This window comes from Dehalogenimonas alkenigignens (assembly GCF_001466665.1).
Lineage (GTDB): Bacteria > Chloroflexota > Dehalococcoidia > Dehalococcoidales > Dehalococcoidaceae > Dehalogenimonas > Dehalogenimonas alkenigignens.
Window position 1 is genome coordinate 1,663,229 of the sequence record NZ_KQ758903.1, and the last position, 188,348, is coordinate 1,851,576.

General features: G+C 56.7%; 182 protein-coding genes, 3 tRNA genes, 1 other RNA gene, 3 pseudogenes and 1 riboswitch. Of the genes and pseudogenes, 94 read left to right on the plus strand and 95 right to left on the minus strand.

Translation table 11 applies throughout. From position 1 onward, the window contains the following. Window positions 1-61: 61 nt before the first annotated feature. The gene (locus tag DEALK_RS08650; protein WP_058439825.1) at window positions 62-1,648 is read right to left on the minus strand and encodes an MFS transporter; all 1,587 of its coding nucleotides are present in this window, start codon (window positions 1,646-1,648) and stop codon (window positions 62-64) included. Between the two features lie 154 nt (window positions 1,649-1,802). Between DEALK_RS08650 and DEALK_RS08655 the strand changes: the two genes are divergently transcribed. From DEALK_RS08655 to DEALK_RS08670, 4 genes are all read left to right on the plus strand, one after another. Continuing rightward, on the plus strand, window positions 1,803-2,552 hold the full coding sequence (locus tag DEALK_RS08655) for a YebC/PmpR family DNA-binding transcriptional regulator (RefSeq protein WP_058439826.1): 750 nt from the start codon (window positions 1,803-1,805) through the stop codon (window positions 2,550-2,552). A 55-nt stretch (window positions 2,553-2,607) separates the two neighbouring features. Continuing rightward, window positions 2,608-3,108 (plus strand): crossover junction endodeoxyribonuclease RuvC, encoded by a 501-nt coding sequence (gene ruvC / locus DEALK_RS08660; protein ID WP_058439827.1) that lies wholly within the window; start codon window positions 2,608-2,610, stop codon window positions 3,106-3,108. 123 nt (window positions 3,109-3,231) lie between these two features. Next, window positions 3,232-3,489 carry a glutaredoxin domain-containing protein gene (locus DEALK_RS08665; RefSeq protein WP_058439828.1) on the plus strand — a complete coding sequence of 86 codons (258 nt, stop codon included), beginning with the start codon at window positions 3,232-3,234 and terminating at the stop codon, window positions 3,487-3,489. 62 nt (window positions 3,490-3,551) lie between these two features. Then, entirely contained in the window at window positions 3,552-4,391 is an 840-nt protein-coding gene (locus DEALK_RS08670) for a trypsin-like serine protease (protein ID WP_058439829.1), read from the plus strand. A gap of 38 nt (window positions 4,392-4,429) precedes the next feature. Here DEALK_RS08670 and DEALK_RS08675 read toward each other — a convergent pair whose 3' ends face one another. From DEALK_RS08675 to mscL, 3 genes are all read right to left on the minus strand, one after another. Next, complete coding sequence (locus DEALK_RS08675) at window positions 4,430-4,891, minus strand: hypothetical protein (protein WP_058439830.1); 462 nt, start codon at window positions 4,889-4,891, stop codon at window positions 4,430-4,432. Window positions 4,892-4,974: 83 nt separating this feature from the next. Beyond that, the gene (locus tag DEALK_RS08680) at window positions 4,975-5,379 is read right to left on the minus strand and encodes a DUF4332 domain-containing protein (RefSeq protein WP_058439831.1); all 405 of its coding nucleotides are present in this window, start codon (window positions 5,377-5,379) and stop codon (window positions 4,975-4,977) included. Between the two features lie 29 nt (window positions 5,380-5,408). Further along, complete coding sequence (mscL, locus tag DEALK_RS08685; protein ID WP_058439832.1) at window positions 5,409-5,873, minus strand: large conductance mechanosensitive channel protein MscL; 465 nt, start codon at window positions 5,871-5,873, stop codon at window positions 5,409-5,411. Between the two features lie 178 nt (window positions 5,874-6,051). On the opposite strand from mscL, the gene DEALK_RS08690 reads away from it, so the two are divergent. From DEALK_RS08690 to DEALK_RS08705, 4 genes are all read left to right on the plus strand, one after another. Beyond that, complete coding sequence (locus DEALK_RS08690; protein WP_240608346.1) at window positions 6,052-6,378, plus strand: iron chaperone; 327 nt, start codon at window positions 6,052-6,054, stop codon at window positions 6,376-6,378. A 20-nt stretch (window positions 6,379-6,398) separates the two neighbouring features. Next, on the plus strand, window positions 6,399-6,611 hold the full coding sequence (locus DEALK_RS08695) for a DUF2769 domain-containing protein (protein ID WP_058439833.1): 213 nt from the start codon (window positions 6,399-6,401) through the stop codon (window positions 6,609-6,611). A 48-nt stretch (window positions 6,612-6,659) separates the two neighbouring features. Continuing rightward, window positions 6,660-8,147 carry an amidophosphoribosyltransferase gene (purF, locus tag DEALK_RS08700; protein WP_083496430.1) on the plus strand — a complete coding sequence of 496 codons (1,488 nt, stop codon included), beginning with the start codon at window positions 6,660-6,662 and terminating at the stop codon, window positions 8,145-8,147. A gap of 195 nt (window positions 8,148-8,342) precedes the next feature. Further along, window positions 8,343-8,657 carry an antibiotic biosynthesis monooxygenase family protein gene (locus DEALK_RS08705; protein ID WP_058439834.1) on the plus strand — a complete coding sequence of 105 codons (315 nt, stop codon included), beginning with the start codon at window positions 8,343-8,345 and terminating at the stop codon, window positions 8,655-8,657. A gap of 131 nt (window positions 8,658-8,788) precedes the next feature. Here DEALK_RS08705 and DEALK_RS08710 read toward each other — a convergent pair whose 3' ends face one another. The 3 genes from DEALK_RS08710 to DEALK_RS09860 are packed head-to-tail and all read right to left on the minus strand — an operon-like array spanning window position 8,789 to window position 13,116. Continuing rightward, on the minus strand, window positions 8,789-10,060 hold the full coding sequence (locus tag DEALK_RS08710; protein WP_058439835.1) for a Ni/Fe hydrogenase subunit alpha: 1,272 nt from the start codon (window positions 10,058-10,060) through the stop codon (window positions 8,789-8,791). Next, window positions 10,048-10,797, minus strand: coding sequence for an NADH-quinone oxidoreductase subunit B family protein (locus DEALK_RS08715; protein WP_058439836.1), 750 nt, complete (start codon window positions 10,795-10,797; stop codon window positions 10,048-10,050). Before DEALK_RS08715 ends, DEALK_RS08710 begins: the two co-directional genes overlap by 13 nt. Further along, window positions 10,798-13,116 (minus strand): 4Fe-4S dicluster domain-containing protein, encoded by a 2,319-nt coding sequence (locus DEALK_RS09860; RefSeq protein WP_083496431.1) that lies wholly within the window; start codon window positions 13,114-13,116, stop codon window positions 10,798-10,800. A gap of 223 nt (window positions 13,117-13,339) precedes the next feature. Here DEALK_RS09860 and argJ point away from each other — a divergent pair, with 223 nt between their 5' ends. The 6 genes from argJ (at window position 13,340) to argH (ending at window position 20,192) form a co-directional block, all read left to right on the plus strand. Then, window positions 13,340-14,545 carry a bifunctional glutamate N-acetyltransferase/amino-acid acetyltransferase ArgJ gene (gene argJ, locus DEALK_RS08725; RefSeq protein WP_058439837.1) on the plus strand — a complete coding sequence of 402 codons (1,206 nt, stop codon included), beginning with the start codon at window positions 13,340-13,342 and terminating at the stop codon, window positions 14,543-14,545. Then, complete coding sequence (gene argB, locus DEALK_RS08730; RefSeq protein WP_065128751.1) at window positions 14,514-15,350, plus strand: acetylglutamate kinase; 837 nt, start codon at window positions 14,514-14,516, stop codon at window positions 15,348-15,350. Before argJ ends, argB begins: the two co-directional genes overlap by 32 nt. After that, window positions 15,343-16,542 (plus strand): aspartate aminotransferase family protein, encoded by a 1,200-nt coding sequence (locus DEALK_RS08735; protein ID WP_058439839.1) that lies wholly within the window; start codon window positions 15,343-15,345, stop codon window positions 16,540-16,542. Before argB ends, DEALK_RS08735 begins: the two co-directional genes overlap by 8 nt. Before the next feature lie 7 nt (window positions 16,543-16,549). Then, complete coding sequence (locus DEALK_RS08740) at window positions 16,550-17,425, plus strand: hypothetical protein (protein ID WP_058439840.1); 876 nt, start codon at window positions 16,550-16,552, stop codon at window positions 17,423-17,425. A gap of 95 nt (window positions 17,426-17,520) precedes the next feature. Then, window positions 17,521-18,723, plus strand: coding sequence for an argininosuccinate synthase (locus DEALK_RS08745; protein ID WP_058439841.1), 1,203 nt, complete (start codon window positions 17,521-17,523; stop codon window positions 18,721-18,723). Between the two features lie 95 nt (window positions 18,724-18,818). Further along, window positions 18,819-20,192, plus strand: coding sequence for an argininosuccinate lyase (gene argH, locus DEALK_RS08750; protein ID WP_058439842.1), 1,374 nt, complete (start codon window positions 18,819-18,821; stop codon window positions 20,190-20,192). Window positions 20,193-20,275: 83 nt separating this feature from the next. On the opposite strand, the gene rpmB is transcribed toward argH, so the two are convergent. Further along, window positions 20,276-20,461 carry a 50S ribosomal protein L28 gene (gene rpmB, locus DEALK_RS08755; protein ID WP_058439843.1) on the minus strand — a complete coding sequence of 62 codons (186 nt, stop codon included), beginning with the start codon at window positions 20,459-20,461 and terminating at the stop codon, window positions 20,276-20,278. A gap of 139 nt (window positions 20,462-20,600) precedes the next feature. Between rpmB and DEALK_RS08760 the strand changes: the two genes are divergently transcribed. The 6 genes from DEALK_RS08760 to argS all read left to right on the plus strand — a co-directional run bounded on the left by DEALK_RS08760 (window position 20,601) and on the right by argS (window position 29,549). Beyond that, entirely contained in the window at window positions 20,601-22,232 is a 1,632-nt protein-coding gene (locus DEALK_RS08760; RefSeq protein WP_058439844.1) for a DAK2 domain-containing protein, read from the plus strand. A 35-nt stretch (window positions 22,233-22,267) separates the two neighbouring features. Next, window positions 22,268-23,110, plus strand: coding sequence for a DegV family protein (locus DEALK_RS08765; RefSeq protein ID WP_058439845.1), 843 nt, complete (start codon window positions 22,268-22,270; stop codon window positions 23,108-23,110). 31 nt (window positions 23,111-23,141) lie between these two features. After that, entirely contained in the window at window positions 23,142-23,999 is an 858-nt protein-coding gene (locus DEALK_RS08770; protein ID WP_058439846.1) for a DegV family protein, read from the plus strand. A gap of 62 nt (window positions 24,000-24,061) precedes the next feature. Beyond that, a complete protein-coding gene (gene recG, locus DEALK_RS08775) occupies window positions 24,062-26,557 on the plus strand; it encodes an ATP-dependent DNA helicase RecG (RefSeq protein ID WP_058439847.1) in 2,496 nt (831 codons plus the stop codon). Between the two features lie 128 nt (window positions 26,558-26,685). Beyond that, window positions 26,686-27,792, plus strand: a complete 1,107-nt coding sequence (locus DEALK_RS08780; protein ID WP_058439848.1) for a PQQ-dependent sugar dehydrogenase — start codon at window positions 26,686-26,688, stop codon at window positions 27,790-27,792. A gap of 83 nt (window positions 27,793-27,875) precedes the next feature. Then, complete coding sequence (argS, locus tag DEALK_RS08785; protein ID WP_058439849.1) at window positions 27,876-29,549, plus strand: arginine--tRNA ligase; 1,674 nt, start codon at window positions 27,876-27,878, stop codon at window positions 29,547-29,549. A 70-nt stretch (window positions 29,550-29,619) separates the two neighbouring features. On the opposite strand, the gene DEALK_RS08790 is transcribed toward argS, so the two are convergent. Next, complete coding sequence (locus DEALK_RS08790; protein ID WP_058439850.1) at window positions 29,620-31,911, minus strand: efflux RND transporter permease subunit; 2,292 nt, start codon at window positions 31,909-31,911, stop codon at window positions 29,620-29,622. 32 nt (window positions 31,912-31,943) lie between these two features. Beyond that, complete coding sequence (locus DEALK_RS08795) at window positions 31,944-32,198, minus strand: AbrB/MazE/SpoVT family DNA-binding domain-containing protein (RefSeq protein WP_058439851.1); 255 nt, start codon at window positions 32,196-32,198, stop codon at window positions 31,944-31,946. A 155-nt stretch (window positions 32,199-32,353) separates the two neighbouring features. Between DEALK_RS08795 and DEALK_RS08800 the strand changes: the two genes are divergently transcribed. Then, window positions 32,354-33,502: an acyl-CoA dehydrogenase family protein gene (locus DEALK_RS08800; RefSeq protein WP_058439852.1), complete on the plus strand. Its 1,149-nt coding sequence runs from the start codon at window positions 32,354-32,356 to the stop codon at window positions 33,500-33,502. A gap of 53 nt (window positions 33,503-33,555) precedes the next feature. Here the strand turns inward: DEALK_RS08800 and DEALK_RS08805 are convergent, their stop codons facing one another. After that, complete coding sequence (locus tag DEALK_RS08805) at window positions 33,556-33,753, minus strand: HVO_2922 family protein (RefSeq protein ID WP_058439853.1); 198 nt, start codon at window positions 33,751-33,753, stop codon at window positions 33,556-33,558. Between the two features lie 43 nt (window positions 33,754-33,796). Continuing rightward, window positions 33,797-34,186, minus strand: coding sequence for an HVO_2922 family protein (locus tag DEALK_RS08810; RefSeq protein ID WP_058439854.1), 390 nt, complete (start codon window positions 34,184-34,186; stop codon window positions 33,797-33,799). 322 nt (window positions 34,187-34,508) lie between these two features. Here DEALK_RS08810 and DEALK_RS08815 point away from each other — a divergent pair, with 322 nt between their 5' ends. Together DEALK_RS08815 and DEALK_RS08820 are read left to right on the plus strand one after the other, a co-directional pair. Next, entirely contained in the window at window positions 34,509-35,768 is a 1,260-nt protein-coding gene (locus DEALK_RS08815; RefSeq protein ID WP_058439855.1) for an MDR family MFS transporter, read from the plus strand. Between the two features lie 59 nt (window positions 35,769-35,827). Then, window positions 35,828-36,316 (plus strand): CvpA family protein, encoded by a 489-nt coding sequence (locus DEALK_RS08820; protein WP_058439856.1) that lies wholly within the window; start codon window positions 35,828-35,830, stop codon window positions 36,314-36,316. Between the two features lie 74 nt (window positions 36,317-36,390). Here the strand turns inward: DEALK_RS08820 and DEALK_RS08825 are convergent, their stop codons facing one another. Beyond that, window positions 36,391-38,028 (minus strand): reductive dehalogenase, encoded by a 1,638-nt coding sequence (locus tag DEALK_RS08825; RefSeq protein WP_058439857.1) that lies wholly within the window; start codon window positions 38,026-38,028, stop codon window positions 36,391-36,393. A 341-nt stretch (window positions 38,029-38,369) separates the two neighbouring features. On the opposite strand from DEALK_RS08825, the gene DEALK_RS08830 reads away from it, so the two are divergent. From DEALK_RS08830 to DEALK_RS08865, 8 genes are all read left to right on the plus strand, one after another. After that, the gene (locus tag DEALK_RS08830) at window positions 38,370-38,789 is read left to right on the plus strand and encodes a zf-TFIIB domain-containing protein (RefSeq protein ID WP_065128753.1); all 420 of its coding nucleotides are present in this window, start codon (window positions 38,370-38,372) and stop codon (window positions 38,787-38,789) included. Window positions 38,790-38,798: 9 nt separating this feature from the next. Then, window positions 38,799-39,362 carry a LemA family protein gene (locus DEALK_RS08835; RefSeq protein WP_058439859.1) on the plus strand — a complete coding sequence of 188 codons (564 nt, stop codon included), beginning with the start codon at window positions 38,799-38,801 and terminating at the stop codon, window positions 39,360-39,362. 66 nt (window positions 39,363-39,428) lie between these two features. Then, window positions 39,429-40,631: a M48 family metalloprotease gene (locus DEALK_RS08840; RefSeq protein WP_058439860.1), complete on the plus strand. Its 1,203-nt coding sequence runs from the start codon at window positions 39,429-39,431 to the stop codon at window positions 40,629-40,631. Window positions 40,632-40,853: 222 nt separating this feature from the next. Continuing rightward, on the plus strand, window positions 40,854-42,095 hold the full coding sequence (locus tag DEALK_RS08845) for a DEAD/DEAH box helicase (RefSeq protein ID WP_083496432.1): 1,242 nt from the start codon (window positions 40,854-40,856) through the stop codon (window positions 42,093-42,095). 169 nt (window positions 42,096-42,264) lie between these two features. Further along, window positions 42,265-43,107: a DegV family protein gene (locus DEALK_RS08850; RefSeq protein ID WP_058439861.1), complete on the plus strand. Its 843-nt coding sequence runs from the start codon at window positions 42,265-42,267 to the stop codon at window positions 43,105-43,107. A 74-nt stretch (window positions 43,108-43,181) separates the two neighbouring features. Next, entirely contained in the window at window positions 43,182-43,622 is a 441-nt protein-coding gene (locus tag DEALK_RS08855) for a MarR family winged helix-turn-helix transcriptional regulator (RefSeq protein ID WP_058439862.1), read from the plus strand. 1 nt (window position 43,623) lies between these two features. Beyond that, window positions 43,624-45,306: an MDR family MFS transporter gene (locus tag DEALK_RS08860; RefSeq protein WP_058439863.1), complete on the plus strand. Its 1,683-nt coding sequence runs from the start codon at window positions 43,624-43,626 to the stop codon at window positions 45,304-45,306. Between the two features lie 81 nt (window positions 45,307-45,387). Next, entirely contained in the window at window positions 45,388-45,780 is a 393-nt protein-coding gene (locus DEALK_RS08865; RefSeq protein WP_058439864.1) for a hypothetical protein, read from the plus strand. A 54-nt stretch (window positions 45,781-45,834) separates the two neighbouring features. Here the strand turns inward: DEALK_RS08865 and DEALK_RS08870 are convergent, their stop codons facing one another. From DEALK_RS08870 to DEALK_RS08880, 3 genes are read right to left on the minus strand one after another with little or no spacing between them, the layout of a single operon-like run. Next, on the minus strand, window positions 45,835-46,206 hold the full coding sequence (locus DEALK_RS08870; protein ID WP_058439865.1) for a YbaN family protein: 372 nt from the start codon (window positions 46,204-46,206) through the stop codon (window positions 45,835-45,837). A 34-nt stretch (window positions 46,207-46,240) separates the two neighbouring features. After that, window positions 46,241-47,656, minus strand: a complete 1,416-nt coding sequence (locus DEALK_RS08875; RefSeq protein ID WP_058439866.1) for a sensor histidine kinase — start codon at window positions 47,654-47,656, stop codon at window positions 46,241-46,243. Beyond that, window positions 47,653-48,324, minus strand: a complete 672-nt coding sequence (locus DEALK_RS08880) for a response regulator transcription factor (protein WP_058439867.1) — start codon at window positions 48,322-48,324, stop codon at window positions 47,653-47,655. Before DEALK_RS08880 ends, DEALK_RS08875 begins: the two co-directional genes overlap by 4 nt. Before the next feature lie 112 nt (window positions 48,325-48,436). On the opposite strand from DEALK_RS08880, the gene DEALK_RS08885 reads away from it, so the two are divergent. The 11 genes from DEALK_RS08885 (at window position 48,437) to DEALK_RS08935 (ending at window position 57,675) form a co-directional block, all read left to right on the plus strand. Then, window positions 48,437-48,513: transfer RNA gene (locus tag DEALK_RS08885), tRNA-Arg, on the plus strand. 8 nt (window positions 48,514-48,521) lie between these two features. Next, complete coding sequence (locus DEALK_RS08890; protein WP_058439868.1) at window positions 48,522-49,007, plus strand: hypothetical protein; 486 nt, start codon at window positions 48,522-48,524, stop codon at window positions 49,005-49,007. Window positions 49,008-49,164: 157 nt separating this feature from the next. Beyond that, on the plus strand, window positions 49,165-50,430 hold the full coding sequence (locus DEALK_RS08895; RefSeq protein WP_058439869.1) for a serpin family protein: 1,266 nt from the start codon (window positions 49,165-49,167) through the stop codon (window positions 50,428-50,430). A gap of 102 nt (window positions 50,431-50,532) precedes the next feature. Then, entirely contained in the window at window positions 50,533-51,897 is a 1,365-nt protein-coding gene (locus DEALK_RS08900; protein ID WP_058439870.1) for a hypothetical protein, read from the plus strand. A 34-nt stretch (window positions 51,898-51,931) separates the two neighbouring features. Continuing rightward, on the plus strand, window positions 51,932-52,627 hold the full coding sequence (locus DEALK_RS08905; protein WP_058439871.1) for a DUF1538 domain-containing protein: 696 nt from the start codon (window positions 51,932-51,934) through the stop codon (window positions 52,625-52,627). After that, entirely contained in the window at window positions 52,624-53,358 is a 735-nt protein-coding gene (locus tag DEALK_RS08910; RefSeq protein ID WP_244881600.1) for a DUF1538 domain-containing protein, read from the plus strand. The genes DEALK_RS08905 and DEALK_RS08910 overlap by 4 nt, the downstream gene beginning before the upstream one ends. A gap of 1 nt (window position 53,359) precedes the next feature. Then, window positions 53,360-53,716 (plus strand): P-II family nitrogen regulator, encoded by a 357-nt coding sequence (locus DEALK_RS08915; protein ID WP_058439872.1) that lies wholly within the window; start codon window positions 53,360-53,362, stop codon window positions 53,714-53,716. Window positions 53,717-53,910: 194 nt separating this feature from the next. Continuing rightward, window positions 53,911-54,531 (plus strand): c-type cytochrome, encoded by a 621-nt coding sequence (locus tag DEALK_RS08920; RefSeq protein ID WP_058439873.1) that lies wholly within the window; start codon window positions 53,911-53,913, stop codon window positions 54,529-54,531. Window positions 54,532-54,577: 46 nt separating this feature from the next. Beyond that, window positions 54,578-55,543 (plus strand): hydrogenase small subunit, encoded by a 966-nt coding sequence (locus tag DEALK_RS08925; RefSeq protein WP_058439874.1) that lies wholly within the window; start codon window positions 54,578-54,580, stop codon window positions 55,541-55,543. A 49-nt stretch (window positions 55,544-55,592) separates the two neighbouring features. After that, on the plus strand, window positions 55,593-57,203 hold the full coding sequence (locus tag DEALK_RS08930; protein WP_058439875.1) for a nickel-dependent hydrogenase large subunit: 1,611 nt from the start codon (window positions 55,593-55,595) through the stop codon (window positions 57,201-57,203). A gap of 1 nt (window position 57,204) precedes the next feature. Next, window positions 57,205-57,675, plus strand: coding sequence for a hydrogenase maturation protease (locus DEALK_RS08935; RefSeq protein WP_058439876.1), 471 nt, complete (start codon window positions 57,205-57,207; stop codon window positions 57,673-57,675). Window positions 57,676-58,006: 331 nt separating this feature from the next. Here the strand turns inward: DEALK_RS08935 and DEALK_RS08940 are convergent, their stop codons facing one another. The 37 genes from DEALK_RS08940 to DEALK_RS09110 all read right to left on the minus strand — a co-directional run bounded on the left by DEALK_RS08940 (window position 58,007) and on the right by DEALK_RS09110 (window position 93,626). Beyond that, window positions 58,007-61,528 carry a hypothetical protein gene (locus tag DEALK_RS08940; protein ID WP_058439877.1) on the minus strand — a complete coding sequence of 1,174 codons (3,522 nt, stop codon included), beginning with the start codon at window positions 61,526-61,528 and terminating at the stop codon, window positions 58,007-58,009. A gap of 357 nt (window positions 61,529-61,885) precedes the next feature. Further along, a riboswitch (cyclic di-GMP riboswitch) is annotated at window positions 61,886-61,971 on the minus strand. Window positions 61,972-62,341: 370 nt separating this feature from the next. Beyond that, window positions 62,342-63,172: a three-Cys-motif partner protein TcmP gene (gene tcmP, locus DEALK_RS08945; RefSeq protein WP_186007597.1), complete on the minus strand. Its 831-nt coding sequence runs from the start codon at window positions 63,170-63,172 to the stop codon at window positions 62,342-62,344. Window positions 63,173-63,202: 30 nt separating this feature from the next. Then, window positions 63,203-63,958 (minus strand): DUF5131 family protein, encoded by a 756-nt coding sequence (locus DEALK_RS08950; RefSeq protein WP_338032942.1) that lies wholly within the window; start codon window positions 63,956-63,958, stop codon window positions 63,203-63,205. Window positions 63,959-64,263: 305 nt separating this feature from the next. Beyond that, window positions 64,264-64,719 carry a hypothetical protein gene (locus DEALK_RS10010; protein WP_144437101.1) on the minus strand — a complete coding sequence of 152 codons (456 nt, stop codon included), beginning with the start codon at window positions 64,717-64,719 and terminating at the stop codon, window positions 64,264-64,266. Between the two features lie 67 nt (window positions 64,720-64,786). After that, window positions 64,787-67,756 (minus strand): type III restriction-modification system endonuclease, encoded by a 2,970-nt coding sequence (locus DEALK_RS08955; protein WP_058440116.1) that lies wholly within the window; start codon window positions 67,754-67,756, stop codon window positions 64,787-64,789. 10 nt (window positions 67,757-67,766) lie between these two features. Beyond that, window positions 67,767-69,695, minus strand: a complete 1,929-nt coding sequence (locus tag DEALK_RS08960; RefSeq protein ID WP_058439880.1) for a site-specific DNA-methyltransferase — start codon at window positions 69,693-69,695, stop codon at window positions 67,767-67,769. Next, complete coding sequence (locus tag DEALK_RS08965; RefSeq protein WP_058439881.1) at window positions 69,696-70,463, minus strand: DUF4391 domain-containing protein; 768 nt, start codon at window positions 70,461-70,463, stop codon at window positions 69,696-69,698. It lies immediately after the preceding gene. After that, window positions 70,460-73,666 (minus strand): helicase-related protein, encoded by a 3,207-nt coding sequence (locus tag DEALK_RS08970; protein WP_058439882.1) that lies wholly within the window; start codon window positions 73,664-73,666, stop codon window positions 70,460-70,462. The genes DEALK_RS08965 and DEALK_RS08970 overlap by 4 nt, the downstream gene beginning before the upstream one ends. A gap of 48 nt (window positions 73,667-73,714) precedes the next feature. Then, window positions 73,715-73,915 (minus strand): helix-turn-helix domain-containing protein, encoded by a 201-nt coding sequence (locus DEALK_RS08975; protein WP_058439883.1) that lies wholly within the window; start codon window positions 73,913-73,915, stop codon window positions 73,715-73,717. Window positions 73,916-74,161: 246 nt separating this feature from the next. After that, window positions 74,162-74,461, minus strand: a complete 300-nt coding sequence (locus DEALK_RS08980) for a hypothetical protein (protein WP_058439884.1) — start codon at window positions 74,459-74,461, stop codon at window positions 74,162-74,164. A gap of 87 nt (window positions 74,462-74,548) precedes the next feature. After that, window positions 74,549-74,851, minus strand: a complete 303-nt coding sequence (locus tag DEALK_RS08985; RefSeq protein WP_058439885.1) for a hypothetical protein — start codon at window positions 74,849-74,851, stop codon at window positions 74,549-74,551. A 189-nt stretch (window positions 74,852-75,040) separates the two neighbouring features. Beyond that, window positions 75,041-76,237: a hypothetical protein gene (locus DEALK_RS08990; protein ID WP_244881602.1), complete on the minus strand. Its 1,197-nt coding sequence runs from the start codon at window positions 76,235-76,237 to the stop codon at window positions 75,041-75,043. A gap of 171 nt (window positions 76,238-76,408) precedes the next feature. Beyond that, window positions 76,409-77,098, minus strand: coding sequence for a hypothetical protein (locus tag DEALK_RS08995; protein ID WP_065128755.1), 690 nt, complete (start codon window positions 77,096-77,098; stop codon window positions 76,409-76,411). 388 nt (window positions 77,099-77,486) lie between these two features. Next, complete coding sequence (locus tag DEALK_RS09000; RefSeq protein ID WP_144437103.1) at window positions 77,487-78,185, minus strand: hypothetical protein; 699 nt, start codon at window positions 78,183-78,185, stop codon at window positions 77,487-77,489. A gap of 14 nt (window positions 78,186-78,199) precedes the next feature. Then, a complete protein-coding gene (locus DEALK_RS09005) occupies window positions 78,200-80,344 on the minus strand; it encodes an MBL fold metallo-hydrolase (RefSeq protein WP_186007598.1) in 2,145 nt (714 codons plus the stop codon). Window positions 80,345-81,051: 707 nt separating this feature from the next. Continuing rightward, on the minus strand, window positions 81,052-81,816 hold the full coding sequence (locus tag DEALK_RS09010; RefSeq protein ID WP_244881603.1) for a DUF429 domain-containing protein: 765 nt from the start codon (window positions 81,814-81,816) through the stop codon (window positions 81,052-81,054). 20 nt (window positions 81,817-81,836) lie between these two features. After that, window positions 81,837-82,718, minus strand: coding sequence for a hypothetical protein (locus DEALK_RS09015; protein ID WP_058439889.1), 882 nt, complete (start codon window positions 82,716-82,718; stop codon window positions 81,837-81,839). Between the two features lie 258 nt (window positions 82,719-82,976). After that, entirely contained in the window at window positions 82,977-83,507 is a 531-nt protein-coding gene (locus tag DEALK_RS09020) for a hypothetical protein (protein WP_058439890.1), read from the minus strand. A gap of 9 nt (window positions 83,508-83,516) precedes the next feature. Further along, a complete protein-coding gene (locus tag DEALK_RS09025) occupies window positions 83,517-84,992 on the minus strand; it encodes an ArdC-like ssDNA-binding domain-containing protein (RefSeq protein WP_058439891.1) in 1,476 nt (491 codons plus the stop codon). Next, window positions 84,989-85,297 carry a hypothetical protein gene (locus DEALK_RS09030; RefSeq protein ID WP_058439892.1) on the minus strand — a complete coding sequence of 103 codons (309 nt, stop codon included), beginning with the start codon at window positions 85,295-85,297 and terminating at the stop codon, window positions 84,989-84,991. Before DEALK_RS09030 ends, DEALK_RS09025 begins: the two co-directional genes overlap by 4 nt. Beyond that, window positions 85,275-85,988, minus strand: coding sequence for a tyrosine-type recombinase/integrase (locus tag DEALK_RS09035; protein WP_058439893.1), 714 nt, complete (start codon window positions 85,986-85,988; stop codon window positions 85,275-85,277). The genes DEALK_RS09030 and DEALK_RS09035 overlap by 23 nt, the downstream gene beginning before the upstream one ends. After that, the gene (locus DEALK_RS09040) at window positions 85,988-86,458 is read right to left on the minus strand and encodes a hypothetical protein (RefSeq protein WP_058439894.1); all 471 of its coding nucleotides are present in this window, start codon (window positions 86,456-86,458) and stop codon (window positions 85,988-85,990) included. Before DEALK_RS09040 ends, DEALK_RS09035 begins: the two co-directional genes overlap by 1 nt. 9 nt (window positions 86,459-86,467) lie before the next feature. Beyond that, window positions 86,468-87,070, minus strand: a complete 603-nt coding sequence (locus DEALK_RS09045) for a hypothetical protein (RefSeq protein ID WP_058439895.1) — start codon at window positions 87,068-87,070, stop codon at window positions 86,468-86,470. Between the two features lie 9 nt (window positions 87,071-87,079). Continuing rightward, entirely contained in the window at window positions 87,080-87,466 is a 387-nt protein-coding gene (locus DEALK_RS09050; protein ID WP_058439896.1) for a hypothetical protein, read from the minus strand. After that, window positions 87,467-87,775: a hypothetical protein gene (locus DEALK_RS09055; protein WP_058439897.1), complete on the minus strand. Its 309-nt coding sequence runs from the start codon at window positions 87,773-87,775 to the stop codon at window positions 87,467-87,469. Between the two features lie 5 nt (window positions 87,776-87,780). Next, the gene (locus DEALK_RS09060) at window positions 87,781-87,972 is read right to left on the minus strand and encodes a hypothetical protein (RefSeq protein ID WP_058439898.1); all 192 of its coding nucleotides are present in this window, start codon (window positions 87,970-87,972) and stop codon (window positions 87,781-87,783) included. Next, window positions 87,973-89,229 carry a S8 family serine peptidase gene (locus tag DEALK_RS09065; RefSeq protein WP_058439899.1) on the minus strand — a complete coding sequence of 419 codons (1,257 nt, stop codon included), beginning with the start codon at window positions 89,227-89,229 and terminating at the stop codon, window positions 87,973-87,975. A 9-nt stretch (window positions 89,230-89,238) separates the two neighbouring features. Beyond that, window positions 89,239-89,994: a hypothetical protein gene (locus DEALK_RS09070; protein WP_058439900.1), complete on the minus strand. Its 756-nt coding sequence runs from the start codon at window positions 89,992-89,994 to the stop codon at window positions 89,239-89,241. A 13-nt stretch (window positions 89,995-90,007) separates the two neighbouring features. Next, on the minus strand, window positions 90,008-90,511 hold the full coding sequence (locus tag DEALK_RS09075; protein ID WP_058439901.1) for a hypothetical protein: 504 nt from the start codon (window positions 90,509-90,511) through the stop codon (window positions 90,008-90,010). Then, on the minus strand, window positions 90,512-90,979 hold the full coding sequence (locus tag DEALK_RS09080; protein ID WP_058439902.1) for a Rossmann-fold NAD(P)-binding domain-containing protein: 468 nt from the start codon (window positions 90,977-90,979) through the stop codon (window positions 90,512-90,514). It lies immediately after the preceding gene. Then, window positions 90,979-91,545, minus strand: a complete 567-nt coding sequence (locus tag DEALK_RS09085) for a hypothetical protein (protein ID WP_058439903.1) — start codon at window positions 91,543-91,545, stop codon at window positions 90,979-90,981. Before DEALK_RS09085 ends, DEALK_RS09080 begins: the two co-directional genes overlap by 1 nt. Beyond that, entirely contained in the window at window positions 91,542-91,703 is a 162-nt protein-coding gene (locus DEALK_RS10015) for a cytosine permease (RefSeq protein WP_144437104.1), read from the minus strand. Before DEALK_RS10015 ends, DEALK_RS09085 begins: the two co-directional genes overlap by 4 nt. Beyond that, window positions 91,700-92,200, minus strand: a complete 501-nt coding sequence (locus tag DEALK_RS09090) for a hypothetical protein (protein ID WP_058439904.1) — start codon at window positions 92,198-92,200, stop codon at window positions 91,700-91,702. The genes DEALK_RS10015 and DEALK_RS09090 overlap by 4 nt, the downstream gene beginning before the upstream one ends. A 17-nt stretch (window positions 92,201-92,217) precedes the next feature. Beyond that, window positions 92,218-92,805, minus strand: coding sequence for a hypothetical protein (locus DEALK_RS09095; protein ID WP_058440118.1), 588 nt, complete (start codon window positions 92,803-92,805; stop codon window positions 92,218-92,220). Window positions 92,806-92,836: 31 nt separating this feature from the next. After that, window positions 92,837-93,031: a hypothetical protein gene (locus DEALK_RS09100; RefSeq protein WP_058439905.1), complete on the minus strand. Its 195-nt coding sequence runs from the start codon at window positions 93,029-93,031 to the stop codon at window positions 92,837-92,839. 36 nt (window positions 93,032-93,067) lie between these two features. Further along, the gene (locus DEALK_RS09105) at window positions 93,068-93,271 is read right to left on the minus strand and encodes a hypothetical protein (RefSeq protein ID WP_058438706.1); all 204 of its coding nucleotides are present in this window, start codon (window positions 93,269-93,271) and stop codon (window positions 93,068-93,070) included. Between the two features lie 142 nt (window positions 93,272-93,413). Beyond that, on the minus strand, window positions 93,414-93,626 hold the full coding sequence (locus DEALK_RS09110) for a hypothetical protein (protein WP_058438714.1): 213 nt from the start codon (window positions 93,624-93,626) through the stop codon (window positions 93,414-93,416). A gap of 353 nt (window positions 93,627-93,979) precedes the next feature. On the opposite strand from DEALK_RS09110, the gene DEALK_RS10020 reads away from it, so the two are divergent. Both DEALK_RS10020 and DEALK_RS09115 read left to right on the plus strand, forming a co-directional pair. Then, window positions 93,980-94,618, plus strand: coding sequence for a hypothetical protein (locus tag DEALK_RS10020; RefSeq protein ID WP_144437105.1), 639 nt, complete (start codon window positions 93,980-93,982; stop codon window positions 94,616-94,618). Beyond that, window positions 94,611-95,732 carry a helix-turn-helix domain-containing protein gene (locus DEALK_RS09115; protein ID WP_058439906.1) on the plus strand — a complete coding sequence of 374 codons (1,122 nt, stop codon included), beginning with the start codon at window positions 94,611-94,613 and terminating at the stop codon, window positions 95,730-95,732. Before DEALK_RS10020 ends, DEALK_RS09115 begins: the two co-directional genes overlap by 8 nt. Before the next feature lie 27 nt (window positions 95,733-95,759). On the opposite strand, the gene DEALK_RS09120 is transcribed toward DEALK_RS09115, so the two are convergent. The 10 genes from DEALK_RS09120 to DEALK_RS09165 all read right to left on the minus strand — a co-directional run bounded on the left by DEALK_RS09120 (window position 95,760) and on the right by DEALK_RS09165 (window position 102,576). Beyond that, the gene (locus DEALK_RS09120; protein ID WP_058439907.1) at window positions 95,760-95,984 is read right to left on the minus strand and encodes a hypothetical protein; all 225 of its coding nucleotides are present in this window, start codon (window positions 95,982-95,984) and stop codon (window positions 95,760-95,762) included. Then, on the minus strand, window positions 95,974-96,219 hold the full coding sequence (locus tag DEALK_RS09125) for a hypothetical protein (protein WP_058439908.1): 246 nt from the start codon (window positions 96,217-96,219) through the stop codon (window positions 95,974-95,976). Before DEALK_RS09125 ends, DEALK_RS09120 begins: the two co-directional genes overlap by 11 nt. Further along, on the minus strand, window positions 96,219-97,004 hold the full coding sequence (locus DEALK_RS09130) for a C2H2-type zinc finger protein (RefSeq protein WP_058439909.1): 786 nt from the start codon (window positions 97,002-97,004) through the stop codon (window positions 96,219-96,221). The genes DEALK_RS09125 and DEALK_RS09130 overlap by 1 nt, the downstream gene beginning before the upstream one ends. 195 nt (window positions 97,005-97,199) lie before the next feature. Next, complete coding sequence (locus tag DEALK_RS09135) at window positions 97,200-98,114, minus strand: ATP-binding protein (protein WP_058439910.1); 915 nt, start codon at window positions 98,112-98,114, stop codon at window positions 97,200-97,202. Window positions 98,115-98,116: 2 nt separating this feature from the next. Beyond that, entirely contained in the window at window positions 98,117-98,500 is a 384-nt protein-coding gene (locus DEALK_RS09140) for a J domain-containing protein (RefSeq protein ID WP_144437106.1), read from the minus strand. Then, the gene (locus DEALK_RS09145; protein WP_058439912.1) at window positions 98,479-98,700 is read right to left on the minus strand and encodes a hypothetical protein; all 222 of its coding nucleotides are present in this window, start codon (window positions 98,698-98,700) and stop codon (window positions 98,479-98,481) included. Before DEALK_RS09145 ends, DEALK_RS09140 begins: the two co-directional genes overlap by 22 nt. Next, the gene (locus tag DEALK_RS09150) at window positions 98,697-98,942 is read right to left on the minus strand and encodes a hypothetical protein (RefSeq protein WP_058439913.1); all 246 of its coding nucleotides are present in this window, start codon (window positions 98,940-98,942) and stop codon (window positions 98,697-98,699) included. The genes DEALK_RS09145 and DEALK_RS09150 overlap by 4 nt, the downstream gene beginning before the upstream one ends. Next, on the minus strand, window positions 98,939-101,227 hold the full coding sequence (locus DEALK_RS09155; RefSeq protein WP_058440119.1) for a DUF3854 domain-containing protein: 2,289 nt from the start codon (window positions 101,225-101,227) through the stop codon (window positions 98,939-98,941). Before DEALK_RS09155 ends, DEALK_RS09150 begins: the two co-directional genes overlap by 4 nt. Before the next feature lie 21 nt (window positions 101,228-101,248). Next, window positions 101,249-102,232, minus strand: coding sequence for a recombination directionality factor (locus DEALK_RS09160; RefSeq protein WP_058439914.1), 984 nt, complete (start codon window positions 102,230-102,232; stop codon window positions 101,249-101,251). A gap of 116 nt (window positions 102,233-102,348) precedes the next feature. Further along, the gene (locus tag DEALK_RS09165) at window positions 102,349-102,576 is read right to left on the minus strand and encodes a helix-turn-helix transcriptional regulator (protein WP_058439915.1); all 228 of its coding nucleotides are present in this window, start codon (window positions 102,574-102,576) and stop codon (window positions 102,349-102,351) included. Between the two features lie 160 nt (window positions 102,577-102,736). Here DEALK_RS09165 and DEALK_RS09170 point away from each other — a divergent pair, with 160 nt between their 5' ends. From DEALK_RS09170 to DEALK_RS10295, 3 genes and pseudogenes are all read left to right on the plus strand, one after another. After that, the gene (locus tag DEALK_RS09170) at window positions 102,737-103,138 is read left to right on the plus strand and encodes a helix-turn-helix domain-containing protein (RefSeq protein WP_083496434.1); all 402 of its coding nucleotides are present in this window, start codon (window positions 102,737-102,739) and stop codon (window positions 103,136-103,138) included. 305 nt (window positions 103,139-103,443) lie between these two features. Continuing rightward, entirely contained in the window at window positions 103,444-104,067 is a 624-nt protein-coding gene (locus DEALK_RS09175) for a hypothetical protein (RefSeq protein ID WP_244881604.1), read from the plus strand. Between the two features lie 12 nt (window positions 104,068-104,079). Further along, a pseudogene (locus tag DEALK_RS10295) lies at window positions 104,080-105,078 on the plus strand (recombinase family protein); the annotation flags it as partial. Here the strand turns inward: DEALK_RS10295 and DEALK_RS10300 are convergent. Further along, on the minus strand, window positions 104,962-105,213 hold the full coding sequence (locus DEALK_RS10300) for a hypothetical protein (protein ID WP_058439918.1): 252 nt from the start codon (window positions 105,211-105,213) through the stop codon (window positions 104,962-104,964). The pseudogene DEALK_RS10295 and the gene DEALK_RS10300 sit on opposite strands and share 117 nt — an antisense overlap. Window positions 105,214-105,626: 413 nt before the next feature. Next, window positions 105,627-105,702 (minus strand) — tRNA-Val (locus DEALK_RS09185). A gap of 173 nt (window positions 105,703-105,875) precedes the next feature. Between DEALK_RS09185 and DEALK_RS09190 the strand changes: the two genes are divergently transcribed. Continuing rightward, window positions 105,876-106,553 carry a DUF998 domain-containing protein gene (locus tag DEALK_RS09190; protein WP_186007599.1) on the plus strand — a complete coding sequence of 226 codons (678 nt, stop codon included), beginning with the start codon at window positions 105,876-105,878 and terminating at the stop codon, window positions 106,551-106,553. A 7-nt stretch (window positions 106,554-106,560) separates the two neighbouring features. Here the strand turns inward: DEALK_RS09190 and DEALK_RS09195 are convergent, their stop codons facing one another. Together DEALK_RS09195 and argC are read right to left on the minus strand one after the other, a co-directional pair. Beyond that, the gene (locus DEALK_RS09195) at window positions 106,561-110,721 is read right to left on the minus strand and encodes an acyl-CoA dehydratase activase (protein WP_058439920.1); all 4,161 of its coding nucleotides are present in this window, start codon (window positions 110,719-110,721) and stop codon (window positions 106,561-106,563) included. A gap of 141 nt (window positions 110,722-110,862) precedes the next feature. Then, entirely contained in the window at window positions 110,863-111,882 is a 1,020-nt protein-coding gene (gene argC / locus DEALK_RS09200) for an N-acetyl-gamma-glutamyl-phosphate reductase (protein WP_058439921.1), read from the minus strand. Between the two features lie 180 nt (window positions 111,883-112,062). Here argC and DEALK_RS09205 point away from each other — a divergent pair, with 180 nt between their 5' ends. The 4 genes from DEALK_RS09205 to DEALK_RS09220 all read left to right on the plus strand — a co-directional run bounded on the left by DEALK_RS09205 (window position 112,063) and on the right by DEALK_RS09220 (window position 116,118). Then, window positions 112,063-113,757 carry a cation:proton antiporter gene (locus DEALK_RS09205; protein WP_058439922.1) on the plus strand — a complete coding sequence of 565 codons (1,695 nt, stop codon included), beginning with the start codon at window positions 112,063-112,065 and terminating at the stop codon, window positions 113,755-113,757. A gap of 44 nt (window positions 113,758-113,801) precedes the next feature. Beyond that, complete coding sequence (thyX, locus tag DEALK_RS09210; protein ID WP_058439923.1) at window positions 113,802-114,386, plus strand: FAD-dependent thymidylate synthase; 585 nt, start codon at window positions 113,802-113,804, stop codon at window positions 114,384-114,386. Window positions 114,387-114,433: 47 nt separating this feature from the next. Continuing rightward, complete coding sequence (locus DEALK_RS09215) at window positions 114,434-114,895, plus strand: GNAT family N-acetyltransferase (RefSeq protein WP_058439924.1); 462 nt, start codon at window positions 114,434-114,436, stop codon at window positions 114,893-114,895. A 92-nt stretch (window positions 114,896-114,987) separates the two neighbouring features. Further along, window positions 114,988-116,118 carry a S41 family peptidase gene (locus tag DEALK_RS09220; RefSeq protein WP_058439925.1) on the plus strand — a complete coding sequence of 377 codons (1,131 nt, stop codon included), beginning with the start codon at window positions 114,988-114,990 and terminating at the stop codon, window positions 116,116-116,118. A 71-nt stretch (window positions 116,119-116,189) separates the two neighbouring features. Here the strand turns inward: DEALK_RS09220 and DEALK_RS09225 are convergent, their stop codons facing one another. The 9 genes from DEALK_RS09225 to DEALK_RS09260 all read right to left on the minus strand — a co-directional run bounded on the left by DEALK_RS09225 (window position 116,190) and on the right by DEALK_RS09260 (window position 125,197). Then, complete coding sequence (locus DEALK_RS09225; RefSeq protein WP_058439926.1) at window positions 116,190-116,414, minus strand: hypothetical protein; 225 nt, start codon at window positions 116,412-116,414, stop codon at window positions 116,190-116,192. Between the two features lie 233 nt (window positions 116,415-116,647). After that, window positions 116,648-117,009, minus strand: an RNA gene (gene rnpB, locus DEALK_RS09585) — RNase P RNA component class A. A 39-nt stretch (window positions 117,010-117,048) separates the two neighbouring features. Continuing rightward, on the minus strand, window positions 117,049-118,443 hold the full coding sequence (locus tag DEALK_RS09230) for an MBL fold metallo-hydrolase RNA specificity domain-containing protein (RefSeq protein ID WP_058439927.1): 1,395 nt from the start codon (window positions 118,441-118,443) through the stop codon (window positions 117,049-117,051). A 73-nt stretch (window positions 118,444-118,516) separates the two neighbouring features. Then, window positions 118,517-120,871 (minus strand): DNA translocase FtsK, encoded by a 2,355-nt coding sequence (locus DEALK_RS09235; protein ID WP_083496435.1) that lies wholly within the window; start codon window positions 120,869-120,871, stop codon window positions 118,517-118,519. 79 nt (window positions 120,872-120,950) lie between these two features. After that, window positions 120,951-121,151 carry a hypothetical protein gene (locus tag DEALK_RS09240; RefSeq protein WP_058439928.1) on the minus strand — a complete coding sequence of 67 codons (201 nt, stop codon included), beginning with the start codon at window positions 121,149-121,151 and terminating at the stop codon, window positions 120,951-120,953. Between the two features lie 10 nt (window positions 121,152-121,161). After that, window positions 121,162-122,802, minus strand: coding sequence for a ribonuclease J (locus tag DEALK_RS09245; protein ID WP_186007606.1), 1,641 nt, complete (start codon window positions 122,800-122,802; stop codon window positions 121,162-121,164). Window positions 122,803-122,860: 58 nt separating this feature from the next. Next, window positions 122,861-123,505 carry a uracil-DNA glycosylase gene (locus tag DEALK_RS09250; RefSeq protein ID WP_058439929.1) on the minus strand — a complete coding sequence of 215 codons (645 nt, stop codon included), beginning with the start codon at window positions 123,503-123,505 and terminating at the stop codon, window positions 122,861-122,863. Between the two features lie 130 nt (window positions 123,506-123,635). Beyond that, entirely contained in the window at window positions 123,636-124,553 is a 918-nt protein-coding gene (locus DEALK_RS09255; RefSeq protein WP_058439930.1) for a hypothetical protein, read from the minus strand. Between the two features lie 68 nt (window positions 124,554-124,621). Continuing rightward, window positions 124,622-125,197, minus strand: coding sequence for a pentapeptide repeat-containing protein (locus tag DEALK_RS09260; RefSeq protein ID WP_058439931.1), 576 nt, complete (start codon window positions 125,195-125,197; stop codon window positions 124,622-124,624). A 117-nt stretch (window positions 125,198-125,314) separates the two neighbouring features. Here DEALK_RS09260 and DEALK_RS09265 point away from each other — a divergent pair, with 117 nt between their 5' ends. After that, window positions 125,315-126,601: a B12-binding domain-containing radical SAM protein gene (locus tag DEALK_RS09265; RefSeq protein WP_058439932.1), complete on the plus strand. Its 1,287-nt coding sequence runs from the start codon at window positions 125,315-125,317 to the stop codon at window positions 126,599-126,601. On the opposite strand, the gene DEALK_RS09270 is transcribed toward DEALK_RS09265, so the two are convergent. The 3 genes from DEALK_RS09270 to DEALK_RS09280 are packed head-to-tail and all read right to left on the minus strand — an operon-like array spanning window position 126,598 to window position 129,046. Further along, window positions 126,598-127,488 carry a methyltransferase domain-containing protein gene (locus tag DEALK_RS09270; RefSeq protein ID WP_058439933.1) on the minus strand — a complete coding sequence of 297 codons (891 nt, stop codon included), beginning with the start codon at window positions 127,486-127,488 and terminating at the stop codon, window positions 126,598-126,600. The genes DEALK_RS09265 and DEALK_RS09270 overlap by 4 nt on opposite strands. Window positions 127,489-127,528: 40 nt before the next feature. Next, window positions 127,529-128,272 carry a PAAR domain-containing protein gene (locus DEALK_RS10305; protein ID WP_244881605.1) on the minus strand — a complete coding sequence of 248 codons (744 nt, stop codon included), beginning with the start codon at window positions 128,270-128,272 and terminating at the stop codon, window positions 127,529-127,531. Window positions 128,273-128,311: 39 nt separating this feature from the next. Continuing rightward, the gene (locus DEALK_RS09280; protein ID WP_058439934.1) at window positions 128,312-129,046 is read right to left on the minus strand and encodes a hypothetical protein; all 735 of its coding nucleotides are present in this window, start codon (window positions 129,044-129,046) and stop codon (window positions 128,312-128,314) included. Between the two features lie 227 nt (window positions 129,047-129,273). Between DEALK_RS09280 and DEALK_RS09285 the strand changes: the two genes are divergently transcribed. Genes DEALK_RS09285 through DEALK_RS09300 form a run of 4 tightly spaced genes read left to right on the plus strand, consistent with a single transcriptional unit; the run spans window position 129,274 to window position 132,060 of the window. After that, entirely contained in the window at window positions 129,274-129,549 is a 276-nt protein-coding gene (locus tag DEALK_RS09285; protein ID WP_058439935.1) for a hypothetical protein, read from the plus strand. After that, window positions 129,546-130,793: a serine hydroxymethyltransferase gene (locus DEALK_RS09290; RefSeq protein ID WP_058439936.1), complete on the plus strand. Its 1,248-nt coding sequence runs from the start codon at window positions 129,546-129,548 to the stop codon at window positions 130,791-130,793. The genes DEALK_RS09285 and DEALK_RS09290 overlap by 4 nt, the downstream gene beginning before the upstream one ends. An 18-nt stretch (window positions 130,794-130,811) precedes the next feature. Further along, complete coding sequence (locus DEALK_RS09295; protein WP_083496437.1) at window positions 130,812-131,756, plus strand: ribose-phosphate diphosphokinase; 945 nt, start codon at window positions 130,812-130,814, stop codon at window positions 131,754-131,756. 13 nt (window positions 131,757-131,769) lie between these two features. Then, a complete protein-coding gene (locus DEALK_RS09300; RefSeq protein WP_058439938.1) occupies window positions 131,770-132,060 on the plus strand; it encodes a J domain-containing protein in 291 nt (96 codons plus the stop codon). A gap of 6 nt (window positions 132,061-132,066) precedes the next feature. Here DEALK_RS09300 and mutL read toward each other — a convergent pair whose 3' ends face one another. Both mutL and DEALK_RS09310 read right to left on the minus strand, forming a co-directional pair. Beyond that, entirely contained in the window at window positions 132,067-133,767 is a 1,701-nt protein-coding gene (mutL, locus tag DEALK_RS09305) for a DNA mismatch repair endonuclease MutL (protein WP_058439939.1), read from the minus strand. Next, entirely contained in the window at window positions 133,768-135,999 is a 2,232-nt protein-coding gene (locus tag DEALK_RS09310; RefSeq protein ID WP_058440122.1) for an ATP-dependent helicase, read from the minus strand. Window positions 136,000-136,134: 135 nt separating this feature from the next. On the opposite strand from DEALK_RS09310, the gene DEALK_RS09315 reads away from it, so the two are divergent. The 14 genes from DEALK_RS09315 (at window position 136,135) to glgA (ending at window position 155,351) form a co-directional block, all read left to right on the plus strand. Beyond that, window positions 136,135-136,830, plus strand: a complete 696-nt coding sequence (locus DEALK_RS09315; RefSeq protein WP_186007600.1) for a zinc ribbon domain-containing protein — start codon at window positions 136,135-136,137, stop codon at window positions 136,828-136,830. A 195-nt stretch (window positions 136,831-137,025) separates the two neighbouring features. Beyond that, window positions 137,026-137,553 (plus strand): bifunctional pyr operon transcriptional regulator/uracil phosphoribosyltransferase PyrR, encoded by a 528-nt coding sequence (gene pyrR, locus DEALK_RS09320; RefSeq protein ID WP_058439941.1) that lies wholly within the window; start codon window positions 137,026-137,028, stop codon window positions 137,551-137,553. Window positions 137,554-137,563: 10 nt separating this feature from the next. Next, the gene (locus tag DEALK_RS09325; RefSeq protein WP_058440123.1) at window positions 137,564-138,535 is read left to right on the plus strand and encodes an aspartate carbamoyltransferase catalytic subunit; all 972 of its coding nucleotides are present in this window, start codon (window positions 137,564-137,566) and stop codon (window positions 138,533-138,535) included. Then, window positions 138,532-139,824, plus strand: a complete 1,293-nt coding sequence (locus DEALK_RS09330; RefSeq protein WP_058439942.1) for a dihydroorotase — start codon at window positions 138,532-138,534, stop codon at window positions 139,822-139,824. Before DEALK_RS09325 ends, DEALK_RS09330 begins: the two co-directional genes overlap by 4 nt. Further along, window positions 139,825-140,928: a glutamine-hydrolyzing carbamoyl-phosphate synthase small subunit gene (gene carA / locus DEALK_RS09335; RefSeq protein WP_058439943.1), complete on the plus strand. Its 1,104-nt coding sequence runs from the start codon at window positions 139,825-139,827 to the stop codon at window positions 140,926-140,928. Next, complete coding sequence (gene carB, locus DEALK_RS09340; RefSeq protein WP_058439944.1) at window positions 140,918-144,142, plus strand: carbamoyl-phosphate synthase large subunit; 3,225 nt, start codon at window positions 140,918-140,920, stop codon at window positions 144,140-144,142. The genes carA and carB overlap by 11 nt, the downstream gene beginning before the upstream one ends. Window positions 144,143-144,192: 50 nt before the next feature. Beyond that, window positions 144,193-144,924, plus strand: coding sequence for a dihydroorotate dehydrogenase electron transfer subunit (locus DEALK_RS09345; RefSeq protein ID WP_244881606.1), 732 nt, complete (start codon window positions 144,193-144,195; stop codon window positions 144,922-144,924). Window positions 144,925-144,960: 36 nt separating this feature from the next. Then, on the plus strand, window positions 144,961-146,316 hold the full coding sequence (locus tag DEALK_RS09350; RefSeq protein ID WP_058439946.1) for a BaiN/RdsA family NAD(P)/FAD-dependent oxidoreductase: 1,356 nt from the start codon (window positions 144,961-144,963) through the stop codon (window positions 146,314-146,316). 57 nt (window positions 146,317-146,373) lie between these two features. Beyond that, a complete protein-coding gene (locus tag DEALK_RS09355; protein ID WP_058439947.1) occupies window positions 146,374-147,342 on the plus strand; it encodes an ATP-dependent 6-phosphofructokinase in 969 nt (322 codons plus the stop codon). Window positions 147,343-147,413: 71 nt separating this feature from the next. Next, complete coding sequence (locus DEALK_RS09360) at window positions 147,414-148,421, plus strand: ornithine cyclodeaminase family protein (RefSeq protein WP_058439948.1); 1,008 nt, start codon at window positions 147,414-147,416, stop codon at window positions 148,419-148,421. After that, window positions 148,418-151,213 (plus strand): MASE3 domain-containing protein, encoded by a 2,796-nt coding sequence (locus DEALK_RS09365; protein WP_058439949.1) that lies wholly within the window; start codon window positions 148,418-148,420, stop codon window positions 151,211-151,213. The genes DEALK_RS09360 and DEALK_RS09365 overlap by 4 nt, the downstream gene beginning before the upstream one ends. Further along, entirely contained in the window at window positions 151,200-152,435 is a 1,236-nt protein-coding gene (locus DEALK_RS09370; RefSeq protein ID WP_058439950.1) for a PAS domain-containing sensor histidine kinase, read from the plus strand. The genes DEALK_RS09365 and DEALK_RS09370 overlap by 14 nt, the downstream gene beginning before the upstream one ends. Before the next feature lie 131 nt (window positions 152,436-152,566). Beyond that, window positions 152,567-153,841, plus strand: coding sequence for a glucose-1-phosphate adenylyltransferase (locus DEALK_RS09375; RefSeq protein ID WP_058439951.1), 1,275 nt, complete (start codon window positions 152,567-152,569; stop codon window positions 153,839-153,841). Between the two features lie 52 nt (window positions 153,842-153,893). Continuing rightward, window positions 153,894-155,351, plus strand: a complete 1,458-nt coding sequence (gene glgA, locus DEALK_RS09380; RefSeq protein WP_058439952.1) for a glycogen synthase GlgA — start codon at window positions 153,894-153,896, stop codon at window positions 155,349-155,351. Here the strand turns inward: glgA and DEALK_RS09385 are convergent. The 11 genes from DEALK_RS09385 to DEALK_RS09445 all read right to left on the minus strand — a co-directional run bounded on the left by DEALK_RS09385 (window position 155,330) and on the right by DEALK_RS09445 (window position 171,313). Further along, window positions 155,330-156,214: a PIG-L family deacetylase gene (locus tag DEALK_RS09385; RefSeq protein ID WP_058439953.1), complete on the minus strand. Its 885-nt coding sequence runs from the start codon at window positions 156,212-156,214 to the stop codon at window positions 155,330-155,332. The genes glgA and DEALK_RS09385 overlap by 22 nt on opposite strands. Before the next feature lie 73 nt (window positions 156,215-156,287). Continuing rightward, window positions 156,288-157,706: an acetyl-CoA carboxylase biotin carboxylase subunit gene (locus DEALK_RS09390; protein ID WP_058439954.1), complete on the minus strand. Its 1,419-nt coding sequence runs from the start codon at window positions 157,704-157,706 to the stop codon at window positions 156,288-156,290. 563 nt (window positions 157,707-158,269) lie between these two features. Then, window positions 158,270-158,710, minus strand: a complete 441-nt coding sequence (locus tag DEALK_RS10025; protein WP_144437107.1) for a hypothetical protein — start codon at window positions 158,708-158,710, stop codon at window positions 158,270-158,272. A 369-nt stretch (window positions 158,711-159,079) separates the two neighbouring features. Continuing rightward, entirely contained in the window at window positions 159,080-160,585 is a 1,506-nt protein-coding gene (locus DEALK_RS09405; RefSeq protein ID WP_058439957.1) for a reductive dehalogenase, read from the minus strand. 326 nt (window positions 160,586-160,911) lie between these two features. After that, window positions 160,912-161,910 carry a DUF4870 domain-containing protein gene (locus DEALK_RS10170; RefSeq protein ID WP_065128759.1) on the minus strand — a complete coding sequence of 333 codons (999 nt, stop codon included), beginning with the start codon at window positions 161,908-161,910 and terminating at the stop codon, window positions 160,912-160,914. A gap of 172 nt (window positions 161,911-162,082) precedes the next feature. Continuing rightward, a complete protein-coding gene (locus DEALK_RS09415) occupies window positions 162,083-164,209 on the minus strand; it encodes a sodium-translocating pyrophosphatase (RefSeq protein WP_058439958.1) in 2,127 nt (708 codons plus the stop codon). A 132-nt stretch (window positions 164,210-164,341) separates the two neighbouring features. Next, window positions 164,342-165,193 carry a formate dehydrogenase accessory protein FdhE gene (locus DEALK_RS09420; protein WP_058439959.1) on the minus strand — a complete coding sequence of 284 codons (852 nt, stop codon included), beginning with the start codon at window positions 165,191-165,193 and terminating at the stop codon, window positions 164,342-164,344. Next, complete coding sequence (gene nrfD, locus DEALK_RS09425; RefSeq protein ID WP_058439960.1) at window positions 165,193-166,356, minus strand: NrfD/PsrC family molybdoenzyme membrane anchor subunit; 1,164 nt, start codon at window positions 166,354-166,356, stop codon at window positions 165,193-165,195. Before nrfD ends, DEALK_RS09420 begins: the two co-directional genes overlap by 1 nt. After that, window positions 166,356-167,174, minus strand: a complete 819-nt coding sequence (locus DEALK_RS09430; protein WP_058439961.1) for a 4Fe-4S dicluster domain-containing protein — start codon at window positions 167,172-167,174, stop codon at window positions 166,356-166,358. The genes nrfD and DEALK_RS09430 overlap by 1 nt, the downstream gene beginning before the upstream one ends. Window positions 167,175-167,176: 2 nt before the next feature. Further along, the gene (fdnG, locus tag DEALK_RS09435) at window positions 167,177-170,266 is read right to left on the minus strand and encodes a formate dehydrogenase-N subunit alpha (RefSeq protein ID WP_083496438.1); all 3,090 of its coding nucleotides are present in this window, start codon (window positions 170,264-170,266) and stop codon (window positions 167,177-167,179) included. A gap of 354 nt (window positions 170,267-170,620) precedes the next feature. Next, window positions 170,621-171,313 carry a hypothetical protein gene (locus DEALK_RS09445; RefSeq protein ID WP_144437108.1) on the minus strand — a complete coding sequence of 231 codons (693 nt, stop codon included), beginning with the start codon at window positions 171,311-171,313 and terminating at the stop codon, window positions 170,621-170,623. A 100-nt stretch (window positions 171,314-171,413) separates the two neighbouring features. Between DEALK_RS09445 and rsmD the strand changes: the two genes are divergently transcribed. From rsmD to DEALK_RS09465, 4 genes are all read left to right on the plus strand, one after another. Further along, entirely contained in the window at window positions 171,414-171,992 is a 579-nt protein-coding gene (gene rsmD, locus DEALK_RS09450; protein ID WP_240608276.1) for a 16S rRNA (guanine(966)-N(2))-methyltransferase RsmD, read from the plus strand. Next, a complete protein-coding gene (coaD, locus tag DEALK_RS09455; RefSeq protein ID WP_058439964.1) occupies window positions 171,989-172,465 on the plus strand; it encodes a pantetheine-phosphate adenylyltransferase in 477 nt (158 codons plus the stop codon). The genes rsmD and coaD overlap by 4 nt, the downstream gene beginning before the upstream one ends. Before the next feature lie 73 nt (window positions 172,466-172,538). Beyond that, entirely contained in the window at window positions 172,539-172,805 is a 267-nt protein-coding gene (locus tag DEALK_RS09460) for a YfhL family 4Fe-4S dicluster ferredoxin (RefSeq protein ID WP_058439965.1), read from the plus strand. A gap of 99 nt (window positions 172,806-172,904) precedes the next feature. Beyond that, window positions 172,905-172,980 (plus strand) — tRNA-Ala (locus tag DEALK_RS09465). 500 nt (window positions 172,981-173,480) lie between these two features. Here the strand turns inward: DEALK_RS09465 and DEALK_RS10460 are convergent. The 3 genes and pseudogenes from DEALK_RS10460 to DEALK_RS09480 all read right to left on the minus strand — a co-directional run. Continuing rightward, window positions 173,481-174,548, minus strand: a pseudogene (locus DEALK_RS10460) (recombinase family protein); the annotation flags it as partial. Continuing rightward, window positions 174,538-175,488: an ImmA/IrrE family metallo-endopeptidase gene (locus tag DEALK_RS09475; RefSeq protein ID WP_058439967.1), complete on the minus strand. Its 951-nt coding sequence runs from the start codon at window positions 175,486-175,488 to the stop codon at window positions 174,538-174,540. The pseudogene DEALK_RS10460 and the gene DEALK_RS09475, both read right to left, overlap by 11 nt. Continuing rightward, window positions 175,485-175,883, minus strand: coding sequence for a helix-turn-helix domain-containing protein (locus DEALK_RS09480; protein ID WP_058439968.1), 399 nt, complete (start codon window positions 175,881-175,883; stop codon window positions 175,485-175,487). The genes DEALK_RS09475 and DEALK_RS09480 overlap by 4 nt, the downstream gene beginning before the upstream one ends. Before the next feature lie 161 nt (window positions 175,884-176,044). On the opposite strand from DEALK_RS09480, the gene DEALK_RS09485 reads away from it, so the two are divergent. The 19 genes and pseudogenes from DEALK_RS09485 to DEALK_RS09580 form a co-directional block, all read left to right on the plus strand. Next, window positions 176,045-176,281 carry a helix-turn-helix domain-containing protein gene (locus tag DEALK_RS09485; protein WP_058439969.1) on the plus strand — a complete coding sequence of 79 codons (237 nt, stop codon included), beginning with the start codon at window positions 176,045-176,047 and terminating at the stop codon, window positions 176,279-176,281. Window positions 176,282-176,394: 113 nt separating this feature from the next. Then, window positions 176,395-177,378, plus strand: a complete 984-nt coding sequence (locus DEALK_RS09490) for a recombination directionality factor (RefSeq protein WP_058439970.1) — start codon at window positions 176,395-176,397, stop codon at window positions 177,376-177,378. Between the two features lie 7 nt (window positions 177,379-177,385). Beyond that, complete coding sequence (locus DEALK_RS09495) at window positions 177,386-179,680, plus strand: DUF3854 domain-containing protein (protein ID WP_065128761.1); 2,295 nt, start codon at window positions 177,386-177,388, stop codon at window positions 179,678-179,680. Continuing rightward, window positions 179,677-179,925 (plus strand): hypothetical protein, encoded by a 249-nt coding sequence (locus tag DEALK_RS09500; protein WP_058439971.1) that lies wholly within the window; start codon window positions 179,677-179,679, stop codon window positions 179,923-179,925. Before DEALK_RS09495 ends, DEALK_RS09500 begins: the two co-directional genes overlap by 4 nt. Next, complete coding sequence (locus DEALK_RS09505) at window positions 179,922-180,143, plus strand: hypothetical protein (protein WP_058439972.1); 222 nt, start codon at window positions 179,922-179,924, stop codon at window positions 180,141-180,143. The genes DEALK_RS09500 and DEALK_RS09505 overlap by 4 nt, the downstream gene beginning before the upstream one ends. A gap of 4 nt (window positions 180,144-180,147) precedes the next feature. Further along, window positions 180,148-180,504, plus strand: coding sequence for a J domain-containing protein (locus DEALK_RS09510; RefSeq protein WP_058439973.1), 357 nt, complete (start codon window positions 180,148-180,150; stop codon window positions 180,502-180,504). Window positions 180,505-180,569: 65 nt separating this feature from the next. Further along, window positions 180,570-181,427 (plus strand): ATP-binding protein, encoded by an 858-nt coding sequence (locus DEALK_RS09515; RefSeq protein WP_083496471.1) that lies wholly within the window; start codon window positions 180,570-180,572, stop codon window positions 181,425-181,427. After that, a complete protein-coding gene (locus DEALK_RS09520) occupies window positions 181,417-181,749 on the plus strand; it encodes a hypothetical protein (RefSeq protein WP_058439975.1) in 333 nt (110 codons plus the stop codon). The genes DEALK_RS09515 and DEALK_RS09520 overlap by 11 nt, the downstream gene beginning before the upstream one ends. A gap of 139 nt (window positions 181,750-181,888) precedes the next feature. Then, complete coding sequence (locus DEALK_RS09525) at window positions 181,889-182,713, plus strand: type I phosphoribosyltransferase (RefSeq protein WP_058439976.1); 825 nt, start codon at window positions 181,889-181,891, stop codon at window positions 182,711-182,713. Continuing rightward, a complete protein-coding gene (locus tag DEALK_RS09530; RefSeq protein ID WP_058439977.1) occupies window positions 182,706-182,984 on the plus strand; it encodes a hypothetical protein in 279 nt (92 codons plus the stop codon). Before DEALK_RS09525 ends, DEALK_RS09530 begins: the two co-directional genes overlap by 8 nt. A 740-nt stretch (window positions 182,985-183,724) precedes the next feature. Next, window positions 183,725-185,149, plus strand: coding sequence for a hypothetical protein (locus tag DEALK_RS09540; protein WP_144437109.1), 1,425 nt, complete (start codon window positions 183,725-183,727; stop codon window positions 185,147-185,149). A 315-nt stretch (window positions 185,150-185,464) separates the two neighbouring features. After that, window positions 185,465-185,677, plus strand: coding sequence for a hypothetical protein (locus DEALK_RS09545; protein ID WP_058439980.1), 213 nt, complete (start codon window positions 185,465-185,467; stop codon window positions 185,675-185,677). Between the two features lie 142 nt (window positions 185,678-185,819). Further along, window positions 185,820-186,023 carry a hypothetical protein gene (locus DEALK_RS09550; RefSeq protein WP_058439981.1) on the plus strand — a complete coding sequence of 68 codons (204 nt, stop codon included), beginning with the start codon at window positions 185,820-185,822 and terminating at the stop codon, window positions 186,021-186,023. Between the two features lie 36 nt (window positions 186,024-186,059). Beyond that, window positions 186,060-186,254 (plus strand): hypothetical protein, encoded by a 195-nt coding sequence (locus DEALK_RS09555; RefSeq protein ID WP_058439982.1) that lies wholly within the window; start codon window positions 186,060-186,062, stop codon window positions 186,252-186,254. 31 nt (window positions 186,255-186,285) lie between these two features. Then, entirely contained in the window at window positions 186,286-186,873 is a 588-nt protein-coding gene (locus DEALK_RS09560; protein ID WP_058440126.1) for a hypothetical protein, read from the plus strand. Between the two features lie 17 nt (window positions 186,874-186,890). Further along, window positions 186,891-187,391, plus strand: a complete 501-nt coding sequence (locus DEALK_RS09565) for a hypothetical protein (RefSeq protein ID WP_058439983.1) — start codon at window positions 186,891-186,893, stop codon at window positions 187,389-187,391. After that, window positions 187,388-187,549, plus strand: a complete 162-nt coding sequence (locus tag DEALK_RS09570; protein ID WP_058439984.1) for a hypothetical protein — start codon at window positions 187,388-187,390, stop codon at window positions 187,547-187,549. Before DEALK_RS09565 ends, DEALK_RS09570 begins: the two co-directional genes overlap by 4 nt. Continuing rightward, the gene (locus tag DEALK_RS09575) at window positions 187,546-188,112 is read left to right on the plus strand and encodes a hypothetical protein (RefSeq protein ID WP_058439985.1); all 567 of its coding nucleotides are present in this window, start codon (window positions 187,546-187,548) and stop codon (window positions 188,110-188,112) included. The genes DEALK_RS09570 and DEALK_RS09575 overlap by 4 nt, the downstream gene beginning before the upstream one ends. Then, window positions 188,112-188,348: pseudogene (locus DEALK_RS09580) on the plus strand (hypothetical protein); the annotation flags it as partial. The gene DEALK_RS09575 and the pseudogene DEALK_RS09580, both read left to right, overlap by 1 nt.

Genomic DNA, 188,348 nt, shown 5'->3' on the forward strand with positions numbered 1-188,348 from the left:
TAATATAATGACGACCATATTAGGCCTAATATGTCTCACTGTCAAGACATTCAATGAACTGTCATTCAACACGTTCGATGAATCGGACGGCGGTCGGTTTGAAACCGGACGCCCGCGGATGGTATTCAATGAACAAAGCTGTCAATGCGCCCAGCGCTGCCGCGACGGCAGCCCCTTGCAACGCGGTGCTTAAGGCGCCGACGAACTGTTCGCGCATTACCTGGGCAATCATGTCCTGGACGAATGAAGGAGCGTTGCCGCTAAAGGCACCGTTCATTCCCCCGCGGCTGACGCCTTCTAAAATCGATTCTTTGGCCGCCTGAGGCATAAACGGGATGAGTTCAAAAAATGCCCGCAGGTTAGCCACCAGCTTGAACTGCATGATGGCCCCCAAAACCGAAACACCGAGCACCGCCCCGGTCTGCCGGAGCGACGTCAGAACGCCGGAAGCCGAACCGGATTTTTCAACCGGCGCCGACGCCATGACTACTGCCCCCAGGGGCGCCATGACCATTCCCAAGCCCAAACCGGCCGCCGCCAGCGGCAACGCCACCAGCGGCCACGCCGTGTCCAGGGTAATCTTGCTGAGTATTAAAAAAGAGCCGCTGACGAGAGCCAGAGCACCGGCCATGATCCACCGCATAGGGACGCGATCTGCCAGCCTCCCGGCGAAAGCCGATACTGCGGCAAGCGCCAGAGGCAACGGCAGTATCATCAACCCGGTGACCAATGGCGTAAACTGCCGCACCACCTGGAGATACATGACTATCAGAAAAACGACCCCGACCAGGCAGAACATCACCAGCAGCCCTAACGCATTGCCGGCGCTGAAGGAACGGCTGCGGAAGAGTGAAAGATTCACCAGCGGCGCAGGACTCCGGGACTCGGTGTGAATAAAAATGACGAAGGCTACCGCGCTGGCGCAAAATAAACCGACAATTATCGGCGACGTCCAACCCAGACCCTGCCCTTCCACCAGGGCAAAGGTGAGCGTTCCCAGCGCCGCTGATATAGCTAAAATGCCTCTAAGGTCGAGCTTCCGGCTGGCATTCGGTTCTTGAGATTCAGGAACCACCTTCAGTCCGGCATAAACCGCCGCCGCGCCTACCGGCAGATTCACCAAAAATATCGACGGCCAGCCGAAGGCGCCGACCAGCAGGCCGCCTAGAATCGGCCCGATGGCCGCGGCAGTCCCGGCCGCCGCGCCCCAGATGCCCATCGCCAGGCCTCGCTGGTTTTCCTGGAAGGTAACGTTGAGGATCGAAAGAGTCGCCGGCATCATCGCGGCGCCGCCGGCGGCCTGCAGCGCCCGGGCGCCTATCAGCCAGCCGACATCCGGCGCCAGACCGCACAGCGCCGATGCCACGGTGAACACGGAAATACCGCTGATAAACAATTTTTTCCGGCCTATAACATCTCCCAGCCTCCCCATTGGTATCAGCAGGACGGCGAATACAAGAATATAGGCGTTCAGCACCCATTCGCCCGCGGCAAAAGAGGTGTAGAAATCATCGATGATATTCGGCAGGGCGATATTGACGATGGTGACATCGAGATTGACGATGAAAACCGCCGAAGCGACAACCGCGAGTATCTTCCATCTTTGGTCGGGCTTCCGAACGGGACTGCCTGATATGTGGTGTTGCATGAACCGCCATTCTATCGACGAGGCTGGTATTATGTCAAGAATACGAACAGAAATTAACCGTTAATACAGTCGAAAACACGGGTAAAAAGCGTTTAATTCACCCGCCCGACATGTTAGAATAGCGTCATCGTTGAATTGAAGTACCAGGAGATATATGTCCGGACATTCAAAATGGGCTACCATAAAACACCAGAAGGGCGCTGCCGACGCCAAGCGGGGCCAGCTCTTTACCAAGCTGTCCCGCGAAATTATTTTCGCCGCCAAAGAAGGCGGGCCCGACCCGGACATGAATGCCCGGTTACGCCTGGCGGTGCAGAAAGCCAAAGACGCGCGCATGCCCTCGGACAATATCGAGCGGGCCATCAAAAAAGGCTCAGGTCAGCTTGAGGGGGAGATCCTAACCGAACTCAATCTGGAAGGCTACGGGCCGGGTGGTGTGGCGGTACTGGTGCAGGGAGTATCCGACAACCGCAACCGCACTATCGCCGATGTCCGCCACATTTTCACCAAAGCCGGAGGCGCCCTGGGCGAAGCCGGCTGCGTGTCGTGGATTTTTGAAACCAAGGGCAGCATCGTCGTCAAAGGCGGCGGCCGCGATCCGGATGAACTGACGCTCGAAGCCATCGACGCCGGAGCCGACGACGTCAAAATCGACGAAGACGTACTGGAAATTCTCACTACTCCCGATCAGTTGGAAAAAGTAAGGAAAGCGCTCGAAGCCAAGAAGATCCCGGTCGAGAGCGCCGGCATTGAAAAGCATCCCAAAACCCTGGTTGAGCTTGATGAAGAGACGGCGTTACAGGTTCTCAAGCTGCTGTCCAACCTTGAAGATCTGGATGACGTCCAAAACGTTTATTCTAACGCTGACTTTGATCCCGGCGTAATTGATAAATTCCAGGCTTGACCCTGATACCTTCAAAAAATAAGACGAGGAGCGACGCCGGCTCGCGTCATGACTGATGAGAATTCTGGGTATTGACCCCGGCACCAGGCACCTCGGGTATGGCATTATTGATTCCAGCGGACCGGAAACCACGTTTGTTTCATGCGGCGTGATTAACTGCCGTGAAGCTTTGGCCATGACCGACCGGCTGGTCCGCCTTTACGAGGAGCTGGGTAAAGTCATCAGGGAATTCAGGCCGGACTGCGCCGCCGTTGAGAGCCCGTTTTTTTCGGAAAACGCCCGCTCGGCGATGGCCATCGGCAAAGCCCAGGCTGTTGCCATTCTGGCCGCAGCCAATGCCGGTCTTTCGGTTTTCGAGTACCCTCCGGCAAAAATCAAAGCCCGCATCTCGGGATTCGGTGCTTCTGCCAAGGATCAGGTCGCCCGTATGGTCGCTTTGCAATTGGGCATGACGGAAGCTCCTGCCTCCGCTGATGCCGCAGATGCCCTGGCTTGCGCGCTGTGCCACATACAAGAAGTACAAACCGCGGCCGTGTTTGAGCGTCGTTCTGACTGAGCCCGCCGCCGGATCTTGAACCACTTCGAAGGCCGGATTAAAAATTAGTCCTGAATTAACTCCTGGATGCGGCGATTATCAAGTTAGCCCAGAAACAGGCTACAATCTATTCAAGGTACAGTGATGACGCAGCCGACCAGGCTCTATGGCACTTCATGGTGCCCCCATACCCGCCGGTCGCGAGGCATTCTCGATCGGAATCGGATCGACTATTCCTGGCTGGATATTGAATCGGACCGGGAGGCTTGCGCTTTCGTCGAAAGAGTCAACCGCGGCAATCGCAGCGTGCCCACCATCGTTTTCCCCGACGGTTCGATAATGGTCGAACCGGACGATGACGAACTGGTTGCCAAGTGCCGAACTTTTACCAAATTTGATTAACCTCTGTGGAGACGGAGGACCAGCCACATAGCGCGAGACCAATAAACAGGGGGAATGACCCGATGAATAAAATTGCAGCCAGATTCGCTTCGGTGATAATCGGTGTTTTTCTGTTCATGTCATCTGCGATTCCCGCCGGGGCGATACAGAACGGCGAGTTTGATTTCAATGAGCACCCGTATGTTTGCCTGGTGGTCTTTTATGATCAGGCCGGCCGGCCGCTGTGGCGTACCACGGGATCACTGCTGTCCCCCACGGTGGTATTAACCGCCGGTCACGGCACTTCTGGTACCTCAACCGCTAGAGTTTGGTTCCTGAACCGGATCACCGCTGGTTCAGGATACCCTAACGGAGGAGGTATCAACGCTTACGCGGGCGTACCCAGGACGATCGAAGGCTACTCCAGCCAGAATTCGGGAGGACTGCCGCGATTTGACTATCACGATGTCGGATTGGTGATTCTAAACTCACCGGTGCCGGCACGTGTCGTTTCCCAATACGCGGCGCTGCCGGCTGAGGGTTTGATTGACACCCTGCCGATGATGTCAGCGGTGGATCTAGTGGGATACGGGGTCACTTCTCAAGAGAAAGGAAAAGGCATCGCTCCGGCTGATTCATGGCTTTGGGACCGGCAGAGGAACAGCGCTCCGGCCAGCCTCGTCACATCAAACGGCGTTCTGAATTCCGAATTCCTGAAAATAACAGCTAACCCGGCGAAAAACCGCGGCGGGGCGACTTTCGGCGATTCCGGCGGCCCGGTGCTCTTTGCCGGAACGAACGTCATTCTGGGCATCAATTCGTTTGTCACCAACCCTAACTGCGACGGGGTCACTTATGCGCAGCGGTTGGATCTGCCGGACATTCTCGACTGGATCCATGAGTTTCTGGACCCATCCGGATAACCGTTCGGCATGGAGGCATAGCCCGGCCTTTGCCCCGGCTAGACTCCCAGGAACACGACGGGAATAGCCACGGCCAGCACGCCTAAAATCAGAACGATATTCTTATACAGTGCGTATCGGGACTGGTAACCCTTGACAATTTCAGGATCGTAGTATTTATCCAGCCCTTCCTCCTGGTACATTTTTACCAGGCCTTCAGTCAGTTTCACCCGCCGTTCCGCTCCTTTTGACAATGCCCGAACGACCATCACATCGAAGACTATCGTCACGCCGAGGAGTATCAAAAACGCCGCCAACAGGCTGAAGTTCATCTCGGTGGAGGTAGTATAAGACCCGTCCGGGCGGTAATCATATCTCGTTGACCAGGCGCCCGCCGCAAACGCCATGTTTGCCAGCATGAAGACCACGTTCAGTAAAATGGCTACTACCACTGTTGTTTTATCTGTTTTGGTCGTCTGCTCCAATTCGGCTGATATTTCGCCATGCAGTCGGTCTTTCATTTCCGCTCCTGATTCAATCGGTTCAATAAACGATTGAGAGGGTAAACCCTCTCAATCGCAGGCTAACGCGTCCTAGACGAACCTTAGTATTCAACAACCCGGGGCAGTTCTTTGGCCTGTTTAACCCAGTCCGCAACCGCCGCGGGATACGGCATCCGGCGGACCAGTTTCTTCTGCTCATTGACTTCAACCAGCTTCAGCATCAGGTTGTCCGGCTTGCGCTGGGCCAATTCCTTGACGGTATCAACGCCCGCGGCTTCCAGCAGGTCGCTGAACTCTTCACCAATGCCTTTAACTCGGAATAAGTCAGCCCGGTTGACCCATTCAAGGATTGAGGCTTCACTGATGCCGGTCCTTTCAGCCAGGTCCTTGCGTCCCTTCCGGCTGGCGCCTTTCTCAAGCAGGACCTCTACAGTTTTTACCCCGGCCATATTCAGTTTTTCGGTATATTTGGCTCCGATGCCTTCAATCTTTGCTATGTTCGCCATAATTCCTCCTAACCTTTTGTACGCAATTGCTAAAGTCCAGAGGTACAATTAGGACATTTTTTAGCTTTAACCGGAATAGAAGTCGCGCAGTACGGGCAGTCTTTAGTTGTCGGTGCGGCTGAAACCGCAGCGGCTTCCTTGGCCTTTTGTTTGGCAGCCATCTGATTCAAAGGCCGAACGATAAAGAAGAAAATGGCCGCGGCGACAATGAGAAATGAAATCAGGGCATTGATAAAGACACCATAATTGATAGTCACCGCACCCGCGGCTTTGGCAGCGGCTAATGAATCGTATGGAGCTGAGGTCGCCCCTTCTTTCAACACCACGAACAGGTTGCCGAAATCAACATTGCCAAGAAGTAAACCGATCGGAGGCATCAAAACATCTGAAACAAACGAGTTAACGATTGCCCCAAAGGCCGCGCCTATTACTATGCCTACCGCCAGATCGACAACGTTGCCACGCATGATGAAGGTCTTGAATTCTTTGAGCATACCCCTCCTTTCAAACCAAGAGTTAGTTCAATACTACTCTCAAACTTATAGTAAAACAAGATATACTATCCTAACTTAAACTCACTAGACCCCGCATTTTCTCTAATACGTCAAACGAAGAAAATGGGAGTATAATTTTGGAGTGATAGAAAGATCACCAGCGACAATTGATGAATTTGTGAGAGGATTTCCTGCTGCCACGCAGGAAATCCTCAAGAAGTTGAGGCGGCTCATCGGCAAACTTGCCCCGGAAGCCACCGAGGCGATTGTCTACGGCATACCTACATTCCGGCTAAACGGCAACCTGGTCCATTTTTCCGCCTTGAAAAATCATATCGGGTTTTATCCGACACCTTCAGCCATTGAAGCTTTCAAGGAAGAACTTAAGGCCTACGCCACCTCAAAAGGCGCCGTTCAGTTCCCTCTCGATCAACCCATTCCCTATGACCTTATCGAGCGGATGGTGCAATTCAGAGTCAGCGAACAGCGCAAGAAGGCTGTTTAGCATTCAGTCAGAGCGATTTGATGGAACCTTCCGACGCCGAGAATATCTGCCTGTGCCGGATATGCCCGTCTTACGTCGAGTGCGGTGAACCGACCGCTTTTTGCCTCGGCACCAACCCCAGTAAATGCATCAATGCTGAAGCCGGCTGCCTGTGTCTCGGCTGCCCGCTTTGGGTTAAAAAGGCTTTCCGGCACGTTTACTTCTGTACTCGAGGGGCGGAAATTGCTCAATGAAAGCCCCGGCGATTGACCGACGGCGTCTTCTAACGTATAATTGTTTAAGTGACAGGGCTGTTCAACCGGCTGACTGACACGCCGCGCGAGGAATGCGGCGTCTTTGGTATATACGCCCCTGCCGAAGAAGTTTCCCGCATCTCATTCTTTGCTCTCTTTGCCCTTCAACACCGCGGCCAGGAATCCGCCGGAATAGCTACCGCCGACGGCTACACCATACGCTCCTATTCCAGAATGGGACTGGTATCCCAGGTCTTCTCGGAATCAGCCTTATCACAGCTGACCGGTCACATGGCGATCGGCCACAATCGCTACTCCACTTCGGGTTCCAGCATCTCCTGCAACGCCCAGCCGGTAGTTGTCGGTGAAGGCGAGAGGCAGATTGCGCTGGCTCACAACGGCAATATCACCAACGCGCTCGCTCTGCGCCGGGAACTTGATGATCTTGGCTACACCTTCAAAGGCAGCACCGATTCCGAGGTCATAGCCAATCTTATATCATCGGCTCCGTTTTACGACATGGAAGAGCGGATTCGTTACGCCATGGGCCGGCTGCAAGGCGCTTACTCTATAACGATGCTGACCAGGGAAACCCTGTACGCTTTCCGGGACCCACTGGGTGTCCGGCCGCTGTGCCTGGGTAAACTCGGCGACTCCGGCTGGGTAGTCGCCTCAGAGACATGCGCCCTGGGGCATATCGGCGCTGATTTTATCCGAGAGATAGAACCGGGAGAGATCGTCCGCATCGATCCCAACGGTGTTGAAAGTTTCAAAGAAGATTCCGGCCGCCGGGCACTCTGTATTTTTGAATACATCTATTTTGCCCGGCCGGACAGCATCATGAATAACCGGCTGCTCTACACCGCCCGCCAGGCAATGGGCGCGGAGCTCGCCAAAGAACACCCGGTGGAAGCTGACCTGGTGGTAGGCGTGCCGGACTCCGCCACTGCCGCCGGCGCCGGCTATGCCCTGGCAAGCGGCATCCCGCCGGCTGAAGGTCTCATCAAGAACCGCTATATGGGCCGGACATTCATCGAACCAACCCAGCGTATCCGCGACCTTGGGGTCAAACTCAAATTCAATCCTCTCCAGTCGGTGCTGGAAGGCAAGCGGGTGGTACTGGTGGACGATTCGATCGTCCGGGGTACCACAACCCCGCAGGTCATTAAACTGCTGCGCAAGGCTGGAGCCAAAGAAGTCCATATGCGCGTTTGCGCCCCGCCCATCCGCCACCCCTGTTTCTTCGGCGTGGATATGGCCACCCGGCGTGAACTCATCGCCGCCCGGATGACCGTTCCGGATATCAAGAATTATATCGGTGCGGACTCGCTGGGTTACCTGTCGGTGGAGGGATTAATCCGCGCCGTGGGCGCCCCCAAGGAAAACTTCTGCCTTGCTTGCTTCACCGGTGATTATCCGGTGCCGGTGCAGCTGGAACTGGACAAGCTAGCCCTGGAGGACAGCACGCAAATACGGCTGCCGGAGAGCTTTTCCCGCTCGATGGATGCCGAGGAAATTCCGGCCGTCAGTCTTTAACGCTCGTTGAGCTGATCTCCGCTCCAGGCGGTTTCCTCTTCTTCCATGCATCCTTCACAGTACTATCTTTACAACAGCGCCCAGACGCCTTTGACATTTGCCCATTTTTCCACCGGTATATTGACGTAAGGGGTATAATCTCATCAGGTATTTGGATGGTTCTGACCTTTCTTTCCGGTAGCTTCCGGAGGCAGTATGATCAAAGTGATGATAGGGTTTCACAAAAAGCCGGACAGCGATATTCAACCTGTACTGCAAAAACTCCGTTCTTTCGCCATGACTTTTCAAGGTTTTAAAGGTATGGAGAGTCTCGAAAGCGACGAAGGAGGCTCGATCATCGTCATGGAGTTCAACTGGGAAAGCCTGGACCATTGGAAAGCCTGGAAAGCTTCACAGGTACAGAAACAAATCCTGGAAGATGCCGCCGGTTTACTGCTGGACCGCCCTAAGATGAGCGTTTATAAAGTGGTGCCTCTGAGCGGCTGGCCGACGGGAGGTTCGTTGCCTTGATCTCCACCGAGTACGCGCCGCGGTCGGCAAACCGGATTTAGCCTGGCCGCACATGGGTTGCATTTTGTTTGAAAACCAAACAGGCGCCTCTTAAAGAGGCGCCTGTTTTTGTTCCATAAGGCAGCGCTGCTTTAGTGCACCGAACAGGAGATACAGGGGTCGTATGCACGCACCAGCATTTCCAGGGTGTGCCTGATTTCATCCACCGGCTTGTCCAGGATGGCCGGGGCTAAAGCGTCGAAATCATGCTGGATAGAGGCGTGGTTCTGGCCGGTAGGGATGATGCAGTTAGCCGAGACAATCTCACCGGCATCGTTATAAGTGTAGTCATGGATGAGCATGCCGCGCGGCGCTTCGACGATACCCACGCCGCGGCCGGCGCGAGGCTTTACCTTGACCTCTTCATCATGCAGACCCCGTGCCAGCAGCCTGTCGATGATGTTGATGGCATCTTCAACGCAGTGAACCGTTTCCACCGCCTGGGCAACAGAGATGAAGAAGGGATTGTGGATGGGGGCTTTCATGCCCAGGGAAGCAGCCGCTTTTTTGGCGCGAGGCAGCAGTTGTTCCGAACTCAGGTTGAAGCGAGCCAGCGCGCCGACCTGATATGACGCCCGCGCATGCCTGGTATATTTAGCCGAGGACTGAGGCACGCAGAACTCGTTGGTGATCTTCTGGTAGTCCTCCAGCGGAAAGGTGCCGCCGTCGGAGGAGGCGATCTTGCCGGTGATAAAAGCGTACTCCTTGGAATCCTTGAGCGCTACGTATTCGGTGGGACGGTTGAAGTTGGGGATCATCGGGGCGAGCGATTTAACGACGGCCACCATGGTTTCGGCGTCGTCCAGGCACTTGACCAGTCTCTCGCGGACATCACGCAGGGCGTCGGCGTCGGGAAGCTTGCTCCAGCCGCCGACAATGGGAGTGATGGGGTGGGTCTTCCGGCCGGCCAGTATCTCGGCCAGGTTATAGGCCAGCTTTTTCATCCTGACGGCCATGACGATAACATCACCGTGGGTCGCGACAAGCGGGATGACCGAGTCTGCGCCAAGGAAATCCGGGGCGATAAGGAAAAGCACGTGCAGAACATGACTCTCGAGCAGTTCGGCATCGTAAAGCAGCTTCCTGAGGAGCCAGGCTTGCTCCGTCAGTTTGATACCAAAGGCGGCTTCGGTAGCCTGGAGCGACGCGGTAGTATGGGCGATTGAGCAGATGCCGCAAATACGCGATGAGATGGTGGAGACGTCGTCATAGTTGCGGCCCTTAAGCATCCATTCAAAGAAGCGGGGGGATTCGGTAACTTCCCAGAGGACCTTTTCAAGCTTGCCGTCTGAAGCCTCCAGGTGGATGTTGCCGTGTCCCTCGACGCGAGTAAGCTGGTTGACCTTGATCTTTATTTCTGGCACTGCGATACCTCCGAATAGGAGTTGTAGATTTTAAAGCGCTCGAGAATCTGGTCAAGCGTCAGACCGTAGCGGGCAAGGACGTCCTTGGCCGAGTTAGTGTTGGGGTCATCTACCAGACCGCGACAGCCCCAGCAGAAGCGTCCGGATGATACGCACAGGGCGTCACAGCCGGCGCGGGTTACCGGGCCGATGCAGGTGCCCCCCCGCTGAAAGACGCAGACGTTACCGGCGATGCGGCACTCGGTGCAGACGGGGTAATTGGGAATATCCGGCCGTTTGCCTAAAAGGGCTGCTTTGACCACTTTGAGAAATTCTGAAGTCGTCGGGGGGCAGCCGCGAATATAGGCGTCCACCGGTACGACGGCGCTGACCGGCCGGGCTGGAATGGTGTTGTAATATGAAGCACATTCACCGTAAACGCCCTTTAACAATTCGTCAGCAGTATAGGCGTTCTTCAAGCAGTTGACGCCGCCGGTACAGGCGCAGGCGCCCAGGGCGACGAGAACCTTGGCCTGCTTGCGGATGGCCTCGATCCGGGGTATTTCCGACTCCTTGGTGATGGAACCCTCGATAAAGGCGATGTCGTAGTCATCCGACCGGTCAGTCTTGACCTCGCGGAAGTTGACGATGTCCACCGCGCCGAGGAGCCCCAGCACCTCGCCGACATCCAAGTTTAAAGCGTCAAGCTGGCAGCCTTCGCAGGAGGTGAAGTCAAAAAAGGCGACTTTAGGTTTCATTTAGATAGCCTCCCTTAGAGTCCGCAGCCGGGTCAGGTTGAATACCGGACCCTCCTGGCAGACGTATACACCATTGATCTGGCAATTGCCGCACTTGCCGACGCCGCACTTCATCTTGCGCTCCAGGGAAACGATGATGTTGTCGTCGGCCAGGTCGCGTTTTTTAAGCTCGTTGATGACAAAGCGGTACATGATCGGCGGGCCGACCACCACAGTGACCGTTTTCTTCGGGTCGAACTGAACCTTGGGGATTAGGGTGGTGATGACGCCGACATTGCCTGTCCAGCTTTCATCGCCTTTGTCAACAGTCTCCATAAAGGTCACATCCGGCGCTTTCGACCATTCCGCCATCTCGCCGGCAAAGACGCGCTCCGCCGGCGACCGGGCGCCGAAAAGGAGATTGATCTTGCCGTAGTTCTCACGTTTGTCCAGGACATATTGAATGAGCGATCGCAGCGGGAAGATGCCGATGCCCCCAGCGATGAAGAGCAGGTCTTTTCCTTCCATCTGCTCCAGGGGGAAGCCGTTGCCGAATGGCCCCCGGATGCCGACGGGGGCGCCGGCTTCCATGCGGTGCAGAGCACCGGTAACGTTGCCGACGTTGCGCACAGCGACTTCGAAGGTGTGGTCCCGGGTAGGGGATGAGGTCAGCGAGATGGGCGACTCGCCGATGCCAAAGACGTACACTTCAACGAACTGCCCGGGCCGGTGGCCCAGCTTGTGACCGTCTTTTAGCCTGAATTCAAATAAAGTTTCGCGACTGGAAAGAGGAGTTGTCTTTACGATACTGGCCAGGTGCGGAAGATAAAGTTCCGGCTGCGGCCGGGTATTGGTGATGGTGCGCCGGGCTTTTTCCCGTGCCGTTTCCGAGGCGGCAATGGCATTGTAGGCCTCCAGGGGCGAGGCGATCTCAGCCAGGCAGGTGACAGAACAGCGGCCGCAGCCGACACAGCCGAATTTCCCGTAGCGGTCCAGGATATATTTACCTTTATGGTACATCCGGTGGCGGAACCGGGAAACTTTATCGCCGCGGAAGTTGGCGCCGGCGGCCACCCGGGAAAAATCCACCAGCATGCAGCCGTCCGGCTTTCTGATCCTTTCGCCGTCTGTCAAATTGAGGGAGACATCGTCCTGGACATCAAAACAAAAGCAGGTTGGGCAGACCATAATGCAGGAACCGCAGTTGAGGCAGGTCTCCGACCGCATCTTCCAGTAAGGATTGTCGTAATTGTTTTCCAGGAGGTTGGGTATCTTGTCCCGGGACATATCTAAAAAGAGGCGGTATTTAGACAGCGCCTCATCTCTGACCTGTTTCTGACGGGCGGTCTCGGCGACGGTCGGTTCGCGTACTTGAGCATATTTAGCCAGCACCTGAGCGCCGGCCTCTGATCCCACGGTCACCATATACGAAGAGTTGCCGATATCAGTCAGCAGCAGGTCGTAGCCGCTTTCCGCGGTATAAGAACCCATGCTGGGGGCGAACGAAGACGGCAGGGGAGTCAGCACATCCACACCGATAATCAGCGTGTTCTGGCGGCGCGCCGCATAATTGGGATCAGGATTGCCGGTCATGAAAACTTCATCGAGGAGGTTGATAGCGTTGATATCATCCGGGTGGACGCCGATAAGGACGCGGGGTGTGGTGTCTGTCACCGGGGTGATTTCCGGAGTGGGACCAAGCTTGTAGCGCAGGATTGTCTCGCAGGCGGGGATGAAGAAAGCGGTGGGCGGGTTGACGGTGACGTCGTAATCCAGCGCCAGGTCATCGAAATTCTTGACCTTATCGTAAACAAATTTACCCTGCCTGGCCCTGACACCGATGGCTTCTCTCTCTTTAATAAGGCTATTGACTAAATTCTTGAGACTGTCGCGGGAAATGACGAAAGTGGCCTGGTAGGAAATCCTGGCAGGAGTCTGTTTGGCTTTAATTTGGACGTGAACCGTTTTCTGCTTGCTGGCTGACTTGATGGTGTCTTTTACCAGTTTTTCCAGGTCCTGGGGCGAAAAAGGCTTCACCAGGTAGTCCACCGCGCCCTGCTTCAGCGCTTCAGTGGCTGATTCGACAGACGGGTGGTCGGTGGTAACTATCGCCTGGAGCCAGGGACGCTTCACCTTGACTTCCCGCAGCACGCCCAGTCCGTGTTTACCGGGCAGTCGCATATCCAGCAGCATGACGCTGAAGTCCTGGTTGTCAATCAGCGACAGCGCTTCCTCGCCGGTGGCGGCGGTGGCAACCTTGAAACCCGCGCCCTTGAGCCAGGCGGCGGTTTCGCGGGACGCGGGATCGGAGTCAACGATGAGTACTGAGTTTTCCGGCATGAACTCCCCCCTTTATGGCGGATTATCCGGCGAGGCCGCCGGTACTATTTTGAGACTAACAATAAAAAGGCGAGATGAGTATATCATAAGTATTAGTACTTGACTAGCATAACAGGCCGCGAAATCATTCGTATATCTGAAATTCTTTGAGACAATGAATATATATTTCTAATGAAGAGCTTTGCCCCCTTCCTGAGGCTATGTTATATTCTATCATCGTATTATGGACACCAGACTCAAGGTCATCCCCGATGGGTCGATCAGCTCGACGCCGGGCTTCCGCGCCGGGGCCGTCGCCGCCGGCATTAAAAAAGTTGCCGGCGCCCTTGACCTGGGTGTGGTAACGGCTGACAGACCTTGTACCGCGGCAGCCGTCTTCACCAGCAACCGTTTCAAAGCGGCGCCGGTAGTGCTGTCTCAAAGGCATCTTGCGTCAGGTAATGTCCGGGCAATCATTGTCAATGCCGGCTGCGCCAACGCAGGCACCGGGAAAATCGGCTACAACAACGCCTCGGCCATGACCGAGACGGCAGCCCATAAACTGGGCATTGACCAGAAAAGCGTCCTGGCGGCTTCCACCGGCGTCATTGGGGTTCAGCTGCCGATCGAAAAAATTCGCGCCGGGATTGACCGGTTAGAGCTTTCGACCGGCGGGGGTCATGATTTCGCCCGAGCCATCATGACTACAGATACGATTCCCAAGGAATCAGCCGTCACCTCGCCCGAATATGGCTTCACCGTCGCCGGCTGCGCTAAGGGTTCCGGCATGATCCACCCGGACATGGCCACGATGTTGGGCTTTATTACCACCGATGCCGCCATAGGCGCCGCTAACCTCCAGCGGCTGCTCAAACGGGCGGTCGATAAGTCTTTCAACGTCATCTCCGTCGACGGCGACACGTCCACCAATGACTGCGTCTTCCTGCTGTCCAGCGGCGCCGCCGGCATCGAACTAAAGCCCGGCGCCGCCGCCTACCGGGCCTTCAGAGAAGCCCTGGACTACGTCTGCGTCCATCTTGCCAGGGGTATCGCCCGCGACGGCGAGGGCGCCACCAAGCTTATCGAAATGACAGTAACCGGCGCTGCTTCGGCCGCCGACGCCCGCAAGGTAACTCGCACAGTGCTGTCTTCGCCGCTGGTCAAAACAGCGGTCCACGGAGCCGACCCAAACTGGGGCAGAATCGTCGCCGCCGCCGGCCGCAGCGGGGCAAAATTCGACTTCGACCGGGCAAACCTGAAGATCGGCGAAGTGGAAGTATTGAAAAACGGCGCCCCGCTGCCGTTCGACAAGAAACTTGCCTCAGCCCAGTTCGCCGGAAAGGACGTCCACATCCGGCTCGACCTCGGGCTGGGCGGGGCCTCGGTCACCGGCTGGGGCTGCGATATGAGTACCGAATATGTCCGCATCAATGCCGACTACACAACGTAGAGAAAACGCCGACAATATCGTCGTCGTCAAACTCGGCGGCTCCGTTCTGGGCAGCCGCGACACCTCTCTGGAAGATGTCGCCCGTCTCAAAAAAGAGGGTTATCTCCCGGTGGTCGTCCATGGCGGCGCGGCTGCTGTCAACAACTGGCTGAAACGCCTCAACATCACTCCAAAAATCGTCCAGGGCGAGCGCGTCACCGATAAGGACACTCTGGATGTAGTAGCGGCCGTCTTAGCCGGACTGGTCAATAAGGAAACGGTAGCCATGCTCCTCGACCTCGGGATCAAGGCGGTTGGCCTGTCCGGTGTTGACGCAGGAATGATCCGCGGTCGAACCCGCGGCGCCGATTGGGGCTATATGGGCGACGCCACGGGAGTCGATCCCTCCGTCATCGCCACTTTGCTGGAGGATGGCTTCGTACCGGTGGTGTCTCCGGTTTCGCTGAACAAGGCCGACAACCCGGTGCGCCTTCTTAACATCAATGGCGACCCGGTCGCCGGCGAACTGGCGGCAGCTCTCCAGGCGGAGCGATTGGTTTTTCTCACCGACGTTCCGGGCATCAGGGACAGCGGCGGCGAAGTCATCAATACGTTATCCGCGGCCGAAGCGGAATACCTGGTTAATACCGGCGTAGCCACCGGCGGCATGGTGCCCAAGATACGTGCGGCGGTCCGTGCTTCGGCGGCGGGCACGGTCACCAGCATCGTCGACGGCAGGCAGCCCCATATTCTGTATAATGAGATCACCCGCGGCGGGTCCGGGACATCAATTTCCGCTTTGGGTCAAAGGGCAACATATGACTAACTGGAAGGAACTGGAAAAAAAGTATTTCATGCGCACGCTGGTGCGGGCGCCGCTGACCATCGTCAAGGGTCAGGGCAGCTATGTCTGGGACGAGTCCGGCCGCAAATACCTGGACTTCGTCGCCGGCTGGGCGGTTAATTCGCTCGGTCACTGCCACCCGGCTGTGGTCGAAGCCGTCAAGCGCCAGGTCGGTGAGCTAATCCAGACATCGAACCATTATTACACCCTCCCGCAGCTGCAGTTGGCTCAGCTGCTGGTTGAAAACAGCTCCCTGAACAAAGTCTTCCTGTGCAACTCGGGCGCCGAAGCCGCCGAGGGAGCCGTCAAGCTGGCGCGCCGCTACGGCAAGTTGCATCTAAACGGCGCCTACGAGGTCATCACCGCCACCGGCTCGTTCCACGGCCGGACGCTGGCAATGGTCTCCGCTTCCGGGCAGCTCAAACACCAGCAGCCCTACACCCCATTGCCCGCCGGCTTTATCAATGTGGCATACAACAGCATCGGAGCCATCATGGAGGCGACAACCAGCACCGTCTGCGCCGTGATGCTGGAACCGGTCCAGGGCGAAGGCGGCGTCAACGTTCCGTCGCCCAATTACCTTAAAGAAGTCCGCCGCTGGTGCGACGAAAAAGGCATCGTCCTGATTCTGGACGAAATCCAAACCGGCATCGGCCGAACCGGTTCACTTTTTGCACACCAGATTTACGGGATTGAACCTGACGTGATGACGCTGGCCAAGGGGCTCGGCGGCGGTTTGCCGATCGGCGCCATCATGGCCAAAGACAAGTTTTCGGTCTTTACCGCCGGTGAGCATGGCTCAACTTTCGGCGGCAACCCGGTGACCTGCGCCGCAGCCTACGCCGCGCTGGCATTTATAATTGAAAACGATATTCCCCGCAACGCTTACGACATGGGAAACCGCCTTACCGATGGACTCAAACGCATCAAAGAGCGCTGGCCGGCACTGATCACCGAAATCCGCGGCAAAGGTTTGCTCCTGGCGGTTGAGTTCTCCGACGTTATCGCCAAGGAACTGACGCAGAAATGTCTTGAGAACGGTCTTCTGGTAAACGATGTCAAGCCAAACGCCCTCAGGCTGATGCCGGCGCTCAACATCACCGGGGACGAAGTAGAAGAAGCGCTAAGCCTCCTTGAGATGGCTTTGTGCCGGCTGCGCTCTTGCCAGGGATAACGGGCTCATGCTGATCTTCCTCCTGATCGCCGGGATCCTTTCAGTCCTGGTGTTTTTGAGCTGGCAGGTGCCGGAACCAGGTCTGATGCGGCGGGCTTACAACGCCGCGCCTCTGACGGAAGCCGATTTAGAATCCGTCCCTCGAGATGTTCGAGAAGATGCCGAAACCACCGCCGGGCAGCTCCACCGGCGCAACCGGGCAAAAAAAAACCGGCTGTTGCGCGATATGCTGGCAACATATCAGGCGCTGCGCCACTCAGACATCCTGATACTCTTTAACTCCGGGGGCTATGGTTGGACGGCGCTCGATAAAGCCTCCGGATACGCCACCATCGTTAGCGCCATCGAAGATGAACTGGTAGCCCGCCGCTGCCGGGTGATGGTGTTGAATTACCAGCGGGCTTACCGTTCTTTGCGCGGTTATGTCAGCGAGATATTAAATGCCGGAGCCAAGTCCATCGCCAAGCCGGCTGAGTTAGCGACGCGTTTGCGTTTCCTGTGGCGCCACTTGCCGGGCCTGCGCGTCCTGATGGCAGCCGAAAGCAACGGCACGGTGATGTCCAACCAGGTGATGCGCCTGCTGCCCGATGAGGCTCGGCTGTTTTCAATCGAGCTTGGGCCGCCTTTCTGGTATCAGAGTTTCCAGAACGAACGCGTTATCAACCTGCGTTCGAATGGAACCACGCCTGATGCCTTCAGCTATGGGCAATGGCGGCGGGCTTTCAAAGCCAACTGGGATGCCTTACGCGGCCGCCATCCCGCGGCGCCAGGTAATGTCCTGCTCTACATCGGCGCGCCGGGTCACGATTATAATTGGGATAGCTACCCGTTAATCCGGGATACTATCCGTGATTTTATAAAAAAACATTTCAGCCGCTGTTAGTTCCGGCCCCGGTTGCCTTCCGCGACCGGCATTGGCGGCGCCAGCCCTGTTTGTAGCATAATATGTCCTATCCGCGATTAAGAGAAAGGTCTTCTATGGCTGAAAAAGTAGTCCTGGCATATTCCGGCGGCATTGACACCTCGGCGGCCATCCCGTGGCTCAAAGAGAATTACGGCATGGATGTCATCACCCTGACTATTGACGTCGGCAACGAGCGTGATTTCACCGTCATCCGCGATAAGGCGCTCAAAGTCGGCGCCGTAAAGGCACTGGTTGTGGACGCAAGGAAAGAATTCGTCGAGGATTATATCTGGAAGGCGCTGGCAGCCGGCGCCCTGTATGAGAGTGAGTACCCTCTGGCCACCGCCCTGGGCCGGCCACTCATCGCCAAGCTGCTGGTAGACGTCGCCCTGGCGGAAGGCGCCTCCGCCATCGCCCACGGCTGCACTGGCAAAGGCAACGACCAGGTACGCTTCGACGTGGCTACCGCCGCCCTGGCGCCTCAATTGAAAGTCATCGCCCCTGCCCGGGAATGGGGCATGACCCGCCAGCAGACCATCGAGTACTGCAAGAAATACCGCATTCCCCTGCCCGTAACAGCCCGCAGCCCTTACTCCATTGACGAAAATCTCTGGGGCCGGTCATGCGAGTGCGGCGTGCTGGAAGACCCCTGGACGGAGCCCCCGGCTGATGTCTTTGCCTGGACGCGGGAGGTCAAGGACACGCCGGAGAAACCGGCTTACGTCACTATTGGATTCCGCCGCGGTGTGCCGGTGACGCTGAATAATCGCCGCCTGGACGGCGTCGCCATGGTATCGGCGCTTAATGAAATCGCCGGCGCCCACGGCATCGGGCGCATCGACCACGTCGAGAACCGACTCGTCGGCATCAAATCGAGAGAGATCTACGAGGCTCCGGCGGCTGTCATCCTGCTCAAAGCGCACGCCGCGCTGGAAGCGATGACCCTAGCTAAGGACCAGGCGCGCTTCAAGGCCAGGGTGGCCCAGGAGTACGCCGATCTCATCTACAACGGCCTATGGTTCTCCGCCCACAAGACTGACCTCGATGCTTATCTCAAGAACAGCCAAAAATACGTTACCGGCACGGTGCGCCTCAAGCTGGAGCGCGGCGCGTTCCGCGTCGTCGGCCGCAAGTCGCCCTATTCCCTTTACAGTCACGGCCTGGCCACTTACGAGACAGGCGATAAATTCGACGCCTCAGCCGCCGTCGGCTTTATCAAACTCTGGGGTCTGCCGGTCAGGACGCAGGCGCGGGCGCAAACACTTAAAACCGAATAGCCAGTTCACAATAACCAAGCATTTGAACTTTATTGTTCAGGGAAGGTTCGAGATTTAGTGTTCGGCTCCCGGCTGTCGGTTAAGAGGGGGAAATCATGAGTCACGTTCGAAGCCGTTTCGACAAACCCGCTGACGAACTGGTCATCAAATATACTACTTCTTTGCCGTTTGACTGGCGGCTATATCGCGAAGATATCCGCGGTTCTATTGCCCATGCCAGGATGCTGGCCAAGCAGGGGATTATCGACCCGGAAGACGCTCTGGCAATCATCAAGGGTCTTGTCGAGATCGAACTCGAAATCACCGACGGCAAGTTCGAGTTCAAGCCGGAGATGGAAGACATACATATGGCCGTCGAAGCGCGCCTCAAAGCGAAAATCGGCGAAGCCGCCGGGCGCCTGCATACCGCCAGATCCCGCAACGACCAGGTTGCCACCGACCTGCGGCTCTATTTGAAAGACGTGCTGACCTGGACGATCGAGTCAGCTAAATCGCTCCAGGAGGCTTTTGTAGGCCTGGCCGAAAAACATATCGGCGTTGCCCTGCCCGGCTACACCCATCTCCAACCCGCCCAGCCGATACTGCTGGCCCACCACTACCTGGCCTACTTCGAAATGTTCCAGCGCGACCGGGAGCGTTTCACCGACTGCCTGGAGCGTACCGATGTCCTGCCGCTGGGGTCCGGCGCTCTTGCCGGTGTAGCTTACGACATCGACCGCGGGTTTGTCGCCAGGGAACTTGGATTTAGATCCATCAGCCGGAACAGCCTTGATGCCGTGTCCGATCGGGATTTTGTGGTTGAGTTTATGGCGGCGGCTTCGCTGGCGATGATGCACCTTTCCAGGCTATCCGAAGAACTGGTCATCTGGAGCGGCGCGGAGTTCGGCTTTATCGAGATAGATGACGCCTATGCCACCGGTTCTTCCATTATGCCACAGAAGAAGAATCCTGACGTAGCTGAGCTCTGCCGCGGCAAGACCGGCCGGGTCTACGGCCACCTCATGGCTCTGCTGACAATGCTCAAAGGCTTGCCCCTGGCCTACAACCGCGACCTCCAGGAAGACAAGGAGGCAGTTTTCGACACTGCCGATACGCTCCTTCTGTCACTCAAGGTCGTGACCGGCATGATGCAGACCATCAAGGTAAAACCGGATAGAATGCTGAAATCGGTTGACCGCAGTTTTCTGTTAGCCACCGACCTGGCGGACTACCTGGTGAAGAGAGGCGAGGTCTTCCGAAACGCGCACGGAATCGTTGGCCGGCTGGTGAGCTACTGCGTAAAAGAAGGCAAGACCTTCCCAGAGCTTACCCTCGACGAATACCGCCTGTTTTCGCCGCTCTTTTGCGAGGACGTCTTCGAGCTTACCGCGGGTACCTCGATTGACTCTAAAGACAACCCCGGCGGCACGGCACGGCGGCGGGTCGAGGAGGCGATTGCGGCGGCAAGAACGCTGCTGGAGGAATCCTAAACATCACAGTGCAAAAAGGATACCTTATAAATAAAAACTGCCGCTGAGATCAGCGGCAGTTTGCTTCTCGACTGGCTGGTGTCTTACGCCACAGCCATTTTGGACAAAGTACGCAGGCAGCGGGTGCACAGCGACAGCCGGGTGGACTTGCCGTCCAGGAGAACCCGCGCCGGATGGCAGTTGGGCTCAGAGCGGCGGTTGGTGCGCCGTTTTGAATGGGACACGTTATGACCGTATTGAGGGGTTTTTCCGCAATAATCGCATTTCATGGGCTGGATGTGGACTCCTTTGACTATTCATTTGACGATAATATACAATGCCGTTCGGTAAATATAACATATCCCTACTCAGAGTTACAAATTAACAAACGACGGCGCCTCTCTCAGGCGCCTCCAGAGGTGTAAGATTATGTCAGCCCACGCGACCATGTCCGGACAGGAAATGCGCGATATGCTGGCCGCCGCCGCCGCTTGGCTGGAAAAAAGCGCTTCCGATATCGATGCTCTGAACGTTTTCCCGGTGCCCGACGGAGACTGCGGCACCAATATGCTCCTCACCCTCCGCTCCGCAGTAGAAGAAGCCGGCAAGGTCACGGCCAGCGATATCGGAGCAATATCCAGCGCTGTTGCCAAGGGAGCTCTCATGGGCGCGCGCGGCAACTCCGGCGTCATTTCCTCACAGATATGGCGCGGCGTAGCCATTGTCTTCAAAGACAAAGAGGCTGCCACCGCCAGTGATTGGGCTGCGGCCTGGGAGCAGGCTGTCGAGACTGCTTACAAGGGTCTGTCCAATCCCGTTGAAGGTACCATACTCACGGTTCTGAAAGATGTCGCCGCCGCCGCCCGGATTTCAGCCGAGCAAGATAATTCGATCGTTCGCCTGGTTGAAAACTCAATGAACGCCGCCTGCGAATCGGTTGCCCGGACGCCGAGCCTGCTGCCGGCGCTGCGGGATGCCGGAGTCGTTGACGCCGGCGGACAAGGCCTGTATACGGTACTGGAAGGCATGCTCCATTTCCTCCGGGGCGAGACCGAGCAGATGCAGTTCAAGAAATCACACGTTATCGCTTCATCAGTACCGGTGTCGGCCAAAGCGGTGCGTTTATCTCCAACCGATGAAGAGCCTTTCGGCTACTGCACGGAGTTCCTCCTGAAAGGAGAGAACCTGGAACTGGAAAAGATCCGCGCCAGGCTCAAGCGCAAAGGTCAATCGCTCATCGTCGTCGGCGACGCCTCGACTATCCGGGTCCACATCCATGCCATTGCGCCGGGCAGGGTCCTGAATTACGCGACCAAGCTGGGCACAGTCCACAAGGTATCGATCCGGAATATGGACGAACAGCACGAGGATTTCCTGGCGCTGCAGAAAGACCGGCAGCCGATGATTGACATCGCCATTGTGGCGATCGTAGCCGGCGATGGTTTCGCCGATGTCTTTGCCTCACTCGGCGCCGCGGGAATCGTCCCCGGGGGCCAGACGATGAATCCATCCACCAAGGAGATCTATCAGGCGGTTGAAGCGGCCGCATCTGATAAAGTCATCATTTTGCCCAATAATAAAAACATCATACCTGCTGCCGAACAGGTCAAGCATCTTTCAGGGAAGACTCTGGCGATCATTCCCACCGAGACGCTGCCCCAGGGCGTGGCGGCGCTGCTGGCGTTCGATTATGAAGCTGATTTTGATACCAACGTCAGCCGCATGAACGACGCCAAGTCTCACGTCCGGACGGTGGAGATCACCCATGCCGTCCGTGACACCAAGATCAACGGTTTCGTGATAAAAAAACACCAGGCTATCGGCCTTCTGGACGGCCATCTGGCCGCGGTGGACGAAGTGTCCGAAAAAGTTCTGGCCGACCTGCTGGCCAAATCAGATCTTTCCAGGGTGGAAGTCATGACCCTGTATTACGGCGCCAGCACCACCGAGGCGGCGGCGCGCGCCATGGCTGACAACCTCGCTGCAAAATATCCCGGGCGTCAAGTTGAAGTCGTTTCCGGCGGCCAGCCGCATTACGATTACATTGTATCTCTGGAGTAACCGGACCGATCCGGAATATCCTTGAAGGTGAGCCCATGAGCGTCAAGATCGTAACCGACTCAACTTCCGACCTCACCCCGGCGCTGGCGAAGGAGTTCGATATCAGCGTCGTGCCGCTGACGGTCTCTTTCGGCCGAGAGTCGTTCCTTGACCGGGTCGAGATTTCCACTGACGAATTTTACCGCCGGTTATCTACTGAAGAGACCTTTCCCCATACCACCCAGCCCTCACCTAACGCTTTCTTAAATGTCTATAAAAAGCTCTGCGCCGACGGCGAGGGCGTTTTGGTCATCACCATCTCCAAAAAACTGTCGGGAACATTTGATTCCGCCTTGTCCGCCGCCCAACTACTGGAAAAACCGAAATGCCGCGTTGAGGTGATCAACTCTGAAGTGACCGCTGCTGCTTTAGGGTTGCTGGCTATCTGGGCGGCCAAAAAGGCTGCCGCTGGTCTGAGTCTGGACGAACTAAAAAAAGCCGTGACCGAACAGGCTGTCTGCACCAAGCCGGTGATGGCATTCGATACTCTGAAATATCTGGCACGGGGCGGCCGTATCGGCAAGGCTCAGGGACTGCTGGGTTCCTTGCTCTCGGTTAAGCCGGTTCTGACGATGAGCGACGGTCAGGTGGCGCCGCTAACGCGGGTACGCTCAATGAACGCCGCCATCGATGTGCTGTACAACTTTGCCGCCGGCCACCGGCAGATTGACGAAATGGCCGTGGAATACGCCACCACGCCGGAGATGGCTGACGCCCTGATAGACCGCCTGTCAGACCTTCACCCCAGGGAAAGGATTTACCGGACAACCGTCAGTCCGGTCTTAGGCGCCTACATGGGCCCCAGCGTGCTCTCGGTCTCTGTGATGGGCAAGACTTAGGGGCCCGGGAAACACCCCCTAGGCGACTCGGATGCGCATCAAGATCATCACCGATTCCACCGCCGATCTGCCGATAAACCTCGTAGGCGACCTGGGTATCACCGTGGTACCGGTCTATGTCCGTTTCGGTAATGAAGTTTTCCGCGACGGCGTGGACATCACCCAGGAGGAGGTGTACCGCCGCCTGCTGGCGGGTGAAGTGCCGCCGGCCACTTCTCAGCCGCCGCCCGCCGACTTTGCTGCATATTACCGGGAGGCGCTCAAAAACTACGATGAAGTCATCTCCATCCACCTTTCCAGCAAGCTCTCCGGCACCTTTAATTCAGCTTTATCCGGGCGTGATCTGCTGCCGGAAAAAGCCCGTATCACCGTGCTTGATTCTCTGTCGCTTTCTATGGGTTTAGGACTGGCCGCGGTCACCGCGGCGCGCCTCTGCCTGGCAGGCGCCAGTAAGGAAGCTATTGTGGAATCAGTCAAACAGACAGCGCCGCTGACCCGCATCATTGCGATGTTCGACACCTTGAAATACGCTTTCCGCAGCGGCCGCCTGGGCGCCGCCAAGTCGCTCATCGGCGGCATCCTGAACGTTAAACCGCTGCTGACATTAAGAGATGGCTCCTTCTGGCCGGTCGGCATTGCCCGGACCCGAGTCCGGGCTTTCGACACTATGGTCGACCTGGTCAGAAAGACCCCTGATATCGCCGATGTCGCCGTCGTCTACGCCACCACTCCGGACGAGGCCGAAACACTCAAAGAACGTCTTTCGGCATTCGTTGAAAAGACACGAATCCACATCTCCCGGTTGGGACCGGCGCTGGGCGCCCACGGCGGACCGGGCATCATGGCCGTATTTATCAGGCAACAGCCGGCAGCCCTACCCTTGGCGTAAACAGCATTACTGTCACCTGGTTCCCGTGCCGCATCCAGTGTTTTCCGGTATAATCAGGTCAAATGTCCCAATCTCTGGAAAAACTGAAAGCCGTTATCAGCCTTGAAAAGAAGAAAGGCTGCCTGGATACGGCCGTGATCGGGGGGCTGGATAAGTTCCTGGCTAACTGGGCTCCGGAGGCTTCGGCCGGCATCGCCAACCGGACTCAATTGTCCCGGTTCAATCAATTTATCGGCGCTTTTAACTACGCCGGTTCGCCAGCCGCGGCGCGGCCCGCTGCCCTCGACCGGTTGATCGAATTCGCCGAGGAGCTAGAGGCAGCGGCAAAGGTTACCGTCGCCAGCAAGTTATCGCCGGAATCAGGTGAGCCGGATTTTACCGTAGCTGAATCCGCTCCGAAATACAGGCGCAAACCGGTCTCTGCAAAAAAAGCGGCAACTCCCCCGGTATCGTCCCTGGAATTGCCGGTTACCGCTTTCAAAGGCGTTTCTGACGCCACCGCCGCCAAGTTGAAAAAACTTGGTATCGAGAATGTCCGCGACCTGCTGTACCATTTCCCGGCCCGTCACGTTGATTACTCTCATACCGCCAGGATTTCGTCTTTGTCACCCGGCCCGGATCAGACCATTGTCGCCAATGTCTGGGAGGTGCGGCCGACCACTCCAGGCGGCCGCAGGTCCACCGAGGCGATCCTGGGCGACGAGACCGGTAATATCCGTGCCCTGTGGTTCAACAATCCTTACCTAGCCCGGCAGATCAAGAACGGCGATCGTCTGGTGATTTCCGGCCGGGTGAGCGCCTGGAAGGGTATGCTGGTCTTCGAATCGCCGGAATGGGAAAAACTGGAGGAAAAAGAACTCGTCCACACAGGGCGGTTGGTGCCGGTATATCCCTTGACCGCCGGCCTTTACCCCCGCGCCCTGCGAAAATTGATGAAGGAGGTGGTCGACGGCTTCGCCCCGGCGCTGGAGGACTACCTACCCGCCGACATTAAAGAGCGAAGGCGATTGGCCGATCTGCCGCAATCCGTAGCCCAGGCCCATTTTCCGGCCCACGAACCGTCTTACAATGCGGCCAGGATGCGTCTTGCCTTCGATGAATTGTTCTTCCTCCAGCTCGGAGTGTTAGCGCGCAAACGCGCCTGGCAGCATTCACAACCAGCGGCGAGCATCACCGCCGACCAGGCACTGCTCACCCGATTCGTTGATTCATTGCCGTTCAAACTCACCGGAGCCCAGCGGCGGTCACTCGACGAGATACTGGCCGATCTCAAACGCACCGAAGCCATGAGCCGCCTACTTCAGGGTGAGGTCGGCTCGGGCAAAACGGTAGTAGCCACTGCTGCGATTCTGATGGCTGTCAACGCCGGTTTCCAGGCGGCTTTCATGGCCCCGACGGAGATTTTGGCCGAGCAACACTTCTGCTCGGTGACCGCCATGCTCGATCGCCTGGCGGTGCAGAAGCAGCAAGGTGAGCATTCGGTCAGCTATTTTGGCATCGTGTCGGACCGGCCGCTCACCGTGGCTTTACTCATCGGTGACGCCAAGGAGTCAGGCAAGTCAGCCGTCCGCGACCTGGTGAGAAACGGTGGGATCGATCTGATCATCGGCACCCACGCTTTGATTCAGAAATCAATGAAGTTCAAAAGACTTGGCATGGCTGTTATTGATGAGCAGCACCGCTTCGGCGTGGAGCAGCGGCAAAGTCTGCGGCAGAAAGGCAGCAATCCGCACATCCTGGTGATGACGGCTACGCCAATACCCCGAACGCTGGCGCTCACCCTATACGGCGATCTCGATCTTTCTGTCATTGACGAGCTGCCGCCGGGACGCCAAATCATCAAGACGCGGTGGCTCAAGCCGGAGCAGCGGGGCAGCGCCTACGCCTTCATCAAGAAACAGCTCGCCATGAAACAGCAAGCCTTCATCGTCTGCCCGCTGGTGGAAGAGTCAGAGGCTGTGCAAGCACGGGCGGCTACCGCCCAATACGAGAACCTTAAAATGGAGGTCTTTCCAGAGTACCGGCTCGGCCTGTTGCATGGCCGTTTGACCGCCGCGGAGAAAGACTCGGTCATGGGCGCCTTCAAGGACGGCAAACTGGATATTCTCGTTTCGACACCGGTTATCGAGGTCGGCATTGACGTGCCCAACGCCACGGTGATGCTCATTGAGTCCGCCGACCGCTTCGGCCTGTCTCAGCTCCATCAGTTCCGGGGCAGGGTGGGGCGCGGCTCTGAACAGAGCTACTGCATGCTGCTGGCTGAAAACCCTTCTGAAATCGCCAACGCCCGCCTTGGGGTCATCGAGAAAACCCAGGACGGATTTATCCTGGCGGAGGAAGACCTGAAGCTCCGCGGCCCCGGCGAGTTTTTCGGCACCCGCCAGTCCGGGCTGCCGGACCTTAAGATGGCCAAGCTCTCTGACGTTCCCATCCTCGAAATGGCCCGCGAGGAAGCCACACGCCTGTTCGCAGAAGATCCCAAGCTTCAGAAACCGGAGCACCGCGCCCTCTATAAGGAACTAATCCGTATCTGGCCACAGACGGGAGAATGGAGCTAGCGACAATCCAGTCACTTGTAGCCTTTCTCATTGAATTGACGAATCAGGATCAGCGGACGGCTGCTTTGACGTCTTCTACCCAATTGCGCCATTACAACTTATAATTTACCCAAGGAGCGCCACTTAAATTGTCCAGATCGCGTTTCATCGCCACCATTATCATCGTCACCGCGCTCATCGGCGGCGGGCTGCTGTGGTGGAACTTCCTAGCCCGACGCTCCATCCCGCCGCCTCCCGACGGCAATTCGCAGATTGCTTCAGCCGTCGTCGAGGGTCTGGAGATTCCCTGGGAATTTGCCTTTTTACCAGACGGCGCCATCCTGCTTACCGAACGCCCGGGCCGAGTCCGCTATATCGACTCGTCGGGCGCCCTTCGGGCTGATCCGCTGCCGGGCGTTGAGGGCGTGGCCGCCGTCGGCGAGGGCGGCCTGCTGGGATTAGCCCTCCATCCTGGTTTCGATTACAACCGCTGGATTTATCTTTACCATACTTACCGCGTTGGCGGCGGGCTGGCCAACCGGGTCGTCCGCTATACTTTAGGGAATAACCTGACGCTGTCCGGATATACCGTCATAATCGACGGCATACCGGGCGGCAATGTTCATAACGGCGGTCGAATTAAGTTTTGCCCGGACGGGCTGCTGTATATCGGTACCGGCGACTCAGGTATTGATACCCTGGCGCAGGACCTGAACTCGCTGGCCGGCAAGATACTCCGGCTAAACGATGACGGCTCGATCCCTTCAGGCAACCCCTTCCCTAACTCGGCGGTCTATTCCTACGGCCACCGCAACGTTCAAGGTTTAGCCTGGGACAGCTTCGGCCAGCTGTGGGCGACAGAGCACGGCTCCAATAATTTCGACGAGTTGAATCTCATTGAAGCCGCCAACAATTACGGCTGGCCAGTCGTCCGCGGCGAAACCACGGCTCCCGGCATGACCGGCCCCAAACTGCATAGCGGCAACGACACCTGGGCGCCTTCAGGCCTGACTTTTTTTCAGGGTTCGCTTTATTTTACCGGTCTTCGGGGTCAAAGCATTTTTGAGTACAACCTTCAAACCGGGGGGTTGACGCGTTATTTGAACGGCATTTTCGGCAGGCTCAGGGACATTGTCAACGGCCCTGACGGCTACCTGTATGTCATTACCAACAATCTTGACGGCCGCGGCATTCCGCTGGCTGGCGACGACCATCTGATCCGGATCAATCCGGCCAGGCTGGCGGAAACCGCCTGAACACCCATAACACCGCGTAAACGCCGCCGCAGCCGGGTGTGTTATAATCTAACCCATTCTAAAAACAGGCTGGAGATACATAGTTGAACGGAATCCTCGGAATAAAAGGGTTGATTACCGACCTGCTGGCTCGCTCAATTGCCGGGGCGCAAGCCGGCGGCAGACTTCCGGCGGTAGCGATGCCTCAGATTATCCTTGAGCACCCTCAGAATCCCTCGCACGGCGATTATGCCACCAGCCTGCCGCTGAAGATGTCACGTTCCACCGGCATGAAACCGATGGAAATTGCCTCGGTTTTGACCGAATATATCCCCGCCGTCGCAGAAATCAAGAGTGTCGCTGTGGCCCATCCGGGTTTCCTGAACTTCACCATCTCGGACGACTGGATTACCGAGCAGGTCGAGGAGATCATTCGCTCCGGCGAGTGCTACGGCAATATCGATACCGGCTGCGGCCGGAAGATCCAGATAGAATATGTCTCGGCCAATCCTACCGGCCCCATCCATGTCGGTCACGGCCGGGGCGCCGTGCTTGGCAGTTCGCTTGCCCTTGCCCTCAAAGCTGCCGGATTTGAGGTACAGCAGGAATATTATGTCAACGACGCCGGCAACCAGGTGCTGTCATTCAAGCGGTCGCTCCTGGCCCGCTACCTCCAGCAGCTCGGTATCGATGCCGAAATGCCGGCGGAAGGTTATTTCGGCAGTTATATGACAGATCTGGCGCGCGATATCCTCCAGGAAGAAGGCGACCGCTTCCGTGATCTCCCGCCGACCGAAGCGCTGGAACAGCTCGGTACCATCGGGCTGAGAAAAATGCTGGGTCTTGTTCGGGAAGACCTGGCCGCCCTGGGAGTGAGCTTCGACCGCTGGTTTTCCGAGCAGAGCCTTTACGACAGCGGCGAGTTCGCCCGAGTCATCGAATTGCTGCAAAAAGCCGGCTACGTCGTGGATAAGGAAGGCGCCACCTGGTTCGCATCCACAGCGCTGGGCGAGAGCAAGGACAACGTCATCATCAGGAGCGACGGCACGCCGACTTATTTCGCCTCAGACATCGCCTACCATTATGACAAGTTCATCCGCCGCGGTTTCGATTTAGGCATAAACATCTGGGGCGCCGACCACCAGGGCCACGTCTCCCGGATGAAGGCAGTGCTGCAAGCCCTGGGCATCGACCCGGCGCGTCTGCACGTCATCATCTCCCAATTGGTAACCCTGCGCCGCGGCGAGGAGCTGGTCAGGCTTTCCAAACGTACCGGCGAGATCATTACCCTCCGGGAAGTTCTGGACGAGGTCGGCGCCGATGCCTGTCGTTTCAACTTCCTGTCCAGAAGCGCTGATTCCCAGATGGACTTCGACCTGGAGCTGGCGAAGAAGCAGTCTGCCGAGAATCCGGTTTACTACGTTCAATACGCCCATGCCCGCATCTGCTCTATTATAAGTTTGGCCAGAGATAAACAGATTGAATACGCCGCGGGCGACGTTACTAAACTCGTCGAACCGGCGGAACTCGAACTGCTGCGGAAAATGCTACTCCTGCCGGAGGTTATCTCTCAGGTGGCTGAAAGCTTCGAGCCGCACCATCTGGCCCATTACGCCGGGGTGTTGGCTGCCGCTTTCCACCAATTTTACAAGGACTGCCGTGTCGTATCCGCCGATCTGCCCCTGTCACAGGCACGCCTCAAGCTGTCTATGGCGGCGCGTACGGTGCTAGCCCGCACCCTCCACCTTATGGGCATGTCGGCGCCGGAGTGCATGTAGACTGTCGAATCGCATATGAAACAAAAAGGGCAAACTGGAAGCTTGCCCTTTTTGTTTCTTCCACTGCGGGTTAGCCGGCGGCAGCCTTCGCCAGCTTTCTTTCCTTCCTCAAATCAATGGCCACAATGATCGTCGGCAGTACCACCAGGCTGGAGACCAGGGCGAAGCCGACGTTGATCATCGTTACCGCGCCGAAGTCGGTCAGGATGGGAAAATCGCGGGCAAAAAGCAGCGCGCCGAAACCGCCGACTACGGTTAGGCCTGAGGTGATGACCGCCCGGCCGATTTTAGTCATCGCGGTAGTCATGGCCGCCCCCGGAGCAGCGCCTTTTTGCCGCTCCTCCTGGTAACGCATCATCATCAGAATAGTGAATTCAACGCCGATACCGATGATAAGTGAACCCAAAGTGGCGGTCAAAGCTGTGTATTTGATGCCGCCAAAATACATCACCACGCTCGACCAGCCGATGATCATGGCGATGGGTAAAGTGGCAATTAAAGCCTTCGCCGCGTTGAACCTGAACAGCACAAACAGGCCAAGGAACACCAGTCCGATGCCCAGCAATGTCATCTCCACTCGGCCGGTAGTCAGCGAATCCATAAGTTCGATACCTATCACTCCCTGGCCGGTGACCACTGCGGTAACGCCCGCGGGCGGCGAGCTGAGATAAGTATCCACCGTTTCCCGCAGCCCGCGAAGGTCCTCCGTCGAAAGGCCGGGGGCGGTCATGACGGTGACGTTAGCCAGAGTCTTAGCGCCGGTCAGCAGATTGGCTTTAGCCAGTTCAGGTACAAACTCCAGAATCTGGTTAACCGCTGCCTGAGCCGATGGCAACCCCCCTCCGGCGGCCTGGGCTACCACGCCGGCGATGCTGTCCACACGAAGCACCGGCACCACCGACTGGCTGAGCAGCCGTCCTTCCAGCGTCTGCATCCATTCCAGCACCTCCAACTCGGTAACATCATCAGCCCGGATCATTATATTGAACGCGGTTGAACCGCCGGACAATGCCGCCAGGTCGTTAAAATCCTTCATCAGCGGCAGGTCCTGGGAGATATACTTGTTTTCATCCGTCTCTGTTTCGATACGGCTGTCCAGCCCGATTCCGATGACGGTGAATACCGCGGCGACGGAGATGATGAGTACGGGATTGCGGATTATCCGTGGCGCCAGTTTCGCCAGGGCGCGTTCGACAATCCCAACCTCGCTTCCGTCTTTCGGCGATGCCGTTTTCGATGCCGCTTTCTTACGCCGATCGTGTGAGTATAAGACTGGCAGCAGGATGAACAGCGAGACTAAATAACAGGCGATAACGCCGATAATCAGGATCATGCCGAATTGACGAATCATGGGCACGGGAGATAGGAACAGAGCGGCAAATCCCAGGCAAGCGGCGATGATGGCGATGAGGATAGCCGGGCCGATGTGGGTTACCGAATCGATGATCGCCTCAGCTACCGTTTCACCGCGGCGGGCTTCCTCGTCATAACGGTTATGAAACTGGACGGCATAATCCACCCCCAGTCCGATCAGGATTGGCAGGATGGCCATCGTGACCATAGTGATCGGTACAGACAGCCAGCCCATCATGCCGAAAGCGTAAATGCTGCCGATGATCACCGCCCCCAGCGGCAGCCAGCGCCAGGCGAAAAAGCCGCGGACAGCAAATACTGCAGCCAGGATTATCAGCATCAATAGCATGGAAATGCCTATCATGGTGCTCATGCTCTGGGTCATGAGTTCTTCCATCTTGGCGAAGATAACCGAGGCGCCGGTGACCGAGGCTTCAATGCCGTTGAATGATACCCTCCCGATAGCCGCCCTGGCGGCGTCGACCACCGCGCTGACTTGATCCAGGCTCGTTCCGCCCTCCATGGTGATGATGACGATGCCGAAATTGTCGGTGGGAAAGAAATGCTTCATTTCCGACCGAAGTGCCCTGCTGTCGAGCATTATCACTTCGAGCGTTGCCTGGTCGGGCGGCAATACCGGCGCGCCGGCAATCTGTGCCATCGCCTGCCGCAAAGCGAATCCGGGACCGACGACCGACAACACGCCGGCTTCTTTGCTCAACTGCTGCTCGATCGAATCAACAGCGGTGAGATTATCAAGGTCAACCAGGTTTGCCAGCCCTTCTGCCCGGGCGAGAATGATGACGGTCTCAGCGCCGAAGTTTTTGTTGAACTCCTGGTAGTCTCGATAAACTTGGGAATCTGTCGAGATCATGGTTTCGATACCAGTGGCGAAGCTTAATCGCGAGGCGCCTACCAACGCCGCTAAAAGCAGCAGAACACTGGCGGCGATAACCAGGCCGCGCTTGACTTCGATGAACAATCCTAATTTCCTGAAAAAACCGTTCATTTATACTGATTCTCCGTTATACCTCGTACCACCTATTGAAGCGGCTCTTCCGCCGCCAGCTCAAGAGCCCGAAGCATCTCCGAAGCCCGTGCCAGAAACCCGGTGATATGCTCCGCTTTGACAACCATCAGTCCGCCCGGGCTGCCGAACACCAGCAGCTTGGCTGATGGGGTTAACTGGAAATCTTTACGCGCCTCTACCGGTATGACCATCTGGCCGCGTTCGCCGATCGTGGTCGCGCCATAGAACTTGGGAACCCAGACTTCGTCGAACTTTTTGTCAGTCATCAGAGTCTACCTCATATAAGTATGATATATATGATATATTTCATCCTGAGTTTTGTCTACCGGTTTGTTAGACTTGAACAACCCTTCAACGAAGCCTATAATACCGCCAGCTTGATTGAACAATTGCTCAAATAGCCCTGAACGAGGAGTTAAACGTGGAGTACTTCCTGAATGAGCTTCAAACAACGGTCCGCGATCTTGCCCGCGGCATTGCCGAAGAGAAGGTTCTGCCAGTACGTGCCGAACTCGATGAAAAAGAGGAGTTCCCCTGGGCTATCGTCAGGGAGATCGCCGCCTCCGGCCTGTACGGAATCGCCATCCCGGAGGAATACGGCGGCATCGGCGGCGGCTCCTTCGAGCTGGTGCTGGCCGCCGAACAGCTTGCCCGTGTCTGCGGCGGCGTTGCGGTAACTTACGCCGCCAATTTCCTGGGTTCGGATATTCTGATTGACAACGGCTCGCCGGAGCAGAAAGCCCGCTTTCTGCCGGACATCGCCAGCGGCGAGAAGCTGTGTGCCTTCGCCATCACCGAGGAGACCGCCGGTTCGGACGCCGGTGCGGTGAAGACGACAGCGACAAAAACCGTCGACGGCTATGTCATTAACGGCAGCAAGCGTTTCATCACCAACGGCGGCGACGCCGCCATCTATACCATCATCGCCCGCACCGAACCGGGCAAGAGCGCCCGCGGTCTGTCAGCCTTCATCGTGGAAAAAGGTACGCCCGGCTTTTCCTTCGGCCGCAAGGAGAAAAAGATGGGCATACGCACATCTTCGACCCGGGAACTCCTATTCGACGACTGCCTCATTCCCCGGGAGAATCTCATCGGCAAAGAAGGCATGGGCTTTTTCTATGCCATGAAGTTGTTCGAAAAATCCCGCCCTGGCATCGGCGCCCAGGCGCTCGGCATTGCCCAGGGAGCCTTTGAAGCGGCTTACGCCCATGCCAAGGAGCGCGTTCAATTCGGGGAGGCGGTCCTGTCCTTCCAGGCCATTCAGCACATGCTGGCCAATATGGCCATGGACATCGAGGCAGCTAGGGCGCTCATCTACGCCTCCGCCCGCACCATTGACTCCGGTCTGCAGAAAAGCGGCAACATGGAGTCCTCGATGAGCAAGGTTTTCGCCTCGGATATGGCGATGCGCGTCACCACCGACGCGGTGCAGATTATGGGCGGCGTCGGCTACATGCGGGATTATCCGGCTGAAAAATTCATGCGCGATGCCAAAATCACCCAGATGTACGAAGGCACCAACCAGATCCTGCGCAACATCATTGCGAACGAATTGAAGAAACGGTATTAATGAGTCGCCGCTCTTTCCACCCGGCGTGATCTAACGGGCAACGGAACTAAAGGTCAGGTTTTGGTTTCTGCTGTTTGATCAACGACTGGCGCCGAAGGCGCATTGCTGATAACAGAATTGATACCGTTGACCGCGCTGTCTCTGGACTGATATCCTTCCGCAGAATCGGCGATTATATTACCGTTCTGGTGGCGCAGCCGCCAGCGGTATTCCCCGCCTTTATCTTTAAAAAGTTCGAATGTCGCCGCCATATCTTTACCTCTCTCATTTCTAATTCAGGAAACGGTTACAGAACTACGCTGCCAGCAGGATTACACCGATCCCAAGCACAAACCAGGCTACCGCGATCAATGCTGCGATGGCAGCGCCGCTCATGCCGTCACCGGATGAAACAGCGTTATTCGCTTTCCAGGCGGGAGCAGAACTTGCAGTTGCCGCAGGCGCCGACTGGGATACTGCCGCTGAAGCCGGTGGGGAGGCCTGGCGGGAGATAACCTGTCCGGTTTCGCTGTCCTTTGTTGAAGCCATGCCGACGTTATTCTTAACGGACTCGATGCCGTTTATCGCGCTGGATTTGGAAGTATAACCTTCAGCCGAATCGGCGATGATATTCCCGTTCTGGTGACGGAGCCGCCAGCGGTACTCGCCGGCTTTATCCTGGAATAATTCGAATTTTGCCGCCATACTGCGCTCCTTTATGTTTTTAAATCCGGTTTGTTACTGCGTTCTCCAATTATAGGTGCAACAGGCGTTTATGGGATTGCTAATATCGTCCCTCCTTCCGTTCATTTATTCCATAGTACGATTTAAGACAGGCAAGCGCAATATGTTTTTCAACCCGGAGAAAAATAAAGTCCGATCTGTAAACCAAGGTAGAACAGGCCTACGTCTTAAGTCATATCATTCCTAGCCTCAAGGCTATTGTAAAAAAGATCGCCTGGGGGTACACTGGTTAGCATTTTTCTAATATATATTTGGTAATAATCAATTGCCGGATTCGAATCTAATGCTCAACAGCCCGCAAAAGGGGTTATTCAGCCACCCTATTTTCCGGCGTTTCCCGCCGGGTGTCTGGATGGTCACTTTTATCGGACTCCTCAATTCGGCGGGTTTTTCGGTGTCGCTGCCGTTCTTGTCGCTTTATCTCTACCAGCAGCGGGATGTGTCGATGACCATGGTCGGGCTGATCATTCTGGGCAGCGGATTGATCGCCGCGGCCGCCCAGATGCTTTCCGGGATGCTGTCCGACAGGATCGGCCGGCGGCCGGTAATCCTGGGCAGCACGGCGCTGGCGGCGGTTCTGTTCATCGTCATGGCACTGTTGATAAGCTCGACCGCCCCGGTATGGGCAATCGTCAGCGCCTACGTCCTGGTACGCTGCGGTTTGATGTCCGCCCGCCCGGCGACTTCGGCGCTGATCGTTGACCTGATGCCTAAAGCCAGATTGGCCGAAGGCTACGGCATCCTCAGGATGGGGCAAAACCTGGGGTTCGGCTTCGGACCGGCTATCGGAGGTTACTTCTGGGCGGTCACCTCCTACGGCTGGCTTTTCGCCGCGGCGGCGGTCATCAGCCTGCTCTGCCTGTTTTTGGTCTACCGTTTCCTTAAGGAGAGTTTCGGCGGCTCCAACGGCGAGAAGGTCAACCTCCAGGCTGTCCTGGCCACCGCCCGCGACCAGACCTTCCTGGGATTCACCGTTATCTCCGTCATCGCCTTCATGGGCCTCGGGCAGTTCATCAGCACCCTGTCGGTTTACACCGTTGACCGGGTGGGTTTTTCCACGGTGCAATACGGGTCGCTGCTCACCCTGAACGCGGTGACGGTGGTATTGCTGCAGTATCCGGCGGCGCGCTGGATCGGCCGGTTCAAACGGGCCGAAGCACTGTTCCTCGGCATGGCGGTTTACTCGGTCGGCTACCTGTCGATGGGCTTCGTCGGTCCCTACGGGCTGGCGCTGGGGGCGATGGGTGTCATCACCATCGGTGAGATCTTATTTTCGCCCGTCTCAATGACCGTCGTCGGCGAATTGTCCCCCAAAAACCAGCGCGGCCGCTACCAGGGTTTTTACGGCCTGGCGGAGACCCTGGGCATTTCCCTCGGACCGACCCTGGGCGGGGCGCTCCTGGACGCTTCGGCGCCGGACGGGCGCCTCGCCGTCTGGCTGCCGATAGCCTCGGTAATCCTGGCGGCGGGACTGGCCTTCTACGTCTGGGGGAAACGGCGCTACCGGCCGTTGCCGGAAGCCAGCGCCATCGAAGCGGCTTAAATCGTGCGCCAGTATAAACAGCCATTGAATCATGCCATGATTGCGCCTATAATGGCGCCATGAACTGGCTTGATATCGCTCTCTTGGTCTTCTTTGCTTTCCAGGTTTTTTCGGGTCTTTCCCAGGGTCTGATCAAGACGCTCGGCGGTTTACTCGGGCTTATTGTCGGGATTTTCCTGGCCGGCCGCTTCTATGAGAGTCTGGGCGGCAGCGTCTTCAGCTTTATCAGCAACGAGGATATCGCCAACGCCGCCGCCTTCGCAGCGGTGTTGATCGTTACCTGGATTGTCTTCAGCATCGTCGCCGGCCTGCTGACCAAGCTGGTGTCGGTAGTGCTGCTGGGTTGGGTCAACCGGCTGGCCGGGGCGATCTTCGGACTGTTCATGGGCACGCTTATCGCCGGAGCGGCGCTGGCCGTCTGGGCTCAGTTCTTCGGCGGCGAGTCGCTGGCGGACTCAACCATCGCGACTTTCCTGCTGGACAAATTCCCGCTGGTGCTGTCGCTGCTGCCATCGCAGTTCGATTCCATCAAAGAATTCTTCCAGTAGCCAATAGGCTTCAATAAAGAAGGAAGCCGGGGGAATTCCCCCGGCTTCCTTCTTTTCGATGTTGCTAGTATTGCCTAGTATCCCATGTGGCGGGCCATCATGGTTGAAGAGAAGCCGTTTGACGGCAGGGACATGTTCCACCACTCTTCAACATCCTCGCCGTGCTTCATGCCGTAACCCATCGGTTCATGCATGGCGGCAAAGAAAGCGTTGAACAGCGGCGTGATGGAAGCCGTACCTTTGACCACCTGGTGAATCATGGCGCCGTTGGCGCCGTTGAAAACGCAGTTGCCCCAGCAGACGTTGCAGGTATCAACCGATCTTTGATAGATCTGGCTGCCTGGCATGTCGGTCCAATAGGTCTTGCGGCCGAGTTTGTGCCACTCGCCCGATTCGCGCATGCCGGGTAGCGGCGGGTCTTTGGGAGTGATATGGCTCGGCCGGACTTCATAGGAGGGTTCAGCCTCGCCCTTCTTGGTGATCGAGCCGGAGGGGCAAAGGTCGGCGCACAGGCCGCAGCTGTGGCAGAAACGCCACATGCCGGCGTCGATGGGTTTGGTCGGCGCGAGTTCCAGGTCGGTCAGCATATCAAAGTAGCCGCCGAAAGCGCCGACTTCCGGGCTGAGGGTCATGATGGAATGGCGGGCGTTCTCGCCCAAGCCGCCCAGCACGATACCGGGGCCGGAAGGCAGGACGCGGTAAGGCACATCGGCCATGCTCTGGTAGCCGATGCCGGTGATGAAGTCCTGGGTGCAGGTGGTGGTCTCGCGGCGCAAGCGATAGCGCGTTTGAGTCGTCCTGCCAAGCACCGTCGGCCGCCGCAGGTTAAGTTCCTGGTGCTGAGGAATCAGGTAAGTGACGGCCCAGAGGGGAATATTCGGAACGTAAGTGATGTTTTTCGCCTGATCCCAGGTGAAGGTCGGCTGGTCAGCGAAGACCACCGGCTTGGTGACAGTTGTCGGCGCCTTGTCGATATTGGGGTAGTATTGAGTGCCGATGTTGTCGCCGGTCAAACCGACAAAGTTCTTGTGATGGTCATCGAGTTCACCGACGCCGAGGTTGGCAGCGCCGAAGAAGACCATGACGGCGCGCAGCATTTTGGTGGCTTCCTCAGGGGTACCGGTCCACTTGGGAACGCCGCGCTGTTCGGGGGTCTGGACCTTCTTGCGGCCGAATTTATCGGCTTCGCAGGTCGGGATGACGCCGCCGACGGCGCCGGGGCTGCCGGCCAGGGAGATCCCGGAAAAGACGCCGCCGTTGGCCGCGCCGAGCGCCGCGTCGCGCAGTCTGTAGCCCGGTTCGTTGTCCTTCATGCGGTCAGCGTCGGATTTTCCTGATTTGGTCATGGCATTGTACGCCTCGAGGCCGGGGTAGCGGGCTACGACCGCGGCTGATTGCGTGCTGTGTCCGCCGTGATGGCGTTTGACCAGCGCCCAGTCAATTTCTACGGTTGGTTCGTCGACTTCCTTGACGAACCAGGCACGCTTGCGGGTGGATTCGGCGGCGGAGATAACCTCATCCAGGTCATGGAACGCCGGCGTGACGGCGGCTGCGCCGCCGATGCCGCCGACCAGACCCAAGCCCTTCATGAAATCGCGGCGGGAGACAGTGCTGTGAAATAATGACATACTTACTCTCTTTCTTATCTGCTGGTTATAATTCTGGACGCTGGTGGTCTGTTCCCCCGCCAACCGGTCTCTCCCGATTGTCATCACCCCGGCTTCACCTCCTGTGCTCGCGAAACATACGAAAAAGCAGGATGGACCTGACACTGCTCACTGAGTTTCCAAAGACCTTACAAATTGGCGTCGGCGTAAGAATAACAGGCTCTAAATATATTTAATATTTTTATGTGCATATAATATTGCCTAATTGGCCAAAAGGCATCGTCCTTTAGTACTAGTACCATGCTGATTTATATTCGTTAATGCGGTATTTATTCGAGATGCATTAACAACTCTTAATCTATATTTTGTATATTTCCCCGGGTAATGGCGCCTCCGCCCCGACTATTGACACGGGCATTTCCTGCGCCTAAACTGGGGACTGGAATATGAATTGCCCCAAGGACCACAGCCCGATGATCGTGGTTGAGCACGACCGGATAGCGCTGGACTATTGCCCGGAATGTCGCGGCGTGTGGTTTGACCGGGGTGAACTCGAGCTGCTGATGGAGCTGGCTTGCGGCGGTGAAGCGGATGCCTGTACTGCCGATCTTTTAACCCGACCGGAAGCGACAACCGCCGAAGCCCGGCGCCGCTGCCCCATCTGCAACCACAATATGCGTAAAGAACACATCGGACAGCAGCCGGCGGTGTTGATAGACTCCTGCGGCCGGGGCGACGGTCTTTGGTTCGACGGCGGGGAACTGCACCAGGTGCTGTCGCAGTTCCAGGCCGGCGTCGAAGGCAATCAGGACGCCAGGTTACTGGATTTTCTCAAAGAGACTCTCAAGGCTGATATCAACGAATAAGGAGGAAATATGGTAGGACTGCTCATCGCCTTAGGTATCATCGTCGTCCTGTTTCTTATTTTTATCGGCATCTACAATGCCCTGGTGGGTCTCCGCAACCAGGTTAAAAACGCCTGGGCGCAGATTGACGTACAACTCAAACGGCGGTATGACCTCATCCCCAACCTGGTTGAGACGGTCAAGGGGTACGCCAAACACGAACGCGAGGTTTTTGAGAACGTCACCAAAGCCCGCAACCTGGCCCAGCAAGTATCGTCGTCAGCGCCCCACATCCGGGCTCAGGCGGAGGGTGAGTTGTCCGCTGTCCTGGGGCGCCTGCTGGCGGTGGCTGAAGCTTATCCTGACCTTAAGGCCAATCAGAATTTCCTGGCCTTGCAGGAAGAACTGGCTTCAACCGAAAACAAGATCTCGTTCTCCCGCCAGTTTTACAATGATTCGGTTTTAACCTACAACAACAAGATCCAGATGTTCCCTTCCAACATCATCGCCGGCATGTTCGGCTTCACCATGAGTGAATTCTTCGAACTGAAAGTAGAAGCCGAGCGCGTCGCCCCCAAGGTCAGCTTCAGCTAAATCCAAATGTCGTTCAGGCAGGGGCGCGGCGCCGCGCCCCTGCATTCGTGTACCAGAGATAGAGTTATGTGGGAACAGATCAGCGCCAACCGCACCCGTTCGGCCGTCCTGGTCATCATGATGGGCGCCGTGCTCATCATACTGGGCTACGCTGTCGGCATTTACTTTCTGGATGAGCCCTGGGGCGGCGTTGCCGTGGCCGCCGCGGTTTGGATCATCATGACCCTGGTGGCTTATTTTCAGGGCGACAGCATCCTCCTGGCGACCGCCGGGGCCAAGAAGATCGAGAAGAAGGATCACCCTCGCCTGTTCAACATCGTCGAGGAGATGACCATCGCCTGCGGCCTGCCCCGGATGCCGGATGTCTATATCATTGACGATCCGGCGCTCAATGCCTTCGCCGTCGGCCGCGACCCCAGCAAGTCAGCGGTTGCCATCACCTCAGGCCTGCTGCAGAAGTTGAACCGCGACGAACTTCAAGGGGTCATGGCTCACGAGATGGCGCACGTCAAGAACCGCGACGTGCTGCTCATGTCAATGGCCGCCGTTCTGCTTGGCACTATCGTCATTATTTCCTATTACGCCTCGCGAATGCTCTTCTACTCCGGCGGCCGCGGCTCGCGGCGCTCTTCGGATTCAGGAGGCGGCGGCGCTATTATCGCATTGATCGGACTGGTTTTCATGATCCTGGCGCCGATCTTTGCCCAGCTCATCTATTTCGCCATCTCCCGGCGGCGGGAATATCTGGCCGATGCCTCGGCCGCCCTGTTCACCCGGTATCCGGAGGGTCTGGCTTCGGCGCTGGAGAAGCTGGGCGCTTCCACCAATCAGATCAGGGGCGCCAATCAGGCCACAGCGCCGATGTACACCGTCAATCCATTCCGAGAAGAAGGAAGAAAGGCCGCCGACCTTACCAGCACCCACCCGCCGATCTCGGAACGAGTGAAAATCCTGAGGCGGATGGGCCACTCCGCCTCATACCAGGCTTACGAACGAGCCGCCGAAGAGACCTCTAAAAAACATGTCATTCCTGCCTCGGCGCTCACCGGAGCCGATTCGGTTCCAGTTCGGGCGCCTTCCGCGGAAGGCGCCGTCGGCGAACCGGACAAGTTCGCCCGGACGCGCGAGACGCAGAATATGCTCTTCGGCATGGCCAATTACCGCCAGCTGAACTGCGCCAACTGCGGTACCACGCTCCGGCTGCCGCCCAACTTCACCGCCCCGGCGGTCCGCTGCCCGCATTGCGGGACGGTGAACAAAACCGCCTGACATTAGGGACAGCTACCGATTAAGCGTCAGATTTTCCCTTCTTGTTCCCAAGGGATTTGTATTGATACCCACTGTCACTGTATAATTTATGTAAAACAAGTGGATTTATCCTTATTTTGATTGCGCCGTTCCTCCCTTCCAGTTTAGCCTGTTCTCACAACGTTCATAGTCGCGCCGACCGTGTCTTTTCCAGCCAAACCAAAAATATACTATAGGAAAACAATGACTTTCGATTCTTTTAATCTTCACCCTGCCGTCATGAGCGGCGTCAAAGCCGTCGGTTATACCGAACCCACCCCCATCCAGGCCCAGGCCATCCCGCCGGCGCTTGAAGGTAAAGACATCATCGGCCTGGCCCAGACCGGGACCGGCAAGACCGCCGCCTTCGTCATCCCCATACTGCAGCGACTGCTAAAGGGCCCGGCCGGGAAGCTGAGGGCACTTATAATTTCTCCGACGCGGGAGCTGGCCGAGCAGATCTACGACACCATCAAGGGGCTTTCTTACTACACCAACCTGCGCGCCATGGCTATCTACGGCGGCGTCGGCATGGAACCGCAAAAATCCAAGATACGCACCGGCGTGGACATCGTTGTCGCCTGTCCCGGCCGACTTTTAGATCACGTCTGGCAGGGCACTATCGACTTCACTGACGTGGAACTGCTGGTTATCGACGAGGCGGACAGGATGTTCGACATGGGTTTCCTGCCCGACGTGAGAAAAATATTAAAATGCCTGATGCACCAGCGTCAGACACTGCTCTTCTCCGCCACAATGCCGGATGATGTCCGCAAGCTGGTGCGCGAGATCCTCAAGGACCCGGTGACAGTGCAGATAGGCACGGTAGCGCCAGCCAACACGGTGGCTCATGCCCTTTACCCGGTGCGCCAGGACCTGAAGACACCGCTGCTGAAAGCGGTGCTGAAACAGATCGACACCGGTTCCGTCCTGGTCTTCACCCGCACCAAACACCGCACCGAACGGGTAGCCCTGGCGCTGGCCCAGGCCGGCCACTCGGTCGCCTCCATCCAGGGTAATCTGTCCCAGTACCGCCGTCAGGAAGCTCTTGACGGCTTTAAGGACGGCAAATACAAGGTGCTCGTAGCCACCGATATCGCTTCCCGCGGCATCGACGTTTCCGACGTTTCCCACGTAATTAATTACGATATGCCGGACACCGCTGACGCCTACATCCACCGCATCGGCCGCACCGGCCGCATCGGCAAGACCGGAGACGCCTTCACCTTCGTCACCGCCGAAGATGAGCTAATGGTTAAATCACTCGAAAAATTACTTAAGGCTCCCATTGAACGGCGAATTGTTGATGGTTTCAAGTACGACGCCCCCGAACCCGTTAAGACTGAATTCGCCCGTCCGCCACGGCGTCACACCCGGCCGCAGACGGCAGCGCCGAATGTCGACCGAAGCCGCCGGAGGCGTCCAGCGCCGGGTCAAGCGGCTTAGCTTAAATTACTATTCCCCTCAGCAAGATATTTCCACCACGGAACTTTTGATCTACGCTTATTGAAGTTAACCCCCTGGCCGGCAATCCGGGTTCGAGAACCATAGCTAAAAAGCTTTGGATGGGGTATACTTGGCGCTGAACGGGGAACAAAATCAAAGGAGCGCCAAGATGGTCATTAAAGTAGTCACCGATTCTACTTCCGACATTCCGGCGCCGCTGGCGTCAGAGCTCGGCATCACCTCGGTTCCCCTTTATGTTCAGTTCGGCAGCGAATCTTTCCGTGACCGGGCAGACATCACCGAAAACGAGTTTTACACCCGGCTGGTGACCGATCCGGTGCACCCTACCACCGCCCAACCCTCGCCCCAGGATTTCGCCGCCGCCTATGACAGCATCGCAGGCGGCGCAGACGGCATACTGTCAATTCATATCTCGGAAAAAATGAGCGGCACCATCAATTCGGCACAACAAGGCGCCAAACTGATGAAACATTTCGTACCGGTGGAAGTCGTTGACTCCAAGTTCACCTCAATGGCCCAGGGCCTGGTTGTCCTCGCCGCGGCGCGGCTGGCCAGAACGGCGAAGGACTTGAAATCGGCCGCCGCTGCGGCCCGCGGTTTCGTCGATGACATTCATCTGCTGGTCCTTTTCGACACCCTCAAATATATCGCCCGCGGCGGTCGCATCGGCAGAGCCAAAGCGCTGTTGGGTTCCATCCTGAACGTCAAACCGCTGCTGTCCATCAAGGACGGCGAGTTCGTACCGGTCGGCCAGGTCAGAAGCCGGGTCAAGGGCATTGACCGGCTGTTTGAACTGGCCAGGAATGCCTCAAATAATATCGCGGAACTGGCGGTCATCCATTCCACCACGCCTGACGAAGCCCAGATGCTGGCCAACCGCATCGGAGAATTCCTGCCGGCAGATAAAATCCACATCGCCCGTTTTGGGCCGGTGCTCGGCGTTCACGGCGGGCCTGGAGTAATAGCCGTAGCTTTCAGGCTTAAAGCCTGACCTCAAGAGCCCTTCGGTCGATATTGACGGGTGATTATTAAGGTGCTAAATTATTTAGCACCTTATATTTTTTTATGGAAGACCGCGAAAGACAAATCGAGCAGCTCATGGAAAAGCTGCACTCGTTGAAACGGCTGATGACCCCGGAAAGCCACGGCCCCGGCTGCCATCAGGAGTTAGCCCCGTCCCAATGGCTGGTGCTTCACCTGGTCAGCCACCAGGAAGGCATCGGCATCAAAGACCTAGCCTCGCAGCTCGGTATTACTTCTTCAGCGGCGACTCAAGTCGTCAATGGACTGGTCAACAAGGGTTTCCTGGTCCGCCAAGCCTCGCCGGATGACCGGCGGGCGCTTTGTCTCAGTCTTCCGGAGGAAGGCCGCCGCCGGGTGGAGGCCGCCAAGAAGCAGCGACTGGAACGCATTGCTTCAATTTTCAAAGTTCTGTCAGAAGAAGAACTGCGTACATTCATAGACCTTGCGGACAGGGTCTGCAGCCGCAATCATTTAAAGGAGTAGTATGTCATCCACCCTTAAAACTCCTCTGGTACTGGCCGGCATGATGCTGTCGATGATCCTGGCGTCCCTTGATCAAACCATCGTCGCCACAGCCATGCCCCGCATTGTTCAGGAGTTCCAGGGCCTTTCCCACCTGTCGTGGGTTTTCACCGCCTACATGCTGGCTTCGGCGGTAACTGTGCCGATATACGGCAAGCTGACCGATCTTTTCGGCCGCCGCCGGCTGCTTATTATTGCCGTGCTTATTTTCCTGGGCGGCTCGATGCTTTCCGGCCTGGCCCAGAACATGACGCAGCTGATTTTCTTCCGCGGCATTCAGGGTGTCGGCGCCGGCGCCATCATGGTGAATGCTTTTGCCATCGTCGCCGACTTATTTCCGCCGGCGCAGCGCGGCAAAGTCCAGGGTCTCTTCGGCGCGGTCTTCGGCATCACCTCAGTCGCTGGCCCGCTGCTGGGCGGCTGGCTCACCGACAGTTTTTCCTGGCGCTGGATATTTTATGTTAATGTCCCGATCGGGGTGGTCGCCCTGGCAGTGATCTTCGCCGGCATGCCCAGGCACGCCGCTGCCGCCCACGGCAACGGGGAGAGATCTATTGACTACTTCGGCGCCGTCCTGCTGACCGCTACCCTGGTGCCGCTCCTGCTGGCGCTGGTTTGGGGCGGCAGCCAGTATCCCTGGGGTTCTCCCGAAATCATCACCCTGCTGGCTGTTTCCGCGGTTGCCTTGCTCGGTTTCCTGTGGCGCGAGACCAAAGCCCGGGACCCCATCGTCACCCTGAGCCTGTTTAGAAATCGGGTTTTTACCATATCGGTTATCGCTACTTTTCTTGCTTCACTTGGCATGTTCGGTTCAATTTTGTTCATCCCCGTTTTTGCCCAGGGCGTGGCCGGATTTTCCGCCACCAACTCCGGTTTGATTATGATGCCGATGATGCTGGCCATTGTCGCCGGCTCTATGTTTGCCGGTCAGGTGATGTCGCGCACCGGTAAATACAAAGTCCTGGCCGTCTCCGGCCTGGGTATCGCGACCCTTGGTATGGCGCTGTTTTCTCAGGTAGGCGAATCGACTTCTCAGTTTGATCTCATCATACGGATGGTTGTCATGGGCGTAGGCCTGGGGTTCACCATGCCCATCTTCACCGTGGCGGTACAGAACGCCTTCAGCCACAGCCGCATCGGCGAAGTTACCGCCGGTATCCAGTTGTTCCGGACGGTGGGAGGCACCGTCGGCGGCGCGGTTCTCGGCGGCGTCATGAACGCCCAGCTCGCTTCCAAGCTAATAGGCATCGAAAACCATCCGTTCATTGTCGCGGCCAAACAGGTCAGTCCCGGCACGCCGGTGGTGATCGACGGCAATACCATTCAGACATTTCTGTCCAATGACGGTCAGGCACAGATCCGCGCGCTGATCGCCCAGGCACCGGAGGCTATCCGGGAGCAAATTTCCGCTGCTTTCGACCAGTTTCTCGAGATCCTGAAGACCGCCTTCAGCCAGTCGATCGACTACGTTTTTATCATCGGCGCCGCGCTCATGGTCGTTGCATTCGCGGCGTCGTTTTTCCTGCCGCAGCTTCCTTTGCGAAAGAGCCACCGCCCGGCGGCTGAGGAACTCGGTGTCGAGCTGGATGCGGCCATGGGTCAGTCTGATAAGAGGCACGAGCCGGACATCCTGGGTAAAGTGTAAACCTGGTCTGGGTCTTCCGGCGATGAAGTTCAGCCAAACGGTGCTATAATTTTGGTGAACGAAACCCCCAAGGAGTCCATCATGCCCCTCAGACCAGCCGAAGGCGCCCCGGAAAAATTGATCCCGGTATTCCAGGAGCTTAAAAAACTGCTTGTGCCTTTCGCCGCCGGTCTAAAGGTGACTGACGAACCGCGGCATTACGCCCTGACCGGTCCGTCGACGCCGGCAAGCCGAGGCAAAGAGGTCTGGTTCGGCGGAGCCGTGGTGGCCAAACGATACGTCAGCTTCCACCTGATGCCGGTCTATGCCTTCCCTGATCTGCTGCGGAACGTCTCCCCGGCGCTCAAACAGAGGATGCAGGGCAAGAGCTGCTTCAATTTCACCAGGATCGATCCTGAACTGATATCCGAGCTAAAAAGATTGGTGAAATCAGGCTACGCCCGTTTCAAAAAAGAAGGCCTGATCTCAAGCTAGTCCTTGACAGCCCTTGTGGCGGCAATCTCGTATGTCCGGCTTGAGAGAAGTCGCTCAGTTTTTGATGGTACGCAGGCTGAGCAGGTGGATGGTTACCCCGGCGGCGATAACACCAAGGAGCAGCCGAATCCACACCACATCTACCACCGTGATGCTCAAGCCGATGGCGAGCCAGAGTACCACTATCGCAGAGACCTTAACCTTGAACTTGATAGCCCGGTTCTCCCGGTAATTGCGGATATATTCCCCCAGCCAGTGATGATGTATCAGCCAGTGGTAGAATCGCGGTGATGAGCGGGCGTAGCAGGCGGCAGCCAGCAGCAGGAAAGGCGTCGTCGGCAGCAGCGGCAGGAAAACCCCCAGGACGCCCAGGGCGAGCGCCAGGGTCCCAATGCCAATGAGAATGATTCGACGGCCGTGTTTCATCTAATCAACTGATCAACAAAAGAGCTTGAGTATATCACGGCCGAAGTGGTAATCCCGAATGGTCAGGTTTATCTGATAGCGGAAAGAGCACAGTGAAATTGCTCCCCTGGCCGGGTTCGCTCTTCACCTCGATGCGTCCCCCGTGGGCTTCTGCAATCTGGCGGCAGATGGCAAGACCCAATCCCGAACCCCCTTCAGCCCTCGAACGCGCCTTATCCACCCGGTAAAACCGGTCGAAGATGTGAGCCAGGTTTTCTTTGGGAATCCCTATGCCAGTATCGGTCACAGATACCTCGGCAAAGCCGTCACGTATCGCAGCCGACAGCGTAACGCTGCCTCCCGGCGGGGTATAGCGTATGGCATTATCGTAGAGGTTGATGAACAGCCGCCGCAGTTCCAGCCTGTCGCCAAGGACCTTGACCGGTTCCAATCTGTCGATTCGGCAGGCCAACTGCCTGGATAGGCACAGCGGGTTGAATTCCTCGGCCAGGTCTTTCAGCAGCCTGTCAAGCTCAATTTCCTCAAGTTTTAGAGGCTGGCCGGAATCGCTGCGGGACACCGAAAGCAGCTTGTCGATCAGCCCCGCCATATGCTCGGATTCACGGCTGATTACCTCCAGAGAGGACCGGTATTCCTCGGGATTACGGCTCTTGCTTAAAGCCAGGGTGGATTCTGCCTGAATTATAGCCGCCGGCGTCCGGAGCTCATGTGAAGCGTCGGCGGTGAAGCGGCGCTGCGCCGTGAACGACTGGTCCAGTCGGCCGATCATCTGGTTCAGTGTTTCGGCAAGTTTCCCAAGTTCGTCGTTTGCGCTGACCTCGATCCGCCTTGACAGGTCGGTGCTGCTGATCTCCCGCGCCGTCCTGGTCATTTCATCAACAGGTTTCAACGCCCGGTTAGCCATGAACAGGCCGCCGGCGCCGGCCAACAGCAGTGTGATCAGTCCACCGATTACGTGAACTACGGCAAGCTGGTCCAGCACCTGGGACACTGAGGCGGTTGATCGCCCGATCAAGAGGATACCTGAGTTTGAGTCGCCAGCGGCGGGTGACAGAAAAATTCTTGTCGGCTCCCGCCCGGGCCGGTTCATCGTCGCAAAGACTGCATTTTCCGCGGTGGCATCGGCCAGCAGCCCCTCGAGACCGGGGATAGTAAAGGCATCGCCCATGACCTGCAGCTGGGTTCCCGAGGCATCGAAGAGCATCAGCAGTTCAAGCGACTGTGTCTCAAAAAACACCGTCGGATTCTCCTCCAGTACCGGGCTTCCATTTATGATCGATATATTGACTCTGATGTTATTCGCTGTCGTTTCCAGTGAATCATCAAAACTGGAATTCAGGCTGTTGGATAGATAAACGTACGAGATTGATATAAAAAATAGCAGCAGGGCGCCTAATACGAAAAGGTACCATATCGTCAGCAGGAATTTGACGCTCTTGAAGAGAGTCATTTCCCCTCCATGCGATACCCGGCGCCTCGAATCGTTTTTATCAGGCTGGGTTGACCCGGCTGGTCGATTTTATTCCGCAGCTTCTTGATGTAAACGTCGATCACGTTGGACAAGCGGTCGCTCTGGTAGTCCCAGACCCGCTCTTCCAGCATGGTGCGTGTGATCAGGATACCAGGGTGGCGCATTAAATATTCCAGTATGGCGTACTCCCGGCTGGTCAACTCGATTCTCCGACCGCCCCGAACGGCGGTCCTGGTGGCTGTGTCCAGTTCCAGGTCTGCGACGGCTAACGGCGATGAGTTCAAGGGGGCGCCCCGCCTGAGCAAAGCCCTGACCCTGGCGAGCAGTTCCGAAAAGGCAAAGGGCTTGATCATGTAGTCGTCGGCCCCGGCATCCAGGCCGGCCACCCGGTCTTCGACGGCATCCCGCGCCGTCAGCATCAAAACGGGGGTGCCGATTTTCCGATTCCGCAATTCAAGGCATGTCTTAATACCGTCCTGTTTAGGCAGCATCACGTCCAGAATTATCAGGTCGTAGGACGCGCTTTCAGCCAGTGCCTGCCCTTCCAGGCCGTCAAACGCGCTGTCGACGGCATAGCCCGCTTCTTCCAGGCCGCGCTTGATTATCTGGGCCAGGCGCCTTTCATCTTCAACGACCAGGATTCTCACTGCGGCCTCCAACCCACTATTTTATTATACCCGAACCGAAGAGGAATCCCCGCAAAAAGCGTCAATCTCGTGATTCACTAACTGCGCCCATTATTGCTATAATTCCGGGAGTGCCCCTGTAGCTCAGTAGGATAGAGCAGCGGTTTCCTAAACCGCGTGTCGCGCGTTCGAATCGCGCCAGGGGTACCAGTTCAATAATGGAGGCCCTCCTGAGAATCCCATTCTGGATCCCGCTCGTTCTATTGCTGCTGATTATCAGTCTGGCACTGGGCATTCACTTTGATTTGATACAGTTTGAATCGGTGGTTGGACCTTATCTTCTCACCCACTGGATGGGCTGGATAGGCGTCGGTTTTTTGGCGGTCTCGGTGCCGGCTTACTCGATACTCAAGCGCTTCGTTAAACTGCGTTCAAAAGCCTTGCTGCCGGCCCATATCTTCGGCAATATTCTGGCCTTCGGCTTAATCACAATCCATTTCGCCCAACGTTTGCGGTTCCCTGATTTCGACACCGGCTTCCTGATGTACCTGATGCTGTCCGGTCTCATCCTTACCGGCATGATTAAGAGATTTTGGTATTTACCCCGAATAAACGGCATCCTAAACTATCTCCATCCCGGGCTGGCCCTATCCCTGGCTCTCACCGTGCCGTTCCATATCGCCCGCAACCTGGGCTTGTTGTAAATCCTTCCGATATTTCCCCAGCCAAAGCCAGGCAAATCATCTGCTCAGAAAATTGGGTACCGGCGGCGTCTTTGCATGGCAGGCGGAATAAATGATGCTTACCTTGTGCCTTTCGCGGCGTTATACAATATAGAAATCCGAACCCGAAGAGAAAACAATGAAAAAATTGCTCTTACCCATCGTTTTATCCGCCGCGCTGCTGTTTTCCGGCTGCGCCCGCCCGACCTATGGAGAAGAACTCAAATCGGGCAAGCCGCGGCTTTCCCCCAACGCTCCGGCCGCCGACGTTTCAGAACTCGTTGCCGGCAACAACGAATTCGCCCTGGCTCTCTATCAATTACTGAAGGCGGAGGATGGCAACATCTTCTATTCCCCTTACAGCATCTCGGCGGCGCTAGCCATGACCTACGGCGGCGCCCGCGGCGAGACAGAACGGCAGATGGCTGACACCCTGCGCTTCACCCTGGGGCAGTCCCGCCTCCATGCCGCTTTCAACGCTCTGGATACCGCCCTTAACTCCCGCGGTCAGGGGGCTAAAGGCAAGGACGATGAACCTTTCGTTCTAAAGGTGGTCAACGCTCTCTGGGGCCAGCGGGACTTCAAGTTTGAGACAAGTTACCTCGATCTGCTGGCCGAGAATTACGGCGCCGGACTGCGCCTTGTCGATTTTATCAAGGACACCGAAAACTCCCGCCAGACGATCAACAGCTGGGTGGCTAAAGAGACGGAACAGCGGATTAAGGACCTCCTCCCCCAGGGCTCGGTCAATGATCTAACTCGTTTGGTGCTGACCAATGCCGTCTACTTTAACGGAGGCTGGCTAAACCCCTTTTCCGAAGATGCCACCCGAAGCGGCGCCTTTAATCTGCTGGACGGTCGTAAGGTCATCGTACCGATGATGTTCCAGAGTTCCGGTATGGGCTACGCCGTCGGGGATGGATATCAGGCAGTGGAGTTGAAATACGACGGCGGCGAACTCTCCATGGTCATCATCCTGCCAGCGGAAGGCGCCTTCGGCGCCTTCGAAACCAGCCTCGGCAGCGCTAAACTGGCATCAATCCTGGCAGCCTTGAAGAACAATACCGTCAACCTGACCATGCCCAAATTCGAGTTCGATTCAGAGTTCGGCCTCAAGGAAACTCTGGCAGTCTTGGGCATGCCCGTCGCCTTTTCCGACAGCGCCGATTTTTCCGGCATGACCGGGCGGCGGGATTTGCAGATTCAGGACGTGGTGCATAAAGCCTTTATATCTGTCGATGAAGCCGGCACTGAAGCCGCCGCGGCCACCGGCGTCGTCGTCGGCACAACTTCGGTGCCGCTGGACCCGGCAACCGTCACCCTCGACCGCCCGTTCATTTTCCTCATTCGTGATATCGCCTCCGGGGCCATTATCTTCACCGGTCGTGTCGTGGACCCGTCGTAGCGAAGAGTTTTTAGACTACTCACACCCGTCTCGACACCGCTTGCCCGGCTTAAACCCGAGGCCGTTGATACCTGAAGCCTTTTCTGGGTTATAATCTCACCAATGGTCCGACAACCATCAACGGAACCCCCCGTCCGGCGGCTGCTGGACGCCGCCGGTGTCAAGCTGATGATGCTTGCTTCAGACCGGTGGGCGAAGGCGGCTTTCATTTTGGTTTTTTTTACGGCTGCGGCGGCCAGGATTTTAGCGGCGCCGTTCTCAGCCACCCAGGACACGGCTCAGTTCTGGTCGTTCGCCCAGTTGTTTAAGCAGCACGGTCTTGATTTCTACAGTCATTATGCCGGCACCGACCCTGTCAACCCGTGGCAGGGCTGGGGATTCGTGTATCCTCCTATCTGGCTCCTGATTCTGGGCCTAGCGGCGGTAGCCGCCCCCGGTGCCGCCGCCGGGCAGGATTTCGTGGACACCGCGTGGCGCTTTGCCATGAAAATACCGATCATCACCGCCGACCTGGCGATCGGGATTATCCTGTTTGCTGCCGTACCCGGTTCCGCCTGGAAAAAACTGCTTTTCGCTACACTGTGGCTGCTGAATCCGGCGGTATGGTACCAGTCTGCGGTTTTCGGCCAGTTCGACGCCATTGCCGCCGCTTTTTTGTTGGGCGCTTTGGTTCTTTTTGAAAAACAACATTACCGATGGGCTTTCGCCGCCGCTGCCGCGGCTGTCCTCACCAAGCAACACACTTTGATTCCGGTGGCTTTCATGATCGCGTCCGCCTTCAGAATGATGCCCCGGCGGCAGATTGTTGCCAACTTTGGCGTTTTTACTGGGATTATCGCTGCGGTCTCGCTGCCGTTCATGGTTACCGGGAGCGGCGGAGAATACTTGAAAGCTGTCCTGCTGCCGGGTCAAGCGCCAGCCTATCAGGAGCCGATGGTCTACGCCTTTTCAGGCAGCGGGGCGCTGGTCACTTATCTCCACAACGCCTACGGTTGGGACACGGTGGGGTGGTTGAATATCAACACCCCGGTAATGGTTTTGGGCATCATCGCGGGACTAGCGGCGACTTACTGGCTGAAACTGTCGCCCGCGCGTTCCATGCTGATCGGGATCCTCATATTCATCTCTACCTTTTACCGGATCAACTACCAGTACCTGGTGATTTTCATTCCGCTAGCGATCTATATCGCCGCGAGGTCTTCATATCTAACCGAGCGTTTATGGAGCGTTGCTTTAGCGCTTTTTCCAAGCCTGTGGCTCTGGTTCTTCAACGTTGCCTTCTGGTTCAACTACGTTTCGCCGGTCTATCCCGCCGCTTCGACAGTGCTTTCCCATTTCGGTTGGACCCAGGAAACATCCGGCGATATTGTATATGTTAGAATAGCTTTGGTGATCACCTTCCTCGCTTTTGGCTACTGCCTCCTGGCATTGACCCGGTGGCGAGCACCCCTAAAGAGCGTTGCGTGAGACCAGTTGACGGTTCACGGAAGGACACGAAGACTTGGGCAGCCTTTTTCGCGAAACGCTGATCGGGGTTGTTAAGGCGACCGCGCCGCTGATCGGCATCATCATTCTCTTGCAGGTGGTGTTTGTCCAGGCTTCGGGCGTCCTATTCCTCAAATTCGTTATCGGCACGTTACTGGTTATCGCCGGGATGGTATTGTTCCTCCTCGGCATCGAAATAGGCATCCTGCCAGCCGGCCGTTTGGTCGGTTCCGGCTTGATCCAAAGCCGGTCTATCTGGCTGATCGCCGCGGTGGCTTTTTTAATCGGCTTCAGTACAACCATTGCCGAACCTGATGTGCTGGTGCTTTCGATGCAAGCTGAAGGGATTTCCGGCGGGGAGATAAACGGCAATTCTCTGGTTTATATTATTGGAATCGGGCTGGCGGTGTTTACCGTATTGGCCATGTTGCGCATCCTGGCTGGGATCAAAATGGCTTATTTGCTAGCCGCCAGCTATCTGGTGGTTATCTTACTGGCCGTCCTGACGCCTGCTGACTTCGTTCCGCTGGCCTTCGATTCAGGCAGTGTGACCACCGGAGCGCTGACCGCCCCGATCGTCATATCGCTGGGGATCGGCTTCAGTTCAGTCTTGGCCGGCCGTTCACCGGTCTCAGACGGCTTTGGCTTGATCGGCTTTGCTTCTATCGGCCCTATCATCGCGGTAATGATCATGGGGATAATTGCCGGTTGAATCTGCTGGATCTGTGGCAGACTTTCATCATCACCGCAAGGGGTGTGGCTGAGGCGATCTTGCCTCTGCTTTTTATTTTGTTGGTTTTTCAAACCTTTTTCCTCCGGTTGCCGCCGAGGTATTTATTGAACCTGCTAAAAGGCGCTTTGCTTTCCGCGACGGGACTGCTGCTGTTCCTGCTTGGGGTCCAGGAAGGATTCCTGCCTTTTGGATATGCCATTGGCGAGGCATTTGATACCATGGATCACCGATGGCTGGTTATTCCCCTGGGTTTTATCCTCGGCTTTGTGACAACCAGAAGTGAACCGGCTGTCCGCATCCTGTGCAATCAGGTAGAAAAAACATCAGCCGGTTCGATCCGGGCATCACTGATTCTATTTTCCGCCTGTTTCGGCGTCGGTGTGTTTGTCGCTCTGGGAATGGCAAGGATAATCTACAGCATTCCCATTTTATACATATTGATCCCGGGGTACCTCATAGTTCTCCTGCTTCTCAGATTTACTCAGCCTGCCTTTATTTCGATTGCTTTTGACGCCGGCGGTGTTGCCACCGGTCCCGTTGCCAACACCTTTCTGCTGGGACTCGGGCTCGGTCTGGCATCAGCCGCCGGTTCCGGAGAAGCCGCCGTTTACGGCCTGGGACTGGTAGCTCTGATAGCCCTGGCTCCAATCATTTCAGTAATGGTACTCGGTATTATCATCAGGAATAAAAGCGCCACAGGAGGCAACTAGCATGAGCGACGGATCGTTGATCATCACCATTGTCAACAAAGGATGGGGGGAACAGGCGATGCGTTCCGCGATGAAAGCAGGAGCGGAAGGCGGAACCATAATCATGGGGCGCGGGGTAGGCATTCACGAAGAAAAGCAAAATATCCTGGGTATCCCGATCGAGCCCGAAAAGGAAATAGTCTTGTCTGTTACCTATCCAGACAAGACCCAAGCGATTCTGGACAGCGTTATTAATACTTGCGAGTTGGATGAACCAGGATCAGGCATCGCTTTCGTCGTACCAGTTGAAAAAGTAGTCGGCGTCTGTCACCTGAACTCGCCAAAGCCCACGGGAAACGAGGCGGCTGGTCAGGAGTAATCTTGTTTTCGGTCGCTGGCGATTGCCAGCGACCGCTTTGTTGAGCCGATTTTCCGGGAAGGTTATCAGTTATTAAACAGTAATGTCCAAACTGGGTTATCTACGTTTATGTGGTACTAATACGTTATTATTTTTATCTTGACTAGTTCAAGCCCACGCTCTATCATTCATTTATCTCTTCAAGGAGGCTGGCTTTGCGGAAACACGACTCGAAGGTCAGTATCATTCCCGGAACTATTCTGGCTCTGCTGGTGCTTGTATTGCCGGTACTTGGAATCGGCGGCTGCACCGGGTCGACAACTGAGCCGACCGCAACCACAACTCCCCCGCCAACGACGGCAGACGGAACGCTGTTGCCGACAGTGGCCGGAGTTGACGCAACCCTCTTGTATTCCAGTAAATGCGCATCCTGCCACGGTACCAATCGTCAGGGAGGTGTGGCGCCGGCGCTTACCGACGTGAGTAACTTCAGCACCTCATTCTTAAGTTCCTTTTTCAGCGTCCATTTCACCGGTGTGGGTATGGCCGAACCGCTTCGCAACTCGCTCGCTAACTACCTTAAAACAAACTCTGTCGCCGCTCCGCCGCAAACAGGTCCGATCGACCCGGCGGCGGTCTACGCCGCCAATTGCTCGCTGTGCCACGGCGCTTTCCGCCAGGGCGGGTTGGCCGGACCCAATATCACTCCTAACCAAATCACCAACTTTACCACTGAAGCCAGGCTCAGCACTTTCATCTCCGCTCATCAGTCCGGGCAGAACCTGGACAAGGAACGGCGTGACCTGGTTGCAAAATGGTTAAAGGAAACCCCGTAAGATCCCAGAAAATAACCGCGGGATGCCTCCCGCTACAGGAGATAGAATGGATCTCGCAACTTTAGCCAGGCCTCAATTGAACCGCCGGGATTTTGTTAAGATCGCCAGCTTGACTGTAGCCGCGATGGGACTGAGCCAGGCGCTGAATCCCCGGATTGTCGAGGCATTGGAGCAGGTCGCCCCGGCTAAACCTCCGGTCATCTGGCTCGAAGGCCAGGGCTGCACCGGCTGCACCGAGTCTTTCCTCAATAATCTTGAGCCTTCCGCGGTCTCGATTCTCCTCGACACCATTTCATTGAGATACCATGAGACGGCAATGGCCGCCTCGGGTCACCAGGCAGACAAAGCCCTTACCGACACTATAAAAGCCGGGGGTTACGTTCTGGTGATCGAGGGTGCTATTCCCCTTGCCCAGAACGGCAAATTCTGCACCATCGCCGGGAAAACGTTCGTCGATATTGTGCGTGAATCGGCTAAAAACGCGGCGGTGATCATCAATGTCGGCGCCTGTTCATCTTTTGGCGGCATTCCGCGCTCCGGCCCGACCGACGCTGTGGGTTACCTCTTCCGCGGTAAGGAACTTCATCATGTCTTTGACGATGTCGGCAACAAGCCGGTCATCAACCTGCCGACCTGCCCGGTGCATAATGAGCGTTTGGTAGCCACCATCGTCTACTATCTGACCTTCGGCAAAGCGCCGGAAATGGATAATTACCATCGGCCTTTGGCTTTCTATGGAAAGCTGCAGCACGACAACTGCGCCCGCCGCGGCCAGTTCGAAGCCCGCCGCTTCGTTACCGATTTCAAAGACCCGGCCCAGCAGGGACGGTGCCTAATTCTGAAGGGCTGCAAGGGACCGATCGCCTTCCAGGATTGCTGGGAACGCCAATGGAATCAGCGGTCCAATTACTGCATCCAGGCGGGGGTTCCCTGCGTCGCCTGTTCCCAGCCTGAGTTCTATCAGGAAACCAGCCCTCTCTACGCCCATGACTATGACTTCGGCGTAAAGTAGTGTCCCTGGGAGTGAAGATTCAAAATACGCTTGGAAAGGGAATTCTAGAATGACCCGAGTAGTCGTTGACCCGTTAACCAGAATTGAAGGTCACCTCAGGATAGAAGTCGAAGTCAACAACGGCGTCATTACCGATGCCTGGTCAGCCGGCACCATGGCGCGCGGCATCGAAATCCTGCTCAAGAACCGCGACCCCTGGGACGCCCCGTACGTCACCAGCCGGTTGTGCGGCGTTTGCGAAGGTGTCCACGCCATCGCCTCGGCGCAGGCGCTGGAAGATGCCTTTGATATCGAACTGACCGAAGCCGGCCGGCTGATGCGCAACGTCTTCTGCGCTGGGTACTACGTTCACGACCACTACGTTCATTTCTATGTCTTATCCGCCCTAGACTACCTGGATATCATGGCTATCGCCAACTATAAAGGGAGCGATCCCGGGTTGCTCGGTATCAAGGACAAAATCGTCGGGCTGGTGGTCAAGGGTGATACATCGCCGTTCACCCCCCGCTATGAACCGGACGCCTTCACCGTCAACGATCCGGAAACGGTAACCACCCTGGTCTCTCATTACATCAAAGCCATCGAGATGAAGGCTAAGTCCCAGAAGATGTTGAACTTCATCACCGGCATCCAGCCTCATCCCAACACCGTAATGGTCGGCGGCTGCGTCGCTACCCCGTCCCGGGAACAACTCCTGGCCTTGCGCGACCTGTGGCTGGAACAGAAGGAGTTCGTCGATAACGTTTACCTGCCGGACGTGCTGGCTGTCGGCACCGGCCCGCTTTTCCCGTTAGCCAAGCTGGCTATCGGCGCCACCGACGGCAACTATTTAGCTTACCCCATGCTGCCGCAGGACGGAGCCGCCAAGACGGAAGACATTTCCTTCGGCGGATCAAACCACCTGTTCAAAGGCGGCGTGGTCAACGCTTCCGGCGCCCGCGGCACGCTTTCCGACATCGCCGGGATAAATGTAGCGCCGGTGGATTACTCCAAGATCACCGAGTCCGTTACCAGTTCCTGGTATAACTACCCTCAGGGGAGCACCGCGCTGCATCCTTCGGTGGGCGTGACCGAGTTCAACCTCAATAAAACCGGCGCTTACTCCTACTTCAAATCCCCGAGGTACAGCAGCAAACCGATGGAAGTCGGCCCGCTGGCCCGCGGCCTGGTCAACAAATTCCCGGCGCTGGTGGACTTTTTCAAAGCCGGCGGCCGAGAGGGCGTCGTGGCCAGGCACCTGTGCCGCGCCCTGATCACCAAGTCCATCGTTGACCAGGGGATTGCCTGGATCGACCGGCTGATCGAGCTCAGGACGGCCGGCCCGCTGGTGGGCATGAACGAGAAGGCGGTGCCCCGCAACGCCAAGGGCTTCGGCGTGTGGGACGCTCCCCGCGGCGCTCTGGGCCACTGGGTGGAGATCGAGAATCACCGCATCAAGAACTACCAGATGGTGGTGCCTTCCACCTGGAACGCCGGCCCCCGGGACGAGAACGGCGTCAAAGGCCCGTACGAGCAGTCTCTCATCGGGGCGCCGGTGCCGGACACCGAGAACCCGATCAACGTGGTGCGCATCATCCGGTCGTTCGACCCGTGCATCGCCTGCGGCGTCCACGTCATCGACGGGCGGACCGGCAAGGTCAAGGTCATCAACCTCCAGTAGTATGGAGGAAACCGCCGCGACGCTGATCCTCGGCGTGGGGAACGTGGCGCTGGGCGACGAAGGCTTCGGCATACACGTCGCCAGGCGGATCAAGGAAATCGGGGTTTCGGATAATGTGAAGGTCGAGGCCGGCGGAGTCGCCGGGTTCGACCTTCTTGGTTTACTGCCGGGCGTCGAGCGGCTGGTGATCGTCGATGTGATGGACGCCGACATGCCGCCGGGCGAGATCGGCTGGTTCGAGCTCGATAAAGACTTCAAGTCGTCGGAGGCGTCGAAACTGTCGTTCCACCAGGTCGGGGTCGTCGAGCTGCTGCAGATCGCGGGGGTGATCGGGTTAAAGCCGAAGGTGGAGTTCCTGGTGACCCGCCCGACGCGCATCGAGTGGAGCTTTGAGCTGTCCGCCGACGTCCAGCAGGCGGCTGACAAGGCGGTGCAGCACCTCCAGCGGCTCTTTCCCCGGCGCGCCGCCTGATTTTTCCTCACAGCCTCATCGCAAAAACGAAAGGAACGATTCTCTGCCGCATAACGCCGGGGCGGCACCTGTCCAGCAAATACACGGGTGAAGTTCATAGGCGGGTATTATAGCACAGGTGTTCCCTATGGCCGTCAAGCGAGTTTTGTCGTTTTTGGCGGTCCGGGGAAAATATATTTTGGGACCCCCGGCGCCGGGCGAAGGGCAGCCCTGCCGCGGAGGAGGTGGGACGGATACCAAAGTGGGATGAGCCCACTGTCCCACCGGAGGAAGCGTAAAGAAAGGGGAGGGGCCGAAGCCCCTCCCCTTTTCCATTGTTGAACGGCCGTAGTTAGCTGTTGGTGACAACCAACGTTACGATTACCGAGCAGCCTCCATAGTTCTCACCGTCACCACTGTAGGTGATCTTGATGTACCACGTCCCGGCGGACGTCGGGGTGAATGACACGCCGCCATTGAACGGCATGTCGTTGACTGCCCCGGAGCCGACGGTGATGGTCTTGTTAGCGCCGTTGGGGAACTTGGAGTCCTTGGAGGCGATGACCGTGAAGGTGCCGCCAGCCGCGCCGACATCGTTAACGGTGTTCAGAGTGAAGGTGATGTTAACCGGAGTATTCTTCACTACGGACGCAGGCAGGGCTGCGACGACAAGGCTGGTCTGGATATTGCAGTCGGCGAAGCCGATGTTGGCGAGGGCTTTAGCCTGCTGCGGGTTGGCCTTGCCGGTCGAACCCAGGATGGGATCCAGGGCGACATCGTCACCGTCCTCGTTGTAGGCGCCGAGCACCGAGCCGAGCATCTTGATGGCCGGAATATCGGTACCACCGAGGATAGCAGCGATCTCAGCCGGGCTGTAGCCAGCGGGCAACGGAGCTCCGCCGGGCATGGCAGCGTTCAGCAGGGCAGCGAGAGCCTGGTTAGAAGCGATGATCCTGGCCTGACACAGAGCGCTGCGGTTGGAACCGTCGGAGTTCTTGGCGTTGTTAGCCCAGAATACACCCATCAGGTCGTTAATGTTGGTGATCTGGCGCCAACCGAGATCAATGAAACCAACATTATCGTTATCAACCTCATCACCGGTGTAGTTGTCGAAGATCATCTCGGTGAAGTCAAGGTGGGTTGACCAGAAGCCCTGAGTACGAGTGGCCTCATTGACCTCAACGAAGACCTCGGCGTACTCAGACTGGTACTGCGGGTAGTCAACGGTGTTGCCGAACGGATCCTCGCCGTGGCCCCAGGTGGAGAAGGTGGTGTCCTGGGTGATGGTCACGTAGACGATCCAGGTCCAGGTTTCACCTGGCTCAAAGATGCCGTCGCCGTCATCACCGGAAGTCGGGGTAGAGATCGGCGAGAACGGGTATTCGACATCATTAGCCAGCAGATGAACATGGGCATCGGTCAGGTTGACATCGCCGTCGTTGGTGTCCGAGATAGTCAGGGTGACGTTGCCGTCAGCAGTGGTCTCCCAGACAAAGTCGAACAGGGTCATAGTGGTGTGCGGCCAGTAGTTGCCGAAGTGGTTGTTGTTGTCAATCTGGCTGGAAACCAGGGTGACCGCATGACCGTTCGCGCCCAGCAGTTCAGTGCCGGTATTCAAGCCGCCGGCCAGAACCGGGGTAGCGGGGTAGGACTGGTAGTACGGCGTACCCAGTTTGTCCTGCATGACTTCAACGACGATGTACTTGCCGGGATTGACGGTGAAGGAGTAGGCGCCGTTGACGTCGGTCACATCAGTGAACAACGGGCCAGCGTCATACTCAGCCTGGTCAAGCAAGCCGTTACCGTTGGTGTCTTCGTAGATGCGGATGGTCCAGCCTGAAAGCAGGACTTCATCATCGGCGTTGCCGAGGATGTTATCCACGCCGTCAGCATCACGTACACCATCAGCGTCGTACTTATCGTTGAACTTGTAGCCGGACTTTTCAGCCGTGGTCCAGTTGCCAAAGTCGTTGCCCGTCAGGGCAGCGCCGGAGGTGAAGGTCTCTTCGTGATAGCCGGAGACCGGGTAGGACTGCGTCCAGCCAGCCTGGGCTACTTCCTTGACCTTCCAGGTGCCAGGATTGATGCCGGTGATGGTGTAGGTGCCATCAGCGGCGGTGGTGGCAAAGGGCTCATTAGCGTCCTTGACGCCGTTGTCGTTGTAGTCGACGTAGATCACCCAGCCAGCCAGACCGGTATCTTCGGCGTCCTTGTCACCGTCGGCATTCATGTCTTCAAACTTCATGCCGCTCTTCGAAGCCGTGGTCCAGTTGCCAAAGTCGTTGCCGGAATAAGTTTGACCGCCAACGAAAGTCTCCTCGTGGTAACGGCCAAACGCATCTGATGTAGCCGGATATGAGGCAAACCAGCCAGCCTGGAGTACCTCTCTAACTCTCCAGGTTCCCGGAGCGACGTTGTTGATGGAATAGGTGCCGTCACCCGCGGTTACAGCGGAGGGTTCCGTGGCGGCGTCGAACACGCCGTTGTTGTTGTAGTCAACATAGATGGTCCAACCGCCGAGGCCGGGTTCGCCGTTGTCCCAGACCCCGTTGGCGTTCAGGTCATGGAACTTGGTACCAGTCTTAGTGGCGAAGGACACATTGCCGAAGTTGACGTTGTGCTGCATAGGCGCAGCGTCGGTTAGGGAAACAATCCAGCCCCATTCGGCCAAATGAGCAGGGCCGATAGCGGCCTTAATATTATTCGGGAAATTGTCGATGAGGGAAGAGTTAGCGCCCGGTGGGACGTTTCCAACGTTATAAGGAAACGTCTGTGTCCAACCCGCAAGGGGTGGATCACCAGGACCCACATGCTCGCCAATGTACCATATCCCTTCGGTCAGGTTAGGGAATGAGTAAAAACCATTGGCGTCTGTGGTTTCGTGGACATCAATAACGATTCCACCTTCAAGGACCGAATACATATGAATGTCCCAACCCGGAATAGCGGGTTCACCAGGATCCCAAATATGATCAGCATCCCGGTCCTCGAATTTGTAACCGTCAATCAACCCCACCGGCTTGGGCGGGATGGGGATGGGAACGTCCTGCTGGCCGGTGCCCTCAACTTCCAGGTGCATATGCCCGGACGAGCCCGGTTGATAACCTGAGCCGTTCTGCACGGAAGTGGGCCAGGCGTCGGTGGCATAGAGGTAACCGCCCCACTTTGCCAGGTCAGCATCGGTGGCATAGAAATCTTGCAGAGCGTTAGACCAGACGAAGGTGCGAGACAGGTGCGCCTGGTAGTAGATAACGATAGTGTTGGAATCTACGGTGACACCGCCCTTACCGAGGATGTCACTGGGGTGAATAATGAAAACGTGCTTGTCGGTCCCCGGTGCGACATCAAGATCGCCGAGGGGGACCAGGCTGCGGTTAACCTGTTCATTTGGCAGGTTAAGCAACGCGAAGTTGGTCCACGCCCACTCATCTGGATCATTCTGACCCAGCTGGGCGCCAGCGATATTATTCGCCTGGGGGCCGCCTCCAGAAGTTGGGAACCCCTGAAGGTCAGTCAGGTCGGTGGTGCCAACCTGGATGCCCCTGATGAGATCAACGAACATACCGTTGGCATCGTGGAAGTCAAAGGAAAGCACGATGTCGGGGAAATTGGCCAAACCAGGGTAATTTGTCTGGACGTTAGTAATGACGAGTTTGTAAGGTACCCACTCGCCCTCCGCCCATTGGTTACCAAGGTTGCCGCCGGTCCAGCCGGCACTATAAGCGCCACCGCCACCTACAGTCACGCGGTAACCATTAAGACTGAAGTTGGTGGCCTGTGCGCTTACCGGCACTGCCAGCGCGGGAACGAGTACCGCCGCCACGGCGGCCAGTACCCCCGCAAATACAAGGAATTTCTTAAAGACCCTTTTCATGTTTCAAACCTCCTCCGTTTGCTCGTGTCTCGGGTCAGGGGCTGCCGTTTTGTGCCGTGTACCTCACCTGCTTCCTCTAAGAAAATAGAAAAACCGACCTTTAATCCCAGGCCGGTTTCACTACTGGCTCCCCGTCCTCCAAGTGACCAGTTACGGAGGGGCGGATTATCGCTTCCTGTCAGGCGGATATATGCAGTCAAATCCCTTTGTGCCGGTTCTCCCCCTTATACTTCAGGATTGTAACGGGCGGTAAAGGCTTTGCGGTATCCGTATGTTTACGTAATTTCGCATATGCGGTTACGTAATTTCCATAGATGCCGCGGGCGGCGGTTTGTCCTCCTCCAAAAGAAAAACCGGCCTCTCCCAAGCCGGTTTCACTGTTGGCTCGCCGGGCCCCAAGTGACCAAATTGGGGGGCGCCGGGTCACAGCCTCCTGGATATTCCATACTAAGGCTGCGTATAGGTGAAGTCAAGATGACTAAACCTCACCAATCCTTACTTTTTGAGGGTATTTTCAGAAAGGGGCTGATAATCTGATGGTTTATACCTGGTAGTTATTACAATACGTTATTGTTTATCGGGTTGCGGGGGTATGAAACAAGCATTTGAGGAAGGGGGGAGGGGATGGGTGGTGGGCTACGGTGTACGACAGACAGAACTCCGGTGTTTGAGATAGTGTTCGATGCCCTATAGCAAGCCGGTTCGAGTCATGCTTATGCGGAGCCCGAGGAACAATAGGTAGTCCTGAAAAGAGTATTTGAACACAATTTCTACCTGACGATTTTGGATTTCATGACATGGTCGAGATTGTTTTCAAAATCCGGGCAATGTCCTTGTGCCGGTTGCAGAGTGGTGAATTGCCTTTTGCCAAAAATCTTGCCCCCTAGGGTGTTTTGTCGCAAAAACCATGTAATATAGGGGCACATTTTTGGTGTTGACCACGGAAACTTCAGTCGGATACTGCTGACCAAGATAACCTAAAGACGAGAGTTGATGCCGATAATGATCTAAAAGTGACCTTGTGCGTTGATTAGGCAAAGCGTTAGCTACTAGTTTTCGCCATTTCCCATCGTCCCCAAAAAATTGATCCAATGAGGTCGTGTTCGACTCGATCGCCCGTTTAATCCCTCCGATTTGGAATACGAGGATGATGTCCACACGGCGGGATCCTGTTAGAGCCCGAAGTGTCTTAAAATCTATATCCCACGTGAATGGGTCGATGAAGGCCAGACATAAAGCATTCGGTGGGATGAAATTGACGATCTTGTTTATGATTTCACTATTATTACAATTCCCTGGAAGGATTAGTTTTTCACTGGCTGCGTTAATGGACTGGGATCGGGCGTTCAACGAATTGATATGACTCTCATCTGAATCGACAAAAACATAATGTGTAAAAGGAGGCATTTGGCTCAGAGCAATCATTGGCGATCCTTGAATTGTTTCCCCGGTACCGCGAACAGTACACAATCCGGGTCCGGCAAATAGGTCTAAATAGACCGTCTCAGGCCACCGGCTTTTCATGCCGTTCGTAAACAATGAAGAATAGTACCTTAAGTAGTGGAGTTTATTTTTTGCCCATGGGCCCAATTCTAAGAGGGGGTAGCCGTCTGAATTTGGTTTTGACTTACAGCGATCGCACACGATTCCTCCAGACGTCGTTCTTTTTATTGGCTACGATTTCATCAAGAGAATTTCGGGTAATTCCTTCCACAACTGGCCATCCAATAGTGCAAGTTGTTCACCTCGTTTGTTCCTGGTACCACCAAGCTGTTTAAGAAAAAACGGGAGCTTGACCAGGGAGCATTGATCGCGTATCTCCCTTACCCAGTTCAAATCCATAGTGCGTGCGCCAGGCCCACTCTCCCCTCCTACTATCACCCAATCCAAATCCTCAAGTGGCAAATTCAGTTGACCTAACAATGGCTCACAAGACACAAATTTCACTGCAGCCGGTACTTTTTTCAGCTTCTCAAGGCGCCAAATATAATCCTGATTCTCGACGGTTACGCCCATCAAGAGATTACTTGGCCATGATAAATAGGGTGAGATTTCTAAAAGACGTGACGCCCGTTTCGTAAGTATCTGAAACCTGTGCCAAGAAGCAGTACGGATCGTTGTAAATACAGCTTCGATAAATTCGAGAGGTATTTGCTCGTGGAAAAGGTCAGACATGGAATTGACAAAAATCTGAGTTGGGCGCTTCCAACTCAGGGGGAGGCCAATTAAATCATCATGCAGGGTAACCCGAAAACCATTTGTGTATCTTGGGTTACCCATACATTTTAATCGATTGGCGAACCTTGCGGCATAGCAATGGGCGCAACCGGGTGATATCTCAGAACATCCGGTCACCGGATTCCAAGTCGCCTGTGTCCATTCGATAGATGACTCAAAAGACATTAATACCGCCTTGATCAATCGAGCCATTTTAACACTTAAAGGGACAGCCACGCTAAACCTTGGGGCCGTACCTTCATCGGCAGTGATTGTTAAGTCAATCGCCCCGAATCTTATCGTTCGCTAATCCTCAGGGGGTGTTTTATGTAGACACCTTGGACCGGTTTTTGGATACTTACGCGCGACTTTAACCATTGCCAAATAATAACTACATTGTTGTCTTGCTTGCTTAGTAGCCTCATTTTCCATGCATGTACGACAATTCGGCATGTCAAGACATGTGCAACCTCCGGGGTGATTTTTCCCAGCCATATTTCTCCAAGTCCCAATTACGACTAAGTGCGTCCTCTTCGATTAAGAGTTCTGAACCATGAGGAGAATTCTTGTCTCGTCATCGTAGAATTGATGGTTTGTACAGGAGCAGAGGCCGTTGCGTCTACATTTTGAACTTCCATCAATAGAACTTGATCTTCGCATGAAGTGCCAGCTTTTGAGTAGTTTACAAGAAATAATTTGGCCCCAATGACTTGCGAAAGTTTCCAAAGAGATATAAATTTCATTGAATTTTTCATGAAATACCTGTTAGGATGGCTAGATAAAGGTGTAATCCCTCTTGTTGATTGTTTTTCCTCACAAAGTAGAAATTCCACAATGACATAGCGTTTATTTTCATGATCCCATTGAATTCGATCAAAATTGATTGCGTATGTCGGATCGCCAGCCAACATTTCTTTTACAAATTCAACAGCGCTAGAATCTTCAGATCCTAATGGTTTACTTTCATTTACCATTCTATAATCCCTCATTGAATATCATTTAGGATAATGCGAATATGAGTTGATGTGATTTAGGTTCTTTTCAACCATGTTTCATTAGATCATCGATCGTTCTAGCTACAACGAATCTCGCTGGGTTATCAATAACCGCAATAGAATCAAAATGTACTTTACCACACTCAATCTTGGCGCTTTCTTTGTCGCGTAAGTCCTCTGTAAAAAGGCTGCCCTTGGTTTCGACCACAAAGTAGAGACGTTCGGTGTCATCTTTATCAACTAACACAGCCCAGTCCGGGTTGTAGCTGCCCAAGGGAGTCGGGACTTTGAACCAACCAGGAAGTTTGGCGTAGACTTTCACGGCTTCATTCTTTTCAAGACCTTCGGCGAAAGTGCGTTCGACGCCGGATGAGCTATAAACGACGTGCTCATAAACCGACTTCTCGGAAGCCAACATGTTTTTGAGATACCCGGTCAGTTCTTCTCGTTCAAAGAGCTCCTGAGCGTAATAGTATTCGTTTCCTAGCCGCCGGTATTTTATACCATCCACCAAGGCCAAACGCTTAGTGTGATTGATCGAATCAGTCGCTAGCTCAATGAACTGCTGAGGATTGTGTTTAAAATCATCCAGACGGCCACTGTTGGTCAAGATGCGCACCAGACTTCGGCGAGTTAGCTGCGTCTTGTCCTGAAGGTCCGTCAACAGGTCAGGTAATTCGATATCTCTTTCTTCAATTGTGATCGGTGCCGCGGCAGCCGTTTCCTCCGATAAGACGCCACCTCGACCGATAGCTATGTCGGCCTTACGAATTTGAACTCTCGTCCTAGTAATTGGTGGGCAGTCTGCGAGCGCCCTTGCACATTCCGTCACCAAGTTATTGTTATCAAAATGCACTCGATAGGTGGTCTTGTGCTTAATGCGATCCCAAAGAGCCTGAAACTCTTCGCTATGAAGGACAGCCTGACGCGTCTTCACCTGCATACGTTCGTCCGCATTCTTGATATCCAGTTTGCCTGCCAGTTTCCGCAGGATATCCTTTACTTGTGCGAGATGCGGTTGAAACGGTTCAGGGAGCTCCAGCGTATCCTCTTTTAGCACGATACGCAGGGAGTCCTGAACTTGCCCTTTGGCGTCCACATACCCGGCTTCCTTCAAATGTAACCAGAGGATTTCGGATTGTGCTACACCAAGCGCCGCAGTTCGTCCATCTTTGTCCATAATCGGGAGAGCGGCGAACTGATGCTTCTCCACGGTACCAAAACGGATACCGGTGTCCTGCTCAATTTCCTTTTGGAGATTTTCGGCGAACTGCTCATATCCTTCTGTGGCGATGACGGTAAGTGTGTTGATGTCAAAACCGCGCAGGCGCTCGCCTTGCTGGTTCACGCATAGGCGCAATCCGCGTCCGATTGTCTGGCGACGTTCTCGCTCGGTACCAATATCACGTATGGCGCAAATCTGGAAGACATTCGGGTTATCCCAGCCTTCCCGCAGTGCGGAGTGAGAAAAGATAAATTTCAGCTTCGTGTCAAGACTTAATAGCTTCTCTTTTTCCTTCATAATAAGGTTGTAGGCACGTTCAGCATTTTCACGGTTGCCTTGGTTGTTTTCGGCGGTATCTGTCCATGTTCCCTTCTTATCAATGGAAAAATAACCGTCGTGTACTTCGGTAGCCTCCGATTCTAAATCCACGTCACGAAAAAGTGTGCGGTATTTCGGTTTTGCGACAGCCTTGCGATATTCTTCTTCGAACGTGACGGCATACTTGCCCTTAACCGGTTCGCCATCGTCGTTGTATCTGCGGTAATATTCAACCCTATCGATGAAGAACAAAGTCAGGACTTTGATCCCCTGCGGTCGCAAGCGTAGTTCCTTGTCCAGATGTTCCTCTATAGTACGGCGAATCATGAGCCGTTTGACTTCATCGCTCGCGATATCCCCGATGACTTCGCCAGGGCGCAACGGTTTCTCCAAGTTGCTCAGTTCGAGGTATTCGTCGCCGATTTTGCATCCAATGTTTTGTACCAAACAATCCGCATATACAGCTCGGCCTGCAACCTGCTGAAGATCATCACCCGGCTTGACACTAACTTCTTTCCGACTCACTCCCGTCAGTTCCTGCACGTCAAGTTCGACTCTAGCGGTAAAGAACCCTCGTTTGTTACTCGTGGATATCAATTTTACGTAACCCCGGTTGTGACCGCCTTCAACCTGGAGGGAGGCTACTTCGATTTGCTTGACTAATTTCCGCTCATAAGCGTCGACCGCGTCCAGACGGTACACCATGTGATGCTTATCAACGTGAGTGGCAGAATACCTCAATGTGCTTAGGGGGTTCATGGCTCCCAATGCCTCTTTGCCGCGCCCCTCCAGGCCACCGTCCACGCTTTGAGGCTCATCCACGATTAGGATCGGCCGGGTAGCCTTGATGAGGTCAATAGGCTTCTCTCCGCCAGTCTTCTCGCTGTCCTTGTAGAGATTATTCACATCTTTCTTATTGATTGCGCCTACCGTTACCACCATAATCTGGATATGGGGACTGGTCGCAAAATTCCGCACCTGGCCGAGCTTGCTGGAGTCATAGAGGAAGTATTCAAATGGAGTATTGGCAAAAAGGCTTTGAAAATGCTCTTCAGTTATCTGCAGCGTCTTGTACACACCCTCTTTAATGGCTACAGACGGGACGACGATGACAAATTTAGTGAAACCATACCGCCGATTCAACTCAAAAATCGTGCGTAGGTAGACATATGTTTTTCCGGTGCCAGTCTCCATTTCAACCGTGAAATCGCCAGAGGCCAGAATCGGAGATGGTCTGAGACCATTCCGAAGTTGGATATCTCCCAGATTCCTTAGTATTTCGTCATCCAGGAGTTGGAGACGGTTGCCTATACCTAACTCATTCTCCATTCCTGGCAAGCCCAGTTGATCGGTCGCAATTTCCCGGGTAACGGTAAACTCAGTACGACAGATTTCTTGGCCGCGGAATAAATCGCATACTGCTTCGATAGCATCATGCTGATAGTCTAGGTTTGGCTCGAATTGAAGTTTCATCATCATGGTTTTAGAGACTCCTCACGTTTTCCAGACCATATTGATCGAGAATCGCAGTGAGGTTTGTTTTTGACACGTCGTCAGCGAAGGCACTATCACGGAAAACAATTTGGACTTCGCCCGCCGGCGCTAGTTGCTGGTGCCACTCCACGATACCGAGCGAAAGCGGCTCGACTTCGGCGGATGTGATTTGGGTATCTAGGCAGACAATCAGCGTGCCAGCGCCGATACTATGTACTGTCTTCCCCGCAATGGTTTTATGCTCGATTGGCACAGTTAGGTCAAGCCCGAGCTTTAGCAGCAACTCGAACAGGATATCCTGCTCAGTACGATCGGTTTTGATGTGTTCAGCATGCGCTTCTAAAGTCGCCGCCAGGTTGTCACGGTCCGGTTCCCATGCCCGGATATTGCTTGAATCGAGTTTGAACACGCGGAAGCCTAAGTCACCCATAAAAAGGGGGGCCTCGTCTCGTATTTTTTTCGCGGTTCGACGAAGCCGTTCTTTTGTAAGTTCTGCGATATTGTGTGGCTTCGCAAGCTTGTCACAGAAATTCGCAGCGATTTTTTGGCCATTTTCTTGAGGATTAAGCGCTTCGGGCAGCTGGATAAGAATATATCGACGCATACCATTATCATTTGCGTTCTGAGCCATGACCGCGTGGCCAGTTGTTCCGGAGCCTGCAAAGAAATCAAGGACAACGGCATCTTTATCGGCAAAATCCAATATCCGTTGAACTAAGCGTGTTTGTTTAGGATTGTCGAAAACTTTCTTCTGCTCAAAAAGGGCAAGAACTTCTTTCGAGCTACTTGTCGGTAAGTCAAACCATATATCGTTAAGTAGAACACTATCAGAAGGTGGAACGTAATGCTCTGGATTTCCATTCGATGAAAGCCTGATGAAGTCCAAGTCATCATCAATTCGTTCCATATAGTACGTATCAATTTCTTCTTGTGTTATCGCTTCTTCGGTCTTTCCAATTGTTGATAACATCTCTTGAAAATTACGAACTGCGATTTCACTGCGTGATTGTGACCAACGCCATTGTCCAGTCTCAGGTGTTATCCCGAGAAGTTGGTAGCGCATAGTTGGACGATCAGTTCCTCGCCAGTGATTATTCCAGCTCCCAGAGCGTGTTTCGTCCAATGGTCTGCGCATTTGTGGGAATCGATAGTCTGAACATTTGGAATATATTAAGATAAACTCGTATCCACTACCCAATTTGTCCCAGGTGTTAAACTGGGCTTGAACGGACTTCGCTCCCCTCCGAATAACCACCATATTACGGTAGTTCTCTTCTCCAAAAATGTCATCACACATTTTCCTCAGGTTTGCTATTTCATTATCATCGATGCTAATAAATATCATCCCGTCATCCCTGAGTAAATTCCGAGCCAACCTCAGGCGCGGATACATCATGTTGAGCCAATCGGTATGCCACCGCCCAGATGCTTCGGTGTTGCTTGTGTTCTTCCGGCCGTCCGATTCCATTTGTCCAGTTCGCATGAGATAGTTTTTGATGTTGTCCTGAAAATCATCAGGATAAACAAAGTCGCTACCAGTGTTATAGGGCGGATCAATGTAAATTAGCTTCACTTTCCTGGCATAGCTCTTCTGAAGAAGTTTGAGAACTTCGAGATTGTCGCCTTCTATCATGAGATTTTGTGTAGTTTCCCAGTCAACGCTATCCCCCGGGCACGGACGAAGGGTGCCTGAAGAAGGAGTCAAGGCAATTTGGCGGGACCTGCGCTTGCCAAGCCAGTTGAGACCGTATTTCTCCTCGGTTTCATCGACCTTACCGCCGAGGAGTTGCTTGAGCACGTTGAGATCAACATTGCCCTCTGTGAGGGCTTCAGGGAAAAGGGTTTTTAGCTCGGCGATATTCCATTTGATGATATCAGTCGATTTGGTTTCGGAATCCTGGGTGGTCAGTTTCTTCATCTATTCGTCCTTTAGGCTCGCAACGATGGCGGCCAATTCCGTTTCCATCCGCTGGATTTCAAGATTCAATGTCACGCGGCGGCTAACCTGCTTTTCTTTTTCTGCCTGGGCTCGAAAGAGGCCAATATTATGTTGGATTCGAGTTAATTCATCGAGGCTCTTACGCAGGTTGGCCGCCTTCACACCGAAGATCGGGCGCACGAATTCGCCGGTTTGGCGGGCAGCCTCCATTGCAGAGACACAGTCGAGCCATCCTTGATATAAGGTAAACAGATTGTGACCGGGCAGACTCGACAATGCCAGACTGGCTAAGAACGCGGATTCGTCACCGGTAAGCTCGTCCGGCTTGAAAGGTGCGGTGCGGCGTAAATCTTCGATAACGACTTTGCCTATCTCACCTTGAGACCAGCGCTTATGGGCGAGTGAAAGATCGATAGCCTCGTCCTGTGAAGCGACAAGCACTACTGGATATGGAATGGCCCGATGGATCAACTCGACAAGGCGGGGCGCTTTGGCGGATACGCGGAGTTTAACCGAGAGAATGGCGATTTCAAGATATTCGCGAACATCATCCCGAAATGAAGGAACCCCGATATTAGTTGGCTTTAGGGCCGCAACCCAGAAGAGTTCGTCGATGCCATCTTGAATCAGGCGTTTATCCGCGACAGTTGGGAAATCCTGTTCCAGCAGCAGTTTTTTAGGCACCCGCTGGTCAAGGCGGGCTTCGGATGGTATCGAGAAAGCGTTGATAACCGCGGTCAAGCTCATTTGCTCGGATTCTCCGGAACCACGACAAGGAACGCGATCACCTCGAAATCATTGATGCCCTGGAATTCGCCTTTGATGGCATACGTACCGCCTGGTATGAACAGGCTGGCTAGGGCACGTTCTTCTTTTTTCCCGACAATGGAGGCGATGGCCGCCGACAGCAACCCCTGGGCAACTCTCATGTCAAAGCCGTTTTTGGTTGCCTTTTCATATGCCGAGCAGGAGACGGCATCGGGAAGATCCCGGCCGATACAAAGCCGTTTCAATCGGTCGAGGACCTGGCGGGCTTGCGTGAACGGAAGCAGAACCGCTCCGTCCTCCCCTACATGAACAACATAGTTGGGTGCAAGCGGATAACCGGGCTCGATGGATTTTAATGCGTTATCGCCGACAACTCGCAGACAGAATATGATACCCGGGGGTATAGACGCCTCCCCAACCTCCTGGGAGGTGGTAACCGCCATCGCCCCAAAAGGATAGGTGTCCAGTTTGCCGGGGTGATCTTTCATGAAATCGGCCAGATCGGTGCGAAAATCGTTGAGAGTGAGGTCGGCGATAGAAACGCCGCTACTGAGGTCTTCGAGGTCAATCACCGCGTCTTGTAGCTTGAGGAGCTGCTTGCGGCGGTATTCGAGGTCGTTCATCTGGTTGCCTGACTGATGCTCGATGATGTTCTCTTCTCCGGTAGCTGAAATATCCAGCAGTACCATACGCCCGCTGACGCGCTGTTCGAGGTTGATATATTCCTCCAACTCCATGTTGGGCCAGAAATTGACCAGCTGGATAACCTCGTTTGAAGAGCCGATGCGGTCGATACGGCCGAAGCGTTGGATGATGCGAACGGGATTCCAGTGGATATCGTAATTAACGACGGTATCGCAATCCTGGAGATTCTGACCTTCGCTGATGCAATCGGTCGCTATTAGTAAATCTATATCGCCCTCGCAGGCGAAGTCTACCGGACGTTCCTTGGAGCGCGGTGAAAAGGCGGTGATGATGCTGGTGAAATCCTTGCGGAGCCCTGGGAGAGTGGCCTGATTATGGCCAGCACCTGTGACAAGGGCTGACTGCAGCCCCAATTCCTCTTGGGCCCAACTCGAGAGTTCTTCGTAAAGATAGTGCGCGGTGTCCGCGAAGGCAGTGAACACGATGATCTTCTTATTACCGTGGTTCAGTGGCCGTCTGCATTTATTCTCGATCACTTCCCGAAGCGCCTTAAGCTTGGCGTCGCGCGCGGAATCCACCTGCTTGGCGGCCGAAACGAGTGTGGCCAATCGGTTGCGGTCCTCGATGAGATCCTGTTTCCAGCGGATCAGGTCAACGTCCTGTAGGAGTACTTTTACTTTCCTTCCGACTAGCAAACTCTCGAATGAAGTGTCGTCCATATCCACATCTTCGATATCGATTTCATCGATCGCTCTCTCATGATTGTCAATCTTGGCTAATGTTGCGTTTACGTCTTCGATCTGGCGAGAAACGGTAAGCGCGAACGAAGTTACGGAACTCTCCATACGTTTGAGAACATTAATACGGAGCAAATGCACCAGGCTCTCTTCCCGGTCGACCTGGCGGAAGAAGCTCTCGCCCCCACGTATGCGTGTACTGTACTTGGCGTCATAAGCTGCCTGTTTATGTGGTAGTACGTAGCGCAATGGTGCATAGGCGGCGAGTGTGAGACGCCGAATTTCGTCATTGATCTCTCGGATCGACCTAAATTCACCCGCGCTGTCGACGTCCGGCTTTATGTTGATCGGTTTTAGCCGTTCCGGGAAACGACCGGTCTCGTCAATGCCGTAGTATTTTTGTATATGTTTTCGCGAACGAGCAATCGTGAGTAGGTCAAGGAGCTTAAAATAATCGAAACCGAGCATGTCGATAAGCAGCGAAGGCCTGCGCTTGTTTTCTTCTAGACCCAGCCAACGATTGAATTGGAATTGCGCCTTCCCTACCGTATTCTCGATGCTGGAGATGCCGTGTGTCGATAGCGCCATATCATCTGACTCGGTAATGAAGGCAATCTGGTTTTTCAAATCTGCCAGGCGGTTATTGACCGGAGTGGCGGAAAGCATCAGCACACGGGTTTTGACACCGTTTTTAATAATGCAGCGCATGAGGCGGTCGTAACGCGTCTCGCGGTCGTTATGCGTGGATTTGTTTCTAAAGTTGTGGGATTCGTCGATTACAACCAGGTCATAATTTCCCCAGTTGATGTGTGCTAGATCGATATCGCCGGAAGTCCCATTATCGCGTGAAAGGTCAGTATGATTGAGGACGTCGTAATTAAATCGGTCAGAGGCTAATATGTTGCGGCGATCATTGGCTTTATACAGCGTCCAGTTGTCGCGCAGGCGCTTGGGAACTAGCACTAGCACTCTGTTGTTACGGAGCTCGTAATACTTGATTATGGCGAGTGCTTCAAAGGTTTTACCTAGGCCGACGCTGTCGGCGACGATGCAACCACCCAATCGCTCCAGTTTGTCGATAGCCCCAATAACCCCATCCTTTTGGAACTTGTAAAGTTTCTTCCAGACAACCGTATTGCGAATGCCAGTGGCGGATTTAACAACGCGTTCCTCATCTAGTTGGTCCTCACCATTCTTAAAAAGGTGAAACAGCGTCAGGTAATAGATTAGCGAAGGGGCCTTCAGCTCTGACAGATCTCTCAGGCGAGCCAGAAATGTGTTCTTGAACTCATGCGAGGCTGGTAGCGAATTCCAAAGGTTTGTAAACCAGGAACCGAGTACGGCGGACTCTTCAGGAGCCTCAGAACATTGAATCAGGCTGAATTGATTACCTGGAGTAATCCCCAAACCCTCAGTGGTGAAAGGACAAGCTCCAGTAATTACACTCTGAGCCTTGTTGTCTGGTTTACGTACAATGAGGATCGACTGTGGTGGGGATGTTTTCACTCCGCGCAGGTCGACCTTGTCATTCACCCATTTGGCACACTCGCGTGCTAACCAGCGTTGCTGAAGACGATTTCTAAAAGCACGATCCGAATCCGAACCGGTCAATCCCAGTCCATCGTTAGTATTGGGCAGGACAAACCGACATACATCAAGTTTATCTAACAGGTCGTTCAACTCGGCAAAAGCAAAGAGGGAAAAACCAGAAGAAGAGAAGTCCAATGACGATTCCGGAACGATGGCACGCCGTAATTCATCTACTACACGATCGCTACCGGTGTTTTTAATGAGTTTCATTATTGTAAACTCCAAAGAAGATAGGTTAGAACTCGGTGTGTAACAATCCTATTTCTTCCTCTTACCACGCCTCGGCTCATTGTAGTTCGACGCAAATTTCGCAACTTCATTCTTGTCAATCAGCCACATATTGTGGATCTTTTTGGCTGGAATACGACCCTCACGACACATTCGTTTCACCGTCTCCCAATGAACGCCAAGGACTTCAGCTGCTTCGATTACATTGAAATAGTTATCAAGCACCGGCATAACATTTTCCCCCCTGAAGACCTATCGGTGTCGCAATATTACTATTGCGACACCGATAAATCAAGAGAGGAGCTAGACGAATAAGCCAGTAAGTTGTGAGTCCGATCTGTACAAAAAAAAGAGGTCCTGAAACAATTTCAGGACCTCTTTTTTAGCAATCGCTTTTTTACTCGATTAATCGTCAGATGCGGTAGTGCCGCTTTTTGATGTTAACGTATCAGGATTCTTCAAGAGACACCCTCGTTATTATTGGGGTACCAGGACGAGTTGGTCACCGCTTTCAATTCTTTTTCGCTCTTCAACCACGGCGCCAGTTGGTAAAGACTCCCGAACTGTCTTTATCGCCCCCTTAATATTGTCGATGCGTCCGATGCTGCTGGTTAGATGGGCTAGGCGTTCATCGACGTATTGCGGAATATCAGCGATTCCTCTAGCTGCGATTGCGACAAGCCTAGCCTGTTCCAATGGCTCGGCGGCTTGGTCAATGAATTCTTCGACCATATCCATCGCCTCGCTGACTTTAAGAGCGCTCCATCTGATAGGCAAAGTTACACCTCCATTCGGGCACAGTAGCCCTTCTTATTTGCCGGCATTGACAGATGGCCCTGCGCCGGCGGACAGGGGCTGTCTGGGCTAGTATTCGTCCGGGAACAAGATCGTCGTCGCCGACCGGTCGGCCTCGGTGATGACCCAGATTTTGGGCAATCCCGCGGCCGTGTACGCTGAAAGCAGTCTGAAGCCCTTTTTAAGGCTGAGATCGTTCTCCTGCTTGTCGGCTTCGTCAAGGTCGCCCCAGTCACCTTTAGCATGGCGGTTCAAGGAACGGCGCATGAATTCGGCAAACTCGGGCTTCTCACCGGCCAGGGCGAAGACTCCCCGGGTGGCTACCACCTGGCCTAATGGGACGGTTGGATTGATTACCAATAGTGCGTCCATATTGTCATTCCCTTCGTTACCTATTTTCCGTTTTCGTGATTGGATTGCCCGTTCAGTCAAAACGAAAGGGGATTTTCCCACCGCATGGGGCAGGAATATCCCCTTACAAAAAGAAAGCACAAAAAGAGGCTTTGACACCTCTTTCTGTGCGGCTGTTTTGCGAGTTCAAGCGTTCAAGTATCAGGTATTTCAGGCTACGGCGACTGGTTCTTTGACCTTGCTGTGCTTCTTGGCCTTCGGCTTCTCGGCCTTCGTGATTGCTTCGGCCTCGGCTACGGCTTGGGCGACTTCCTCGGCGGCTACCGGCTCGGGTTGCGGTTCCGGCTTGACCGGCTCGGCTGTCTCGGCCTTCGGCTCGGCGGGTTCGGCGGTTGGTGCTGTCTCGGCCTTCGCGGGTTCGGCGGTCTTGGCCGTGTCCGCCGGCTTCTTGGCTTCCGGCAGGAGCATCGGCATGACCACCAACTCATAGTCCGGCGCGGTGAAAAGCATCGGCGACCTTGCGTCCTTGATCCTTAGCTCGACCATTCCGCCAGAGGCTTTTAGTGCTTCGGCGAGGTATCCGCCGTCAAGCCTTACCTTGATTGGATCGCCGGTGGTGTCGGCGGGTATTTCCGCTGTCCCCTTGTCATCGGTGTTTGAGACGACCAGCTTGCCGTCCCCGATGGCGAGGTCTAAGGCGTAGGCTTTGACGTTGGCGACGACCTTGAGCGAGCTAACCGCTTTCATCGCTTCATTGGTATCGAAGCTGGCGCGGATGTTGGCTTCGGCGGGTATGAGCTTCTCGTAGTCCGGGAAGTTCCCGCCGCATCCCCGCCACGTGTAGCGGATTAGTTCCGTGTCGAGGACTAGGCTCATCGGGTCTTTGTCGCCGTTCTTTTCCAGCGACAGTCTTACCCGTCTAGCCCGACGAAGTGCGCCGGTGACGCCGCTAAGGTCATCGCGGCTAACGAGCACCTGTCCCTCATCCCCATCGAAGGGTAGGCTCAACACGGCGAGTCGGTAGCCGTCGGCGGCTACAAGGGTTAGCTTGCCGTCTTTCACCCGAAAGAGAACGCATTGGAGAATTGGGCGGCTTGTCTCATCTGAGGTGAAGGGCAATACCCTTGAAAGGGCATCCGATAGCTCCGTCGCGCCGAGGTTGGGACTGACCGAGTTTCTGGGGCTTACCCTGATGTCGCACAGGGTAAGGGGTGTCTTTTCGCCGACCCAGGCCATGTTGTCGAGGTAGCTGGTGTTACTTCCGCAGACCACCTTGAGGCATTTTCCGGCGACCCGCGATACGCTGGCGTCGCCGTTAGACGGGACAATTTTGACGATGTTACTCCCGCCTAAAGACTTAAGGTAGGTGAGAAAGCCTTTCCGCCCGATGGTGAGGTCAAGAAGCATCGCCCTTTCGGCGAGTGCCCTTGATAAGGCGTTGACCAGTACCGCCTTGTGCGCTAAAAAGCCCTGACCTGAACGCTTGCCCTCGATATTCAGTTGTTCGATTGTCCGACCCCCTTAATGCTATCCGATGACGGGCAAGTCCATCGGCTTCGCCTAGTAGTAAGCTACCGGCTACCCGCAAACCGCTGGCATAGCCGAAGCTCCCACTGTATTAGTTGCGAAAACGGGCGAAAACCTTTCACCGGAAAACAGGCTTTTTTGTTCCCGTTTCCGAAAACGGCAAAGGTAAATCATTTCGGCATTGTCGAGGGCTAACCCGTCCCGCCGCTTTTCGGCGATGGCGATTAACCTGTCGGGGCATTGGAGAAGGAAGGTATTGGCATCCAGCCAGGCATCGAGGTCCAATGCCCTGTCATCGGCAATCAGATCGCCGAGTTCGGTGGTGTTGCCTTCGTCGTCCGTGACCGGCTTGTTGAGGCTTTCGAGCTTGACCGCTTTGGGGCAGGCCGAAAACAGCCAGTCCTCTTTACATTTCCGCCGTTGTGCCTTGCTACAATCCCCGCAGGTAAGGCCATTGTCCATCCGGTAACGCTTCCGCCAGTAGAGAGCTTGGGCGCGGCTGGCGATACGGTACATGGCCGCTTCGGTGAACGGATGGTGTCCGTTATTCCGTTCCACGTCGGCAAGGGTGAGAATGATGTCATGGAGAAGGTCATCACGCTCGTCCGGCTTGGCCTTGTAGCTGAACTTCGAGGCGATGGTATAGAAGGTAAGCCAGTTGCCGGAAAGATGGTCATAGCCGTTGCCGAGTGGATCGGCTTGCTTTGGTTTTGAGCTTCGATTAGACTTGAAGCCACGCAAGGCGCTTGTCTTAGTGGTTTGACAGGTGGCGACCTTTCCGCACCATCGGCAAACGCCTTGCCTTTCTTTGAGTACCCAAACCTTGTGACACCGGCTACAGAAGCCCCCAGGCCGGTTCTGTTCCCCCAGTGCTGTTACGCTTGAACTCACGCTTTCCCCCTTTCGGGCAAGCGTTCAGGTCAAGGCTTTTCGTGTTCAGTTGTTAAAGTACGTTTGCGTGTTTTTCCAGCTTCATTGTCAAACAAAAAGTCATTTTGAACATCCTGAAGAACTAGCACGTTTATCACCCTCTCCCGGCCTCTTTGAAGGAGAACGAAGAAAAGAAGCCTCCCACTATGGGGAGGCTCTATCTGAGAAGAAGCCTGGGATTTACTTTTAGTCTCGTGTTTTAGTGATGGACTGGCAAGAAAACCTCGATAATTCGATCACTGAGAAAGTGCTTATCAGGTAATCCGAGTTTGGTTTTCATTATACTCAAATGGTCGCGCCACTCGCTGTCGATCAAAGGACCTTTTTGCTCAGAATCGCCGGTAAAATATAGAAATACCATCCAGACAGGAATATTCTGGCTAGTAAGCCAATAAAGATGCGCCAGGCGGTTGGCATATTGATAATATTTGCCCAGCCAGTCTGAATCGTCATTTACACCCAGAGCATCTTTCACAACCTCGATACTTGCCGTAATCAAGCCCAGACTCTTTGGTTTCGCCCCGCAGGCACTTGAAGATGTGCCAACCTCCTTCACATGGCTTTTGGCTTCAACAAGGACGATACCGTGCCTACCTTTTTTCCCGGGTACTATCGCCAAGGCATCCCAGCACGGGCCAAGGCGCGGCCAGAAAGATGAAAGGTTTTCTTTAAGGTGTGATAATCCCACCTGGTTCAAGAACTCTGCGTCTCGATATTCTCGGAAGTTTTGACTCTCAAGCGGTGATTTCCAATCGAACACACCATCCGTAAAATTCTCGAGGGAATGGCTTTGCGCCATCAAATATTGACCGAAATTGATTTGGTATTCCCCATTGATAAGATCCTGGAGGTGTAACCGACTGCCTTTAACAGCTCTTCCAGTATGTTTTCCTGGCATCATCTGGCTCCGAGTTATTTTCCTGATACCCTTCCGGTACCTTCTAAGGGCGTCGAACTCTGCTCCCACATCGCGAGCCCTCCGAGTCTAATTCTGATTTGATCCCGAAAAGGCAATTCCATGGCCTTGGAGATCATTTTATCTTTCCAAATACTATTCGGATTGTAATCGACCAGATAGAGAATCATCTCGACCTTGCTGATATCCCGAGAAAGTTTCATTTTTTTTAACTGAGCCAGTTGCTCCTCTGACCGCTGAACAAGCCCGAGCGCAATTTTCTGTTTAAGAATGAGTTCCATCTCATCGCAGAGTGAATCGAGATTGGTTTTAATGTACTGATAGTACCTCCCCAATTGCTGATCAGCGTCTTGGATGTCATTATTGAGGGCATATTTCACTTCAATCAAAGCCAGTTGCCCAACGGGATTGTTCCCTCCCCGCTTCAAACGTGGCCATTTCAAAGCTAGCAAGTCCCATCTGTCCGAACCGACACCATATTGATTGGCGAGGATAATATATTCCGAGTTGTTGCGCGCCTCGAAATTGTTAGCTCGGATAATCATTTGCTCGTATTCAATTTCCATGCTGTTCTTGCCCCTGCTGGAAACCCGGTACATCAACTCAGGGACAACCGTCAGGTAAGCTTGAACGTCTTCAGGGCTGTTTAGGTATTTGGGAATTGCCAAGCCTTTGGAGAAGGCTTCATGGATTTCCACCTTGTGGTTCGCTCGTAAACAAAGAATGCAGTTGCCCTTGTAATAGATGCCTATCGCTTCATCAGCCGGAGCGACTTCTGGCTTGTGGGGACTATTAAGTTGTCCGCGGAGTTCGAAATGCAGGTCTTTATTGTTCCGCACTAACTCAATTAGCGGCCGGAACAACCCATCTTTCAGACAGAACTTCTCCAGAAATGCCGTCGAGAGAGCCCTGCATCTCGATTCGGTTAACACGTTTACAACACCAACATCCATAATTTCGCCATCCTCCAATTCGGTAACATTTGCGAAAAGTTGGGCGTATTGTTCGGGATGAAACGTATGAACCGGCACAACATGTGCCGGCTTGAGCGCCTCAACCAAACTTTTCAAATGGCGCACGTAGGCATGACCGCTTGTATGCACCTCAATAAGATCGATTTCTTTAGCCGCCAGGAAGTTTCTCAAGTCTGTTTTCTCAAGATACCCATGCCACATGGAGTATAAGGCAATGGCTCTGGTTTGAGCATACAACTTAGCTGCGACGATCCGAAAAATCCGATTGTCTTTTACGAGGACGACTTTATTGTCAGGTTCAGCCTGGATTTCTTCAAACGTAATCCTAGATCGGGAGTATTTTCCGAGGAGCTGTTTATCTTGATCGGCCAACTTCTGGACATGGTAATGGCTGAAGAAGACACGAATCCCATCCCAATTGAACTGAGGGATGTTTGAGGAGATAGCTTGGAGCTTGTCGAGAACGAAGGCTGTGTACAAGTCGATTACCAGAGTTCTTCCAGACCTCCGGGCTGCTCTAAAAAGAGATACTAACCTGTCCAGATTCTGGGAGGAAGTGAAGACATACGCAAGCCCTTGGTGCGTCTTGAACAGATCGGTAAGCGCATTTTCGACGGCGTTCTCGTCAGGAAACAACCCTTCATCGCGCCCTAACATCGACCCTTCCATGATCAGGGCATCGACTTTTTTCGGAGGGCTTTTTAACAACCGGTCGAGCAAGACCATTTTTCGACCGTGACCCCTGAAATCCCCCGTGTAAAAAACGCGCTGATCGTCAGCTTCAATTGAAAAGGCAAACGCGTCAGGTGCGGAATGGTCCATGAGATAAGGCGTGACAGTGAATTCTCCAATAGCAACTGGTTCCCAAGGTTTCATTGATCTGATGTTTTGGGAACTAACGCAAGTGTCGAGGAAGGCGTTGGATACCTCAGCTAAGGCCTGTGTTCCCCGGCTCATAAAAAGTGGTATTCGGGGGTTCACGAGCCGAAGGAATCCGTAATGATCAAGATGGGCATGCGAGATCAGGATGCCATCAGGCACCGGTCCAGTATCGTCATATAAGCCACTCACCGCCGGCAAAACGCGTTTGGAAATGAGGTCGGATAAGGCAGAGTCCCGATAGTTGTCCCATTCGAATGGCGATTGGTCTCTGTTGACCAGAGGCATGCCAACGTCCAGAATGATACGTGTCTTCCCAGAGCTGGAAGTCAATTCGATACATGTCCCGCCGATCTCATGGGTACCTCGATGAATTATTAGTTGCATGTTTGTCGATCACCCTTTATCGTAACGGCGACAAGTCTATTTTGTCCCCCTTGTTGGTCGCTTTGGCATTCTGTGCTTAACATAGAAAGTCTGGAGATCGGGGCAGTCATCATCATCCCGCATCGTTATAAATCCACCAAATCTGATCCGGCGCCAACATTTTTTTCCATCGATGAAAACTGGGTTGTCGCCTTCTTCTGACAAGGAATCAAATTCGGCAGGCATCCCGAGGCCGTTAAGAGCTCGTTGGTCGCACTGGCGGCATACGATTCCAGGGTATTGGCTAGCTAAGCGAGGATTTGGAATTGTCTGCCCGCAAATGCTGCAAGAAGTTTCCATTGTACTCTTCTCTCCCATAATCTCCACCCCTTCAGGGCGGCATAATGATACCCCATCACCTGAAGCCTGACTAGTAGACATCTGGACACTCGTTTCTATCGAGGAAAACGTGGTATTGATCCGTAAAGCTCCTAATGGTCGGATGACTAATCAGATTTGATTTTTGACGGCAAGTTCAGTAATGGGTTACACCACGAGCGAGGGCCGCCGCTTGGATTTCCCGAAACTGATTCCTAGCCACAGAATCGTATGCCTGATAAGAATAAGGATCAAATGATACAGGGTTGTTTGGGAACGTAGATATAACCATTTTCGGTGGAACCGTAACATTGATATGGAACAAGGCGAGAAAACAAAGCTGCGATGTATAAACAAATTATCGAATCTAACACGTCTTCATTTGTTTTTAGTGCCTGTCCGGCAAGTGACCAAATATAATGGTCGTCAAGATACTTTTGATACTCATCGCAAATTGAAAGGGAAACAACATTTGATCGGCCAAGGGCCTTTATATAGTTCGCGAGCATCACTTGCCCGTGTCTCTTAACTTCGACCTGACCTTTTTTGTAGGTCAATCGTTCCGGCAATTTGAAGATCTCGATTATTGCAGGATGAGGGTAACATTCAATTTGAAACCTGAAGTTTCCCGCGTTGCGAAGATGTTTATAGCCTTTGGCTTCCAAGAAAAGTGATAGCTTGACCCCCGCTGGTTCAGGGTAATTTCCCAAATTTGAAGCATGACACGAAGCACCACGTGCTCCATAGTCGACACTTACTAATCTCTCACACTCACGTTGCCCCGAATAGTTGTTTATGACAAGCGGCGCATCTATTGCAACGCCATGGAGTTTGTTCTCGAAGAGAAGCAAGGAACTCAATCGGTCGAATCCTATTACTGCGGGGATTATTTTAGTGACGGTGAGCTGGCTTCCTGATAACTCCCCTAATGAAACCGCCGAAGGATTCTTTTCATTTTTCCATGCAAGGTCGACGCCGGCTAATATCATTTCAACTTTGTCTTTCTCGTTGCCCATATTTTATGTGAATCGCATGCTTAAGTGTCACGCTTGGTTTGGGCGGTAGTCTTTGAGAAATGGCGGTGTAGTAATGCGCCATAGGCAAGAGGACGATTGAGCAACGAGTTTCTATCACGTCTTCGTCCCAGATAAGAAACGATTGCGGCAGGTAGTGAAAGGGAACCAAGTCCACTCGATATTGTGTGATCTCCTTGAAGTACATTCACGAACGAATCGCTCGCGCCGAGAATTGGCAATATATCTAAGAAGACAACCTCGCCCCATGACTCCCGCAGTCGGCTTGAAATATCGTCAATCTCTTCCCTCAATTCTTGTGTTATTGCTTGGCTCCTTTGTTCCCGTAAGTCACTTTCAGCGATAACAGACAGATCAACGCAAAGCCCTTCGATTTTATTCCTGAAGCGGTCAAGTTGAGCACCGTGTTTTTGCTTGAACTTGATGATGCTTGGGATGTCGATATCGCCCATCGGAAAAGGAAATAAATCTTCGAGAATTACCCTTCTATGTGAATCTAGTCGGGCGTACTGTTTATATCCACCGGCGCCAAGTACCTGAAAGCAGGATTCCTCATTTGTGATTGGAACGCTGTTAACTTCAGGTAAACTACCGAGCACACACGCTAGATAAGACATAAAAGCATTAGCTACCCAGGAATCCATCTCATACCATGGGTAGTTGGCCGGAGAAGCAACCCCCAGTTCGACAAGGTTTTGGGCAATATGGCCGAGTTTTTCGACATGAATAGGAGTTCTCACCGGAGAATGATGCCGTTGAGTTTTTCTGGTCCGAATTCGCTTCTCAACAAAACCTAAAAACGGTTGACCGAAATCCTCAATGTCTCCAATTAACTCTGCGGGAATAATTGGATTTATCAATCCCTCTTCAACGAGTTGATACATATGCGGGGGAAGCCGATTTCGGGAATGTAGAGATTCATACGGAGAGATAGAACTCAATTGGTCCCAATAAAGCAACATTAGGTACAACCAACGGCCTTGTGGAGGGCTGATATAGGGAAAATAAAGTGCCTTGGATCTCATTTTGATTCCCCCATTCCCCAGAACCAATTTCGCCGTCATTGTATCATAGCTTTAATCGTTTCAAACGTTCTCAAAGCACAACAAGGTGTTGAGGGTTCAGCGAGCTGATAAAGAAGTTTACTTTTTGATGTGACTCGGCCCGATCTCTGGGTATAAGGTGAACAGCGGGTTTGCCCATGCCTGATCTGAGACAATCCGGCCTTTAGTTGTTAATCGATAGTAAACTCGTCTAGGAGCATCAGAGTAATGTTCTTGAATTGAGGAAGCCTCAGTCCGCTCAGTGGTTTCAACCCACCCCAACCTCTTCAATACCCCGAAGTACATTAGAAAGGAGTGGTAGCGCATGTGGGTGAACTTCCGCGATACCTTCCTCAATTGCTTTTGATAGATCTCCTCGGCGAGTTCCTCGGTGACATCAACGCCGCGAACCACCTGTTTGCTGATGATCCGTTCCGCCCGCTCCCTGGCCGTCGCCCTGGCTAGCGCTTCCTTGTATTCGTAGTTGATATCCGCTTGCGGTGCGCCTTTTTCCGGATCAATCCTTGGCGAACCCTCTGGCCCGTTCCCCAGGAGGTATTCCCGGATAAACCAACCACAGCCGAACGGCCGGAGGAAGCCGCCCCGACTCGGTCTCAGTTCCATTTCCATGGAGATGCTCTAAGCCACCCCTGCCGGCTTTTTGGCCAGGGATTCGAGGCCTTCGATGATTCTGGTAGTCACCTGGCAGATTGAGGCCAGATTTCGCTCAAGGACTTTCCTGTCCTGCGCCCAGAGAGCGACGTAGGGGAAGGATCTGGTCCCGGTATCGAACCCGAAGTGGGCACCGACGGCGAAGGCAACGCTTTCGGCGATGGTTTCGGCATCCCGTCTCGGGATGTGGAACACTCCCTCCGAATAGTAGTGGGCTACCTCGTGGATCAGCGTCTTCAGTTGCTGGGCTCGTGATTCCTCAGGCCTGACCCAGATTTCCTTGCCGGAGAAGAAGCCCTTGATGGCCGGATCCTGGTACGGCTTAGAGTCAAACCCGACATGCACGCCTTCACTGCGGACGAGGTGCGTGATGTCGCCGAAAAGCTCCTCATTGGCTTCGCCGGTGAGCACAGGAACCTCAAATTCGGGCAGCGGCTTGCCCTCGGTCTGACTGAGATCGAAGACGTAGACGACCTTGAAGTAGATCGTCCGCAGAAATTCCTGTTTCTCCTCTTCCTCGTCGTCTTTCTTGCCTTCGTGTTCATCAACCGGTTCGGCTTTCAAAGACGACTTCGGTGGCAGGCACGGCGCGAGGATGGCAATGCCCTTCTCGCCCTTCTTCACCCAGCGGCCGAGGTCCTTCCAAGTGTTGAAGCCGGCCACCCTGGTGGCGCTCGGATTCTGGGAGGCGATGAGAATGAGGTTGCCGATAGAATAGTCGTGGAATTTCGACATGGTGAGCAGGAAGTTCCGGAAATGGCTGCTGGACTGGATGGTATCGACGCCGTCCTTGAGCTTTTTCAAGACCTCATCGATGCAGCGCTCTTTAGCCTCGGGCTCGATGGAAAAGCTGTAATCCGGCACCGGAGCACCGACCCAGCTCATCAGGTCGTAGCTTCGCGGAGTGATGATCTCGCATTTTGTTGATGGCGCCCCGGCTGCCGTCGGCAATTTTGATCCTGAAGAGCCGATGATGGAATCGGAGAAATAGCGGGACAAGCCAATCAAGAATACCCCGGCCGCCAGGGAACCGCCGAGCAATGCAATAGTGCTTGGCCAATCCGGCGCGGCCGGGGGCGATTCCTGAAGCGAAAGCCAGTTCACTGAAGCCTCGTCGCCAACCTCGATTTCCGCCAGCTCGCCGGCATTCAGCTCGATGAAGTAACGAACTCGCGAAGTCGAACTGACCAGGTAGCCAGGCGAGACATCACGATAGATCTCTGTTATGGTGAAGTCCTCGGAGAGAAAGACGATGTCCAGCGGGAACAGCATCGGCACGGTCGTCACTTCAATAGCCCGGGAAGACCCAAGGTCAAAAAACATTCCGGTCCCGGCCGCAAGCCCGGGTAACCCGCCCAGTCCCTGGGTTAGTTCCCAAGGGGTGGCCGCCACGGCGGCGATCCACTCCCTGTCTTTGATGGTTATCTTCACCTGGCCGCTCACCCGCGCCTCCCGGGGATCCGCTTGATACCGTTTCGCTTGCTCTCAAGCACCATCTGTCGGCTTTCGAAGTCTGTATCTCCAATATCCGATCCGCCGAACATGGCCTGGTCGAAGTTACGGTGCCATCTCGCCGAGGCCTTGAAATCGGTCTTCTCCTCGAATTTCTCGCCGCGGCTTTTTCGCGGCCTCATACCGGGCGGCGCGATCGCCGACATGCCTTCGAGATAGATCTCGCTCGTCGTGTCCTCGCGGTAGTTTACGGGAGCGTTCACCCCGAATTCTTCATGATTGGCATATCTGCCCATTAGCTTGTCCTCCTTGCCAGAGTTTCCGGTACCATTCCTTCTGCTCTTCACCCGAGACCTTGCGATACTTCATGGTGGTGACGATGCTCCGGTGGCCAAGATGCTCCTGCAGCAGCCGTAGCCCGTCGCCCGAGTCATCCGCCTTGACCGCATTAACGGCGAAGGCGTCGCGGAGCCGGTGAGGCGAGACGTTGTGGGTCTTGCCGCTCTCGGCGTTCACCAACCGTGGAAGACGGGCGCGCTCGGCGCACTCTTTCACGATCTGCCAGGCGCGGTTGCGCCGGAGATCAAACAGCTGCTTTTCGCCGTTCCTCTCGACGGCGCCGCCGCGGCCGATGTATTCCTTGAGTAAAGACAAGGTCAATTCATCCACCGGGATTGTCCGGTAACGGTGATGCTCTTTCTCCTGGGCGACCGCCTTCTCTACTCCCTGCCCGCACCCCGGGCAAAACCTGTGGCCTTTGCCCAGACGCGCACTGCAGCCCGGGCAGGACAACAGGATTCGAGACTTCAGGTGCTCGATGGTCACCGTGCCGCGTCTGATGTCGATGTCCTTGAGCCGAAGCGCGAGGGCCTCAGACACCCGGCAGCCAAGGTGAAACAAGAGCCGGATCAACAACCGGTCCCGGAGATACTGCGCCGCGTCTTCGAGCTTGGCCACGTCGCCCGGTTCCAGGTAAGCCTTGCCCACTAGCCCGACTCCTCACCCAGATTTTGCGTCATAGGCAAGATCATGCCCATCATGAGAAGCATCATGAGCATAGGCATCATCCCTGAGAGCATGTCGCCGCCCGAAGAGTTGCCGGAGACGATGATAACGGCATCCTGTTCGGCCACGGCGTTCGTGTCTTCGATCCAGACGCGGAGGCCGAAGGTGCCGTCGTCGATGCCACCGCTTGACTTGGGCACAAGCAGGAAATCGACCGTGCCGTTCCCCTCGGCCGGTGTCGAACTGGCCGGAAGGACGAGGTCGGCCAGACCGACACAGACATCCACCATGTGCTTGCCAAAAAGATTTGTCGAATAGGGACCGGCCAGGAGCTTCACCGTTTTGGTCACGCCAACAACGTACTTGAAGGACACCGTCACCCGGACGGTGTCCCCGGCATTGAAGGTAGTTGGTGAAAGCGCCATCGGCGCAAATGCGATATCGAGTACCACGATCCTCTCCTACACCTTGGCGAAGTCCGAGATCTTGAACTCCGAAATCGTCGGCTGGATCCCGGCGACTAAAAGTGCGTTTTCGTAGCCGAAAAGGTAGTTCGTCGTCGCCTGGCCGCCGATGCTGGGACTGCCGCCGAATATCTTCACGTAGATGTCGTCCCAGTTGGTGTCGACGTTAGATGGGATCGTGAACACGTAGGAGTTGGTGACATTGGGATACGACGGCGGAGTCGTCACCTGCGGGATGCTGAATGTCGTTTGCTGCACCAGCTTTTCATCGAAGCCGAACATGCCGTTCGTGCCGATGCAGTAGTATCCGGTGACGCCGCTGACCGCCGGGCCGGTGTACTTGAATGAGATCGAAACCATGAGCCGGTCACCGGGGGCGACGGCCACCTGCTTCGGCGCCGGATTCATGTAACCGAGGGGGATGTAGACGCCGCCCGCGGCGGTGAAGAATTTGCCGGCTACCGGATCGAAAAAGACGCGCTGGCCGGTCGCCGGATCGACATACCAGCCGGGCAATGTTGGGTCTTCAGCGAGGGCAACAGCGCCTTCTCCCTGAGCGGTAAAGGGTCTAAGTTCGAGTTCCAGTTTCTTGAGAACCATGTGTTCCTCCTATGTTTTGGCAAAATCGGCGATGCGAAAGTCCGAGATATTTGGGGATCCGACTGAGGCGAGATTCACCGTCTTTGTCATCTCATCGTCGGCATACCACACTCCGTCGGCGCCGTACCAGAAGCTTTTAACGCGAACGGTTACTTTCTGGCCGGGCATGTAAAAATAGCCGGAAAACGGCCAGGTAACCTGAGCATCGACGTTGGTCCAGTCCACCGGGATAACGGTGCCCGGGTAGGGCGGAGCGCCGTATTCCAGCGTCGCCGCCACTTTGATGGCGATCGGTGCCGAGTAGGTGTTCTTCACCCGAATTGTAATTTCCACCCGGCTGCCGGAGGCGGCTTCGGACGAGGCATCGATGGAGATGATATCGGCGTACTGCGCCATTTAACTCTCCTCAGGATCCTCCGGAGCTTCCCGAGCCAATGGGAAACTGCCGTTGCCGAAGTTTCCGGAGAGCCTGTTGCCGATGACGTCGACGCCGGCGCCGCCCAGGAATGCATAAAAAAGCGCGGCAACGTCGATCGGACCGGCGAGGCTAGAGCCAAGAGCCAACACCACCCCGGCGATCAGTGACCGGACGATAGACCCCCCGAACTTCCGCAGGTCGAAGGCCTCTTTGCTTTCAAGCCAGCCGAGGGCCGCGGCGACAATACCTCCGAAGAGGGCTGCCAATGCGATAAACAGTCTCTCCATGGCCGTCAGTCCTTCTTTCGGTTGATGCAGATGAACTTGCCCCAGATAACGCCGCCCATGGCGATGAGGCAGCTGCCGCTGGTGGTGACCACCAACCCGTAATCGACAGAACTTGCCAGCTCGATGCCGATGCCGACGCCGGTTGCGCCGATGCCCACAAGCTCAATGACGATGGCTGCAATCATTCCTTTGTTCATCTATATCGCTCCCATTACGCCGGCCATCATCATCATGGCGGTCATCATTTGAACCATTTCCGTTGTCTGGTTGTTTGGCGAAGCGCTGCTCATCACCTGGCCGAGCATGGCGCCCATGGCCGGCAGGCCGTAGCCGTAGGCATTGTCCTTGCCAAGAGGCGCGTCCTGCGGCTTGGTCGAAAAACACGGCGCCACTTCCCTGGCCGCCGTCCAGCGGTAGCCCCAACCCTCGCCGTAAGCCCTGCGGCCACTCTCCCAGAGGAGGCCGGTGAGTCCGGCAAGCATCGGCGCGGCAAAGCTTGTTCCCGACTTCACCAGGAAGTCCTCGTCGTTTTTATCGGAGGCCATCTCGAGGTTGGTGCCCCAAATGACGAAATCCGGCTTGGTCTCGCCCTGGACGGTCGGGCCTCGCGAGGATCTCTCCCAGACAAGGAGTTCACCGAATGTCTCTACCGCGCCCACGGCGATGACCTCCGGCTCGCAGGCCGGTAGCATCACCGTCGTCATCTTGGGTCCGGTGTTGCCGGCCGCGGCGATGACATCGAGACCGTATTCAACGCTTGCCATGCGGCAGGCCACGCGGACCGGATTGTCCGGATCGCCGTCATCCTCGCCGCCGAGCGAGAGGTTTATCACATTGGGATAGAGGTCGTCGGTCGGTAAAAGCCCGGAGGTCCTTGCCTGCTCGGCGAGGTCGCACACCCGGTCGATGCCCAGCACAATGGCTTCGTCCGAGGCGATACCCTCGTCGCCGATGACCTTGATGTTCATGATGGAAGCGCCGGGCGAGACACCGGCGTTTTCACCCAGGGCGTGCATTCCACCGGCGATGGTGAAGGCTACCTGAGTGCCGTGTCCGAAGACGTCGGCAGCCGTCGGCGATTCGGTGAAGTTCGCTTCATAGACCACCTTGCCCTGTAGCGACCGGTGGGTCTTACGGACGCCGCTATCTAATACAGCCACAGTCAGGCCGGTACCGGTGATCGCCGGGGTAAAATAGCCCCGGAGAAGATAGAATACGTCCGAGATGCTCTCGGCCGGCGGCGCCTGGGCGGTCATCTGACTGGTGCCGTATTCCTTGAGGAGTTTAAGCACCAGACCCGGGACCGCGGCCAGTTTCTCGGCCTGGGCTTGGTCCAGTTCACAGAAGACCTGGCCGATGACCTCCGCCTTTTTCAGGTTCCGGGCGCCGATCTTTTTTGCTTCGACCTCGATATCGGTCAGGCTTTTACCTTTTGGAATGATGGCGTAGCGCATTTCATCTCCTTATGCTGGATAGGCCAGCTGGATGGTGTAGGTCACTTTGAGCTGACCGGTGTTGGGCACGGTGACGGTTGACGCCAGGAGGTCGCGGGAAAACATGATCGGGCCGGTCCCGGCCGAGTAGAATTTAACTTTGCCGTACAGGGCGACCTCGTTCACTCCGATGTCCGCACCGGAGTTGTTGTTGATATAACGGATTAAAGTGTCGGTGAGGGTTTTGGTGGGAGCGTCATACGTAATCGAATGGAGATCCGACTGGGCATAGTCCATCTGACCGGCTCCTGAGCCGTTGGCGATCGGAGCCCCCAGGACGTATCCGTCGAACGATTCGGGAAAGTTATTGGTGCCGACGATGATACTTTTATCCGTCGTACCGGCGGTAGCTAGCAACCCGGTGTCGGTTGACCGCGTGTTTACATCGACGTTTTCATCCCAGCCGGCGACTCTATTCAAACCCCAACCTGAGCCGTTGGGGTAGATGTTGCCGTTGGTCCACTTCAGGGAGATAGCGCCGGCTTCGAATAAATTGGTACCGGTGAGGCCGTAGGCAGCCATCTGGGAGAACAGGAAGTTATAGGCGTTGCGGTTCCAGGAGTGGCTCCGCTGCTTGTGAGCGTGGATGGTTTTGCCATCACGATCCAAGACCTCCATTTCAAGAAAAGTCTTGAAAACGGGCAGCTTGAGTTCGGTGCCCAGCTTTTCGAAGCGGCGGTACTTGGTTTCCAGCTTCGGGTCTTCAATATAGAATCGTTCGGTCATTTTCGTTTTTCTCCTAAACAAGTTGTGCTGTAACACCGATGCTCGGCGCCTGAACTGCGAGCGTCATGGCTCTGCTTTGAGCCAATTCGACATTGGCTTCACTCGAAACCGCGATGACCGGCGCCGCAACAGAAAGCGCCTTCCCGGCTGTAAAGGCGCCGCCCGAGTGATCTTCGGCGGCCGTAAGGAGCATGGACGGTCTCGGCATGACGAGGAGCGGCGGGTCGGCGACGCGGTTGACCGCGCCGGTCATGTAGGCGATCAGCTCCTGGATGTCCAGCCAACCCGGCCGGCCGCCGCCCTGGTTAAGCGCCTTGAGGACGTTGTAGCCGGTGCCGTACTGGATGGGCAGGCGTTCGAAGACGGCCTGACCCCGGTAGATGATGTCGCCCGGCTGCATCAGAGCGTCGATCCCGCCCAGGTTGCGAATGAGCTTCCCGCCCCAGTCTTTGTCGGTATCGATCTCGATTTCCGACAGCCTGGTTGCTCCCGATTTTGCTCTTACGAAAAGGCTCACCTACATGGCCTCCAGCAGAAAGTCGTAGTCGACCGCCTTGCCGTTGTCGGCCGGGTCGTTGCTCCGGACGGTTATCCTTAGTGTGTCGTGGATCGCCCAACTTCCGTTCACCACCGGGAGGCCCGGCCCGTCGGCGGCGGCATCGAAAGACTGTTCGTAAACTCTTCGCTCCACGCCGTTTATCTTCTTGTACAACCGGACTGTTACCTGGGTTCCGGCCAGGTTCTGGATCCCGAGCGAAAGGTCGTGCAGCTTGTATTTCGCTCCGGGCGCACCCACGACGATCAGGTTGCTTTCAGCGACCTGCCAGTCGGCGACGGCGAAACCAACGTAAGGCACCTCGCCGGCAAGCTTGTCGGTCTGGCTCCTCACCGCCTCAACTCTCCCCTCGAGGCTGGCGATAGCCGCCTCGATAGCCTTCAGAGAGACCTTTGTTTTGCTGTCCTCGACGTAGAACTCGCCAGGCATCAGCTTCCCCTCCCCAGCGGCAACTGTTTCACCGGCTCTTTTCCCGGCTCGAGCCGTTTGGTTTGATCCTTTTTGGGCTGCATCGCCGATGCCACCATGCCCAGCATCAAAACGGGCAATATCATGCCCATCATTTGGCTCAAGTCGAATCCCGAAGAACCGGTGTTCACCGGCGCTCCCGGCCAAGCAGGCGGAAGAACCGAACTGCTAGGCGCTACCAGCATGGTGGCCGCCGAGTCGATGACCTCGCCGGAATCTTTCTCGTATAGAAGCAGCGTAAGAACCGCGTTGGTCTCGGAAAAACGCAGAGCGCCTTTAAGCTTGGCGACATCCCCCGGCTCGACTTTGAACCAGGTGTAACCGAAGACCGGCAGGGCCTCTTCGCTGATCTGGGTCGTGTCCCGCGACAGCCTGGCTAAGAGGGCATACTCTTTGTCGACGTCCGTTGGATTGGCCACATAGACAGAAAGTCCGAGGTCGTAGCCCGGGGTATAGTAGAGCCACGGCGGCAGGTCCCAGAAGACGTCGCCCAGCGTTCCACCCATAACCGATGACGCTTGGCTCATAGCGGGAACTCTACGTCCTCGCCCTTGAGCGCTTTTCTCACGGTGGATAGAGCCCAGGCGCCCAGGGCGACCATCATGGCGACGCCGATTAGAGCCGAAAACGCCGATTGCCAGAACATCGGCTGAAAGGTGTTGTACTCTGCGGGATAGCTGGTCACGATTTTGCCTCGGGTAGTTTCTTGGGTTTTGAAGGTGCCGTGAGCGGCTTCATCACCTGCATCAGGATGAACATGACCAGAAGCATCATGCCTATGTTGATGAGGCTGCTGATGAGATTCTTCACATCCTCCGGGATGAGCCACCAGATGACGGTGCCAACCAGCGGCGGCAGGGCGATGAAGCCGATAATCCCGGCGATGACCGGCAGCCAGGCGAATCCCTTCTGCCAGGCCAGATAGACGGCAGGTTTATCGGGATCGGCATGGACGATAAAGCTGTAGCCGGGCCAGTGCTCGACGCCGGCGTCGTTGAAAGCCTGCTCTATCTGTACCAAAGTCTCGGCCGAGGGGAATGCCTCGAAATCGAGCCGGGCCAAGAAAAGAGCGCCTTCGTCTGAGCTCTCTTCGAGCGGGGCGAAGGCGCCCAGTCCTTCTATGCTGCCGGCAATTCCCAGAGGTATCGCCCGGTAGCCCTGCGGCACCATCGCATAGGGCATGGGAAACCTCCCTACGCTTAGACTAGCCGCCTGGCCTTGCGGCCGTACGGACTGAGGGTCACCTTTCGGGCGGCGGTGGTGCCTCCGGCGGCGGTCACAGTGGCCATCACCGAGAGCTTGTCGCCGCCGATGAGCCGGAGATCGGCGCCGAGCTGCCCAGCCTCGGCCAGATCGTAGCTCTCGTCATTACCTGCCGCCTGGTCGGTGCCCAGGTATTTCTTATCGATGGCGTCCGTCTTCGGGAACTTCGAGACGCGGACGTTGCCGGAGACCTCGGCCTCGGTGATGAGGTTGAGGCGGTTCAGGAACCAGACCTCGCCGGCTGGCACCTCCAGCTCAACGGTCTTGACCGTGTCCTGGGCGGATGCGTCGGGTATCGTCACCTCGACCTTGTCGCGCTCGTCGATCCTATCCTCGGTATGTATGGCCTCGGCGTTAAGCAGGGCTTCCCGGAGGACCTGGAGCGGCAAGCCCATCCAGGCGCCGGACTCGTTGTCGTAGACGCCGATCAGGGCCAGCGACTGCCCGAGCGGAGGCACCCAGCCCTTGGGAGGCCGCGCCCCGGGGTAGCCCGGGTACTGCTGCGGGATATTCTCTTTCGTCATGAATTTCATTCCTCCTGTCTAGCGGGCTCGCCTAAGACTTTGAAGTGATGCCCTTCATCATCGGCATCAGGAGGGCCATCATCATCACCATCATGATCATCGGCATCATGGCCGAGAACATGCTGGTCATGTCGGTGGTCTGAAGGGGATAGTAGCCGCCGACGGTGCCATACTGGTACTGCTGCGGGCGGACCTGCTGGGTATTGAACTGCTGGGCGGGATACATTTTTTAGCTACCTCCTGTAGTCGACTTCGTTTTGGTTCAGTCCTTGGACGTGACGCCCTTCATCATGGGCATGATGATAGCCATCATCATCACCATCATGATCATGGGCATCATGGCGGAAAACATCCCCGAAAAGGGATCGGTGGTCTGGGACGGGTAGTAGGCCGAAGGTCCGGCCACCTGCATCGGACCCGCCTGGCCCGGCGCGAACGGCCCGCTGATTTGCTGTGTCCTGTACATCGCTTTCTCCTTGTTGCTTTCGGTTGATTCTCATGCGCTAGCCTGATGTCGTCTCCCCCGAGCTGTTCCCCTCACCGCCGCCGCGACAGCGGTGAGGGATAGAAAACTAGCCTCCAGGGGAGATCATCAGGCGAAGGTGGCGCTACTCGAACATGGCGCGCTTGTAGCCGCTAACCATGACCGGACCCTTGCCGTCGACGCCGTCGCGATAATGGCTAACCCGGCCTTCCTTGACCTTGAGGCCGGACGGCGCGATGCCGTTCATGCCGGTGCGGAAGGCTTCGGGGGTGGCTTTCTCCTGATAGGCGACGGGGACATTCTTTTCCAGGTCGTTCCAGCTGGCGTACTTACCCATACGGGCACCTCCTATTTAGTCTCGGTCCGTTCGCGGCCGGGACAGTTTTCGGGGTTCACCCTGGTCGGAAAGGCAAAGGGGTCAGCCTGAACCTAGCCGATCCAGAGTGCTGACCCCTTGTTGAAGCCTGTGAGCTGCCACTGAAAGCAAATAGCCTCGTGAGCCAACTTCAGTCGGCAAGCTCACGAGGCTTACGGTTTCAGATTATACAGGCCGTATTTAGCCTGTCAATAGGTTGAGGGTATTTTAGCTTTGATCGATATCAAGGTCACAATTTTGGTCACAATTATATTGCTTCTGGTCAGCATCTATGATAAAATCACTTCCATAGAATCCAAGTCGTGAGGTTTCAAATGTTTATTACTCTGGACGAGGCTACGGAGATTATCACTCCCGAGTTGGCTAGCAATCTTGCCTATTGTGCATCGTCTTCATTCAAGGACTGGTTCACTGAAGTATCAGAAAACGGAAGGGCTACTAGTACGCCTTGCACAAAGGCTAGTTTTATTAACGACAGGATGATCCATTACGCCAAGACACTATTTCCTCCAACACCAGGATCGGCCATCAGGGTAATCAAGATCCATGGGCGATATCAAATTTTGATCGAAAACAAGCTAATCTTTAAAATGAAAAAATTAAACCAAAACCTTCTGACGAGTAACATCCCTACTCGAACAGTGATAAACTTTAACAGGCAACTCTGCCCACCTGAATACGGAACTCAACTTCGTTTTACTAATATGCCAGACGATATCACTCATCTAATTGTAGGATATAGAGAAAACTCACTAAAGACAGGAATTGGTTGTTTCATCACTTGCCCTGATGGAAAACGCAATCGCTGGATCTTTCCAATCGGTTTCGCTCCCTTACCCATTGTGGCTAACAATTATGTTCCGGTTGAGCCAGATTCGCCTCGAGTCCAACCAAAAAAGGTCACACCCAAGATTCAATCAGATCTATTAGGAGTAACCGAAACTCATGACTAATAGTGCGCCCTTTAATCCTGAGATGCTGGCTTTGGCGAGACAATCTCGAGGATACACGCAGACTGAGCTAGCGCAGCTCCTTTCAGTGTCACCAGGATGGTTGTCAAAGATTGAGGCTGGATTAAAAGAAGTCAGCATCGAATTTGCGCAAAGGCTAGCAGAAGTACTTGATTACCCGGTCTTATTTTTTTATAAAAGTGCAAGAATATGCGGGCCGGGTATCAATGAAGTGTTTCATCGGTGCCGTTCGAAAATCCCCGTTAAGGCTAGGGACAAGAATCAGGCTTGGACTGAAATTAATCGCTTGAACCTTGAATCTCTGCTTCGGGGTGTAAATCTCGGTGATATTGAAATACCTCAATATGATATTTATGAATTCGATGGGAATGTACGCGACATCGCTCGATCAGTTAGAGCCAAATGGCAGTTACCACATGGCCCAATCAGAAATGTGATTAAAACAATTGAAGAAGCAAGGGGAATCGTAATTCCAATAAAATTTGAAAGCCGTTTAGTGGATGCCACGAGTCGATGGCCCGCAAATATGCCTCCCCTTTTTTTCATGGGTCTGGATTTTCCGACTGACCGTACTCGCTTTTCTCTGTGCCATGAATTAGGGCATATGGTAATGCATCAAAATGGCCCTAATCCTTATCAGGAAGAACAGGCAAATGAATTCGCAGCTGAGTTTCTAATGCCGGAAGATGAAATTAGGCCATTTCTTATGGACCTAACCCTCCCAAAATTAGCAGCATTGAAGCCCTATTGGAAGGTATCGATGGCAGCCTTGTTAAAGAGAGCCAAAGATATTGAAGCGATTACTGAACGGCACGCCAAGACACTATGGATCGAAATGGGGAAGGCTGGCTATCGAACTAGAGAACCTGTTGAGTTAGACTTACTTAGAGAAGAACCCAAGCTGCTGCAAGAAATCATTGGTGTGTACTGCAACGAAATGGGTTATTCAGTAAAGGAACTGGCATCACTGTTTAAACTAAAAGAACATGAAGTGTGTAGATTATACTTTGGAGCTCCGGATAGCAGTGAAGCAGACGAAGTTAAGGCAGCGATAGAAGAAGCCGAAAGAATTCTCAATGAATATCGTCATAACTGAACCTAAATAATTATTAAGACAACGGCATTAGTCAAACATCGCCTCCTGCCAGTTCCGCCATTTCTTGTCCTGGGCTTCGGCGTAACGCTTCACCGCCTTTGCCGCCCACTCTCTCCGTCTAGCTGCCAGCACGTCTTCACTTAGGGATCGAGAGACCGCCGGAGGAGACGTCTCCTCCGGCGGTCTTCGCATCTCGTAATCGGCCCTCAGGAGCGCGGCGAGAGCGAGTAAGGTGAAGTAGTTATTCCACATTGATGATCTTGCCCTTGATGCCGAACATCGTGGAAAAGCCCCAAGCCAACTGCTCGCACAGCTTGTCCACCGGCTCACCTAGGTCGAGTTTCTCGTTCGGGTCCAGGAGATAGAACCTGACCTCGAGTCGGCCTTCCTTCCGGCGCTTGGTGATCTCCATGCCCATATGGCGCCCGACCTCCTGAGCCTGCTCCATTTGCTGCCGGTTGATGCCAGCCATTCCCGGATTAAACATTACATGCCTCCTTTCTGTTGTTCTGTCTCCCAGCCTTCCGGCACGCCGCCGCCACCCCGGCCTGGAAACATCTGCTGCTCCATGATGCCCCACACCATATCCATCACCTTGTCGATCCTTTTGGTGTAAGCCTCGTCAACCGTCTTCGGCGGCGGTCCCTTGGGTAACTTCTCTTCGATGTAGCCCAAAACACCGCCGACCGCCTCCTGAGCCGCTTCCCTGGCCATTTCCGAACTGGCGCCCCGGGCCCTGGCCGCGGCGGCATCAAGCTCCTCGCGGGAGGCGTTCAGCATCCGAAGAAGCGGCTCGAAGCGTTTGGCCTCGGCTTCGGCCTGGGTCTTCTGGATCTGGGCGAGCTCCATCACAAGAAGCATCGATGACCTGAGCTTCATCATGCCCCGGAGCTCGCACTCCTCTTCGTAGCTGTCGCCCATGTATCGGCGCAGGACCGCCTCCGGGGAAATGACCTCGCTCTGCTTGTACGTCGCCGGCAGGGCGCTTGATTGGGCGTCGGCTGCCGGGATCATCTTGGCCAGCTCCTGGCGGACCGTTCTTTCCTTAAAGTGAAGGTCTTTGGTGAGTTGCTCGAAGCTGTAACCCTGACCCAGGTACTCCCGGATCTCAGCGGCGATGCTTTCTTCATCGACCTTTACTTCCACCTGTTCGGGGGTCTTGCTTTCGCTCATGGGCTGTTCATCCTTATTCACCGGATGGGCGCCCGACGTATGACCGCCGAGGGCCTTAATCGATTTGAACTTCCTGTTGCAGATCTTGCATGTGTACACTTCCTGCCTCCTGTGACCGGCGCCGCACCGGGTAAAAGGTCAATGAACCATCCTGTGGAACGTACAGGCCGTGACTACAGTGTAAATACCCGCTGTAAATACCCGCCTGTAGATACCCGAAATTGACTTAATATTCCGGCCTCCCCTCCCCCGGGGGTCACCCCCTCCCCATCGTCCGGCGAGTCGCCCAGGGGCTCATTTTGTTTCTCCTCCTAAAAGTAATCCGATTGCCTTTTCTACGCCGAGTTGAGGGGCGAGGCGCGCCACCCTGATGGCGTCGCGGACATTCTGGGTGAGGCCGTCCAGGCGGCTGGCAATCTCTCCGGCAAGCTCGGGACTTAAGCCTTCGCATCGCACCAGCACGCCCTGTACCACGGTAAGATATTCCGCCCGGCCGTACGGAAGGAGTTGACGGATGGCGAACCGAGACCTCAGCTCCGGCGACAGTTTTTCGCTTCTGTTGGAGGCGGCGATGACGCGAAGTGGGTTGCTCAGGTTGAGCTCCCGGCCTCTTTTAGCCCGAACGAGCCGCCCGCCTTCCATCATGGTGAGAAGCGCCGCGGTGTCGGCGGCGTTCATCTTGTCGATCTCGTCGATGAGAAGGATTCCCGGCTCCCGCTCGGCCACCAGGTCCCATAGCCCGGCCTTCGATGTCGCCGAACCCACCAGCCAGATGGCTTTCTCGCCCCCGGCCCTTTCGATGTCCCACAGAAAGAGCGTCTTGGCCAGCGCCGGCGGCCCGGTCAGAAGGACGTGCACTGGCTTTTCGGCAAGGAGCGACGCCCTCAGAAGCTCTTTCACGCCGTCATGGCCGATGATGTCCCCGAAAAGAGTGTCAGTCTCGGCTAGGTTTGGTTCCTGGCGCGTCTCGGCGGGTGCGTTTTCGGCTGAAAGAAGGCTTTTGCCCATTTCGCTCAACCGGTAACCGGTGTGGGAGTTGGAGCGAAAGACATTTTCGAGGTAGCCGTCCTTGAAAAGCCGGGAGAGCGTCGCCGGCCAGATGCGGACATGCCGCCAGCCCCAGCCGATGCGGTAGTCCTTGTCCATGTCGACCGAGTCTTCAAACCGTGCGATCTCCGAAAGAAGCTCCAGGGTGTTGTCTTCCTTCATCGTTACCACCCCCTTTCTTTTGAAACTTTCTTGAAAGCCTCGGTGACAAGCTGTGTCAGGTACTCGGTGCCCTTTATGCCGGCGGTGTCGGGATGAACCTTTCTCAGGAGGTCCAAATAACGCCGCCGTACCTGTTCTTGCGGCATGGAGCGGTCGCAGCCGAGAATACGGTAGGGGTCAAAAGCCGGCTGAGGGGACGCCACAACCCTTTCAGTCGCCGAAATGTCCATCCCAAGCCTTTGGGCGAAACCGATGATGACGGCCGGGTCCGCGGCACTGGTAAAGAGGTCAGCCATGAAAGCCTGAAGCTCGTACGCCAGGTTCTGCTGCATCCGTTTGATACGGTTGAAACGCTCTTCCATGTTTACCACCAGAAATGACCGCATAAGATGCCCAGGAAGAAGCCGAAGAGGATCTGCCACCAGTATTTGCCGCCGATCCTGGCAACAAGTAATCCCAGACCGAGGAAGATGAGCATGAAAACGAGCGGCGATTTCTTCTGGTCGTCGCGGATAATCTCAGTCCACGGCCGGCCGCCCACCCGGCGCCACAGGCTTTCATAGAGCCTTCCCAGAAAATCGATCACTTCTTGCCTCCTTTCGGTTTCAGCCAGCCGCGGTCTTCCTGGGGAATGGCCGGGACAAGTTTGTCGCAGTCAGGACAGGCCTGGCAGATGTCGAGCACCAGGGGTTCGCCGCGGGCGAGGCGTTTCAGGTCTAAACTGCCGGTTCCCGCCTTGAAGGACAGGGGGTAGCCTCTGCGGCAATAAATGCGCTGTCCCAGCACCCGGGCATGGTTGCAGTCGTAGAGCGATCGCCTTTTCTTCATTTCACCCTCACCGAAGACTCTTCCTGGCCATAATCAATATCGATGCCCCTTTTATACCCGCCCAAACCGTCCGAACCGTCCGCACTGTCCGCCTCACGATTGGGCTTAGCTTTGGGGCTTGGCGGACGGTTTGTAAGGGGTTCGGCCAAACCGTCCGCCAAATCAGGGGATTTAGCTTCAGCCGGCGGACGGTTTACTAAACCGTCTTCAAAACCGTCCGCCGAATTTGTATCTAAAGCGGACGGTTCGGACGGAGCGGACGGTTTTTCAGGGGATACGGGGATATCCTGTTTCATGCCGTACATCGAGGCGATCCTTTGAGCCCGCTCAGGCTCCCAGCGGATCAGCCTCTGGCGGCCTTTGCCGACCCGGTCCTTGGCAAAGCCGAGTCTCTTGGTCAGATGCCCCACCCGCTCCGCCGTCAGTTCGGACGCCTCTTCATCGAGCCGGTTGGCCCGCGTGGCGATGCTCCTCGATGTTAGCTCGCCGCCCTCTCCAACAAGCTCGATCATGGCGGCAAGCACCCGTCCGGCATCGCTTTCCCGTCGCCTGGCATAAAGGGATTCCTGCAGCCGGTGAACGAAGCTGCCGAGTGCTTCCGCCATGGCGTGGTCGCCGTTAAGCATAGCCTTCATGGGAATGAGTATCTCCTGGAGACGCGGCTGAAGATTCGGTTCGAGCAGTTCGTTGCCGAAGGTCTTGCCCCTGAGGCGGCAAAGATTGTGAAGACGAAATGTCAAAAGCTTTGACCGCAGGGTACCGACCTCTTTGTCGAAAGAAGCCGGCAGCACCCGGGGGATGTCGTCGCGGGTAAGCGGCATCATTTCGGAGGTGAGACAGCGGCTTTCCAGTGCCTCATCGCTGAAAGGAAATCTTGTTGAAAGTAGTTTCGGACCGAACACCTGGTAGCCGCGCGGAAACCATTTGCCGTTTTCCTTGTCGGCCCGTAAGACCGGCATCCCCGGCCGGTAGCCGTTATTCAGAAGTTTGACCATTTCCGCCCAGGCGGTCGAGTCTTTGAAGTCTGCCTCATCCAGGACCAGCGTCCCCCGGAACTGCTCCAGGATGCGGAAGATCGGCGACGGCGTGGTGGCGCCGGAGGCGAACATCGGCCGGAAACAAATACTCCCAACCACCTGCAGAAAGCGCGTCTTGCCGGTGCCCCAGTCGCCGATCACCCGAAGATACGGGATCGAGGGGGCGAACTCGTACACCCAGCTCAAAAGCACATATAAAGCGACAATCTCCTCGAAGTCGGCCGGAAGCTCCAGGTAGTAATGAATGAACCTTTGGATTTCGCTGAAAAGGCGGGCTTGCGAATCGTACGGCGCGGCCGTTGGGGCAAAATGAACCACGTGACCGACCAGCATGTCTTGAGTCGGCAGATAAGTCACCTTCGGCGTCTCATGTTGGTAAGCCTTTCTGACGGCGCCGTTCACTGAAACCATAAAGTATCGCTCATCCTCATCGACCACCATCTCGCCGACCGTTCCGTCGCGGAGGACGAAGCCGGATACATAGCGCTCCTTGTCTTCTTCCTCCAGCTTAAACTCCCCGACGAGCTTTTCGGCATCGGCGAGGGAATGCTTGAGCAGATAATCGTCGATGCCGGTCTTCTGCTGGCCTTCCAGCTGCGGCAACTGGACGATATGAAGGCTGGCATCCTTGCGCCGGAGGTGTTCGGCGATGTGCGAGAGTGCCTTTTTCACCGGCTCCTTTGTCGCGATATCGGAATCGAAGGCGAGATAGACCTGCCGGTCTTTCAGTACGATGTGATCCCAGTCGGCCAGGAGCGTGACGCCGCCGAACTCGTTCTTGCCCTTGAAGCCCCAGACGCCTGTGACGGATATGGCGCAGGCGCCATGGCCGGCCAGGGCATCGGCTTTCTTTGAGCCTTCGGTGATCCAGAGGGGGACCTTGGGGATTCCGAGGGCTTTCTGGCAGCGCGGCGGGCAGTCGAGTCGGTTGCTTGAGCCGGCCGGTAGTTCGTACTTGACCGTTTTGCCTTGGGTGTTGGTGCGAGGATTATCGGACCGGAACTGGTAGCCGGCTGGCTGCCCATCGACGCCCCATAAGGGAATTAAAAGGCCAGGCACGCGCTGCTGAGCCGGTGCAAAGCCGAACCTTCCCAGCTCGGCTTTGCACACGATGCTCCGGTACTTCCGCTCCCGGATGACGTCGAGGTCGAGGCCGGTTTCTTCCAAAAGATGCTTCAGGTGACTTTCCAGAAGCTCCGGCGCGGCCTCGGAAAACACGCCTCCGCTAGCGGCCTTTTCACCGCTCATATCTTTCATGGCTATGGTCGACTAGGAGGCGGCGTCGCGGTCGACGGCTTTTAGGAAGCGGCTGAGGGCCTCGGCAGAAAATTTCGCCGGCGGTAGCGGCCAGTTGAAGTCCCGTATCTCGACGTCGATGTTGCAATGCTTGCTAAACCACTGCCTGAGCTGGTGTTCCCGAATGTCGAGCTGCCACACTTTGCTCTTGGCTTTGTCCCAGAGCCTGATGAGGTCGCGCTCGGTAACGCCGTCTTCGAGCCTGACATTCTCTTTATTGATGTTAATTGCCTCTTCGGGGAAAAGGTCGTCCGGCGCCGCACTGTCGGGCGGCGGCAGGAGCAGCACCTCGCTCGGAGGCAACTGGGCGAGCTTCTGGATCTCGGCCAGAGTAGAATGCGAGGTCAGCAGCAACACCCGAACCGTTTTCTTCCTGCCCTCGACGTCGACCTCTTTCTCGATGAGCCTTAAAGAAAGAGGAATCATCGACAACCGGCCGCAGGCGCTCTTTATGAGGTCAAGACTGTTATTCACGTTAAGGATGGAATGGTACGAGCCGGTGTCGAGCTGGTAGACGCCGATGCCCGGGCAGTCGGGGATGAGGAACTGGAGGTTCATCACCCGCTTGCAGCGACCGGTCTCGTAGTGGTGGCATGACTTCGGGCTGCAGGCTATTTCCCTAAGCTCGGTCTCGGCATCCTCATGGGTGGCGATTTGGCCGGTTTTGATGTTCACCCTGGCCACCGCCGTCTCGCCATCGCCGCGGCAGATGAGGCCGCGGTAGGCCGAATAGCACCTGAGGTACTGGCTCGCCCATTGGTTCGAGTTTTCGGTCGGCAGCATGACCGAAAGCTCGGTCGGACACTGCCCAAAGACCTTCTTCACCTCATCCGGGCAGACGAAGTAATCGGTCGGGACCGGGTACGAGAACCCTTCGCTAGACTCCTTCGTCAGTCCCAGCCTGATTTTGCCCAGCCTCGGCAACCTGATGACTCCGGTGATTCCCTTGATCGGCATTTCCTTCCTCCTCGATCTTACTTTCCCTGGAATTCGCGTTGTCCATCTGATAAAGCCGGGCGATCATGCGAGCCAGAATCCGCAGACCGCTGTCCATCACTTTCTCCTCTGCCTCGCTAACCATCACCGTTTTCCTCGATGGTGAACAAGTCGTCGAATGAATAACTTTTGAAATAGTCGAGGAGTGTCTGACGCACGGCGGCTGTGGGAGCCTGCTTGCCGTTCAGGATGCGGCAGAGGTAACTCGGCGTGATCCCGATCTTCTTGGCCAGGAGCTTGCGCGAAAGGTTGTGTCGGAGCATTGCCTTTTCGAGGTTGTCTCTGTTCAATAACACCTTGAACATGTGCTACTCCTGAAATTAGAAGTGAGCACAATAGTAAAACATATAACTGGTCTGGTCAAGGGCGTTATGTCACAATCATCTCAAATTAGATGCAAATAATTGTCGGAAACATGTTGCAACTGTTACCGGAATGTGCTATGATTGTGAACATGGAGGGCTTATGCCGGATTTCGCCGCGTATATCAGGCAGCTTCGCCAGAAGCAACGTCTGTCCCTAAGAGATGTCGCTCAGAAGACCGGGATCTCGTATTCTTATTTAGCCCAAATCGAGCACGGCCGGAGGAACCCTCCCGGTCCGGATTTCATGAAGCGCCTGGCGCCGGTCTACCAGGTGACGCTCCGGGACCTTCTAAGAGCGGCTGGTTACCTGGAAGAGAGCACGAGCTCGACCCTTAGCGATGAGCAGGAGGTGGAGATGGCCTTCAACTACGTCATGAACGATCCGCGCTACCAGTCCGGCACCCGGATGAGCGGTGAACTGACGACGGACGTGAAACGCTTCATCGTCGAGATGTACGAAAAGGCCACGGGAAAGAAGTTGCTGCCAGAGTCCCATTCGTGAAAATCTCAAACGATCTACGGGGCTTCTGTGAGCACCTGGTGAGAAAGTTCGGTAGCCCTGGAGCTACCTCCGAAGAGCAAAAGGCCGAGGAGTTCAGGAGGGTTTATCTTAGGAACTTGCCTTTGAATCTGAAATCGATCAGGGCGATCGCTTCATGCTGCGGCGCGGAGCTCAGGGGATTAGAAAAAATGCCCCGGAATGTCCGGGGGTATCACGAAATCTGCGATGGGCGACTCAATATTTACTACCGGAAAGATGATACGGTCAGCGGTATCCAGAATACTATCCTTCATGAGTTGAGGGAGATGATGGAAACCCTCTTTTCCACCATTGAACCCGGTTATGAGCCTCTAAGGACTAGCGCCCGCCATCTCGCCGCCAACCGCTTTGCCACCGCGGTTTTACTGCCCGAGGAGAAATTCAAGGCCGATGTTTTCAGTTCCGGATTTGATGTGTACGGTCTTTCTCAGACGTATTCGAAAAGTGCATCTCAGGTACTTCTCCGCATGGGGGAAGTACTTCAAAGCCGCCTTTTCTTCTACGGCGCGTTGTTCGAGCCGGACGACCCCGAAGGCCAGGAATGGGCTGTCACATATTGGACCGGTAGCAGCAACGAGGATGCTGAAGCGAATGTCTTTGGCCTGGACGGTTTGTTTCCCAAGCGAGGCAGGCGGGCTCTTCCGGGTTCGCTCATTGATCTGACAATTAAATCGGGAAAAGCCCACCTAGTGCGCCGGATCACGCTAGGCGGCCCGGAAGATTTCGATGATGGCGAACTTGTGGCGCTTGCTGTTCCCATCGTGGGCGAGGCGACAGGAATTGAAAAGGTAGCGCTGGTGGTGCTTCTGTCCCGTGATGTCCGACTACTTGAGCCCCAAATCGAACGTATCAATCCGGAAATCATCGAGTCTTTCCATAGACATCTTTAGGGGGAAAGGGCAATGGAAACCGACGGAAAAAGAGCCGTAATCTATGCGAGGGTGTCATCAGATAAACAGGATGTCGACCTTTCTATCTCAGCCCAGCTGAGAGCCCTCAAGGAATTCGCGACCAGAAACCGACTTCAGATCGTACAAGAATTCATCGATGAAGCCGAAACAGGCCGGACAACCGCCCGGCCGGCTTTTCGCGAAATGGTGGCTTCGGCTCGCCGGTCGCCGAAGCCGTTTGATGTCATTTTGGTCTGGAAATACTCCCGATTCGCCCGTAGCCGTGAGGACTCGATCGTTTACAAGGCTGTTCTCCGGAAAAACGGAGTCCAGGTGGTTTCAATCAATGAACCCTTCGACGACACGCCCACTGGCCGATTACTTGAAGCCATCATAGAAAGCCTGGATGAGTTTTACTCCGACAATCTCGGTGAAGAAGTGACTCGCGGTTTGAAGGAGAGCGCTTCGCGTGGCTTTTATGTCTCACACAAAGCTCCGTACGGGTACCGCAAGATCAAGGTGAAAGATGGCGCGAAAGAACGCACCAAGCTCGACATAGAACCGGGCGAAGGCAAAACGGTTGCGTCTCTCTTTGACAAGGTGATTCACGGCCAGGGATTAACCGAAATTGCCAAGGAATTGAACTCCAAATCGATCTCTTCGCCTACAGGCAAGACCTGGGGCAAGACGAGCGTCCGGGCTATCCTGGCTAACGAGGTTTATACGGGAATCCTTGTCTGGGGCCGAGACAACAGACGCGGATTCGATCCGATCAGAGTAGAGGGAGCAGTCCCGCCGATCGTTTCGCATGACACTTTTACCAAAGTCCAACACCTGCTGAGAGAAAGAGCACCTGGCCGAACTCATCCGAAACGGGTCATCAGCAAATTCCTGTTAAGCGGCCTGGTCCGGTGCGGCCACTGCGGTAAAGCCCTTGTCGGAGCCGATGCCAAAGGCGGCAAATTCACCTACTACGCTTGCGGGACGATCATCAAGAAAGGCGCGGGCTCCTGCCGCGGCGGCTATCTCAATAGCTCGAAATTTGAAAGCCAGGTCATCCGCAAGATCAAGGAAAACATCCTGACCACCAGCAACCTCTACAAACTGGTCGAGATGGTAAACAATGAGATGGATTCGACATCTCACAACTATCAGGACGACTTTAATGTAGTTTCGGCGGAAATCCTCGACACGAACCGTCGGCTGGAAAATCTCTATGATGCCGTTGAGAGCGGCAAAATCGACTTAAGCGACCTATCGCCAAGAATCCGCGATCTGAGACTTCGACTTGAGAATCTCAAAGACAGGAAATTGCAACTTGAAGGTCTTTTAGCAGAAAGACGCATCGAACTCGCGGACAAGAAGATCATCGATGCCTACGTAAACGACTTACGGCTGGAACTGGATAGCGGCGCTTTAATGGAAAGGAAGGCCTTCATTAAGACGTTTGTGAATGAGATAGAAGTTACCGGCAAAAAGGCTGTTTTAAGATACACCATACCCTTGACGCCGAAGGCCTTGAAAGAGGAGACGATAGGAGTTCTGTCTACCGAACACTATGGTGGGCGGCCGTGGACTCGAACCACGGACTTCCTGCGTGTGAAGCAGGCGTTCTAACCACTGAACTAGCCGCCCAGAGGAAGCTCATTGTAACTCGAACCGCCGCGGGGTTTCAAATGACGCCGGGCGGCAGGCGGCAGGTACAGCTTCAAAACCCGCCTTCCGTCCAGTCCAAATCCGTTCCGGCGGGCGGTTTCAGGCACGGCTCGGCGGGGTAAACTGAAGCCATGAATATAACGGTCAGGCGGATGACTATCCCGAAAGCGGCGGCGAGCCGGGCGGCGGACGCCGCTTGCCTGGTCTTCCCGCTGCTGTTTATGGCCGTCACCACGGCGCTGGAGACGATTCAGCCGGGCTTCGACCGGGTGGCCAATACCATCAGCGAGCTGGTCTGGGGGCCGTTCGGCTGGATCGAGGCGGCGATGTTCGCCTGTTTCGCCGCGGTCATGGCGCTTTCGGCAGCCCGGCTGCGGGAAGCCGCTTTGCCCCTGGGCCTGGCGGCGGCGGGCTTCATGCTGATCGCCGTTTTCCCGACCCAGGCGCCGGGGGGCGGGCAGACGGCGGCATCGCTCATCCATGAACTCTCAGCCCAAACCATCGCCGCGCTGCTGCCGGCGGCCTGCTTCTGCCTGGCTTACCGGCTGCGCAAGGAACCGGCGCAGCGGGCGGCGGTGAGCTTCAGCGTGACGGCCGGCATTATCGGCACCGTCTTCAACGCGGCAGGCTTTGTCGCGGTACACACCGACGCGGCGTGGATCGGCGCTGTCGAAAGGCTGATCATGCTGAACGGGTTGATCTGGCTGGAACTGATGACGCTGCTGCGCTGGGCGGCGGAGCGGCCGGCGGTCTCAATGAAGACGGCTGCGGGCATCGAAAACCGGGCGGCGGTCCGGGTGGACTGCTGCCAGCGGCGGGACCGGCGCTAAGGGCGCGTCACCGCCGGCAGTACCGGATAATCTCGGCGAAGTTGGAGATACGCGTCCGGTTGTTGCTCTCCATGATGCCGTCATAAGTCAAAGTCAGCCACGGCTTGCCGCCGGAGGCCAGTTTTTCGGCCATGGCGGCGACGATGCCGCCGGGCATACAGCCGTGAGGCATGACCGAGATGACGCCGGCGAATTCCTCGCTTTTCAGCCATTCCAGGCCGGAGCCGATGGACATCACCGCTTCGCTGCCGCAGCGGGGCGACAGGTGGCGGCGGGATTCGGCCAGGATGGCTTTCACCGATTCATGCTGCAGGCCGTTGCCGCCCCGGTCGGCGGCGGCGAACAGCCGGTCGGCGTCGGCGCTGATGAAACGGTAGCGGAGGTAACTCTTGGGCAGCTTGCCGAAGCGGCGGAAGCGGAAATGGTCCTCCACCTGGCGGTACAGGATGTATTTGATCCACTCGCCCACCGGGGAGACGGTCACCTCCAGCCCGGCCGCCTCGCAGCTGCGGGCCAGGTCATTATTGGCGAAGCAGTTAGCCCGGAGGTAGATTTCGCCGTTGATGCCCACCAGCGGACGCCGGGGCAGGGATTTGTCCCGGATATGTTCGAAATCAGCCGCCACAGCTTCCAGAACAGGGGCGAGATCCTGGCGGCGGCGGGCGGCGGCCTTGAGGCGGGCCAGGCTTTCATCAAACAGGCGGTCGGCGGCGCCGGGCTGGCTCTCGTAGGGGCGGGTCCGCCACAGCAGCTTTTCCAGGCAGTCGGCGGCGAAGACCGCGCCGGCGGCGCGGCGCGGGAAGTCCGGACCCAGGTTCATATCATGGTAGCCGGCGTTGGAGGTGGTGGAGCGGATGGGGATGTCGAAGCCGGCCTGCCGCAGCTCGACGCCCTGCTCCAGAGCGTATTTACCCAGCCGGCACGGGCCGTAGGCTGAGGCCATGATCAACTCATATTCGTTTTCCCGGCCGGAGCAGTCGTGGCAGAAGCGCAGGAAATCACCCAGGGTCAGGCGGTACGGCAGGCATTCCGTCCCCGCCGTCACTTTGTTCGACAGCTCCAGGCTGCGTTCATCCGAATCCGGCAGCACCAGCACCTTGCCGCCGTCGGCCTCGATGGCGCCGGCGACGAGTTCGATGAACGGACCCATACTGGGGGCGACCAGCGTCCGGGAGGTCCGGTCGATCGGCCGGGTGTGGCGGTAGACGGCGGGCGGCGGCTCCGCCGGCTGGCCGGACTCGCTGTAGCCGGCGATGGTATCGACAAAAGCCTCCAGCCGGGTGACGATGCCGGCCTCGGCGGCGTGCTCGTCAATCTCCAGTTGACCCATGGGCTTGCCGCCCATGATGTCTTCCAGTAGCGGCAGGATGAAAGAGTTGGGGCCGCAGCCGAAGTTGGTCAGGAACAGCCCGTAGAGGTTGGGCGTCCGGGCGATGATGGCCGCGGCGGCGATGAATTTGCTCTCATACGACCAGTACGGCCGGTCGGAATAAGCGCGGATATCCACTGTATCCAGCGGCAGGTAATCCAGCGGGATGGGAACCACGCCCAGTTGAGCTAAAGTCTCGGCGATGCCCAGGTTGGCGCCGGGGTCGCCAGACATGTAAGACCGGGTAATGATTACCACCCCGATCTTGCCGTTCGGTTCGAGCTGTTCGAGACAGGCCCGGCCGCGGGCCGCCCTGGCCTCTTCGAAACGCCGCTGCGCCGCCAAACCCGCCAGGCTGGCTTTCCTGGCCTGATCAGATCTGAAGCCCATCTGCACGCCCGCCCTGGTCAGGTTGGCGATAACTTCATCGGGCCCCAGGCTGAAGTCCAGCACCGGCGTCAGCAGGCGGCTACCCAGGCCCAGAGCTTCCCGGATAACATCGCCTGAAGCCTGAACCAGGGGGCAGGCGTATTTTTGGTCCTCATCGCCCTGCTTGGCGCCCAGGCGGATAGCGGTGGGATAGAGAATGAAATCGGTCTTATCAATGAGCGACGCCGCGTGGCCGTGGAGCAGTTTCATCGGGAAGCAGCTGTCGGTATAAGCCAGTTCCACTGACTGCTCGATGATTTTACCGGTGGTCCGCCCGGAAAGGACCGCCCGGGCGCCGAGCGCCTTCAGAAACCCGGTCAGCAGCGGCGCCAGGTCATGGGTCATGAGCGCCCGGGGAATGCCTACCCGCACCCCGGGGCCTGGCGCCGGCCGGTATTCCGCCAGCAGCAGTTCTTCGCGGTCGTCGAACGGCGTGGTCTGCTTGGCCCGGTCGGTGCGGGCGTCATAGCGGTCGCAGCGGCTGCCGTAGTAGCTCAACCGGCCGCCGGGAAGCTCCATCTGAGTGATGGTGCAGTAGTTGTCGCAGTGGTGACAGGTAAAGGTCTTGAGGTCGCAGCGGCTGTCGGCCACCGTCTTACAACCACGGAAAGCCGATGCTTGGTTGGCCGGGCGCCGGTCGCGCGCCAATAGCGCGGCGCCGATGGCCCCGCTGACCTCCCGGTGCCCGGCTACCTTCAACTCATGATCGGGCAGCTGCTGCCTGAAGGCGGCCACCACCGCTTCGTTGTAAAAGACCGCCCCGGTGAGAATGATCCGGCGTCCCAGCTTCCGGTGCGATACGACTTTTGAAAGGTAATTCTTGGCGATGGCATTGGCCAGCGAGGCGGTGATGACCGGCAGCGCCACCCCTTCCTGCTGGGCGGCCGTCACCGACTGGCTCATGAAAGCGGCGCAGCGGGTGCCGAGATCTATGGTATAGGGCGCGGTGAAAGCCAGGCGGGCAAAATCGCCGTTGGTCACCCTGACCCCCAGCATCTCGGCCAGTTCGTCAATGAAGCTGCCGGTGCCGGCGGCGCAGGCTTTATTCATCTGGTAGTCAATGACCACCCCGCGCCGCTTGAGCACCAGTTTGGAGTCCTGGCCGCCGATTTCGATAATATCGGCATCGGGATCGATTTCCAGGGCCGCCCGGGTCTGGGCGGTGATTTCATTTTTTATCAGGTCGGCCCCGATAAAGCCGCCCACCAGGTAGCGGCCGGAACCGGTGACCCCGGCGCCGAGAATTTCCACCTGGCCGGCGCCCGCTTCCAGCAGGCGTTCCATCACCTGTTTGACCGCGTCGATCGGCCGGCCGGCGGTCATCAGGTAGGTCTTGGCCAGTATGGCGCCGCCGGTTTCATCCAGTATGACCGCCTTGGTGCTGGTGGACCCGATGTCAATACCGAGATAACCCCTTACCGGGGCGGCAACCGGCGGCGGCGCCGCCGGAGGCGGGTCGGCGCCCCGGACCAGCGGTGGTGAATGTAAATAGCGCTCACGTTCCGCCGCCGGAGGGATGCTGCCAATAGTTGAGCGGATACCCCGGGACAGCAGGGCGGCGCCGAAAGCCTCGGTAAACAATCCGTCAGGTGGAACAGTGACCGTCACCGGTTTCCCAGCCCGTCCCGAGAGGATCTCGGTTAACGCCTTTGCCACCGCGCCGTTGGCCGCCACCCCGCCGATGAGATAAATCGGCTCTTCAAAATTTCCCTTTTTGAGGGAAGCGATCATCCTGGCGATGCTTTCGCACAGGGCGTAGAGCATCGCCGGCAGCGACACCCCTTTTTGCTGCAGGTGGATCAGATCGCTCTTGGCGAAAACGCTGCAGCGGGCCGCGATGCGCGGCGCCGGGCCGGTATGTTCCAGCGCCAGCCGGGTGAAATCCTCCATGGACAATCCCAGCCGGTAAGCCTGCTGTTCCAGGAAGCGGCCGGTGCCGGCGGCGCATAACGGATTAGAAACCGCCTGCCAGGGCCGTTTTAACCCGTTTTCAAGCGTGATCACCAGCGATGTCTGGCCGCCGATCTGGACGACGGTCCTGGCCGCCGGGAAGGATTCGAGGACCCCGGCGGCGGCGGCTAGCGAGCTGGAGTAATCCCCCCAGCCCCAATCTGCCGGAATGATGCCCTTGCCTGAACCCGACATTCCGGCTCCCGCCACCCGGCTGCGCTCCGGCAGGCGGTCCAGCAGGCGGTTGACCGCGTCGCGGGCGTCGGAAACTATCCTTTCGGCGTCTGTCCTGACCGCCCGCCCGGCTGAATCCACCAGGCACAACTTAACGTTGACCGAACCGATATCAAGGCCCAGATAATATTCCGGGGCATTAGCCTGTCCGGGTATGTCAGAAGTTCCAGCCGGCGAGTCCTTCATCTGGTATCTATCGTCCTACGATGTTATTTCGTTTCTAAACAGCACCCGCAGGTGTTTTTTGAGCCTTCCTCGCCATCGCGTTAATTTTCCGGCGGCGGTGCGGAAGAAGCCGAGTTGGGCGGCAGCTAACCAGGGGCAAGACTAGGGGAACCGGGCGAGTCTGGGCAGGCCGGTTGTTTCAGGATAGCCCAGCATCAGGTTCATGTTCTGGATCGCCTGACCGGCGGCGCCTTTGACCAGATTGTCGATGGCGGCGGTCACAATGAGCATCCCGGCGCGCCGGTCCACGGCGGCATTTACCAGGCAGGCGTTGCTGCCGGAGGCGTGCTTGGTGTGCGGCGGTTCCGGCACGACCCGGACGAAAGGCTCTCCGGCGTAGAAGCCGGCATACAGCCGGACGGCCTCCTCAGCCGTGAGCTCGCCGTTAAGCCTGGCGTAGCAGGTAGCCAGAATGCCTCGGGTCATGGGGGTAAGGTGAGGCGTAAAGGTCAGCGCCGGCATGGCGCCGTCAATTGCCTTAAGGGCCTGAAATATCTCGGGCTGGTGGCGGTGGGCGGCGATGGCGTAGGCGCAGACATCCTCGTCCGCCTCGCAAAAGTGGCTGGCAAGCTTGAGCGCCCGGCCGGCGCCGGAGATGCCGCTCTTGGCGTCGACGATGATGCCGCCGGTGACAATGCCGGCTTTGAGCGCCGGAGCCAGCGCCAGGATGGAGGCGGTGGGGTAGCAGCCGGGGTTGGCCACCAGCCTGGCCGACTGGATTTCCGCCCGGTTAAGCTCCGGCAGGCCGTATACTGCGTCGGCTAGGAGTTGGGGCGCCGGATGGCGGAAAGCGTACCATTCATCGTACAGGGCGGCGTCCTTGAGCCGGAAATCCGCCGAAAGGTCCACCGCCGGGACGCCCTTTTCAATGAACGGCAGCAGCCTTTCAGCGCTCTCATGGTGCGGCAGGGCCGAGAATATGAAATCGACTTGGCCCAATTCGGCTTCGATGGCAAGGTCAAGCGGCGCCAGATGGGGGAAAACCTGCCCCAGCTTCTGACCGGCGGCGCTGCGGCCGGTGACGGAGACCAGGTCGACCAGCGGATGGTCGGCCAGCAGGCGCGCCAGTTCGGCTCCGGCATAGCCGGTGACGTTCAAAATGCCGACTCGAGTCCTGGACATTGTACACCAGTATACCAGTTGCCCATCTCGTGCGCTAATGGGCCATCTGGTCCTGCGATACGGCTTTTTCCTTCAGGTCGCGGTCCATGACAGGCAAACCCCAAACCCGAGTTCGGCTACTGCTGGCCGAGCGCTTCATGCTAGAATTAGCTACCTCTTTTTACGAAACCGGAGCAGCGCTTGGAAAGCCTCGGCCTGGGATTTGAAATCATCATCGTGCTGGTGGCCGCCGTGGCCGGCGGCGTCCTGGCGCACCGCTTGAGGCTGCCGGTACTGCTGGGTTACCTGCTGGCCGGCATGCTGGTGTCGCCGCACGGCTTGGGGCTGGTTCAGGACACCGCGGCTATCGAGGGGCTGGCCCAAATCGGCGTCGTCCTGCTGTTGTTCACCCTCGGCCTGGAATTTTCACTGGACGAACTGCGCAAGATCGGCGCCGTGGCGGTGCTTGGGGGTATCGCCCAGATACTGCTCACCGCCCTGGCCGGATTCGGGCTGGGCTCCGCCCTGGGCTGGCCGGTGGCCGAATCCATCTTTTTCGGCTTCCTGATCTCCCTGTCTTCAACACTGATCGTCCTGAAGCTCCTCCTCGAACGGGGTGAGTTCGACAGCTGCCACGGGCGCATCATGACCGGCATCCTGCTGGTGCAGGACCTGTCGCTGGTGCCGCTGATGATCATCCTGCCGACGCTGGGAACTACGGGCGCCGATGTCGGGCCGGCGCTGCTCGAAGCCGGGCGCAACGCCCTGGGTTTCATCGTGGTCATGCTCGGCGCCGGTTTGTTCCTGCTGCCCAAGGTCCTCGACCGGGTTGCCCGCGCCCGCTCCAGGGAGCTGTTCTTGATTTCGGTGGTTTCGCTGTCGCTGGCGGCGGCCATCGCCGCCGCCTTCTTCGGGGTTTCGGCGGCCGTCGGCGCCTTCATCGCCGGCCTTCTCATCGGCCGGTCGGTCTTCGCCCGGCAGGCGCTGGCCGACATCGTGCCCTTCCGCGATGCTTTCGGCGCGCTGTTCTTCGTTTCCCTGGGCACCCTGGCCGATTTGTCTTTCATCACCGCCAACCCCGGGCTGATCATCGGCGTGGTCGCTTTCATCATCGCGGTGAAGTTTTTTATCTGCGCCGCCATACCCTGGATTTTCGGCTATAACGCGCGCACCGCCCTGTTTACCGGTTTCGGCCTGACCCAGATCGGGGAATTCAGCTTCGTCCTGGCTGGCGTCGGCGTCGCCGCCGGAATCCTCCGTGAGACCACCTACGCCCTGACGCTGGGCGCCGCCATCACCACCATGGTCTTGACTCCTTTCGTCATGTCGGCGGCCCATTTCGCCTACCGGCAGCTGGAGAAGTTCAGGTTCGGCCAGCGGATGCTGAGCCTGCGGGCTGACGAAAGCAATCACGCGGTCCAACCGCTGTCCGGGCACACCATCATCTGCGGCGGCGGCCGGACCTCGGATACCCTGGTGAAGGTCCTGTCACGGCGCAAACTGGCCTACCTGATCATCGATCTGGACCCGCAGGTGATCAAGCGCCTGCGGCGGGCCAGCGTGCCGTCAATCTACGGCGACGCCTCTAACCCGGAAATCCTGGCCTGCGCCGGCCTGGAAAAGGCTAAACTGCTGGTGTGCACCTTCCCCAGCTTCCTCGACGTCGAGATCACGGTGAAAAACGCCCGGAGCGTCAACCCGCGGATCGACATCGTCGCCCGGGTGGAGCGTGACCGGGACGCCGAGACCCTGCGCAATATCGGCGTCAACGAACTGGTCAAGCCGCAGTTCGAAGCCTCGCTGGAGATCACCCGCCACGCCCTGCACCGCTACGGCGTCAACGCTACCGAGATCCAGTACCTGCTGAACAGCCTGCGCCAGGGCACGATGAGTTGAGGACCGCGGGCGGCAGACATATTCCAATAGAAGAGAGGGCTTAAATGGCATATGAAGTCTCGGTCAGGCTGCTGGCCATCACCCCGGACGCCGAACTGCTGACGGAGCAGGCCGGACGGCTGTGCTACGCCAGCGGCAATAAACTGGGCACCAATGAGAACTGGCTGCAGGCGCGCATCAGGCAGGGGCACGAAAGCCTGATCGAGCACGCCTCGGCCACCTTTTACATCAAGGCTTCCCGGGCGCTGACCCACGAGCTCGTCCGCCACCGCATCGCTTCCTATTCCCAGCGCAGCCAGCGCTACGTGAAGGAAACGGCGGCGGACTACATCACTCCGGCCGAGCTCGGCGAGGCCGATGGCGCCGAAGGCATCTTCAACGAAGCCATGTCCGCCGCCTGGGAGGCTTACCGCAGGCTGCTGGAGGCGGGTATCAAACCTGAGATTGCCCGCTACGTCCTGCCCAACGCCTGCGCCACCGAAATCATCTGCACCTGGAACTTCCGGGAAATCCGGCACCTTATCCGGCTGCGCAGCGGCCCGGCCGCCCTGCCGGAGATGCGCCTGGTGGTGGCCGGCATCAAGTCCATCATGCAGGAACAGGCGCCCAAGATCTTCGGGGATATGTAGCCATTCCGGATGCCCGCCGCTGCCCGGTTACGGTAAAATAGAAAGACATGAATATCGCAGTCAGACAGGCGACGGCCGCCGACGCGCCGGTGATAGTCAATCTCATCGAGGCGCTGGCGGAATATGAGGCGCTCGAACCTCCGACCGATGCCGCCCGAGCCCGCCTGGCGGCGGAGCTGGCCTCGCCCAGGCCCCGTTTCGAAGCCTTCATCGCCGAATGCGGCGGCGAACCGGCCGGTTTCGCTTTAGTATTTGAAACCTACTCCAGCTTCCTGGCGAAGCCGAAATTATATCTGGAAGACATCTTCGTGCTGCCGGCCTTCCGCCGCCACGGAGTTGGCAAAGCCCTTTTTGAACACCTCGCGGCCGCAGCCAGGCGGCGCGGCTGCGCCGTGATGGAGTGGACGGCGCTGGACTGGAATAGCCCCGCTCATAAATTCTACGGCAAAATGGGCGGGCGGCACCTCAAAGCCTGGCAGGTCTTCCGCCTCGATCTCGATGCCCCCTGACCATCGCCGAGGCTCAAACCGGCGGCATCGGGTGCGTTGATGCGGTCTTTGCCTTATCATATTAATATGTACACCCTCATCAGGAGAATGTTATGTCTACCCGCTGGAAAATAGCCCTGGGCAGCGTCCTGGCCGTAGTACTGATAGCTTTTTCCTTCGGCGCGGGGTATTTCACCGCGCTGCTGGCGCCGGCCTCCGGCGATGAACTCGACCGCGTTGTCGATGCCTGGGACACCATCGCCGGCCGCTACGTCGAGCCGGACAAAATCGACCGGAACGCCCTGGCCGAAGCGGCCATCCGGGGTATGATGGACTACCTGAACGACCCCTATTCGGCTTACCTCGACGCCGCGGGCTACGCCGCCATGCAGGACGATTTCGAAGGCACCTACAGCGGCATCGGGGCGGAGATGGGGCTGCGCGACGGCCGGCTGGTGGTTATCGCCGTTTATCCCGGCTCCCCCGCCGCCAGGGCCGGCATGCAGGCCGGCGACCGCATCGCCGCCGTCAACGGCGCCTCCACCGAGGGATTGACCCTGGCTGAATTGGGTCCGCTGGTGCGAGGCGAACTCGGTACCCAGGTCACTATCACCATCGACCGCGGCGGCGCCGCGTTGTCTTTCACCATGACCCGGGAGACGATCACCCCGCCTTCCATCAGGTTCGAGATGCTGGGAACGGTGGCTCATATCGAGATCTTCAGCTTCAATCAGCACGCCGATGAAGATCTGCTGCCGATCATCCAGGGGTTGTCCTCAAACGGCGCCACCTCGATCATCCTGGACCTCCGGGGCAATCCCGGCGGATTGGTGACCACGGTGGTCAACACCGCTTCATATTTCCTTCGCGACAGCGTGGTGCTGACCATCCGGGACAGCGACGGCGCCACAACCACCCACCGGACGGTTACCCAGGGGGCGTTTACCAACCTGCCGATGGTGGTGCTGGTGGACGGCTTTTCCGCCTCCGGTTCAGAAGTGCTGGCCGGGGCTTTGCAGGACCACGGCCGGGCGGTGGTGGCCGGCGCCCAGACTTTCGGCAAAGGCAGCGTCAATCAGTTGTTCCCGCTGCCCGGGGACACCGGCATCTATCTGACTATCGCCCGGTGGCTGACCCCGGACGGCCACCTGATAGAGGGCGTGGGCATCACCCCGGACTATCCGCTGGAGCTGACCGGCGGCGGCCTGCTGGACTGGGCGTTGGATTACCTCGCGGCCGGCTAAAAGGCCCAAAATATAAGAGAAGGGAGCCCTGCGGGGGCTCCCTCTTAATCCAAGCGCCGATCCGGTCCTGATCAGTTCTGGCCGGCGGTCTTCAGCACCGAGTCAACCATGGCCGCGGTGGCGTCGAGGCTGTCCAGATCAAGCGAAAGGCCAAGTTCTCTCAGTTCGGCGTATCCCAGGCCGCGGAATTTCTTCCGGGCGGCCGAGCGGCACATCTCGTCATAAAGATCTATCCACTGGGTTCCGGCGCGGCGGGCGCAGAGGAGGACGAATTCGTGGAGGTGGGGGTGAGTCATAACGACGGCATTATAACCGAAGATATCCGCGGCATATCAAGAACGAATAAATGGAAATAGAGGCATCCAGCGCCTGATGTCATAGCCTTTGTTCAGTATCCAGACCGCCGCTATCTCTATCTTTCGCTATCATCACGCTGTGCTACCCTGGACAAGCCCGCCCGGAAGTGCTGATAATCAAAAGTGTCGAGGCAGTCTGGACGCCTGGCTAAGGGGAAGGATCTTAATATTAAAGGCCAAGCCGAGCTGTAAGCCGAGTTCTGTATCCTTCAAAGAAGGACGGCAGCCATCTATCTAGCCCCGCCGTTACCGGCGGGATCATGCGGCCAACCCGGGGACAGCGCGGACACGCCTTAAGTCCCCCTATTTGGCCTTGCTCCGGGTGGGGTTTTCACGGCCGGACGGTCTCCCGCCCGCCGGTGAGCTCTTAACTCGCCATTTCACCCTTGCCCGCATCCCGAAGGACCGCTGGCGGTATGTTTCTGTGGCACTTTCCGTAGGGTCGCCCCTCCCGGGCGTTACCCGGCACCCTGTCCGTCGGAGCTCGGACTTTCCTCCCGGGCCCGAAGGCCCCGGCGGCTGCCCGCTCGGCTTGGCGGTAATTACTTTAGCTGAATGATATCTTTATGTCAATTTATAGGTCGAAACTCTGGCCATACTCCGGCGCCGTCACCGGCCAGCCGGTGCGCCGCGCCAGTTCCCCGGCAAACTCTTTTTCGATATCTTCCTCGCCGTGGGTCACGAAAACCTGCTTCAGCGGACGCTTGAAAGACGAAGCCCAGTCGAGGAGTTCGCTCCGCCCGGCGTGGGCGGACAGCCCGGGGACCTGTTCGATCCTGGCTTTGACCTCGTATTCCCGGCCGAGAATCCTGACCGGCGTGGTGCCGCTCAGGATCACCCGTCCCAATGTGCCGCGGGCCTGGTAGCCGACGAACAGGATGGTGCTTTCAGCTCTTGAGATGTTATTGATGAGATGATGTTTGATGCGGCCGCCGGTGGCCATGCCCGAACCGGCGATAATGATGGCGGGACTCCTGTCATCGGCGATCGCCCGGGAGGCGGATGCCGAAGCCGTCAGCTTGAGGCCGCCGAACTCAAAAGGGGAACCTTTGCGGTAATTGTCGATCTCTCCGCCCCAGAGTTCCGGGTGCCGGGTGAAGATCTCGGTCAGCTTGATCGCCATCGGGCTGTCGACGTACACCGGCAGCCGCGCCACCCTGCCGGAAGCCAGCAGCCTCTTCAGATAAAACAGCAGTTCCTGAGTCCGCTCCAGCGCGAAGGCCGGGATGATGACGTTGCCGCCGCGGTTCACCGTTTCATTGATGATATCGCCCAGTTTGCCTTCGACTTCCTCAGCCGGAGGGTGTTCGCGGTCGCCGTAGGTGGATTCAATGACCAGATAGTCCAGCGTCGACCGGGGAAGCGAAGGCGCGTCCTGCAGCGGCCTTTCCGGCCGGCCGATATCCCCTGAGAAACAGATGGTGCGCTCCGCCCTGCCCGACTTGAACTCGAGATAAATCATGGCTGATCCCAGGACATGCCCGGCGTCGGCGAAGACGGCTGTTGTTCCATCGAAGGCGACCGGTTTGCCATACTCAATCGGCCGGAACATTGGAACGCAGGCCTGGGCGTCTTCCACAGTATACAGCGGTTCTTCCGGGTACGGGCCGCTGCGTCCCTCGCGGCGGTGGCGCCGCTTTTTGGCGTCGGCGTCTTCTTCCTGGATGCGGGCCGAGTCCAGCAGCATGACCTCGGCCATCTCCAGCGTGGCATCAGTGGCGTAGACCCTGCCTTTGAAGCCGTCGCGCACCAGTTTGGGCAGTAGGCCGATATGATCAAGGTGGGCGTGGGTCAGGAGCACGGCTTCGATCTTGGCCGGTTCCAGCGGCGAGGGGTCCCAGTTGCGCGACAGGAACTCCCGCTCCTGGTACAGCCCGCAGTCTACCAGAAGCTGGGTATGGGTATCCTCGAAAAGATAACGCGAACCGGTGACATTGCCCGCCGCGCCGAGGAAGGTGAGTTTAGGCATGATTATACGATAGCGCAATAGCTACCCGCGGGCAACTTGAGCGCGTTTCAGGAAGCATGGCCATGGCCGACTGTCATCTGCCGGGATATTCCTCGTCCGCCGGCACCTCCGCGCCGCCGTCATCGGTGTCCTCGCCCAGGGCTTCTTTGACCTCATCGGCCAGCCTGGCCGCCCGGGGGTAGCCTATATGGAGCTTGCGCTGTAAGAACGACGCCGAGATGGTCCCCGTCTCCTCCGCCAGCTGCATCGCGGTATCGAACAGGCTGTCGCGCTGTTGCTTGCCGGTGATGCCGGGCATCGGAGCCTGGGCAGCGGAGAGTTCCTCCACCTTGAGCATCGGCGCCTGGGCCTCCGGGTGCTGCCCGTTCCAGAAATAGACCAGCCGCTCCGTCTCCAGGTCGGAGACATAGCAGCCCTGCAGTCTCTTGGGCTTGGCGGCGTCGGTGGGCATATAGAGCATGTCGCCGCGGCCGAGCAGCTTTTCGGCGCCGACGGAATCAAGAATGGTGCGGGAATCCACCTGGGAGGTCACGGCAAAGGAAATGCGGGTGGGGAAGTTGGCTTTTATGAGGCCGGTGATGACGTCCACCGACGGCCGCTGGGTGGCGACGACGAGGTGGATGCCCACGGCGCGGGCCATCTGCGCCAGCCGGCAAAGCAGGTGTTCCACGTCGTCGAAACCGGCCATCATCAGATCCGCCAGTTCGTCGATGACCAGGATGAGATAAGGCATTTTCTCGATGCCCGTTTTCTTGTTGTAGGCATCGATGTTGCGGGCGGTGACCTCGGCCATCCGCTTATAGCGCCGGTCCATTTCGCCGGCCAGCCACTTGAGGGCGCCGATGGCTTTATCGACATCGACGATGACCGGCGCCGCCAGGTGGGGCATCGAGTTATACGGCGTGAGTTCGACCCGCTTGGGATCGATCATGATGAAGCGTACCTCGTTGGGGGTGTTGTTCATCAGGATGCAGCAGATGAGGGCATTGAGGCATACCGTCTTGCCGGAGCCGGTGGCGCCGGCAATGAGCAAGTGCGGCATTTTGGCCAGGTCGCCGACCACCGCTTCGCCGCCGGCCCCCTTGCCCAGAGCCACCGCCAGCGGCGCTTTCGCCTTGAGCTTCTGGAAGGCGGTGGTTTCCATGACGGTGCGCATGCTCACCGAGCCCAGCATGGTGTTGGGGACTTCGATGCCGACCAGCGACTTGCCGGGGATGGGCGCCTCGATGCGGATCGACGGCGCGGCCAGCGCCAGAGCCAGGTCGTTGGCCAGGCTGGAGATGCGGTCAACCTTGACCCGCGTCCGCCCCGTTTCCACCTGCTTGCTGACGACGTTGCCGTCTTTATCTTTTTCCTTGAGTTCCTTGACCCGGCGGTCCCAGCCGGGTTCGACGCCGAACTGGGTGACCGTCGGCCCGGCGTTGATCTGGACCACGCTGCCCTCGACGCCGTAGGACGCCAGGGCATCCTCGATCATCCGGGCCCGCTGCTGGTTGTCGGCCTCGCCGTACTCGATTTCAGGGGTGTAATCCAGAATATCCATCGGCGGCAGCCGCCAGCCGTCCGTCATTAAAAGGGCTGCCGTTTCGCCGTACTTGCGCCAGACATCCTGGGCGACCTGCTTCAGGTCGCGCGGTTCCCCCGCTTTTTCACTCTTGACTTCATCTTTGACCGCGCCGGAAGCCGCGGCTTTGTCCTCGGCGCCGACCAGCGTCGAGGCCGGGATGGCCGTTTCCGCTTTCGCCGGGGCGGGATCGGGGACAGTCCGATCAACTACCGAAGCGGTGCGGAGCGGGCGGCCGCCGGCCGGCGGCGGGTTAAGCTGGAAGCCTTCCGGCATCGGCCGGTCCCTATCAACGCGGAACGGGCGGCTGAGCGCGGCGCCCAGCCGCTTCGCCGCTTTCCAGGCCGGCGCCGGGACAAGTAAAATCAAAGCGAGCAGAAACAGGACCAGCACCCGGAAGACGCCGCGGGCGCCGGTATCGGAGCCGATGATAGACAGCCCGATCGCCCCGCCCGCCCCGGCCAGGCCGAGCAGCCCCCAGACGGCGATGATAAGGACGGCGGCCCCCAGCCAGCGGTACCAGTAAATGAAAGTCGTCTGCTTAGCGAAGGCGATGACGGATTCGCGTTTGAACACCGCCAGAGCCAGGCCGATGCCTAAAAGCACCAGCAGCAGCCCCCAGCCGAAAACCGCCGCCGTGCCGGAGAAGACCTGGTTGATCAGGGTATCGATGCGTTCCCGCTGCCAGATGATCAGCCCTATGACACCGACAACTGCTGCCGCCCTGAGCAACCAGCCCAGGTTCAGCTTTTTCGGCGGGGCTTGCCGGCCGGCGTGCCGTTTGTTGGCCCGCGCCGTTTTAGCGGAGCCGCGTTCCCCGGCCCTCACGGGCTTATTGGACTTGCCATTCCTTGATTTTGACATAAGTGTTCTACAAGACCAGAGTTTATCAGGCGCCGCTGGCGCTGTAAAGAGTACCAAATTCCCCGGCGGCGCGCCCCGGCTACTTCCGGCCGCCGCTCTCCCGGGATGAAGTAACCAGCCGGTAGCCCTGGTGCACCATAAACAGCCCGACCAGCGACAGCCCCATTCTCAGGGCGAAATCGTCGCTGGCGAAAGCCAGGTACTCGGCGTCAATGACGATGCTGGCCAGCAGCACCGCCCCGGCGACGCCGACAACCAGGCCCGCGAGCGTTTTCAACATGCGTCCTCTCCTAAACCGTCACCAGCACCGGCAGCACCATCGGCCGCCGCCGCGTCCGGTCGTAATAGAACTTGGACAGCAGGTCGCGCACCCGGTTGCTGATGACCGTCGAGTCCGAGATCCGCTGTTTTTCTTCCTCGAACAGCCGGGTGACGATGTCCCGGCTCTCTTCCATCAGCGCCCGGCCGGCTTCGGGATCAACGAAGCCGCGTGAGACGATATCCGGCCGCACCGCCAGGTGTCCGGTCGAAGCGTCCAGGGTGACGATGGCCACCACGATGCCGTCCTGGGACAGCATCTTGCGGTTGCGCAGGACGACGCCGTTGATATCGCCCACCGACACGCCGTCGACATAGACGTTGGAGGCCGGGACGTGGCCGGTCACCTTGCCGCCGCCCGGCGCCAGTTCAAGAATATCACCGTCTTCCAGGATGAAAACGTTTTCTTCCGGCACCCCCATATCCCGCGCCAGCTGGGCGTGGAGCTTTAAATGGCGGTACTCGCCGTGGACCGGCACGAAGTATTGCGGCCGGATGAGGCTTTGCAGCAACCGCAGTTCCTCCTGGGAAGCGTGGCCGTGGACATGGACCTTGGCTATCCGGTCATAAAAAACCTGGGCCCCCTGCCGGAACAGGCTGTCGATTGTCTTCGAAACCACCGACTCGTTGCCGGGTATGGGCGAGGCGGAGATGATGACCGTATCGCCCTGCTTGATCTGCACCTCGCGGTGCTCCCGGTTGGCGATGCGGACCAGCGCCGAGGTCGGTTCGCCCTGGGAGCCGGTGGTAATGAGCGCCACCCGGTTGGCCGGGAAGCGGTGCATCTCGGACAGCTCGCCGAGGAGGCCGTCCGCCGCCCTGAGATAACCCATCTTGAGCGCCATTTTGACGATCTCGTTCATGCCGCGGCCGGCGATGAAGACCTTGCGGTTGAACCGGGCGGCGGCGTCCATGACCTGCTGGATGCGCGCCACCAGCGAGGCGAAGGTGGTGACGATCACCCGGCCCGGCGCGGCGGACATGATATTGGAGATGGTCTCGCCGACCACCTTCTCCGACGGGGTGTAGCCGGCCAGTTCAACGTGGGTGGAATCTGCCATCAGGAGCAGCACGCCCTCAGCCCCAACCTGCGCCAGCCGCGACAGGTCAGACGGGCGGCAGTCTACCGGGGTATAGTCCAGCTTGAAATCGCCGGAATGGACGATGGTGCCCACCGGGGTGCGGATGATCAGCCCGGCGGCGTCGGGGATGGAATGGCACATGGCCACGAACTCGATGTTGAACTGCCCCAACTGGAAGCTGCCGCCGGGGCGGACCTCATGAATCCTGGCGTTGTGCACCCTGGATTCTTTGAGTTTGACCGAAATCAGGCCGTGAGGCAGCGGGGCACAGTAAATGGGCACGTCGAGCTGGGGCAGGACATAGGCCAGGGCGCCGATATGGTCTTCATGGCCGTGGGTGATGATGATGCCGCGGACTTTATCCTTGTGCTCCACCAGGTAGGTGACATCCGGGATGACCAGGTCGATGCCCGGCATATCTTCTTCTGGGAACATCAGGCCGCAGTCGATGACGATGATGTCGTCGGCGTATTCGACGACCATCATGTTCTTGCCGATCTCCCCCAGGCCGCCAAGCGGAATGATCCTGATCTTGGAGCCCGGCCCGCGGCGGGGCGGCGGGGCGGCTTGCGGGGCGCGGCACTGGGCGCTAGAAACCGAAGAGTTTGAGCTGGCTGTGGGCTTCCGCCGGCGCCGGCTCGGTCTGGGCGGCTGGGGCTGCTGGTCGTTCACTTTTTCTTATATCCTCGAGTATTTTGGGCAGTTTGAGCATGTCCGCTTCGATGACGGAGCGCAGCGATCCCTGGTGCAGCGCCGCCGCCGGGTGATACATGGCGAAACAGGTGTAAGCGCCACATTTTTCAGCCTGGCCGTGGATCCGGGAGATGGTCGCCCCGGGGAAAAAGCGGGCCATCGAAAATCGGCCGAGGGTGACGATCACTTTAGGCTTGATAATTTCAAGCTGCCGGTCCAGCCATGGCTTGCAGGCCAGAATCTCTTCCGGCAGCGGGTCGCGGTTGCCCGGCGGCCGTGATTTGACGATATTGGTGATGTAAACATCCTGGCGTTTTAAGCCGATGGATTCGATTAGCTGGGTCAGGAACTGGCCCGCCGCGCCGCAGAACGGCCGGCCGGTCTGGTCTTCGTTGAAGCCCGGACCTTCGCCGATGAACATGATCTCGGCGCTCGGGTTGCCCTCGCCGGGTACGGCATAGGTGCGGCCGGCGGCCAGGGCGCAGCGCCGGCAGCCGGCGATTTCGCGGGCCAGGGCCTCCAGGGCAGTGGCATCAGCCATGAGTTAATCGTTGAAGCGTCATTCAAAGGCATATTAACACCGGAGTGGGGCGGAGTCAATCGATACTCGTTCACCATTTCGAAGCGACCTCTAATCTAATGGAACAAGCCGCTACAAGACACAAAAATGATCAATTCTCAGTAACTATCCCGTGAATAAGCAACTTGGCTGGGAGAATATCATCAAGATTCATTACATCTTTTTCAGAAAGCTCAATGAGATTGAGATTATTTTTTGAATAGATGCTTAGTTTTTCTTTTTTACGAGTTTGATATTGAACGTCTTCCAACCCCCAGTACTCCAAATATACTTTTTGGGTCGGGATATAAAAATCGCAATAAATATCTTCCTCGACTGGAAGTTTTCTCTCGTAAGCATGGACTATCTTTGCATCATATAACCAGTTATCAATTATTATCTCAGACTTCGAACGCACCATGTGCCCATCTTTCGCCCGGTGTTCAGCTTTGAATTTTTCCCGAAACCCCACCTGCTGATCGCCCTCTTTGGGCGTTTGCATTAATTGCGGTGAAACGTCACCCTGAGATTCTCTGATACTTGCGTTTATTATTTGGTTGCTAAGGAGGTTCGCAGGCCAACGAACAAAAGAGATGCCTGTATTCGCGTAGCGCTCTTCCACTCCACCCAGTTTCCGCCCCAATTCGGTAACGTGCCAGCCTTTGTTTTGTTCACGCGGGTCTTTTCTAATATATCCAAGTTCGGAGAGTATGGAGTTGATTCTTTCCCCTGACATATTGAAACTTTTTCCAATTGTGCTTGCAGTTATCATCTCCTGCGTCGTTTGTTTTTTCAACCACGTTTGATATTCATCCTTTATGTTGTAAGGCCATGCGATATACCTACCATACTGACTTTCTTTGTAGACACCACCTTTGCTAACGCCTAATTTCGTAAGCTCCCAAGTGTTATTTTCAGTATTCCTGAAGATATATCCCACTTCGGCAAAATCTTGAAAGACACTTTGCGAGTTCACACTCAGTTCTTTGGCTATACCAGAAATTGAAATCTCCTTTAAATGCTCGCCCATCTTGCTACCTTAATCCTCCCTATACTGAGTGTGTTATCGCGTATTGTATCAATCATCAATACTATTGACTAATCAATCACAACCTCCATCCCGTACAACAGGTTCATCGCCTCCGGCAAAGAAAACCTGGCGCCTTTAAGATTGTTGTGATAGGCGCTGATGGCATAGTTTTTGGCACCCCGGAAGTCCGCACCGGCTAGATTGGTCTTGAAAAAACGGCTGTTTTCAAAGTCGGTGCCGGTGAACACGCCGCCGCTTAAGTCCGCTTCGATAAACGCGGCTTCTTTGGCTTCGCACTTCTCTATCCGGATACCGGGAATGGTCAGCAGCTTGAAATTGGAGTAATTGATCTTGCAGCCGCAGAATTCCAGCTCCTCGATGGCTTCGGCCAGCGTCCAGTCCATGCCCACCACCTGGGAATTGATGAACTTGACCCCGGTGAACCGGGAATTCGGCGGTTTGACGGCAATCAACCGGCATTCAATGAAGCGGCAGTCGATGAATTTACAGCCGTCCAGCCTGACCTCGATGAAGCTGCACTTCCGGAATTCGCAGCCTTCGTACTGCCTGCCCTGCAGCGTCTGCTGCGACATGACCAGGCTGTCGAATATTTCGTCGCTGTAAAGAATCTGTGTGTGAGGCACGGGCGCATTATACTCCAGGGAAGCGCCGCTCTCTACGCCAGGTTGATTGAACCGCGGAACGCATCGTCTTATAATCCGCTGGGACGTTTAGCTTGAGGAGTCGCCGGCCGTACCACCATGCGCAAGCTTCTATTGCTGCAGCCGCCGTCCCTGACCAGGGTTCACCGGGGCCTCTATAATCTTGCCGCCCTGGCGACTTATGTCGAGGGTTTCTGCGAAGTCCGCGTCCACGATTCAACGGATGCCGCGCTGGAAACCTGCCTCATTGATTTTCAGCCGCACATTGTTGGCATCACTTCGTATACCGTTACCTACGGCGAAAGCATCGAGCAAATGAGGATTGTGAAAGATGTCCTGCCGCAGGCTATCAGGCTTATCGGCGGTTCCCACATCAGCTGCCTGCCTGAAAGCCTTGACCCGGTATTCGATGCCGGAGTTGTCGGCGACGGGGAAGAAACCCTCAAAGAGATCATCGAGCGGGGAAGCCGGGACACGCTGGGCTCTATCCGCGGCTTGTGCTGCCGAAAAGACGAACGCGTCATTCTAAACCCGAGGCCCCCGGTAGATCCGGGCACGCTGCCTGTTCCCAAGCTTCACGTCTACGCGCCGCATGTCTATCAAAGCGGCTGTGTCGGCTTTATAACTTCCCGCGGCTGCCCGTTTCACTGCGCTTTCTGCTACAACCCGGCAATGCAGAACCGGCTGCGGAACTACCCGGTAGCGTGGGTCGCCGACCAGTTTGAATATGCCATGAAGGTCCTGGGCGCGGGCTACCTGATGATGCTGGATGACACGGTGAGCCTGAGCGCCGAAAGGTTGAGTGCCATCCGCGCCGAATTGGACCGCCGCCGCTTGGGCTCATTCCAGGCGGCGGTCAATATCCGCAGTTCGACCGTAAACGACGGTCTTTGCCAGGCATTGAAGGATCTGAATGTCGTCAGCTGGAACTGCGGGTTCGAATCCGGCTCTGACCGGGTTCTCAAGCGGATCAAAGGCCGCTCCGCGAGCGTCGCAAAGCATTATGAACTGGTATGCCAGGCTGACCGTTACAATGTCGCTTTGAACGGTTCGTTCATGTTCGGCGCCCCCGGCGAGACGGCGTCCGATATGGAGAGTACCCTGTCGTTCATGGAGTACCTGTCGGCGGAAAAAAAGGCCGGGCGTTACCGCGGCGGGTTCTGGTCGTTCTGCGCCACGCCGCTTCCGGGTACGGCATGGTGGCAAACCGCCTTAAGCCACGGCAAGGTCGGCATCCCCATGGACTGGAGCAAGCTGGATATCAAATCTTTCGACCACCATCTGCTGCTCGATGCGTCCGTCTCCGACAAAGCATGGCGGGGAATTGTGGAACGCGCCGCCGCCGTCGCTCGGGAAGCCAACAGCTACGCCTGGTCGCCGGGCTAGATTTTTTCCGCTTCTATAAGGTCGACGGAATATACGTAAGCCATGGTGTCCTGCGCCTGAAGACGCCACTCGATGCCGCTTGTTTCACTCAGAATCCGGTAGCGGAAACCGCACCAGGGCAGTGCGTTGCCGGTCAATAAGTCGAGGACGAAAGCGTGGGGCGCCTGCTCCGGGGTTTCCAGCCATCCTTTGCTGATGCTTTCAGTCCAGGTGTAAGGAGAACTGAGCAGCAGCCGGCCGCCCGGCTTCAGAGCCGCGTCCATTTGGCCTAAAGCCAGAAGCGGCTGCGCCACGGAATCGATGACATTCAGGGCGCTGACCGAATCGAAGGTCTCCATCAGGAACGGCGGATTATGAATATCGGCCAGGACAAAAATTACATTTTCCGGCGGAACAAATTCGGATTCAACCTCTCTGTCGGCCATCGCCCGGTGCTTTTTGCGGAAGTTCGCCCGGCCTTTGCGCTGGATGGCGGCGGCCGCCTCCAGGTAGCTGGAGTTGGCGTCTACTCCGACGGCTAGAGACGCGTGGCGGGCGGATTCGAAGGTATAGCGCCCCACACCGCAGCCGGCGTCGAGGTGCGGCCCGCCGGGGCGCGGCGTGCCGGTGATCTTGTTCCAGTAAACGGCGTTGGTGCTTCCATAGTGGGAATCTAAATACTGGTTGAGTTGAATTTCAGTGGAATTTATGCCTTCGATGAACCGCGGTACGCCGTTCCTGATTGGATAGCGGGCGCCGCAATTGGGACATTCCAGGCTACCGGAGATAATGTGATGCCCTTCAGTTTCGTCGGGCCGGCAGCTGAGACGGTACTGGACTATCCGATCGTCCGTCTGGCGGCATGACGTACAGTAAAGCCCGATCCTCTCCAGCGCCTCCGCCAGCATTCTAACTCTCTGATGCCATGAAATGACCGGCTTCTCTTCTTCACCCGGAACCGGCGGTGATTACTTGCCCTGTCCCGCCGCAGTGCCGGGTCTCAGCCCCGATCCGAACCGCCCGCCGTCCATTGATCGTCACGTTGGAATCGGGACCGGCGCTGGTAATTTCGTATGTGTTGGGCCCGCAGCAGGCGGCGTGGACGCCCCGGTCGCCTACCCGGGCTGCCGGTCGGCCGTTGATCAGGACGTTGGGACTGCCGCTGATGATCGGCCCAATCGTCGGATGAGGGCAGGCGGGGCAGCCATGCGCGTCGTCAGGGCATTGCGCTTTATCTCCTATCGCCGCATATCCTGCGGATGACACGGCGTTGACGTTGATGGATTTCTCGTATTTTTTCCCGCCCACTTCAATAGATACTGTGAGCCGGTTGGAGCCGGCGGAATTGAAAGTCGGGCGGGTGGTGGCACCTATTTCAGGGCTGAAAGACGCGGTGCCGCTCCATCTCACATTATGGGACATATCCGTGCCGTTGACCGAACAGGTGGCGCCGAAACTCCAACCGCTGACGAACACGTTCTCGCTCCGGCCGGCAGGGTATCTTATCGCCAGTTTAACCGGGCCATTGGTGTCCTCATCCCCATCATCGTCACTGCTCAGGGCTTCGCGGATTTTCTCAAGTATCTCATCAAGCGTCATGTCATCGCTGAACCCGGCGCACCCGCTCAAGGTGATACCCAGAGTTGACACCATCGATAAAACCAGAAATCTCCTGCGGTCCATCTCAGTCATAGTGCTTTTCCTTCCCGTTAATCACGCCGATGTTATGAACTATTCCGGGGTCACGAACTTCAGCCACGGGCTGATGCTGGCCAGCGGCCGGTCCATATCGAAATTGACCTTCCCCTGGCTGATGGTCATGCTCCGGATGTTGTAGCCTTCCGAAGTCAGGCTGTTGCCGATGCCGTTAAGTATTGAGTCGGTATTGCTCTCAACCCAGCCGAGCGGGACGCTGATGCGACCGATTTCCAGCTTCTCCAGGTCAGAGGTGACCACGTTGTTGGAAATGCTGAGGGTTCCCGCGGCGTAGACATTCACCCATTTGGCGGTCTTGACGATCCCCATGACCGTGTCAACGATGCCCCCGGACACGCCGTAATCTTCCAGTATCTCCTGCAGCCCGGCGACATCGAGCACCCCGGATACCTCTACCTGTCCGCCCTCGCCGAACTTCACCTGGACAAATTTGACCGGGAAATCCGGGATGTCTCCCAGCGACAGCATTGAGGAAGCCTGCTCGTTGGTCAGGCTGCCGGTAACTCTGGTGTATATCAGAGGGTTCTGAATGATGGCTTGAAGTTCGGAAGTGGTCAGCGGCTTTCGCAACGCCGCCAGGCCGTCCGCGGCGCTCTCGGTACTGATTTCCACCCCCAGGTCTCTTGGGGTGTTAGTCCCGAGCAGCTTCGAGGCGATAGGCACGTTGCCCAGAAAATAACCCGCGGCAAAGAAGACTATCAGGAGAAAAGTCAGTAACACGCCGAGGCGGAACAGCCATTTATTCTTCATTAGCGGCAACCTCTTCTATCGCTGCGGTTTCAGGTGAAATTTACATTTCGACGATGATATATTGACGCCTTCAAGCTGTCAATATACTTTTGATATTAATTTGTAAACGTTATGTTGTCACGTTTTCAATATAAAAACGCTGAAGAATACAAACGTTGATTTTTCAACCCAAAAACGACAAAACTCGCTTGACAATTATAGGAACACTTGTGCTATATTACCGGGCGATGATTACGACCGATATCTTGACATGCTCCGCCGAAGAGACCGGTGCGCCCGCTGCGGGTTTTGTTTACCAACCGGACGACTTTCGTTTCCCGCGTTCAGCCCATCGCGGATTTTCGGCTTCGTTTCCCGAAAACACATCTTTTTCCGCGATGAACAAATACAAATCCACCTTCAGCCGGCACACGGAAAAGTATGACGCCCGCCGCCCGACTTGCTATAATGACCCTTGCTCCACGCCCGCCGAGGGGCAGGGCTTTTTGAAAGGAAAAATGTGACCAGACTGCGTTTTGACGACCCCGATATTTACCACGCCATCGCCGCCGAAGATACCCGCCAGCAGGAAACGATAAACCTCATCGCCTCGGAAAACTATGCTTCCAGGGCTATTCTCCAGGCTCAGGGCTCATCCCTGACCAACAAATACGCCGAAGGCTACCCCGGCCGGCGTTACTACGGCGGCTGCCACAACATGGACACCATCGAGACCATCGCCATCGAACGGGCCAAAGAACTGTTCAAGGCGGAGCATGCCAACGTCCAGCCCCACTCCGGCGCCCAGGCCAACATGGCGGCTTACTTCGCCCTGATCAAGCCCGGCGATACCATCATGGGCATGAGCCTGTCCCACGGAGGCCACCTGACCCACGGCGCCAAGGCCAACTTCACCGGCAAAATGTACAACGTGGTGGCCTACGGCCTGGATCAGGCGACGGAGCGCATAGACTACGCCGGTATGGAGAAACTGGCGGATGAGGCGCAGCCCAAGATCATCATGGCCGGCGCCTCGGCTTATCCCCGGATCATCGACTTCGAGCGCATCAGGCACACCTGCGACCGCGTCGGCGCTAAAATGGTGGTGGACATCGCCCACATCGCCGGCCTGGTAGCGGCCGGCGTCCATCCGTCGCCGGTGCCTTACGCCGACATCGTCACCTCAACGACCCATAAAACCCTCCGCGGCCCGCGCGGCGGATTCATCCTGTGCAAGCAGGAATACGCCCACGCCATTGATTCGGCGGTCTTCCCCGGCGTCCAGGGCGGGCCGCTGATGCACGTCCTGGCCGGCAAGGCCGTCGCCTTCCGCGAAGCCGCGACGCCGGAGTTCGCCCAGTACGCCAGGCAGGTGGTGGTCAACACCGCCGTGCTGGGTCGGGAACTGGAGAAATTCGGCTTCCGGCTGGTATCCGGCGGCACCGACAACCACCTGGTGCTGCTTGACCTCACCGCGGCCGGAGTCAACGGTAAAGACGCCGAAGAGGCGCTGGGTCGCTGCAACATCGTAGTCAACCGCAACACGGTCCCGTTCATCGTCAACCAGAAGGCCACCGCGCCCGCCGGCATGCGGCTGGGGACGGCGGCGGTCACCACTCGCGGCTTCGGCGAGGCGGAAATGGTCAGAATCGCCTCCTGGATCAATGAAGTCATCAGCAAATTCGGCAGCTTAGAAATAGAGGAACGCATCGCCGCCGAAGTAAAAACCCTGACGGCCGGATTCCCGGTTCCCGGTATCACCGATTAGCCAGAAAGAGGAATGCCAATGGATGAATTGAAGGTATTCACCGGCAACGCCCACCCGGCGCTGGCCAAAGCCGTCGTCGAGTACCTGGGCATTCCGCTGGGCGGCAGCCAGGTGTTCCAGTTCTCCAACGAGAATATCTTCGTAAAAATCCTGGACAACGTGCGCAACCGCGATACTTTCATCGTTCAGCCGTTTTCGACTCCAGTTAACCAGAGCATACTGGAACTCCTGATCATGATCGACGCCTTAAAACGGGCCTCGGCCGGCCGGATCACCGCCGTCATCCCTTACTATGCTTACGGCCGCACCGATAAAAAAGATCAGCCCCGCGTGCCAATCACGGCCCGCCTGCTGGCGGACCTGTTGACCGTAGCCGGCGCCAACCGCGTGCTCACCGTGGACCTGCACGCCGCCCAGATACAGGGCTTTTTCAACATCCCGGTCGATGAACTGTCGGCCATCAACCTGCTGACCGGCTACATTAAGAAGAAAGAGTTGGCCAATCTGGTGGTGGTAGCCACCGATATCGGTATTTCCAAACGGGCCCGCGACTTCGCCGCCAAGCTGAACGCGCCGCTGGCCATCATCGAGAAGCGCCGCGTCGGCAACGAGGACAAGACAGAGACGCTGAACATCATCGGTGAAGTCAAAGGCCGGATCGCCCTGACCGTTGACGACGAGATCGACACCGCCGGCTCTCTGGTCAATTCTGTTAAGACCCTGCTCGAGGCCGGCGCCACCGAGGTCTATGCCTGCTGCACCCACCCCATCCTCTCAGGGCCGGCCATCAAGCGGATTGAAGCCTCGGCGGTCAGGGAAGTAATCGTCACCGACACCGTGCCAGTGCCGCCCGAGAAACGAACCGGCAAAATTATCGTTCTTCCCGTTGCGCCCCTGCTGGGAGAAGCCATCCACCGCATTCACACCGGCCTTTCGGTCGGCGCTATGTTCCAGCAGGAATGACAGCGGATCGATCATGAAGCCGACTGCAGCCCCGAGTTTCGAAGAAATAACGAAAGCCCGCCTTCTTCTGAACCTGGGAGAGGCAGCCACCTTAAAGGAAATCAAATCCGCCTACCGGCGCCTGTCGCATCGGCTCCACCCCGATAAACAGGGAGAGGCTCCCGCGATGGCCAGACTAAACAAGGCTTATGAAACCCTGATGAGCTATGTCGAGGATTATGCTTACGGATTCACCGAAGCCGAGTTCTTCCGAAGATACCCCCGGGCCGAGCATCTTGACCGATTTTTCGAGGGCGGCTTTTAGGAACCCTCAAGCGCGCTTGAAATGCCGTTCCAGCGCCGCGGAATCCAGTTTGAGCAGGGTTGGGCGGCCGTGGGGGCAGGTGTTGGGAACTTTAGCCTTCTCCAGATCGAGCAGCAACACCCGGATCTCATCAATGGAGAGTGTCTTGCCCGCCCGCACTGCTGAATGACAGGCGATGAGTTCGGCCAACCGTTCCTCGCCGCGGGAGACGGACTCCGGCGAGTTCAGGAATTCACGCAGGGCTGTTCGCCAGTCGCCTCCGGACAGGGCCTGGGGTATGGCGCGGACGAGGATACTGCGGCCGCCGAATGCCTCGGTCACGAAGCCACATTCGGAAAGCACCGGTGTTAATACCGGATAGCGGCCAGCCTCGGCCGGGGAGAGCTCGACATTCTGCGGCTCCAACAGGGCTTGCGACGACGGCGAGCGGTTTGCCCGTTCCACCAGTACCTTTTCATACATAATTCGCTCGTGGGCGGCGTGCTGGTCAATGATGTACAGCCCGTCCGGGCCTTCGGCCAGGATATAGCAGCCGGCCAACTGTCCCAGCGGGCGCAGCGCCGGCAGAGCCTGTGAAAAGATTGGTCCCGACTCCGATGATAATGCCTTCGCCCGGGTGAAAAAATCATCCGCCGAGGGTGACGGCTTGAAAACTCCCGGCCGGTAGGGCGCTGCGGTTTCACCGGCAGCGGGAGTTTGGGCCTCGATAGCCGGTACAGGAGATCCGCACAGCAGCGCGTCCCGCGCCGCCCGCCGCACGAAGTCGAAGACCTTGCCGTCCTCTCGGAATTTTATCTCGGTCTTGGCGGGATGGATGTTGATATCGATGTCCGACGGCGGCAGCACGAGGTTGACGACCGCCACCGGATAACGACCGACAGTAAGCAAGCCGCGGTAAGCCTCCTCGACCGCCCTGGACAGCATGCTGTTCCTGATCCAGCGTCGGTTGACGAAAAAGTACATCCCGCTGCGATTGGCGCGGGAGGCGTCCGGGGGAGAGACCAGACCGCCGACAGTAAATAATCCCTCGGCGGCGGCGGCTTCAATCATCCGGGCGGCGATGTCGCCGCCGAGGACCTCGGCGGCGACATCGCGCAGCCGGCCGCTGCCCGGCGTAGACAGGATTTCCCGACCGTCGACCGAAAGGCGAAACTTTATGCCGGGGTAAGCCATGGCGTAGTTGGCGACCGTGTTCACGATATGACCGGTCTCGGTAGCATCGGATTTGAGGAATTTGAGACGGGCGGGCACCTCTTTGAACAGATGGGTGACGGAGATGGTGGTGCCGCAAGCCCGGGCGGCAGGTACGATTTTTTCATGATGACCGGCGCCCAATGTCAAACGACTGCCTGCAAACGCCCCGGAGACGGCGCTGGTAACCTCGATGTCAGCGACGGCGGCGATCGAAGCCAGTGCCTCGCCGCGAAACCCCAGGGTCTCAAGCGTCGAGAGATCATCGAAAGATACGATTTTGGATGTGGCGTGGCGAGTGAAAGCCAATGATAGCTCGTCCGACGGGATACCGCAGCCGTCGTCGGCCACCCTGATCAGGGCGGCGCCGCCGCCTTTGATTTCGATATCGATGCGCCGGGCGCCGGCGTCGAGAGAGTTCTCCAGCAGTTCTTTGACCGCCGAAGCCGGCCGCTCAACCACCTCTCCGGCGGCAATCCTGGCCACGGTCCGGGGGTCGAGAACGCGGATGGGCATTCAGGTCTTCTCCAGCTTAGCGAAAGACAGCAGCAGTTTTTTAAGACCCCTGTCTTTGAAAGAAACGACGATCTCATGGTCGTCCTTGACCGGCAGGGTGCTGATGACCACGCCGTCGCCGAAGACCGGGTGGCGCACCTGGTCGCCGGTCTTGTAGGCCGGCGCCGAAGGCCTGACGTGCGTTCGAGACAGCCCCGGGGCCGCAGATTTCGATACCTGAGCCGCCTGGGCCTGCGGCGGCCGCTCGGCATACTGGTAGAGTTTCTTCTGGAGCGGGATGAGCGGCTGCACCGGTTCGTTGGGGGAGACCGCCTCGGTGGTCAAGTTCGATGGAATGGCTTCCAGGAAGCGGGAAGGCTCGTTGACCGTGCTGCCGCCCATCAGGCTGCGGCGGAAAGCGCGCAAGAGGTACAGCCGCCGTTTGGCGCGGGTCACGCCGACATAGCACAACCGCCGCTCCTCCTCCATTTGGGCAGGGTCGTCGAAGGAGCGGAAATGCGGCAGCACTCCCTCCTCCAGACCGACGATAAAAACCACCGGGAACTCCAGCCCCTTGGCCTGGTGCAGGGTGATCAGGGTTACGCCGCCCTCAGTCTCGTCCAGATTGTCGAGGTCGGAAACCAGGCTAACGCTCTCCAGGAAAGGCGACAGCGCCTCACCCGGGGGTAAACCGTTGAATGGTTCGGCTACCGTCCGAAGCTCGGCGATGTTTTCCAGCCGCTCCTCGCCGTCGGGCTGCACCTTCAAGTAAGCCTGGTAGCCGCTGCGTTCCAGCACCCGGTCGAAGAACTCCAGAAAAGGCATCTGGCGGCTGTCTTCGATAAATCCCTGGATCAGCTTATAGAAGATATCGAACGAGGCCAGCGCCCGGGCGGTGAGCGGCGGCTTATCCACGGCGGTCGATGAAGCCTCAAGGGCTTCGAATAGCGACAGCCCCCTCCCGCGGGCCCAGGCCTGCATCTCGACGATGGATTTCTCGCCCAGGCCGCGTGTGGGCACATTGATAATACGCATGAGGGAGACGGAATCGGCCGGGTTGTGGATGAGCCTGAAATAGGCGATTAAATCTTTGACCTCGCGCCGCTCGTAGAAGCGGGTACCGGCCACCAGCTTGTAAGGCACCCCGTAGCGGATGAAAGCCTCTTCCAGGGCGCGGGATTGGGCGTTGGTGCGGTACATCACGGCGATGTCCGAGAGCCGGTATTTTTTCGACCCGGTCAGCCTCTCTGCCTCGCGCACCACCATTTGGGCTTCTTCCTGCTCGTTGTAAGCTTCAAGCAGGCAGACTGGGTCGCCCGGTTCGTTTTCCGTCCACAGTTTGATGTCTTTCCGGGCGCGGTTGTCGGCGATTACGCTGGATGCAACTTGGAGAATCTTTGCGGTCGAACGATAGTTCTGCTCCAGGTAGTAAATCTGGGCGTCCGGAAAGTCCCGCTCGAAATTGAAGACGTTCCGGAGGTCTGCGGCCCGCCACGAGTAGATGGACTGGTCAGGATCGCCGACCACAGCCACGTTGCGGTGGCGGCCGGCCAGAAGTTTGACCAGTTCGTACTGTACCAGATTGGTGTCCTGGAACTCGTCCACCAGCAGGTGGACGTAGCGCTCCTGATAGCGTTTCAGTATCTCCGGGTGGCGTTTGAATAGAAAAACGGTCTTGAGGAGCAGGTCGTCGAAGTCCACCGCATTGTTTTGGCGCAGCATCTTCTCGTACCGCTCATAGACCCGGGCGACTATTTCGTCGAAGTAGTTCCTGGCGTTCTCGCGGAATTTCTCCGGCGTGGTCATCTGGCTCTTGGCGGAGCTGATGGCCGCGGTTATCTTGCCTACCGGATACTGCTTGGGATCGACGTTGGCGTCTGCGGCGGCCTGTTTGAGCAGTTTTTCCTGGTCGTCGGCGTCGAAGATAACGAACTCACGCTGGATGCCGATAGCCTCGCCATCGCGCCGCAGGATGCCGGCACAGATGGCATGGAAAGTGCCCAGGGTCATATCTTTGACCGAACCTGCCAGGAGGCGCTCAAGCCTTTCTCGCATCTCCCGCGCCGCCTTGTTGGTAAAGGTCACCGCCAGGATACGGTGCGGGTTGACGCCGACCGTCCGCACCAGGTAGGCGATGCGGTAGGTAATAACCCGTGTCTTGCCGGAGCCGGGACCTGCCAGGATGAGAATGGGTCCTGAAATAGCTTCGGCGGCTTTGCGCTGAGCGGGGTTGAGATCTTTCAAGAGGTCGATAGTCAAAGCTGTTTATTATAACATTTTCAAGACCAGAAATATTATTCATAACACCCGATTGACACCTGCCAGGCAACGGAGTTTAATGAATCCCAGAATCGTTTGGGGCGGATGACCGCCCCGGAGGAGGGCGGCATGGCATTCTGCACATCCTGCGGTAATACAACCAGCCCCAACGACAAATTCTGCGCCAATTGCGGCCAGCCTACGGCACTTCCACCGGCTCCCGAAGTTCCGGAACTCTCAGCCGCGAATCAAGCCCTTGCGGCTGCCCCCTTGACAGCCGCGCCGCCTAAGCGCGGCGGTTTAGGGACGGCGGGAATCATCCTTTCGATCATCCTGGTATTGGCACTGGGATTCGGCGGCTTTGCCGCCTGGCAGTGGATGGATAACTCCAGCCAGGTTAAAGACCTCACTGCCGCCAATGAAAGCCTGACCTCTGAAAAAGCCGATCTATCGTCCCAGGTAACCAACCTGTCAAGCCAGGTTCAAACGCTAACCAGCGATAAATCGAAGCTGGAAGCAGACAAGGCGGCTTTGACCCAGCAGGTCAACGATTATAAGGCTAAATACCCTCTTAAGAACTTCGCAACCGAGTTTGCTCTGCAAAGCTGGCTGCTCAATGCCATCACCAAACTCAATCCACTCGACGACTACCCGGACCAGTACTATATGCTGCAGCGCCTTGCCGAGACGGACGGGTACTTCCTGTCAGTCGCCATATGGGAAGACGATCAATTCTATTATCCGGAGCTCTACGCCGTGGCAGGTAACGTCGTGTACGTATGTTACGAGGACGGCAGCATATATCCTTCGTTCTACTTGCCTTAGCCGGTGATGTAAAACATATCGGCGGGGAGGGCGTAAATAACTCTTGCTCTCCCCGCTATCCCCTGTTATAATGCCGATAATTGAATATTGCACCCTAACTCCTTTAACAACCGGTCCTGTGAGGCCGGCAAGGGTCAGCGGGTTGAAGCGCGCGTAGACACCTCTTGCCGGCAGATTGTGGCAAGAGGTTTTTTGATGCCAGTAAAAACGGTGATGACGGCCGAGGACATGCGGCGGACGCTGTCCCGCATGGCCCACGAGATCGTCGAGCGCAACAGGGACATAAAGTCGCTCGTTCTGGTTGGGATGCAGACCCGCGGCGTACCGCTGGCCAACCGCCTGGCCGGGCTTATCGCCGACTTTGAAAAAGTCCAGGTACCGGTGGGCGCCCTGGATTTCTCTCTCTACCGCGACGACTTGAACCGCCGCAACTTCCAGCCGCAGGTCAAGTCCACCGATATCCCTGTCGATGTTGAGGGCAAGGTCATCATCCTGGTCGACGACGTTCTCTACACCGGCCGTTCCACCCGCGCCGCAATGGACGCGCTCATCGATTACGGACGGCCGCGGGTTATCCAATTGGCGGTGCTAATCGACCGCGGTCACCGCGAACTGCCGATCCGTGCTGATTACGTCGGTAAAAACATCCCTTCGGCGGCGTCCGAAGATGTCAGAGTAAAACTCGCCGAAACCGACGGCGGCGATGAAGTACTCATCGCCTGAGGTGAACGACATGCTAGATGAAATCGCGGCTAAGCCGAACGCCTGGAACCACCGCCACCTCCTCGATGTCGATGATTTTTCACCGGAAGAATTTCAGCTTGTGTTCGAGACCGCTGATGCGATGAGAGAAATACTTGCCCGGCCGATCAAGAAGGTACCGGCGTTGCGCGGCCAAACGGTGGTCAACCTCTTCTATGAAAACTCCACCCGTACCCGGGCTTCGTTCGAAATCGCCGCCAAGAATCTGTCTGCCGAGGTTTTGAACGTTACCTCCACAGCCTCCTCCATCGCCAAAGGCGAAAGTCTCATCGACACCCTGAAAACGCTGGAAGCACTGGGAGCCAACATCATCGTCATGCGCCACAACCTCTCCGGCGCGCCTCATGTCGCCGCTAAATACAGCAAAGCCAGCATCATCAACGCCGGAGACGGTTGGCATGCTCACCCAACTCAAGCCCTGCTCGACCTTTATACCATCAGAAAACACAAAGGCAATCTCAACGGACTGAAAGCTGCCATTATCGGCGACGTCCGCCACAGCCGGGTAGCCCACTCCAACATCTGGGGCATGACCCGATTGGGCATGAAAGTCACCGTTTGCGGCCCGCCGACCCTCCTACCTTACGGTCTGGACAATCCGGGCGGGCTTTTCCCCGAGGTCCGCGTCGAGACAGATGTCGAAAAAGCCGTCGAGGATGCCGATGTGGTCATGGCTTTAAGGCTGCAACGAGAGCGCCAGCAAAGCGGCCTCCTGCCCTCGGTAGCGGAGTACGTGCGGCGGTTCCAGGTCAGCCAGGAAAGGCTGAAGAGAGCTAAAAGCGAAGTCCTGGTGATGCACCCCGGCCCGGTCAACGAGGACATTGAACTGGCTGCGGAATCAGCCTACGGCGATAAATCGGTCATTAACGAACAGGTGCAGAACGGCGTCGCTGTCCGCATGGCAGTTCTGTATCTTCTGGCCGGGAAGCAAGGCGAGCTATGAAAAACCTTTTAATTCACAACGGCAGGCTCATCGACCCGGCAAGCGGCATCGACGGCCAGTTCGATATTGCCGTCGCCGGCGGCAAAATCGCCTGGATCGGCGATAACCAGCCGCCCGCCGGCGACTACGAGGTCATTGACGCCGCCGGCCAGGTTGTCGCCCCCGGGTTCATCGACCTGCACACCCACCTGCGTCAGCCGGGCTTTGAGAACAAGGAGACCATCGCCACCGGGACCAGGGCGGCGGCCCGCGGCGGCTTCACCACGGTCTGCGCGATGCCCAACACCAGCCCGGCGGTGGACAACCGAACCGTCGTTGATTATGTCAATTGTGTCGCCTTCGGAGAGGCCGCGGTGCGGGTACTGCAAATCGGCTGCGTCAGCAAAGGGCGCAAAGGCGAGAGCCTGGCCGAATTCGGCGAGATGGCCGCGGCCGGGGTCATCGGTTTTTCCGACGACGGATCGAGCGTCCCGACCTCGCGGCTCCTCAAACAAGCCATGGAGTATGCCGCCGGCCTCGGCTTACCCATTATTGAACACTGCGAGGATGCCAGCCTGGCAGACGGCGGGCAGGTCAACGAAGGGATTGTCGCCACTCGCTTAGGGCTGGCCGGCATCCCCAACGCCGCCGAAGACGCCATCGTCGCCCGTGATATCGCCCTGGCTAAACTCACCGGCGCCCGGCTGCACCTGTGCCACATCAGCACCAGGGGCGCCGTCGATCTTATCCGACAGGCCAAATCCGACGGAGTAAAAGTCACCGCCGAGGTCACCCCCCATCACCTCACCCTGACCGAAGAGTTGTGTTTGGGATACGACACCAATGCCAAGGTCAATCCGCCGTTGCGGACGCAGACAGACATAGATGCCCTCATCGAAGGGCTGCTTGACGGCGCCATCGACGCCATCGCCACAGACCACGCGCCGCACACCGCCAACGACAAATGCTGCGAGTTCGCCCTGGCGCCCTTCGGCATCTCCGGGCTGGAGACGGCTTTGGGCAGCCTGCTGAGACTGGTTCATTGCGGCAAACTGCCTCTGCCGCTGATTATCGAAAAACTGACGGCGGCACCGGCACGGATTATCGGTAAAAAACATGGGGTCACCGGTTCACTGGGCGTCGGCGACCCGGCAGATATAGTCATCTTCGACCCGGATGCCGAGTGGACGGTCGATCCAGGCAAATTCGCCTCCAGGGGCAGAAACACACCGCTGGCCGGAGAGAGACTCAAGGGCAAGGTGACGGCAACCATCTGCCGAGGCAACACCGTTTATCGGGAAGGAAACTAAATGACCAAACGCGCCATTCTGGTTCTGGCCGACGGTTCGGTCTTCGAGGGCAATAGCTTCGGGGCGGAGAAAGACGCCTTCGGCGAGGTGGTTTTTGCCACCGCCATGACCGGTTACCAGGAGATGCTGACCGACCCGTCCTTTGCCGGCCAGATACTCATCCCGACTTACCCGCTTATCGGCAACTACGGTGTCAATCCCGCCGACTGGGAATCAGACAGGGTCCAGGTGCGCGGTTTCGTGGTGCGCGAGGAGTGTGCCGATCCGTCCAACTACCAGTGCGAGGCCACCATCGAAGATTACCTGAAGCAGGGCAATACCCCGGGTATCTGGGGCCTGGATACCCGCGCCATCACGCGTAAAATCCGCAGCCGAGGCGCCATGATGGGCATGATTACCACCGACAAAACGCCCGGCCAGGCGCTGGAAATGCTTCTTTCTTTCCCGGACTACGGCTCTACCGATTTCGTGAAGGAAGTATCAGCCAAAGAACCTTATGAATGGGACTCGGCAGACCTGCCGGATGAATCCCCCCGCGTCGCCCTGCTGGACTGCGGCTGCAAATTCAATATCATGCGCATCCTGCGGCGGCACGGCTGCCGGGTAACAGCCTTCCCCTGCACCGCCACAGCTGAAGAAATGCTCTCCATCAATCCGGACGGCATCTTGCTTTCCCCCGGCCCCGGCGACCCGGAACTACTGGATTATGCTACTGCGACGGTCAAGGGACTCATCGACTGCGGCAAGCCGATCATGGGCATCTGCCTGGGGAATCAGCTCGTCGCCCGAGCTTTCGGCGGTCGTAACTTCAAGCTCAAGTTCGGCCACCGCGGCGGCAACCAGCCGGTCAAAGACCTGCTCACCGGGCGCGTCCACATCACCGCCCAGAACCACGGCTACGCCGTCGATCCGGAGTCCATCGAGGGCAGCGGGCTGGAAGTGACCCATATCAATCTGAACGACGGCACGGTCGAAGGCATGCGCCACCGGACACTGCCCATCTTCACCATCCAGTACCACAGCGAGGCGTCCCCCGGGCCGCTGGACAATATGTACCTGTTCGAGGATTTTATGACCTTGATGGGGAGGACTGATGCCCGTTAAACCCTCAAAAGTCCTGATCATCGGCAGCGGGCCGATCGTCATCGGCCAGGCGGCTGAGTTCGACTACGCCGGCACCCAGGCTTGCAAGGCGATGCGCGAGGAAGGCGTAATCTCGGTGCTGGTGAACTCAAACCCGGCTACCATCATGACTGATGAAGAGATCGCCGACATTGTTTACATCGAACCCCTGACCGTGGAATCCGTGGCCCGAATCATTGAGCGTGAGCGCCCCGACGGCCTCCTGCCGACGCTGGGCGGCCAAACCGGCCTCAACCTGGCCGTAGACCTGGCCGAGGCCGGTGTACTTGAAAAATACAACGTCCGTGTCCTGGGCACGCCCATCGACACTATCAAGAAAGCCGAGGACCGTGAGCTTTTCAAACAGTTGCTTTTATCTATCGGCGAGCACGTGCCGCCTTCCGAGACGGTGACCACTCTGGAGGACGCCAGGCGGGTGGCCGGGAAGCTGGGCCTGCCGCTGATCATTCGCCCGGCCTATACCCTGGGCGGCACCGGCGGGGGCATCGCCAGGGATATGGACGAATTCGAGGAGATCGCCGCCGGCGGCATCGCCGCCTCGCCGATCCACCAGATACTGGTGGAAAAATCCATCGCCGGCTGGAAAGAGATCGAGTACGAGGTGATGCGGGACGCGGCCAATAACTGCATCACAGTGTGCAACATGGAGAACTTCGACCCGGTCGGCGTCCACACCGGTGACTCCATCGTCATCGCCCCATCCCAGACACTGACCAACAAGGAATACCAGATGCTGCGCACCGCCAGCATCAAGATCATCCGGGCCTTGGGCATCGAAGGCGGCTGCAACATCCAATACGGGCTGGACCCATACAGCGACACCTATTACGTCATTGAGGTCAACCCCCGGGTTAGCCGAAGCTCCGCCCTGGCTTCCAAGGCGACGGGCTACCCCATCGCCCGGGTGGCGGCCAAGATCGCCGTCGGCAAAACACTCGACGAGATCCCCAACGCCGTCACCGGCAAAACTGCGGCTTCCTTCGAACCGGCGCTGGATTATGTTGTCGTCAAGATTCCGCGCTGGCCGTTCGATAAATTCGCCACCGGCGACCGGGCGATCAATACCCAGATGAAAGCCACCGGCGAGGTCATGGCCATCGACCGCACCTTCGAAGCCGCTTTCCAAAAAGCCATCCGCAGCCTGGAGTTCGGCAAGAAGTCAATTCTCTGGGAAGATCCGTCCTGGGTGCTGGGCGACGACGTCTCCGGCTACCCCTTGAAACCGACCGACCTCAGGCTCTGGGCTATCATGGCGGCGCTGCGGCGGGGGATCACGCCCCAGGCCATTTTCGAGACGACCAGGATTGACCTCTGGTTCCTAAATAAGATGCTGAACATCGTTGCCATGGAAAAAAGGCTCCTGTCTGAGACGCTCTCGCCCGACCTGCTGCGGGAGGCCAAGCGCCTCGGCTTTGGCGATGAGCAGATCGCCACTCTGGGTGACCGGCTGCCGGAGCAGGTACGCGACCTCCGCAAACAGTGGAACATCCTGCCGACCTACAAGATGGTCGACACCTGTGCCGCCGAGTTCGATGCCGAAACACCTTACTTCTACTCCACTTATGAGTCCGAGAACGAGGCCATCGCTGACGCCTGCGATAAAGCGCTGGTTATCGGTTCCGGCCCCATCCGCATCGGCCAGGGCATCGAGTTCGACTACTGCTCGGTGCACGCCGCCATGGCCTTGTCCAAGGCCGGGTACCAGTCAATCATGGCTAACTCCAACCCGGAGACGGTGTCCACCGATTTCGACACCTCAAACCGGCTGTATTTCGAGCCGCTCGACAATGAAAGCGTACGCGATATACTCGACAATGAAAATATCGGCTGCCAGTACACAACGCCGTCCATCTGCCAGTTCGGCGGCCAGACGGCCATCAACCTGGCCGAGCCCCTGACCCGGACCGGAAATCCCATTATCGGCTCATCTTCGGAGACTATCGACCTGGCTGAAGACCGGCGCCGTTTCGAGGCCTTCTTATCCGAACTGGATATTCCGCAGGCACCGGGCGCCGGGATAACGACCCTCGACGAAGGCCTTAACATAGCCAGCCTCATCGGCTATCCGGTGCTGGTACGGCCCAGCTACGTCCTGGGCGGCCGGGCTATGGAGATCGTCTACGACGCTACCGAGCTGGTACGCTTCATGAAGCTGGCGATGGAACTCCAGACCGGGCACCCGGTGCTTATCGACAAATATCTCATGGGCAAGGAGGTGGAGGTCGATGCCATCGCCGACGGCGAGCGGGTGCTCATCCCCGGCATCATGGAGCACATCGAGCGCGCCGGCGTCCACTCCGGGGACTCAATGGCGGCCTACCCTGGCCTGAACCTGTCTCCGGAAGAAACCTCAACCATCGTCGATTACACCACCCGCATAGGACTGGCGATGAATATCCGCGGCCTGATGAACGTCCAGTTTGTCATCACCCGCGACAACGGCCAGAGCAAGGTCTACATCCTGGAGGTCAACCCCCGAGGCTCACGCACCGTGCCCTTCCTGTCCAAAGTCACCGGCGTCCCAATGGTGGACGTGGCGGTCAACGTAATGCTGGGCAGGAGCCTTAAAGCACAGGGCTATGACGGCGGCCTCTGGCCAGCCCAGCCTCTGGTAGCCATCAAAGCGCCGGTTTTCTCCATGGCTAAGCTCATTGGCGTCGACACCTACTTAGGTCCGGAGATGAAATCCACCGGAGAGGTCATGGGCATTGACCATGATTTCAAAGGCGCTCTCATCAAAGCCCTCATGGCCGCCGGGCTGGCATTGCCGCCGGAGGGCGCCATCTTGCTGTCCATCGCCGACCGAGACAAGGCGGAGGCGCTGCCGCTCATCCGGAAGCTCCACGCCATGGGCTATCACCTCTATGCCACCGAAGGCACAGCGGCGATGATCGAAGTCGCTGGCATGCCGGTGAAGAAGATATCGAAGAAGTTGTCCGAGGGACACCCTAATATCGTGGACATGGTACGCCATGGTATGGTCGCCGGAGTGATCAATACTTCAACCGGCGGCCGCGTGCCGCTGCGTGACGGCTTTCACATCAGGCGCGCCGCCGCCGAGAAACGCGTCCCCTGCTTTACCTCTCTGGATACGGCGCGGGTGGCAATCGACGCCCTGGCTGAAAGGGGTTACAATTACAGCATCAAGCCGATGCCGGAATACCGCAAATGCTAAATACTAAACCTTCTCTCGTTTCCGCGACCGTGCTCTCTAACGAGGTTGTGATGCCAGGCGTCTTCAGCCTGCGGCTGTACTGTCCGGAGATCGCCGCCGCGGCCAGGCCGGGACAGTTCGTCATGCTTAAGTGCGGCGAAAGCCTGCTGCTCCGCCGCCCGATAAGCATCTCCGATGCCAATGCCCCATCGGGGCAGATCGGCCTTATGATCGCGCTCATCGGCAAGGGCACCGACTGGTTATCGAGACGGCAGCCCGGCGAGGAACTGGATGTCCTCGGTCCGCTGGGCAACAGTTTCGAAATAGATGATCGCGCCGAAAGGCTGCTGCTGGTCGCCGGCGGCATGGGCATCGCCCCGCTCAACTTCCTGGCTAACAAGGCAGCGGCACTTGGTAAAAATGTGACCCTGATCCTCGGCGCCCGCACCGGTGAACTATTGTGTCCTTCAAGCCATCTGCCCGATGTCAATGAATGCGTCCTGTGCACCGAAGACGCCTCGGTCGGTATAAAAGGCAGGGTCACCGATTGCCCCGACGCTCACGTCGAGATGGTGCAGCAGATCTTCGCCTGCGGCCCGCTGCCCATGTACCGGGCGCTTGCGAAAGACCCCCGTTTCAAAAACAAACCGATGCAGTTGTCATTGGAAGTCCGGATGGCCTGCGGCATCGGGCTGTGCTACGGTTGTACCGTCAATACCAGACAAGGGCTCAAACAGGTATGCCAGGACGGACCGGTGTTTGAGGCGCAGGACATCTTGTGGCAAGAGTTAGCCGACCTGTAAGGTGACTTTCAGCGACTGCCCATTTACAATGGGGCGGTGAATACTCTTCCTAAATTAACTGGAGCAAAAAGAGTTCTCGTTATTGGCGGAGGCGCCGCTGGACTCCTGGCTGCCGGCCGCGCCGCTGAACTCGGCGCCCAGGTCATCCTCCTGGAGCGGATGGAGGCGCCGGGCAAGAAACTGCTCATCACCGGCAAAGGCCGCTGCAATATCACCAACACGGCGCCGCTGAAAGAGTTTTTAGCGGCTTTCGGCCCCAACGGCCGGTTTCTTTACGGCGCTTTCCACCGCTTCTTCCGCGACCAGCTGCTCGATTTCTTCCGCCGCCGCGGTGTAGAAACTGAAAGCGAACGCGGCGGCCGGGTCTTCCCCGTCTCGCACAATGCCGCCGACGTGGTTAACGCCCTGGTCTCCCACGCCCGTGAACACGGCGCCGAAATCAGGCCAAACAGCCGGGTGAGGTCCATCGACCGCGACAGCCGCGGCATCAGGGGCGTGAAGCTGGAGAGCGGCGAGTTCATTCCGGCCGAGGCTGTCATCCTGGCCGCGGGCGGCGCCTCTTACCCGGCCACCGGTTCAGCCGGCGACGGCTTCAGCCTGGCCGAAAAGGCCGGCCACCGGATAAATCCGCTCTACCCGGCACTGGTGCCCCTGGTTATTAAAGAAATCGGCTTCGCCGTCGCTTGCCAGGGCGTCGCTCTTAAAAATATCCGGCTGACCGCGTTTGCCTGTGAGAAGGCTTCAATCCCGGACATTACCATCGAGCACGATTACGGCCGGGGCACCGGCTGGGAGAAGCCGCCGCCGAAAGTGATCGAAAGCCGCTTCGGCGAGATGCTGTTCACCCATTTCGGCATCGGCGGCCCGATCACCCTGCTCATGAGCCAGGCGGTGGCCAGAGCGCTGGATGCCGGCCCGGTCTCGGTGCATATCGATCTCAAACCAGCGCTATCCAAAAAGGAACTCGACGCCCGGCTGCAGCGTGAATTCGCCGCCTACCCAAGGCGGCAGCTGCCGGCCATTCTCCGGGAACTGCTGCCGGAGAAAATGGTGGAGGTCGTGGCGGGTATTTCGGGAATCCCCCTGGGTCGGACGGCGGCTAATTTCACCGCCGGGGATCGCCGCGATCTGGTCAAACTACTCAAAGGCCTGGCTTTTGAGGTGCGGAGCACGCTGCCGCTCGGCGCGGCCATGGTCACCGCCGGAGGCGTCGAACTCGCTGAGATTGACCCCAAAACAATGGCCTCCAAGCTCGTTCCCGGCCTCTACCTGGCTGGAGAAGTGCTGGATTTGGATGCGGACACCGGCGGCTTTAACCTTCAAGCGGCCTTTTCTACCGGTTGGGTAGCGGGTGAGGCCGCGGCTAAAACGGCGAGCGTTGACCATGCCTGAGACCGCTCCTTCAAGTTTACGTTATAATGGCGCCGCCGCTATCTGACGAGGTGGAAGATGAAAAGAATTGCTGTCTTAACCAGCGGGGGCGACGCCCCCGGCATGAACGCGGCTATCCGAGCCGTTGTGCGCTGCGGGATCGCCGCCGGGTTCGAGGTCTACGGCGTTAATCATGGTTATAACGGCCTCATTGCCGGTCTTTTTCGCCAGATGGGACCGCGGGATGTCTCCGGCATTATCCAGGCCGGCGGTACGGTACTGGGATCCAGCCGCTCCGAAGAGTTCGAGACCGAGCCGGGCCGGGAGCGAGCTGTCAAGAACCTGACGGGTCGGAAAATAGACGCACTGGTGGTTATTGGCGGCAACGGTTCGCAGACCGGGGCCTATCTGCTCAACGAGATGGGCTTCCCCACCGTCGGTATCGCTTCGACTATCGACAACGATCTCTACGGCACCGACCAGAGCATCGGAGTGGACACCGCGCTGAACATCGCCCTGGAGGCTATCGACCGGCTGAAGGTCACGGCTTCTTCACACCAGCGGGCTCATATCGTTGAAACAATGGGCAGGGATCACGGGTACCTGGCGCTCATGTCGGGCATCGCCGGAGGGGCGGAACACATCATCATCCCGGAGGTTGAGACGACACCTGACAAAATCGGCGCCGTGATCAAAAAGACCTACGATTCAGGCAAATCTCACTGCCTGATTGTAGCCGCCGAAGGGGCAGATTGGAACGCCGAAAGAATTTTGGCTCACTTCAGGGGAAAGCCGGAACTTGGCTTTTCGCTTCGGGCGACTATCCTCGGCCACGTGCAGCGGGGAGGCGCCCCGACCGCGTTCGATCGGTTGCTGGCGACGCGGCTGGGAATGGCGGCCGTTGATCAGTTGACTGAAGGCAAATCAGGCATCCTCCTCGGGCTGGCCTGCGGCGAGATCAAGACCATTCCGCTTGCCGAGGTGAAAAACCATAAAAAAACACTTGACCTGAAGATCCTGGCCGCGGCGGAAAAGCTTGCCATCTGACCGGCGGCCGCGCCGTGCGGTAACGGAGGCTCTGATTGACAATCTATTTTGATAATCTTACAGTGTGAACGATGTCAACACTTTTGCTGACCCGGGCGGATACCCTGGGATTGATGAGTATGCCAGACGTGCTCAATGCAGTCGAACAAGCTTTCAGCGATTACGCGCGCAACATGGCTTCCATGCCCTCCAAAGCCTATCTCACTCTGCCCGAGGGTGATTTCCGGGCAATGCCGGCCCAGATCCCCGGAGCCGCCGGCTTGAAATGGGTCAACGTCCACCCCGGTAATTACCGGCGGAACCTGCCGACGGTGATGGCGGTTATCATCTACTCAGACCCGGAAACCGGTTATCCCCTGTCGATCATGGATGCCACTGAAATCACCGCCTACCGCACCGGCGCCGCTGCCGCCATCGCCAGCAAATACCTGGCCCGAAAGGATGCCCGGACGCTGGGACTGGTCGGCGCTGGCAAACAGGCTCAAACGCAACTGCTGGCCCATGCCGAGTATTTCCAGTTCGAAGAAATCATGGTCTACGATTCATCCGCCGAAGCCGCGGCGCACTTTAAAGCGCTTTTCCCGGGATTCCCGATTACCGCAGCCAGCCTGGAAAAAACGGCGGGCGCCGACATTGTTTGCACCCTGACCCCGGTACGCTCCCCGATAATTATGCGAGACTGGATAAAACCGGGCGCTCACATCAACGCCGTCGGCGCCGACGCGCCAGGAAAACAGGAACTCGACCCGGCGATACTGGACGAGGCTTGCGTGGTGGTTGACGATATCGAGCAGTCCATCCACGCCGGCGAACTCAATATGCCGGTCAAATCTGGCCTCTTCAACCGTGACCGCATCTATGCCACCCTGGGCGAACTGACCTCCGGGCAAAAATCCGGCCGCTCCAACAACACCGAAATCACGGTATTCGATTCCACCGGACTGGCCGTACAGGACGTGGCGACAGCCAAGATCGTCTTCAATCGGGCTTTGGAACGCGGTATCGGCTTCCGTTTTGATTTCATCGAAAAGATAAGCGAACCGGTGTCGTCTCCGACAAAAGGCCCCCACAGTCAATGAGTACCGTTATTGACAACCGGCAGTCGAGCGGTTTCCCGGCCAGATTAGCTCTGGCCTGGGCGCTGGCATTCTCTAGCCTGTTCCTCCTTTCACGTTCCGACTTTTTGCTCTTTCACAGCATCGTTGAACTAATCGGCGTGGTGGTGGCGTTCAGTATATTCATCATCGCCTGGAACGCCAGGCGGCTCCTGGACAACGGTTTCCTGCTTTTCATCGGCATCGGGTTTCTGTTCGTCGGCGTCCTCGGACTTATGCATACCCTCTCTTACCGCGGGATGGGAGTGTTTGTCGGCTACGAGCCCGTCAATCTGGCGGCGCAATTCTGGATCGCCACAAGGTTCATCCAAGCTATAGTCTTGCTGGCGGCCCCGGCATTCATTCTTCGGCGGCTGAACGCCAACGCTGCATTCCTGGGTTTTGGCGTCCTGACCATCCTGGCAATCACTTCAATCCTGGTCTGGCGCAACTTCCCGCAGATGTTCGACCCGGACGCCGGGTTGACAAACTTCAAAATCGCCGGCGAGTTCTTCATCACTTTTATCCTGCTGCTGGCTATCGCCAACTTGCGCCGGAACCGCGGGGGACTGGACCGGACAGTGTTCGGCTATTTGACCGGGGCGCTTTTGGCTAACATCGCTTCCGAGATGGCATTCACCCTTTATACCGACGCTTACGGCCTCCTGAACACGGCGGGGCATTTACTGCTTATTACATCAATCTATTTTATCTATAAAGCGCTTATCGAGACAGGGTTACGAAAACCGTTCGACTTGTTGTTCCGCCAGTTGCGGAAAAACGAAGAAAAATACCGGCTCTTGTTCAATTCCGGCAGCGACGCCGTCTTTTTCATCGATGAACGCGATAACTTCGTCGAAGTCAACGACCGCGCCTGCGAGGTACTGGGTTATTCCAGGGCTGAACTCCTCACCATGGGTCTCGGCGATATTGACGATCCGGCGGTACCCACCGATAGAGAGGCCGTCATTCAACAGATCAAGGACAAGGGGTTTGCCGTGTTCGAGCGGCTCCATGTCGCTAAAGACGGGCGGCGCATACCTGTGGAACTGAACGCGAGGCAAATCCAGGTTGACGGCAAGTCGATGTTCCTTTCCGTGGCCAGGGATATCTCTGAACGGAAAGTCGCCGAAAAAGCTTTAATGGAGAGCGAAGCCAAATTAAAGCTCAAACTAGACTACATTCTCTCCCCGGAGGTCGAACTCGGCGAAAATGAACTCACCGCCGTCTTTGACTTGCCGCATATCCAGCAAATGATGGACGATCTTTACGCCGTCACCGGAATTGGATTTTCAATCATCGACTTAAAAGGGAAAGTGCTGGTGGGGACCGGCTGGCAGCAGATCTGCACCGACTTTCACCGCCGCAGTCCGCAAGCCTGCGCTAACTGCATCGAAAGCGACCTGGCACTGACCGCCGGGGTCAGTCGGGGTGAATTTAAAACCTACAAATGTAAAAACAATATGTGGGACATCGTCACCCCGCTGTACATCGCCGATCGGCATATCGCCAATGTCTTCACCGGGCAATTCTTTTTCGACGATGAAAAACCTGATGTCGCGCTCTTCTCCCGCCAGGCTGATGAGTTTGGTTTCGATAAAAAGGAATACCTTGCCGCGTTGGCAAAAGCCCCCCGTCACAGCCGCCGCAAAGTCGCCGACCTGATGGACTTCTTCACCAGGTTCGCCAACATGATTTCCGAAATGGGCTACAACAACCTGAAACTGGCCAAGGCGATTGCCGACCAGCAGCAGGCGATCCAAAGGCTGGCGGAAACTAAAACTGACCTTGACAGAGCCCAGGACGTGGCTCACGTGGGGAGCTGGCGAATGGATGTCCGACGCAACATCCTGGAGTGGTCCGGGGAGAACTACCGGATCTTCGGCATTCCGGCCGGCACGCCGCTCACTTACGAGACCTTCCTTTCCACAATACACCCTGAAGACCGGCAGTATGTGGATGCCAAATGGCAGGCTGGTCTGCGCGGCGAGCCGTATGACATTGAACACCGATTGCTTGTCGGCGGCCGTGAAAAATGGGTGCGCGAAAAAGCATATCTTGAATTCGATGCGGATGGTTCGGTGATCGGCGGATTCGGCATCACCCACGACATCACCGACCGAAAAGAACTGGAAGCGAACCTTACCCGCGCCGCCATGGAGTGGCAAGCCACCTTCGATTCGATCACCGATGTCATCATGCTGCTGGACAACCGCCACCGGATCATCAGGACCAACCGCGCCTTTGAAAGCACGTTCCACATCCCGGCAAGGGAGGCCGTCGGCAAACACTGCCATGACGTTGTTCACGGCCTGGGGATGGCTCCCGGCTTCTGCCCGCACTCCCGGACGATGAGCTGCGCCGGTTCTGCCCGAGAAGAGTTCTTTGAACCCAAACTGGGTGTTTATGTCGAAGCCACGACGTTGCCGACTTTTAATTCGGAAGGTGAATGCAGCGGGTCGGTACATATCATTAAAAACATCCACGACCGCAAGACGGTGGAAACAGAGCGGGAAAACCTGCTGCGCCAGGTGGAAAACCAGCGCTTGCTGCTCGAGACCACCCTGGAACAGTTCCCTTCCGGGGTGGTCATCCGAAATACCGCCGGCGAGTTAGTCATGGGCAACGAGGAAGTCCGCCGGATATTCGGGCAATTGCCGCAAAATATCGCTGAATTCGATACCAGCTGCTGCTACCGCAAGGACGGCACTCAGTTCAACGCGACAGATTGGCCGATGAACCGCACAGTAAGCTTCAGAAGAAGTGATTCTCAATGAAGAAGTAGAAATCATCAAGCCTGACGGAGAGCATTTGACGGTTCTGACGTCCACCGGGCCGGTGCGAGATGTGAACGGCAAGACGATAGCTCACGTCGGAGTATTTCGAGACATCACTGAACGAAGGCAGATCGAACGCAGACTGGAAATCCTGTCCCGCTTCCCGGCCGAAAACCCGAACCCCGTCATGAGGATTGATCCGGAAGGTATAATCCTGTATGCCAACCCAGCCAGCCGCTACGTCCTGAACTGCTGGGAAACCGGCGTCCAGCGCCGTTTACCTGAGGATTTATGTACTCCAGTCAGCGAATCTTTGAATTCCGGTTTGGACCAAAACCTTGAGGCTCAATGCGGGGACCGTGTTTTCACCTTTTCAGTGACCCCAGTCGCCGAATACCGATATGTCAATCTTTACGGTCGTGACATTACCGAGCGCAAACAGGCCGAACGAGCCTTGCAGCAGCTAAATGCAGAACTTGAGGACAGGGTGCGGATTCGTACTCAGGAATTAACCGAGGCTCACGCCAAACTCCTCGAACAGCTGAGGATGCGAGCTGAAGCCGAGAACTCCCTGAGGTCGCTATCAGCCAGATTGCTGCGCATCCAGGAAGAGGAAAGACGGGCCATCGCCCGGGAACTCCACGACCAGACCGGTCAAAGCCTGACCGTTCTCAAACTGATGATCGGCAGGGCGGACCGGTTGGCTACCGAAGATTTGAAACCGCTGCTGCGAGACATAGCCACCATGACCGCAGACATCATAAAACAGGTCCGCAGCCTGTCGGTTTCCCTCCGGCCTGGAGTCCTTGACGATCTGGGACTGGTGTCTGCCATGGACTGGCTGTTCAAACAATTGAGCACCCAGGCTGGACTTCATGTCCGGTTTGAACATTCCCCGCTGCCAACGCTTAACTCCGATATCAACACCGCGGTCTACCGCATCACTCAGGAAGCCTTGACCAACGTCATGCGACATTCAGGTGTAACGGAGGCGGCAGTGGTTCTCGGTGTGGACGGCCGAACGCTACATTTAGCTATAAGCGACCGCGGCCGCGGTTTTGATACCGGGGCAATAAAGGCTTCAAGCTCGACAGGCTTGTCTGCGATTCGGGAACGGGCGGCACTGCTGGGCGGCGAAGGCCGAATCGAGTCCTCCCCCGGTAAAGGCACCACCATAATCGTCAGCGTACCCTTGCCTGAAGAACCTGCCCTGCAGAACTAGCCCGCAGATACCTGACGGGACAGTCCGACTGGACAGGAGCGGCTGTATTGTGAATCCATCCTAAAGAATATACAATGATGTCAGCCAGACCTTCCCCGGTTCCGGTATTCACCGCAGTTGAGGGATGAACGATGCCGGCACTCAAAGACCTTGTGGCTATCATCATGGGCGGCGGCCGGGGCACCCGGCTGTACCCGTTAACCGGAGTCCGCGCCAAACCGGCTATCCCAATCGCCGGAAAATACCGGCTGATTGATATCCCGATAAGCAACTGCATCAACTCCGGGATTTTCCGTATCAGCGTCCTCACCCAGTTTAATTCGGCATCGCTCAATCGCCATATCAGCAGGACTTACCGCTTCGATTCGTTCGGCACCGGCTATGTCGAGATTTTGGCCGCGGAGCAGACCGCCCAGAATAATGACTGGTACCAGGGTACGGCTGACGCCCTGCGTAAGCAATTGGTACAAATCCAGTCCGCCTGCCCTTCTGACGTTCTGATATTGGCTGGAGACCACTTGTATCGCATGGATTATTCCAAGATGATCGAGCATCACTGGGCAAAAAACGCCGATATCACCGTCGGCGTCATACCGGTCGGCGGTGAAGAGGTCGACCGTTTCGGGGTGCTCAAGTGCCGCGACGACGGGAAAATTGTGTCCTTCGCCGAAAAGCCAAAAGATGCCGCCTCCCAGGCGGCAATGGTCAGTTACCCGGAACGGGGGTTGTGCTACCTGGGCTCAATGGGTATATATGTGTTTAAAACTGAGACTCTGGTCGACATCCTGACCGGCAAGCCGGACTTTGACGATTTCGGCAAGGACGTCATTCCCTACGCCGTGAATAATTTGCCGGTTTATAGTTACGAGTTTTCCGGCTACTGGCGGGATATCGGTACCATACGTTCCTTTTATGAAACCAATCTTGAGCTGACACATCAAAATGCCCCGTTCAATTTTTATGATCCGGAAGGTCCTATCTACACCCATGCCAGGTTTCTACCCGGTTCCATCGTGGAGGATAGTTCGCTGCAGGATGTTCTCCTGGCGGAAGGCTGCCTCATTAGAAGTTCCAGCATCAGCCATTCGGTCGTCGGGCTTCGTAGCCAGATCCGTCAGGGCAGCATCATCACCGACTCCATTATCATGGGAGCTGATTCATACGACCCGCCCAGCTGCCGCCTGCCTCCGGGAGTCGGCGAAAATTGCTATATCCAGGGCGCCATAGTCGATAAAAATGTATGCATCGGACCGGGCACGATAATCAAACCGTTCCCCCGCCATGAGTCCCAGGACCATGGGAGTTGGGTGGTCCGCGACGGCATCGTCGTTATACCCAAGGGCACGACGCTGCCGCCCGGCACAGTGATTGAGCCCGGGGCTGCGGCTCGCCAGATGTCTTTCTGAAACGCGGCGGCGGCTATTTAGTAGAGTTTCCACTGAACGGCGAGAGTGAACGATGATTGCCGATACAGGCATCAACCAGCCTAAGATCACCATAGCCGCAGCTGAAATCGCGCCGTTTGCTAAAACCGGGGGACTGGCCGACGCTGTCGCTGCCCTGTCGGCATCGCTGGCAGCAAACGGCTGCCGGGTGAACCTGGTGATGCCGGCTTATCGGAGCATTATCAAAACGGCCATAAATGATGCGCAATACGTCGCCGACATCGGATTCAGAACCGCCGGGCAGGCAGTACCTGCCGGTATCTACCGTTATCCGATCGGGCCTTCACAAAATATCTATTTCATCCGCTGCGACGAATTTTTTGACCGCGCCGGACTTTATGGGGAGTCCGGTATCGATTACACGGACAACGACCGGCGTTTTGCGCTTTTCTCCAGGGCTGTGCTGGAAGTTGCCGGATTAACCGGAAGCCGGATTATCCACCTGAATGACTGGCACGCGGCGCCGGCGGCCGCTATCCTGAAACTTCAACCTGAACGCTACCCCGGCCTCAACGCCGCGAGGACTCTGCTAACCATCCATAACCTTGCCTATCAGGGGCATTTCGCCCGCGACCGCTGGCCATCCCTCGGTCTCGATCCGGCCGCCTTTTACCCGGCATTCGAGTTTTACGGCGGGGTAAATTTTTTAAAATCGGGGCTAGTGTGCGCTGACCGCCTGGTAACCGTCAGCCCGACCTACGCCCGGGAGGTGACTTCCGAAGGCTGCGGTTTCGGGCTTGAGGGCGTACTGCGGACGCGCGCCGCCAGCTTCTCAGGCATCGTGAACGGAGTAGATTATAACCTCTGGAACCCGGAAAACGACCTGTATTTAGTCCAACATTATTCCGCGGCCGATCTAAGCGGCAAGGCAGCCTGTAAAAAAGCCATTCAGCAGTTTTACGGCCTCGAAGAAGACCCGGCGGCGCCGGTGGCGGCAGTAGTCTCCCGGTTGGCCGACGGCAAGGGCATGGAACTAATTAGAGAAATACTAAAGAAGCTCATCGGTTCCGGCGCCCAATTCATCCTCCTGGGCAACGGCGTTCGAGACCTGGAGGATTTTTTCCGCGCCCTGCCTTCGGTGTATCCCGGCAAAGCCGGAACGATTATCGGTTTCGATGACGGTCTGGCCCATCGGACGATTGCCGGCGCCGACATGCTGTTGATGCCGTCACAGCGCGAGCCGTGCGGCTTAACGCAGCTGTATGCCCTTAAGTACGGCACCGTTCCGATTGTGCGGCGCACCGGTGGCCTGGCCGACACCGTGAAACCGGCTGAAGGCGACCGGGGCGACGGCTTTTTATTCGACGAATATTCCGGGACCGCCCTTTGGGAAGCGGTCAACCAGGCGCGTACCTGGTTCGAGGAGCGACCGTCCTGGCAATCGCTGATGCGCCGAGGCATGCTTGCCGACCATTCGTGGTCCCGGTCGATGCAGCAATACCTTCAGATTTATCGTGCTTTGCTGTCCTGATCCAGCCCTTCAAACAGATCCCGCTCCACAGTTCCTGTCACCGCCGGCGGGAAAGCGCGGCTGAAAGAATCCCGCCGCCCGATGAGCTTCTCGATCAGACCCAGGAGGCCGGCGCGGGGCGGACCACCGCCGCCGTAGAGCTGGCTGCAGTGACAGGCTGATGCATCTCCGCGAGCCTTCAGTTCTGCCCGGCTCAATTTGACCCTAGCATGTACTGGCAGGCACTCACCGGTGAGTCTGGTCAGGTCGATATCTTTATTCCGGCCGAATTTTTTAGGGTTTTGGCCAAGAAGCGGCAGGAGCCTGACCGCCAGCTTCAACAATCGCCGCGGGAAGACGCTGTAGTAGAGCTTCGACGGTTGAAACGGCGCCCCCGCCTCGGGATAACGGCCGCCGTCACCGGCTGCCCGGAAAGCTTCAACGGCGGCGCGATTCACCGCCACATGGTCCGGATGACCATAGTCGCCGCAGGGATCGTGGGTAAGGATTACCTGGGGTTTAATCTCCCGGATGATTCTGACGATGCGACCGGCAACCTGTTCGACCGGAGCGTTGACCAGCGCCTGCGGGTGCCGGTTGTCGGCGCTGCCCGCCATCCCGGAGTCCCGGTAGCCCAGGTGGAAGATTGCCGAAAGGCCAAGAACCCTACCGGCACATTGAAGCTCCGCCCAGCGTACGTCCCCGGAGTCGGCCAGTCCCGACATGAAGAACTGCGGATCTATAGTGCCGGCCTCGCCTCGAGTTGCGCAGGCGTAATAGACTTTGACGCCCATCAGCGCGTAATGGGCCAGCGTCGCTCCCGGCCCGAAGCTTTCGTCGTCCGGGTGGGCGCCGATAAAGAGCAGAACTCCATCACCAGGCATCGACAGCACCTCTAAACCTATCTTATCCTGATTCAGCCTAAACTTAATCGGCGGGACAGGCACACGCCACAGCCTACTTGGGGCGGACGAAGATCGTCGACAGCCGCTCGGTGATAGCCTTGTCCCGCTCTTTGATGCGCTGCATGTCGGCCAGCAGTCCAACTTCGCGGGTGATGAAATCTGTGTCCAGATCACCGGAGACGAAGCGCGGGTTTTCCATGATGGCTTTGTGGAGCACCAAATTGGTGCTCACGCCCAGGATTACATACTCATAAAGCGCCCGGCGCATGCGCATGATGGCGTCGTTGCGGTCCTTACCCCAGGCTACCAGCTTGGAAATCATCGGGTGGTAGCAGTCCGGAATAGTGTACCCGGTATAAATCCCCGAATCGACCCTGATGCCGATGCCGCCGGGCGAGCGGTAGCCGGTGATGGTACCGGGCGACGGCATAAAGTTGCGGATGGGGTCCTCGGCGTTGATGCGGCACTCGATGGCCCAGCCGCGGGTTTTAACGTCTTCCTGCCTGAGGGAAAGCGACAGGCCGGCGGCAACATTGATCTGCTCCTTGACCAGGTCAACGCCGGTGACCATCTCCGTCACCGGGTGCTCCACCTGGATACGGGCATTTACCTCCAGAAAATAGTAGCGGCCCTCTGAAAAGATGAACTCCACCGTGCCGGCGCCGACATACTTTATGGCCCGGGCAAGGCGCACCGCCGCGCCGCCCATCTCCGCCCTGAGTTCAGGGTTAAGCGCCGGCGAGGGCGATTCCTCGATAACCTTGGAATGGAAACGCTGGATGGAGCACTCCCGCTCGCCGAGGTGAATGACGTTGCCCTGGGAATCGGCCAGGATCTGGAACTCAATATGGCGCGGGTGTTCGATGTATTTTTCGATGTAGACGCTGGCGATGCCGAAACTCTTCTTAGCCATCTGGGGCGAAAGGGTCAGGGCGCGCTGCAAATCGGAGTCTGACCTGGCGATGACCATGCCGATGCCGCCGCCGCCGCCGGCCGGTTTGACGATCATCGGGTAGCCGATCTCACCCAGGTCATCCTGAAGCTGGCAGAAGTCCGCCGGGCATTCGCCGGTGCCGGGCACCACCGGCACCCCGGCTTTGACCGCTTCTTCTCGGGCGGCGATCTTGTTGCCGGTGACTTCCAGCACCCTGGCCGGCGGGCCGATGAAGATTATCTTGGCCTGTTCGCAGGCGCGGGCGAAGGCGGCGTTCTCCGACAGGAAGCCGTAGCCGGGATGGATGGCCTCGGCCTTGCAGGCTTTGGCGATTTCGATGATTTTATCCATGTTGAGATAGGACAGCGTGGCCGGGGCCGGTCCCAGGAGATAGGCTTCGTCAGCGTACCTGGCATGAAAGGCGTCTTTGTCCGCCTCGGAGTAGACGGCTACGGTGTTTATTCCCAATTCGCGGCAGGCGCGCATGACGCGGACGGCAATTTCGCCTCTATTGGCCACGAGGACTTTGCTGATCATGGAAGTCTCCTTGAATGGATGTTCAGCCGATAATATATCATAAAAGGCGCGGATACGTCGTGGGGGCCGAACCTGGGAATGAGCGCCGAGCGGTCTATAACCGATTTGTTTTTGTTTAGGCGCGCAATAGCCAGGTTTTCCGGAAACGAACTGGAAATTCCACGATGGGCGGAACGCGGGAAACGATAGTCGTCGGAATTGGGAACAAAGGCGGTTTTCATCTCGGCGCCAAAGCCGCGCGAAGCCGTGGCCGAAGCAGGCGGGAAAGCATCAGCCTTAATTAAAGATAGAGAAAGGCGGGCGGAAAGGTTGCGCGAGCCGACTCGGCCTGCCAGCGGAGGCCGACGACAAGAGGGGACGGGTAACAGTACATATGTGCTGTTGCAGGTCATGGCGGTATTATAGCACCTGTGTTCTTTATGATGTCAAGCGTCTGGTGTCGTTTTTGGGGTCATCTTAAGAATATATTTACGACAGACGCGGACGCTTGGGGAAGAAAATTAACGGCCATCGAGTGGAGCTATTTGCGTTTATACTGGTAGAGGAATCACCCAACAAGAGGGTCACTCTATGACAGTGAAGGTTGATTCTACGACTCTTCGTAAATCGATGAACAAAACAAGTTCAAATGTGCCAGGGAGCCAGCCATTCGCAGGCATCATAACCACCGTCTGGGGAGTCCGGATGTTGTTGCCATCCTCGACCCAGCGATAGACAGTCGTTCCTTGATTGACACATTCCACCGTTACTTTGGTGCAACACAGATCGCCCGTCAGCCAAAAAGTACAATATATTGGTATTTGACCAGATGGAAAAGCTTGATCGGAGAGCGGAATATGTCCGGTCTCATAGGGAGCTTTGTTGATTACCAGGAGATCGACATCGATACCGGCATCCGGACAGAAAGTTTCATATGGAGGCGGCAACAACTGAGCATCTTCTCCGCAGCCGCCAATCGTCATAGGAAGACTAATACAGATAACCACCATCCATTTTCTTAGCATAGTCGAGACTTAGAGAACAGCAGCGATGTTCAACACATCGCTGCTGTTCGATCCTTTTTTTCGTACCGATTAAGAGGCCGAACTGACTTTCCGGTTCCTCCGCCATACCAGTTGGGCAGTGAAACCAAAAAGGAGCAGCGCTATACCGCCGAAAATATACAAACCATACAAACCTGCGGTCGGTTCGAATTCATGGAGGGAACCGACGTAGTGAGTGATTCCCCCATACAGAGAAAGAAAGGCCAGAGCGGCGAGAACCCACTCAAACCATTTAACAATGATGCCTTTCCTGATAACCCACATAGCGCCAACGCCGAATACTATGCCGAGTAACAATCCAAGCCACATTTTTTCTGTACCTCCAGTTTTTTACCGCATAGTGTCAATGCCGTAGGTGGGCATCTTGCCGAAACGCTCGTCAAAGTAATCCGCTTCGAGCTTATGGCCATATTTGAAGGTTCGATCCATGTCCGCGAAGAATTTGTTGAACACAGTCGTGTTTGCCGCTGTGGCTTTAACCAGGGTATGCAGCCAGGAAGCCTCCGGCATCTCGTTGAACGGGCATGTACCCTGGCACATCGGACAATGCGGGCATTTCCCGATGTCGGTGCGCCAGCCAAGAAATCCTTGCGCCTGATATGGCAGTGGTTCCCCGAAGGTGCCGTTATCGTTGCCATCCTCCGGGTTGCGCCCAGTAGTCCAGGTTGGATCATTGCGCTGAATAACCTGCCCCGGGCAGGCCTCGGCGCAAATTTCACAAGTCTTGCAGAATTCATAGATACCGGCATCAATAGGCCGCGTGGGCACAAGTGGCATGTTTGTCCACATTTTGTAGGTACTTCGTACTGTAGCCCCATACTTCGGATGAAGGGCGACCTGGCCCATGCGGGCATGTTCCAAGAGACCATTTACAGTAGCCAAAGCCGTTCCGGATGTAATGGCGCTCATACCCCCTGCAACGCAATCATACCCCAGGGCCCTGATGAATTGCATGAGTCGGATCTCGATGATGCTCATCCGGGAGTAACAATACCAAACAGCAGCATTCTCACCAGCACCAAGTGGATTATAATCCGGCCAGGCTTTCATAATGCCGCCCTGTTGAACCCGGGTCATATCGATGTTTTGTCTGAAGGTCCAGACGAACGACCATTTGAAACTCGTGGGGATTACCTTACGAGTGACTGTGCCTTTGGTGTTCGTTTCGACGTAAGGTGCCTCTACGTTTTCCCGATCAATCTTGGCGCTTTCCATATCGTATGTCGTGGTCAAACGTTCCAATTGAGGACCGTCTTCGATCACGCCGATGTCATCACACCCAAAGAATCTCGCGATGCCTCGCAACAGATTCATATTCTCTTTAGGAGTCCCTGTCCATTTAGGGTACCCTGTTTTTTCAGGCGTTTTTGTAGGAGTCTGCCCTAGAAAAGTCAGTTTTGGTACGAAAGAGTTTATTGCCTGTGAAGCCGAATCAAGCGCTTGGCGCCGGGGGTCTTTCCAGTTGTACTTGGGGTCGTAGCCTTGCTGCCATTCGACATATTTCTTGGCTTGCTCAAGACTATAAGCATCGAAAAACCATTTACTCTCTTTAACGTTATAATCCCTGGCGTGCCGACCGTCGACTCGCCATTTATGATCCCAATCTATTGGTACAGTGGGCTCATAATATTCTTTATGCTTCACGTACCATGGTAGATTAGGAATATAGCCATCACCCACCTCATACCCGTAATAGTTGCCATTGGACGACATGAGTTCGTCAAGATCATGAAATGCTGGAGAGGTTAGGGCAGCAACGCCTCCCAAGCCGGCACCGGTGAATCCCAGAGCCTTCATGAAATCACGCCGTGAAATTGGAGAATGGAACCTGGACATTTCAACCTCCTTTAAAAGAACTGCGGTTAGTCCTGAAACACTTAGGGCATCAAGTCTGGTTTCGGCTTGATGCCCTAAACACATTGCCCATTACTACTCCTTCCGTCGGAGGTGGCAGGCCTTCAACGATTAACCTAAGTTAAATACATCTTACTCCGATATAACAAATTGTCATCGTACTTAAGAACTAGTCACCATTGGACTTTATGCGTATTTTTTAGTCATATGGTCGCACTATGCCTGAAACGCGGGGGTCGTGGAACTATTCAACACTCTGATCTGTCGGCAGCTCTTAAGTATAAATAACCACAACGACTCAAATAATCCTATCGGTAGCTGGTGATTCCTCTGGCGATGTTTGCGATTAACCTAATGAACCTGACCAGAATTCCCACTCCAATGCCGACTGCCACCAGGATCAAAAATACCTTTACTGCGATTTCCGTCGCCTCGAGGGCAACGGTATCGGAGAAGGCACTGAAATCAAACGGGAATATATTGATCAAGCTGACAATAGCAACGAGGGCGAAAACATCTATGAGAATCTTGATCGGCTCCCGGAGCAGGTATTTATCCCATACGATGGTGATGATATTTCCGAGTATGGCGGCGAACAACGCGGTATTGAGTACGGGCAGCCACAGGTGAAGATCCTGGCTTAAAATGGGATCCCTGACCCAGTTGGTAACCCCATCTGCAGTTTGACCCTGGTAGGTTGCGATGTATTCGCTGTAGTAATTAAAAAGCACCAGAAGCACGGCGCTCCAACCGATAGACAAGCTTGAGCCTACCAGGCGGCCGGTCCTGCTGCCAGGAACATACCTCCTGGCGGGAACCTCACCCGACGGGGCGCTGATGTTGTCCGCCGCTTGAGTCTTATCCGCTGAAGGGTAGGCAACCGGCGCTTTGATAAGTTGCCTTGACAGGCTGCTTACGAAGGGAACCTCGAATTCTTCATCTCTGTATGCTTTGACCATGAGCGTTATCCACAGCACCAAAGCCACGATAGAAACCGCGGCGGATAAAACTCCCCCCGAATTCGGGATCCAACCTAAGATCCACCCCATTATGGCAAGCGGGGCAAAGATCAGAATTGACTGGGTGGCGTGGAACCGGACCTTAACACTTTTTTGTTCAAGGATAAGGAAGATTATACCGGTCACCCACACGCCAAGGTAGCACAGGAGAGCCGCGACATTTGGGGCAAGCCCGGTGCTGGTATTTTGGGAGGAACTCGCCTGGCCGCCGTTCGACCCGGCCTCCTGTTCGATTCTAGATTTTTCTGCTTCGTAGATTGCTTTCCGTTGTTCCGGCGTAATGTCCATCAGAGCGCGCTCCTCTTAACCGCATTTATCATGGCACGAGTCTTGGCGATGAATATCAGGATACAATACAGGTTATGCGCCTTCAATAGTAAGGGGCGGTCAGTAATGAGGGATCATGAAAAAGGGAGCGGCTCTTCCGAGCCGCTCCCTACTAATAATCACGACGATGGAACTAGATGAACAGGGGCACCAGCACCAGGGTGATGGTCGACAGCAGTTTGATCAGGACGTGCAGCGACGGGCCGGCGGTGTCCTTCAGAGGATCGCCGACGGTGTCGCCGACGACAGCCGCGGCGTGGGCGAAGGTGCGCTTGCCCTGGACGACACCCTTGTCGTCTTTGAGCTGACCATCTTCAATGTACTTTTTGGCATTGTCCCAGGCGCCGCCGGAGTTGTTCATGAAGGCGGCTAGCATAATGCCGCCGATAGTGCCGACCATCAGCATAGCGCCGACAGCCATGGCGGCGTCATAACCCTCGATGAGGTTGAAGCCGACGCCCAGCACCAGGGGAGCCAGCACCGGCAGCAGGCCGGGTTTGATCATTTCGCGCAGGCCGGCCCGGGCGGTGATGTCCACGGCGCGGGCGTAATCCGGCTTGGCTTCCCAGGTCATGATCTTGGGATTCTCGCGGAATTGGCGGCGGACTTCCTCGATGATCAACTGGGCGGTATTGCCGACGGCCTTGATGGCCCAGGAACTGAAGAGGAAGACAAGCATGACGGCGAAGAGACCGCCGACGAAGACCTCGGGCTTGGCCAGGTCGATGACATCGAACGGAGTGCCGCGCAGGAATTCGACCTGGTCCATGTAAGCCTGGAACAGCAGGAAGGCGGCCAGGCCGGCGGACACCAGGGCGTAGCCCTTGGTGAGAGCTTTGGTGGTGTTGCCGACGGCGTCGAGGCGGTCGGTGATCTTGCGGACCTGGGGCCCGGCGCCAGCCATCTCGTTGATGCCGTTGGCGTTATCGGTGATGGGACCGAAGGTATCCATGGCCAGGACGTAGGGGCAGGTCATCAGCATGCCCATGGTAGCCACAGCGGTGCCGAAGGCGCCGGCGCCTTCAACGCCGGACTGCTGGCCGAAGAAGTAGGCGACGAGCAGTGAGATGCCGATGACCAGGGCGGTAGGCAGGGCGGTCTCGAAGCCGATAGCGATGCCGCCGACGATGTTGGTAGCGGAACCGGTGCGGGAGGCCTGGGCCAAGTCCTTGACCGGTTTATACTTGGTGTCGGTGTAGTACTGGGTGATATAGAGAATGGCAACCGAGGCGAGGATGCCGACGAGGCCGGCGGCGGCCAGCCAGAAGTTGTCCAGCATGATAGTCACGGTGATAACCATGCCGATAGCGGACAGGACGATGGACATCCAGTAGCCGCGGTTGAGGGCGGCCATGGGATCTTCTTCTTCTTTAGCCTTGACGATGAGCAGACCGATCATGGAGGCCACCAGGCCGAAGGCGCGGACGACCAGCGGGAAGATGATCCAGGCGACATCGCCGGTGATGGCGTATACGGAAGCGCCCAGGATCATGGCGCCGATGTTTTCGGCGGCGGTGGACTCGAAAAGGTCAGCGCCGCGGCCGGCGCAGTCGCCGACGTTGTCGCCGACGAGGTCGGCGATGACCGCGGCGTTTCGGGAGTCGTCTTCAGGAATGCCGGCTTCAACCTTGCCGACGAGGTCGGCGCCCATGTCAGCGGCTTTGGTGTAGATACCGCCGCCGAGCTGGGCGAACAGGGCGACAAAGCTGGCGCCGAAGCCGAAGCCGACGATCAAATGGGGCGCGATTTCAGGCTCAGAGTTGCCGCCGAAGGCAAAGAAGATGGCGGTTACGCCGATTAAAGACAGGGTGGTGATTAGAAAGCCGGAGACGGCGCCGCCGCGCATGGCGACGTCGATGGCCTCGCGCCAGGACCGCTGGGCGGCCGCGGCGCAGCGGACGTTGGATTTGACGGCGATGTACATGCCGGCGAAACCGGAGATGCCGGAGCAAATGGCGCCGACCAGGAAGGCGACGCCGGTGCGCCACATGATGCCGGCCTGGCCGACATCACCCGGGGTGTTTTCCCCGGACAGCAGGCCGACGATAGCGCCGACAGCCACAGCTACAAATATGGAGAGAATACCGATGGTGCGGTACTGGCGGTTCAAGAACGCCCAGGCGCCTTCGAAAATCATGTCCCCCACTTCTCTCATCTTGGGGGTTCCGGTGTCCTTGGCCAGGACGAAGCGGGCCAGGTAGACGATAAACAGGACTGTCACCAGCGAGATGACGGGCACAAGCCAGAAAATACCAGGCATAGTCCTCCTACTTCCCTCCTATTTTTTTACAACTCGGGTACTCTATCATTTTAAGCGCTGATGATGCAAATCGGATTGAACTATCGTTCAATCCGATTTATCAAGGCAGCTGATTCCTTATTAATAGGTTGTTTATGCCGGCCGGGACAAGCCCTGACCCGCGGCCGTGAGGTCTATGCCGGGGGTGGCCAGATCCTCCACCGCCGCGATGCATTCGCGGCGCAACTGGCGTTCGTCGGTGGCTTTGAGATAGCTCTGGCAGTGGTCGCAGACCTCGGCCGCATGAGCCTGATCGCCGCCGATGGTGAACGACCGGATGGAAGCCATCTCGGGATTTTCGCAGTGGGGGCACATGTGCCGGGGAAAGGGCCATTCGGTGCGGCAGAGGCCGCAGTACAGCTTGCGGAAGCCTTTTTCCCCGTAATAAACCCCGTATCTGGCCGGCGAGCCGCAGACCGGGCAGAAGCCGCGGTTCCAGGCGATCTCCTTATCCATCAGCATCTGCCGGTAGGGTTCCGACTGGTGTTCGTAGAAGGGCACCAAAAGGCTGTGCAGGAAATAGGCGATGGTTTCGGCATTGTAGCCGCTGCCTTCCGCCAGTTCGGCAAGGTCCAGCCGTCCCGCCAGCAGGTCTTCGGCAAGGGTATGCCAGTCATCGCTCGAAGAGCCGGGCAGGGCAAAAATCTTCTCGACCGGAAAGGGCTGACCGGCGACGCGGCTGAAAGCGGCCGCCAGTTTTAGAGCCGCCGGGCGAAACACGGAGACCGGGATCGGCACGCTCTGACCGGTCAAGGCAATCTGGCCTTCTTTGAGATTGTTCAAAGCGGCTTCGGAAAGCCGCAGAGTCGGCCCGAGTTGTTCTCGGGCCGACTCCTGGATTTCCATTATTTCTTTGTTGAGGCCGGTGTACCCTTCCGGGAAGGCTTTTTCGGCCTCGTAGCGCTGCAGCTCTGCGCGGCAGCGCTGGTAAAACGACGCACTCACTAAGCAGTCACCACTTCAGGGTTGGCGCGGGCGACCGATTCAGGCAGCCCGGCCTTCTGCTCGGAGAACAGCGGCAGGTAGCGCGCCGCCAGGCGGAAGGCGAACATGGCGCCGAAGATGAGCCCCAGGGTGAAGATGAACTCCCACACCGTCGGGAAGTAGCTGCCGAAGCGCGCCGGCGCATGGGAGATGACCAGGGTGTTCACCCGGTTCAGCACCAGGCCCATGATGATGAGCGATGACGCCCACAACAGGCCGCTCCGGGACTCCCGCACCTTCTTCATGGCGATCAGGATGATCGGCAGCACCATGCCCAGGCCGACCTCCACCAGGAACAGCGCTCCGAACTCGTCGAAGGCGAACTCCGAGAAGCCGCCGGATGCCGCCGTGTCGTAGAAGCGCAGGCCCAGGTAGAAGACCAGGATCCAGGCGGCGATGGCCATGACCTTGGGCAGGAGGTCCATCCGCAGCGTCAGCTTCCAGCTCTTGGCCATGATGACCGAGAAGAAGGTCAGCACCGACAACCCCAGCGACATGGCCGAGATGACGAAGAGATAGCCCATCAGCGGCAGGTGCCACAGCCCGTGCTGGTCAGGCGTGATCAGGAACAGGGCGCCCAGGCTCGACTGGTGCAGGAAGGACAGAAGGATGCCGAAGATGACCAGGGGAACGACCAGCGCGTGCTGCACCGCCGCGGCCTTCACCCAGCCGAAGCGGGCGAAAAGGTTGGGCGAGAACTCCAGGTAAAGCACCGTCAGGTACATCATGACGCACCAGGCCACTTCGAACATGATCGAGCCGGGCTGCCACATCCACAGCGGGTGGATGATCAAGGGGCTGCGGCCCAGGTCGATGGCGATGCCTAAAGCGCCGATAGTGTAGCCCAGGGTGGCGATCAGGATGGCCGGCTTGACCAGCGGCCGGAAGGCTTCCACCTTGAAGATGTAGACGATGGCCGCCAGGACGAAGCCGCCGGCCGCCGAGGCGATGTAAACGCCGACGTCGAAGGCGACCCACAGGCCCCACGGCCAGTTGTCCGACAGATTGGTGACCGCCCCCAGGCCCCAGATCAGCTTGGCGACGGCCACGCCGATGGCGCCCAGCAGGAACAGGAACTGGACGACGCCCCAGAAGCTAAAGAGGGGTACGTTTCGGTTGGTCATTAGTGTGATCCTCCTTTAGCTGCGGTTTCGCCCTTGCCCTTCATCCTCATGGTGCGGAAGGCGTAGGTGCCGACCAGGAAGGCGCCCAGCGCGGCGATCTCATACGGGATCTTGGACAGGAACTCCCAGGTGTACTCGGGGTAAGACTCGGTCTCGACCTCGGGGAAGCCCAGTTCCTGAGGGCTGACAGCGCCCAGGAACAGCACCTGAGTGCCGCCGGCCTCATTTTCGCCGTAGATGTGGTTGAAGTATTTGTCGGGGGAGCGGGCGATGCGGCCTTTGGCGATTTCCAGCAGCGCGTCCCGCTCGCCGAACATGATGGCGCTCGGCGGGCAGGTGGTGGAGCAGGCCGGCTCTTCGGTCGGCTGCTTGGAGGTCTGCCGGTCCCAGCACATGGTGCACTTGGCGATTTTGGGCCAGGGATCGGTTTTGCCTTCATCGGTAAACCAGGTGTATTTGGGGATGTCGAAGGGGCAGGCGTTCTGGCAATAGCGGCAGCCGATGCACTTCCCTTCCTCCCAGACGACCGGACCGAAATCCAGCTTCTGGAGGGCGCCGACCGGGCAGACCGAGGCGCAGGCGGGGTGTTCGCAGTGCATGCACCGCTTGGAAACGAAGTTCCAGGTCAGGTTGCCGTTCTTCATCACCTCGAAGAACTCGACGTGAACGAAGTTGTAGGCGTTGGTTTCAATGGGATTGGTCATGGTGGGGCTGAACTCGGTTTTGACCGCCGGGTTCAGGTTCCACTGCTTGCAGGCGCTCTGGCAGCCGCGGCAGCCGGTGCACCGAACGGTATCAATGAGCAGTCCTTTAGCCATCGTTACATCCCCCTCTTCAACGGCAGAGGTTCAATCGGCACGGAGCGGTGCCCCAGTTTCAACATCTCTGCGGTCTTGTCGGTCTTTTCGATCTTCACCAGGAAGGCCTTGGATTCAGGGATGGTGGTGTTGGCGTCTCCGGCGTTAGGCGACAGCACGTTGGCGCTGGCGCCTGTGCCCAGCCCGGCCCAGCCCCAGTGCCACGGGATGGCGACCTGATGAATGGTCTTGCCGCCGAGGTTGAAGGCCTGGACACGCTTGGTCACCATTGCCGGCAATTCGACGCTGCCGCGGGCCGAGCTTACCTTGATGATATCGCCGGCGGCGATGCCTTTTTCAGCCGCCAGGGTTTCACTGATCTCGACGTACGGCGACGGGACCATTTCCACCAGCCAGGGCAGGTTGCGCGACATGGCGCCGGCCTGCCAGTGCTCGACGACGCGGAAGGTGGTGCAGGCGATGGGGAATTCCGCGGCTGAACCCTTGACATCCAGGCCGCCCTCCCAGATCTTGAACACGGGGTTGTCCTGCTGTTTGGAGAGCACGTTCGACACCGGGCTTTCCCAGGGCTCGTAGTGCTCCGGGAACGGGCCGTCGGTCAAACCAGGACCGAAAAGACTGCCGACACCCTCGGCCTGCATGATGAACGGCAGCCAGCCGCCCTGATTCAACGGGCCGGAGCCGCCGTCGATGATATCGCCTTCCCAGGCTTTGGTGGTGTCGTTCCATTTGACGACCGGCTTGTCCGGGTTGAAAGGCTTGCCGTCCAGGTCAACCGAGGCGCGGTTGTAGATGATGCGCCGGTTGAGCGGCCAGGACCAGGCGTATTTGGCATTCAGGCCGATATTGAACGGCCCGTCGTCGAGATCGCGGCGGGCGGACAGGTTGCCGGTTTCGTTGTAGGAGCCGGAATAGATCCAGTTGCCGCAGGAGGTGGTTCCATCGGTGAGAAGCAGGGTGAAGTTGCCGATAAGCTTGCCGGTCTTCAGGTCATAGCCGTTGTCTTCTTTGGCGACCTGATGCGGGTCAACATGGGTGCCGTAATTCCAGGCCAGCTTGGTGATGGCATCGGCGTTGGGGCCGCCCTCAGCGTTGTAGAGTTCCCGCAGCTTAAGCATGAGCTTGTTGATGATGTCCAGGTCAGGCATGGCCTCACCCGGGGGTTCGACGGCCTTATAGCGCCATTGCATCCAGCGGCTGGAATTGGCAACCGAACCCTCTTTCTCGAAGGAAGCGGCAGCCGGCAGCAGGAAGACCTCAGTCTTGATGTTGGCCGGATTGGCGCCGGGCCTCTTCCAGAAGTTGGCGCTCTCATTTTCCCAGAGATCGGCGGCGATGACCCAGTCCAGCTTTTCCATACCGCCGACGATTTGCTGCTGGTTGGGGCCGCTGACGACGGGATTTTGACCCCAGATCATCAAACCCTTGATCTTGCCTTCATACATGTTTTTGAAAAGGGGAATGAAGGAATGGTTGGCGCCGGTATCCATCTTGGGCAGCCAGTTGAAACCGAAGTCGTTGGCAACGGTGCCGTTGTCGCCGTACCAGGTCTTCAGCAGGCTGGCGATGTACTTGGGGCGGTTACTCCACCAGTTGAGGCTGCGGGGTTCGCGTTTGACGACTGCCGTCCGCGTGTTGTAGGCAGCCAGGGTGGTGTCAGCTTCAGTCGGCGCCGGAAGGTATCCCGGCAGCAGGTGGAATAGAATGCCCCAGTCAGTAGCGCCCTGGACGTTCGATTCGCCGCGGAGGGCGTTGATGCCGCCGCCGGCCAGGCCGACGTTGCCCAGGAGCAGCTGCAGGATGCAGTAGGTGCGGATGAGCTGGGTACCGTAGGTATGCTGGGTGGCGCCCATAGCGTACATGATGGTCATGGCTTTATTGGGGGCGCCGGTTGCAGCCACCAGTTTGGCAATCTCCTGGAGCTTGTCCACCGGAATCCCGGACACTTCATTCGCCTTGGCGAAAGTGTAGCGCGAGTAGTGTTTTTTGAGCAGCTGGAAGACGCCGTTCGGGTTCTTGAGGGTTTTGTCTTTGATGGGAACGCCCGCGCTGTCGAGCTGATAGCTCCAGGTGGTCTTGGTGTAGCTGCGGGTTTCGGCGTTGTAGCCGCTGAAGAGGCCGTCCAGGTCAGCCGGCCCCTTGAAATCCGGGTTGATCAGCGTCGGGGCGTTGGTGTATTCGGTAAGGTACGTCATGTTGTATTTGGCCGGGTTGGCTTCAATATCGTTGACGACGTAGTTGATAATAGCGCCCACGACGGCGATATCAGTTCCGGAACGGATGGGGGCGTACATATCAGCCTTGGCCGCTGACCTTGTGAAGCGGGGGTCCAAGACCACGATTTTGCCCCCGTTGCTCTGAGCCCTGAGGATATGGGTGTAGGAAGCGGGGTGATTCTCGGCGGGATTGGCGCCGATAATGAGGACCAGGTTCGCGTTAGCCACATCGGTCCAGTGGTTGGTCATGGCACCGCGTCCGAACGATTCCGCCAAACTGGCGACAGTGGAGGAATGTCAGAGGCGCGCCTGTGTCTCCAGATACACCATGCCGAAGCTGCGCAGCATCTTCACCAGAAGCTGGCACTCTTCATTGTCCAGGCAGGAGCCGCCGACCATGGCCATGGCTTCGACGCGGCGGACGGTGTTGCCCTTGGCGTTCTTTTCTATCCAGTTGGCATCGCGGGTGGCCTTGATGCGCTTGGCCATCTCGGTGATAGCCCAGTCCCAGTCTTTCTCTTCCCAGTCGGAAGCGCCGGGCGCCCGGTATCTCACTTTCTGAAGGCGGCGGGTGTTGTTGTGAATCTGGGCAATGGCCGCACCCTTGCTGCAGGCGCCGCCCTGGTTCACCGGGTGATTGGGGTCGCCCTCGACGTTGACGAGCCTGCCCTGAGCGTCGGTGCGGCAGATAAAACCGCAGCCCGAAGCGTCGTAGGGACAGATGGTGTAGGTTTCCTTAGTCCAGCGGGGGCGGTCATCCACCGGCAGCGCTGAGTCGGCACCCAGCGGCCCCCGGAAGAGCCCGGCTGTGGCGAAGAGTCCGGCGACTCCGCCGCTGGCCTTAAGGAAGTCCCTCCTACTGACTTGAGACTTCATGCTCCCTCCTTTATTTTGTTCGCCTTTGAGACCTTTGTAATTCAGGCTGCAGTCAGGAATCGGCTTCCGGAATGCAACTTATTGGACATGGTGAGACAGTATATCAGAAGTACTAGTCCCACCGTTCGAATATCATAGCACCAAGGCGATACTTGTGTAAACTGGCCCGTGAACAGCCAAACAGGCAATAATACGTTAGGACAAACCGGTAAATAATGATAGTTTGACAACTTTGGACATTGTTATTTGTTACTCAGTCCGAAACGCCGACAAATTCTGCCGGAATCCAATGACTTTCGGAAACGCATGCCGACCAAAGTATTAGTACCTGTTGCGCGGAGCGGGCCGGCGGCACTAAACTCCCGCCGACCTGGGCGGCCGCCGCCCGCGCTTGAACAGCTTGAGTAAATCCCGGAACCACAACGGAGGCGGCTTGACCGCGGAACGCCCCAGCATGGCTTTTTCAGCGCCATCCGGTCTATAGCCCGTCCCCTGGGCGACCGCCGGCAGCCCGTAACCTTTGAGACCCCAGAGTACCTGAACGCCCAGTTTTTCCGGCGGGATTTCGTTTTCTTCAATCAAATAATACAGTTCAACCCGTTTTTTGTCCGGCATCAGGGTAAAGAACTCGCCCCGGTCCGGCCGCGAACCGAAACGCCGCAAAACCGCCAGCGGCGGCATTTCGGCGATCCCGACGCTGTTCGTCAGTTTGCCGGCATCCATCTTGAGCTGCTGCGGCGACTGACGCATCCGGTAAACGGCGTTTTTAAGGTAGCAAAAATCATACAGGGAATCAGCGTTCAGGGTTACCAGCCGCAGTTCCGGCCGCTCTTCGGCGATTCCGGTAACGGCCACGGCTAAATAAGGAGCTCCCAGTTCCGACGGCGACTCGAGAACGCTGACCACCCTCCGCCATACCGCCGCCGGCAGGATCACGCCGCAAATTTCACCCTGGCAGTTAACCGCCCAGTACATCACCCTGTTCAGGGAGTCCGGGGACAGCGCGCCCCCCCACAAAAGGAGAAAAGTGGTCGCTTCGTTCTTCACCTTCATATTCTAGAGGCAGCGTCCAGCCAGCGTCAAAAGAGCGGTTAAAACCGACGGCAGCGGTCCGATCCCGAGGCTGCCGATTGACGGCGCCGGCCGCTTGCTTCAGAATGACGCCGTGGGATATCTCAGGGTCATCGCCGGGGAGTGCAAAGGCCGGCCGCTCAAGGTGCCGGAGCGGCGGGCGACCCGCCCGGCTACCGAGCTGGTCAGGGGCGCCATTTTTTCAATGCTGGCCAACCTCACCGAAAACTGGGACGAGGTGCTGGACCTGTTTTCCGGCTCAGGGTCGCTGGGCATCGAGGCGCTGTCCCGGGGCGCCGGGCACGCCGACTTCGTGGAACAGGAAAGGGTTTGCTGCGATATTCTGCTGAACAACCTGGAGCAATGCGGCCTGGCAGACCGCGCCAGAGTCCACTGCCTGCCGGTGGAGCGGGCGATCAGTTTCCTGGACAAGACTTACGACATTATTTTGATGGACCCGCCCTACCGCCGGGAAGATATCGGCCTTTTCCTGGGCAGGCTGGCCGGGACCAGTCTCATCGGCGACTCCACCTGGCTGGTCATCACCCATTCGCCGCGGGTGACCCTCGACGAACGTTACGGCCAACTCGTATTATATAAAGAAAGACGCCACGGCGACAGCGTCATCGCCATATACCGCAAGGAGGCAGCATGAAAACGGCTCTTTATCCCGGTTCGTTCGATCCGTTCACCTGGGGTCATATCGATATTATCAGGCGATCGGCGCGGCTGTTCGACCGGGTCATTGTCGGCGTTTACGATACGCCGGACAAGAAACTCATGTTCACCACCGAGGAGCGGGTGGCGATGGGGCGGCAGGCGGTGCGGGATCTTGACAACGTTACGGTGAAGCCTTTCTCCGGGCTGATGGTGGAGTTCGCCCGCCGCGAGAAGGTGAATACAGTGGTGCGTGGCCTCAGGGTCAACAACGACTTCGAGCTTGAGTTCGATATGGCGATGATCAACCGTAAACTGGCGCCGGAGATAGAGCTGGTGTGCCTGCTGGCCTCCCCGGAATTCCAATTCCTTTCTTCCAGCATCATGAAAGAGGTGGCCCGGCTGGGCGGGGACTTCGGCGATCTGGTGCCGCCGTTCGTGGCCGAGGCGGTGCGCGCCAAGGTCAGGTAAAAGGCCGTTTTACCGGATAATCCGTTTTGGGTATAATAGTGGTTATTCAACCCGGGGAGGACAAAACAGAAACATGGCTTTCAAGATTACCGATGAGTGCATCAGCTGCGGAGCCTGTGAACCGGAGTGCCCTAATTCAGCCATCACTGAGGGGGAGACGATCTACATCATCGATCCCGCCAAGTGCACCGAATGCGTCGGCTCATTTTCGACCAAGCAGTGCGCCGAGATCTGCCCTGTCGACTGCTGCGTTCCGGACGAAGCCAACGCGGAAAACCATGACGAACTGCTGGCCAAGTGGCGCCGGCTCCATCCCGGCGAAGAACCCAAGGTCAAATAGAGCCTGCTTTTAAGCCGTAAAAGGGCGACCCGCTGGCGGGTCGCCCTTTTATTGGGTTTATCCCGACGCCAGCCAGTATGTTATAATACTCGCCTGCATGGGGCTGTAGCTCAGCTGGGAGAGCATTGCGTTCGCATCGCAAGGGTCAGGGGTTCGAATCCCCTCAGCTCCACCATGATTATCAATAGGTAGAACCGCATCATAACCGCTCCCATCGGGGCCAACCACGATGGGGAGCTTATATCTCACCCTCACGGATTTTCCATCGGTATTTATCTCCCGGACAAACGACCTGAGGAAAGACTTTCTTTCGGTCAGGCTCGAATCGACCAGTAGTTGGCGAAGGTCTCGGGCACGCGTCTTCACCGAGTCGATGTCAATCAGCTCAACCCCTTCTTTATCGATTTCCTTTTCGACCTTGAGTCGGCTGTTCTCAAGTTCCGCCAGCCGGCTTCTTAACTCACCGATCCGCGGCGCAAGGTCATCGATTCCAATTCTTCCAGTTTCAAGCGCATCGTACAGCCTTGACAGCCTGGCCCTGGTATCAGCGAGTTCGGCGTCAATAACATCCAGTTGTTCTTTAAGTGCGCCTGAAGTTGACCGAAGCTCCTCATTAGTAAGAAGTGCCATTTTCTCCATGTTCTCATCGGTCAGCACCCGTGTCCGCAGTTCATGAACGATCTGTCTTTCCAATTTTTCCTTGGGCAGCATCCGCATATCACAGGCAGCCTTGCCCTGCTTGGCGCCTTTAGAGCATAGATAATAAAAGTGCTTTCCCGATTTGGCGCTGTGGCCCATCATCGCCCCGCCGCAGCGGCAATGAAACAATCCACTCAGTAGATAGAAGCTCGGGACAGTCCTGGGATGGGTAATCTCTGGCTTTTTCATGGACATTTTATGTCGGACAGATTTAAATATTTTATGGTCGATCAAACCCGGCCAGGCGTTTTCGACTCTTACCGGTTTCTCGCCGCAACGACGGACTGCACAGCCCGGGCGGTCTCCCCAGACCAGCGTTCCGGTATAAGCCTCGTTTGATAGTATCTTATAAATAGTAGTCCGGCCCCAGCGCTGGCCGCGTTCTGTTCGAAGTCCTTCACTGTTCAGGGTCTTGGCTATCTCTTTACATCCCATATCTTTCATGGCCATATCAAAGATACGAAGGACCGTCTGGGCACTTGATGAGCCTTCAGAATCGGGCTCAAGCTTGTTCCTGGTCCTGTCGCCATCTTTGACATGGACGACGTGAAAGCCGTAAGCAGGCTTGCTGCCATTGAAAAAGCCTCGGGAGGCATTTTCACGCATACCACGCCGGATATCCTGGCCCAGGTTGGCGCTGTAGAACTCATCGATGGATTCGATGACGCCTTCCAGAAGCCGCCCGGTCGGGCTGTCGTCAACCGGCTCATTGATCGAAATTACCTCGATGCCTTTATTACGAAGCAGTGTCTTGTAAGTAATCGAGTCGGCGCGGCTCCGGGCGAAACGGTTAAGCTTCCAAACAAGGATGGCCGAGAAAGGCGGATTCTTGGCCCGGGCCAAGGCGACCATTTCCTTAAACGCCGGTCGCGAAGCAGTACGCCCGCTTTCCGCTTCGTCGATGAATTCGCGTACTATCCGACAATTGGTTTTGGCAGCGTACTCACTAATCGAACGAATCTGGGCTGAAATCGAGAGGTCGGTGTCCTGTTTGTCTGACGAAACCCGGGCATAAAGGGCGACTGCTTTAGATTCAATGTCCATCTTTTCCTCCTACAGATGCCGGAATGCCCTCCAGCGAGATTGGTTTAATTGCGTCTATTTGAGGTTGGAGAAGGTGGCTATCACAGGTGTTCATTATAATGAGAGCCACCTTTTCGACCTCGGCGGCGGTATTGACCATGGGTTGAGCCAGGGCAATGAGTCTTTCGTCACTGAAACTCCAGGCGTGATTCAGGGTGATTTTGCTAGATAGATGAGGCATTTTGGTTTTCACGGCCTTGTCAACGAGAGAACCGGGCAACGCTCGCCTGCCCTTTTTGGGGAAAGGCCCGTCGATACCGAAGATGCTTGGTTTCGTTTCTCCGTTCCGGGAGCCCGACCAGTACGTGACTGCCCATTCTTTGCCTTCGGCGTCGTCCGGTTCATACAGCGCGCCGTAGAAAAATAGCCGGTCCTGGATCACTTCACCTATACGCAGCAGGATTTGGGAACAGCTCTTGGAGTAAATCCCGGAGAGGCCGATGACATCGAATCCAGCCCGGTAGGCTCTTTCACGAAATTCGTCCTCAGGCAGCAAGACCGCCGATGCAAACCGGTTGGCGGCGATGTGGCGGGCGCTCGTCCTCAGCGGCTCGTATCCCGGCTCAGTCTGCACAAACACAGTCTCCATCATCTCTCTCAGCTCATGAAGGATGGTGTTCTCGATGCCGCTGGCCGTATCGTTCCGGCGATAATAGATGTATTTCCGGCCGCCGCACATTTCGTGATAGCCCCTCACATTTCGCGGCATTTTCTCCGACTCTTTCAGGTGGACACCGAAACATGAAGCAACCGCTCTTAGCGCCCTCACGTTCGCCGGTAAATCCCTCAAATAGATCTGCCTGAACTCCTCTGCCTTTTGATCCTCGGTCGAAGCCCTGGGATTGCCATACTTCCCAACCAGGTAGTCGCAGAAACCCTCGAGGTCATTGAGGCTCTTCACTCGCTGCGCCCCGGCAGCAGCTTTTTCCCGGTGGCCTTCTCGTACATCTCAACTATAAACCGCTTCACGTCCGTCGTCAGTTCACCCGTCATGCGGGTACCGGAATGGTAGCGGGGGTCGTTCATGACGTAATTGAAAGCCATCTCCACTTCCTGTTCGTCGCTAAGACTAGGTTCATTCTCTTCGAGATAACCGGCCGCCCTGAGGAGGTCTTTGAGCGTCACCTGGTAGACGGGCGCCAGGCGCTTCATGAAGTCAGGTCCGGGCGGATTTCTCCGGCCCTGCTCGATCTGGGCCAAGTACGAATAAGAGATGCCGGTCTTCTGCGCGACGTCCCTCAAGGAAAGCCGCTGCTTCTGGCGCAGTTGTCTTATATATCCCGCGAAATCTGGCATAGGTCCTCCATGTTCACAATGTTAGCACATTCTGGTAACAGATGCAACATGTTTCCGACAATTATTTTACGTTTGTTTTGAGATGAAAGTGACATTCCGGCCTTGACCTGACCCGTCTGATGTTTTACTATTGTGCTCACTAATTCTTTCAGGAGTGGCACATGTTCAAGGTGGTTTTGAACAGGGATAACCTTGAAAAAGCAATGCTTCGCCACAACCTCTCGCGCAAGCTCCTTGCCAAGAAGATCGGTCTGTCGCCGAGTTACCTCTGCCGCATCCTCGCCGGCAAGCAAGCCCCGACTGCCGCAGTACGCCAGCAACTTCTCGACTACTTCAAAGGCAGTTCGTTCGACGACCTGTTCACCATCCAGGAAAACGGGGCTGGTAATGACGATTGAAGCCGATCGGGAAGACTTTGAGAACGGTCTGCGTATCTGGGCCCGCATGATCGCTAGGGCTCACCTGAAGAATTTGGCCAGAACGAAAGAAATCAACACGGAGGGAGAAGGAAATGCCGATCAAGGGAATTACCGGGGTCATCAGGTTGCCGAGGCTGGGGAAAATCAGGCTGGGGCTGCAAAGGGAGTCTAGCGAAGGGTTCTCCTATCCAGTCCCGACCGACTACTTCGTCTGCCCGGATGAGGTGAAGAAGGTCTTTGGGCAGTGTCCGACCGAGCTTTCGGTCATGCTGCCGACCGAAAACCCGAACCAGTGGGCCAGCCAGTACCTACGATGCTACTCGGCCTACCGCGGCCTCATCTGCCGCGGCGACGGCGAGACGGCAGTGGCCAGGGTGAACACGAAAACCGGCCAGGTCGCCACCCACGAGGATGCTGAGACCGAACTAAGGGAAATCGCCTGCAGCCCAAAGTCGTGCCACCACTACGAAACCGGCCGCTGCAAGCGGGTGATGAACCTCCAGTTCCTCATCCCCGACTGCCCGGGCATAGGCGTCTACCAGCTCGACACCGGCTCGTATCATTCCATCCTCAACGTCAACAACAGCCTTGACCTGATCAAGAGTGCCTGCGGCCGGCTGTCGATGATTCCGCTTTCTTTAAGGCTTATCGAGAAGGAGGTCGACATCGAGGGCAGGAAGAAAACGGTCCGGGTGCTGCTACTGACCTCCCATTCTACCTTGGCCGAGATCCAGAAGCTCGCACAGATGCCGCCGAGCGAAGTGCTGCTCCTGCCGCCGCCCGACAGCGCGGTGCCGGACGACCTTTTCCCCGAAGAGGCAATCAATATCAATAAGGAGAATATCAGGCTCGAAGACGGTGCCACCGAGCGCGACCTCATCAGACTCTGGGACAAGGCCAAGAGCAAGGTGTGGCAACTCGATATTAGGGAACACCAGCTCAGGCAGTGGTTTAGCAAGCACTGCAACATCGATGTCGAGATACGAGATTTCAACTGGCCGCTACCGCCGGCGAAATTCACCGCCGAGGGGCTTAACCGGTTCCTTAAAGCAGTAGACCGCGACACCGCATGTTAGTCAGAACATGACCACCAAAGACTCACGCGGCGAAAAGACCGCTACTGCCGACGCGTTCAGCGAGGCCGTGCCGGAACTCCTGGAGAGTCACTTAAGGCATCTCCTGGATGACACCGGCCTCGACCTCGACATCATCCGGGAGCGGAAGTACCGGAGCATCGTGTGCAAGGCTGAGCTATCAAGGCTCGGCTTTGCACAGTCGCAACAGCATGTGCCCGGCCTCCTAATCCCTTTGTGGGGCGTCGACGGGCAGGCGGCCGGGTACCAACTCCGGCCCGATAACCCCCGCACCAACAACCAGGGCAAGATGGTGAAATACGAGCTGCCGGCAGGGTCGGCAAACCGGCTCGACTGCCCGCCCCGCTGCCAGAAAGCTCTCGGCAACCCCAAGGTGCCGCTCTGGATCACCGAGGGCTCCAAGAAAGCCGATGCCCTGGCCGGCCGCGGTGCTTGCGCCATATCCGTCACCGGTGTCTGGGGATTCAAAGGCAAGAACGAGTTCGGCGGCGTGACCTTCCTCGCCGATTGGGACTACATCGCCCTTAAAGAACGCACCGTTTACCTCGCCTTCGACTCCGACATCATGACCAAGGAGCCGGTGAGGAAAGCACTGTCTCATGTCGCCGAGCACATCCGGCGTAAAGGGGCGAAAGTGCAAATCGTCCAACTGCCCCAGTTGGAAGGCCAGGGCAAAACGGGCATCGACGACTACCTGCTCAAGTATTCCCTCGCCGATGCCGAAAAGCTGGTCGGTGAGTTCAAGCTGGAAGAAGAAGACCGGGAGCGGTATGTCTCCGGTTTCATCCTCCGCGACGGCACGGTGGGCGAGATGGTGGTCGATGAAGATGACCGGTATTTCATGGTTTCAGACGGTGGGGCAATCAAGAAAGTCTGGCAATACGACACCTCGAAGGTGACCTACCTGCCGACCACCGATTCGCTGGTCGGCCATGTGGTGCACTTCGCCCCCGGCGCCGCGCCTTATGACTCTCAGGCAAAACTCTTCGGAGAGATAAAGGGCTTTATCCACCGCTATATGGAGCTGCCGTCTGATTTCGAGGAGATCGCTTCGCTCTACGTCCTCTTAAGCTGGGTTTACGAGTTCGCCCCTTCGATTCCATATCTCCGGGTGATCGGCGACTGGGGCACCGGCAAGACACGTTTTTTGCAGGTTGTCGGCAGCGTGTGCTTCCGCCCGATGTTTGCCTCGGGCGCTACCACGCCGTCGCCGATCTTTCGCATTCTGGAGCAATTCCGGGGAACGTTGGTGCTTGATGAAGCCGACTTCAAGGATTCCTCAGCCTGGACGGAGATGGTGAAGCTTCTCAATAACGGCTACCGGCCAGGGATGCCGGTCCTTAGAGCCGACAAGGAAAACGGGAAATGGTTTCCCCGCGGCTACCAGGTGTTCGGGCCGAAACTACTGTCGACCAGGTTCCCATTCAGCGACGAAGCCCTCGAGAGTCGCTGTCTGACGTCCGAGATGATGCCGCTCACCCGCGAGGACATCCCCCGCGTGCTGCCGGCGTCTTTCGACAAAGAGGTCGGGACCCTGCGGTCAAAGCTGCTCACCTTTCGCCTTCACAACCTTTGCCGTCTCAGGGGCAAGACCTTCGGCAACGAACTCCTCGAACCCAACCTGCAGCCGCGCCTTCAGGAGATACTCATTCCGATGAAGGCCATGCTTAACGGCGACCACGCCATGGCGGAGGCGCTGGGCAGTTTCGTCCACCGGCTACAGGAATCGCTTTACACCAGACGCCGAGAAAGCGACGCCGGACGGGTGCTTGCCGCAATGATTGAACTGCACCGGGAAAACAAGGAACTGTCACTCAAAAACATCGCAATAAGCGCCAGCGCCATGGATGAAGAGGAGGCTCCATTCAACCCGGAAAAGGCTGGCTGGCTGACCCGGCGGCTCGGCTTTCAAAAAGAGAAGGGCAGCAGCACGCGGCGAAGGGTGGTCTGCTGGGATCAGGCAAGGGTCGAAAGCCTGATCAAGCAATATGGCCTTAAGCTCGAACCCCCCGTATCCGAGAAAAAACCTTTCACTCCTTTCGAACCTTTCGAAACAGCTTCAGATTCCCCGAAAGGTTCTCAAGCGAAGGAAAAACCTTTCGCTGAAAAAGCCGGAAATTCGTCGGATTTAGCTTTGGAGGGGACGAAAGGTTCTGAAAGGGCGGAAAAACCTTTCGAAAAACCTTTCGTACGTGAGCCTGAACGTGAGGCGAAAGGTTTGAAAGGTTCGAAAGGTTCTGTAGGGAATACGGCGTCTTATCATCAGCCGGAGGGAACGACATGAAGAAAAAAAGGACTCTCTATGAATGCGCCCATGCCAGGGCGTATGGGAAAAGGATCTTCTGCCGGAGGGGGTTCCCTCTGTCCGACAAGGCGGGAAACGGCGGCATCGACATCATACGGCTGGCCCGCGGCGAGCCGTTGGCGCTCGACATCTGCCAAGCCTGCCTCGATTTCAACCGACTGGGACCGGCCGTCCCGGATGGGGAACGCGGTTGGCTCAAAAAGAAAGAGGTGTCAAAAAGATGATCGATTTTCTGGGAAGACTCTACGAAAGCTTATGGGGCCGGGTCGGCGGGAAACCCTGGACCGAGATCATCCGCGACGACCAGAAGAAATCGCCCCTCTTCTTCATGCTTATCTTTCTCGGCCTGGGTATGCTGCTTGCAAGGCTCGGCGGAAAGTATTGGTGGCAGATTCTTATCGGCTTTTTCCTCGGAATCCTGTGCGGCCATTTCTGGTGGTGATGCCATGGAAGAACGCTTCAACAGAATCAAGAGGATACAGCAAGACCTGGCAAACGAGCTTCAAGTGTTCATGTGCGAGCTCTTTACCAGCGCCGCCGACCCAACCACTGTCATGAACTTCGCCCAGAGGCTCGGCGTGGACGTTTCGGCTGGTAAGCATTTGCCGCCTCAACCGCCTGCTCAGGATCCCTACAGGGTCCTCGGCTGTGACCGGGGGACGCCGCAGGAGCAGGTAAGACGCCGCTACTTGGACCTACTCCGAAAGCTTCACCCGGACACCGCCGGCATCAAGGGCACCGAATACCTGACTCAACTGGTGACCGAGGCCTTCAAGAAGATCTCCGTCGAGAGGAGGTGGTAAAGGTGAAGGATGAAAGTGTTCTGGAACAACTTTCCGAGATCGCAAGATTCGAGGCGTCGGTCGACATGGACAAGAACTACCGTATCGGCTGGGGCTGGCGGCAGGTCCGCATCTGGCCGGCGACGCTGTCGAAACTCTTCAAAGAGGGTTATCTCGAAAATGTCTTTCGCTCCAACTCCCACACCGGCTACCGGCTGAGCGAACTCGGTAAACACCTTCTTTCGGCCGAGAATGCGCCGCCCCAGGCGCGCCAGGGGCCAAAACTGGCGGCACCCGATTCTCTATTTGCGGATATCATCGGGCATGACGGCGTAAAAGAGCTTCTCAGGGCTTCACTTCTTGCCGAAAAGCCGGTGCATGTCCTTCTCACCGGACCGCCCGCCCTGGCCAAGACGCTTTTCCTCTGGGATATCGAAAAGGCCGGCGGCGAGAAGGCCATCTGGTTGGTGGGCTCGGCAACATCGAAGGCCGGTCTTTGGGACCTTGTTGCCGGACGCGAGCCTTCCATCCTTCTTATTGACGAAATCGACAAGATGAACGCAGCCGACACCGCGGCGCTTCTGACCATGATGGAAGGCGGCCGGTTGATCCGGGCCAAAAGGGGCCGCGAGCTTAACATCAACAATCCGCTGTGGGTGGTGGCCGCCTCAAACCGGTGCGAGAAATTGTCGCCGGAACTCCGGTCGCGGTTTGCGATCCGGATGTTGAATCCGTACGGCCGGGCGGAGTACCTCGCTGTTGTGAAAGGCGTCCTCGTCCGCTCAGAGGGCTTGAGCTCCGAGCTTGCCACGGAGGTCGCCGACCGCCTCGACGGCCTGACCCAAAACGTTCGGGACGCAATACGAGTGGCTCGCCTGGCGCCGCAACTCGGCGTCGAGAAGGCGATCAAATTACTTTTAGGAGGAGCGTCAAATGAAGACTGAAAAGGAAATCAGGCAGAAGCTGGAGTATTACCGGGGAATCCTTGGAGTCATCCAGGCTAAAAGGACCAGGACGAGGTCGAGCGGCTTCGGTAGAGGCACGAGGCCCTTTCCCGAGGACGCCCTGCACTTGCTCACTGCCGGGGCTAACGTCGATGAGGTGACCACCGATTTTCCTCCGGCCGAGCAGGAGTTCATCAGACAGTGGTTTGGTTCGCTTTCGGCAAGCGCCCTACAGCTCATCACCGCACTGGCCGGCATCCTCGGCTGGGTGCTCGATGAGGCCGAAGCGGTGGAGGGGGTGACCCCCCACCAGGCAAAATAGCTTCAAAATGAATGGTCTAAAGGTGGTTGAAAACCAACCAATTAGCTTTGTTGGCCGTAACCGATTCGAAACCGGCTTGCGTTTAATGCCAAAACCAGCCGTTAACCAGTCTAGCTTTGGCGGTTGAAAGAGAGGGTATATGAATGACCAGTTTGTCGAGAAGGTGAAGGAGCTTGCGGCGGGCGGCGATTCGCAACGCACGATTGCCGAGAAACTCAACGTATCCCGAAGCCAGGTACAGAAGGTGCTCGCCGCCCCGAAGGCACCATCGGACGACACTCCTCAGGTGGCCGAAGAACAGCTGCGGAAAATCATTCGTGAAGAACTGAAAAGCGCCCGCGATTCGGAGAAGACCGACGACAAGGAAAAGGCCAACGGTCAGTTCCCGATGGTCCGGAAAATGGGTGGCGGCATGGAGGTCATCTCTCCTGAGGCGGTGTTACGCCAGTACATGGGCGGTACGCCGGAGGAGGAAATTGAACTTCGAGCGATCATGAAGTTCCGGGCGTCCATGCTCATGGTCATGGACCTGGTGAATATCCAGAAGGGTTCGGCCGAGGCTGATGCCAAGCGCATGATCCCAATCCTAAGTCTGATGAAGGAGACCAGGGAAGAACAAGACGCCGCGGCCGCCAGGGCGAAGGCCTCGAGCGAAGAAATCGCCGACCGGGCAGCACATGAAACTGCGGCTCACCTTTTCAGCGCCATCTCCCAAAACAACACCCAAGTAAGTGGCTCGCTGGAACAGATCAGGCAGATCCTTAATGGCAAGAACGACGATCCGTTCAGCCGGCTCACGAACATGATGCAGTCCATGCAGAGCCTGTCGCAGATGTTCGGTATGCCGATGCCGGGCGTGATGCCCGGTGCCCCGCCGCCTGTCTCACCCGGTACCCAGCCGCCGCCAAACCCGCAACCTATCGAGCGATACAAGATAAACGAAACGGAGGAAAAAGATGTTTGATTTCATGCAGATGGCCAGCTCCCCCCAGTCTCAGGAGATGATGTTCCGGATGATGAGTCGGCAGATGGGACAGGCGCCGCCGGAGGTCAGGGACGCGGTTGCCCGGGTGGAAGTGATCATTAAAAAGGGCGAACGTGGTTTCGAGCTTCGTCTGAGCCGGAGCGACAACGCCAAAGTTGAAGAGATGACCAAGCAGTCGGTAGAGAGCTGGGTTGATCTCCTGAGCCGGGGCTTCCAGGCGGTAGGTTACAAGGTGAAGATCTATGAATAGCTGGATGTCACCGTTATATTCACTGCTTTTTCTGGCGTTGTGGCGGGTGTCATATGAGGCAGCAAACGGTATTGATCCGGGAGTGCCTTTGGACGCGCCAAAGGGACCGGAACAGAGTACTCCAACACGTCTGCCCCCTCTCCAAAAGAAGTGGACTGAAAAGGCGGTCCAAAAATATGCAGAGGCACAAGACAAGAAGTGGTCGAATTGGGTAAACTCAATGTTTGACCATGAGTGACAGGCGCATCTCCTCATTTAGCCTAGCAGTACCTTCGCTCTGTCGTGGATCGGTAAAGTAGTGAGTACGGCGTATAATAAGGGTCATGTCATCCTTTATTGAGGATCAAAGAATGCTTTGCCCTACTTGTTTAACCGAAATCGGCCGTACTAGACTTACTGCGATCAATGGTGTGACAACATGCCGAAGCTGTTCATCCTTTTTTCGGGCTTTGAGAGTTCCTTATCAGAATTGGTTTACTCCAAGCAATATATTAACAAGTAAATCGGTTAATGACCGCCATCCTGGTATTAATATTCAGTTATTGAAGAACGTGATAAAACGGTTGAATTTATCGGGCACTTATAATACGCCCGAGTCTATACGAGCGGTTTTAAATCGTCTATGCGCTTCGCTACATTTGCTTCTCACCAAGGAAATCAGTTCATTCGAAAAGTATGAAGCGATCACGGAGATTCTGAATCGGCTCGATTATTTATATACACTTAGGTCGGTTCAATTAATGGAATATTCGAGATCATCTATTCCACTAAACGAACATGTTGATCGCAATTTATTCTTCAATAAATTATTCGCGTCTTACGGGAAATCTCTCGAACTTATTCTTGAATCAGCCCTCAAGAATGATAGTTTTTCCAAGTACCCTTCTCATAATAAGAGCCCCTGGAACAATATACTTGAACTAGCTTCAGAAATTGTAACCATCAATCATCATGTGGAGACATTCAATCTGTTTCCAGAAAAAGGGGAACTTCAAATAACAGCCTGCTCATGGGATTTAAATTTTCCAGAGGAACAAGAGCAATTACTTAATTCGTTAATGACAGGCTGGTCGAAAGATGACGTCAGTCATAGCTTAGATAATAAAGTGGACAATGACTCGGCAGCAAGCTCTTCTGAAGACAGAATTAGCGAAATAATGCAATTATCCAATAATAATTATAAACTGATAGATGATACTTGGGAAGACCTTCAAGAGGTTATTTTAAAAACCAACAATTTCCATGTAAAAGAGTATGGATATGCTTTCAACCACAAACTCGCCGTCACCCTTCTTATTGCCAAATTGCCAAAAGCGTTAGATCGAGATTGGATAACGAAGGAAGAACTCATTAATTACATTAAAACTAATCTGAGTCTCGAACATGAAGAGTGTTCCTTCATTATAGATAGTCTTTCCTTGACAGGTCATAATCTCAGAGAAGAGAATGCTTATTATTTTGAATTCCGGCGGATTAATCGCATAATAAGAAAACCCTTGGTCGCGATTCCTGTAGGTAATACTAACGCCTATTTCGTCTCTCCTGCATTACTCGGTCGAGCAGCCCTACATCTCCAGATCGAATACTGTATTGGCAATAGCCCTGAAATGAAAAGTAACGACCTGAAAAAGGCTTACGGTCAGATTAGTCAAGGATACGCTGATTATTTTGTAAGAAAAAGGGTATCGCCTATTTTTGTGAGTAACGGATTTATCTGTGATCAGCTGATAAAAGAAATTGATGGTATTGATTTAAAGGATCAATGCGGTGAGTTGGACGTTGTGGCTTATAATCCAATCAATAACCAATTGTATGTCGTAGAATGCAAACATCGATCAGGCAAACACATCCATACAAGTCATTTCAGAAAAGAAATCCAAACCTACACAAAAGAAAAGGGGTATTTAACTCAATTAGTTAAAAAGGTGCAATGGGTGACAAACAATACAAATATGGTCTTAAAGCATTTGAAAGTAGATTGTACGATTCAACCAACAGTCAAAGGACTATTTGTGACCACGTTTTTTTCGCCTGTCTCTTTATTACAACAAGAAATAGAAATATTGACAATAGATGATCTGGCACCATGGTGTGCAACCAAAGTTAAAAGTCGAATATGTGAAGAAGGCCAAAGAATAAGGATCTCAAATTTGAATTCCTCGTGAGTCTTTCCCCCCGTTGTCTTTTAGCTGTCTTTGGGTCAGCACTGAATGCTGGATTTGAGACAAAGCTAAAATACCCTCGCCCTATTGACAGGCTGAATGGAGCCTGTATAATCTGAAATCGTAAGCCTCGTGAGCTTGCCGACTGAAGTTGGCTCACGAGGCTTTTTAATTTCAGCGGCAGCTCACAGGCTTCAACAAGGGGTCAGCACTCTGGATCGGCTAGGTTCAGGCTGACCCCTTTGCCTTTCCGACCAGAGTGCACCCCAAAGATTGTCCCGGCCGCGAACGGACCGAGACTAACAAGGAGGTGCCCGCATGGGTAAGTACGCCAGCTGGAACGACCTGGAAAAGAATGTCCCCGTCGCCTATCAGGAGAAAGCCACCCCCGAAGCCTTCCGCACCGGCATGAACGGCATCGCGCCGTCCGGCCTGAAGGTCAAGGAGGGCCGGGTAAACCACTATCGCGACGGCGTCGACGGCAAGGGTCCGGTCATGGTTAGCGGCTACAAGCGCGCCATGTTCGAATAGCGCCACCTTCGCCTGGCGCCCTCCCCTTGAGGCTTGTTTGAGATCCCATACCGCCGTCGCGGCGGCGGTATGGGTGATAGCCCAGGGGGGGCGGCACCAGGCTACCGCATGAAGATCAACCGAAAGCAGTAAGGAGAAAGCGATGTACAGAGCACAGCAGATCAGCGGGCCGTTCGCGCCGGGCCAGGCGGGCCCGATGCAGGTGGCCGGGCCTTCGGCCTATTACCCGTCCCAGACCACCGATCCCTTCTCGGGAATGTTTTCCGCCATGATGCCGATGATCATGATGGTGATGATGATGGCTATCATTATGCCCATGATGAAGGGCGTCACGTCCAAGGATTGAACCAAAACGAAGTTGACTATAGGAGGTAGCTAAGACATGTATCCCGCCCAACAGTTCAATACCCAGCAGCTCCGCCCGCAGCAGTACCAGTACGGCACCGTCGGCGGTTACTATCCTTCTCAGACCACCGACATGACCGGCATGTTCTCGGCGATGATGCCGATGATCATGATGGTGATGATGATGGCCATCATGATGCCGATGATGAAGGGCATCACCGGCAAGTCCTAGGCGACCCCGCTAGACAGGAGGAATGAAATTCATGACGAAAGAGAATATCCCGCAGCAGTACCCGGGCTACCCCGGGGCGCGGCCTCCCAAGGGTTGGGTGCCTCCGCTGGGGCAGTCCCTCGCCCTGCTCGGCGTCTACGACAACGAGTCGGGCAACTGGATGGGCCTGCCGCTCCAGGTCTTCCGCGAGGCCCTCTTATCCGCCGAGGCCATCCACACCGAGGACCGCATCGACGAGCGCCACAAAACCGAAGTTACGGTGCCTGACGCTTCTGCTCAGGACACTGTGAAGACCGTCGAGCTCGAAGTGCCGGCCGGCGAAGTCTGGTTTCTGAATCGCCTCAACCTCGTCACCGAGGCTGAGGTCTCCGGCAACATCCGCGTCTCGAAGTTCCCCAAGTCGGACACCATCGATAAAAAATACATGGGCACCGACCAGGCGGCCGGAGCTAGCGCCAACTACGACCTGGCCGAGGCCGGGCAACTCGGCGCCGATCTCCGACTTGTCGGCGGCGACAAGCTGACGGTGGTCGCCACGGTGACCGCCGCCGGCGGCACCACCGCTGCTCGCAAGGTGACCCTGAATCCGTTTGGCCGCAAGGCAAGGCGGCTAATCTAAGCGTAGGGAGGCTTCCCATGCCCTATGCGATGGTGCCGCCGGGCTACCGGGCGATACCTCTGGGAATCGCCGGCAGCATAGAAGGACTGGGCGCCTTCGCCCCGCTCGAAGAGAGCTCGGATGAAGGCGCTCTTTTCTTAGCCCGGCTCGATCTCGAGGAAACCCCTTCTGCGGAGATGCTGGCGCAGATGGAGCAAGCCTTTACCGATGCCGGCGTCGAGCATTGGCCGGGTTACCAGTACGTCGTCCATGCAGATTCCGGCCGGACCTCGGTATACCTTGCCTGGCAGAAGGGCATGGCCTGGTTGCCGATCATTGCCGGCATCATCGGCTTCATCGCCCTGCCGCCGCTTGTCGGCACCGTCATCTGGTGGCTGATCCCGGAGGACGTGAAGAACCTCATCTCGAGCCTCATCAACATGGGCATGATGCTGCTTGTTATGTTCATCCTGATGCAGGTGATGAAGCCACTCACGGCACCTTCAAAACCCAAGAAACTACCCGAGGCAAAAGCATGAACGGCTACCCAGTGGAATATAACCAGTACCAGTCGATGTTCTGGCAGGCGGCCGTTTCGGGCGTTATCAGCATCGCCATGATGGTCGCGATGGGCGCCTGGGCGCTCTCGATGGTAAGGAAAGCCCTCAAGGGCGAGGACGTGGAGTTCCCGCTGTGAGCCGGGCACTTTCGGTGATGGGCGGCGCAGCCGGCGATGTCTTCTGGGATCTGCCGCCGTGGCTCTACTACACTCCGGGCTACGACCTGGGACTTTCTGTCTATGTGGCTAATCCCACGGACGTCGAGCAGGAATACGCCCTCTTGGCCCGGCTGTCGCGGGATACGACCCAGATCAGCGAGGAAGCCTTGCCGGTCTTTGGTTACACCTGGTTTGAGGTCGAGCCTGGGGACGTCGAAAAGCTCAAGGGTTCTTTGCGATTTTCCGAGACCAACGCGGTCTTGACGCTGCTTCTACACGAGAAAGACAGCGGCGAGGTCATCGACTCGGTGGCCACCATGCTGGTATCTCCGGGCAGCTCGGTGCTACCGCCTGCCTGGCCGGGAGCGCCGGTGAACACTGGCACCAGTGGCTTCGATTGGACCTCGCTCATGGGCTTCATGCTGCCGGTCTTGATGCTGGGCATGGTTGCTTCGGCGACCAAGTCCAAAAAGGACCAAGCCAAGAAACTTGAGCCGGGAAAAGAGCCGGTGAAACAGTTGCCGCTGGGGAGGGGAAGCTGATGCCCGGCGAGTTTTACATCGAGGGAAACAAGGCAAAGCTCTCTCTCAAGGTCATCGAGGCGGCCGTCGCCAGCCTGGAGGCGAAACTTGAGGCGGTCAGGAGTCAGACCGACAAGCTTGCCGGCGAGGTGCCTTACGTTGGTTTCGCCGTCGCCGACTGGCAGGCCGCCGAAAGCAACTTGATCGTCGTCGGAGCGCCCGGCGCGAAATACAAGCTGCACGACCTCTCGCTCGGC

What these genes read in the sequence shown, in the direction of transcription:
- DEALK_RS08810 (WP_058439854.1), bottom strand. Translation starts at nt 34,186, where the DNA reads ATGGCGGCAAAATTCGAATTATTCCAGGATAAAGCCGGCGAGTACCGC.
- DEALK_RS09345 (WP_244881606.1), top strand. Translation starts at nt 144,193, where the DNA reads ATGCCAGGCGTCTTCAGCCTGCGGCTGTACTGTCCGGAGATCGCCGCC.
- DEALK_RS09360 (WP_058439948.1), top strand. Translation starts at nt 147,414, where the DNA reads ATGTCAACACTTTTGCTGACCCGGGCGGATACCCTGGGATTGATGAGT.
- DEALK_RS09050 (WP_058439896.1), bottom strand. Translation starts at nt 87,466, where the DNA reads ATGGCGCAGTACGCCGATATCATCTCCATCGATGCCTCGTCCGAAGCC.
- DEALK_RS09365 (WP_058439949.1), top strand. Translation starts at nt 148,418, where the DNA reads ATGAGTACCGTTATTGACAACCGGCAGTCGAGCGGTTTCCCGGCCAGA.
- DEALK_RS08770 (WP_058439846.1), top strand. Translation starts at nt 23,142, where the DNA reads ATGCGCATCAAGATCATCACCGATTCCACCGCCGATCTGCCGATAAAC.
- DEALK_RS08815 (WP_058439855.1), top strand. Translation starts at nt 34,509, where the DNA reads ATGCTCAACAGCCCGCAAAAGGGGTTATTCAGCCACCCTATTTTCCGG.
- DEALK_RS08870 (WP_058439865.1), bottom strand. Translation starts at nt 46,206, where the DNA reads ATGAAACACGGCCGTCGAATCATTCTCATTGGCATTGGGACCCTGGCG.
- DEALK_RS08855 (WP_058439862.1), top strand. Translation starts at nt 43,182, where the DNA reads ATGGAAGACCGCGAAAGACAAATCGAGCAGCTCATGGAAAAGCTGCAC.
- DEALK_RS09545 (WP_058439980.1), top strand. Translation starts at nt 185,465, where the DNA reads ATGGGTAAGTACGCCAGCTGGAACGACCTGGAAAAGAATGTCCCCGTC.
- DEALK_RS09550 (WP_058439981.1), top strand. Translation starts at nt 185,820, where the DNA reads ATGTACAGAGCACAGCAGATCAGCGGGCCGTTCGCGCCGGGCCAGGCG.
- coaD (WP_058439964.1), top strand. Translation starts at nt 171,989, where the DNA reads ATGAAAACGGCTCTTTATCCCGGTTCGTTCGATCCGTTCACCTGGGGT.
- DEALK_RS09175 (WP_244881604.1), top strand. Translation starts at nt 103,444, where the DNA reads ATGATGGAAACCCTCTTTTCCACCATTGAACCCGGTTATGAGCCTCTA.
- DEALK_RS09005 (WP_186007598.1), bottom strand. Translation starts at nt 80,344, where the DNA reads ATGCCTCTGGTCAACAGAGACCAATCGCCATTCGAATGGGACAACTAT.
- DEALK_RS09520 (WP_058439975.1), top strand. Translation starts at nt 181,417, where the DNA reads ATGAAGACTGAAAAGGAAATCAGGCAGAAGCTGGAGTATTACCGGGGA.
- DEALK_RS09140 (WP_144437106.1), bottom strand. Translation starts at nt 98,500, where the DNA reads ATGCGGTCATTTCTGGTGGTAAACATGGAAGAGCGTTTCAACCGTATC.
- carA (WP_058439943.1), top strand. Translation starts at nt 139,825, where the DNA reads ATGACCAAACGCGCCATTCTGGTTCTGGCCGACGGTTCGGTCTTCGAG.
- DEALK_RS08820 (WP_058439856.1), top strand. Translation starts at nt 35,828, where the DNA reads ATGAACTGGCTTGATATCGCTCTCTTGGTCTTCTTTGCTTTCCAGGTT.
- DEALK_RS08745 (WP_058439841.1), top strand. Translation starts at nt 17,521, where the DNA reads ATGGCTGAAAAAGTAGTCCTGGCATATTCCGGCGGCATTGACACCTCG.
- DEALK_RS09480 (WP_058439968.1), bottom strand. Translation starts at nt 175,883, where the DNA reads ATGCCAGATTTCGCGGGATATATAAGACAACTGCGCCAGAAGCAGCGG.
- DEALK_RS09235 (WP_083496435.1), bottom strand. Translation starts at nt 120,871, where the DNA reads ATGTCAAAATCAAGGAATGGCAAGTCCAATAAGCCCGTGAGGGCCGGG.
- DEALK_RS09375 (WP_058439951.1), top strand. Translation starts at nt 152,567, where the DNA reads ATGCCGGCACTCAAAGACCTTGTGGCTATCATCATGGGCGGCGGCCGG.
- DEALK_RS08970 (WP_058439882.1), bottom strand. Translation starts at nt 73,666, where the DNA reads ATGAAACTCATTAAAAACACCGGTAGCGATCGTGTAGTAGATGAATTA.
- DEALK_RS08705 (WP_058439834.1), top strand. Translation starts at nt 8,343, where the DNA reads ATGATCAAAGTGATGATAGGGTTTCACAAAAAGCCGGACAGCGATATT.
- DEALK_RS08790 (WP_058439850.1), bottom strand. Translation starts at nt 31,911, where the DNA reads ATGAACGGTTTTTTCAGGAAATTAGGATTGTTCATCGAAGTCAAGCGC.
- nrfD (WP_058439960.1), bottom strand. Translation starts at nt 166,356, where the DNA reads ATGACCAACCGAAACGTACCCCTCTTTAGCTTCTGGGGCGTCGTCCAG.
- DEALK_RS09270 (WP_058439933.1), bottom strand. Translation starts at nt 127,488, where the DNA reads ATGCTGGCGGAGGCGCTGGAGAGGATCGGGCTTTACTGTACGTCATGC.
- DEALK_RS09085 (WP_058439903.1), bottom strand. Translation starts at nt 91,545, where the DNA reads ATGAGCCAAGCGTCATCGGTTATGGGTGGAACGCTGGGCGACGTCTTC.
- ruvC (WP_058439827.1), top strand. Translation starts at nt 2,608, where the DNA reads ATGAGAATTCTGGGTATTGACCCCGGCACCAGGCACCTCGGGTATGGC.
- DEALK_RS09065 (WP_058439899.1), bottom strand. Translation starts at nt 89,229, where the DNA reads ATGCGCTACGCCATCATTCCAAAAGGTAAAAGCCTGACCGATATCGAG.
- DEALK_RS09045 (WP_058439895.1), bottom strand. Translation starts at nt 87,070, where the DNA reads ATGGTTCTCAAGAAACTGGAACTCGAACTTAGACCCTTTACCGCTCAG.
- DEALK_RS09160 (WP_058439914.1), bottom strand. Translation starts at nt 102,232, where the DNA reads ATGCCGATCAAGGGAATCACCGGAGTCATCAGGTTGCCGAGGCTGGGC.
- DEALK_RS09295 (WP_083496437.1), top strand. Translation starts at nt 130,812, where the DNA reads ATGGATGAATTGAAGGTATTCACCGGCAACGCCCACCCGGCGCTGGCC.
- DEALK_RS09490 (WP_058439970.1), top strand. Translation starts at nt 176,395, where the DNA reads ATGCCGATCAAGGGAATTACCGGGGTCATCAGGTTGCCGAGGCTGGGG.
- DEALK_RS09060 (WP_058439898.1), bottom strand. Translation starts at nt 87,972, where the DNA reads ATGAACAAAGGAATGATTGCAGCCATCGTCATTGAGCTTGTGGGCATC.
- DEALK_RS08950 (WP_338032942.1), bottom strand. Translation starts at nt 63,958, where the DNA reads ATGGCTCGATTGATCAAGGCGGTATTAATGTCTTTTGAGTCATCTATC.
- DEALK_RS10025 (WP_144437107.1), bottom strand. Translation starts at nt 158,710, where the DNA reads ATGCTAAGAAAATGGATGGTGGTTATCTGTATTAGTCTTCCTATGACG.
- DEALK_RS08825 (WP_058439857.1), bottom strand. Translation starts at nt 38,028, where the DNA reads ATGACAATCGGGAGAGACCGGTTGGCGGGGGAACAGACCACCAGCGTC.
- DEALK_RS09165 (WP_058439915.1), bottom strand. Translation starts at nt 102,576, where the DNA reads ATGTTCAAGGTGTTATTGAACAGAGACAACCTCGAAAAGGCAATGCTC.
- DEALK_RS09010 (WP_244881603.1), bottom strand. Translation starts at nt 81,816, where the DNA reads ATGGGCAACGAGAAAGACAAAGTTGAAATGATATTAGCCGGCGTCGAC.
- DEALK_RS09565 (WP_058439983.1), top strand. Translation starts at nt 186,891, where the DNA reads ATGCCCTATGCGATGGTGCCGCCGGGCTACCGGGCGATACCTCTGGGA.
- DEALK_RS09080 (WP_058439902.1), bottom strand. Translation starts at nt 90,979, where the DNA reads ATGCCTGGCGAGTTCTACGTCGAGGACAGCAAAACAAAGGTCTCTCTG.
- DEALK_RS09150 (WP_058439913.1), bottom strand. Translation starts at nt 98,942, where the DNA reads ATGAAGAAAAGGCGATCGCTCTACGACTGCAACCATGCCCGGGTGCTG.
- DEALK_RS09560 (WP_058440126.1), top strand. Translation starts at nt 186,286, where the DNA reads ATGACGAAAGAGAATATCCCGCAGCAGTACCCGGGCTACCCCGGGGCG.
- DEALK_RS08665 (WP_058439828.1), top strand. Translation starts at nt 3,232, where the DNA reads ATGACGCAGCCGACCAGGCTCTATGGCACTTCATGGTGCCCCCATACC.
- DEALK_RS09510 (WP_058439973.1), top strand. Translation starts at nt 180,148, where the DNA reads ATGGAAGAACGCTTCAACAGAATCAAGAGGATACAGCAAGACCTGGCA.
- DEALK_RS08915 (WP_058439872.1), top strand. Translation starts at nt 53,360, where the DNA reads ATGAGCGACGGATCGTTGATCATCACCATTGTCAACAAAGGATGGGGG.
- DEALK_RS08835 (WP_058439859.1), top strand. Translation starts at nt 38,799, where the DNA reads ATGGTAGGACTGCTCATCGCCTTAGGTATCATCGTCGTCCTGTTTCTT.
- DEALK_RS09125 (WP_058439908.1), bottom strand. Translation starts at nt 96,219, where the DNA reads ATGTTTAATCCGGGAATGGCTGGCATCAACCGGCAGCAAATGGAGCAG.
- DEALK_RS08940 (WP_058439877.1), bottom strand. Translation starts at nt 61,528, where the DNA reads ATGAAAAGGGTCTTTAAGAAATTCCTTGTATTTGCGGGGGTACTGGCC.
- DEALK_RS08955 (WP_058440116.1), bottom strand. Translation starts at nt 67,756, where the DNA reads ATGAAACTTCAATTCGAGCCAAACCTAGACTATCAGCATGATGCTATC.
- DEALK_RS09135 (WP_058439910.1), bottom strand. Translation starts at nt 98,114, where the DNA reads ATGAAGGAAGACAACACCCTGGAGCTTCTTTCGGAGATCGCACGGTTT.
- DEALK_RS09220 (WP_058439925.1), top strand. Translation starts at nt 114,988, where the DNA reads ATGTCTACCCGCTGGAAAATAGCCCTGGGCAGCGTCCTGGCCGTAGTA.
- DEALK_RS09015 (WP_058439889.1), bottom strand. Translation starts at nt 82,718, where the DNA reads ATGTATCAACTCGTTGAAGAGGGATTGATAAATCCAATTATTCCCGCA.
- DEALK_RS08865 (WP_058439864.1), top strand. Translation starts at nt 45,388, where the DNA reads ATGCCCCTCAGACCAGCCGAAGGCGCCCCGGAAAAATTGATCCCGGTA.
- argJ (WP_058439837.1), top strand. Translation starts at nt 13,340, where the DNA reads ATGGACACCAGACTCAAGGTCATCCCCGATGGGTCGATCAGCTCGACG.
- DEALK_RS09030 (WP_058439892.1), bottom strand. Translation starts at nt 85,297, where the DNA reads ATGGGCAGATATGCCAATCATGAAGAATTCGGGGTGAACGCTCCCGTA.
- argB (WP_065128751.1), top strand. Translation starts at nt 14,514, where the DNA reads ATGTCCGCATCAATGCCGACTACACAACGTAGAGAAAACGCCGACAAT.
- DEALK_RS08795 (WP_058439851.1), bottom strand. Translation starts at nt 32,198, where the DNA reads ATGACTGACAAAAAGTTCGACGAAGTCTGGGTTCCCAAGTTCTATGGC.
- rpmB (WP_058439843.1), bottom strand. Translation starts at nt 20,461, where the DNA reads ATGAAATGCGATTATTGCGGAAAAACCCCTCAATACGGTCATAACGTG.
- DEALK_RS09495 (WP_065128761.1), top strand. Translation starts at nt 177,386, where the DNA reads ATGACCACCAAAGACTCACGCGGCGAAAAGACCGCTACTGCCGACGCG.
- DEALK_RS08900 (WP_058439870.1), top strand. Translation starts at nt 50,533, where the DNA reads ATGGTCCGACAACCATCAACGGAACCCCCCGTCCGGCGGCTGCTGGAC.
- DEALK_RS10305 (WP_244881605.1), bottom strand. Translation starts at nt 128,272, where the DNA reads ATGACTGAGATGGACCGCAGGAGATTTCTGGTTTTATCGATGGTGTCA.
- DEALK_RS08740 (WP_058439840.1), top strand. Translation starts at nt 16,550, where the DNA reads ATGCTGATCTTCCTCCTGATCGCCGGGATCCTTTCAGTCCTGGTGTTT.
- DEALK_RS09105 (WP_058438706.1), bottom strand. Translation starts at nt 93,271, where the DNA reads ATGTACAGGACACAGCAAATCAGCGGGCCGTTCGCGCCGGGCCAGGCG.
- DEALK_RS08990 (WP_244881602.1), bottom strand. Translation starts at nt 76,237, where the DNA reads ATGCTTCTTGACCTCACCATCGGGCGGAAAGGCTTTCTCACCTACCTT.
- DEALK_RS09540 (WP_144437109.1), top strand. Translation starts at nt 183,725, where the DNA reads ATGGAATATTCGAGATCATCTATTCCACTAAACGAACATGTTGATCGC.
- DEALK_RS09385 (WP_058439953.1), bottom strand. Translation starts at nt 156,214, where the DNA reads ATGCCTGGTGATGGAGTTCTGCTCTTTATCGGCGCCCACCCGGACGAC.
- argH (WP_058439842.1), top strand. Translation starts at nt 18,819, where the DNA reads ATGAGTCACGTTCGAAGCCGTTTCGACAAACCCGCTGACGAACTGGTC.
- DEALK_RS08765 (WP_058439845.1), top strand. Translation starts at nt 22,268, where the DNA reads ATGAGCGTCAAGATCGTAACCGACTCAACTTCCGACCTCACCCCGGCG.
- recG (WP_058439847.1), top strand. Translation starts at nt 24,062, where the DNA reads ATGTCCCAATCTCTGGAAAAACTGAAAGCCGTTATCAGCCTTGAAAAG.
- DEALK_RS08655 (WP_058439826.1), top strand. Translation starts at nt 1,803, where the DNA reads ATGTCCGGACATTCAAAATGGGCTACCATAAAACACCAGAAGGGCGCT.
- DEALK_RS09225 (WP_058439926.1), bottom strand. Translation starts at nt 116,414, where the DNA reads ATGACTCACCCCCACCTCCACGAATTCGTCCTCCTCTGCGCCCGCCGC.
- DEALK_RS09100 (WP_058439905.1), bottom strand. Translation starts at nt 93,031, where the DNA reads ATGTATCCCGCCCAGCAGTTCAATACCCAGCAGGTCCGCCCGCAGCAG.
- argC (WP_058439921.1), bottom strand. Translation starts at nt 111,882, where the DNA reads ATGTCCAGGACTCGAGTCGGCATTTTGAACGTCACCGGCTATGCCGGA.
- DEALK_RS09265 (WP_058439932.1), top strand. Translation starts at nt 125,315, where the DNA reads ATGCGCAAGCTTCTATTGCTGCAGCCGCCGTCCCTGACCAGGGTTCAC.
- mscL (WP_058439832.1), bottom strand. Translation starts at nt 5,873, where the DNA reads ATGCTCAAAGAATTCAAGACCTTCATCATGCGTGGCAACGTTGTCGAT.
- DEALK_RS08965 (WP_058439881.1), bottom strand. Translation starts at nt 70,463, where the DNA reads ATGAGCTTGACCGCGGTTATCAACGCTTTCTCGATACCATCCGAAGCC.
- DEALK_RS09405 (WP_058439957.1), bottom strand. Translation starts at nt 160,585, where the DNA reads ATGTCCAGGTTCCATTCTCCAATTTCACGGCGTGATTTCATGAAGGCT.
- mutL (WP_058439939.1), bottom strand. Translation starts at nt 133,767, where the DNA reads ATGCCCATCCGCGTTCTCGACCCCCGGACCGTGGCCAGGATTGCCGCC.
- DEALK_RS09525 (WP_058439976.1), top strand. Translation starts at nt 181,889, where the DNA reads ATGAATGACCAGTTTGTCGAGAAGGTGAAGGAGCTTGCGGCGGGCGGC.
- DEALK_RS08805 (WP_058439853.1), bottom strand. Translation starts at nt 33,753, where the DNA reads ATGGCGGCGACATTCGAACTTTTTAAAGATAAAGGCGGGGAATACCGC.
- DEALK_RS08890 (WP_058439868.1), top strand. Translation starts at nt 48,522, where the DNA reads ATGGAGGCCCTCCTGAGAATCCCATTCTGGATCCCGCTCGTTCTATTG.
- carB (WP_058439944.1), top strand. Translation starts at nt 140,918, where the DNA reads ATGCCCGTTAAACCCTCAAAAGTCCTGATCATCGGCAGCGGGCCGATC.
- DEALK_RS08680 (WP_058439831.1), bottom strand. Translation starts at nt 5,379, where the DNA reads ATGGCGAACATAGCAAAGATTGAAGGCATCGGAGCCAAATATACCGAA.
- DEALK_RS09230 (WP_058439927.1), bottom strand. Translation starts at nt 118,443, where the DNA reads ATGCCTAAACTCACCTTCCTCGGCGCGGCGGGCAATGTCACCGGTTCG.
- DEALK_RS09500 (WP_058439971.1), top strand. Translation starts at nt 179,677, where the DNA reads ATGAAGAAAAAAAGGACTCTCTATGAATGCGCCCATGCCAGGGCGTAT.
- DEALK_RS09555 (WP_058439982.1), top strand. Translation starts at nt 186,060, where the DNA reads ATGTATCCCGCCCAACAGTTCAATACCCAGCAGCTCCGCCCGCAGCAG.
- DEALK_RS08845 (WP_083496432.1), top strand. Translation starts at nt 40,854, where the DNA reads ATGACTTTCGATTCTTTTAATCTTCACCCTGCCGTCATGAGCGGCGTC.
- DEALK_RS09190 (WP_186007599.1), top strand. Translation starts at nt 105,876, where the DNA reads ATGACTATCCCGAAAGCGGCGGCGAGCCGGGCGGCGGACGCCGCTTGC.
- DEALK_RS09280 (WP_058439934.1), bottom strand. Translation starts at nt 129,046, where the DNA reads ATGAAGAATAAATGGCTGTTCCGCCTCGGCGTGTTACTGACTTTTCTC.
- DEALK_RS09415 (WP_058439958.1), bottom strand. Translation starts at nt 164,209, where the DNA reads ATGCCTGGTATTTTCTGGCTTGTGCCCGTCATCTCGCTGGTGACAGTC.
- DEALK_RS08670 (WP_058439829.1), top strand. Translation starts at nt 3,552, where the DNA reads ATGAATAAAATTGCAGCCAGATTCGCTTCGGTGATAATCGGTGTTTTT.
- DEALK_RS09300 (WP_058439938.1), top strand. Translation starts at nt 131,770, where the DNA reads ATGAAGCCGACTGCAGCCCCGAGTTTCGAAGAAATAACGAAAGCCCGC.
- DEALK_RS09390 (WP_058439954.1), bottom strand. Translation starts at nt 157,706, where the DNA reads ATGATCAGCAAAGTCCTCGTGGCCAATAGAGGCGAAATTGCCGTCCGC.
- DEALK_RS10020 (WP_144437105.1), top strand. Translation starts at nt 93,980, where the DNA reads ATGTTTATTACTCTGGACGAGGCTACGGAGATTATCACTCCCGAGTTG.
- DEALK_RS09330 (WP_058439942.1), top strand. Translation starts at nt 138,532, where the DNA reads ATGAAAAACCTTTTAATTCACAACGGCAGGCTCATCGACCCGGCAAGC.
- DEALK_RS09095 (WP_058440118.1), bottom strand. Translation starts at nt 92,805, where the DNA reads ATGACGAAAGAGAATATCCCGCAGCAGTACCCGGGCTACCCCGGGGCG.
- DEALK_RS09530 (WP_058439977.1), top strand. Translation starts at nt 182,706, where the DNA reads ATGTTTGATTTCATGCAGATGGCCAGCTCCCCCCAGTCTCAGGAGATG.
- pyrR (WP_058439941.1), top strand. Translation starts at nt 137,026, where the DNA reads ATGCCAGTAAAAACGGTGATGACGGCCGAGGACATGCGGCGGACGCTG.
- DEALK_RS09255 (WP_058439930.1), bottom strand. Translation starts at nt 124,553, where the DNA reads ATGGGCGAGCATTTAAAGGAGATTTCAATTTCTGGTATAGCCAAAGAA.
- DEALK_RS09860 (WP_083496431.1), bottom strand. Translation starts at nt 13,116, where the DNA reads ATGCCGGAAAACTCAGTACTCATCGTTGACTCCGATCCCGCGTCCCGC.
- DEALK_RS09215 (WP_058439924.1), top strand. Translation starts at nt 114,434, where the DNA reads ATGAATATCGCAGTCAGACAGGCGACGGCCGCCGACGCGCCGGTGATA.
- DEALK_RS09505 (WP_058439972.1), top strand. Translation starts at nt 179,922, where the DNA reads ATGATCGATTTTCTGGGAAGACTCTACGAAAGCTTATGGGGCCGGGTC.
- DEALK_RS09430 (WP_058439961.1), bottom strand. Translation starts at nt 167,174, where the DNA reads ATGGCTAAAGGACTGCTCATTGATACCGTTCGGTGCACCGGCTGCCGC.
- DEALK_RS09485 (WP_058439969.1), top strand. Translation starts at nt 176,045, where the DNA reads ATGTTCAAGGTGGTTTTGAACAGGGATAACCTTGAAAAAGCAATGCTT.
- DEALK_RS10170 (WP_065128759.1), bottom strand. Translation starts at nt 161,910, where the DNA reads ATGGACATTACGCCGGAACAACGGAAAGCAATCTACGAAGCAGAAAAA.
- thyX (WP_058439923.1), top strand. Translation starts at nt 113,802, where the DNA reads ATGGCATATGAAGTCTCGGTCAGGCTGCTGGCCATCACCCCGGACGCC.
- glgA (WP_058439952.1), top strand. Translation starts at nt 153,894, where the DNA reads ATGATTGCCGATACAGGCATCAACCAGCCTAAGATCACCATAGCCGCA.
- DEALK_RS09110 (WP_058438714.1), bottom strand. Translation starts at nt 93,626, where the DNA reads ATGGGTAAGTACGCCAGCTGGAACGACCTGGAAAAGAATGTCCCCGTC.
- DEALK_RS09250 (WP_058439929.1), bottom strand. Translation starts at nt 123,505, where the DNA reads ATGGCTGATGCCACTGCCCTGGAGGCCCTGGCCCGCGAAATCGCCGGC.
- DEALK_RS08850 (WP_058439861.1), top strand. Translation starts at nt 42,265, where the DNA reads ATGGTCATTAAAGTAGTCACCGATTCTACTTCCGACATTCCGGCGCCG.
- DEALK_RS09000 (WP_144437103.1), bottom strand. Translation starts at nt 78,185, where the DNA reads ATGCCAGGAAAACATACTGGAAGAGCTGTTAAAGGCAGTCGGTTACAC.
- DEALK_RS08760 (WP_058439844.1), top strand. Translation starts at nt 20,601, where the DNA reads ATGTCAGCCCACGCGACCATGTCCGGACAGGAAATGCGCGATATGCTG.
- DEALK_RS08695 (WP_058439833.1), top strand. Translation starts at nt 6,399, where the DNA reads ATGGAACCTTCCGACGCCGAGAATATCTGCCTGTGCCGGATATGCCCG.
- DEALK_RS09325 (WP_058440123.1), top strand. Translation starts at nt 137,564, where the DNA reads ATGCTAGATGAAATCGCGGCTAAGCCGAACGCCTGGAACCACCGCCAC.
- DEALK_RS09515 (WP_083496471.1), top strand. Translation starts at nt 180,570, where the DNA reads ATGGACAAGAACTACCGTATCGGCTGGGGCTGGCGGCAGGTCCGCATC.
- DEALK_RS09155 (WP_058440119.1), bottom strand. Translation starts at nt 101,227, where the DNA reads ATGAGCGGTGAAAAGGCCGCTAGCGGAGGCGTGTTTTCCGAGGCCGCG.
- DEALK_RS08935 (WP_058439876.1), top strand. Translation starts at nt 57,205, where the DNA reads ATGGAGGAAACCGCCGCGACGCTGATCCTCGGCGTGGGGAACGTGGCG.
- DEALK_RS09240 (WP_058439928.1), bottom strand. Translation starts at nt 121,151, where the DNA reads ATGTTGAAAACGCTCGCGGGCCTGGTTGTCGGCGTCGCCGGGGCGGTG.
- DEALK_RS09070 (WP_058439900.1), bottom strand. Translation starts at nt 89,994, where the DNA reads ATGACCGAACGATTCTATATTGAAGACCCGAAGCTGGAAACCAAGTAC.
- DEALK_RS08930 (WP_058439875.1), top strand. Translation starts at nt 55,593, where the DNA reads ATGACCCGAGTAGTCGTTGACCCGTTAACCAGAATTGAAGGTCACCTC.
- DEALK_RS08715 (WP_058439836.1), bottom strand. Translation starts at nt 10,797, where the DNA reads ATGAAACCTAAAGTCGCCTTTTTTGACTTCACCTCCTGCGAAGGCTGC.
- DEALK_RS08975 (WP_058439883.1), bottom strand. Translation starts at nt 73,915, where the DNA reads ATGCCGGTGCTTGATAACTATTTCAATGTAATCGAAGCAGCTGAAGTC.
- DEALK_RS09570 (WP_058439984.1), top strand. Translation starts at nt 187,388, where the DNA reads ATGAACGGCTACCCAGTGGAATATAACCAGTACCAGTCGATGTTCTGG.
- DEALK_RS09460 (WP_058439965.1), top strand. Translation starts at nt 172,539, where the DNA reads ATGGCTTTCAAGATTACCGATGAGTGCATCAGCTGCGGAGCCTGTGAA.
- DEALK_RS08860 (WP_058439863.1), top strand. Translation starts at nt 43,624, where the DNA reads ATGTCATCCACCCTTAAAACTCCTCTGGTACTGGCCGGCATGATGCTG.
- DEALK_RS08985 (WP_058439885.1), bottom strand. Translation starts at nt 74,851, where the DNA reads ATGGACGCACTATTGGTAATCAATCCAACCGTCCCATTAGGCCAGGTG.
- DEALK_RS09020 (WP_058439890.1), bottom strand. Translation starts at nt 83,507, where the DNA reads ATGGAAATGGAACTGAGACCGAGTCGGGGCGGCTTCCTCCGGCCGTTC.
- DEALK_RS09055 (WP_058439897.1), bottom strand. Translation starts at nt 87,775, where the DNA reads ATGGAGAGACTGTTTATCGCATTGGCAGCCCTCTTCGGAGGTATTGTC.
- DEALK_RS08960 (WP_058439880.1), bottom strand. Translation starts at nt 69,695, where the DNA reads ATGAAGAAACTGACCACCCAGGATTCCGAAACCAAATCGACTGATATC.
- DEALK_RS08735 (WP_058439839.1), top strand. Translation starts at nt 15,343, where the DNA reads ATGACTAACTGGAAGGAACTGGAAAAAAAGTATTTCATGCGCACGCTG.
- DEALK_RS09315 (WP_186007600.1), top strand. Translation starts at nt 136,135, where the DNA reads ATGGCATTCTGCACATCCTGCGGTAATACAACCAGCCCCAACGACAAA.
- DEALK_RS08840 (WP_058439860.1), top strand. Translation starts at nt 39,429, where the DNA reads ATGTGGGAACAGATCAGCGCCAACCGCACCCGTTCGGCCGTCCTGGTC.
- DEALK_RS09120 (WP_058439907.1), bottom strand. Translation starts at nt 95,984, where the DNA reads ATGTGGAATAACTACTTCACCTTACTCGCTCTCGCCGCGCTCCTGAGG.
- DEALK_RS09115 (WP_058439906.1), top strand. Translation starts at nt 94,611, where the DNA reads ATGACTAATAGTGCGCCCTTTAATCCTGAGATGCTGGCTTTGGCGAGA.
- DEALK_RS08830 (WP_065128753.1), top strand. Translation starts at nt 38,370, where the DNA reads ATGAATTGCCCCAAGGACCACAGCCCGATGATCGTGGTTGAGCACGAC.
- DEALK_RS09195 (WP_058439920.1), bottom strand. Translation starts at nt 110,721, where the DNA reads ATGAAGGACTCGCCGGCTGGAACTTCTGACATACCCGGACAGGCTAAT.
- DEALK_RS10010 (WP_144437101.1), bottom strand. Translation starts at nt 64,719, where the DNA reads ATGGTAAATGAAAGTAAACCATTAGGATCTGAAGATTCTAGCGCTGTT.
- DEALK_RS08650 (WP_058439825.1), bottom strand. Translation starts at nt 1,648, where the DNA reads ATGCAACACCACATATCAGGCAGTCCCGTTCGGAAGCCCGACCAAAGA.
- DEALK_RS08925 (WP_058439874.1), top strand. Translation starts at nt 54,578, where the DNA reads ATGGATCTCGCAACTTTAGCCAGGCCTCAATTGAACCGCCGGGATTTT.
- DEALK_RS08675 (WP_058439830.1), bottom strand. Translation starts at nt 4,891, where the DNA reads ATGAAAGACCGACTGCATGGCGAAATATCAGCCGAATTGGAGCAGACG.
- DEALK_RS09090 (WP_058439904.1), bottom strand. Translation starts at nt 92,200, where the DNA reads ATGCCCTATGCGATGGTGCCGCAGGGCTACCGGGCGATACCTCTGGGA.
- DEALK_RS08875 (WP_058439866.1), bottom strand. Translation starts at nt 47,656, where the DNA reads ATGACTCTCTTCAAGAGCGTCAAATTCCTGCTGACGATATGGTACCTT.
- DEALK_RS08895 (WP_058439869.1), top strand. Translation starts at nt 49,165, where the DNA reads ATGAAAAAATTGCTCTTACCCATCGTTTTATCCGCCGCGCTGCTGTTT.
- DEALK_RS09285 (WP_058439935.1), top strand. Translation starts at nt 129,274, where the DNA reads ATGATTACGACCGATATCTTGACATGCTCCGCCGAAGAGACCGGTGCG.
- DEALK_RS09170 (WP_083496434.1), top strand. Translation starts at nt 102,737, where the DNA reads ATGCCGGATTTCGCCGCGTATATCAGGCAGCTTCGCCAGAAGCAACGT.
- DEALK_RS09355 (WP_058439947.1), top strand. Translation starts at nt 146,374, where the DNA reads ATGAAAAGAATTGCTGTCTTAACCAGCGGGGGCGACGCCCCCGGCATG.